The 200811-nt window shown below is 71.4% G+C and carries 201 protein-coding genes and 4 pseudogenes; 90 read left to right on the forward strand and 115 right to left on the reverse strand.

The genetic code is table 11. The annotated features are described in order from the left end of the window. Window positions 1-7: 7 nt before the first annotated feature. Together BMW88_RS28485 and BMW88_RS28490 are read right to left on the reverse strand one after the other, a co-directional pair. Window positions 8-406 carry an IS5 family transposase gene (locus BMW88_RS28485; RefSeq protein ID WP_177221422.1) on the reverse strand — a complete coding sequence of 133 codons (399 nt, stop codon included), beginning with the start codon at window positions 404-406 and terminating at the stop codon, window positions 8-10. 50 nt (window positions 407-456) lie between these two features. Further along, complete coding sequence (locus BMW88_RS28490; RefSeq protein ID WP_089956213.1) at window positions 457-1269, reverse strand: SCO6745 family protein; 813 nt, start codon at window positions 1267-1269, stop codon at window positions 457-459. A 65-nt stretch (window positions 1270-1334) separates the two neighbouring features. Here BMW88_RS28490 and BMW88_RS28495 point away from each other — a divergent pair, with 65 nt between their 5' ends. Continuing rightward, window positions 1335-1871, forward strand: a complete 537-nt coding sequence (locus tag BMW88_RS28495; protein WP_089956215.1) for a DUF4240 domain-containing protein — start codon at window positions 1335-1337, stop codon at window positions 1869-1871. Between the two features lie 384 nt (window positions 1872-2255). Here BMW88_RS28495 and BMW88_RS28500 read toward each other — a convergent pair whose 3' ends face one another. The 3 genes from BMW88_RS28500 to BMW88_RS28510 are packed head-to-tail and all read right to left on the reverse strand — an operon-like array spanning window position 2256 to window position 5978. Continuing rightward, entirely contained in the window at window positions 2256-2621 is a 366-nt protein-coding gene (locus BMW88_RS28500) for a hypothetical protein (protein WP_089956217.1), read from the reverse strand. A 40-nt stretch (window positions 2622-2661) separates the two neighbouring features. Continuing rightward, on the reverse strand, window positions 2662-4590 hold the full coding sequence (locus BMW88_RS28505; RefSeq protein WP_089956219.1) for a vWA domain-containing protein: 1929 nt from the start codon (window positions 4588-4590) through the stop codon (window positions 2662-2664). Further along, on the reverse strand, window positions 4587-5978 hold the full coding sequence (locus tag BMW88_RS28510) for a sigma 54-interacting transcriptional regulator (RefSeq protein ID WP_089956220.1): 1392 nt from the start codon (window positions 5976-5978) through the stop codon (window positions 4587-4589). Before BMW88_RS28510 ends, BMW88_RS28505 begins: the two co-directional genes overlap by 4 nt. 306 nt (window positions 5979-6284) lie before the next feature. On the opposite strand from BMW88_RS28510, the gene BMW88_RS28515 reads away from it, so the two are divergent. From BMW88_RS28515 to BMW88_RS28530, 4 genes are all read left to right on the forward strand, one after another. Continuing rightward, complete coding sequence (locus tag BMW88_RS28515) at window positions 6285-6701, forward strand: YcxB family protein (protein ID WP_143116292.1); 417 nt, start codon at window positions 6285-6287, stop codon at window positions 6699-6701. A gap of 60 nt (window positions 6702-6761) precedes the next feature. Further along, on the forward strand, window positions 6762-7559 hold the full coding sequence (locus BMW88_RS28520) for a hypothetical protein (RefSeq protein WP_089956226.1): 798 nt from the start codon (window positions 6762-6764) through the stop codon (window positions 7557-7559). A gap of 285 nt (window positions 7560-7844) precedes the next feature. Next, the gene (locus BMW88_RS28525; protein WP_089956227.1) at window positions 7845-9647 is read left to right on the forward strand and encodes a vWA domain-containing protein; all 1803 of its coding nucleotides are present in this window, start codon (window positions 7845-7847) and stop codon (window positions 9645-9647) included. Next, window positions 9644-10969 carry an extracellular solute-binding protein gene (locus BMW88_RS28530; protein ID WP_089956230.1) on the forward strand — a complete coding sequence of 442 codons (1326 nt, stop codon included), beginning with the start codon at window positions 9644-9646 and terminating at the stop codon, window positions 10967-10969. Before BMW88_RS28525 ends, BMW88_RS28530 begins: the two co-directional genes overlap by 4 nt. 39 nt (window positions 10970-11008) lie before the next feature. On the opposite strand, the gene BMW88_RS28535 is transcribed toward BMW88_RS28530, so the two are convergent. The 3 genes from BMW88_RS28535 to fabG are packed head-to-tail and all read right to left on the reverse strand — an operon-like array spanning window position 11009 to window position 13608. Beyond that, on the reverse strand, window positions 11009-12037 hold the full coding sequence (locus BMW88_RS28535) for a ferrochelatase (RefSeq protein ID WP_089956232.1): 1029 nt from the start codon (window positions 12035-12037) through the stop codon (window positions 11009-11011). A 52-nt stretch (window positions 12038-12089) separates the two neighbouring features. Beyond that, a complete protein-coding gene (fabI, locus tag BMW88_RS28540; RefSeq protein WP_089956235.1) occupies window positions 12090-12857 on the reverse strand; it encodes an enoyl-ACP reductase FabI in 768 nt (255 codons plus the stop codon). A gap of 46 nt (window positions 12858-12903) precedes the next feature. Continuing rightward, entirely contained in the window at window positions 12904-13608 is a 705-nt protein-coding gene (gene fabG / locus BMW88_RS28545) for a beta-ketoacyl-ACP reductase (protein WP_089956237.1), read from the reverse strand. 107 nt (window positions 13609-13715) lie between these two features. Between fabG and BMW88_RS28550 the strand changes: the two genes are divergently transcribed. The 8 genes from BMW88_RS28550 to BMW88_RS28585 all read left to right on the forward strand — a co-directional run bounded on the left by BMW88_RS28550 (window position 13716) and on the right by BMW88_RS28585 (window position 21187). Then, window positions 13716-16286, forward strand: coding sequence for an FAD-binding and (Fe-S)-binding domain-containing protein (locus tag BMW88_RS28550; RefSeq protein WP_089956239.1), 2571 nt, complete (start codon window positions 13716-13718; stop codon window positions 16284-16286). A 39-nt stretch (window positions 16287-16325) separates the two neighbouring features. Further along, entirely contained in the window at window positions 16326-16748 is a 423-nt protein-coding gene (locus BMW88_RS28555; protein ID WP_143116293.1) for a hypothetical protein, read from the forward strand. Window position 16749: 1 nt separating this feature from the next. After that, window positions 16750-17172, forward strand: a complete 423-nt coding sequence (locus tag BMW88_RS28560; protein WP_089956243.1) for a hypothetical protein — start codon at window positions 16750-16752, stop codon at window positions 17170-17172. Between the two features lies 1 nt (window position 17173). Then, window positions 17174-17581: a hypothetical protein gene (locus BMW88_RS28565; RefSeq protein WP_089956246.1), complete on the forward strand. Its 408-nt coding sequence runs from the start codon at window positions 17174-17176 to the stop codon at window positions 17579-17581. Between the two features lie 251 nt (window positions 17582-17832). Beyond that, a complete protein-coding gene (locus tag BMW88_RS28570; protein ID WP_089956248.1) occupies window positions 17833-18492 on the forward strand; it encodes a response regulator transcription factor in 660 nt (219 codons plus the stop codon). After that, complete coding sequence (locus BMW88_RS28575; protein WP_089956249.1) at window positions 18493-19797, forward strand: sensor histidine kinase; 1305 nt, start codon at window positions 18493-18495, stop codon at window positions 19795-19797. After that, the gene (locus BMW88_RS28580) at window positions 19794-20657 is read left to right on the forward strand and encodes a TAXI family TRAP transporter solute-binding subunit (protein ID WP_089956252.1); all 864 of its coding nucleotides are present in this window, start codon (window positions 19794-19796) and stop codon (window positions 20655-20657) included. The genes BMW88_RS28575 and BMW88_RS28580 overlap by 4 nt, the downstream gene beginning before the upstream one ends. After that, window positions 20654-21187 (forward strand): dihydrofolate reductase family protein, encoded by a 534-nt coding sequence (locus BMW88_RS28585; protein ID WP_089956255.1) that lies wholly within the window; start codon window positions 20654-20656, stop codon window positions 21185-21187. The genes BMW88_RS28580 and BMW88_RS28585 overlap by 4 nt, the downstream gene beginning before the upstream one ends. Here BMW88_RS28585 and BMW88_RS28590 read toward each other — a convergent pair. From BMW88_RS28590 to BMW88_RS28610, 5 genes are all read right to left on the reverse strand, one after another. Next, on the reverse strand, window positions 21172-22137 hold the full coding sequence (locus BMW88_RS28590; protein ID WP_089956257.1) for a VWA domain-containing protein: 966 nt from the start codon (window positions 22135-22137) through the stop codon (window positions 21172-21174). The genes BMW88_RS28585 and BMW88_RS28590 overlap by 16 nt on opposite strands. After that, complete coding sequence (locus BMW88_RS28595) at window positions 22134-23015, reverse strand: DUF58 domain-containing protein (RefSeq protein WP_089956718.1); 882 nt, start codon at window positions 23013-23015, stop codon at window positions 22134-22136. The genes BMW88_RS28590 and BMW88_RS28595 overlap by 4 nt, the downstream gene beginning before the upstream one ends. A 74-nt stretch (window positions 23016-23089) precedes the next feature. Beyond that, a complete protein-coding gene (locus BMW88_RS28600; RefSeq protein WP_089956260.1) occupies window positions 23090-24139 on the reverse strand; it encodes an AAA family ATPase in 1050 nt (349 codons plus the stop codon). 61 nt (window positions 24140-24200) lie between these two features. Further along, the gene (mobA, locus tag BMW88_RS28605) at window positions 24201-24731 is read right to left on the reverse strand and encodes a molybdenum cofactor guanylyltransferase (RefSeq protein ID WP_089956261.1); all 531 of its coding nucleotides are present in this window, start codon (window positions 24729-24731) and stop codon (window positions 24201-24203) included. Further along, on the reverse strand, window positions 24728-25411 hold the full coding sequence (locus BMW88_RS28610) for a TetR/AcrR family transcriptional regulator C-terminal domain-containing protein (protein WP_245778122.1): 684 nt from the start codon (window positions 25409-25411) through the stop codon (window positions 24728-24730). The genes mobA and BMW88_RS28610 overlap by 4 nt, the downstream gene beginning before the upstream one ends. A 75-nt stretch (window positions 25412-25486) precedes the next feature. On the opposite strand from BMW88_RS28610, the gene BMW88_RS28615 reads away from it, so the two are divergent. Continuing rightward, entirely contained in the window at window positions 25487-26395 is a 909-nt protein-coding gene (locus tag BMW88_RS28615; protein ID WP_089956265.1) for an ATP-binding cassette domain-containing protein, read from the forward strand. After that, the gene (locus tag BMW88_RS28620; protein WP_089956266.1) at window positions 26392-27135 is read left to right on the forward strand and encodes an ABC transporter permease; all 744 of its coding nucleotides are present in this window, start codon (window positions 26392-26394) and stop codon (window positions 27133-27135) included. Before BMW88_RS28615 ends, BMW88_RS28620 begins: the two co-directional genes overlap by 4 nt. Here BMW88_RS28620 and BMW88_RS28625 read toward each other — a convergent pair. Next, window positions 27122-27988 (reverse strand): aldo/keto reductase, encoded by an 867-nt coding sequence (locus BMW88_RS28625; RefSeq protein ID WP_425434698.1) that lies wholly within the window; start codon window positions 27986-27988, stop codon window positions 27122-27124. The genes BMW88_RS28620 and BMW88_RS28625 overlap by 14 nt on opposite strands. 32 nt (window positions 27989-28020) lie before the next feature. Here BMW88_RS28625 and BMW88_RS28630 point away from each other — a divergent pair, with 32 nt between their 5' ends. The 4 genes from BMW88_RS28630 (at window position 28021) to BMW88_RS28645 (ending at window position 30510) form a co-directional block, all read left to right on the forward strand. After that, complete coding sequence (locus BMW88_RS28630; protein WP_089956268.1) at window positions 28021-28362, forward strand: DUF2203 domain-containing protein; 342 nt, start codon at window positions 28021-28023, stop codon at window positions 28360-28362. A gap of 69 nt (window positions 28363-28431) precedes the next feature. Then, window positions 28432-28980, forward strand: a complete 549-nt coding sequence (locus BMW88_RS28635; RefSeq protein WP_089956269.1) for a cysteine hydrolase family protein — start codon at window positions 28432-28434, stop codon at window positions 28978-28980. Further along, window positions 28977-29879 carry a GlxA family transcriptional regulator gene (locus BMW88_RS28640; protein WP_089956273.1) on the forward strand — a complete coding sequence of 301 codons (903 nt, stop codon included), beginning with the start codon at window positions 28977-28979 and terminating at the stop codon, window positions 29877-29879. Before BMW88_RS28635 ends, BMW88_RS28640 begins: the two co-directional genes overlap by 4 nt. 73 nt (window positions 29880-29952) lie before the next feature. Beyond that, window positions 29953-30510 carry an isochorismatase family protein gene (locus tag BMW88_RS28645; protein ID WP_089956277.1) on the forward strand — a complete coding sequence of 186 codons (558 nt, stop codon included), beginning with the start codon at window positions 29953-29955 and terminating at the stop codon, window positions 30508-30510. Between the two features lie 6 nt (window positions 30511-30516). On the opposite strand, the gene BMW88_RS28650 is transcribed toward BMW88_RS28645, so the two are convergent. Both BMW88_RS28650 and BMW88_RS28655 read right to left on the reverse strand, forming a co-directional pair. After that, entirely contained in the window at window positions 30517-31158 is a 642-nt protein-coding gene (locus BMW88_RS28650) for a Rossmann-fold NAD(P)-binding domain-containing protein (protein ID WP_089956280.1), read from the reverse strand. Between the two features lie 54 nt (window positions 31159-31212). Beyond that, entirely contained in the window at window positions 31213-31779 is a 567-nt protein-coding gene (locus tag BMW88_RS28655) for a TetR/AcrR family transcriptional regulator (protein WP_177221424.1), read from the reverse strand. 88 nt (window positions 31780-31867) lie between these two features. On the opposite strand from BMW88_RS28655, the gene BMW88_RS28660 reads away from it, so the two are divergent. Next, window positions 31868-32728, forward strand: a complete 861-nt coding sequence (locus BMW88_RS28660) for an alpha/beta fold hydrolase (protein WP_177221425.1) — start codon at window positions 31868-31870, stop codon at window positions 32726-32728. Here the strand turns inward: BMW88_RS28660 and BMW88_RS28665 are convergent. Then, complete coding sequence (locus BMW88_RS28665) at window positions 32700-34001, reverse strand: NlpC/P60 family protein (protein ID WP_245778123.1); 1302 nt, start codon at window positions 33999-34001, stop codon at window positions 32700-32702. The two genes, BMW88_RS28660 and BMW88_RS28665, sit on opposite strands and share 29 nt — an antisense overlap. Window positions 34002-34199: 198 nt before the next feature. After that, window positions 34200-34661: a cupin domain-containing protein gene (locus BMW88_RS28670; RefSeq protein WP_089956286.1), complete on the reverse strand. Its 462-nt coding sequence runs from the start codon at window positions 34659-34661 to the stop codon at window positions 34200-34202. An 89-nt stretch (window positions 34662-34750) separates the two neighbouring features. Here BMW88_RS28670 and BMW88_RS28675 point away from each other — a divergent pair, with 89 nt between their 5' ends. Beyond that, on the forward strand, window positions 34751-35359 hold the full coding sequence (locus tag BMW88_RS28675) for a TetR/AcrR family transcriptional regulator (protein WP_089956290.1): 609 nt from the start codon (window positions 34751-34753) through the stop codon (window positions 35357-35359). Here BMW88_RS28675 and BMW88_RS28680 read toward each other — a convergent pair. Both BMW88_RS28680 and BMW88_RS28685 read right to left on the reverse strand, forming a co-directional pair. Beyond that, the gene (locus BMW88_RS28680) at window positions 35352-36866 is read right to left on the reverse strand and encodes an AMP-binding protein (RefSeq protein WP_089956293.1); all 1515 of its coding nucleotides are present in this window, start codon (window positions 36864-36866) and stop codon (window positions 35352-35354) included. The two genes, BMW88_RS28675 and BMW88_RS28680, sit on opposite strands and share 8 nt — an antisense overlap. A gap of 9 nt (window positions 36867-36875) precedes the next feature. Further along, on the reverse strand, window positions 36876-37688 hold the full coding sequence (locus BMW88_RS28685; protein ID WP_089956296.1) for an SIR2 family NAD-dependent protein deacylase: 813 nt from the start codon (window positions 37686-37688) through the stop codon (window positions 36876-36878). A gap of 17 nt (window positions 37689-37705) precedes the next feature. Between BMW88_RS28685 and BMW88_RS28690 the strand changes: the two genes are divergently transcribed. Together BMW88_RS28690 and BMW88_RS28695 are read left to right on the forward strand one after the other, a co-directional pair. Then, a complete protein-coding gene (locus BMW88_RS28690) occupies window positions 37706-38158 on the forward strand; it encodes a hypothetical protein (RefSeq protein ID WP_143116294.1) in 453 nt (150 codons plus the stop codon). Continuing rightward, entirely contained in the window at window positions 38155-39627 is a 1473-nt protein-coding gene (locus BMW88_RS28695; RefSeq protein ID WP_089956300.1) for a hypothetical protein, read from the forward strand. The genes BMW88_RS28690 and BMW88_RS28695 overlap by 4 nt, the downstream gene beginning before the upstream one ends. Window positions 39628-39720: 93 nt before the next feature. On the opposite strand, the gene BMW88_RS28700 is transcribed toward BMW88_RS28695, so the two are convergent. Further along, window positions 39721-40353, reverse strand: coding sequence for a hypothetical protein (locus BMW88_RS28700; RefSeq protein WP_143116295.1), 633 nt, complete (start codon window positions 40351-40353; stop codon window positions 39721-39723). Next, a complete protein-coding gene (locus BMW88_RS28705; RefSeq protein WP_245778124.1) occupies window positions 40350-41081 on the reverse strand; it encodes an ATP-binding cassette domain-containing protein in 732 nt (243 codons plus the stop codon). The genes BMW88_RS28700 and BMW88_RS28705 overlap by 4 nt, the downstream gene beginning before the upstream one ends. Between BMW88_RS28705 and BMW88_RS28710 the strand changes: the two genes are divergently transcribed. The 3 genes from BMW88_RS28710 (at window position 41080) to BMW88_RS28720 (ending at window position 45060) form a co-directional block, all read left to right on the forward strand. Beyond that, entirely contained in the window at window positions 41080-41493 is a 414-nt protein-coding gene (locus BMW88_RS28710; RefSeq protein ID WP_089956305.1) for a hypothetical protein, read from the forward strand. The two genes, BMW88_RS28705 and BMW88_RS28710, sit on opposite strands and share 2 nt — an antisense overlap. Window positions 41494-41629: 136 nt before the next feature. Next, window positions 41630-44470 carry an aconitate hydratase AcnA gene (gene acnA / locus BMW88_RS28715; RefSeq protein ID WP_245778125.1) on the forward strand — a complete coding sequence of 947 codons (2841 nt, stop codon included), beginning with the start codon at window positions 41630-41632 and terminating at the stop codon, window positions 44468-44470. Window positions 44471-44634: 164 nt separating this feature from the next. Beyond that, a complete protein-coding gene (locus BMW88_RS28720) occupies window positions 44635-45060 on the forward strand; it encodes a DUF1761 domain-containing protein (protein WP_089956312.1) in 426 nt (141 codons plus the stop codon). On the opposite strand, the gene BMW88_RS28725 is transcribed toward BMW88_RS28720, so the two are convergent. From BMW88_RS28725 to BMW88_RS28755, 7 genes are read right to left on the reverse strand one after another with little or no spacing between them, the layout of a single operon-like run. Continuing rightward, the gene (locus tag BMW88_RS28725) at window positions 45057-45485 is read right to left on the reverse strand and encodes a PH domain-containing protein (protein ID WP_089956316.1); all 429 of its coding nucleotides are present in this window, start codon (window positions 45483-45485) and stop codon (window positions 45057-45059) included. The genes BMW88_RS28720 and BMW88_RS28725 overlap by 4 nt on opposite strands. Next, window positions 45482-45982, reverse strand: coding sequence for a 6,7-dimethyl-8-ribityllumazine synthase (gene ribH / locus BMW88_RS28730; protein ID WP_089956320.1), 501 nt, complete (start codon window positions 45980-45982; stop codon window positions 45482-45484). Before ribH ends, BMW88_RS28725 begins: the two co-directional genes overlap by 4 nt. Continuing rightward, complete coding sequence (locus BMW88_RS28735; RefSeq protein WP_089956322.1) at window positions 45979-47241, reverse strand: bifunctional 3,4-dihydroxy-2-butanone-4-phosphate synthase/GTP cyclohydrolase II; 1263 nt, start codon at window positions 47239-47241, stop codon at window positions 45979-45981. The genes ribH and BMW88_RS28735 overlap by 4 nt, the downstream gene beginning before the upstream one ends. Beyond that, window positions 47238-47858, reverse strand: coding sequence for a riboflavin synthase (locus BMW88_RS28740; protein WP_089956324.1), 621 nt, complete (start codon window positions 47856-47858; stop codon window positions 47238-47240). The genes BMW88_RS28735 and BMW88_RS28740 overlap by 4 nt, the downstream gene beginning before the upstream one ends. Window positions 47859-47866: 8 nt before the next feature. Beyond that, on the reverse strand, window positions 47867-48850 hold the full coding sequence (gene ribD / locus BMW88_RS28745; RefSeq protein ID WP_089956731.1) for a bifunctional diaminohydroxyphosphoribosylaminopyrimidine deaminase/5-amino-6-(5-phosphoribosylamino)uracil reductase RibD: 984 nt from the start codon (window positions 48848-48850) through the stop codon (window positions 47867-47869). 14 nt (window positions 48851-48864) lie between these two features. Beyond that, the gene (gene rpe / locus BMW88_RS28750; RefSeq protein ID WP_089956729.1) at window positions 48865-49530 is read right to left on the reverse strand and encodes a ribulose-phosphate 3-epimerase; all 666 of its coding nucleotides are present in this window, start codon (window positions 49528-49530) and stop codon (window positions 48865-48867) included. Window positions 49531-49556: 26 nt separating this feature from the next. Beyond that, window positions 49557-50057, reverse strand: a complete 501-nt coding sequence (locus BMW88_RS28755) for a flavoprotein (protein WP_089956326.1) — start codon at window positions 50055-50057, stop codon at window positions 49557-49559. Between the two features lie 88 nt (window positions 50058-50145). On the opposite strand from BMW88_RS28755, the gene BMW88_RS28760 reads away from it, so the two are divergent. Beyond that, window positions 50146-51141: a hypothetical protein gene (locus tag BMW88_RS28760; RefSeq protein WP_089956328.1), complete on the forward strand. Its 996-nt coding sequence runs from the start codon at window positions 50146-50148 to the stop codon at window positions 51139-51141. Window positions 51142-51240: 99 nt separating this feature from the next. Here the strand turns inward: BMW88_RS28760 and BMW88_RS28765 are convergent, their stop codons facing one another. From BMW88_RS28765 to BMW88_RS42200, 4 genes are all read right to left on the reverse strand, one after another. After that, window positions 51241-52710, reverse strand: a complete 1470-nt coding sequence (locus BMW88_RS28765) for an RsmB/NOP family class I SAM-dependent RNA methyltransferase (RefSeq protein WP_089956329.1) — start codon at window positions 52708-52710, stop codon at window positions 51241-51243. A gap of 613 nt (window positions 52711-53323) precedes the next feature. Continuing rightward, the gene (fmt, locus tag BMW88_RS28770; RefSeq protein WP_089956332.1) at window positions 53324-54250 is read right to left on the reverse strand and encodes a methionyl-tRNA formyltransferase; all 927 of its coding nucleotides are present in this window, start codon (window positions 54248-54250) and stop codon (window positions 53324-53326) included. Window positions 54251-54252: 2 nt separating this feature from the next. After that, window positions 54253-54801, reverse strand: a complete 549-nt coding sequence (def, locus tag BMW88_RS28775) for a peptide deformylase (RefSeq protein WP_089956335.1) — start codon at window positions 54799-54801, stop codon at window positions 54253-54255. Window positions 54802-54848: 47 nt separating this feature from the next. Further along, window positions 54849-54998 (reverse strand): hypothetical protein, encoded by a 150-nt coding sequence (locus tag BMW88_RS42200; RefSeq protein WP_177221426.1) that lies wholly within the window; start codon window positions 54996-54998, stop codon window positions 54849-54851. A 226-nt stretch (window positions 54999-55224) separates the two neighbouring features. Between BMW88_RS42200 and BMW88_RS28780 the strand changes: the two genes are divergently transcribed. Then, a complete protein-coding gene (locus BMW88_RS28780; RefSeq protein ID WP_089956337.1) occupies window positions 55225-55743 on the forward strand; it encodes a DinB family protein in 519 nt (172 codons plus the stop codon). Between the two features lie 112 nt (window positions 55744-55855). Here BMW88_RS28780 and ggt read toward each other — a convergent pair whose 3' ends face one another. Further along, a complete protein-coding gene (ggt, locus tag BMW88_RS28785; protein WP_089956733.1) occupies window positions 55856-57625 on the reverse strand; it encodes a gamma-glutamyltransferase in 1770 nt (589 codons plus the stop codon). A gap of 65 nt (window positions 57626-57690) precedes the next feature. Here ggt and BMW88_RS28790 point away from each other — a divergent pair, with 65 nt between their 5' ends. Then, window positions 57691-58158, forward strand: coding sequence for a hypothetical protein (locus BMW88_RS28790; RefSeq protein WP_143116297.1), 468 nt, complete (start codon window positions 57691-57693; stop codon window positions 58156-58158). Window positions 58159-58164: 6 nt separating this feature from the next. Here BMW88_RS28790 and BMW88_RS43555 read toward each other — a convergent pair whose 3' ends face one another. The 16 genes from BMW88_RS43555 to pyrR all read right to left on the reverse strand — a co-directional run bounded on the left by BMW88_RS43555 (window position 58165) and on the right by pyrR (window position 76741). Continuing rightward, on the reverse strand, window positions 58165-60951 hold the full coding sequence (locus BMW88_RS43555; RefSeq protein ID WP_245778126.1) for a primosomal protein N' family DNA-binding protein: 2787 nt from the start codon (window positions 60949-60951) through the stop codon (window positions 58165-58167). Between the two features lie 195 nt (window positions 60952-61146). After that, entirely contained in the window at window positions 61147-61323 is a 177-nt protein-coding gene (locus BMW88_RS42205) for a hypothetical protein (protein ID WP_177221427.1), read from the reverse strand. A 10-nt stretch (window positions 61324-61333) separates the two neighbouring features. Continuing rightward, the gene (locus BMW88_RS28805) at window positions 61334-63328 is read right to left on the reverse strand and encodes a phosphocholine-specific phospholipase C (protein ID WP_342715253.1); all 1995 of its coding nucleotides are present in this window, start codon (window positions 63326-63328) and stop codon (window positions 61334-61336) included. Window positions 63329-63403: 75 nt separating this feature from the next. Further along, complete coding sequence (locus BMW88_RS28810; RefSeq protein WP_089956343.1) at window positions 63404-63877, reverse strand: hypothetical protein; 474 nt, start codon at window positions 63875-63877, stop codon at window positions 63404-63406. Window positions 63878-63992: 115 nt separating this feature from the next. Then, a complete protein-coding gene (metK, locus tag BMW88_RS28815; protein ID WP_177221428.1) occupies window positions 63993-65195 on the reverse strand; it encodes a methionine adenosyltransferase in 1203 nt (400 codons plus the stop codon). 56 nt (window positions 65196-65251) lie between these two features. Continuing rightward, window positions 65252-66457 (reverse strand): bifunctional phosphopantothenoylcysteine decarboxylase/phosphopantothenate--cysteine ligase CoaBC, encoded by a 1206-nt coding sequence (gene coaBC / locus BMW88_RS28820; protein ID WP_089956346.1) that lies wholly within the window; start codon window positions 66455-66457, stop codon window positions 65252-65254. 271 nt (window positions 66458-66728) lie between these two features. Then, the gene (gene rpoZ / locus BMW88_RS28825; RefSeq protein WP_089956349.1) at window positions 66729-67010 is read right to left on the reverse strand and encodes a DNA-directed RNA polymerase subunit omega; all 282 of its coding nucleotides are present in this window, start codon (window positions 67008-67010) and stop codon (window positions 66729-66731) included. 2 nt (window positions 67011-67012) lie between these two features. Further along, window positions 67013-67609 (reverse strand): guanylate kinase, encoded by a 597-nt coding sequence (gene gmk / locus BMW88_RS28830; protein ID WP_089956351.1) that lies wholly within the window; start codon window positions 67607-67609, stop codon window positions 67013-67015. Beyond that, window positions 67610-67927: an integration host factor, actinobacterial type gene (gene mihF / locus BMW88_RS28835; RefSeq protein WP_030471603.1), complete on the reverse strand. Its 318-nt coding sequence runs from the start codon at window positions 67925-67927 to the stop codon at window positions 67610-67612. It lies immediately after the preceding gene. Window positions 67928-68222: 295 nt separating this feature from the next. Next, the gene (gene pyrF / locus BMW88_RS28840) at window positions 68223-69035 is read right to left on the reverse strand and encodes an orotidine-5'-phosphate decarboxylase (protein ID WP_089956353.1); all 813 of its coding nucleotides are present in this window, start codon (window positions 69033-69035) and stop codon (window positions 68223-68225) included. After that, a complete protein-coding gene (carB, locus tag BMW88_RS28845) occupies window positions 69032-72334 on the reverse strand; it encodes a carbamoyl-phosphate synthase large subunit (protein ID WP_089956355.1) in 3303 nt (1100 codons plus the stop codon). Before carB ends, pyrF begins: the two co-directional genes overlap by 4 nt. Window position 72335: 1 nt before the next feature. After that, a complete protein-coding gene (gene carA / locus BMW88_RS28850; RefSeq protein WP_425434700.1) occupies window positions 72336-73448 on the reverse strand; it encodes a glutamine-hydrolyzing carbamoyl-phosphate synthase small subunit in 1113 nt (370 codons plus the stop codon). Then, window positions 73445-73951: a PH-like domain-containing protein gene (locus tag BMW88_RS28855; RefSeq protein ID WP_089956361.1), complete on the reverse strand. Its 507-nt coding sequence runs from the start codon at window positions 73949-73951 to the stop codon at window positions 73445-73447. Before BMW88_RS28855 ends, carA begins: the two co-directional genes overlap by 4 nt. Continuing rightward, entirely contained in the window at window positions 73948-75243 is a 1296-nt protein-coding gene (locus BMW88_RS28860; RefSeq protein WP_089956364.1) for a dihydroorotase, read from the reverse strand. The genes BMW88_RS28855 and BMW88_RS28860 overlap by 4 nt, the downstream gene beginning before the upstream one ends. Further along, window positions 75240-76172: an aspartate carbamoyltransferase catalytic subunit gene (locus BMW88_RS28865; RefSeq protein ID WP_089956366.1), complete on the reverse strand. Its 933-nt coding sequence runs from the start codon at window positions 76170-76172 to the stop codon at window positions 75240-75242. The genes BMW88_RS28860 and BMW88_RS28865 overlap by 4 nt, the downstream gene beginning before the upstream one ends. Then, window positions 76169-76741: a bifunctional pyr operon transcriptional regulator/uracil phosphoribosyltransferase PyrR gene (pyrR, locus tag BMW88_RS28870; protein WP_089956370.1), complete on the reverse strand. Its 573-nt coding sequence runs from the start codon at window positions 76739-76741 to the stop codon at window positions 76169-76171. Before pyrR ends, BMW88_RS28865 begins: the two co-directional genes overlap by 4 nt. A gap of 257 nt (window positions 76742-76998) precedes the next feature. On the opposite strand from pyrR, the gene bldD reads away from it, so the two are divergent. After that, window positions 76999-77487, forward strand: coding sequence for a transcriptional regulator BldD (gene bldD, locus BMW88_RS28875; RefSeq protein ID WP_030471611.1), 489 nt, complete (start codon window positions 76999-77001; stop codon window positions 77485-77487). A gap of 213 nt (window positions 77488-77700) precedes the next feature. On the opposite strand, the gene BMW88_RS28880 is transcribed toward bldD, so the two are convergent. Then, window positions 77701-78510 (reverse strand): sigma-70 family RNA polymerase sigma factor, encoded by an 810-nt coding sequence (locus BMW88_RS28880; RefSeq protein ID WP_089956373.1) that lies wholly within the window; start codon window positions 78508-78510, stop codon window positions 77701-77703. Window positions 78511-78752: 242 nt separating this feature from the next. On the opposite strand from BMW88_RS28880, the gene BMW88_RS28885 reads away from it, so the two are divergent. After that, entirely contained in the window at window positions 78753-79331 is a 579-nt protein-coding gene (locus BMW88_RS28885) for an HD domain-containing protein (protein ID WP_281249459.1), read from the forward strand. Window positions 79332-79445: 114 nt separating this feature from the next. Here BMW88_RS28885 and BMW88_RS28890 read toward each other — a convergent pair whose 3' ends face one another. The 4 genes from BMW88_RS28890 to BMW88_RS28905 are packed head-to-tail and all read right to left on the reverse strand — an operon-like array spanning window position 79446 to window position 82236. After that, on the reverse strand, window positions 79446-80129 hold the full coding sequence (locus tag BMW88_RS28890) for a dihydrofolate reductase family protein (RefSeq protein WP_245778129.1): 684 nt from the start codon (window positions 80127-80129) through the stop codon (window positions 79446-79448). A 16-nt stretch (window positions 80130-80145) separates the two neighbouring features. Continuing rightward, entirely contained in the window at window positions 80146-80565 is a 420-nt protein-coding gene (gene nusB / locus BMW88_RS28895) for a transcription antitermination factor NusB (RefSeq protein ID WP_089956377.1), read from the reverse strand. After that, window positions 80565-81131, reverse strand: a complete 567-nt coding sequence (gene efp, locus BMW88_RS28900) for an elongation factor P (RefSeq protein WP_089956380.1) — start codon at window positions 81129-81131, stop codon at window positions 80565-80567. Before efp ends, nusB begins: the two co-directional genes overlap by 1 nt. Before the next feature lie 31 nt (window positions 81132-81162). Next, window positions 81163-82236, reverse strand: coding sequence for a M24 family metallopeptidase (locus BMW88_RS28905; RefSeq protein ID WP_089956383.1), 1074 nt, complete (start codon window positions 82234-82236; stop codon window positions 81163-81165). Window positions 82237-82271: 35 nt separating this feature from the next. Between BMW88_RS28905 and BMW88_RS28910 the strand changes: the two genes are divergently transcribed. Next, a complete protein-coding gene (locus BMW88_RS28910; RefSeq protein ID WP_143116298.1) occupies window positions 82272-82682 on the forward strand; it encodes a B-4DMT family transporter in 411 nt (136 codons plus the stop codon). A gap of 62 nt (window positions 82683-82744) precedes the next feature. Here BMW88_RS28910 and BMW88_RS28915 read toward each other — a convergent pair whose 3' ends face one another. Beyond that, window positions 82745-83152: a VOC family protein gene (locus tag BMW88_RS28915; RefSeq protein WP_245778130.1), complete on the reverse strand. Its 408-nt coding sequence runs from the start codon at window positions 83150-83152 to the stop codon at window positions 82745-82747. Between the two features lie 15 nt (window positions 83153-83167). Here BMW88_RS28915 and BMW88_RS28920 point away from each other — a divergent pair, with 15 nt between their 5' ends. After that, on the forward strand, window positions 83168-83902 hold the full coding sequence (locus BMW88_RS28920; protein WP_089956392.1) for a GNAT family N-acetyltransferase: 735 nt from the start codon (window positions 83168-83170) through the stop codon (window positions 83900-83902). A gap of 206 nt (window positions 83903-84108) precedes the next feature. Here BMW88_RS28920 and aroQ read toward each other — a convergent pair whose 3' ends face one another. From aroQ to BMW88_RS28955, 7 genes are all read right to left on the reverse strand, one after another. Then, window positions 84109-84537 carry a type II 3-dehydroquinate dehydratase gene (gene aroQ / locus BMW88_RS28925; protein ID WP_089956395.1) on the reverse strand — a complete coding sequence of 143 codons (429 nt, stop codon included), beginning with the start codon at window positions 84535-84537 and terminating at the stop codon, window positions 84109-84111. Beyond that, the gene (aroB, locus tag BMW88_RS28930; protein WP_089956399.1) at window positions 84534-85655 is read right to left on the reverse strand and encodes a 3-dehydroquinate synthase; all 1122 of its coding nucleotides are present in this window, start codon (window positions 85653-85655) and stop codon (window positions 84534-84536) included. Before aroB ends, aroQ begins: the two co-directional genes overlap by 4 nt. Next, entirely contained in the window at window positions 85652-86158 is a 507-nt protein-coding gene (locus BMW88_RS28935) for a shikimate kinase (protein WP_089956402.1), read from the reverse strand. Before BMW88_RS28935 ends, aroB begins: the two co-directional genes overlap by 4 nt. Then, complete coding sequence (gene aroC / locus BMW88_RS28940; RefSeq protein ID WP_089956741.1) at window positions 86155-87354, reverse strand: chorismate synthase; 1200 nt, start codon at window positions 87352-87354, stop codon at window positions 86155-86157. Before aroC ends, BMW88_RS28935 begins: the two co-directional genes overlap by 4 nt. A 13-nt stretch (window positions 87355-87367) precedes the next feature. Next, window positions 87368-87820, reverse strand: a complete 453-nt coding sequence (locus BMW88_RS28945; RefSeq protein ID WP_089956405.1) for a prepilin peptidase — start codon at window positions 87818-87820, stop codon at window positions 87368-87370. A gap of 126 nt (window positions 87821-87946) precedes the next feature. Then, on the reverse strand, window positions 87947-88402 hold the full coding sequence (locus tag BMW88_RS28950; protein WP_089956407.1) for a PTS sugar transporter subunit IIA: 456 nt from the start codon (window positions 88400-88402) through the stop codon (window positions 87947-87949). Continuing rightward, window positions 88399-88635 (reverse strand): PTS sugar transporter subunit IIB, encoded by a 237-nt coding sequence (locus BMW88_RS28955; protein ID WP_089956410.1) that lies wholly within the window; start codon window positions 88633-88635, stop codon window positions 88399-88401. Before BMW88_RS28955 ends, BMW88_RS28950 begins: the two co-directional genes overlap by 4 nt. Window positions 88636-88746: 111 nt before the next feature. Between BMW88_RS28955 and BMW88_RS28960 the strand changes: the two genes are divergently transcribed. The 3 genes from BMW88_RS28960 to BMW88_RS42210 are packed head-to-tail and all read left to right on the forward strand — an operon-like array spanning window position 88747 to window position 91084. After that, a complete protein-coding gene (locus BMW88_RS28960; RefSeq protein WP_089956412.1) occupies window positions 88747-89502 on the forward strand; it encodes a GntR family transcriptional regulator in 756 nt (251 codons plus the stop codon). Further along, window positions 89499-90791, forward strand: a complete 1293-nt coding sequence (locus BMW88_RS28965; protein WP_089956415.1) for a PTS transporter subunit EIIC — start codon at window positions 89499-89501, stop codon at window positions 90789-90791. The genes BMW88_RS28960 and BMW88_RS28965 overlap by 4 nt, the downstream gene beginning before the upstream one ends. 26 nt (window positions 90792-90817) lie before the next feature. Continuing rightward, a complete protein-coding gene (locus BMW88_RS42210; RefSeq protein ID WP_177221439.1) occupies window positions 90818-91084 on the forward strand; it encodes an HPr family phosphocarrier protein in 267 nt (88 codons plus the stop codon). A gap of 207 nt (window positions 91085-91291) precedes the next feature. On the opposite strand, the pseudogene BMW88_RS43560 reads toward BMW88_RS42210, so the two are convergent. Beyond that, window positions 91292-91825 (reverse strand): annotated as a pseudogene (locus BMW88_RS43560) (phosphatase PAP2 family protein); the annotation flags it as partial. A gap of 57 nt (window positions 91826-91882) precedes the next feature. Between BMW88_RS43560 and BMW88_RS28975 the strand changes: the two are divergent. The 3 genes from BMW88_RS28975 to BMW88_RS28985 are packed head-to-tail and all read left to right on the forward strand — an operon-like array spanning window position 91883 to window position 94283. Next, a complete protein-coding gene (locus BMW88_RS28975; protein WP_089956742.1) occupies window positions 91883-92557 on the forward strand; it encodes a response regulator transcription factor in 675 nt (224 codons plus the stop codon). Next, a complete protein-coding gene (locus BMW88_RS28980) occupies window positions 92554-93900 on the forward strand; it encodes a sensor histidine kinase (RefSeq protein ID WP_089956419.1) in 1347 nt (448 codons plus the stop codon). Before BMW88_RS28975 ends, BMW88_RS28980 begins: the two co-directional genes overlap by 4 nt. Then, complete coding sequence (locus BMW88_RS28985; RefSeq protein ID WP_089956421.1) at window positions 93897-94283, forward strand: hypothetical protein; 387 nt, start codon at window positions 93897-93899, stop codon at window positions 94281-94283. The genes BMW88_RS28980 and BMW88_RS28985 overlap by 4 nt, the downstream gene beginning before the upstream one ends. A 263-nt stretch (window positions 94284-94546) precedes the next feature. Here BMW88_RS28985 and BMW88_RS28990 read toward each other — a convergent pair whose 3' ends face one another. From BMW88_RS28990 to BMW88_RS29015, 6 genes are read right to left on the reverse strand one after another with little or no spacing between them, the layout of a single operon-like run. After that, the gene (locus tag BMW88_RS28990) at window positions 94547-95365 is read right to left on the reverse strand and encodes a shikimate dehydrogenase (protein WP_245778131.1); all 819 of its coding nucleotides are present in this window, start codon (window positions 95363-95365) and stop codon (window positions 94547-94549) included. Then, a complete protein-coding gene (gene mltG / locus BMW88_RS28995) occupies window positions 95365-96573 on the reverse strand; it encodes an endolytic transglycosylase MltG (RefSeq protein ID WP_089956424.1) in 1209 nt (402 codons plus the stop codon). The genes BMW88_RS28990 and mltG overlap by 1 nt, the downstream gene beginning before the upstream one ends. Next, window positions 96570-97064, reverse strand: a complete 495-nt coding sequence (gene ruvX / locus BMW88_RS29000) for a Holliday junction resolvase RuvX (protein ID WP_089956428.1) — start codon at window positions 97062-97064, stop codon at window positions 96570-96572. The genes mltG and ruvX overlap by 4 nt, the downstream gene beginning before the upstream one ends. Next, window positions 97051-99720, reverse strand: coding sequence for an alanine--tRNA ligase (alaS, locus tag BMW88_RS29005; RefSeq protein WP_089956432.1), 2670 nt, complete (start codon window positions 99718-99720; stop codon window positions 97051-97053). Before alaS ends, ruvX begins: the two co-directional genes overlap by 14 nt. Window positions 99721-99776: 56 nt before the next feature. Further along, a complete protein-coding gene (locus tag BMW88_RS29010; protein WP_089956435.1) occupies window positions 99777-100046 on the reverse strand; it encodes a hypothetical protein in 270 nt (89 codons plus the stop codon). Continuing rightward, window positions 100043-100435 (reverse strand): DUF948 domain-containing protein, encoded by a 393-nt coding sequence (locus BMW88_RS29015; RefSeq protein ID WP_089956438.1) that lies wholly within the window; start codon window positions 100433-100435, stop codon window positions 100043-100045. Before BMW88_RS29015 ends, BMW88_RS29010 begins: the two co-directional genes overlap by 4 nt. 270 nt (window positions 100436-100705) lie before the next feature. Here BMW88_RS29015 and BMW88_RS29020 point away from each other — a divergent pair, with 270 nt between their 5' ends. Continuing rightward, the gene (locus BMW88_RS29020) at window positions 100706-101284 is read left to right on the forward strand and encodes a GNAT family N-acetyltransferase (protein ID WP_089956440.1); all 579 of its coding nucleotides are present in this window, start codon (window positions 100706-100708) and stop codon (window positions 101282-101284) included. A gap of 3 nt (window positions 101285-101287) precedes the next feature. Here the strand turns inward: BMW88_RS29020 and BMW88_RS29025 are convergent, their stop codons facing one another. Together BMW88_RS29025 and BMW88_RS29030 are read right to left on the reverse strand one after the other, a co-directional pair. After that, entirely contained in the window at window positions 101288-101923 is a 636-nt protein-coding gene (locus BMW88_RS29025; RefSeq protein WP_089956443.1) for a maleylpyruvate isomerase N-terminal domain-containing protein, read from the reverse strand. A 118-nt stretch (window positions 101924-102041) separates the two neighbouring features. After that, window positions 102042-103391, reverse strand: a complete 1350-nt coding sequence (locus tag BMW88_RS29030; RefSeq protein ID WP_089956446.1) for a replication-associated recombination protein A — start codon at window positions 103389-103391, stop codon at window positions 102042-102044. Window positions 103392-103428: 37 nt separating this feature from the next. Between BMW88_RS29030 and BMW88_RS29035 the strand changes: the two genes are divergently transcribed. The 6 genes from BMW88_RS29035 to BMW88_RS29060 all read left to right on the forward strand — a co-directional run bounded on the left by BMW88_RS29035 (window position 103429) and on the right by BMW88_RS29060 (window position 108928). Continuing rightward, window positions 103429-104007: a uridine kinase family protein gene (locus BMW88_RS29035; protein WP_245778132.1), complete on the forward strand. Its 579-nt coding sequence runs from the start codon at window positions 103429-103431 to the stop codon at window positions 104005-104007. 70 nt (window positions 104008-104077) lie between these two features. Further along, window positions 104078-105055 carry a DUF7847 domain-containing protein gene (locus BMW88_RS29040; RefSeq protein WP_089956451.1) on the forward strand — a complete coding sequence of 326 codons (978 nt, stop codon included), beginning with the start codon at window positions 104078-104080 and terminating at the stop codon, window positions 105053-105055. Next, on the forward strand, window positions 105045-105641 hold the full coding sequence (locus BMW88_RS29045; protein WP_425434701.1) for a DUF4129 domain-containing protein: 597 nt from the start codon (window positions 105045-105047) through the stop codon (window positions 105639-105641). The genes BMW88_RS29040 and BMW88_RS29045 overlap by 11 nt, the downstream gene beginning before the upstream one ends. Further along, complete coding sequence (locus BMW88_RS29050; RefSeq protein ID WP_245778133.1) at window positions 105638-106678, forward strand: DUF4350 domain-containing protein; 1041 nt, start codon at window positions 105638-105640, stop codon at window positions 106676-106678. Before BMW88_RS29045 ends, BMW88_RS29050 begins: the two co-directional genes overlap by 4 nt. Next, a complete protein-coding gene (locus BMW88_RS29055; RefSeq protein ID WP_089956524.1) occupies window positions 106675-107637 on the forward strand; it encodes an AAA family ATPase in 963 nt (320 codons plus the stop codon). The genes BMW88_RS29050 and BMW88_RS29055 overlap by 4 nt, the downstream gene beginning before the upstream one ends. Before the next feature lies 1 nt (window position 107638). Next, window positions 107639-108928, forward strand: a complete 1290-nt coding sequence (locus BMW88_RS29060) for a DUF58 domain-containing protein (protein WP_089956527.1) — start codon at window positions 107639-107641, stop codon at window positions 108926-108928. Here BMW88_RS29060 and BMW88_RS29065 read toward each other — a convergent pair. Next, window positions 108925-109932: a stage II sporulation protein M gene (locus tag BMW88_RS29065; protein ID WP_089956531.1), complete on the reverse strand. Its 1008-nt coding sequence runs from the start codon at window positions 109930-109932 to the stop codon at window positions 108925-108927. The two genes, BMW88_RS29060 and BMW88_RS29065, sit on opposite strands and share 4 nt — an antisense overlap. A gap of 19 nt (window positions 109933-109951) precedes the next feature. On the opposite strand from BMW88_RS29065, the gene BMW88_RS29070 reads away from it, so the two are divergent. Beyond that, window positions 109952-110683: an RDD family protein gene (locus BMW88_RS29070; protein WP_245778134.1), complete on the forward strand. Its 732-nt coding sequence runs from the start codon at window positions 109952-109954 to the stop codon at window positions 110681-110683. Here BMW88_RS29070 and BMW88_RS29075 read toward each other — a convergent pair. Continuing rightward, window positions 110680-111582 (reverse strand): protein kinase family protein, encoded by a 903-nt coding sequence (locus BMW88_RS29075; RefSeq protein WP_245778135.1) that lies wholly within the window; start codon window positions 111580-111582, stop codon window positions 110680-110682. The two genes, BMW88_RS29070 and BMW88_RS29075, sit on opposite strands and share 4 nt — an antisense overlap. 2 nt (window positions 111583-111584) lie before the next feature. After that, on the reverse strand, window positions 111585-112001 hold the full coding sequence (locus tag BMW88_RS29080) for a nuclear transport factor 2 family protein (RefSeq protein ID WP_089956536.1): 417 nt from the start codon (window positions 111999-112001) through the stop codon (window positions 111585-111587). A 76-nt stretch (window positions 112002-112077) separates the two neighbouring features. Between BMW88_RS29080 and BMW88_RS29085 the strand changes: the two genes are divergently transcribed. Further along, window positions 112078-112593: a TetR/AcrR family transcriptional regulator gene (locus tag BMW88_RS29085; RefSeq protein WP_089956539.1), complete on the forward strand. Its 516-nt coding sequence runs from the start codon at window positions 112078-112080 to the stop codon at window positions 112591-112593. Here BMW88_RS29085 and BMW88_RS43565 read toward each other — a convergent pair. From BMW88_RS43565 to BMW88_RS29100, 4 genes and pseudogenes are all read right to left on the reverse strand, one after another. Further along, a complete protein-coding gene (locus BMW88_RS43565; RefSeq protein WP_089956753.1) occupies window positions 112572-113360 on the reverse strand; it encodes an energy-coupling factor ABC transporter ATP-binding protein in 789 nt (262 codons plus the stop codon). The two genes, BMW88_RS29085 and BMW88_RS43565, sit on opposite strands and share 22 nt — an antisense overlap. A 36-nt stretch (window positions 113361-113396) precedes the next feature. After that, window positions 113397-113987 (reverse strand): annotated as a pseudogene (locus BMW88_RS43570) (energy-coupling factor transporter transmembrane component T family protein); the annotation flags it as partial. Beyond that, entirely contained in the window at window positions 113984-114268 is a 285-nt protein-coding gene (locus BMW88_RS29095; RefSeq protein ID WP_089956543.1) for a PDGLE domain-containing protein, read from the reverse strand. The pseudogene BMW88_RS43570 and the gene BMW88_RS29095, both read right to left, overlap by 4 nt. Beyond that, window positions 114265-114951: an energy-coupling factor ABC transporter permease gene (locus BMW88_RS29100; protein WP_089956546.1), complete on the reverse strand. Its 687-nt coding sequence runs from the start codon at window positions 114949-114951 to the stop codon at window positions 114265-114267. Before BMW88_RS29100 ends, BMW88_RS29095 begins: the two co-directional genes overlap by 4 nt. A gap of 266 nt (window positions 114952-115217) precedes the next feature. Between BMW88_RS29100 and BMW88_RS29105 the strand changes: the two genes are divergently transcribed. Continuing rightward, window positions 115218-116564 carry a pyridoxal phosphate-dependent decarboxylase family protein gene (locus BMW88_RS29105; protein ID WP_089956549.1) on the forward strand — a complete coding sequence of 449 codons (1347 nt, stop codon included), beginning with the start codon at window positions 115218-115220 and terminating at the stop codon, window positions 116562-116564. A 76-nt stretch (window positions 116565-116640) separates the two neighbouring features. On the opposite strand, the gene BMW88_RS29110 is transcribed toward BMW88_RS29105, so the two are convergent. Continuing rightward, on the reverse strand, window positions 116641-117216 hold the full coding sequence (locus tag BMW88_RS29110) for a MarR family winged helix-turn-helix transcriptional regulator (protein WP_089956552.1): 576 nt from the start codon (window positions 117214-117216) through the stop codon (window positions 116641-116643). A gap of 315 nt (window positions 117217-117531) precedes the next feature. Here BMW88_RS29110 and BMW88_RS29115 point away from each other — a divergent pair, with 315 nt between their 5' ends. Together BMW88_RS29115 and BMW88_RS29120 are read left to right on the forward strand one after the other, a co-directional pair. Next, on the forward strand, window positions 117532-118866 hold the full coding sequence (locus BMW88_RS29115; RefSeq protein WP_245778136.1) for a glutamine synthetase family protein: 1335 nt from the start codon (window positions 117532-117534) through the stop codon (window positions 118864-118866). Between the two features lie 10 nt (window positions 118867-118876). Beyond that, a complete protein-coding gene (locus BMW88_RS29120) occupies window positions 118877-121363 on the forward strand; it encodes a DEAD/DEAH box helicase (protein WP_089956555.1) in 2487 nt (828 codons plus the stop codon). Window position 121364: 1 nt separating this feature from the next. On the opposite strand, the gene BMW88_RS29125 is transcribed toward BMW88_RS29120, so the two are convergent. Further along, window positions 121365-122717: a hypothetical protein gene (locus BMW88_RS29125; RefSeq protein WP_089956557.1), complete on the reverse strand. Its 1353-nt coding sequence runs from the start codon at window positions 122715-122717 to the stop codon at window positions 121365-121367. A gap of 536 nt (window positions 122718-123253) precedes the next feature. Between BMW88_RS29125 and BMW88_RS29130 the strand changes: the two genes are divergently transcribed. The 5 genes from BMW88_RS29130 (at window position 123254) to BMW88_RS29150 (ending at window position 128084) form a co-directional block, all read left to right on the forward strand. Then, entirely contained in the window at window positions 123254-123541 is a 288-nt protein-coding gene (locus tag BMW88_RS29130; protein WP_089956560.1) for a hypothetical protein, read from the forward strand. A 314-nt stretch (window positions 123542-123855) separates the two neighbouring features. Next, entirely contained in the window at window positions 123856-124761 is a 906-nt protein-coding gene (locus BMW88_RS29135; protein ID WP_245778137.1) for a LytR/AlgR family response regulator transcription factor, read from the forward strand. A gap of 50 nt (window positions 124762-124811) precedes the next feature. Further along, entirely contained in the window at window positions 124812-125159 is a 348-nt protein-coding gene (locus tag BMW88_RS29140) for a hypothetical protein (protein ID WP_245778138.1), read from the forward strand. Further along, on the forward strand, window positions 125156-126895 hold the full coding sequence (locus tag BMW88_RS29145) for a sodium/solute symporter (protein WP_089956564.1): 1740 nt from the start codon (window positions 125156-125158) through the stop codon (window positions 126893-126895). Before BMW88_RS29140 ends, BMW88_RS29145 begins: the two co-directional genes overlap by 4 nt. Window positions 126896-126908: 13 nt before the next feature. Then, the gene (locus BMW88_RS29150; RefSeq protein ID WP_089956567.1) at window positions 126909-128084 is read left to right on the forward strand and encodes a histidine kinase; all 1176 of its coding nucleotides are present in this window, start codon (window positions 126909-126911) and stop codon (window positions 128082-128084) included. A gap of 208 nt (window positions 128085-128292) precedes the next feature. On the opposite strand, the pseudogene BMW88_RS43575 reads toward BMW88_RS29150, so the two are convergent. Next, window positions 128293-128688: pseudogene (locus BMW88_RS43575) on the reverse strand (transposase); the annotation flags it as partial. Between the two features lie 614 nt (window positions 128689-129302). Between BMW88_RS43575 and BMW88_RS29160 the strand changes: the two are divergent. The 5 genes and pseudogenes from BMW88_RS29160 to BMW88_RS44360 all read left to right on the forward strand — a co-directional run. Continuing rightward, complete coding sequence (locus tag BMW88_RS29160; protein ID WP_218148244.1) at window positions 129303-130121, forward strand: metallophosphoesterase family protein; 819 nt, start codon at window positions 129303-129305, stop codon at window positions 130119-130121. Then, a complete protein-coding gene (locus BMW88_RS29165) occupies window positions 130122-130760 on the forward strand; it encodes a 4'-phosphopantetheinyl transferase family protein (RefSeq protein WP_089956571.1) in 639 nt (212 codons plus the stop codon). A gap of 98 nt (window positions 130761-130858) precedes the next feature. Then, window positions 130859-132340 carry a glutamate-cysteine ligase family protein gene (locus tag BMW88_RS29170; protein ID WP_089956574.1) on the forward strand — a complete coding sequence of 494 codons (1482 nt, stop codon included), beginning with the start codon at window positions 130859-130861 and terminating at the stop codon, window positions 132338-132340. Window positions 132341-132526: 186 nt separating this feature from the next. Then, window positions 132527-133195, forward strand: coding sequence for a DUF3800 domain-containing protein (locus BMW88_RS29175; RefSeq protein WP_089956577.1), 669 nt, complete (start codon window positions 132527-132529; stop codon window positions 133193-133195). Between the two features lie 109 nt (window positions 133196-133304). Then, window positions 133305-133409: pseudogene (locus tag BMW88_RS44360) on the forward strand (methyltransferase domain-containing protein); the annotation flags it as partial. An 88-nt stretch (window positions 133410-133497) separates the two neighbouring features. Here the strand turns inward: BMW88_RS44360 and BMW88_RS43585 are convergent. The 5 genes from BMW88_RS43585 to BMW88_RS29200 all read right to left on the reverse strand — a co-directional run bounded on the left by BMW88_RS43585 (window position 133498) and on the right by BMW88_RS29200 (window position 136379). After that, the gene (locus tag BMW88_RS43585) at window positions 133498-133827 is read right to left on the reverse strand and encodes a condensation domain-containing protein (protein ID WP_245778150.1); all 330 of its coding nucleotides are present in this window, start codon (window positions 133825-133827) and stop codon (window positions 133498-133500) included. A 20-nt stretch (window positions 133828-133847) separates the two neighbouring features. Beyond that, window positions 133848-134414 carry a TIGR03086 family metal-binding protein gene (locus BMW88_RS29185; RefSeq protein ID WP_089956583.1) on the reverse strand — a complete coding sequence of 189 codons (567 nt, stop codon included), beginning with the start codon at window positions 134412-134414 and terminating at the stop codon, window positions 133848-133850. Beyond that, window positions 134414-134824 carry a type III secretion system chaperone family protein gene (locus BMW88_RS29190; protein ID WP_089956586.1) on the reverse strand — a complete coding sequence of 137 codons (411 nt, stop codon included), beginning with the start codon at window positions 134822-134824 and terminating at the stop codon, window positions 134414-134416. The genes BMW88_RS29185 and BMW88_RS29190 overlap by 1 nt, the downstream gene beginning before the upstream one ends. Next, entirely contained in the window at window positions 134749-135456 is a 708-nt protein-coding gene (locus BMW88_RS29195; RefSeq protein ID WP_245778139.1) for a DUF998 domain-containing protein, read from the reverse strand. The genes BMW88_RS29190 and BMW88_RS29195 overlap by 76 nt, the downstream gene beginning before the upstream one ends. Before the next feature lie 65 nt (window positions 135457-135521). Then, a complete protein-coding gene (locus tag BMW88_RS29200) occupies window positions 135522-136379 on the reverse strand; it encodes a LysR family transcriptional regulator ArgP (protein WP_089956767.1) in 858 nt (285 codons plus the stop codon). A 102-nt stretch (window positions 136380-136481) separates the two neighbouring features. Here BMW88_RS29200 and BMW88_RS29205 point away from each other — a divergent pair, with 102 nt between their 5' ends. Further along, window positions 136482-137027 carry a LysE/ArgO family amino acid transporter gene (locus tag BMW88_RS29205; protein WP_089956769.1) on the forward strand — a complete coding sequence of 182 codons (546 nt, stop codon included), beginning with the start codon at window positions 136482-136484 and terminating at the stop codon, window positions 137025-137027. Window positions 137028-137414: 387 nt separating this feature from the next. Here the strand turns inward: BMW88_RS29205 and idi are convergent, their stop codons facing one another. After that, window positions 137415-138002 carry an isopentenyl-diphosphate Delta-isomerase gene (gene idi / locus BMW88_RS29210; protein ID WP_089956589.1) on the reverse strand — a complete coding sequence of 196 codons (588 nt, stop codon included), beginning with the start codon at window positions 138000-138002 and terminating at the stop codon, window positions 137415-137417. A 112-nt stretch (window positions 138003-138114) separates the two neighbouring features. On the opposite strand from idi, the gene BMW88_RS29215 reads away from it, so the two are divergent. Beyond that, window positions 138115-138303: an MbtH family protein gene (locus BMW88_RS29215; RefSeq protein ID WP_089956591.1), complete on the forward strand. Its 189-nt coding sequence runs from the start codon at window positions 138115-138117 to the stop codon at window positions 138301-138303. A 16-nt stretch (window positions 138304-138319) separates the two neighbouring features. On the opposite strand, the gene BMW88_RS29220 is transcribed toward BMW88_RS29215, so the two are convergent. Continuing rightward, a complete protein-coding gene (locus BMW88_RS29220) occupies window positions 138320-139612 on the reverse strand; it encodes a beta-propeller fold lactonase family protein (protein ID WP_089956594.1) in 1293 nt (430 codons plus the stop codon). 36 nt (window positions 139613-139648) lie between these two features. Next, a complete protein-coding gene (locus BMW88_RS29225) occupies window positions 139649-140143 on the reverse strand; it encodes a GNAT family N-acetyltransferase (protein WP_089956596.1) in 495 nt (164 codons plus the stop codon). A gap of 96 nt (window positions 140144-140239) precedes the next feature. Between BMW88_RS29225 and BMW88_RS29230 the strand changes: the two genes are divergently transcribed. Further along, window positions 140240-140731 carry an RNA polymerase sigma factor gene (locus BMW88_RS29230; protein WP_245778148.1) on the forward strand — a complete coding sequence of 164 codons (492 nt, stop codon included), beginning with the start codon at window positions 140240-140242 and terminating at the stop codon, window positions 140729-140731. Beyond that, window positions 140724-141593, forward strand: a complete 870-nt coding sequence (locus BMW88_RS29235) for a hypothetical protein (protein ID WP_089956601.1) — start codon at window positions 140724-140726, stop codon at window positions 141591-141593. The genes BMW88_RS29230 and BMW88_RS29235 overlap by 8 nt, the downstream gene beginning before the upstream one ends. On the opposite strand, the gene BMW88_RS29240 is transcribed toward BMW88_RS29235, so the two are convergent. Next, window positions 141578-142903, reverse strand: a complete 1326-nt coding sequence (locus tag BMW88_RS29240; protein ID WP_245778140.1) for a serine/threonine-protein kinase — start codon at window positions 142901-142903, stop codon at window positions 141578-141580. The two genes, BMW88_RS29235 and BMW88_RS29240, sit on opposite strands and share 16 nt — an antisense overlap. A gap of 69 nt (window positions 142904-142972) precedes the next feature. Between BMW88_RS29240 and BMW88_RS29245 the strand changes: the two genes are divergently transcribed. The 3 genes from BMW88_RS29245 to BMW88_RS29255 all read left to right on the forward strand — a co-directional run bounded on the left by BMW88_RS29245 (window position 142973) and on the right by BMW88_RS29255 (window position 146072). Then, window positions 142973-143929, forward strand: coding sequence for a magnesium transporter CorA family protein (locus tag BMW88_RS29245; protein WP_089956603.1), 957 nt, complete (start codon window positions 142973-142975; stop codon window positions 143927-143929). 10 nt (window positions 143930-143939) lie between these two features. After that, window positions 143940-144707, forward strand: a complete 768-nt coding sequence (locus BMW88_RS29250; protein ID WP_245778141.1) for an enoyl-CoA hydratase/isomerase family protein — start codon at window positions 143940-143942, stop codon at window positions 144705-144707. A gap of 270 nt (window positions 144708-144977) precedes the next feature. Further along, a complete protein-coding gene (locus BMW88_RS29255) occupies window positions 144978-146072 on the forward strand; it encodes a right-handed parallel beta-helix repeat-containing protein (protein ID WP_177221434.1) in 1095 nt (364 codons plus the stop codon). 76 nt (window positions 146073-146148) lie between these two features. On the opposite strand, the gene BMW88_RS29260 is transcribed toward BMW88_RS29255, so the two are convergent. Continuing rightward, window positions 146149-146604: an SLATT domain-containing protein gene (locus BMW88_RS29260; protein WP_245778142.1), complete on the reverse strand. Its 456-nt coding sequence runs from the start codon at window positions 146602-146604 to the stop codon at window positions 146149-146151. Between the two features lie 35 nt (window positions 146605-146639). Here BMW88_RS29260 and BMW88_RS29265 point away from each other — a divergent pair, with 35 nt between their 5' ends. After that, the gene (locus BMW88_RS29265) at window positions 146640-147335 is read left to right on the forward strand and encodes a PIG-L deacetylase family protein (protein ID WP_089956610.1); all 696 of its coding nucleotides are present in this window, start codon (window positions 146640-146642) and stop codon (window positions 147333-147335) included. Between the two features lie 99 nt (window positions 147336-147434). Here BMW88_RS29265 and BMW88_RS29270 read toward each other — a convergent pair whose 3' ends face one another. Both BMW88_RS29270 and BMW88_RS29275 read right to left on the reverse strand, forming a co-directional pair. Then, window positions 147435-148727 (reverse strand): UDP-glucose dehydrogenase family protein, encoded by a 1293-nt coding sequence (locus tag BMW88_RS29270; protein WP_089956778.1) that lies wholly within the window; start codon window positions 148725-148727, stop codon window positions 147435-147437. Further along, a complete protein-coding gene (locus tag BMW88_RS29275) occupies window positions 148727-150058 on the reverse strand; it encodes a glycosyltransferase family 4 protein (protein WP_089956613.1) in 1332 nt (443 codons plus the stop codon). Before BMW88_RS29275 ends, BMW88_RS29270 begins: the two co-directional genes overlap by 1 nt. 111 nt (window positions 150059-150169) lie before the next feature. Between BMW88_RS29275 and BMW88_RS29280 the strand changes: the two genes are divergently transcribed. The 3 genes from BMW88_RS29280 (at window position 150170) to BMW88_RS29290 (ending at window position 155419) form a co-directional block, all read left to right on the forward strand. Then, window positions 150170-152179: a glycosyltransferase gene (locus BMW88_RS29280; protein WP_089956616.1), complete on the forward strand. Its 2010-nt coding sequence runs from the start codon at window positions 150170-150172 to the stop codon at window positions 152177-152179. 2 nt (window positions 152180-152181) lie between these two features. Continuing rightward, on the forward strand, window positions 152182-154005 hold the full coding sequence (gene asnB / locus BMW88_RS29285; protein ID WP_089956618.1) for an asparagine synthase (glutamine-hydrolyzing): 1824 nt from the start codon (window positions 152182-152184) through the stop codon (window positions 154003-154005). A 190-nt stretch (window positions 154006-154195) separates the two neighbouring features. Further along, the gene (locus BMW88_RS29290) at window positions 154196-155419 is read left to right on the forward strand and encodes an MFS transporter (RefSeq protein WP_089956621.1); all 1224 of its coding nucleotides are present in this window, start codon (window positions 154196-154198) and stop codon (window positions 155417-155419) included. Here BMW88_RS29290 and BMW88_RS29295 read toward each other — a convergent pair. Beyond that, window positions 155391-156236 (reverse strand): glycosyltransferase, encoded by an 846-nt coding sequence (locus tag BMW88_RS29295; RefSeq protein WP_089956623.1) that lies wholly within the window; start codon window positions 156234-156236, stop codon window positions 155391-155393. The genes BMW88_RS29290 and BMW88_RS29295 overlap by 29 nt on opposite strands. Before the next feature lie 64 nt (window positions 156237-156300). Here BMW88_RS29295 and BMW88_RS29300 point away from each other — a divergent pair, with 64 nt between their 5' ends. Genes BMW88_RS29300 through BMW88_RS29310 form a run of 3 tightly spaced genes read left to right on the forward strand, consistent with a single transcriptional unit; the run spans window position 156301 to window position 160006 of the window. Then, window positions 156301-157371 (forward strand): glycosyltransferase family 2 protein, encoded by a 1071-nt coding sequence (locus tag BMW88_RS29300; protein ID WP_089956625.1) that lies wholly within the window; start codon window positions 156301-156303, stop codon window positions 157369-157371. Beyond that, window positions 157368-158816, forward strand: coding sequence for a lipopolysaccharide biosynthesis protein (locus BMW88_RS29305; protein ID WP_245778144.1), 1449 nt, complete (start codon window positions 157368-157370; stop codon window positions 158814-158816). The genes BMW88_RS29300 and BMW88_RS29305 overlap by 4 nt, the downstream gene beginning before the upstream one ends. Beyond that, window positions 158813-160006 carry a rhamnosyltransferase WsaF family glycosyltransferase gene (locus BMW88_RS29310; protein WP_089956630.1) on the forward strand — a complete coding sequence of 398 codons (1194 nt, stop codon included), beginning with the start codon at window positions 158813-158815 and terminating at the stop codon, window positions 160004-160006. Before BMW88_RS29305 ends, BMW88_RS29310 begins: the two co-directional genes overlap by 4 nt. Window positions 160007-160022: 16 nt before the next feature. Here the strand turns inward: BMW88_RS29310 and BMW88_RS29315 are convergent, their stop codons facing one another. Beyond that, window positions 160023-160988, reverse strand: coding sequence for a TolB family protein (locus BMW88_RS29315; RefSeq protein ID WP_089956633.1), 966 nt, complete (start codon window positions 160986-160988; stop codon window positions 160023-160025). A gap of 137 nt (window positions 160989-161125) precedes the next feature. On the opposite strand from BMW88_RS29315, the gene BMW88_RS41200 reads away from it, so the two are divergent. Beyond that, window positions 161126-161962 (forward strand): YveK family protein, encoded by an 837-nt coding sequence (locus tag BMW88_RS41200; RefSeq protein ID WP_143116299.1) that lies wholly within the window; start codon window positions 161126-161128, stop codon window positions 161960-161962. Then, window positions 161941-163269 (forward strand): O-antigen ligase family protein, encoded by a 1329-nt coding sequence (locus BMW88_RS41205; RefSeq protein ID WP_143116300.1) that lies wholly within the window; start codon window positions 161941-161943, stop codon window positions 163267-163269. Before BMW88_RS41200 ends, BMW88_RS41205 begins: the two co-directional genes overlap by 22 nt. On the opposite strand, the gene BMW88_RS29325 is transcribed toward BMW88_RS41205, so the two are convergent. Together BMW88_RS29325 and BMW88_RS29330 are read right to left on the reverse strand one after the other, a co-directional pair. Then, window positions 163253-163429, reverse strand: a complete 177-nt coding sequence (locus BMW88_RS29325; protein WP_089956636.1) for a DUF397 domain-containing protein — start codon at window positions 163427-163429, stop codon at window positions 163253-163255. The two genes, BMW88_RS41205 and BMW88_RS29325, sit on opposite strands and share 17 nt — an antisense overlap. After that, window positions 163404-164255, reverse strand: coding sequence for a helix-turn-helix domain-containing protein (locus tag BMW88_RS29330; protein ID WP_177221436.1), 852 nt, complete (start codon window positions 164253-164255; stop codon window positions 163404-163406). The genes BMW88_RS29325 and BMW88_RS29330 overlap by 26 nt, the downstream gene beginning before the upstream one ends. A 176-nt stretch (window positions 164256-164431) precedes the next feature. Here BMW88_RS29330 and BMW88_RS29335 point away from each other — a divergent pair, with 176 nt between their 5' ends. Continuing rightward, complete coding sequence (locus BMW88_RS29335) at window positions 164432-165613, forward strand: HNH endonuclease signature motif containing protein (protein WP_089956642.1); 1182 nt, start codon at window positions 164432-164434, stop codon at window positions 165611-165613. A 105-nt stretch (window positions 165614-165718) separates the two neighbouring features. After that, window positions 165719-166462: a maleylpyruvate isomerase family mycothiol-dependent enzyme gene (locus BMW88_RS29340; protein ID WP_089956644.1), complete on the forward strand. Its 744-nt coding sequence runs from the start codon at window positions 165719-165721 to the stop codon at window positions 166460-166462. Window positions 166463-166691: 229 nt separating this feature from the next. On the opposite strand, the gene BMW88_RS29345 is transcribed toward BMW88_RS29340, so the two are convergent. The 9 genes from BMW88_RS29345 to BMW88_RS29390 form a co-directional block, all read right to left on the reverse strand. After that, on the reverse strand, window positions 166692-167252 hold the full coding sequence (locus BMW88_RS29345; RefSeq protein WP_089956646.1) for an acyltransferase: 561 nt from the start codon (window positions 167250-167252) through the stop codon (window positions 166692-166694). After that, on the reverse strand, window positions 167249-168328 hold the full coding sequence (locus tag BMW88_RS29350) for a DegT/DnrJ/EryC1/StrS family aminotransferase (protein ID WP_089956649.1): 1080 nt from the start codon (window positions 168326-168328) through the stop codon (window positions 167249-167251). The genes BMW88_RS29345 and BMW88_RS29350 overlap by 4 nt, the downstream gene beginning before the upstream one ends. After that, entirely contained in the window at window positions 168325-168972 is a 648-nt protein-coding gene (locus tag BMW88_RS29355) for a NeuD/PglB/VioB family sugar acetyltransferase (protein WP_089956652.1), read from the reverse strand. The genes BMW88_RS29350 and BMW88_RS29355 overlap by 4 nt, the downstream gene beginning before the upstream one ends. Then, window positions 168969-173744: a DUF4082 domain-containing protein gene (locus BMW88_RS44085; RefSeq protein WP_089956655.1), complete on the reverse strand. Its 4776-nt coding sequence runs from the start codon at window positions 173742-173744 to the stop codon at window positions 168969-168971. The genes BMW88_RS29355 and BMW88_RS44085 overlap by 4 nt, the downstream gene beginning before the upstream one ends. Window positions 173745-173891: 147 nt before the next feature. Beyond that, window positions 173892-175040, reverse strand: a complete 1149-nt coding sequence (locus BMW88_RS29365; RefSeq protein ID WP_245778145.1) for a DegT/DnrJ/EryC1/StrS family aminotransferase — start codon at window positions 175038-175040, stop codon at window positions 173892-173894. A gap of 223 nt (window positions 175041-175263) precedes the next feature. Beyond that, window positions 175264-176244, reverse strand: coding sequence for an NAD-dependent epimerase/dehydratase family protein (locus tag BMW88_RS29375; protein WP_089956662.1), 981 nt, complete (start codon window positions 176242-176244; stop codon window positions 175264-175266). Continuing rightward, window positions 176241-177266, reverse strand: a complete 1026-nt coding sequence (locus BMW88_RS29380) for a Gfo/Idh/MocA family protein (RefSeq protein ID WP_245778146.1) — start codon at window positions 177264-177266, stop codon at window positions 176241-176243. The genes BMW88_RS29375 and BMW88_RS29380 overlap by 4 nt, the downstream gene beginning before the upstream one ends. A gap of 14 nt (window positions 177267-177280) precedes the next feature. Beyond that, entirely contained in the window at window positions 177281-178774 is a 1494-nt protein-coding gene (locus tag BMW88_RS29385) for a sugar transferase (protein ID WP_089956667.1), read from the reverse strand. 365 nt (window positions 178775-179139) lie between these two features. Continuing rightward, the gene (locus BMW88_RS29390; RefSeq protein WP_425434702.1) at window positions 179140-179355 is read right to left on the reverse strand and encodes an RNA-binding S4 domain-containing protein; all 216 of its coding nucleotides are present in this window, start codon (window positions 179353-179355) and stop codon (window positions 179140-179142) included. Window positions 179356-179445: 90 nt separating this feature from the next. Between BMW88_RS29390 and BMW88_RS29395 the strand changes: the two genes are divergently transcribed. Further along, window positions 179446-180129, forward strand: a complete 684-nt coding sequence (locus BMW88_RS29395) for a DUF2306 domain-containing protein (RefSeq protein ID WP_089956670.1) — start codon at window positions 179446-179448, stop codon at window positions 180127-180129. A 280-nt stretch (window positions 180130-180409) separates the two neighbouring features. On the opposite strand, the gene BMW88_RS29405 is transcribed toward BMW88_RS29395, so the two are convergent. From BMW88_RS29405 to BMW88_RS29415, 4 genes are read right to left on the reverse strand one after another with little or no spacing between them, the layout of a single operon-like run. After that, entirely contained in the window at window positions 180410-180826 is a 417-nt protein-coding gene (locus BMW88_RS29405; RefSeq protein ID WP_089956675.1) for an SLATT domain-containing protein, read from the reverse strand. Then, the gene (locus tag BMW88_RS29410) at window positions 180823-182025 is read right to left on the reverse strand and encodes an HU-CCDC81 and SPOR domain-containing protein (protein WP_089956789.1); all 1203 of its coding nucleotides are present in this window, start codon (window positions 182023-182025) and stop codon (window positions 180823-180825) included. The genes BMW88_RS29405 and BMW88_RS29410 overlap by 4 nt, the downstream gene beginning before the upstream one ends. A 43-nt stretch (window positions 182026-182068) precedes the next feature. Then, a complete protein-coding gene (locus BMW88_RS42220; RefSeq protein ID WP_177221438.1) occupies window positions 182069-182227 on the reverse strand; it encodes a hypothetical protein in 159 nt (52 codons plus the stop codon). Next, window positions 182224-182943, reverse strand: coding sequence for an HAD family hydrolase (locus BMW88_RS29415; protein ID WP_089956679.1), 720 nt, complete (start codon window positions 182941-182943; stop codon window positions 182224-182226). Before BMW88_RS29415 ends, BMW88_RS42220 begins: the two co-directional genes overlap by 4 nt. Before the next feature lie 36 nt (window positions 182944-182979). Here BMW88_RS29415 and BMW88_RS29420 point away from each other — a divergent pair, with 36 nt between their 5' ends. The 4 genes from BMW88_RS29420 (at window position 182980) to BMW88_RS29435 (ending at window position 188946) form a co-directional block, all read left to right on the forward strand. After that, window positions 182980-184365, forward strand: coding sequence for an SDR family oxidoreductase (locus tag BMW88_RS29420; protein ID WP_089956682.1), 1386 nt, complete (start codon window positions 182980-182982; stop codon window positions 184363-184365). Window positions 184366-184549: 184 nt separating this feature from the next. Next, the gene (gene ku / locus BMW88_RS29425; RefSeq protein WP_089956685.1) at window positions 184550-185212 is read left to right on the forward strand and encodes a non-homologous end joining protein Ku; all 663 of its coding nucleotides are present in this window, start codon (window positions 184550-184552) and stop codon (window positions 185210-185212) included. A 95-nt stretch (window positions 185213-185307) separates the two neighbouring features. Beyond that, on the forward strand, window positions 185308-188175 hold the full coding sequence (locus tag BMW88_RS29430; protein WP_089956688.1) for an AAA domain-containing protein: 2868 nt from the start codon (window positions 185308-185310) through the stop codon (window positions 188173-188175). Window positions 188176-188307: 132 nt separating this feature from the next. Beyond that, complete coding sequence (locus BMW88_RS29435; RefSeq protein ID WP_089956691.1) at window positions 188308-188946, forward strand: LPXTG cell wall anchor domain-containing protein; 639 nt, start codon at window positions 188308-188310, stop codon at window positions 188944-188946. 55 nt (window positions 188947-189001) lie between these two features. On the opposite strand, the gene BMW88_RS29440 is transcribed toward BMW88_RS29435, so the two are convergent. Continuing rightward, on the reverse strand, window positions 189002-189748 hold the full coding sequence (locus tag BMW88_RS29440; RefSeq protein ID WP_089956694.1) for a PIG-L family deacetylase: 747 nt from the start codon (window positions 189746-189748) through the stop codon (window positions 189002-189004). Window positions 189749-189845: 97 nt separating this feature from the next. Here BMW88_RS29440 and BMW88_RS29445 point away from each other — a divergent pair, with 97 nt between their 5' ends. Then, entirely contained in the window at window positions 189846-191078 is a 1233-nt protein-coding gene (locus BMW88_RS29445) for a glycosyltransferase (RefSeq protein WP_089956696.1), read from the forward strand. A 72-nt stretch (window positions 191079-191150) separates the two neighbouring features. Here BMW88_RS29445 and BMW88_RS29450 read toward each other — a convergent pair whose 3' ends face one another. After that, a complete protein-coding gene (locus BMW88_RS29450) occupies window positions 191151-192953 on the reverse strand; it encodes a S8 family peptidase (protein WP_218148246.1) in 1803 nt (600 codons plus the stop codon). A gap of 165 nt (window positions 192954-193118) precedes the next feature. Here BMW88_RS29450 and BMW88_RS29455 point away from each other — a divergent pair, with 165 nt between their 5' ends. Together BMW88_RS29455 and BMW88_RS29460 are read left to right on the forward strand one after the other, a co-directional pair. After that, on the forward strand, window positions 193119-193478 hold the full coding sequence (locus BMW88_RS29455) for a hypothetical protein (RefSeq protein ID WP_177221420.1): 360 nt from the start codon (window positions 193119-193121) through the stop codon (window positions 193476-193478). A gap of 67 nt (window positions 193479-193545) precedes the next feature. After that, a complete protein-coding gene (locus BMW88_RS29460; RefSeq protein ID WP_143116302.1) occupies window positions 193546-194127 on the forward strand; it encodes a hypothetical protein in 582 nt (193 codons plus the stop codon). Between the two features lie 53 nt (window positions 194128-194180). Here BMW88_RS29460 and BMW88_RS29465 read toward each other — a convergent pair whose 3' ends face one another. After that, window positions 194181-196058 carry a S41 family peptidase gene (locus BMW88_RS29465; protein ID WP_089956706.1) on the reverse strand — a complete coding sequence of 626 codons (1878 nt, stop codon included), beginning with the start codon at window positions 196056-196058 and terminating at the stop codon, window positions 194181-194183. 117 nt (window positions 196059-196175) lie between these two features. Here BMW88_RS29465 and BMW88_RS29470 point away from each other — a divergent pair, with 117 nt between their 5' ends. Further along, the gene (locus BMW88_RS29470; protein ID WP_089956709.1) at window positions 196176-198569 is read left to right on the forward strand and encodes a hypothetical protein; all 2394 of its coding nucleotides are present in this window, start codon (window positions 196176-196178) and stop codon (window positions 198567-198569) included. Window positions 198570-198582: 13 nt separating this feature from the next. Then, window positions 198583-199170: a superoxide dismutase family protein gene (locus BMW88_RS29475; RefSeq protein ID WP_089956710.1), complete on the forward strand. Its 588-nt coding sequence runs from the start codon at window positions 198583-198585 to the stop codon at window positions 199168-199170. 120 nt (window positions 199171-199290) lie between these two features. On the opposite strand, the gene BMW88_RS29480 is transcribed toward BMW88_RS29475, so the two are convergent. Beyond that, a complete protein-coding gene (locus BMW88_RS29480) occupies window positions 199291-199698 on the reverse strand; it encodes a winged helix-turn-helix transcriptional regulator (RefSeq protein ID WP_089956713.1) in 408 nt (135 codons plus the stop codon). Window positions 199699-199740: 42 nt separating this feature from the next. Between BMW88_RS29480 and BMW88_RS29485 the strand changes: the two genes are divergently transcribed. Further along, window positions 199741-200592 (forward strand): enoyl-CoA hydratase/isomerase family protein, encoded by an 852-nt coding sequence (locus BMW88_RS29485; protein WP_089956715.1) that lies wholly within the window; start codon window positions 199741-199743, stop codon window positions 200590-200592. Window positions 200593-200811: the final 219 nt, after the last annotated feature.

Genomic DNA, 200811 nt, shown 5'->3' on the forward strand with positions numbered 1-200811 from the left:
AGCATGATCATCTGGTTCGGTCTGCCCGCCACACGACCCGCTCGCCCCCTGTGTGCGCACGCGGACGACGGCGGGCACCGGCCGCGTGCTGATGGGCACGCACGATGCTCGAGTCGACCGACACCTCCCGGTCCAGCTCGTCGATCGCCTCCGCGATCACCCGCACCTTCGACACCAGCATGGTCAGGGTGCCGTTGCGTGACCAGCGCCAGAACCGGTTGTAGACCGTCTTCCACGGCCCGTACCGCTCCGGCAGATCACGCCACGACACCCCGGTCTTCGCTTTGAACAACATCCCGTTGATCACACGCCGGTCATCCACCCGCGGACGACCCTTCGCACCCGACACCGGCAACAACGGCTGCAACGCCTGCCACTGCTCATCAGTCAGCTCATGCCTGCGCACCACGACACAAGATCAAAGCATGTCAGAGCAACCAGCTTTGAGGACGGGCCCTAGCGCCGGCCGGGGACCATTCCCGCATCGACGACGGCCTTGCTCAACGGCGCGGCCAGCTCGACGAAGCGCTGCTTCTCCTGCTCGGACAGGACGTCGTAGGCGGGCGCGTTCATCGCGTCCGTCTCGTCCTCGATGCTCTGCCGCAGCTCACGCCCGGCGGCGGTGAGCAGGCCGTCGTCGCCGACGAGGCCGCGGGCGCGCAGGTCCTCCGCGGTCCCGGCCCACTCTTCCTCGGACCAGCCACGGGTCTTGCGCAGCGTCTCGGCCGCGTAGTCGCCCTCCGCCGCGTGCAGCACGAGCGCCTCCAGGCCGGTGATGTTGTGCCGCAGCAGGGCCGCGAGGTGCCCGTCACCGCGGAACTCGCGCAGCAGCGTCTGGGCGTGCCACAACCGCAGCCGGGGCTCGTCGGGCCACGGCAGGCTCGCGTGCGCGGCGAAGAGCGTGCGCCCGTGCAGCATCTCCGCGGACCGCTCGGCGGCCCGCCGCGCGAGCTCGTTGATCTCCTCCAGGTCGTCCGGCAGCACCTTGCCGAGCGCCTCGTCCGCCGCCGCGAGGCGCAGCTCGAGCACCCGCTGCGGCGACACCGTCTCCCACACCCGCGGAACGCGCGCCCTCACCAGAGCCGGGTTGAAGTTGTAGAAGGTGGAGATCACGACCTCGGCGCTCGCCTCCCCGAGCGCGGCGGCGCGGGACGCGAAGTAGCCACCGGGCCGGTCGAGGCCCGCGTCGCGGTAGCGGGAGTCCGCCTCGGGGACGAAGTAGATCATCGCGTGCACGGCTTCGAGCGAACGCCACAAGGTCCTGATCATGCTCTCAACCTAGTGGCTCACGCGACGCCGGAAAATTGTCGGACCCCTCTGCCACGCTGACCCACGTGGACTCGAAGACCTTCTGGAAGCTGATCGCCGACGCCCGCGCGAGCGTCGACGACCCGTCCGACGGCGACGCCGTGGCCGCCGCCGCCACCTCCCTGCTCGCGGCCATGCCCCCGGCCGAGATCGTCGCGGCGCAGCAGGTGCTGTGGGACCTCATGGGCGAGTCGTACCGCAACCCGCTGTGGGCGGCGGCCAGCCTGATCAACTGCAGTTGCTCGGACGACGGCTTCGACTACTTCCGCGGCTGGCTGCTCACCCAGGGCGAGGAGGTCTACCGCGCCGCCGTGGCCTCCCCGGACTCGCTGGCCGACCTGCCGGTGGTCGTGGCCGCCGCCGAGGCGGGCGAGGACCTGACGAGCGAGAGGGCCCTGTCGATCGCGTGGGACGCCCACATCAGGGCCACCGGCATGCGGTTGCCGGAGGACGCCTTCACCATCCGCTACCCGGCGCTCGACCCCGACTGGGACTTCGACTTCAACGACGAGGAGGAGATGGCGGCCCGGCTGCCCCGGCTGGCGGCGCTCCACGAGTTGTGAGGGCGGGTTCGGGCCGCTGGGTGGGTGGTCATCGCGCTTGGTGACTCCGGCTGGGCAGTGCGGCTGGGCAGTGCGGCTGGGCAGTGCGGCTGGGCAGTGCGGCTCGTCGGTGCGGCTCGTCGGTGCGGCTCGTCGGTGCGGCTGGCCGGTGCGGCTGGTCGGCCGCGCGTGGTCACCGCGCCCGAGTACCCCGGCCAGGTCGCTCGCCTGGCCACCGCGGCTGAATCACCCGACCGATCACACCGTCAGGCCACCACGGCGGGTCACCGCGCCCGACCACCACGCCCGACCACCACGCCCGACCACCACGCCCGACCACCACGCCCGGCCACCGCGGCCGGTAACGCCGTCCGGCCGCCCTGCCTGGCCCGTCCCACCTGGCCATCACACCCGAGCACCACGACGGCGGCGAGCGGCCACCAGCACGCCGAGAGCCATGTGGTCGAGCCATTGCGGCACCCTCGGCAGAGCCCGGATCCGCGTGTTGTGCCGCCCGATGACCTCCAAGTCCAGGGCGGCGATCACCATCCCGGCCACCGCACCGGCGGCGACACCGCGCACCCGCAACCGCGTGAGCGCGAATGTCCACCACGCCGACACGGCCAGATGCACCACCACGCCCGCGCCCGCCCCACCGCCGACCAACGATCCCGCGGCCTTCGTGGCACGCAACGGATCGTCGCCGGTCACCAGTGCGTGCACGGTCGACGGCGCACCGCTCAGAGCGGCCGCCACCAGGAGCCTCCGCATCGCGGCCGGTGGTGGCGCGCCACTCACCACAGGCGCGGCATCACCGGCGCCGCCGCCGTGACCTGAGGTAGTCGCTCACCACGGCGGCGCCCAGTCCCTCCTCGTCCGGCGACACCACCCGGCCGCCGCCCCGCCGGGCCACGATGTCCACGAACTGCGCCAAGCGCGGGTCGTCGCCCAGCTTGAACACCGAGATCGTCGCCCCGAGCCTGGCCAGCGCGTCGACCTCGGCCAGGGTCTTGGTCAGCGTCCTGGGCAGCGGCGGGTAGTTGAACTCCGCGTCGCCCTCCGGTTCCAGGTGCGCCGTGGGCTCGCCATCGGTCACGACGAGCACCACGGGCTGTGCGTCGGGATGGCGTCGCACGTGCCGTCCTGCCAGCAACAACGCGTGGTGCAGGTTCGTGCCCTGCTCCCACACGCCCTCCAGCGCCGTCAACTGGCCGATGTCCACGGCCTCGGCGTAACGGCCGAAGGTCACCAGTTGCAAGGCGTCCGTGCGGAAACGGGTGCGCACGAGGTGATGCAGCGCCAAAGCCGTGCGTTTCATCGGCACCCAACGGCCGTCTTGCACCATCGACCAGGAGGTGTCCACGCACAGAGCGACGGCCGCGCGCGTGCGGTGCTCTGTCTCGGACACTTCGAGGTCGACCACGTCCAGTGACATGGAACCCGACCGCAGCACGGAGTTGCGCAGCGTGCGCGGCACGTCCCACGGCTCTGTGTCGCCGAACTGCCACGGTCGTGTCGAGCCCATCAGCTCGCCCGCGGCACCGGCGGAGACGGTGTCACGGGAACCCTGCGACGAGCGGAGCTGGTCCACGACGCCGCGCAGCGCCGTCTCTCCCAGGCGCCGCAACGCTTTCGGCGTCAGGCGCAGCGAGCCGTCCGGTGCCCGTTCCAGGATGTTCTGCTGCCGCAGCGCCTTCTCCAGTTCCGCCAGCCGGCGCGCGTCGACCGTGGCCGACTCGCCGAGCTGGCGTTCCAGCGCCTCCAGGTCGATGTCCTCCAGGCGGGCGCCGGGGTACGACTGGGCGAGCTGCTCGGCCAGCGCGTCGAGCTCGGCCAGGTCCGCCATCGCCTGCGCGCCCTCGCCCAGGCCCAGCGGGTCCTGGCCGCGGAAACGCGCGGAGGACGTCCAGTCCTCGCCGGGACGCAGGCGTTGCAGCAGGGAGTCCAGAGTGGACAGGTGCGAGCCGATGCCGCCGAACGCCTGCTGCGACAACGCCGACAGCTCGGCGCGCTGGGCGTCGGTCATCGAGTTCATCATGCGTTGCGCGGCGGCCGAGCGGGCCGCCAGGGCGTCGATGAGCTCGTCGACGTTGCGGGGCTTCTCGGGGAAGAACTCGCCGTGCTTGCGCATGAACTCGTCGAACAGGCGCGGCGTCTCCGCCGAGCCGGCGGCGTGCGCCTCCAACAGCGAGTTGAGGTCGCGCAACATCCGCTGGATTCGCTTGACGTCCTCCGAGCCCACGTTGGACAGCGCTTCCTTCATGCCCTGGAAGCGCTGGTCGAGCAGCTCACGGCCGAGCAGGTCGCGGATCTGCTCGAACGCCTCGCGGGCCTCCTCCGACCGCCAGTCGTAGGAGGACAGCTCCTGCACGGCCGCGGCGGTGCCGGGCGGCAGGGCGTCGAGCTGGGCCTCGCGGAAGCGCGCGTCGTCGGAGGGGTCCGGGAACAACGCCCGCCGCTCGGCCTCGACGGCCTTGTCGAGCAGCCGGCGGACCTCGGTCAGCGTGCCGTCCAGGCGGTGCCGCCGCTGGATGGACGAACGGCGCTGCCACAGGCGCGACGTCAGGTCGTCGAGGCCGCGCGTGCCGTCGACGCCGCGGCGCAGCAGCTCGCGCAGGGCGGAGGACGGCGACGCGCCCTCCATGATCTCGCGGCCGAGCTCGTCGACGGCCGCGCGGAGGTCGACCGGCGGCGCCAGGGGGTCGGCGCCCCCGCCCCAGCGTCCGTAGCGGTACCTCATCCGTACACCGATCGGTCGTCGTCGGAGGAGGTGTCCTTCGACAGGTGGCGAGTCAGGTAGAGCGACTCCAGGGCGAGCTCCACGGCCGAGGCGATGCGGCCGACCGGGTCCTTCGGGCCCGCGCCCAGCCGTGCCGCCACCTCGTGCAGGACCGGCAGCTCCGGCAGGGCCGCCAGGAGGTCGCCGGCGTGCACGCGGTCACCGGTCGCGACCGGGTGGCCGTCCGAGACGACCTCGGCCAGCGCCCTCAGGTTCACCCCGGCCAGGCGCGCGCGGGCCGTGTCGGCGATCGAGCGGCGCAGCAGGTGGACGAGGACCTCCTCCTCGCGGCCCTCCTCGCCCGCCTCGAACTCGAGCTTGCCGCGCAGCACGTCCGGCACCGACTCCAGGTCGATCGGCCGGGCGATGGCCGGGGTCTCGCCGATCAGCGCGGACCGGCGCAGCGCCGACGCCGCGACGGTCTCCGCCGCCGCGACGGCGAACCGGGCGGACACACCCGAGCGCTGGTCGATCGACGACGACTCGCGCAGGTGCCGGACGAACCGGGCGATGATCTCCAGCAGGTGGTCGCCCACCTCGGCGACGAGGTCGGCCTCCTGGCGGACCAGGTCGACCTCGGCGTCGACCTCCAACGGGTAGTGCGTGCGCACCTCGGCGCCGAAGCGGTCCTTCAGCGGCGTGATGATGCGTCCGCGGTTCGTGTAGTCCTCGGGGTTCGCGGTGGCCACCAGCAGCACGTCCAGCGGCAGCCGCAGCGTGTACCCGCGGACCTGGATGTCGCGCTCCTCCATCACGTTGAGCAGCGCGACCTGGATGCGCTCTGCCAGGTCGGGGAGCTCGTTGATGGCGATGATGCCGCGGTGGGCGCGCGGGAGCAGGCCGTAGTGGATCGTCTCCGGGTCGCCGAGCGAACGGCCCTCGGCCACCTTCACCGGGTCGACGTCGCCGACCAGGTCGCCGACGGACGTGTCGGGCGTGGCGAGCTTCTCGGCGTAGCGCTCGTCGCGGTGCCGCCACACCACCGGCAGGTCGTCGCCGAGCTCGGCCGCACGGCGGCGGGACTCGGGCGTGATCGGGTCGAGCGGGTGTTCGCCCAGCTCGGAGCCCTCGATGACAGGCGTCCACTCGTCGAGCAACGAGACCAGGGTGCGCAGCAGGCGCGTCTTGCCCTGCCCGCGCTCGCCGAGCAGCACGACGTCGTGGCCGGCCAGCAGCGCTCGTTCCAGCTGCGGGAGCACCGTGCGGTCGAACCCGACGATGCCGGGCCACGGGTTGCGCCCCTCGCGCAGGGCAGCGAGGAGGTTCTCCCTGATCTCGGTCTTGACGCCGCGCGGCAGGTGGCCGGCGGCGCGCAGTTCGCCCGCCGTGCGGGCCAGGTTCTGGGTCACGCGAACGACGCTACGCACCGAAACCTGACCCGTCGACGTGGAGCGGCTCCAGCCCCCGCCGCCGGGCGCCCGGACAGCACGCCCATCTCCACCGCACGGCGCTGTACGCCGTGAGCGAACTGGCCCCGGCGAACGTGGCGACTCCCCCTTCACGGCGGCGTTGCGCTCAGCCGTCCTCTTTCCTCATCCCCCGGATGCGTCCGGGGCTCGTGCAGCAGAATGCGGGGCGATATGAGCAACAGTGTCGATTTCAGGTGGGCGCCCTCCCCCGCGGACTGGCGGGCCAGCCTGCGCGCGATGGTGCCGATGTTCAGGTGGGCCCCGTGGTTCGCGCTCGCGTTCGGCGTGATCTCGCTGGTGCTGCTCCTCGGCTTCGACGACATGGCGCCGGTGGCGGTCTTCGGCCTGGTGGCCGCGCTGGTCATCGGGTTCATGGAGCCGATCGCGGTGTGGTGGCGCTTCTCGTCGGACGAGATGATCAGCCGGACCGTCGTCGGCAGCGCGGACGACCGGTCGTTCCGGATGGCCGTCGGCGGCTCCGTGCGCGAGGAGATCGTCTGGCAGGAGCTGCCGGCCTGGACCGAGACGCGGCAGGGCTTCGTGCTGGAGACGCTCGACGAGGGCGTGGCGTCGCTTTCCGTGCCGCACCGGGCCTTCGCGTCCGATGAGGACGTGACGTCGTTCCGGGCGCTGCTCGAGCAGCACATCGGTCCGGCCAGGTAGGTGGCCCGGATCGGGCACACCGGGTGGGGCGGACGGGGCGGGGCAACGTAATCTCGTCGCGTGTCCTGTGCGAGTGCCACGCTGGTCGTGTGGACGTCGGGATGGCTGCACGGTCTGGCCGCCTCCGACGACGTCCTCGACGCCCTGCACACGTGGGCCGAGCAGCACGAGGTGGTGGCCGACGACGACGGCACCGCCACGGCGCTCGACCTCCCCGGTCCCGACGAGGCCCCGGTGGGCCCCGCCCTGCTGCTGGCCGCCCTGCGGCGCGCGGGAGCGACATCGGCGCGGCTCGTGCTGCCCGTGCCCGGTGACGTGCGCGGCCTGGGCGGCAAGGGCCCGCTGTCGGCCTGCGCGCTGAGGTCCGGCGAGGCGCTCGTGATCCCGTCGGTGCACGTCGGCCTGGTGCCGAAGGTCGTGGCCGACGGCGTGATGCGCTGGACGGTGTTCGACCTGCCGTCCTCCAACGGCCTGGAGCACATCCCGATCGGCGAGGCCGAGCACGGCCTCGGCGCGGCCCTTCGCGAGGCGACCGCGGCCCTGGCCTCGCTGGACGTGGCCAAGCACCGCCCGAACGTGCGCAAGGAGATCGCCGACCTGGCCGCCGGGAACTCCACCCTCCCCTGGCCGGACGCGATGCCGCCCCGTTCGCTGCGGGTGCTGCAACGCGCCGCCGAGGTGGACGCCATCCTGTCCGTGGCGAGGTCCGACTCCCCCGGTGGCGCGATGTCGGCTTCCGCGACCACGGCCCGCACCGAGGCGCTGCAGCCGTTGTCGGAAGCGGTGCGGCGGGCGCGGTGCGCCGCGGTGGACGAGGCCGTGCGCGTGCTGGCGGACAGCGGCGCCGGGCGGCACTGACCGCCGGTCCGGCGCGGAAGGCGACGCTCGCAAGCGCCCACGCCGGGCGTCGGTCGCGCGCGGGCGGATCCGGCGCGATGCAGACACCCCGCCGCACGAGCGCTCGCAGACGACAGCCCGGCCTCGGCACACCACCCTCCACCAGCGACGGGTCCGGCCGAGGCCCCCGGACCGCGCCGGCACTGATCCGAACGAGTGGTTCTCCCCCGTCCGGTCCCCCTGAGCCGCCAACCGCCCCAGAAGTGTCGGTGCCCCCGCATAGGGTGCCGGTGGGGAGGACGCCGGATGGACGACGTCGACCAGCGCCGGTCGAGCACAGCACCCCGGTACGCGGGCGCCCTCATGCTGGCCGCGGTCGCCGGGCACCTGCTCTCCGAGGCGGCCACCGGGTCGCTCAAGACCTGGCAGTCGTGGGTGCTCTACTGCCTCGGAGCGACGCTGCTGGTGCTGTCCGCCTCCGCGATCGACCGGTTGAACCAGCTCGTCAAGCGCATCCGGTTGCGCTGGGTGGTGTTCACGGCCGTGCTGGTCGTCGCGGCGGGGGTCGTCGTGCTCGCGGCGCCGCCGGTGGTCGCGTACGGCCGGGTGCTGCTGCTGGGCTGCCCGCAGCCGGTCGAGGTGCGGGTGCTGACGTCGCAGGACGCGGCGCCCGCGGTCGGTGAGGTGGCGCGCAAGTTCGAGCAGCACACGGCCGCGGAGAACCACGGGTGCCGCACGGCGCGGTTGTACGTGTTCTCGGCGCCGGGCACCAGGGGTGCCATCGCGCTGCGCTCCTCCTGGTCGTCGCAGGACCTCCGCGAGGTCGGGCCGCACCCGGACGTGTGGCTGCCCGACTCGACCACGGAGACGAACGAGGTGGTGCGCCGCACCGGCGGCATCGGGTCGGCGGTGCGCATCAGGCCCGGCGAGTCCGTCGCGTTCTCGCCCGTCGTGCTCGCGGTGCCGGGACCGATCGCGCGGGACGTGGTCTCCGGCTCGGCGGAGACGTGGGGCGAGCTGCTGACGAAGGTGGGCAACACCGGCATCACGATCGGCAGGCCGAACCCGCTGCTGGCGATCGACGGCAGGCTCGCGGCGCAGGCGCTGTACGAGACGCTCGAACCGGCCGTGGTGGAACGCCGCGTCGTCGAGGCCGACCGGCCGCGGCCGGGTGCCGCGATGATCACCACCGAGCAGGTGCTGATGCGGCACAACAAGACGAGCTGCGCGCAGAAGCCGTGCCTCACCGCGCTGTACCCGTCGGACACCTACCGCGCCGACTACCCGCTGAACCTCGTCGAGTGGGACGCGCCGGACGTGTCGAACCACGCCGCGCGCGAGCCCGCGAAGGCGTTCCAGGCGTGGCTCGGCACGCAGGAGGGGATGACGGCGCTCAACGTCGCCGGACTGCGGCCCGCGCGGCAGGCCGCGGGAGCCGAGTTCCGCGAGGAACTCGGTGTGCGGGCCGGTCTGGCGCTCGACCGCGCAGAGGCCGCGCCCGGCGAGGCGGCGCAGGCCGAGTTCCAGAAGAAGTACCAGCAGGCCAAGAGGGACGGCCGCGTCTGGCTCACGCTCGACGCCTCCGGGTCGATGGTCGAGCCGACGGCGACGGGCGAGACGCGGTTCGCCGTCGCGGTCGAGGGTGTCCGCAAAGCTCTCACGCAGATGGGTGCCAAGGACACGTACGGCTTGTCGGTGTTCAACAACGACGACGTCCGGCCGCTCATCCCCCTGGGCAGGCGCGACCGGGAAGCCGCGACCGCCGCCCTGGGCACGGTCACGCCCTCCGGTGGCACGCCGCTGCACCAGGCGATCCTCGACAGCCTCGACCGGGCGGGCGCCGACGACGCGAACCACGTCAGCGCGGTGATCGCCTTGACCGACGGCGAGGACACGACGAGCGCCCAGACCCGTCAGGACGTGGTGGAGGCGGTGCGGCAGAAGGGGATCAGGGTGTTCGTCATCGCCGTGGGCGACGCGAGCTGCGCGGCGCACGCGCTGACCTCGATCACGGACGCGGCCGGCGGCGAGTGCCGCGACTCGACGACGGACACGCTCGGGGACGACCTGGCGGCGTTGTTCCGCAGGGTGTGGGGAGGCGCGGCATGAGGTGGTGGAGACGCACGTGGGCGGCCAGACCGAGGCTGGGGCCGCCAGGAGTGGTGTGGGCGAACCGCTCGTGGCTCGCGATGGGCATGGCCGTCGGCATCGTGCTGACGATCCTGTTCACCAGCGGGGTGCAGCCCCTCTTCCGCGAGTCGACGGAGTGGGAGAAGGGCAAGCTCGTCGTGCTCAGCGGCCGCGACCAGAGCGACGGCGGCCAGCGCCGCGCGCTGATCAACCAGTGGAACGCCGAGCACCCCGAACAGCCCGCGGAGATCGTCGAACTGCCGGTGGAGTCCGACGGCCAGCGCAGCGAGATGGTCGCGCGCGCCAGGGAGAAGGCGGGCACCGTCGACGTCTTCAACCTCGACATCACCTGGACCGCCGAGTTCGCCCAGTCCGGCCACCTGCGCCCCCTGTCCACAGTGGACACCAGTGGTTTCCTCCGCCGGCCGCTGGAGAGCTGCCGCTACCAGGGGGTGCTGTGGGCGCTGCCGTTCAACACCGACGCCGGCTTGCTCTTCTACCGCAAGGACCTGGTCGAGGACGAGCCGCTCGGCCTCGACGACATCGCCACCACCTCCACCCGCGCGCTGCGCGCCGCGCGGGACGCCCGCCTCGTCGCGGGCTACGGCGGCCAGTTCGCGGACTACGAGGGCCTCACCGTGAACGCCCTGGAGCTGATCTGGGCGGAGAAGGGCGACGTCGTCGACGACACCGGCAAGGTCGTGATCGACTCCGACCGCACCCGCCGCGCCCTGCGCTGGCTCGCCGACGGTCTGAAGGGTGAGCGGCCGGTGGTGCTGCCGGAGTCCCGCGCCCAGAGCGAACAGCTCACCACCCAGGCGTTCCGCGACGGCAAGATCGTCTTCATGCGGAACTGGCCCGTCGCCCACCGCACCCTGCTGGGCAACCGCGCCGAGTCGGCCGGTCGGGCGGGCATCGACTTCGAGGTGGCGCCACTGCCCGGCCCGAGCGTCCTCGGCGGCCAGAACCTCGCCATCTCCGCCAAGTCCACCAAGCCCCGCGCCGCCCAGGCCCTCATCGAGTTCCTCACCGGCCCGCGCAGCCAGCAACTCCTGTTCGAACGGGGAGGCCTCGCCGCCACCCGCGGGATCGTCTACCAGGACAGCCGGGTCGCCACCGAGCACCCGTACGCCCGCACGCTGCTGAAGGCCATCGAGAACGCCCGGCTGCGGCCGGTCACGCCCTACTACTCGCGGTTCAGCGACGAGTTCCGCAGCATCGTCCGCTACGCGCTCGACCACGACGGAGCCTTGCCCGCCACCGCCGAGCAGGCGCTGACGGGAGCCCTGCAGGGCCACTAGCCCGGCGCACCCGTCAGCGGGCTGACCGGCCGCCGGACGTCACCCTTGGCGGACGGGCCGCTTCACGGGTTCGCAGCACAACGGCGCACAGGGCGCGCCGTTCACCGTGCAGCCCGCGGCAGCGAAGCCGGACAGCTTCCGCGCCGGAGCCCCCGACGTGTGCTCGGTGACCAGCTCGACCACGAGCTCGGCGAAGCGCGGGTCACCGTTCGGCGTGGCGGCGCGGGCGAACTCCATGCCGAGCTCGCCGGCGCGGTCGCGGGCCTCGGTGTCGAGGTCCCACACCACCTCGAGGTGGTCGGACACGAACCCGATCGGGCACACCACGACCCCGGTGACGCCCTTGGCGTGCAAGGCGTCGATGTGGTCGACGATGTCGGGCTCGAGCCACGGGATCTGCGGCGGCCCCGACCGCGACTGCCACACCACGTCGTACTCGGTGACGCCCAGCTCGGCGGCGACCAGCCGGGAGGCCTCGACGACCTGGCGCGAGTAGCGGTAGCCGCCCTCGGACGGCGGCCCGGCGGCCTTGTCGGCCGACACCGGCACCGAGTGCGCGGTGAAGACGAGCCGGTAGGCGCCGGACAACGACGCGGCCGCGGCGCGCACACCGTCGGCGAAGGCGGAGATGAAGAGCGGGTGGTCGAAGAACTGGCGCAGCTTCACCAGTTCGGGGCCGTCCGGAACGGCTGCCAGGGCACGCACGATGTCCTCGTCGTACTGCCGGCACGCGGAGTAGCCGCCGTAGGCGCTGGTCGGGAACACCAGGGCCCTGCGGACACCGTCGGCCTTCATCCGCGCGACGGTGTCCTCGACCATCGGGTGCCAGTTGCGGTTGCCGAAGTAGATCGGCAGCTCGAAGCCCGTGGCGCGGACGGCCTCGATCGCTTCGAGGTTCAGGCGGTTGATCGGCGACACGCCGCCGAAGTGCTGGTAGTGGGCCTCGACCTCGTCCAGCCGCTCCGGCGGCACGCCACGTCCGCGGACCACGTTCTCCAGGAAGGGGCGGACGTCTTCCGGACCTTCAGGGCCGCCAAAGGACAGCCACAGCAGCGCGTCGAAACTCACCGCTCCATCCAATCAGACGCCCGATCGCCCCACATGACGAACCGATGTGACCTCAGAGACCGAGGAAGTGCACTCCGCCGTCGACGAAGACCATGGAGCCCGTTGTGGCCGGGAACCAGTCGGACAGCAGGCCGCAGACCGACTTGGCGACCGGCGTGGGGTCGTCGACGTCCCAGCTCAGCGGCGCCTTCTCGCCCCACATCTTCTCGAGCTCCGAGAAGCCGGGGATCGACTTCGCCGCCATGGTGCGCACCGGGCCGGCCGAGATGAGGTTCACGCGGATGCCGTCCGGGCCGAGCTCGCGCGCCATGTAGCGGTTGATCGACTCGAACGCCGCCTTCGCCGCGCCCATCCAGTTGTAGGCGGGCCACGCCTGGCGGGCGTCGAAGTCGAGGCCGACGACCGACGAGCCGTGCGACAGCATCGGGCGCACGGCCTGCACGAGTGCCTTGTACGAGTACGCCGACACGTGCATCGCGACCGAGACGTCCTCCCACGGCGCGTCCATGAACGGCGCGCCGAGGCAGCTCTGCGGGGCGAAGCCGATGGCGTGCACGACGCCGTCGAGGCCGTCGACGTGCTCGCCGACGCGCTCGGCCAGCGTGTCCAGGTGCTCCTGGTTCTGCACGTCGAGCTCGACCACGGGCGCGGGCTTGGGCAGGCGCTGGGCGATGCGCTGCACGAGGCTCATCCGGCCGAACCCGGTCAGCACGACCTCGGCGCCCTGCTCCTGGGCGACGCGCGCGACGTGGAAGGCGATCGACGCGTCGGTGATCACACCGGTGATCAGCAGTCGCTTGCCCTCGAGCAGTCCGGTCACTTGATCCAACCCTTTCGCAGTACGAAGAACACCCGGTACGACAAGATCAGTGGCCCATGCCGAGGCCGCCGTCGACCGGCAGCACGGCACCGTTGATGTAGCCGGCCTCGTCCGCCGCGAGGAACGTGACGGCGCGCGCGATCTCGTCCGCCGCACCGTAACGACCGGCCGGGATCTGCTTGAGCGCGGCCTCGCGGACGGCCTCCGGCAGGTCGGCGGTCATGTCCGTGGTGATGAAGCCGGGCGTGACGACGTTCGCGGTGATGTTGCGCGAGCCCAGCTCCAGGGCGATCGAGCGCGCCATGCCGACCATGCCCGCCTTGGACGCCGCGTAGTTGACCTGACCGGCGCCGCCGGTGAAGCCCACGACGGAGGAGATGAAGACGATGCGGCCGAACTTCTTGCGCAGCATGCCGCGGGAGGCGCGCTGGGCGAACCGGAACGCGCCCGTCAGGTTCGCGTCGACGACCTGGGTGAACTGCTCCTCGCTCATGCGCAGCAGCAGCGTGTCCTGGGTCATGCCGGCGTTGCAGACGAGCACCTCCACCGGACCGTGCGCGGCTTCCACCTCGGTGAACGCGGCGTCGATCTCCTCGGCGCTGGTCACGTCGCACTTCACCCCGAGCAGGCCTTCGGGAACGCCGGACCCGCGGTGGGTCACCGCGACCTTGTCGCCCTGCGCCGCGAACGCCCGCGCGATGGCGAGGCCGATGCCGCGGTTGCCTCCGGTGACCAGAACGGACCGACTCACTAGCTCTCCCTGCGATTGTGCTGGTTGACCGGGTGAGGCTATCGGCTACCGGCAGGTAGTCCGGCATCGGCGGAGCCATGTCACATCCGGGCGGGCATGATCGGGTCATGCGCGCGTTCCTCGATCAGCTCCGCCGCGAGGTGGACGGTGACGTGCTCGACGACCCGGCGAGCCGGGCCCTGTACTCGGCGGATGCGTCGAACTACCGGCACGTGCCGCGGGTCGTCGTCCGTCCACGCACGACCGACGCGGTGGTCGCGGCCGTCGGGCTGGCGGCGCGGCACCGCGTGCCGATCACCAGCCGGGGCGCGGGGACCTCCGTCGCGGGCAACGCGTGCGGCACCGGCCTGGTGATCGACTTCAGCCGGTACCTCACCGCCTTCGAGATCGCGGGCGACCGGGCGTTCGCGCAGCCGGGAGCGGTGCTCGACCGGATCAACGCCCAGGCCGGCGCGTACCTCTTCGGGCCGGACCCGTCGACGCACTCGCGCTGCACGATCGGCGGGATGATCGGCAACAACGCCTGCGGCGCGCACTCGGTGAGATGGGGCAAGACCAGCGAGAACGTCGCGAACCTGCACGTGCTCACCGCCGACGGCCGCACGTTCGACACCACGAGCCCGCCCGCGCTGGAGCTGCCGGGGTTCGACCCCGCGTGGTTCCCGCGGCTCACCCGCCGGGTCAGCGGGTACGCGCTGGACGCCCCGACGCTCACCCAGCAGCTGGTTGGCACCGAGGGCACGTGCGTGGTCCTGCTCGGCGCGGAGCTCAAGCTCGTGCGGCGCCCGGAGCGCCGCGTCCTGGTCGTGCTCGGGTTCCCCGACACCTACGCCGCCGCCGACCACGCGCCGGGCATCGAGGGCGCGCTCGCGGTCGAGGGCGTCGACGAGGCGCTGGTGCGGGCCGTGCGGACGCGGCCCGACCTGCCCGAAGGCCGTAGCTGGCTGTTCGTGGAGGTCGAGGACAACCCCGAACGCGTCGCGAAGATCACCAAGAGTTCGATGATCGTCCACGACCCCGCGCAGCAGCGGGCGCTGTGGCGGATCCGCGAGGACGGCGCGGGGCTCGCGACCCGGATGCCCGACGGCGGCGAGGCCTGGTCGGGCTGGGAGGACGCCGCCGTCCCGCCGGAGCGGCTCGGCGCCTACCTGCGCGAGTTCGACGAGCTGCTAGCCGGGCACGGCCGGCGCGGCATCACCTACGGCCACTACGGCGAGGGCTGCCTGCACGTCCGCATCGACTTCGACCTGGCGCACGGCTACCGCGAGTTCCTCCAGGACGCCGCCGACCTGGTCGTGCGGCACGGCGGCAGCCTCTCCGGCGAGCACGGCGACGGCCAGGCGCGGTCGGAGCTGCTCAGCCGGATGTACCCGCCGGCGGCGATCGAGGCGTTCGGGCGGTTCAAGCACGCCTTCGACCCGGGCAACCTGCTCAACCCCGGCCGGATCGTCGAGCCGCGCAAGCTCGACGACGACCTGCGGATCCTCGTCGCGCCGCCCCGGATTCCGACGCGCGCGGAGTTCGCGAGCGACACACGGCGGTGCGTCGGCGTCGGCAAGTGCCTGAACACCAAGGGCGGTGTCATGTGCCCGAGCTACCGCGTGACCCGCGAGGAGAAGCACTCGACCCGCGGCCGGGCCCGCCTGCTGTTCGAGATGCTCGCCGGTGACGTGATCCCCGGCGGCTGGCGTTCGCGGGAGGTCGCCGAGGCGCTGGACCTCTGCCTGGGGTGCAAGGGCTGCAAGCGCGACTGCCCGGTCGACGTCGACATGGCGAGCTACAAGGCGGAGTTCCTGCACGAGCACTACAAACGGCGGCTGCGGCCGCGCTCGCACTACGCGATGGGGTGGCTGCCGACGTGGCTGCGGTACGGGCTCGTCACCGGGTTCACCGCCCGGTTCGGCCGGCTCGCCGGCCTCACGCCCGAACGCGAGCTGCCCACCCCGGTCACTCCCCTGCTCCGGCGGCTGCGCCCGCTCGGCGAGGGTGATCCGGTGCTGCTGTTCCCCGACACGTTCACGAACCACTTCGAGCCGGGGATCGGCATCGACGCCGCGAACGTCCTGGCCCACCTGGGCAACCGCGTCGAGCTCCCTGCGCGCACCATCTGCTGTGGACTGACATGGCACTCGACCGGACAGCTCCCCAGAGCCCGCCGGGTCGTCGAGCGGACCGCCAGGGCGCTGCACCCCTGGACGAGCAGGGGCGTCCCGGTGATCGGGCTGGAGCCGAGCTGCACGGCGTTCCTCAAGGCCGAGGCCCCGAAGCTGTCGGGCGAACCGGCCGTGCGCGCGCTCGCCGACGCCACCCGCACGTTCGCCGAGCACGTCGCCCCGCGGTTGCCCGAGCTGGGAGGTGCGCGCGAAGCCGTCGTGCAGACCCATTGCCACCAGTACGCGGAACTGGGCTTCCAGGCCGACCGCGCCGCGCTGGCCAGTGCCGGGATCGCGCCGGAGGTCGTGGAGGGCTGCTGCGGGCTGGCGGGCAACTTCGGCTTCGAGCGCGGGCACTACGACGTGTCGATCGCCTGCGCGGAGCAGGACCTGCTGCCCGCCCTGCACCGGCACGAGGACGCGCTGGTCATCGCCGACGGCTTCAGCTGCCGCACGCAGATCCGCCACACGACCGACCGCGACCCCATGCACCTGGCCACCGTGCTCGCGGGGCTGCTGGTGTGATTTACCGACGGCTAACCGGGCACGGCCAGAGTCGTGCGCATGCGAAGAAGGATTGGTGCCGCCGTGCTGGCGGCAGCGGCGGTCGCGGTGACGTGCGCGAGCCCCGCTCAGGCCGAGACGAACCCGAAGTGCCCGAGCGGTGTCACCCAGATCGGCGCCACCAAGTACATCAAGAGCGGCAGCGCGACCGTCGCCTCGGTCAAGCAGTTCAAGGGCTGCGACAAGAACTGGGGCTACGTCTACGTCTGGGACTCGTGGAAGGCCGGGCACCCGAAGTTCCGCGCGGCCGCGGGCATCATGACGCGCACCAGCGAGGGCCCGCTGGGCTACAGCGGCGGTGACGAGGGAGACCAGGAGGCCTGGTCGAACGGCTCGAACACGCTGTCGGTCTGCACCAGGGCGTACGGCTCGGTCGTCTCGGCCGACTACATGCTGTCCGGGCTCACCGAGGAGCGCTGCTGACGTGCTGAGGACCATCGGATCCACCGTTGTCGCGGCCGCGGCCGTCGCGCTGACCTGCACCGGCACCGCCCAGGCCGAGACGAACCCGGCGTGCCCCTCCGGCGTCACCCAGATCGGTGCCACGAGCTACATCAAGCACGGGGGCACGACCATCGCCTCGGTCAAGCAGTTCAAGGGCTGCAACAAGAACTGGGGCTACGTCTACGTCTGGGACTCGTGGCGCGCCGATCACACCGACTACACCCCCTACGCCGGCGTCCAGGTGCGCGGCGCCGAGTTCCCGAGCGGTTACCGGGCAGGCGCCCGCGGCCAGCAGGAGCTGTGGTCGTACGGCACGGACACGCTGACCAAGTGCACCAGGGGATACGGCTCGATCGTGGCGCAGTCGTACGGCGGCGGCGTCGAGACAGAGGAGCGTTGCTGACATGCTGAAGACCATCGGAGCCACCGTTCTCGCGGCCGCGGCCGTCGCGCTGACCTGCACCGGCACCGCCCAGGCCGAGACGAACCCGGCGTGCCCCTCCGGCGTCACCCAGATCGGCGCCACCAAGTACCTCAAGAGCGGCAGCGCGACCGTCGCCTCGGTCAAGCAGTTCAAGGGCTGCAACAAGAACTGGGGTTACATCTACGTCTGGGACTCGTGGAAGGCCGGCCACCCGAACTTCATCGCCACGGTCGCCATCACCAGGGGCGACGGGGAGATCGACGGCAACAGCGGTGGGCGCGGCCAGCAGGAGGTGTGGTCGCGCGGCGCGAACACGCTGCAGTACTGCACCATGGCCTACGGCACCGTGTCCGGCGGGTACGCCGGATTCACCGAGGAGCGGTGCTGACCTCGCGGAGCTGAGCGCGGCCGTGCCCGCCGGACGGCGGCGGGCACGGCCGCCTCGGTCGAGCGGTTCGCCCCCGGCGTCCTGCCCGGCGGGAAAGCGGGAGGCGGTCGCCGCATGACCGCCCCCCGCGAAGCTCCTGCCCACCCTCCCGGCCGGTCCGCACCCGCCACAACCGCGCCCCCGGCTTCTTTACAGTCACTTAGGCGCGTCGACACCCGCCGGAAACGGTCTTCTGGGGCGATACTGCTCCCATGCGGGTGCTGTTGGTCGAAGACGACGACGGTGTCGCGGACGCCCTGGTGGAAGCGCTGCGGGCGAACGGGCACCGGCCGGCCCGCGTGCGCAGGGGCGCCGACGCGCTGATCGCCCACCGCGAGGCGGACGTCGTCCTGCTCGACCTCGGCCTGCCCGACCAGGACGGCCTGGAGGTGCTGCGCAAGCTCCGCAAGATCGACCCGGTGCCGGTGCTCGTGCTGACCGCGCGCGGCGACGAGCGCACGGTGGTGCGCGGGTTGCGGCTCGGCGCGGACGACTACCTGGTGAAACCCGTGCGGCTGGCCGAGCTGCTGGCGCGCATCGACGCGGTGGCCCGGCGCAGCGCCGCCCGGTCCCGCGAGGCGGGCGAGCTCGTGCGGGTGTCCGATGTGGAGATCGACCTGCAGAGCCGCCAGGTCGTCGTCGGCGGGCACGAGATCTCGCTGACCACCAAGGAGTTCGACGTCCTGGCAGTGCTGGCGCGCAGGCCCGGCACCGCGGTCAGCCGCCAGCAGCTCATGGACGAGGTGTGGGGCAACGCGTTCGTGGCCGTGTCGCGCACGCTCGACGTGCACCTCACCCAGCTGCGGGCCAAGCTCGACCGGCCGGGGCTGCTGCACACGATCCGCGGTTTCGGCTACCGGCTCGGTGAGTAGATGCGGCAACGGCTTCTGGTGGTGCTGCTGCTGTTCTCGCTCTCGGCCGTCACCGCCTTCGCGTTCCCGCTGCTGATGAGCACGGCCTCCGAGCGCACCCAGCAGTTCGTGATCAGCCGCACCGCCGACCTGGACCGCTTCGCCACCCTGCCCGCCGACGTCGTGGTGTCCGAGGCGCAGCGCTACACCGAGGTCTACGGCGAGGAGGTGGTCGTCGTGACCGCGGCGGGCGTGCCCGTCGTCGAGTCGGGCATGGCGGTCGCCGACGTCTCCGCGCAGATCGACGCCGCGCTGCGCAACCAGCCCGCCGCACCGGTACCGACCGTGCTGCCCTGGAACCGCGGCGACGTCCTGTTCGCCCGCCCGGTCGGCACCGGCACGAAGGTCGCGGGCGCGGTGGTGCTGCGCGCCTCCACCGAGGTGGCCGCGCTCGACGTGGCCCGGCGGTGGACGTTCGTGCTGGCCGGGGCTCTGCTGGCGGCGTGCGCGTGCGTGCTGCTGGCGCTCGTGGTCTCCCGGTGGCTGCTGCGGCCCCTCAAGGAGCTCGACCGGGGCGTGCGGGCGGTGGCGGAGGGCCAGCGGCGCACGCACGTCGCGGACACCGCCGGGCCGGCCGAGCTGCGGGCGTTGTCGGAGTCGTTCAACCGCATGTCCGACGCCGTCGCCGAAGCCGCCGACCAGCAACGGCGGCTGATCGCCGATGCCTCGCACCAGCTCCGCAACCCCATGGCGGCGCTGCGGCTGCGCGTGGACATGCTGCCGTCCAACGGCTCGCTGCTCACCGAGGTCGAGCGCCTGGAGTCGTTGCTCGACGGCCTGCTGGCGCTGGCGTCGGCGGAGAGCACCGCCACCGAACGCGCCGCCGGCGGGGTCGAGCCCGAGCTCGCCGACCTGCAGGTCGTGGCGCACGACCGGGTGGACGCGTGGCGGGCCGCTGCCCAGTCCGCCGGCGTGACGATCACCGTCGCCGACCGGACGCCAGGGCTGGTGCGGTGCGCGGTGTCGGACCTCGCGCAGGTGCTCGACGTGGTGCTGGACAACGCCATCAAGTACGGCGGCGACGAGGTCCTGGTCGTCTGCGACCGCGCCACGCTCACCGTGCGGGACAACGGTCCCGGCTTGTCCGAAGAGGACCTGCAGCGCGCCACGGAGCGGTTCTGGCGCGGTGACGGCACGAACCGCGGAACCGGCCTCGGGCTCGCCATCGCGGAACGGATCGTGACCGCGCACGGCGGCACGCTGAGGCTGCACAGCGACGGCGGGCTGGTGGTCACCGTGGAGCTGCCGAAGGAGCCGTTGCTGTGAGGCGCCGCACGTTCCTGCTCGGCGCGCTCGCCGTCACCGCCTGCGGGACGGGCGAACCCGGCGGCACCATCAGGATCGCGGGTGGTGAGCCCGGCGGTTTCTACCACGACTTCGCCGGCCTGCTGTCCCGCCTGACCCCGAGCCCGCTCACCATCACCCCGATCCAGACCGGCGGCAGCGCCGACAACCTCGGGCACCTGCGCGACCGCACCGCGGACCTGGCGCTGACCTTGAGCGACAGCGCCCACCTCGAGTCCGGCATCGTCGCGCTGGGCCGCGTCTACGAGAACTACCTGCAGCTCGTGGTGCTCGACTCCTCCCCCTACCGGACACCGGCCGACCTGGTCGGCAAGCCCGTGTCGCTGGGGGCGGCCGGGTCCGGCGCCGCGTTGCAGGGCGAACGGCTCGCGCTGGGCGTGCGGGAGGAGCACTACCCGTTGCGCAACGCCGTCGACGCGCTCAAGGCCGGCGAGATCGCGGCACTGCTGTGGTCCGGCGGCGTCCCGACCCCGGAGCTCGGCCGGGCGAGCGGGATCAGGCTGCTGCCCCTCGACTCCTTCCTGCCGAGGCTGCGCCAGGAGCACGGCAAGGTCTACGAACGCGTGGACGTCCGCGCGGGCGTGTACGGCTCACCCGTCGACGTGCCCACGATCGGCACGCCGAACCTGCTGGTGTGCCGGCCGGACCTCGGCGACGCCTACGCCGGCGCGGTCGTGCGGCTCCTGGTCGCCAAGGCGGCCGAGCTCGTGCCGCAGCAGGCGCTCGGCACCCAGTACCTCGACGTGCGCAGTCTCATCGACACGGGCAGAGTGCCCCTGCACCCAGGCGCGACCGCGGAATACCGGAGGCTGCACGGATGATCACCACGATGGCGTCGGTCTCGTTGGACGGGTTCTTCGAAGGACCGGGCCACGACATCGGCTGGCACCACATGGACGACGAGCTGCACGACCACATCAACGCCGAGCTGGCGACGATGAGCGCGTTCCTCGACGGCCGCCGCACGCACGAGCTGATGCTGGAGGCGTGGCCACACGGCGACGAGAACCCCGACTGGCCGCAGAAACAACGCGAGTTCGCCCCGATCTGGCGTGACGTGCGCAAGATCGTCTACTCCCGCACGCGCGAGTTCACCGAGTGGAACACCGAGACCCGCCGCGAGGTCGACCCCGACGAGATCAGGTCGTTGCCCGGCGACAGCATGGTCGGCGGGCCCGACCTGCTCCAGACGTTCTTCGAGCTCGACCTGGTCGACGAGATCCGCCTCTACGTGAACCCGGTCGCGATCGGCCGCGGCACGCCGTTCTTCCGCAAGCCGACCGCCCTGGCGCTCAAGAGCACCAGGGCGTTCGGGGTCGGGGTCGTGCTGCTGACCTACGGCAGGCGCTGACCCAGCAGCAGGGCCGCGGCGGCCGCGAACATCGCCGTCATCGTGCCGAGCAGCAGCCACGGCTTCGAGGCGTCGGCCTGCTTCTTCTCGTAGCCGATCTGCTCGCCGAGCGTGTCGTAGACGCGGCGCAGCTCCTCCGCGGAGGCGGCCTTGAAGAACTCGCCGCCGGAGATCTTCGCGATCTCCTTCATCGAGTCGTCGTCGACCGGCACGGACTGCTGCCGGCCCTCGATGTCGACGACGCCCTCCTCGGTGCCGAACGAGATCGTGGAGATCGGGATGCCGGCCTTCTTCGCGTCCTCGGCCGCGTCGAAGGCCTTGCGGGTGCCGACGGTCTCCTTGCCGTCCGTCATCAGCACGATGCGGGCGGGCGGCGGACCCTCGGCGCCGCCGACGACCTTGCCGAACGAGTCGATCGACGCCATCGCGGCCACCAGCGCGTCACCGGTCGCGGTCGACTGGGCGAGCTTGAGCCCGTCGATCGACTGCGTGACGGCCGCGCGGTCCGTCGTCGGCGCGACCAGCACGGTGGCGGACCCGGCGAACGAGATCAGGCCGAGGTTGATGCCCGGCGTGAGGCCCTCGGCGAACGACTTGGCGGCCACCTGCGCGGCCTCCAGCCGTGAGGGCTTCACGTCGGTGGCCTTCATGGACAGCGACACGTCGACCACGAGCATGACCGTCGCCCGGTTGCGCGGGACCCGCTGCTCGGACGTCGGTCCGGCCAGCGCGACCGTCAGCAACGCGAGCGCGGCCAGCAGGAACGCCGCCGGGACGTGCCGCGACCAGCGTTCCCGCTTGGGCGCGACCTTCTCCAGCAGCTCCAGGTTGGTGAACCGCAGGACCCGCTTGCGCCGCACGCGCTGCGCCACCACGTAGCCGGCTGCCAGCAGCGCCACCGCGACGAGCAGCAGGAACCACCACGGGGCGACGAAGTTCGAGAAGCTCACGTGACACCCCCAGACCAGCGGCGCTTGCGCGCCACCACGAAACGAACCGTGTCCGCGATCCAGTCCGAGTCGGTGCGCAGCACCAGGTGCCCGGCGCCCGCGCGGCGCAGCCCCGCGGCCACCTCGGCGCGGTGCTCCGCGGCAGCGGCGTTGAACTCCTTGCGCAGCAACGCGGACGCGGTCACCTCGCGCTGCCGCCCGCTCTCCGGGTCGGACAGCACGACCGTGCCGACCTCGGGCAGGTCGACGTCACGCGGGTCGACGATCTCGACGGCCACGATGTCGTGCCGCGCCGACAGCGCGCGCAACGGCCGTTGCCACTCCATGCCGCCGAGGAAGTCGGAGATCACGACGATCAGGCCGCGCCTGCGCGGCGGGCGGCGGAGCTGTTCCAGCAGCGCCGCCAGGTCGCCGCGCGTGCCCTCGGCCGCCCGCGGCACCTCGGCGATCTTGCGGATCATGCCCCGCGCGTGTGCCAGGCCGCCGCGCGCCGGGATGCGGATGTTCTCCGCGCCCGTCGACACGGCCGCGCCGATCCGGTTGCCGCCGCCGCGCGTCAGGTGCGCGACCGCGGCCGTCGCGGCGATGACCAGGTCGCGCTTCTCGCAGGCCGCCGTGCCGAAGTCGAGCGACGGCGACAGGTCGATCGCCATCCACGTCTCCAGCTCGCGGTCCGCGACGGTCTCGCGGATGTGCGGCACCGTCGTGCGGGCCGTGACCGCCCAGTCCATCCGGCGCACGTCGTCGCCGGGCTGGTAGGTCCGCGCCTCGCCCGGTTCGGTACCGGGCCCCGGCACGAGACCGAGGTGGTTGCCCTGCAGCAGGCCGTCGAGGCGGCGCCGGACGTCGAGCTCCAGCATGCGCAGCGCGGCCTCCATGCGGACACCCCGCAGGACCGGCGGCGCCCACGAGGGGCGCTCCTGCTCGGCCTTCGCCGACGCGTCCCTCGGGCTCACTGCCTACCAGCCGGAACCGGCTGCTGCGGCCGGGCCGACACCTGCGGCAACGGCACGATCTGCAGCACGCGCGTGATGATGTGGTCGATCGGCACGCCGTCGGCCAGCGCGTCGTAGGACAGCACCAGGCGGTGGCGCAGCACGTCCGGAACCACGTCCACGACGTCCTGCGGGAGCACGTAGTCGCGGCCGCGGACCAGCGCGAGACCGCGGGCGGCGGCGATGATGCCGAGCGACGCACGCGGCGAGGCGCCGTAGGCGACCCAGCCGGCGACGTCGGTGAGACCGTGCTCGGCGGGTGCGCGGGTCGCGATCACCAGGCGCACGACGTAGTCGACCAGCGCGTGGTGCACGAAGACGCGCGAGGCCACGCCCTGCAGCCGCACCAGCTCCTCCGGCGAGAGCACCTGGTTCGGCGTCGGCGCCTCGACGCCCATGCGGTAGACGATCTCGCGCTCTTCCTCGGCGGTCGGGTACTCGACCTGGATCTTGAACAGGAACCTGTCCCGCTGCGCCTCCGGCAGCGGGTACACGCCCTCGTTCTCGATCGGGTTCTGCGTCGCCAGCACCAGGAACGGGTTCGGCATCGGGAACGTGCGGCCGCCGATCGACACGTGCCGCTCGGCCATCACCTCGAGCATCGCCGACTGCACCTTGGCGGGCGCGCGGTTGATCTCGTCGGCGAGCACGAAGTTCGCGACGACCGGGCCGAGCTCGACGTCGAACGTCTCGGTGGACTGGCGGTAGATGCGGGTGCCGAGGATGTCGGCGGGCACCAGGTCGGGCGTGAACTGCACGCGCGAGAACGAGCCGCCGACCACACGGGCGAACGTCTCGACGGCGAGCGTCTTCGCCACACCCGGCACACCTTCGAGCAGCAGGTGGCCCTTGGCCAGCAGACCCACGAGCATCCGCTCGACGAGCCGGTCCTGGCCGACGATGACCCGCTTCACCTCGAACACGGTGCGTTCGAGCAGTTGGGCGTCACGAGCCGGGGTGACGGGCGCCGATGCGTTCGGCGTTGCCTCGGCGGCGGGCTCGGTCACGTGCGGGCCTCCATGCGGAACAGGGTTCTTCGACAGTGCACCAGTCTTACCCCTCGCCTGTTCAACCGCTGTGAAGGGTGTCCAGGTCGGCGGGCGTGTCGACGTCGCGCGCCTCACCGGGCACGGCGGGCACCTCGACGGGCCGCAGCCGCAGGAGGGTCTTGCGCAGCGGCTGGTCGCGCGGTTCCTCGGGGAGGGCTTCGCGCAGGTCAGCGACGTTCCAGAAGCCGATCAGCCACTGGACGCGGTCGTCCTTGAGCACGGCGTTGCCACCCGCGCCGCGCAGCCTCGCGATGGTGTCCGCCGTGAGGCCCGGCTGGTCGACGGCGAGCACTGCGACCCACTCCTCGGTGACGTGCGCGAGCCCGGCGGCGAGTCCGGCGAGCGGTCCGCCACCGGGCGGCTCCTCCCGCGCCCACACCACGCCGGGAACGTCCTTCTCCGGTCCCACAACGACCTTCTGGTTCGCGTCGTCCACAACGGACAGCACGTGGTCGAGCAGCGTCGCGTCCCGGAAGGACAGCGCGGCCTTGTCGACGCCGCCGAGCCGCTCGCCCCTGCCGCCGGTGAGGATGATCACCGCGTACGTCACGTCCTGCCTCCGATGTGCCCGGCGACGCCTTCCAGGAACAGGTGCAGGCCGAAGTCGAACTCGGCCTCGGCGTCCTCGGCGGTGAAGAGGTCGTCCAGGTCGAACACGCCGGCCGCGACGACCTCGGCGAGCGCGGGCATCGCGCGCGGGTCGACGAGCTCGCGCAGCCGCCGCCCGTAGTCGCGGCCGAACGCGGCCGGGTTGTCCTCGTGGCCACGGACCAGCGTGCTGCTCAGCTTCGCCTCGCCGTGGACGAAGGTCATCAGGCCCATCACGACGCCGACCTTCTCCCCCGCCTCCAGCGGCGTTCCCTCCAGCGCGCGCAGCCCGCTGTCGAACCACGCGAGGCTCCGCGGTCCCGTCGGCGGGCCGCTGATCGGGATGTGCAGGAACCACGGCCGCCTGCCGATGGCCTTGAGCACCGCCTTCGCCCAGAACCCGAGCCGCTCGCGCCAGTCGCCGTCCGGCAGCGGCACCGGCTCCTCCATCGCGGCGTCGCCCATCAGCGTGAGCAGCTCGTCCTTGCTCTTCACGTGCCGGTAGAGGGCCATCGTCGCGTTGCCCATCTCCTGCGCGACGCGGGCCATCGACACAGCGGCGAGGCCCTCGGCGTCCGCGACCGCGATGGCGGCCCGCGTGATGGCGGCGGCGTCGATGGTCGGCTTGCGCCCCCTCTTCATGCCCCTAGTCAAACAGATGCGTATGCCATACGCTAATCCAGGTTTTGCGTATGAAGTACGCATAAAGGGGGTTCCATGATCGTCGAGACAGAGGGCCTGACGAAGAGGTACGGCTCGGCCGCGGTGCTGAACGGGCTGGACCTGGAGGTGGCGGAGGGGTCGTTGCTCGCGCTGCTCGGGCCGAACGGGGCGGGCAAGACGACCACGATCCGCGTCCTGAGCACGCTGACCAGGCCCAGCGGCGGGTCGGCGCGCGTGTGCGGGTTCGACGTGGCCGAGCAGGCCGCGGCCGTCCGCGGCGTGATCGGCCTGACCGGGCAGTACGCGGCCGTGGACGAGGAGCAGACCGGCCGCGAGAACCTGGTGATGATCGCCCGGCTGCGGCGCTTCAGCCGGTCGGCGGCCCGGGCACGCGCCCTCGCACTGCTGGAGCGGTTCGGCCTGACCGGCGCGGCGGACCGGCGCGTGCGCACCTACTCCGGCGGCCTGCGCCGGCGGCTGGACCTCGCGATGAGCCTGGTGGCGCCGCCGCGGCTGCTGTTCCTCGACGAGCCCACCACCGGTCTGGACCCGGTGAGCCGCACGACGCTGTGGGACGCGATCGGCGACCTGGTGCGCGACGGCGTGACGATCTTCCTCACCACCCAGTACCTGGAGGAGGCCGACCGGCTGGCCGACCGGATCGTGGTGCTGCACAACGGGGACGCCGTCGCGGACGGCACCGCGGAGGCGTTGAAGAGCTCGGCCGGTGGCACCAGGCTCGACCTCGTCTTCGGCTGTGCCGAGGACGCCCTCCGCGCTCGCGGCGTCGTCGCGGGAGCGGTGGACGGGACGACGCTGGCCGTGCCGTCCGACGGCAGCGCGGTCCACCTGCACCGCGTGCTGGACGACCTCCTGGCGGCCCGCGTGCGCCCGCTGCGGGTGTCCACGCACCGGCCGACCCTGGACGACGTCTTCGCGGCCCTGACGGGGGCAGCCGCATGACCGCGTCGCTCACCATGATCGGCCGCAGCATCCGGCTGGGCCGCCGCAACCTCGACCTCGTGATCATGGCGATCGTGCTGCCGGTGCTGATGATGTCGCTGTTCGTCTACGTGTTCGGCGGCGCGATCAGCTCGGTGCAGTCCTATGTGGACTACGTGGTGCCCGGCATCGTCGTGCTGTGCACCGGCTACGGCGCCACCTCCACCGCGATGTCGGTGGCCGACGACATGAAGAAGGGCGTGGTCGACCGGTTCCGCTCGATGCCGATCAGCGGCGCCGCCGTGCTGACCGGCCACGTGGTCGCCTCGCTCGCCCGCAACGCCGTGGCGACGTTCGCCGTGGTGCTGGTCGCCGTGCTGATGGGCTTCCGCCCCACGGCCTCGATCGGGGCCTGGGCGCTGGCGCTGGGCCTGCTGCTGCTCTACGTGCTGGCGCTGTCGTGGCTCGCGGCGGGCTTCGGCCTGATCGCGCGGTCGGTCGAGTCGGCGAGCCTGCTCGGTTTCGCCATGCTGTTCCTGCCGTACCTGAGCAGCGCCTTCGTCCCGGTGACGACGATGCCGCCCTGGCTGCGGGCGGTGAGCGAGCACCAGCCGGTCACGCCGGTCATCGAGACCGTGCGGGCACTGCTGACCGGTGCTCCCGCCGAGTCCGGCTGGCTCGCGCTCGCCTGGTCGGGCGGCCTGCTCGTCGTGGCGTCCGGCTGGGCCGCGTGGCTGTTCGGGCGGATCAGCTCCCGGTGAGGTGCAGGGCGTCGAGGCGGGTGAGCTCCTCGGGGGTGAGCCGCAGCTCCCCCGCCTCGACGTTCTGCCGCAGGTGGCCTGGGTCGCCGGTGCCGGGGATGACCAGCACGTGCTCGCCCCTGGCGAGCGTCCACGCCAGCCTGACCTGCGCGGGCGAGGCGTCGTGGGCGCGGGCGACCTCGGCGACGTCGTCGTCCTCCCGCTGCCCGCCCGCCTCCTTGGCGGCACCGGTGAGCGCGAAGAACGGCACGTAGGCGATGCCGCGCTCGCCGCAGACCCCGAGGAAGTCGTCCTGCTCGGGGTGGTGGCCGAGCCCGTAGGAGTTCTGCACGCACACGACCTCCGCGACCCGCTGCGCCTGGTCGAGGTGGTGCGGCTTGACGTTCGACAGCCCGAGGTGCCGGATCAGCCCCTCCCGCCGCAGCTCGGCGAGCTGCTCGAAGTGCGGCGTCAGGTCGTCGAGCCCGCCGACCCGCAGGTTCACCACGTCGAGGCGGTCGAGCCCGAGCTGGCGGAGGTTCTCCTCGACCTGCCCCCGGAGCCCGCCCGGCGTCGCGAACGGCAGCCACTCCCCCTGCGGCGTGCGGCCGGGACCGACCTTGGTGACGATCACCAGGTCCCGCGGGTACGGCGCCAGCGCGGTGTTGATCAGCTCGTTCGCCGACCTGGTGGCGGAGAAGTAGAAGGCGGCCGTGTCGATGTGGTTGACGCCGAGCTCCACGGCCGTCCTGAGGACCTCGATCGCCTGCGCGCGGTCGCGCGGCCTCGCCTTCGGGTCGAACGCCGCTCCCTGCTGCGGCAGGCGCATGGCGCCGAGGCCGACCCGGTTCACGGTGAGGTCACCCGTCGCCACGTCATTCCGCCCACTGTGCCAGCCTTGGCGTCGTGGGACTGTTCACCCTGTCCGAGGCCCGGTCCGAGCTGGAGCGGCTGCTGCCGGTGCTGGACGAGATCGTCGCGCTGCGCGCCGACGCCGCCGAGCTGGCCGCCGGTGGCTCCTCCCTCGGCGGGCTGCCGGAGTTCAAGGCCGCGCAGGCCCGGCTGGACGAGCTGCTGGAGTCCGTCCAGCGGACGGGGGCCGAGCTGAAGGGCTTCGCGCCGTTGCTCGTCGACTTCCCCTCCGAGAGGGACGGGGTGCCGGTGCTGCTGTGCTGGCTGGAGGGCGATCGCTCGCTGGCCTGGTACCACCGGGCCGACCTGGGGTTCGCCGGCCGCCGGCCGCTGTGACCGGATCCGTCCGCTGTGCGGCCGGGTCGTGCCTGTCCGGCCGGCGCCGCGACCGCGAGGCTCTGGGACATGAAGCGAGCATTGATCGTCATCGACGTCCAGGAGTCGTTCCGCCGGCGCGCCGACTGGGCCGAGACCTCCAACCCGGACGTCGTCGGCAAGGTGAACCGGCTCGTCGACATGAGCCGGGACGCCGGTGACCTCGTCGTGTGGGTGCTGCACGCCGAACCCGGCACCGGCGACGTGTTCGACCCCGCGCTCGGGCACGTGCGGCTGATGGACGGGCTCAAGCCGCTCGACGACGAGCAGGTGCTGACCAAGACGTCGCACAACGCGTTCACCACCACGAGCCTGCAGCAGACGCTCACCGCGCACGGCGTGCGGGAGCTGCTGATCAGCGGCATCAGGACCGAGCAGTGCTGCGAGACGACCACGCGGGTGGGGTCGGACCTCGGGTTCGGCATGACGTTCGTGACGGACGCGACGGCCACCACGCCGCTGCCGCACTGGCGCACCGGGAAGGTGCTGGGGGTGCAGGAGATCATCGACCGCACCGAGTACGTGCTGGCGGGCCGGTTCGCGCGGATCTCGGACGTCGCTACGCTGACCGGATCGTGACCAGAGTCGTCTTCCTGCTCGTTCCGGGAGTGCACCTGCTCGACCTCGCGGGGCCGGCGCAGGTGTTCTCCAGCGCCGCCGACATCGTCGGCGGCTACGCGTTGTCGTACGTCGGCGACTCGGACTCCGTGCTCAGCCATCAGGGCGTGCCGCTGGGCACGTCGTCCGAGCTGCCCTCTCTCGACGTGCACGACCTCGTGTTCGTGCCGGGATGGCGTTCGCCCAAGATCGCCGGAACCGGGCACCTGAGCGGCCGTGCGATGGAGTGGTTGCGCGCACACCACTTCACCGGTGGCACGGTCGCCAGTGTGTGTTCGGGTGCGGACGTGTTGGGACGCGCAGGTCTGCTCGATGGTCGCCGCTGCACCACACACCACGAACTGCAAGACGAACTCGAACAGCGCTACCCGGCCGCACGGGTCACACGGGACGTTCTGTTCGTGGAGGACGGCAGGGTCGTGACGTCCGCGGGCATCGCGAGCGGCATCGATCTCGCGCTGCACCTCGTCGCCGTGCGCCACGGTCCGTCCGTTGCCGCCGCCATCGCACGCACGATGGTCGTTTACGCGCGCAGGAACGGCGACGACCACCAAGCCAGCGTGCTGCTGCGGCATCGCTCACACGTCAACGAGACCGTGCACCGCATCCAGGACGTCATCGAGTCACGTCTGGCCGACCGCCTCTCGTTGGCCGAACTGGCCACGCACGCCGGTTGCAGCGAACGAACCGTGACGCGACTGTTCAGCCGTGCGACCGGCATGACGCCGTTGAAATACCAGCAAGCCCTTCGCGTCGAACGGGCAGAACACCTCATCGGCCAAGGCGCCACCGTCGAGACCGCGGCGCGCAACGTCGGTTTCGAAGACGCCCGCATGTTGCGCCGGCTGCGTTCCCGCTGAGCCGCACGGGTGGAGGCGTCCACACCCGACTCAACCCCCTTGCACGGCCTATGACGAGCCATAAGCTGCGGGGGTGACGACTCTGGCGAACCGTCCCAACACCGCATTGCTCGTGATCGACGTCCAAGTGGGCGTCGTGGACCACGCCCACAACCGCGACGAGGTCGTGGCCAACGTCGCCAGCCTCGTCGACAAGGCCCGCGCCGCCGGCGTCGACGTCGTGTGGGTGCAGCACAGCAACGCCGAGCACATGCCGGTCGGCTCCGACGGCTGGCAGTTCGTGCCGGAGCTGAAGGTCGCCGACGGCGAACCGGTGGTGCACAAGACCTACGCCGACTCGTTCGAGGCGACCGACCTCGAGGAGGTGCTGGCGGGCAAGGGCGTCGGCAGCCTCGTGGTGTCCGGCGCGCAGACCGACGAGTGCATCCGCTCGACCCTGCACGGCGCGATCGTCCGCGGTTACGACGCCCTGCTCGTGAGCGACGCCCACACCACGGAGGACCTGTCGGAGTGGGGCGCGCCGACCCCGGACAAGGTCATCGCGCACACGAACCTCTACTGGGAGAACCACACCGCGCCGGGCCGGTCAGCCGGTGTCGTGACGACCGGGGACGCGTTCAAGCCCGCGTGACGGGGGTCAGCGCGCGAGGCGGTTGATCCCGTCGCTGCGCAGCACCCGGTCCGCGTGCGCGCCCTTGGCCAGCGCCACCATCGCGCGGCCGAGCTGGTCGGTGCTGGTGACGAACTTCGGCGCCAGCCGCCGCAGCACCGGGAACAGCCACGACGACCACGAGTACAGGTAGCGGTAGATGCGGGTCCGCGACGTGATCCCGTGCCGCGGCTGGATGAATCCCGGCCGCACGACGAACACCGGCCGGTCCAGCGCCAGCAGCTCGTTCTCCGTGCGGCCCTTCACGCGCGCCCACATCGTGCGGCTCTCGGCGTTCGCACCCTCACCGGACACGTACACATACGTGCCACCGACGACACGCGCAGCCTCAAGGGCGTAGTCGTGCGTCACGGGCATGTACTCGGCTTCGGTCAGACCCGCGGACGTGACGCCCACGCAGTAGAAGCACGCGTCGGCATCGGCCAGCTCGCCGGCGATCGGCGACAGGTCACCGAAGTCCGCGTGCACGACGTGCCGCAGCTTCGGGTCCGTCACGGCCAGCGGCGAGCGCCCCACCGTCACCACGGAACCGACCTCCGGGTCGAGCAGGCACTCGCGCAGCGCGCCCTGACCCACCATGCCCGACGCACCGAACACCACGATCTTCACGTCACCAAGCTAGCCGCACCGTGAGCCTCCCGAGCGCGGACGGGCTGCGGACCTCTAGGCGTACAGCCGGTCGAGCCGGTGGTCGACGAACGCCACCGCCTCCTCCGCGGTGTACGAGCCGACGAGCACGCCCACCGCGAGCCCGCTCGCGAGCGCGATCAGGCTCTCCAGCTCCACCAACGGGTCGGCGCCGGGCACCCGGTGCGCCAGCCGCGGCGCGAGCTGCCGCGGGATGCCGCTGACGATCGACCGGATCTCCTCGTCGGTGATCGCGTGGAGCAGATACGCGTAGTAAACGGCGGACGTGTGCCTCGTGACGTCGTCGACGGGGAGCATGCCCACGATCGCCGCGCGCACGACGGCACGGGAGTCGCCCGACTCGCGGACCGCCTCCAGCTCCGCCGACATCCGCGCCACCGCCACCTCGATGACGCGCTCCAGGCCGTAGCGGATCATCTTCTCCTTGCTGGTGAAGTAGTACTGCACCAGGTTCATCGAGATGCCGGCCTCGGCGGCGACCCGGCGCAGCGTCACGGCGGCGAGCCCCTCGGCCGTGGCGATCCGCCAGACCGCCTCGGTGATCTCCCGGCGGCGTTCCTCATGATCCACACGCTTCGGCACCGGCCAACTGTGCCACACCGGATGACAGCACCGCTCACACTGAGTTATGGTGCAAGTGCACCACAAAAACGACCTGGGGGGTTCCACCATGACGATCAGCCGCTTCGCGAACGACAAGGCGAGACAGCGCTACCACGCCGTCTACGACGAGCTCCTGGACTGGCCACTGCCGCACGAGGACCTGACGGTCGAGACGTCGTTCGGCCCGACTTACGTGCGCCGCAGCGGCAGCGGTGCCGGCGAGCCGCTCGTCCTGCTGCACGGCCTGGCTACGACTTCCCTCGTGTGGCAACGGTTCGTGGCCGACATCGGCCGCGACCACGTCCTGTACGCGGTCGACTCGATGGGCGAGGCGGGCCGCTCCGTGCAGACCAGGCCGATCACCGATCACCAGGACAACGCCGACTGGCTCGCCGAGGTCCTGGCGGGCCTGGGCCACGATCGGTACCACCTCGTGGGTCTGTCCCGCGGTGGCTGGCTCGCCTTGAACCAGGCCATCCGCTCGCCCGGACGAGTCGCGCGCGTGACCGCGTTCGACCCCGGCGGTTTCATGGAGTCGATGAACACGGGCAGGCTCTACCTCTTCACCGGGCTCGCGGTGATGCTCATGCCCGCCTTCCTGCGCCGCCGCGTCAAGCCGGACGGGAAGTACGGCGTGTTCGTGGACCCGCTGCTGCGCTCACTGGTCCTCGCCGGCCTCGGCTTCCAGATGAAGATCTTCGTTCTCAGCCACTTCGGAGACGACGAGCTGCGGTCGATCTCGGTGCCGACCAGGGTGGTCCTCGCCGGGAAGGGGTCGGTGCACGACGCCGCCGAGGCCACGGCCCGGCTCGCCCGCCTCGCACCGGACGCCGAGGTCGTGACGGTCGACGTCGTCCACGGCCTCGGCCTGGTGGTGCCGCCACTGCTGCGGGAGCACGTCACAGCATGCGAGTCACGTACGGCATGATGCCGCCGTAGCGCACCGGCGAAATGCGCACCACGGCACCGGAGTGCGGTGCCTCCACCATCATCCCGCCGCCCAGGTACAGCGCCACGTGCGTGCCGCCGCCGGGGCCCCAGAAGATCATGTCGCCCGGCGCCATCTGCGACAGCGGCACCTTGCGCCCGGAGTTGTACTGGTAGCCGCTGTAGTGCGGCAGGTAGACGCCGACGCCGGCGAAGGCGTACATCATCAGGCCGGAGCAGTCGAAGCCGATCTTGCGGTAGTCGCCGAACGAGTCGGCGACGCCGCCGTCGCGCACGCCGTAGGTGGGGCCGTTGTAGTTGCCGCCACCCCACGCGTAGATGACGCCGCGCTGCGACAACGCGCGGTTGATCACCGTCTGCACGCGGTTGCCCGCCGGAGCAGCGGCGGCGGGACGCGGCGCCGGAGCCTGGACCGGCGCCGGAGCCGATGCGGCGGCCGCCGCGCGACGGGCGTTCTCCTCGTCCTCGCGCCTCTTCGCCTCGGCCCACTGGTCGTACTGGCGGCGCTGCGCTTCCAGGCCGCCCGCCTCACCGCGCGCGGCGAGGAGCTCGCGTTCGACGGCGTCCCGGCCGGCCTGCAGCTCCGCGATCGCGGCCGCCTGCGAGGCGTGCGCCTCCACGGCCGCCCGCTGGGCCTGGTCGGCCGCCTTCTTCGCCTCGTCGGCGGCGGCCTGCTTCGACTCGGCCGTCTTGAGCGCCGCGCGGGCGGCGGAGTCGAGGTTGGCGGCGGTGCCCTGGTCGCGGGTCACCTGGTCCAGGCGGTTGAGGCCCGACGCCGACACCGCCTCGAGCATCTGGGCGCGGGCCAGCAGGTCCTCCGGCGACTTCGCGCCGATGTAGGCGGAGAACGAGCCGACGGTGCTGCCCTGCGAGTACGACGCGGCCACGAACTCGTCCAGCGCGCGGCGGCTCTGCTCGACGGCCGCGGACGCCGCGTCGGCCTGCACGCGGGCGGCGGAGGCCTCGCGGCGGGCCGCGTCGGCCTCGGCGATGGCGGTCTCCAGGTCGACCCGCGCCTTGTTGGCGAGCTCGCGCTTGTGCGAGACCTCGTCCTGCAGCTCCTGAAGGCGCGCTTCCGCCTGGGTGAGCCGGCCGGTCAGCTCGCCGACGCGGGCCGCCTTCGCGTCCGCCTCCGCTCGCGACGCCGAGATCTCCGCGTCGCTCGGGTTCGGCGGAGGAGGCGGCACGGCCGCGGCCGTTCCCGTGAAGACAGCGGTCATGAGCACCACCACGGCGGAGAGTCGTGTCAACACCGAAGCATCACCTCCGTCCGAATTAGACCAATCAGACTCATACGGCGCATCCGGAACTCACGCACCGTCAACCACACGTGTCACAGCGGACCACGGACGGTGGTCCTTTCGGGACGATCAGGTTTGATCCGCCGCCGGCGCGGATCACGGCCGGGCCGCCCGCCGCGCGGCCGAGGGCCGCGGGGCGGGCACCACGTGTCACGGCGCGAATTCGGTGGCGGGTTCGGTCGCGTAGTTCTCCCAGATCGGCGCCATGGTCTCGCGGGTCATGGGCCGGCCGGACTCGACCATGGCCTTGAGGTCGCGGAAGTACTGCACGTACAGGTCCGGCGTGAAGGTGGTCAGCATGACCGCCGGGTCGTCACCGGGGTTGGCGAAGGTGTGCGGCGCGCCCGGCGGGACCGTGACCCACGCGCCGGCGCCGACGTCGTGGTTGTCGGTGCCGATGGTGAACCGCACGGTGCCCGCGAGCACGTAGAAGCCTTCGTCGTGCTGCGCGTGGCGGTGCTGCGGAGGACCGGGGGTGCGCGGGGGGATGACGACCTCACCGATCCCCAGGCGGTGAGCGGTGTTGCTGCCGTCCTCGAGGATCCGGATCTGCGCCGGACCGTTGGCGATGAGTTCGCCCTCGCCGGGACGGACGATCGACACAGCGACCATGACGAAGCCTCCTGGTGCCAAGTGATTTCAGTTTGTGCAATCACCGTAGCACTGCTGACTGCACATCGTGCAATCGCTAGGCTCGCGCCATGCCGCGATGGAAACCGGACGCAGTCGAGCGCCTGCAGGCCGCCGCCCTGGAGCTCTTCGACGAGCAGGGTTTCGAGCGCACGACGGTCGCCGAGATCGCCCGGCGGGCCGAGCTGACCCAGCGGACGTTCTTCAACCACTTCGCCGACAAGCGCGAGGTGTTGTTCGGGATGGACGCGGAGCTCCGCCAGGAGCTGGTCCGCGAGATCACCGCCGCCGACGCGCTGCCGCCGCTCGACGCCGTCGTGTGCGCGATGAGAGTCGTCGCCGACAAGATGCTGGAGAGCCGCCGTGCCGTGGTGACGCGCCGGTACGCCGTCATCGCCGCCAACCCGGAGCTGCAGGAGCGCGAGCTCGGCAAGAACGCCGCGCTCACCGAGGACATCGCGGCCGCGCTCCACGCACGGGGGTGTGACCCCACCGGCGCGTTCCTGGCCGCCGGCGCCGCCATGCTCGCGCAGCAGGCGGCGATGCGGGAGTGGACTCGGCCGGGCGAGACCCGGACCCTGCGCGATCTCCTGACGGAGGCGGTGCGCTCCCTGCGCACGACCGTCGGCGGGGAACCGGCCGAGCCGTCTCCTCCGGACTCCGGCGCCGGCCCTAGTTGACGCCGCGCTCGCGGCCCGCCCAGTACGGCTCGCGGAGCTTGAACTTCTGGATCTTGCCGGTGGCCGTGCGCGGGATCGCGTCGCGGAACTCGACCGACGTCGGCGCCTTGTACCCGGCGAGCCGCTCCTTGCAGTGCCTGATCAGCTCGGCCTCGGTGACGTCCGCGGAGCGCACGACCAGCGCCTTGATCGTCTCACCCCACTTCTCGTCGGGCACGCCGATCACCGCCACCTCGGTGACGGCGGGGTGCGCGAACAGGCAGTCCTCGACCTCGATGGACGAGACGTTCTCACCGCCGGTGATGATCACGTCCTTCTTGCGGTCGGAGATCGTCAGGTAGCCCTGGTCGTCGAAGTGGCCGCCGTCACCGGTGTGGAACCAGCCGTCCTCGATGGCGTCGGAGGTGGCCTCCGGGTTCTCCCAGTAGCCCTCCATGACCACGTTCGACCGCGCGAGCACCTCGCCGGTGTCGGAGATCCGCAGCCGCGCGCCCAGCGCCGGTGCGCCCGCCCGCGCCTGGAGGCGGGCCTTCTCCGCACCCGACGGCCCCGGCTGGGCGCGGTTGAACGTGAGCAGCGGCGCGGTCTCGGTGAGGCCGTAGATCTGCAGGAACTCCCACCCGAGCTCCTCGGTCACGCGCTGGATCGTGCGCGAGGGCGGCGGCGCACCGGCGCACACGATCCGAACGGTGTCACGGCCGGGGATCTCACCATCCCACGAAGCGGCGGCGTCCAGCACGGCGTTCCACACGGCCGGTGCACCGCACATGAGCGTGACGCCGTGGTCACGCACACGGCGCAGGATCTCGGTGCCGTCGACCTTGCGCAGCACCACCTGCGGCACGCCGAGGCCGGCCAGCCCGAACGGCATGCCCCAGCCGTTGCAGTGGAACATCGGCAGCACGTGCATGTACACGTCGCGTTCCCACGCACGGGTGTGCATGGCGAACGTGACCGCGTTCAGCCAAATGTTGCGGTGGGTGAGCTGCACGCCCTTGGGCCGCGCTGTGGTGCCCGAGGTGTAGTTGATCGTCGCCGTCGCGTCCTCCGAGGGATCGCTCCACGGCCGTGGCTCCACGTCGAAGCGCAGCAGTGACTCCGACTCCTCGCCCAGCGTGAACCTGTGCCGCGCGGTGACGTCGTCCAGGGACAGCTCGGGGTCGACGAACAACGCCGACGCGCCGCTGTGCTCGACGATGTACTTCACCTCGTCGGGGCGCAGGCGGAAGTTCACCGGCACGCAGATCCGCCCGCTGCCGGGCACCGCGTGCAGCAGCTCCAGCATCCGCGCGGAGTTGTGGCTGACGACGGCGACCCGCTCGCCCTCGCCGACGCCCAGCGCGTCGAGCCCCGCCTGCCACGCGCGCACCCGCCTCGCCATGTCCGCATACGTCGTCGTCGCGACCGGTTCGGCCGGCTGGTCCGGCTCGTCGACGACCGCCGTCGCCGCCGCGAACGCGAACGACGCCCGGTCCAGGAAGTCCGTGGTGATCAGCGGTACGCGCATGGACCGACATTACGACCAGGTGCTCGGATCTCCCCAGGACGAGAACCGTCCTCCCCCGGATGGAGGAACGGAGCTGAGGTCGGGCAGCACCTCGCCGACGGGCTCGTGCAGCACGACGGTCGCGACCGAGTCGTACGGGGTGGGCTCGGCGTTGCAGATGACCACCCGCGCTCCGGCGCGCGCGGCCAGCGGCACCAGTCCGGCGGCGGGCTGCACCGACAGCGACGTCCCGGCCACCAGCAGCACGTCGCAGTCCAGGACCGCGAGGCGGGCGCGGCGCAGGACCTCCCCGTCGAGCTCCTGCCCGAACGAGATCGTGGCGGACTTGAGGATCCCGCCGCAGCGCGGGCAGTCCGGCTCCGGCTCTCCGCCGGCGACGCGCTGGAGCGCGTCGCGCATCGGTCCCGTCGCACCGCATCCCAGGCAGGAGGTCGCGTGCAACGTGCCGTGCAGCTCCAGCACGCGGTGCGGGTCGGAGCCCGCTTTCTGGTGCAGGCCGTCGACGTTCTGCGTGACCACGGTGCGCAACCGCCCAGACCGTTCCAGTTCGGCCAGCGCCTTGTGCGCGGCGTTGGGCTTGGCGGTCCACACCGGACTGTCCAGGCGGGTCCGCCACGCGAGCCTGCGGACCTCGGGATCGGAGAGGTAGGCGTCGAGCGAGAAGCCGGGCCCGGCGTCGTCGCGCGCCCAGACCCCGTCCGGCCCTGGCCCGCGGAAGTCCGGGATGCCCGAATCCGTGGAGACCCCGGCACCCGTCAGCACGGTGATCCGGTGCGCGGACGCGACCAGCGCCCGTGCCGCCTTGCACGCGTCGGAGGCCATCGGTTCACACTAGCCGGGTGCGCAGCGCAGTGGGAGCCGCCGTCGCGGCAGTGGGACTCGTCACTTCGATCACCGGGACCTTCTTGCCCTGGCTGAAATCCGGCTCCACCACGAGGGACAGTTACGAGGTGCTCTCGCTGCGTGATCTCGCCGGGTTGGACGGGGTGGCGGGAGGCGTCGTCACGTCGATCTGGGTGGGTCTCACCCCCCTCGCGATGGCCGCCGTCGCGCTGCACGTGGTCCGATTTCCACGAATTGCCGCGTGCGTCGGCCTTCTCTTTGGCACGATCAGCGGAACCGTGGCCCTACTGGCCACAGTCCAAGGGGACAGCAAGGGCGCGTTGGTCGGGATCAGCATCGCCGGACCGGTCACCACCCTTGCCGGTGCCGTACTGACGATCGTGGGGGCGATCACGGTGCTCACCTCGACCAGGCGCAGCGCAGTGAGAACTCCAGGAGGGAACCCGTGAGCTACCCAGGTGGCGGCGGCGGCCAGTGGCAGCCGCAGAACAACCCGTACGGGCAGCAGCCCCAGCAGGGCGGCTACCCGCACCAGCCGCAGCAGGGTGGCAACCCCCAGCAGGGCGGCCATCCCCAGACCGGACCGCAGGGCTTCCCGCAGCAGGGCTTCCCGCAGACGGGTCCGCAGGGCTTTCCGCAGCCCGGTTTCGAGCAGCAGCCGTTCGGCTACGCCCCGATGGGTGGCGAGCCGCCGAAGAAGAAGCGCACGGGCCTGGTCATCACGGCCGTGGTCGCGGTGCTGCTGCTCGTCGGCGGCGCTGTCACGTTCTTCGCTCTGAAGAAGTCCGACCCGGCGGCGAACGCGGGTCAGGACACGCCGGAGGTCGCGGCCAAGAACCTCATCGAACAGCTCGGCAGCGGTGACGTCGTCGGCATCATGGCCTCGCTGGCGCCCGCGGAGGCGGCGCTGTCGAAGGACTACATGGAGTCGATGACCAAGGAGATGAAGCGCCTCGAGATCCTCAAGCCCGAGGCCGACCCGAACAAGCTCTCCGGCATCGAGTTCAAGAGCGAGAACATCAAGTTCGACGAGGCCGCCACCGAGAAGGTCAACGACCACCTCAGCATCAACAAGCTGGTCGAGGGCAAGATCACGATCACCTCGGACGCGTCGAAGATCCCGCTCACCGACAAGCTCGTCGACGCGCTCGGCGACGAGATCAGCCTGACCACCTCCAAGTCCGAGACGATCGACATCACCGCCGAGGTGAAGAAGCGCGGCGCGCCGATCGGCATCGCGTCGATCAAGGTCGGCGACAAGTGGTACCCGAGCGCCTTCTACACGATCGCCAACGCGGTCCTGGAGGAGGAGAAGCTGAAGTGGCCGCAGTCCGGCTTCGCGCCGGAGGGCGCGGGCTCGCCGGAGGACGCGGCGAAGAACCTCGTCAACGCGGCGCTGGACGGCGACCTGAAGAAGGTCATCGCGCTGCTGCCGCCGGACGAGGCCGGCGTGCTGCACGACCTCGGGCCGCTGCTGCTGGAGCAGGCGGGCAGGATGGACAAGACCGGCGCCAAGCTCGACGCGCTGGAGACCGACGTCAAGGACGTCACCGGCGGCAAGCAGGTCACGGTGAAGAAGCTGTCGGTGACCGCCGAGGGCGAGACCGTCACGATCACCCGTGAGGGCGACTGCTACTCGGCCGACATCCCCGGCGAGGGCGCGCAGAAGCTGTGCGCGGACGACATCACGCAGCTGCTGCAGCAGCAGGGCGGCGCGAAGATCCCCGCCGAGGCCGTCGAGATCATCGGCCGGGTGGCCGGGTCGGTCATGAAGACCGGTGTCGGCGTCGTCTCGACCGAGGTCGACGGAAAGTGGTACGTGAGCCCGGTCCGCTCGTACTACGAGCTGGCGCTGACGCTGTTCCGCGGCTTCGAGCCCAAGGACGTCGACGCGCTGATCGAGCTGATCAAGAAGTAGGACCGCCCGCCGTCCGAGGCCCTGTCACCCGCACCGGCGCGGTGGCAGGGCCTCTGCGGTTTCCCGGCCGAGTGCCGTGGCCGTTGACGCGCATCACGCCCGCCGCGCGCCCACGACGACCGCGGCCGACACCAGCGCGGCACCGACGACTCCCGCCCACAGCACCGAGGGCGTCATCCGGTTGTGCCCCAAGGCGTCCAGCACCCACCCGAGCGGGGTCACGCGCCCCAGCGGGAACGTCAGCACGACGACCGAGAACACCGCGAGCACGGTCCGCCCGATCGAGTCGAACACCGGCCGCGCGAACAGCAGCCCCACGCCGACGCCCAGCAACGCGCAGGCGGCGTGCGCGCCGAGCCCGGCGAAGAACTCACCCACGGTGTAGGGGTGCGGGTTGGTGACCACCGGCCAGACCGCCGCCACGAGTGCCATGACCAGCGCGAAGATCACCGCGACCAGAGCCGCCGCCGTCAGCACCCGGGACCAGCCACCGGCCGACACCACGGTGATCTCCCGCCGCACGACGTCCTCGGAGGTCGCCACCACGACGGCCGTCCACGCCGTGATCGGGTAGAGCAACGCGGCGGAACCCGAGTAGGCCTCCAGCGGCTGCCCCGCGTCGGAGGAGAACAACATGCCCAGCACGCCGAGGAACACCAGCAGGGGCGCCAGGTACCGCTGCCCGCGCAGGACGTCGGCCGCGAGGTAGCGCACCAGGGAGATCACCGCACGCTCCGCACCGAGCACCCGAGCCGCAACGCCTCCGCCAGCACGTGGTCACTGCGGTCCGGTGCGACCACCACCCGCGCGGAGGACCCGCGCGAGGACACCGACCGCACGCCCTCCAACGCCTCCAGCGCGGCCAGCCCCACCACCCGGCTGAGCTCGATCGTCACGTGCCCGCCGGCGAGGTCCACCCTCGTCGCGTCGGCGAGGTGTCCCTCGTGGTCGGACACGAGCGCCGTCCGTCCCCGCAGCAACGCCACCAGCTCGGCACCCGCCTCCGGGTCGAGGCCCGTCCACGGCTCGTCGAGCACCAGCACGTCGGAGGCCAGGAATGCCTGCGCCAGCGCGACTTTCTGCGCGTTGCCCTTGGACAGCTCCGACATCGGCGCCGTCATCGACCCGACGAACCCCAGGCGCTCCAGCACGTCGTTCGGCGACGCCCCGCGGACACGCCCCATGTGCGCCAAGTAGGCCGCGGCGGACATCTTCACGTCCGACGGGAACCGCTCGGGCACGTACCCGACGGCCGCGGGTCGCGTCACCCGTCCCGAGGTGGGCCTCAGCACCCCGGCGGCGATCTTGAGCAACGTGGACTTGCCGGTGCCGTTCGCGCCGGTCAGCACGGTCAGGCCGGATACTTCGAGGGTGAGGTCGCGCAGCACCCACGGACCGCGCCCGTAGCGCTTCGAAACCTGGTCGAGGAGCACCACGCCAAGATAACCACCCATGACCGCACTTCCGCTCGCTTCGGCGTGCATCTGGCTCGGCATGGTCGTGGCGATCTCGATCGAGGCGCCGCTCAAGTTCCGCGCGCCCGGCATCACGCTGCCGCTGGGCCTCGGCATCGGCCGGCTCGTGTTCCGCGCGCTGAACGCCTCCGAGATCGTGCTCGCCGCCGCCACCGCGATCACGTTCGCGCTCGCTCCCCGCCCGCTCGCGGCGACGGTCCTGCTCATCGCGCTCGCGGTGACGCTCGCCGTGCAGGTGGTGCTGCTGCGGCCTCGGCTCGAGGCCAGGGCCGCGATCGTCATCGCGGGCGGGACGCCGCCCGCGGCGCGCACCCACCTCGCCTACATCGCGCTGGAAGGGGCGAAGGTGCTGATGCTGATCTCGCTCGCGATCGTCCTGCTGAACCCGTGACTTAGGGCAACCTGGGTTGAACCCGATTACAGGACAAGCGTACTGTTTGGGGTCGAGGGGCAGTGGTCGACCGCTTGAGGAAGACTCTCCCCATACCCGAACTGACCACTGCGCTGTCACCAGTATGGAGTTGCACGTGACTCAGCCAGCTACGCCCGCGCCCGCCGGCGCCGGAGGCACTAGCCTGGACAGCTTCGGCGCCCGCGGCACGCTCAACGTCGGCGACGCCTCGTACGAGGTGTTCCGGCTGAGCGCCGTGGAGGGCGCCGAGCGTCTTCCGTTCAGCCTGAAGATCCTGCTGGAGAACCTGCTGCGGACCGAGGACGGCGCGAACATCACCGCCGACCACGTGCGCGCTCTCGCCGCCTGGGACCCCACCGCGGAGCCCAACACCGAGATCCAGTTCACGCCGGCCCGCGTCGTGATGCAGGACTTCACCGGCGTGCCGTGCGTCGTCGACCTCGCGACCATGCGCGAAGCCGTCACCCAGCTCGGTGGCGACGCCGAGAAGGTGAACCCGCTCGCCCCCGCCGAGCTCGTGATCGACCACTCGGTCATCGCCGACATCTTCGGCCGCCCGGACGCGTTCGAGCTGAACGTCGACCTGGAGTACGAGCGCAACCGGGAGCGCTACCAGTTCCTGCGCTGGGGCCAGACCGCGTTCGACGAGTTCAAGGTCGTGCCGCCCGGCACCGGCATCGTGCACCAGGTCAACATCGAGCACCTGGCCCGCGTCGTCATGGTCCGCAACGGGCAGGCGTACCCGGACACCCTGGTGGGCACCGACTCGCACACCACGATGGTCAACGGCATCGGCGTGCTGGGCTGGGGCGTCGGCGGCATCGAGGCCGAGGCCGCGATGCTCGGCCAGCCGGTCTCCATGCTGATCCCGCGCGTCGTGGGCTTCAAGCTCTCCGGTGAGCTGCCCCCAGGCGCCACCGCCACCGACCTCGTGCTGACGATCACCGAGATGCTGCGCAAGCAGGGCGTCGTCGGCAAGTTCGTCGAGTTCTACGGCGAGGGCGTCGGCGCCGTGCCGCTCGCGAACCGCGCCACCATCGGCAACATGTCGCCGGAGTTCGGCTCCACGGTCGGCATCTTCCCGATCGACGGCGAGACCATCGACTACCTGCGCCTGACCGGCCGCTCCGAGGAGCAGATCGCTCTCGTCGAGGCCTACGCCAAGGAGCAGGGCCTCTGGCACGACCCGTCCCGCGAGGCCGTCTACTCCGAGACGCTGGAGCTGGACCTCGCGACGGTCGTCCCGTCCATCGCCGGCCCGAAGCGCCCGCAGGACCGCATCGAGCTGACCAACGCCAAGGCGTCGTTCCGCACCGCGCTGAAGGACTACGTCGCGCACGTCGCGGACGAGAAGTCCGACGTGGACGAGGCCGTCGAGGAGACGTTCCCCGCCTCCGACCCGATCGCCGTGCACGAGGGCGAGGACGGCAACGGCGCACCGCGCCTGCAGACCGCCGCCGAAGGCGCCGACGGCCGTCCGTCCAACCCGGTCAAGGTCTCGCTCGACGGCAACGAGTTCGAGCTGGACCACGGCGCCGTGGCGATCGCCGCGATCACGTCGTGCACCAACACCTCGAACCCGTCGGTGATGCTGGGCGCGGCGCTGCTCGCGAAGAAGGCCGTCGAGCGCGGTCTCGAGCGCAAGCCGTGGGTCAAGACGACCCTGGCGCCGGGCTCGAAGGTCGTCATGGACTACTACGAGCGCGCCGGCCTCATGCCGTACCTGGAGAAGCTCGGCTTCCACCTGGTCGGCTACGGCTGCACCACGTGCATCGGCAACTCGGGCCCGCTGCAGGACGAGATCTCCGCGGGTGTGCAGGAAGGCGACCTCGCGGTCGTCTCGGTGCTGTCCGGCAACCGCAACTTCGAGGGCCGGATCAACCCGGACATCAAGATGAACTACCTCGCCTCGCCGCCGCTCGTCGTGGCGTACGCGCTGGCCGGGTCGATGGACAAGGACATCACCACCGAGCCGCTCGGCACCGACACCGAGGGCAAGCCGGTCTACCTGAGCGAGATCTGGCCGTCGCCGCAGGAGATCGCCGAGGTCATCTCGACCTCGATCTCGCCGGAGGGCTTCACCAAGGGCTACAAGGACGTCTTCGCGGGCGACCAGCGCTGGCAGTCGCTGCCCACGCCGACCGGCAACACCTTCGAGTGGGACGCCGAGTCCACCTACGTGCGCAAGCCCCCGTACTTCGAGGGCATGGAGATGGACCCGAAGCCGGTCACCGAGATCTCGGGCGCGCGCGTCCTCGCGCTGCTCGGCGACTCGGTCACCACGGACCACATCTCCCCCGCCGGTTCGATCAAGGCCGACTCGCCCGCGGGCAAGTACCTGACCGAGCACGGCGTCGAGCGCAAGGACTTCAACTCCTACGGCTCGCGCCGCGGCAACCACGAGGTGATGATCCGCGGCACGTTCGCGAACATCCGCCTGCGCAACCTGCTCCTCGACGACGTGCAGGGTGGCTTCACCCGCAACTTCCTCGAGCCCGACGCCCCGCAGACCACCATCTACGACGCGTCGGTGGCCTACGCGGAGGCGGGTGTCCCGCTGGTCGTGCTGGCGGGCAAGGAGTACGGCTCGGGCTCGTCGCGCGACTGGGCGGCCAAGGGCACCTCGCTGCTCGGCGTCCGCGCCGTGATCGCGGAGTCCTTCGAGCGCATCCACCGCTCGAACCTGATCGGCATGGGCGTTCTGCCGCTGCAGTTCCCGCAGGGCGAGAACGCCGCGTCGCTGGGCCTCGACGGCACCGAGACGTTCGACTTCACCGGCATCACGAAGCTCAACGACGGCGAGACCCCGTCGACCGTGCACGTGGTGGCCGCGAAGGCCGACGGCTCGAAGGTCGAGTTCGACGCGGTCGTCCGCATCGACACCCCCGGTGAGGCCGACTACTACCGCAACGGCGGCATCATGCAGTACGTGCTGCGCAAGATGGTCCGCAGCTAGTCAGCAGACCGGTTCCGAAGGCCCGTCCGGACGCGTTCCGGGCGGGCCTTCGCCATGACGGCGCCACGCCCGCCCTGTTCCGCGATGTCCGGAGCCGAACCACCGGTAACACCCACCCGGTAGCCCGCGATGCCAAGTCACCCTGATCACCGCGGGAGAACCTGATGAGCCTGACCGTGCTCGGCGACCTGAACTGGTTGGCCGTTGCCGTGGCGACGATCGCCTACTTCGCGCTGGGGATGGTGTGGTACGCCGACTACGCGTTCGGCAGGGCCTGGCACCACGCGTCCGGACGGGATCTCAGCCCACCGGAGGAGACGGGCGTGCGCACCTACGCCGTCCCGCTCGCCACCTGTCTCGTCCTCACGCTCGTCACCGCGATGATCGGCGTCGCGTCGGACACCGACACCATCATGGAAGGCGTCCTGCTCGGGCTCGTCATCGGTGCCGGCATCGCGTTGCCGGTCAGGTTCGTGACGGGCGCCTACGACATGACGAAGCCCGCCCCGCTGACCTTCGCGGCCATCGGGGCGGGCTACCACGTCGTCGGGCTCACGCTCGCGGGCGCGATCCTCGGCCAGTGGACTTAACGCGCTGCCTTGTGCAGCTCGCGCAACGCGCGCACAGACGCCACGGCGTACTCGCGGTCCACGGCCTGCACGGCCATGACCGAGATGTACTCGTCCTCCGGCAGCTCCAGACGGGCCCACGCCGCACCGTCGGGGAAGCTGACCGACAGCACGTCCTTCCAGTCGTAGTGGTGCGACGTCACGACGTTGCGCACGTCGACACCCGCGGCATCGGCCGTGACGCGCGGACGGGTCAGCAGCAGGACACCGCCCGCGAGCAGGAAACCCAGGACGATCATGGCGACCTGGTCGGAGGTCCGGAAGATCACGCCGGTCGGGGTGTTGCCGAGCAGCAGGCCGACGATCGTGAACACGACGACGAGACCGACCGCGCACGCCCACGCGACGCGGCGGATCTTCCTGGGGCGGAAGACGACGGTGGTCACGACTCGAACCCCCGCTCGGTCCACGGCTGGCGCAGGCCGCGCAGCACCAGTGCGGTGTCGATCGCGGCGACGGTGGCCTCGTACCCCTTGTCCTCCACCGAGCCCGGCAGACCGGCGCGGGCCAAGGCCTGCTCCTCGGTGTCGGTGGTCAGCACGCCGTTGCCGACGGGCGTCGACTCGTCCAGGGCGACGCGGGTGAGCCCGGCCGTCACCGAGTCGCACACGTACTCGAAGTGCGGCGTGCCACCGCGGATCACCACGCCGAGCGCGACCACCGCGTCGTGGTGGCGCGCGAGCTCCTGCACCACCACGGGGAGCTCGATCGCGCCCGCGACGCGCACGACGGTCGTGTCGGCGCAGCCCGCGTCCCGCGCGGCCTGCAAGGCGCGCTCGACGAGCTGGTCGGTGATCTTGGTGTGCCAGCGCGTCGCCGCGATCGCGACGCTCAGGCCCTTGCCGTCGAGCACGGTCTGCTCGGGGCGGCCCTCGCCACTCATTCCTGGTCCTCCGTAGCGGAAACAACGGCCTCGTACTGCTCGAGCTGGTGCAGCTCGTGGCCCATCCGGTCGCGCTTGGTGCGCAGGTACCGCAGGTTCTCCGGGTTCGGGGAGACCGGCAGCGGCACCCGGTCGAGCACGCGCAGACCGTATCCGGCCTCCAGACCGACGCGCTTGGCCGGGTTGTTCGTCAGCAGCCGCATGGACTTGATACCGAGCTCGACGAGGATCTGCGCGCCCGTGCCGTAGTCGCGGGCGTCGGCGGGCAGGCCCTGCACCAGGTTCGCGTCCACGGTGTCCGCGCCCTGGTCCTGCAGCTGGTAGGCCTGGAGCTTGTGCATCAGGCCGATGCCGCGGCCCTCGTGCCCGCGCATGTACAGCACGACGCCGCGTCCTTGGGCCGCAACGGCTTCCAGCGCCGCGTCCAACTGCGGGCCGCAGTCGCAGCGCAGCGAGCCGAAGACGTCGCCGGTGAGGCACTCGGAGTGCACGCGCACCAGCACGTCCTCGCCGTCGCCGAGCTCGCCGTACACCAGCGCGACGTGCTCGATGCCGTCGAGCAGGCTGTCGTAGCCGACGGCGGTGAACACGCCGTGCGCCGTGGGGATGCGGGCCTCCGCGACCCGTTCGACCTGGGTCTCGACCCGGCGGCGGTACGCGATCAGGTCGGCGATCGTGATCAGCGCGAGGTCGTGGTCGGCCGCGAACACCTCGAGCTCGTCGCGGCGGGCCATGTCCTCCTCGACCTTCTGCGACACGATCTCGCAGAGCACGCCGGCGGGCGACAGGCCCGCGAGACGCGCGAGGTCGACGGAGGCCTCGGTGTGGCCGGGGCGGCGCAGCACGCCACCGTCCCTGGCGCGCAACGGGACCACGTGGCCGGGGCGGTTGAAGTCGGTGGCCTTCGCGGTCGGGTCGGCCAGCAACCGGATCGTGCGGGCCCGGTCGGCCGCCGAGATGCCCGTGCTGACGCCCTCGCGCGCGTCCACGGTGACCGTGTACGCGGTGCCGCGCTGGTCCTGGTTCGTGTGGTACATCGGCGGCAGGTCGAGGCGGTCGCAGTCGGAGTCCGTCAGCGCCACGCAGACGTACCCGGACGTGTAGCGGACCATGAACGCGAGCAGCTCCGGCGTCGCCTTCTCGGCGGCGAAGATCAGGTCGCCCTCGTTCTCGCGGTCCTCGTCGTCCACGACGACCACGGGCCGCCCGGCGGCGATGTCCCTGACCGCCCGCTCGATGTCGGCGAACTCGGTGCTCACTGGGCCTCCTCGCCCGCGATGGCCCGCAGGTGCGGGATCGCCAGTCGTTCGACGTACTTCGCCAGCACGTCGACCTCCAGGTTCACCACGGCGCCCGGCGTGCGGTGCCCGAGCGTGGTGAGGTCGAGCGTGGTCGGGATCAGGCTCACGGTGAACTGGTCCTCGGACACGGAGACGACGGTCAGCGACACGCCGTCGACGGTGATCGAGCCCTTCTCCACGACGTAGCGGGCGAGCTGCGGCGGCAGTCCGATGTGGACGACCTCCCAGTGCTCGGCCTTCTCCCGCGCGAGCACCGTGCCCGTGCCGTCGACGTGGCCCTGCACGATGTGCCCGCCCAGGCGCTGGCCGACCGCGGCCGCGCGCTCCAGGTTGACCCGGTCGCCCGCGGTGATCTTCGCGAGGCTGCTGCGTTCCAGCGTCTCGCGCATCACGTCGGCGGTGAAGGTGCCGTTCTCCACCTCCACGACGGTGAGGCAGACGCCGTTCACCGCGATGGAGTCACCGTGCTTCGCATCGCTGGTCACGATCGGCCCGGCGACGCGGATCCGTGCCGCGTCGGGCAGGTCCTGCGTCGCGACCACGTGGCCGAGTTCCTCGACGATCCCGGTGAACACCGTTCCTCCTAAGTTTGCGGAACCGCGCTGATCCGCAAGTCCGGTCCGCTCATGGTGACGTCTTCCACGGTCAGCCGGACAGCGTCCGTGATGGTTGACACGCCCGCGTCCAGCACCGCCGCGGGACCGTCCCCGAGCAGCGCCGGCGCGACGTAGGCGAGCACGCGGTCGATCCTCCCGGCGCGCAGGAACGCGCCGGCCACGGTGGCACCGCCCTCGAGCAGCACGTCCACCACGCCCCGGTCCGCCAGCGCGGCGAGCACCTCGTCCGGGTCGTGCGTGCGCAGGTGTAGCGCAGTGCGCCGGAGCTTCGCTCCAGCCGGCAGGTCGCTCATCCCCACGACCACGGGCAACGGCTGGCGGGCCAGCGGCATTCCACCGGCGTCCCTGGCCGTCAGCGCGGGGTCGTCCGCGCGGACCGTGTTCGTGCCGACGATGATCGCGTCCAGCTTCGCGCGCAGGTCGTGGACCTCCTTGCGGGAGGTCTCCGAGCTGATCCACCGGCTGGTGCCGTCGCGCGCGGCGATCCGGCCGTCGAGCGAGGCCGCGTACTTCCACGTCACGTGTGGACGTCCCGTGCGCGCGTAGTGCAGCCACGCCCTGAGAGGACCACGACTGACTTCTTGTCGCAGCAGTCCGCTCTCGACGGTGATGCCGGCTTCTTCGAGAATCCGGGCGCCACCCGCGGCACTGGGGTTCGGGTCGCTCACGGCGTGAATGACGTGCTTGATGCCGGCTTCCCGCAGCGCTTCCGTGCACGGTGGCGTACGGCCGTAGTGCGCACACGGCTCAAGGGTGACCACCGCGGTGCCGCCTTGTGCCTTCGTGCCCGCTTCCTTCAACGCCATGACCTCGGCGTGGGACCCGCCGACCGGCTGCGTGCCGCCGAAGCCGACCGCTCTTCCGGCGCTGTCCAGGATCACGCACCCGACCGGCGGGTTGGGGCTCGTGGTCCCCCGCACCCGCTCGCTCTCCGCGATGGCGAGCACCATCGCGTCCTCGGGCGTCACGCGGTACCGGCTGCCCTGGCGCGGGCGGCCTGGGCGCGCAGGGCCTCGACGGCCTTGCCGGGGTCGGCGGCGTCGTAGACGGCGGACCCCGCGACGAAGCAGTCCACCCCGGCCAGCGCGGCCTGCTCGATCGTGTCGGCGTTGATGCCGCCGTCGATCTCCACGAGCAGCGTGAGGTGCCCGGTGTCGACGAGGTGGCGCGCCCGGCGCACCTTCTCCAGCACGTCGGCCATGAACTTCTGCCCGCCGAAACCGGGCTCGACCGACATGACCAGCAACGTGTCGTAGTGCTTGAGCACGTCCACGTACGGTTCGAGCGGCGTGCCCGGCTTGATGCTCAGCCCCGCCTTGCTGCCCGCGGCCCTCAGGTCCGCGGCCAGCTTCACCGGGTCGTTCGCGGCCTCGACGTGGACGGTGACGTTGTACGCGCCCGCCTCGGCGTAGCCGATCGCCCAGCGGTCCGGGTCCTCGATCATCAGGTGGCAGTCGACCGGGATGTCGGTCACCTCGAGCAGCGACTTCACCACCGGCAGGCCGAGGGTCAGGTTCGGCACGAAGTGGTTGTCCATGACGTCGACGTGGACCCAGTCCGACGTGGGCACCGCCGCGAGCTCGTCGGCGAGCCGCGCGAAGTCGGCGGACAGGATGCTGGGGGCGATCATCGGCGTCTGGACCACGAGGGTGAAGTCTAGGTGTCCAGCAGGTCGAGCAGCCTGCCGGGAGCCACCTCTGAGACCACTACGACACCCGCATCGGTGAGCGTCGTGACGTGCGTCTCCCACAGCGGATGGCGGCGCTTGTCCGCATTGGCCTGAGGCATGACGACGACCTTGCAGCTCTCGACGCCGATGGCCTCGTTCAGCGCGGTCAGCGCCTGGTTGTCACCGATGCCCAGGGCCAGCTTGGCGACCGAGTTCGCACTGGCGGGGGCGAAGATGAACGCGTCGGGCGTCGGGTAGGGCTTGGGCTGGCTCGGCAGCCGCGGCTGCCACCTGATCCTCAGGTCCGTGAGCGCCTGGAGCGCCTGGAGTTCACCGGCCTCCTCGAACCACGGGACCACGGTCGGCGTCAGCGTGATCGCGAGCCGCCAGCCCCGCCGCGCGGCGGGCTCGGCGAGCTCTGTGCGGAACCACGACTCGACACCGCCGCAACCGGAAGCGACCAATCCGAGCAACCCACGCGTTGTCACGACTGCGATGTTAGGCGGTAAAGATCTTGATCTTCCTCGGTTAACGTGCCTCACCACGGGTGTTCACCCGTGCACTGAGGGGAGCAAGATGCGCAAGTGGAACCGGTGGCTCAGTGCCACCGCGATGACGGCCGCCCTGGTGGCGGCCACCGCCCTGCCCGCGCTCGCGGAACCGCCGCAGCACAGCGCCGCCTTACCGCTGACGTCGTTCTCGGACATCGCGGTGGCCCCTGCTCAGGGGCACGTGTTCGTGAGCAGCAGGTTCGACCACGCGGTCGCCGTCACGGACCTGTCGGGCAACCTGGTCACCAAGCTGACGAACCTGCCCGGCGCCACGGGTCTGGCGCTGAGCCCGGACGGCGGCACGGTCTTCGTCGCCCTGTCGCAGGACGGCGCGATCGCCGCCCTGGACGCGCTGACGCTGATCGAGCGGGCGCGCTACCCGGTCGGCGAGGTGTGCCCGTCCGATCTGGCGATCACCAACAACCGGCTGTACTTCAGCTATGGCTGCTCCACCTGGGAGGGGGGCATCGGCCGTGTCGGCCTCAACGGCGAGGAACCCCGCACGGACCTGGCTGCCGGGCACTACAGCCCCCGGCAGCTGGCGTCATCCCCGGCCAGGCCAGGTCTGCTGGCGGCGGGCCAGCCGGGCCTGTCCCCCGCGGCGCTCCAGGTGCTGCGGGAGGCGGGCCACGGGCTGGTCGTCCAGGCGACCCGTGATGCGGGCGGCAACCTGTCCGACGTCGAGTTCTCGACGGACGGCACGCAGGTCCACGTGGCCTCTGGCGCGCCGTACCACATCCAGTCGTACACGAGCGACACCCTTGCCGTGCGCGGCAGCTACAACACCGGCCACTACCCGGTCGCGGTCGCGACGAGCGCCGACACGGGCGCTCTGGCGGCAGGCACCAGCAACACCACGTCCGTGCGCATCTACCAGGCTGGCTCCCTCACCGAGTTCCGCCCCTACGAGGTGCCGGACCCGTACTCGGCCGGCTTGGCCTGGGGTCCGGGCGGCAGCTCGGTGTACGCGGTGGGCGGCAAGTGGGCTCAGTCCACGGTGCTGCACGTGTTGCAGGCCTGATGTGAGTGGCCGGGCGAGCATCGGCCCGCCCGCCCGTCACCCGGATCGGTGAACCCGGAGGCCGTTGTGCCCCATTGCGGGCCGACGGGCCCATCACTGTCAGACCCCGTCGCTAGCGTCCTTCCCGAGCGCTCGAGCAGGGCGTCGCAGCACCGCGCAGAACATCGCATCGGTTCCGTGCAGGTGCGGCCAGAGCTGCACGTGCGGCCCCTCCCCGAGGTCCGGAACTCCGGGGAAGAGCTCGCGGGTGTCCAGCACTTCGGCCCCGGTGCGCCGGACGACGTCAGTCACGACCCCGACGGTTTCGGAGAGATGAGGTGAGCACACGACATAAGCCACCACACCGCCAGGACGCACCAGTCGCAACGCCTCGGTGAGCAGCTCGTGCTGCAGCTTCGTGAGCGTGCCGACGTCGGTGGGCTGGCGCCTCCACCGCGCCTCCGGGCGCCTGCGCAGGGCACCGAGACCGGTGCAGGGCGCGTCGACCAGCACGCGGTCGAACGCCCCTTCGACGAAGTCGGTCTCGCGGCCGTCGGCCACGTGCACGGTGACCGGCAGGCCGGAGGTGATCTTGCGCACGAGCTCGGCGCGGTGGGGTGCCTTCTCGACGGCGATCAGCTCGCCGCCTTCGAGGCCGACCAGTGCGGCCAGCAGGGCGGCCTTGCCGCCGGGGCCCGCGCAGAGGTCCAGCCAGCGGTCGTCGGTGCCCTCCAGCGGGGCGCGCGTGAGGGCCAGGGCGCAGAGCTGGCTGCCCTCGTCCTGCACGGTGGCGAGGCGTTCCCGGACGGGCTCGAGATCGCCCGGGTCGCCCGCCCCCGCCTCCAGGTGCACGCCGTAGGGCGAGTACGGCGCCACGTCACCGCCGGTCATGGCGGCGAGCTCGTCGGCGGTCACCTCGCCCGGACGTGCCACGAGGTGCACCGCCGGCCGCGCGTCGTCGGCCTCCAGGGCGAGCTTCAGCGGCTCGCCACGGCTGCCGAGGGCTTCCGCGAACGCTTGCGCGATCCAGCGCGGGTGGGCGTGGGAGAAGGCCAGGTTGCCCACCGGGTCGTTGTCCGGATCGGGCGCGAGCTCGTCGACCCACGCCGCCTCGTCCTGCTCCGCGACCCGGCGCAGGACGGCGTTGACGAAGCCCGCGATCCCGGAGCCGCGCTCGGCCCGCACGAGGTCGACGGTCGAGGCGACCGCCGCGTGCGCCGGAACCCGCGTGCGCAGCAACTGGTACGCGCCGAGGCGCAACGCGTCGAGCGCCGAGCCGTCCACTTCGGACAGCGGACGGTCCGAGCACGCCTCGATGACGGCGTCGAGCAGGCCCCGCGCCCGCGCCGTCCCGTAGGTCAGCTCGGTGGCGAGGGCGGCGTCGCGACCGGTGATGCGACGGTCGCGGAGCAGCTGCGGCAGCACGAGGTTCGCGTACGCGTCGCGCTGCCGCACCGCGCGCAGCGTCTCCAGCGCGACCAGGCGTGCCGGGTCCTCCACGGGCGGCCTGGAGGGTCCGGTGCGCCGGCGCGGCGGGTGGGGCCTGCGCGGGCGGGACGGCTTGGAAGCGCCTCGCGAGTAGTCGGTCATGCGCTGTGCTCCACTGCTTGGGACTCCACTGCTTCAGGCTTCACTGCTTCGGACTTCACTGCTTCTGGCTTTCGTGCTTCGAGCTGCGGTGCTCCGGGCTGCCGTGCTCCGGGCTGCCGTGCCTCGGGCTGACGTGCCTCGGGCTGACGTGCCTCGGGCTGCCGTGCCTCGGGCTGACGTGCCTCGGGCTGACGTGCCTCGGGCTCGCGCCGGGGGCTTACCTGCTCTGGGCTTACCTGTTCCAGGCTGTCCCACCCCGGGCTTTGTGCTCCGGGCGTTCCTACCCCAGGCGTTCCTGCGCCGGACTCTCGTGCCCTGAGCTTCCTTGCGGTGGGCTTACCTGCTTCAGGCCTTCGCGCAACAAGCTTTCCTGCCCCAGGCTTTTCTACACTGGGCTTTCCCGCTCCAGGCCTTCCAGCCCCAAACCCTCCAGCCCCAAGCCTTCCAACCCCGCGCCCTTCAGCCCCGGCGTGGAAGACGCCTGCCGGGTTCGTGCCGCCCGCCGCCCGGCTCCCCACCGGACCACGGTCGCCCACCCGAGCGGCGCGGACCGGGCCGGACCCTGCCTGCGCCCGGTCAGGCGCGGTGAGGCGTGCCCGCCTCGCAGGGCGCCTCATGCGATGCGTTCCCCTGCCTCGATGCGCACGCCGCGGGCCCAGTCGGTGGCGGCCATGCGCTTCTTGCCCTGCGCCTGGACCTCGCCGAGGGCCACGGCGGTGGTCGCCGTGCCCACGAGCACGCGCTTGCGTTCGACGAGCACCTCGCCCGCGGGCAGGGTCACGTCCGGCACGGGTGTCACCGGGCCGAGCTTGAGGCGCTCACCCCGGAACTCGGCCCACGCGCCGGGCTCCGGCGTCACGGCGCGCGCCAGGCGGTCCACCGCCACGGCGGGCGTGGTGAAGTCGAGGCGCGCGTCCTCGACGGTGATCTTCGGGGCGTAGGTGACGCCGTCGGCGGGCTGCTCGACGGCGCGCAGCGTGCCGTCCTCGATGCCGTCCACGGTGGACAGCAGGAGGTCCGCCCCGGAGACGGCCAGCCTGGCCAGCAGGTCGCCGGAGGTGTCCCGGTCGCGCACCTTCTCGGTGACGACGCCGAACACCGGGCCCGCGTCGAGCTCCTTGACGATCCGGAACGTCGAGGCGCCCGTGATGTCGTCGCCGTTGCGCACGGCGGCCTGCACCGGTGCCGCGCCGCGCCAGGCGGGGAGGACGGAGAAGTGGAGGTTGACCCAGCCGTGCCGGGGGACGTCCAGGGTGCGTTGCGGCAGCAGGTTGCCGTAGGCGACGACCGGGCAGACGTCGGGTTCCAGCGCGCGCAGGCGGTCGAGGAACTCGGGATCGCCCGCCTTGGCCGGGGTGAGGACCTCGATGCCGTGCTCGTCGGCGAGCGCCGCCACCGGGGAGCGCTCCAGCCTGCGGCCGCGGCCGGAGGGGGCGTCGGGGCGGGTGACCACGGCGACGACGTCGTGGCGCGGGGAGTCGATGAAGGCGCGCAGCGAGGGGAGTGCGACCTCGGGCGTGCCGGCGAACACGAGTCGCATGGTCAGCTGGACCTGCCGAAGAGTGGGTGCGGGCTCTGCTTCAAGGTGGGCACCGTACCGTCGAACCACTCGGCCTGCCGGATCTCCCGCATGGCCTGCTTGCGCGTCTCGGTGTCGAGGCGGTCGAGGAACAGCACCCCGTCGAGGTGGTCGGTCTCGTGCTGGATGCAGCGCGCGAGCGTCTCGGTGCCCTCGACCTCGACGGGCTCGCCGTGCATGTTCCAGCCCTTCGCCACCACGTGCAGGTGGCGCTTGCAGTCCCACGACATGCCGGGGATCGACAGGCAGCCCTCGGGGCCCTCCTGCATCTCCTCGCCGACCACGTCCCAGGTCGGGTTGACGAGATGGCCCGCGAAGCCGTCGCAGTGGTAGGTGAACACGCGCAGCCCGACGCCGAGCTGAGGCGCGGCGAGTCCCGCTCCGCCGGCGTCCTGCATCGAGTCCCACAGGTCCTTGACCAGGGTGCGCAGTTCCTTGTCGAAGTCGGTGACCTCGGCAGCGGGGGTGCGCAGCACCGGGTCGCCGAACAGGCGGATGGGTTGGACGGTCACGCAATGCTCCTCGTGGTGGGCTGGTGGCCAGTCTACGAGGAGCGCGGTCAGTGCTCGGACGCGCTGCCGAGGAAGATCACGCCCACCAGCGCCACGAGGAAGTGGCCGGTGAAGCGCAGCGCCGTCAGAACGGGCCGCAGCGCCGCGAGGACGTCGAGGTGGGCTGCCGGTGCGGGGTGAACGGTTGTCGTCGCCATGCCGTGAACTGTGCCGTTCGCGCAGGTCAACGTGCATCGGCTTGGGGTATCGGGACCACATCGGCCTGAGGTGGGACGAGCGGGCGCGGCCCTCGTCCGGAAGGTGGACACGACCCGGTCGGGAGGCTGATGCGACCGCGCGGGCGGAAGGGGGCCGCCGGACCCCTGGCGGCACCGCGGGGCAAAGAGATCGTCTTCGCGGGCCGGATCGGCTAGTCATGAACCCATGACGTGGACCGCACCCGAAGTGGAACCGATCGAAGAACCGGTGCTCGGCGCCGAGCGCCCGATGCTGGAGGCGATGCTCGACCGCCATCGCACCCTGTTCCTGAGCGCCTGCGCGGGCCTCACCGGCGAGCAGCTCGCCACGGCGTCCGCGCCGCCGTCGAACCTCACCCTGCTGGGCCTGATCCGCCACCTCACGGACGTGGAGCGCGTGTGGTTCCGCATCCGCCTGGCCGGGCAGGACGTCCAGGCGCCCTACCGCGTGCCGGGCAACCCCGGCGGCGACTTCGAGGACCTGGACCCGGCCCGCGCCGAGGCCGAGTACGCCGGTCTCTTCGCCGAGATGGCCGAGGCCCGCGCGGCGGCGGCCACGCGGGACCTCGACGACACCTTCGTGCACGAGCGGCAGGGCGAGATGTCGGTGCGCTGGCTGCACCTGCACCTCATCGAGGAGTACGCGCAGCACAACGGCCACGCCGATCTGCTGCGCGAACGCATCGACGGACGCACCAACAAGTAGCGCGCCGGTGTCGCGTCGGGACACCGGCGCCGGTGCGGACGCCGAGCCTGCCGGAGTGCGGGGTCCGCGCTCCGGCAGGCGGGTCCGGCGAGGAGCCGCTCGACGGGGGTGCTCAGCCCGCCTTCACGACGCGGGCCGCTCCTCCCCCGCGCCGCGTGGGCTCGGCGACCGCGCGCCAGCGGCCGTCCGAGGCCCGTTCGACGGCCGTGGCGGCGCCGATCTCGGCGTTCTGGCTGAACCGGTGACCGATGGCTTGCAAGCCCGCGGTGGACGCGGCGGCGATGAACTCCGCCTCGGCCGGGGTCGTCGCCGCGTTGCGCTGGGAGGCGCGCGGGGCGGCGACGGCGTCGAGCAGGGACGCCCCGCGGTCCAGGCGCGCGGTCAGGATCTGGGTGACCGTGGTGATGATGGTGGAACCACCGGGCGAGCCGACGGCGAGGACGACCTTGCCGTGGTCCAGGACGATCGTCGGGGCCATGGACGAGCGCGGGCGCTTGCCGGGACCGGGCAGGTTCGGGTGCGGGACGCCGGGGGTCGGAGCCACGAACTCGAAGTCGGTGAGCTCGTTGTTCAGCAGGAAGCCGCGGCCGGGGACGACGATGCCGCTGCCGCCCTCCGCCTCGATGGTGAGGGTGTAGGCGACGACGTTGCCCCAGCGGTCGGCGACCGTGAGGTGGGTGGTGCGCTCGGCGTCCTCGCGCAGGGCGGAGGTACCGGCGGTGGCCGCGCAGGCCCGCGGGTCGCGCGGGTCCGCGGCGGGCTGCGGGGCCGGCAGCACGGCGTCGGGCTTGATCAGGCACGCGCGGCTGTCGGCGAACCGCTGCGAGAGCAGGCCCTCGGTCGGCACGCGGGAGAAGGCCGGGTCGCCGACCCAGCGCAGGCGGTCGGCGAACGAGAGCTTGGTCGACTCCAGGAAGCGGTGCAGGTACTCGACCTCGGAGGCGCGGGAGAGGTCGGTCGACTCCAGGATGTTGAGCGCCTCGCCGACGGTCGTGCCACCCGACGACGGCGCCGCCATGCCGTAGACGTCGAGGCCGCGGTAGCGCGTGTGCGTGGGGTCGCGGCGTTCGACCTGGTAGCGGGTCAGGTCGGAGATCTCCATGGCACCGGCGCGGACGTTGCGGGCCGAGCCGGGCACGACCGGCGGTTTCCGCACGGCCTGCACGAGGTCGCGGCCGACCGCGCCGCCGTAGAGCGAGGCCAGTTCGGTGCGCGCCAGCTCGCGGTAGGTGTCGGCGAGCTGCGGGTTGCGGAACGTGCTGCCCACCGCGGGCGGCTGACCGCCCGGCAGGTAGAGGTCGCGGGTCGAGGTGAAGTCGGCGAACCGGGCGGCGTTGTTCGCGATCTGCGAGTTGAACGTCTTGTCGACGACGAACCCGCGCCGCGCCAGCGCCTCCGCCGGCGCCATGGCCTCGCGCAGGTTCAGCGTGCCCCACCTGCGCAGCGCCTGCTGCCACGTCTTGGGCGTGCCGGGGACGCCGACGGACAGCCCGCTCGTCATGGCCTCGGCGAACGGCAGCGGCGCGCCGTTCTCCACGAAGAGCTGCTCGGTCGCGGCGCGCGGTGCGGTCTCCCGGCCGTCCAAAGTGGAGATCCGGCGCGTCTTGGCGTCGTAGTGGACGAAGAACCCGCCGCCGCCGATGCCCGCGGAGAACGGGTCGGTGACGCCGAGCGCGGCGGCGGTGGCGACGGCGGCGTCGACGGCGTTGCCACCGCGGCGGAGCACGTCGATGCCGATCTGGGACGCGTCGGGGTCGACGCTGGACACCGCGCCGCCCCACCCGACCTGCTCGGGTACGCGAGGTGGTGGTTCCGCCGCGCCCGCCGGAGCGGGAGCGACCAGTACGACGGAGAGCGTCAGTGCGGCAACCGTTCGCAACATGCGCACTCTTCTACTCCCTTGCGACCGGATGGCAACACCCCTTGAGGAAGGCCTAAGGTGCGGAGGTGTCGATTGATCTTGACCGGTTGCGGACGGATTTCACCAGCACCCACCTCGACGAGGCCGACCGCGAGGAGGCGCTGCGCCTCCTGCTGCGCGAGCGCCGCGAGGGCGACGCGGACCTGCTGCGCCACCTGCTGGCCGAGGAGACCGCGACCCACCGCGAGGGCTGGGGTGTGAGCGAGTCGCTGGCGCTCGCCGCGCTGCTGCTCGCCGAGTGCGGCCGCGAGGAGGACGTCTGGACGTTGTGGGAGGCCAAGAACGCCTCGTTCGACACGATGGCGGGCCTCGACGGCTTCCTGCTGTTCCCGGCGGGGATCGCGGGCACGACGGCGCACGTCATCGCCAGCGAGGAGCACCCCGAGCGCGACGACCTGATGGCCTACATGAGCGAGTACCTCGGCTACGAGAAGCTGACCGACGACGACATCCGCGAGCACATCGCCGGCCTGCGGTCCCACTTCGAGGACTGAGCGGGCTCAGAGCACCTCGAGCGGATCGAGCTTGATGCGCACCAGCTCCTGCTCCTTGCGCGCCGTCCGGACGGCCTGCGCCTCGGCGAGCACGGCGGCGAGCTGCCGCCCCTCCGCCCGCGCGACCCTCACCAGCGCCCGCTCCCTGGTCTCGTCGTCGCCCAGCGGCACGGGCCCGAGGACCTCGCCGCTCGGCGGCAGCCGCAGCTCGTCGAGCAGGGCGTTCACCGCGTCCGGGGTGCCGTCCACGGTCGCCATCCGCACCGCCGGCGGGAACCCCAGCTCCGTGCGCGCGGCCAGTTCCGTGGCCGCGTGCCACACCGGGTCCCACCGGACGAGGGCCTGCACCGGCGTCAGCGCGGAGTCCGCGATCACGACCACGCGCCCGTTGCCCGGCCGCACCAGCCCCGCGGCCGTCATCCACCGCCTCAGCGCCTCCTCGGAGGCCCGCAGGTCGGCGCGTCCCAGCAGCGCCCACCCGTCGAGCAGCAGCACCGCGCCGTAGCCGCCCACGGCCACCGGCTCCGCGCCCGGCGTCGCGACCACCAGCGCGGGCTTGCCCGGCACCTCGGTGAGCACCTCGTCCGCTCCGCTGGTGCGCACCGGATAGCCGGGAAACGCCCGCCCGAGCTCCTCCGCGGTGCGCCGCGCCCCGATGACCTGCCCGCGCAACCGGCGCGACCCGCACGTCGGGCACCGGAACCCGGCCTCCGTGGCGGCGCACCACCGGCAGTACGCGGGTTTCGGCAGCCCGTCCTCGGTCCCGCCGGGCAACGCGAGCGGCCCGGCACAACGACGGCACCGGGCGGGCCCGCGGCACTGACCGCAGGCGAGCGCCGGCACGTAGCCGCGCCGCGGCACCTGGATCAGCACCGGCGAGTCGGCGAGGGCGAACCGGGCTGCGTCGAACGCGATGGACGGCAGCCGGGCGGTGCGGGCCGCCGGGTCCTTGACGTCCTGCCACTCGTTGTCCCCCACCGACACCACCCGCGGAGCGACAGCCCTGAGCGTCTCCCGCGACGCCACGATCTCGTGCGCCCACCCCGTCTCGACGAGCAGGTGGGCCTCCGCCGTGCGCGCGAAGCCGGCGATGAGGAGCGCGGCGCCGCTCATGTGCGCGCGCTGCACCAGCACATCGCGCACGTTCGGATACGGCGCACGGGGCTCGGTGTGCAGGTCGTCGCCGTCGTCCCACACGACCAGCAACCCGGGATCCTTGACCGGCGCGAACGCGGTGGCGCGCGTGCCCACCACCACGCGCGCCACACCGCGGCGCACGGCCAGCCAGCGCTTGTAGCGCTCGGACGGCCCGAGATCGGCCGAGAGGGTGACGACGCCTTCGATCAGCTTCCCGCACGCCGCGGCGACGCGGGCCAGGTCGCGGTGGTCCGGCACGACGATCACCACGCCGCGCCCGGCCGAGGCGACCGCGGCCGCGGCCTCGGCGAGGCGGGCCGGCCAGTCCTCGGCGGGGAGGGCCTGCCAGACGGCGTGAGCGGGGCGGCCCTCGTGGAGGGCTTCGAGGTACTTGGGGCCGCGGGGATAGCGCGACCAGGCGTCGGCGGGGACGGGCGGGAGCTGGGACCGGGCGGGCGGCGGGCTCCCGGCGGTGGCGGGCGGCTGGTCCCAGGCGGCGGACGACAGGCTTCCGGCGACGGCGGACGGCTGGTCCCCGGCGGACGGCGGGCTCCCATCAGAGGCGGATGCCGCAGCCGTGGGCCCGGCCTCCGGCGCGGGCGGGCGGGCGGCCGTCGTGGGCGCGGGGCCTGCGGTGCCGACCACCTCGGCGGGAGCCGACGGCGAGTGCTCGGCAGAGTCGGCGGAGGAAGACGGAGTGGTACCGGGCTGGCCGGGATCGTCGGGCTGGCCGGGATCGTCGGGCTGGCCGGGATCGTCGGGCTGGCCGGGATGGACAAGCGCGCCGGGGTGATCGAGGTGGCCGGGATGACCAGGCTGACCGGCGTGCCCAGGATAGCTGGGCTGACCGGGATGGCTGGGCTGACCGGGATGGCTGGGCTGACCGGGATGGCTGGGCTGATCGGGATGGCCGACCTGAGCGGCGTGACCGGTCGGCGCGGACTCATCGGCAAGCACCCGCCCCTCGGCGGACACGAGCCGGGCAGAGCCGACCCCGGCAGACGCAGGTCCGGCAGACGCAGGCCCGGCAGACGCAGGTCCGCCGACTCGCGGGCGTTCGTCCCCAGGCGCCTCTTCGGCAGCGGGTGCGCGTTCGTCCGCAGGCGCGTGTCCGCCCGCAGCCACGTCCCCGTCTGCGGATCCGTGTCCGCCCGCGGACGGGCGTCCGTCCTCGGGCACCTGTCCGGCCACGGGCTGCCGTTCGCCCGGCGCGGGCTTCCCCACCCACGCGGGTAGCTGCGGCAGCGGTGCCGGCTCACCGGAGGCGGCCGCCTCGGCGCGGGCGTGGCGGGGCGGGATGGCCAGGCGCAGGACGTCGATCATGCCGCCGGCGTACCTGTCGGCGATCGTGCGCGCCAGCGTCGCGATCTCCGGGGCCAGCACCGGTTCCGGGGACACGACCTTGTCGAGGTAGGTGAGCTTCTTGCCGTACTCGGAGGTCTCGACCCGCTCCAGCAGGTAGCCGTCGACGAGCTGGCCCGCGAACCTGACGCGGACCCGGCAGCCGGGGACCGCCGCGGTGTCCAGTTCGGACGGAACCGCGTAGTCGAAGGGGCGGTCGAGGTGTGCCAGGGGCACGTCCACCACGATCCGGGCGACCGGCAGCGACGCGGCGGGGACCCGCTCCCCTTTTCTCGCTCCGGTCTTCGCGCTCATGCCTCCTGGTGTATCAGACACCTCCGACAGTCACGCGTTGCGCCTCACCGAACCGGTGAAGCCCGCCACGAACAGGGTCACGAACGCCCAGCCGGCACCCGCAACAGCCACGCCGGCACGAACTGCCCCCGCGCCCGACGCGGTGTCGACCACGCAGCGGGTGGCGTCGACCGACTCCTCGGCGTTCCGCCCCGCTCAGCCGCTGGCGGTGGCCGTGGCCGACGGTCGAACCAGCACCCGCGGCCGTTTCGCCACCACGTCGGAGAGGTCGAGCTGACCGGTGATCGTCGCACCGGTCAGCACCAGGCCGCTCGGGTCCGGCGACTCGTGCTCGACCATCCGCCGCCGGATCTCGTCCCCCGTGCTCTCCACGGGCCAGACGCTAGCCGGAGATGGACTCCTGGCCGTTCTCGATGTGGCCGCAGAGCCGGCGGCGGAACCGGGGCTCCTCCTCCACCGTCACGGTGAGGTCGTACCAGCCGGAGTTCAGCGCGGTGAGCCACGGGATCACGTGCCGATGCCCGGGACGCACCACGTACCTGCGCCGTCCCAGCACGAACGTCAGCCGTGACGAGCCGGTGTTCTCGAACGTCAGCGTCAGCACACGGCTGTACCCACGCACCGAGGACGACACCCGCGCACGGTCAGAAGCAGAGCCGGCGAACTCACGGCGGAAACCGTTGGGGCCCAGCAGCACCAGGTCGTGGTCCCCGGCGATGTCGGTCGAAGCGGTGAACGCGACGTCGAAGTGCTGCGGCAGCGCGAACTGGCCCGAGTACGGGTACAGCGCCAGGTGCACCGACGCCGAACCGGTGTTCGTCATCTCCAGCCGGGACCCGCGCAACGACGCGTCAGGCTGGTACGGCAGAGCGCGCGCACGCCGCCGTCCGGCCTCCTGCTCCGGCATCTTCTGGTCGGACGGAGGCGTGGGACGCCACCGCGGCGTGGCGGGCGGCACCGGGGCCGGCTCGCCGACCTCGGGCCAGGTGCGGCGCCGGTCGAAGTCGAACGCCGAGGTCAGGTCCCCCGACACGGTGCGGCGCCAGGTGGAGATCTCCTCGGAGCGGACGCCGGTCCACCGCTCCAGGAACTGCGTCATCGACGTGTGGTCGAACACCTGCGAGCACACGTAACCGCCGACGGACCACGGTGAGACGACGGTCATCGGCACGCGCGTACCCAGTCCCAACGGCCGATCGCCCACGTACTCGTCCGTCGCGGACAACGGCGGGCGCGGCGGCGGCACGTGGTCGTAGAAGCCGTCGTTCTCGTCGTAGGTGATGAACAGGACCGTCGACTCCCACACCTCCTGGTTGGAGGCCAGCGCGTCCAGCACCTGGTAGGTGATCGAGGCGGACGCGGCGGGCGACGACGCGCCGGGGTGCTCGGAGTCGACGGACGAGGGCACCAGGTACGACACGGCGGGCAGGCGGCCGCTCTCGACGTCGGCCCGGAACGCCTCGCCGAGCCCTCCGGGCCGCACGCGGCGCAGTCCCCTGTCGTACAACGACTTCTCCGCGGGCGACAACCGGGAGAGGTCGAGGGAGCCGATCAGCGCGGGGTCGCCGGTGCCGTAGAGCTTGTCCAGCGACTTGAACCCGGCGGGCAGGACCTTGCGCGCGATCTCCTTGAACCGTACGAAGAACTCCAGGTTGTTATCTTGAAAGTTGTCCCATTCCTGATAGACCTGCCACGACCGCCCGGCCGCTTCGAGGCGCTCGGGGTAGGTCTTCCACGTGTAGCCGGCGTGGTTGTCCTCGTTGTAGGCGGAGTTGCCGGTCGCGCGAGCACCCGTGGGCTCGTAGCCGGTGTACCCGGACACCCAGTAGTTGCGGTTCGGCGACGTGGAGGACGGCACCGAGCAGTGGTAGGCGTCGCACAGCGTGAAGGTGTCCGCCAGCTCGTAGTGGAACGGGAGGTCCTGGCGCGTGTAGAACGCCATCGTGGCCGCGGTCTTGGCGGGGACCCAGTTGTCGTTCCAGCCACCGCGCAGCGCCGCGTGCCCGCCTTCCCAGCTGTGGTCCAGGTCGCCGATGTACTGGATGTCGCGGCCGGACGCCGCCTCCCGCACCGGGAACGGCAGCACGCCCGACTGGTTGAACACCCCGCGCAACGCATTGCGGTCGGAGAACCCGCGCACACCGCGCAATGTCCCGTAGTAGTGGTCGAACGACCGGTTCTCCTGCATCAGCAGCACCACGTGCTTGATCGCGCGCAAGCCTCCCGCACGGGGCTCACGGGCCAATGCGGCGTACACCGACGGCGGCAGCAACGTGCCCGAAGCAGCGGCGGCGACGGCAGCCATGAACCCACGACGAGAGAGCGACATGAAACGAGTTTCTAGTCTCGGCACGTGACGCGGAGCCGTCACCGGCATGAACAACGGTTCTGGATCTCCGGGATCTTGTTCACACTCACGCGAGGCGGTGCCCTTGGCCGAACGACGCTGTGGTCAGCGTTCGGCCAACGCCCGGTCGCCACTCTTCTGTCCGTAGGCAAGAACCGGACGAGGGGAACCAATCATGAGACTCCGCATCGCCGCGGCGACCGTCGGTGGAAGCGAGGTCTTCGGCACCGACGGCGGCCACCTCGCCCGCGGCTCCCCGCCGTGCGAGAGGGATGTTCGGGGGGCTCCCGGTGCCCGGCTCGGTCGTGCGCCGGCGGCACGCAGGATCGAGGCGGCCAGACCGGCCGCGTCCTCGTGGCCGGGGCCGCAGGTGACCCAGGCGTCGATGCCGCGCGGTTCGAGGAGGTTCGCGCGGACCGCCTGCGCGAGGGCGGTGGTCTTGCCGAATCCCGCGCCCGCGGTCACCAGCGTGACGGGACGGGTCCAGCGGGTGTCGAGGCGGCCGACCAGGCGCAGGCGGGGCAGCTCGACGTCCAGCGGTCGTGGCACCGCGTGCAGACCGGTCGTGTCGTCCCCCACGCAGGGCGGAGGCGGCTGGCGCCGGAAATACGCGCCATCACGCTCACGTGAGGCATTCCGAGAAGCGGAACGGCCCGCCTCCCTCGGGGGGAAGCGGGCCGTCCGGACGGGCTGATCAGGCGCCGGCGGCGCTGCGCAGGGCGTCGGCGCGGTCGGTCGACTCCCAGGGCAGATCGACGTCGGTGCGGCCGAAGTGGCCGTACGCGGCGGTCGGGGCGTAGATCGGGCGAAGCAGGTCGAGGTCGCGGATGATCGCGGCGGGCCGGAGGTCGAAGACCTCGGTGATGGCCTGCTGGATCTTCTGCGGGTCGACGGTCTCGGTGCCGAACGTCTCGACGAACAGGCCGACCGGGGCGGCCTTGCCGATCGCGTACGCGACCTGGACCTCGACACGGCTGGCGAGGCCCGCCGCGACGGTGTTCTTGGCGACCCAGCGCATCGCGTACGCCGCCGAACGGTCGACCTTCGACGGGTCCTTGCCGGAGAACGCGCCACCACCGTGCCGGGCCATGCCGCCGTAGGTGTCGACGATGATCTTCCGGCCGGTCAGGCCCGCGTCACCCATCGGGCCACCGATCACGAACCGGCCCGTCGGGTTCGTCAGCAGCCGCACGTCCGAGGTGTCGAGGTTCAGCGCGTCGATCTCGGGCTGGACGACGTGCCGGCGGATGTCGACGCCGAGCATCTTCTCCAGGTCGATGCCGTCGGCGTGCTGCGTGGAGACGACGATGGTGTCCAGGCGCACCGGCTGGTCACCGGCGTACTCGATGGTGACCTGGGTCTTGCCGTCCGGGCGCAGGTACGGGAGGACGCCGTCCTTGCGGACCGCGGCCAGGCGGCGCGACAGGCGGTGGGCCAGCGCGATCGGCAGCGGCATGAGCTCGGGCGTGTCGGTGCACGCGTAGCCGAACATCAGGCCCTGGTCGCCGGCGCCCTGCTTGTCGATCTCGTCGGCGGCACCCTCGACCCGCTCCTCCAGGGCGGTGTCGACGCCCTGCGCGATGTCCGGGGACTGCGCGCCGATCGCCACGTTCACGCCGCAGGAGTTGCCGTCGAAGCCCTTCTGCGACGCGTCGTACCCGATCTCCAGGATCTTCTCGCGGACGATCGTGGGGATGTCCGCGTACGCCTCCGTGGTGACCTCACCCGCGACGTGGACCTGGCCGGTCGTGATCAGCGTCTCCACCGCGACGCGGGAACGCGGGTCCTTGGCCAGCAACGCGTCCAGGATCGAGTCGCTGATCGCGTCGCAGATCTTGTCGGGGTGTCCCTCGGTCACCGACTCACTGGTGAACAGCCTGCTGCTGTGCTGGCTCACGGACACTCCTTCTTGACGGGTCGGTCCTTTTTAGCAGGTCGAACTGGAGGAAAAGTCTACTGAGGCTGGAACAAGCGAGCGGTAACTGCGTCCCACACCACGGACGCCACTTGCGCCTTCGGCCCGTGCGGTATAGGCGTCTCGGCGCCCTCGGCCGACAGCAGCCAACCCGCGTTGTCCTCCTGCTCGAACGCGAGGCCGGCGCCGACCGCGTTCACCACCAGCAGGTCGCAGCCCTTGCGCTGGAGCTTGGCCCGGCCGTAGTCGAGGACCGACGTCGTCTCGTCGCCGGTCTCCGCGGCGAACCCGACGATCACCTGACCCTCCCGACGTGCGGAAACGAGCTCCACGAGGATGTCGGGGTTCTTCGTCAGCGCGATCGGGTCCGGGTCGGCGTCGGTCTTCTTGATCTTGTGTCCGGTCAGCGACACCGGCCGGAAGTCGGCCACCGCGGCGGCCATGACGACCACGTCCGCGTCCGCCGCCACCTTGTGCATGGCGTCGCGCAGCTCCACCGCCGAGCCGACCCGGACCAGGTCGACACCGGCCGGCGTGGCGAGATCCGCGGTGTTGCCGGCGACCAACGTCACCCTCGCGCCGCGCTGTGCCGCGACCCGCGCGAGCGCGTAGCCCTGCTTCCCGGACGAGCGGTTGCCGATGAACCGCACCGGGTCGAGCGGCTCCCGCGTGCCGCCGGCGGAGATCGCGACGTGCACGCCCTCCAGGTCCCGCGCCAGGGCGTCACGGCGCGCCAGCAGCAGCCGGGCCAGCTCGACGATCTCGGCGGGGTCGGGCAACCGGCCCTTGCCGGTGTCCTTGCCGGTCAGCCGGCCGGACGCGGGTTCCGCGACGACGACGCCGCGGCTGCGCAGCAGGCCCACGTTGTGCCGGGTGGCCGGGTGCTCCCACATCTCGGTGTGCATCGCCGGCACCAGCAGGACCGGGCAGCGCGCGGTCAGCAGGGTGTTCGTCAGCAGGTCGTCGGCGAGACCGTGGGCGGCCTTCGCGATGAGGTTCGCGGTCGCGGGGGCGACCACCACGAGGTCGGCGTTCTGCCCGAGCTTGACGTGCGGCACCTCGTGCACGTCGTCGAACGGGTCCGCGGACACGACCTGGCCCGACAGCGCCTCGAACGTGGCGGCTCCCACGAACTTCAGCGCGCCCTCGGTGGGGATCACCCGCACCGAGTGGCCGGACTCAGTCAGCCGCCGCAGGACCTCGCAGGCCTTGTACGCGGCGATGCCCCCACCAACACCCAGCACGATCCTGGGCTTGACAGGGGCATCAACGTCAGGTGCAGCGGAATTCAACAGCTCTCCCGTGAGGAACGACCGACGAAGGCCACCCCTCTGCGGGAAGAGCTCCCGCCGGGCCGGGGGACAGGAGAGCTCCCGCCGGGCCGGAGGGGAAGACCCCGCTGGGGGTCCGGGGCGACGCCCCGGCTGGGTGTGGGGGCTGCTGCCCCCACAGGACGCGGTTCGAAGCGCGACGACCCGCGCGTTCGCGGGCAGGCCTCGCCCCGCGTCCTCGAACTCAGTTCTCGCCCTCGGTGTGCTCGAGCAGACCCGCGTGGATCTCGCGCAGGGCGATCGAGAGGGGCTTCTCGCGCGGGCCCGGCTCGACGAGCGGGCCGACGTACTCGAGCAGGCCCTCGCCGAGCTGCGCGTAGTAGTCGTTGATCTGGCGGGCACGCTTCGCTGCGTAGATCACCAACGCGTACTTCGAGCTCACCTGCTCAAGCAGGTCGTCGATCGGCGGGTTGGTGATGCCCTCCGGAGAACCGGTCAGCTGACCGAGCTCGGTGTGGGTGATCACTCTCAAACTCCTGAGATTCGTGGTCCGACCATCAAGGATAGCAAGTCGGCCGCGGCCGACTGCACGTCGGCGTTCACGACGACCTCGTCGAACTCCTTCTCGGCCGCCAGCTCTTCGCGGGCGATCTCCAGCCGGCGTTCGACGACGTCCGGATGTTCGGTGCCCCTGCCGGTCAGCCTGCCCACGAGGTGCTCCCAGGACGGGGGCATCAGCATGACCAGCTGAGCGTCGGGCATGGCCACCCGGACCTGCCGCGCGCCCTGCAGCTCGATCTCGAGCAGGGCGGGACGGCCGGAGGCCAGGGCTTCCTCGACGGGCCTGCGAGGGGTTCCGTAGCGGTTCCCGGCGAAGTCGGCGTGTTCGAGGAACTCGCCGGCTTCCACCATCTGCTGGAACTTCTCGTGGTCGACGAAGTGGTAGTGCACCCCGTCGACCTCGCCCGGCCTCGGCTTCCGCGTGGTCACCGAGACGGAGAAGTACACATCGGGCTGCTGCCTGCGCAGCTCGGCCAGAACGCTGGACTTGCCAACGCCGGACGGCCCGGACAGGACGGTGAGACGGGGGCGGGCAGAGCCCGCCCCCGTCTCGGTGTCACTCACTCACTCTCCGCTGAACTCGGAGAGCAGGGCCTTGCGCTGACGGTCACCGAGACCGCGCAGGCGACGGCTGGGAGCGATCTCGAGGCGCTCCATGATCTGCTGCGCGCGCACCTTGCCGACGCCCGGCAGGGCCTCGAGCAGCGCGGACACCTTCATCTTGCCCAGGACCTCGTCGCTCTCGGCGGCCTTGAGCACGTCCGTCAGGGTCGTGCCGCCGCGCTTGAGGCGCTCCTTGAGCTCAGCCCGAGCGCGACGAGCGGCAGCAGCCTTCTCCAGCGCTGCGGCTCGCTGCTCCTCGGTAAGCTGGGGAAGAGCCACGATTTCCTCCGTGGTGTGGATTCTTTTCGGATCGGTGCCGCGACCGTACCGACCGCAATTGCCTGGGGACAACGTGACCCAGTCAAGTAAATCTTCAGCGGCCATGAGTGATGCGGCGGGTGGTAGTAGTACCAACACCCTCCGGCGGCCTGATCACCGCCACCGGCGACTCGTCGCACACGCCAGGTGTGCTATGAGGCCGGTGACCAGCGGGGCAGCCGGTGGGCTGGACCCTACCAACACATGTTTGCCCTGGTGAGCGCGCCACACCCGAAAAGGCGTGGCGCGCGGCACCTCAGAGGCTCTCCCGGACCCTCCGCACGGCGCTGACCAGCGACGATACGTCGGGGCCATGCTTGAGAACATCTCGTGAAGAAGTCGGAAAGACGTTGCGCATGTCGGGCCCGAAGAGCCGTTTTAGATCGGCCACCGAGCCTCCCTGAGCACCGAAACCGGGCGCGAGGATCGGTCCGTTGAACCCCGCGAGGTCCACATCCGTTTCCCCGATCGTGGCACCTACGACGAGACCGACATCGCCGCACGGGGAAATGCCGGAATTCCGAGCCGTGGCGAAATCGATGATCGTCTGCGCCACGGTTCGCCCGTCTGGAGCAACGGCGCGCTGGACCTCGGCACCCTCCGGGTTCGAGGTGAGCGCGAGCACGAACACGCCGCGGCCGGTCGCCCGCGCCGCGTCGAGCGCGGGTTGCAGCGACCCGAAGCCGAGGAACGGCGACACCGTGACCGCGTCGCCCGCCAGTGGCGAGCCGTCGCTCAGGTACGCCTCGGCGTAGGCGGACATGGTCGAGCCGATGTCGCCGCGCTTGGCGTCCACCAGCACGAGCGTGCCGGAGCCGCGCAGGTCCGCGATCACGCGTTCCAGCACGGCGACGCCCCGCGACCCGTAGGCCTCGAAGAACGCCGCCTGCGGCTTCACGACCGACACCTCGCCGCCGAACGCCTCCACGGCCGTCAGGGCGAACCGCTCGAGGCCCTCCACGGTCCGGGAGAGGCCCCAGGCGTCCAGCAGGCTCGGGTGCGGGTCGATCCCGACGCACAGGGGTCCGTGCGCCGCGACGGCCTTCGCGAGCTTCTCGCCGAACGTCACGCGCCACCCCGCAGGGCCGCCTGGAGCGCCTGGAGCGGCTGCACGCCGATGTCACCGCGGATGAGCGCCTCGATGCCGTGCACGGCCGCGGCGGCGCCCTGGATCGTGGTGACGCAGGGGATGTCCTTGGCCACGGCGGCGGTGCGGATCTCGTAGCCGTCCACCCGCGGGCCGCTGTTGCCGTAGGGCGTGTTGAAGATCATGTCGATCTCGCCGGCCAGGATCATGTCGACGACGTTGCCCTCGCCCTCGAAGTGCTTGCGCACCTCGGTGCACGCGATGCCGTTGCGCTTGAGCACCTCCGCGGTCCCGGACGTGGCGAGGATCTGGAAGCCGAGGTCCGCGAGGCGCTTCACCGGGAAGATCATCGCGCGCTTGTCGCGGTTCGCGAACGACACGAACACCTTGCCCGACGTGGGGAGCGAGCCGTACGAGGCCGTCTGCGACTTCGCGAACGCCTTGCCGAACGACGAGTCGATGCCCATGACCTCGCCGGTGGACTTCATCTCCGGGCCCAGCAACGAGTCCACCCCGTGGCCCTCGGGCGTGCGGAAGCGGTGGAACTGCATGACCGCCTCCTTCACCGCGACCGGCGCGTGCTCGGGCAGCCGGGCGCCGTCGCCGGCGGCCGGCAGGATGCCCTCCTCGCGCAGCTCCGCGATCGTGGCGCCGAGCATGACCCGCGACGCCGCCTTGGCCATCGACACCGCCGTCGCCTTGGACACGAACGGCACCGTGCGCGACGCGCGCGGGTTCGCCTCCAGGACGTACAGCACGTCGTCCTTGAGCGCGTACTGGACGTTCAGCAGGCCCTTCACGCCGATGCCGCGCGCGATGGCCTCGGTGGAGCGGCGGACGTTCTCGATGTCCGACGCGCCGAGCGTGATCGGCGGCAGCGCGCACGACGAGTCGCCGGAGTGCACACCGGCCTCCTCGATGTGCTCCATGACGCCGCCGATGAACACCTCGGCGCCGTCGCACAGCGCGTCGACGTCGATCTCGATGGCGTCGTCGAGGAACCGGTCGACCAGCACCGGGTGCTCGGGCGTCACCTCGGTCGCGCGGGCGATGTAGCCCGACAGCGACTCCTCGTCGTACACGATCTCCATGCCGCGTCCGCCGAGCACGTAGGACGGTCGCACGAGGACCGGGTAGCCGATCTCGTCGGCGATCTCCTTCGCCTCGTCGAACGACGTGGCCGTGCCGAACTTCGGCGCGGGCAGGCCGGCCTCGGTCAGCACCTTGCCGAACTGGCCGCGGTCCTCGGCGAGGTGGATCGCCTCGGGCGAGGTGCCCACGACCGGCACACCGGCGTCGGCCAGGCGCTTCGCGAGGCCCAGCGGCGTCTGGCCGCCGAGCTGCACGATCACGCCCGCGACCTCGCCGGAGCGCTGCTCGGAGTGCACGACCTCCAGCACGTCCTCGAACGTCAGCGGCTCGAAGTACAGGCGGTCGGAGGTGTCGTAGTCCGTCGACACCGTCTCCGGGTTGCAGTTGACCATGACGGTCTCGTACCCGGCCGCGCGCAGCGCCATCGCGGCGTGCACGCAGGAGTAGTCGAACTCGATGCCCTGCCCGATGCGGTTCGGCCCGGAGCCGAGGATCAGCACCTTCGGCTTCTCCCGCTGCTCGGCCACCTCCGACTCGGCGTCCGGGTCGAGCTCGTAGGCCGAGTAGTGGTACGGCGTCTCGGACTTGAACTCCGCCGCGCACGTGTCCACCGTCTTGTAGACCGGCCGCACGCCCAGGCGGTGCCGCAACGTGCGCACGCCGTCCTCACCGGCCAGTTCCGGCCGCAGCGCGGCGATCTGCCGGTCGGACAGCCCCGCGCGCTTCGCCTTGCGCAGCAACGGCTCGTCGAGCACCGGGGCGTCGAGCAGCTCCGTGCGCAACGTGCCGAGCCAGGCGATCTGCTCGATGAACCACGGGTCGATGCCGGACGCGTTGTGGACGTCCTCGACGGACGCACCGAGCCGCAGAGCGCGCTCCACCGTGTAGAGGCGGCCGTCGTGACCGCGCTCCAGCTGCTTGAGCGTGGACTCCAGGGTCGCGTCCGCGGGGTCGGGCTGGGTCCAGAACCCGACCGACTTCGTCTCGAGCGACCGCAGCGCCTTGCCCAGCGCCTCGACGAAGTTGCGGCCGATCGACATCGCCTCGCCGACCGACTTCATCGTGGTCGTCAGCGTCGGGTCCGCGCCGGGGAACTTCTCGAAGGCGAACCGCGGCGCCTTCACGACCACGTAGTCGAGCGACGGCTCGAACGACGCCGGGGTCTCCCCCGTGATGTCGTTGGTGATCTCGTCGAGCGCGTAGCCGATGGCGAGCTTCGCGGCGATCTTGGCGATCGGGAAGCCGGTCGCCTTGGACGCCAGCGCCGAGGACCGCGACACGCGCGGGTTCATCTCGATGACGACCATGCGGCCGGTCTGCGGGTGGATGGCGAACTGGATGTTGCAGCCGCCGGTGTCGACGCCGACCTCGCGGATGACCTGGATGCCGACGTCGCGCATGTGCTGGTACTCGCGGTCGGTCAGCGTCATCGCGGGCGCCACCGTCACCGAGTCGCCGGTGTGCACGCCCATCGGGTCGATGTTCTCGATCGAGCAGATGACGACGACGTTGTCGTTGCGGTCGCGCATCAGCTCGAGCTCGTACTCCTTCCACCCGAGCACGCTCTCCTCGATGAGCACCTCGGTGACAGGGGACTCCTCGAGGCCGATGGACGCCAGCCGCTCCAGCTCGTCGGGCGTGTACGCCATGCCGGAACCCAGGCCGCCCATCGTGAACGACGGCCGGATGACGACCGGCAGGCCGAGCTCGGCGACGGTCTCGCGGACCTCGTCCATCGTCTTGCAGACCGCGGAGCGCGGGACCTCGGCGCCGATCTTGCGCACGATGTCCTTGAACATCTGCCGGTCCTCGCCGCGCTGGATCGCGTCGACGTTCGCGCCGATCAGCTCGACGTCGTACTTCTCCAGCACCCCGCGCTCGTGCAGCGCGATGGCGGTGTTCAGCGCGGTCTGCCCGCCCAGGGTCGCGAGCACCGCGTCCGGGCGTTCCTGCGCGATGACCTTCTCCACGAACTCGGCCGTGATCGGCTCGATGTAGGTGGCGTCGGCGAACTCGGGGTCGGTCATGATCGTCGCCGGGTTGGAGTTCACCAGGCTGACCCTGATGCCCTCCTCGCGCAGCACGCGGCACGCCTGGGTGCCGGAGTAGTCGAACTCGCACGCCTGGCCGATGACGATCGGGCCGGAGCCGATGACGAGGATGTGCTTCAGATCTTCGCGTTTGGGCATGTCAGCGGCCGCCGTTCATCATGGTCACGAACTCGTCGAACAGGGGCGCGGCGTCGTGCGGGCCGGCCGCGGCCTCGGGGTGGTACTGCACGGAGAACGCCGGCGCGTCGAGCAGCCGGACGCCCTCGACGGTGCCGTCGTTGGGGCAGTAGTGCGACAGCACGGCGCGGCCGAACTCGGAGGAGAACTCCTCCCCCGGCGTGCCCTCCAGCGCGAACCCGTGGTTCTGCGAGGTGATGGCGACCTTGCCGGTGGCCACGTCGATCACCGGGATGTTGATGCCCCGGTGGCCGTAGCGCATCTTGTACGTGCCGCGGCCGACCGCGCGGCCGAGGATCTGGTTGCCGAAGCAGATGCCGAACAGCGGCAGCTTCCGGCCCAGTGCCTCCTTCGTCAGCGCGATGGCGTGGTCCTGGGTGGCCGGGTCGCCGGGACCGTTGGACAGGAAGAGACCGTCCGGGCTCGTGGCGAGGATGTCGTCGAACGTGCTCGTCAACGGCAGCACGTGCACCTCGATGCCGCGCGCCGCCATCATCCGCGGGGTGTTCGACTTGATGCCCAGGTCGAGCGCGGCGACGGTGAACTTCTTCTCGCCGATGGCCTCGACCACGTACGGCTTGTCGGTGGTCACGTCGACGGCGAGGTTCGCGCCGACCATCTCCGCCGACGCCTTGACCTGCTCCAGCATCGACGCGTGGTCGGTGAGCCCGGAGCCGGAGAACACACCGGCCCGCATGGCGCCCCGCTCGCGGATGTGGCGGGTCAGGGTGCGGGTGTCGAGGCCCGCGATGCCGACGACGCCCTGGCTCGCCAGCTCCTCGTCGAGGCCGCGCTTGGACCGCCAGTTCGACGGCGTGCGCGCGGGGTCGCGGACCACGTAGCCGGCGACCCAGATCTTCGTGGACTCGTCGTCCTCGTCGTTCCAGCCGGTGTTGCCGATCTGCGGCGCGGTCTGCACCACGATCTGGCGGTGGTAGGAGGGATCGGTCAGGGTCTCCTGGTAGCCCGTCATGGCCGTGGAGAACACGACCTCGCCGAGCGAGACGCCGGTCGCTCCGTACGCCTCACCGCGGAAGACACGTCCGTCTTCCAGCACCAATGCCGCGTTCGTCACGCCTTGTCCTCCGTGTTGATCTGCTTCTGGCCGAGAGCGGCCAGCCATTCGTCGTACACGTCTTTGTCGTCGCCGCGGAAGCCCGTGTCGAAGAGGTGGCCCTCGTTCTCCCACTGGAGCACCAGCAGGCCCTCCTCGCTGAACATGACCTTCCCGGCGAGGCCCCGGTCCGTGCGGGCGGCCCGCAGGGACCCGGCGGGGATGAAGATCGGCGTCGCGCCGACGCGGTCGACGGCGACGCCCTCGGGGACCAGGCTCAGCGTCGCCTCCGCGCGGTGGCCGATGTCGCCGACCTGGACGCGGTCCTGCCAGTTGCCCGCGTTCGTCGTTCCGACGTAGACACCCGTCGTGCACAGCGTCGGGGCACCCAGGGTCTCCGGCCGGGCGGGGAACGGGGGCAGGCCGGCCTGCTTGCGCTGACGCCGCTTCCAGCCGTGCCACATGCCGTAGACGCAGAGCGCGAAGAACGCCACACACAGCAGGACGAGCAGTACGCGGGTCATTCCGCAATCCTCCCCGCCAGCGCGGTCACCCGGCCACGCAAGATGGTGGCCGTCACCGCGGCGGGCAGTTCCATGCCCTCGAACGGGGTGTTGCCCGCGATGCTCGCGAGCTCGGCACCGTTGACGGTCCACGACGCGTCCGGGTCGACCAGCACGAGGTTCGCGGGCTCGCCGGGCGCGATCGGGCGGCCCTGGTCGGTGAGACCGGCGATCTCGGCGGGCTTCTCGCTCATCACGCGCGCGACCCCGCGCCAGTCCAGCAGGCCGGTCCGCACCATCGTCTCGACGACGATGCCCAGCGCGGTCTGCAAGCCCAGCATGCCGGGCCGGGCCGCCGACCACTCGCAGTCCTTGTCCTGCACGGCGTGCGGGGCGTGGTCCGTGGCGACGCAGTCGATCGTGCCGTCGGCCAGGGCCTGCCGCAGCGCGTCGACGTCGGCCTGCGTGCGCAGCGGCGGGTTGACCTTGTTGACCGGGTCGTAGGTGGCGAGCCGATCGTCGGTCAGGATCAGGTGGTGCGGGGTGACCTCGGCGCTGACCTCGGTGCCGCGCGCCTTGGCCCACTTCAGGACGTCCGCCGTGCCGGTGGTGCTGACGTGGCAGACGTGCAGCCTCGCGTCGACCTGCTTCGCGAGGATGCAGTCGCGGGCGACGATGGACTCCTCGGCGGCGGCCGGCCAGCCCTGCAGGCCGAGCCGGGACGCGTTCTCGCCCTCGTGCGCCTGGGCACCGACCGTGAGGCGCGGTTCCTCGGCGTGCTGGGCGATGACGGCGCCCAGGGACTTCGAGTACTCCAGCGCGCGACGCATGATCAGCGGGTCGTGCACGCAGTGGCCGTCGTCGGAGAAGACCCGGACGTTCGCCTTGGACTTCGCCATCGTGCCGAGCTCGGCGAGCTTCTCGCCCTTCAGGCCGACGGTGACGGCGCCGACCGGGTGGACGTCGACGAGGCCGACCTCCTGGCCGCGGCGGGCGACGTGCTCGACGATGACGGCGTTGTCGGCGACCGGGTCGGTGTTGGCCATGGCGAAGACGGCGGTGTAGCCGCCCAGGGCGGCCGCCCTGGAGCCGGTCTCGATGGTCTCGGTGTCCTCGCGGCCCGGCTCGCGCAGGTGGGTGTGCAGGTCGACGAAGCCCGGCAGCAGAACCGCGCCGTTGCCTTCGATGACTTCCACATCAGCTCCGTGCTGTGTTGGGTCACTCTGGCCGGCGATCACGCCGTCGCGGATCAGCAGATCGATCGGTTCCCCCTCGCCGTAGGGCCTGACTCCCTTGAGCAGCAAGGGTTTCACGCGGTTTCCTCCTCATGGGCAAGCAGGTGGTAGAGCACGGCCATGCGCACGTGGACACCGTTGCGGACCTGCTCGGTGATGGCGGCCTGCGGGCTGTCGGCGACCACGGAGGCGATCTCCATGCCGCGCAGCATCGGGCCAGGGTGCAGCACGACGGCGTGCTCCGGCAGCAGCTTCAGGCGGCGCTCGTTGAGGCCGTAGGCGATCGAGTACTCGCGGGAGCTGGGGAAGAACCCGCCGGTCATGCGCTCGGCCTGCACGCGCAGCAGCATCACCGCGTCCTGCGAGGCGAGCTCGGAGTCGATCTCGTGCGAGACCGCGACCGGCCACTTCTCGACGCCGGTGGGCAGCAGGGTCGGCGGCGCGACCAGCGTGACCTCGGCACCGAGCGTGGTGAGCAGGTGCACGTTGGAGCGGGCGACCCGGCTGTGCAGGACGTCGCCGACGATCGCGACCCGGCGGCCGTCGAGGCTGCCGAGGCGGTCGCGCAGCGTGGCGGCGTCGAGCAGCGCCTGCGTGGGGTGCTCGTGCATGCCGTCGCCCGCGTTCACCACGGACGTGCCGGTGTGCTTGAGCCAGCCCGCGAGCCGGTGGGCCGCGCCGGAGGCCGGGTGCCGCACGATCACGCAGTCCGCGCCCGCGGCCTGCAGGGTCAGCGCGGTGTCGCGCAGCGACTCGCCCTTGCTGACGCTGGAACCCGAGCTGCTGACGTTGATCACGTCAGCGGACATCCACTTGCCCGCGATCTCGAAGCTCACCCTGGTGCGGGTGCTGTTCTCGTAGAACATCGTGATCACGGTGCGGCCGCGCAGCGTCGGCAGCTTGCGGACCTCGCGGCCGAGCAGCGCCTGCTTCAGCCGGTCCGCGGTGTCGAGCACCGCGGTCGCCTGGTCGCGGCCGAGACCGTCGGTGGAGAGCAGGTGCTTCACTTCAGCACCACACCGTCGCGGCCGTCGAACTCGTCCAGCATGACCACCACGTCCTCGGTCTTGGCCGTGGGCAGGTTCTTGCCGACGTAGTCCGCGCGGATCGGCAGCTCGCGGTGCCCCCGGTCGACCAGCACGGCGAGCTGCACCGCGCGGGGACGGCCGTGGTCGCGCAGCGCGTCGAGCGCGGCGCGGATGGTGCGGCCGGAGAACAGGACGTCGTCCACGAGCACGACCAGCTTGTCGTCGATGCCGCCCTCGGGCAGCTTCGTCGTCTCCAGCGGCCGGGTGGGGCCCCGCCGCAGGTCGTCGCGGTAGAGCGTGATGTCGAGCGTGCCCTCGTGCACCGTCCGGCCGGAAAATTCGGCGATCTTAGCGGCCAGGCGCCGTGCGAGTGGGGCTCCTCGGCTGGGAATACCCATCAAGACGACGTCGGGTGCGCTGGGTGCATCGAGAGCGGTCTTCTCGATGATCTGATGGGCCATTCGGGCGACGGTGCGCGCGACGTCACCGGCCGACAGGATCTCGCGATCCCCGGCCGGATCCGTCGCGCCACGTTGACGTGACGCCACGGCTGGACCTCCTTCCCCGCCTCACTGGACGGGTCCTTAAAGGACGTCGGACACCTGGTGACAACCAGGCTGACCTGCACGGTATCACCTACGGGCGGTCAACCATCCGAGTGGTGTGCCACGCGTGGCGCGCGTCTCCCCCCGAGATCAGCTTGACCTGCCGACCACGGCGAGTAATCATTACTCTGCGTATCGATCTAAGCCTCCCCGCAGCACGGCCGTACTGCTGACGGGGCGAATGAACGGAGAACCGCCACATGGGCGACTACGCCAAGGCGCTGGGGGCCAAGCTCCGCGCTATCCGCCAGCAGCAGGGACTGTCCCTGCACGGCGTCGAGCAGAAGTCCGGCGGTCGCTGGAAGGCCGTGGTCGTCGGCTCCTACGAGCGCGGTGACCGCGCGGTGACCGTGCAGAAGCTGGCCGAGCTGGCCGACTTCTACGGGGTTCCCGTCGCCGAGCTCCTGCCGGAGGGCCGCGTGCCGTCGGGCGCCGAGCCGGCCACCAAGATCGTGATCAACCTCGAACGGCTCCAGCAGCTCCCGGTCGAGAAGGTCGGTCCGCTGGCCCGCTACGCCGCGACCATCCAGTCGCAGCGCGGTGACTACAACGGCAAGGTCCTCTCCATCCGCACCGAGGACCTGCGTTCGCTCGCGATCATCTACGACATGACGCCGGGCGAGCTCACCGAGCAGCTCATCGACTGGGGCGTGCTCCCTCCGGAAGCCCGTCCCGCGAAGGAAGACTGAGACTTCTCCGCGACTTCTCCGCGACTTCTCCGCGCAGTGGTTCCCCGACGTCCTGCCAGTCGCCCGAGGACGTCGCGGGAGCCACTGCTGCTTTTCGGGTGCTCTCCGCGCTCACCGGCTGAGCGCCCGCATCCGCAGCACCCGGCGGCGTCGGTCGATCACCGGCGCGACCTCCTCGAACGGCGTCCGGCGCGGGGACGACCGTGGCGATCCTCACGGAACGATCGCGGCGAGCTGCTCTTTGTCCTGGATCACGTGAATCGCGGCGATTCGTCCGTCGCGCACCGTGAACGCCATCGCCGAGAACAGCACCCCGTCGACCATCGCGAGGAAACCTGCCTCACCACCGATGAGCGCGTAGCGGATCTCGGCCGAGCGGGAGAACTTGCGGAACGCGCCGGCCCGTCCGGCCACCGTGCGCGCACCGGTGACCTCCAGGGCGCCCGCGCGCAGCACGACATCGGGGTGCAGCACCGAGACCAGGTCCTCCAGGTCACCTTCGCGCGAGGCCTTGAGGAACGCGTTCACCGCTTCCCACTGCTTCGGCAGGTCGACGTCGGGCGCCGGCCGGTCCTGCACGCGCCGGCGCGCCCTCGACGCGAGCTGCCGCGCCGTCGCCGGCGTCTTGTCGATCAACGACGCGATGTCGTCGAACGGCACGGCGAACATGTCGTGCAGCACGAAGGCCAGCCGCTCGTCCGGTTTCAGCGTGTCCAGCACGATCAGCATCGCGAGCCCGACCTCGTCCTGCCGGAGCACCAGCTGCTCCGGCTCCTCCGCCGCGTCGATCACCGGGTCCGGCATCTCGTGGGCGTGCTCGCGCCGGTCGCGCAGCATGTTCAGGCACACGCGGGCGACCACGGTCGTCAGCCACGCGGCCGGGTTCTCGACCTCGCTCGTGTCGGCGCGCTCGACGCGGAGCCAGGCCTCCTGCACCGCGTCGTCGGCCTCGGCGAACGACCCCAGCACGCGGTGGGCGATGGCGCGCAGCCGCGTGCGCTCCTGCTCGAACTGCGCGATCACGCGAAGCTCCTCCTCAGACGGGTCCTCCAGGAGTAGACCCGCCGGACAGGGCGGACGTGACAGCCCCGGGCTGTGGCGGCCGTCACGGTCCCGAGCCGGGGCCCTGACCGCCGGGCCGTGCCCTAGGTTGGAGATCTCGCCGGTCCCGGCCGACGCGCGACAGCGGCGCGACCGGGTGCAGAAGAAAGGCCACCGCCATCCTCGCCGACTCCACCCCGCTGCCGTCCGGCCTGGACTCCCGGCTGCGCGACCACTTCACGTTCCTCGTCGAGGTCGACCAGCTCAAGACCGTGCTGCGCCAGTCCCCGCTCGCCGCGGCCGACCGGCGGGAGAACGACGCGGAGCACTCCTGGCACCTCGCGCTCATGGTCATGACCCTCGCCGAGTACGCCGACGAGCCCATCGACGTCGGCCACACCATGAAGCTCGTGGTGGTGCACGACCTCGTGGAGATCTACGCGGGCGACACGCCGCTCTACGACACCGCGGCGGGCGAGAGCCAGCCGGAACGCGAAGAAGCCGCGGCCGACCGGTTGTTCGGCATCCTGCCGGGGAGCTCCGGCCGCGAGCTGAGGGCGTTGTGGGACGAGTTCGAGGCGCGGCGGACACCGGAGGCGCGGTTCGCCAAGGCCATGGACCGGCTGCAACCGTTGCTGCTCAACTGGATGGCCAAGGGCGGGACCTGGCGCACCCCCGGCGTCACCGCGGACGACGTGCGTGCGCGCAAGGCCGTCATCGGCGAGGCGTCGGCACCGCTGTGGGACGCGGCCAAGCACCTGATCGACGAGGGCGAGCGCCGGGGCTGGGCGCGGAGCCGGTAGGCGGCCCGGCGGGAAGCGGCCCGGCGGGAAGCGGCCCGGCGGGAAGCGGCCCGGCGGGAAGCGGCCCGGCGGGAAGCGGCCCGGCGGGAAGCGGCCCGGCGGGAGGCGGCTGGGTCACCGCACCACCCGGTAGGTCACGTGCGTGAACCCCTTGCCCGCTCTCGACTCGACCTGCTCCAGGGTGAGGCCGGGGACGCCGTCGAACAGCCGGATGCCCGCGCCGAGCGTGACCGGCATGATGCGCAGCCGCAGCTCATCGATCAGACCGGCGGCCAGGTACTGGTTGACGGTCGACGCACCACCGTGGATGGAGATGTGGCCATCGCCGGGCGTCTCTCTCGCGCGCCGCAACGCGGCCTCGATGCCGTCGGTGACGAAGTGGAAGGTGGTGCCGCCGTCCATCGGCTGCGGGTCGCGCGGGTGGTGGGTGAGCACGAAGACCGGGCCGTGGTAGGGCGGGTTGTCGCCCCACCAGCCGTTCCAGGGGCGGTCCCAGTCGCCGCGGATCGGGCCGAACATGTTGCGGCCCATGATGAACGCCTTGGTCTCGGCCAGGCGGTCGAGCTGGTGGCGCTGCTCGGCCGGGTCGTCGTACCAGGCGTGCAGCGTGCTGCCCCAGCCGTCGCCGCCGTCGTCGCCGAACGGACGGTCCTCGGTCTGGTTCAGGCCGGCTGAGCAGCCGTCGAGGGAGAGCGAGAGGTCACACGTCACCTTGGTCATGCCCACCAGCCTGGAACCACCGGGGCGTGACGTCCAGTGCGGGTGCTGCCGCTTGACGTCGACGTCGTCGACCGGCAAGCGGCAGCGACACGCTCTACAGCACAGCGCGCAACTGGTCCGCGATCACGGCGATCCGGCCGAGCACGCCGTTGACGAACCGCGGCGAGTCGTCCGTCGACAGGCCCTTGGCGAGTTCCACGGCCTCGTCGATGGCCACCGCGTCCGGCACGTCGGAGGCCCACAGCAGCTCGTAGAGGCCGAGGCGCAGGATCGCGCGGTCGACCGCCGGCATGCGCTGCAACGTCCAGCCCTCGGCGTGCTCCGAGATGAGGTCGTCGATGCGCGAGCGGTTCGCGTGCACGCCCTCGACCAGGGTGACGGTGTAGTCGTTCACCGGGGGGACGTCGGGGGAACCGACTCGCTGGGCCAGCAGCGTCACCGGGTCGGTGCCCAGCAGGTCGGCTTCGTAGAGGAAGTCGACCGCGCGCTTGCGGGCCTTGCTCCGAGCGCCCATTACTTGTCGCTGATGCGGCCGAGGTAGCGACCGTCGCGGGTGTCGACCTTGATCTTCTCGCCGGTCGTGACGAACAGCGGGACCTGGATCTCGGCGCCGGTCTCCAGGGTCGCGGGCTTGGTGCCACCGGTCGAGCGGTCGCCCTGCAGGCCGGGGTCGGTGTGCTGGATGACGAGCTCGACCGACGTCGGGAGCTCGACGAACAGCGGCACGCCCTCGTGCGTGGCGACGACCGCCTCCTGGTTCTCCAGCATGTAGTTCGCGGCGTCACCGACGGTCTCGGCCGGAACCGGGATCTGGTCGTAGGTGTCACCGTCCATGAAGATGAAGTCGGTGCCTTCCTTGTACAGGTAGGTCATGCCGCGCTTGTCCACGGTGGCGGTCTCGACCTTGGTGCCCGCGTTGAAGGTCTTGTCGACGACCTTCCCCGTCAGCACGTGCTTGAGGGTCGTGCGCACGAAGGCGCCACCCTTGCCGGGCTTGACGTGCTGGAACGCGGTGACGGTCCAGAGCTGGCCGTCGAGGTTCAGCACCAGGCCGTTCTTCAGGTCGTTCGTGGTGGCCACGGTGGAGTTTCTCCTGTGTAGGACGGGGGTGTCAGACGACCACGAGTTCCTTCGTGGTCAGGGTGAGGAGCTCCGGCGCGCTCTCGCGCACCACGAGGGTGTCCTCGATGCGGACCCCGCCCCGCCCCGGCAGATAGACGCCAGGCTCGACGGTGACCGCCATACCGGCCGAAAGTGTACCGTCACCCGCCTTCGACAACGCCGGTGCCTCGTGGATCTCCAGCCCGACCCCGTGGCCGAGGCCGTGCAGGAAGTCGTCGCCGTGCCCGGCCCTGGCGATCACCTCGCGGGCGGCGCGGTCCACGTCGCTCACCGCCACGCCCGGCTCCAGCGCGGCGCGTCCGGCCGCCTGCGAGCGAGCGACCAGGTCGTACAGGTCGCGCTGCCAGTCGGCGGGCTTGCCCAGCACGAGCGTGCGGGTCATGTCCGAGTGGTAGCCGTCGACCAGCGCGCCGAAGTCCAGCTTGACCAGGTCGCCTGCCTGCAGCGGCGCGTCGGTCGGCGAGTGGTGCGGGACCGCCGAGTTCGCCCCGAACGCCACGATCGAGGCGAACGAGGGCCCTTCCGCGCCGTGGTCGAGCATGCGGCTCTCCAGCTCGCGCGCCACCTCGCGTTCGGTGCGGCCCGCCCGCAGGCCGCCGTGCCCGATCAACGCCGCCAGCGCGCGGTCCGCCGCGGCGCACGCCATCCGCAGGGCTTCGATCTCGACCTCGTCCTTGACCAGCCGCAGCTTCTCCACCAGGCCGCCGGCCCGGTGCAGCTCGGCCCCATCCGCCGCCTGCCCCAGGGCTTCCCACCCGTCGACCGTGACGCGGTGGCTCTCGAACCCGAGCCTTCCCCTCGCCCTCTTCACGAGCGCGACGTCGCACGGCCGGTCGATCACCCGCTCCAGGTCCGGCACCTGCCTCGCCGACTGCGTGAGGTACCGGCCGTCGGTGCAGAACACCGTCGCGTCGTCGCCGCGCGCGTCGACCAGGACGGCCGCGTTCGACCCGGTGAACCCGGTGAGGTACCGGACGTTGAGCAGGTCGGTGACGAGGAGCGCGTCCAGGTCGGCGGCCTGGAGCTCGTGGCGCAGGGCGGTTCGGCGGGCGGCGTACGACATGTCTCGCAGGGTACGGCCAGTTCTATTGTGTCCGCATGCGTCCTTGGTTCGTCCGTGCGTTGTGGATGGGGCTGCTGCACGGGGCCGTGCAGACCGGTGTGGCCGCGGTCGCCGTCCGCAGCCCGGAGGCCACCTCCGTCGGCCCGATCGCCCTCGCCCTGCTGGTCGCCGCCGCGGTCATCTGGGGCGCCGCCGACGCGGCGCGCGACCTGGACGGCCGCGGCATGCAGTGGTTCGTCGCGGCTCTCCTGGCCGGGCCGTTCGCCGGGGCGCTGGGCGTGGCCGGGTCGGCGCTGCTGGTCGACCAGACCGGGCAGGAGGCGCTGTGGGTGGCCCTGACCGGCGGGGCGGCGTTCACCGCGCTGCTCGTGCTGGCGCCGGCGGGGCTCGGGATGCTGCTCGGCGGGTTCCTCCGGGAGAAGGACCCGGCCGGTCCGCTGTCGTGACGTGAGCCTGCCGCGGGTATCGGGACTGGTCTCGGCACGCGCGGATCCTCGTGCAGAAGCGGTCAGCCGGTGGCCGGGCTTGCGACGAGCTCGACCTCGAAGCCGTCCTCGTTCTCCAGGAACGCCGCGTAGTGACCGGGCCCGCCGGCGAACGGGTGCCGGTCGGCGAACAACAGCCGCCAGCCGTTGCGCGGCGCCTCGCCGGTGAGGCGGTCGACGTCGGCACGGGCACCCGCGTGTAAGGCCAGGTGGTTGAGGCCCGCTTTCATCCGATCGTGTGGACCGGTCAGGGCCGGGGACTGCTCGACCACGACGTACGTCCCGCCGGACTTCCAGCTGACCCCCGCCTCCCAGCGCTGGAACTCGGTCCAGCCGAGCGCCGGGAAGAGCCACCCGAACGAGGCCTCGGCTCGGGCGAGGTCCGGCACCCACAGTTCGACGTGGTGCAGCACCGCGCGCTCCCCCCGCATCCCTACCATCGACCGATGAAGATCGTCACGAACGGCGACCGGCCCGACCTCCAGGGCAGTGCCCAGGCTCCGCTCCGCACCGGGTGGCCGGCGTTCGTGCTGCGCGACCCCGTCTCGAACGACCACCGCGCCGCGGTGGCACGGTACTTCCCCCGCTTCGACGTGCTGCTCGTGGAGGACGACGACACGGTGCTGGCCAGAGCCACCGCGGTGGCGCTGCGCTGGGACGGCCGGCCATCGGCCCTGCCGGACGGGGGGTACGACGGCGCGATCGTCACGGCGGTAGCCGAGCACGAGAGCGGGATCGAGCCGGACACCCTGTGCGTCGTGGCCGCCACCGTCCGGCCCGGCCGCACCGGGGGCGGGCTGGCGGGAACGGTGCTCACCGCCCTGCGCGAGCGCGCGGAGGAGGCCGGGTTGCGGCGCGTGGTCGTGCCGGTGCGGCCGACGCTCAAGGCGAGCTACCCGCTGACGCCGATGGCGGACTTCCAGCGGTGGACCCGCGAGGACGGCCTACACCTGGACCCGTGGATCCGGACGCACCAACGCCTCGGCGCCACCGTCCTGGGACCGGCGCCCCGGTCGATGGTGGTGTCCGGCAGCGTCGCGCAGTGGGAGGAGTGGACCGGCATGGCGTTCCCGCAGACCGGCCGCTACGTCGTGCCGGGCGGGCTGGACCTCGTCGAGATCGACCGCGAGCGCGACCGGGGGCTGTACGAGGAGACGAACCTGTGGATGCGGCACCGGTGAGCGGTGGGTCGTGGCCCGTCGGCGCCAGCCGGTAGGAGGTGGACGGGCCTCGGCGTGAGGCCGGGTACGGGACGGACTGCGAGCGCCGACGTGGCCACACGGCTACCAGCCCTGGCCCACGCGGCTACCAGCCCGTCCGGCACGACAACCCCGATCGCCGCGTCCGGCCGACCCCTCAGCGCCGACCAGGTCCGTGGAGAACGGCCCTACCTCCTGAGCGCCAGCCAGCGCAGCGCCAGCAGGTAGCCCTCGACGCCCAGCCCCACGATCACGCCGCTAGCCACCGCCGAGATGACGCTGTGGTGCCGGAACTCCTCGCGCTGGTGGATGTTCGAGATGTGCACCTCGACCAGCGGGGCCGTGAGCTGGGAGCAGGCGTCGCGCAGCGCGATCGAGTAGTGCGTCCAGGCGGCGCCGTTGAGCACGACCGGGGTGGAGGTGTCGGCGGCCTCGTGCAGCCACGCGACCATCTCGCCCTCGTGGGCGGTCTGGCGGACCTCGACCTCGAAGTTGAGCTCCTTGCCCTCGGCCACGCACATCTGGACCAGGTCGGCGTAGGTGGTGCGGCCGTAGACGTCCGGCTCGCGGGTGCCGAGGCGGTCGAGGTTGGGGCCGTTCAGGACCAGGACCCTCACAGCAGCACCTTCCCCGAACCGGCGCCGGAGCCGGGCGACGGCTCGGCGGCGACGGCCGAGTACGCGGCGGCGATCAGGGCCGGGTCCGGGCCTTCCAGGCGGCCCGGCTTCGCGAGGCCGTCCAGCACGACGAAGCGGAGGACGCCCGCCTTGTTCTTCTTGTCGACCTTCATGCCCTCCAGGAGCTGCGGGAGGGCGTCCGGGTCGTAGGAGGTCGGCAGGCCGAGCAGCTGGAGCACGGACCTGTGGCGGTCGGCCGTCGCGTCGTCCAGGCGGCCGGCGAGGCGGGCCAGCTCCGCGGCGAAGACCAGGCCCACGCTGATGGCGGCGCCGTGGCGCCAGCGGTAGCGCTCGCGGCGTTCGATCGCGTGGCCCAGGGTGTGGCCGTAGTTCAGGATCTCGCGCAGGGACGACTCGCGCAGGTCGCCGGTGACGACGTCGGCCTTGACCTGGATCTTGCGGCGGACCAGTTCCGGGAGCACGTCGCCCGCGGGGTCCACGGCCTCGGCCGGGTCGGCCTCGATCAGGTCGAGGATGACCGGGTCGGCGATGAAGCCGCCCTTCACGATCTCGGCCATGCCGGCGACGAGCTCGTTGCGCGGCAGCGTCTCCAGGGTCGCGAGGTCGACGAAGACGGCGTCCGGCTCGTAGAAGGTGCCGACGAGGTTCTTGCCCGCGTCGGTGTTGATGCCGGTCTTGCCGCCGATCGCGGCGTCCACCATGCCGAGCAGCGTCGTCGGGATGTTCACCAGCCGCACGCCGCGCATCCAGGTGGAGGCGACGAAGCCCGCCAGGTCCGTCACCGCGCCGCCGCCCAGGCCGACGACGACGTCCTGGCGGCCGAGGCCGATCTTGCCCAGCACGTCCCAGCAGAAGCCGGCGACGGCGAGGTCCTTGCCGTCCTCGGCGTCGGGGACCTCGACGCGGTGCGCGTCGACGCCGGCGGCCTTGAGCTCCTCGACCAGCACCTCGGCGGTCGGGCCCAGCGTCGGCTGGTGCACGATCGCGACCTTGGCACTGGCACCGAGGAACTCGGCGATGTCGCCGAGCAGGCCGCGGCCGACCAGCACCTCGTAGGGCTTCTCGGCGGCGACCCGGATGCGGACGGGCTCGGTCATTGTCCAACTCCCTCGATCACCGCGTCGGTCACCTGTTCGGGGTCCAACGAGTCCGTCAGCACCTCGATCGTCGCGACCTCGCGGTACAGCGGCAGGCGCGCGTCCAGCAGCGCCTTGAACGTCGAACGCGGGTTGACGCCGGACAGCAGCGGCCGCGCGGAGGACAGGCCGGTGCGGCGCACGCCCTCGGCCATGCCGACGTTCAGGAATACGACCGTGTGGTCGCGCAACAGCTCACGGGTCCTGGGCGACAGCACCGCACCGCCGCCCAGGGCGAGCACGCCGTCGTGCTCCGCCAGCGCCTTGGCGACCGCTTCCTCCTCCAGCGCGCGGAAGACCTGCTCGCCGTCGTCGGTGAAGATGTCGGAGATCGGCTTGCCCGCCGTCTCGACGATGTCGGCGTCGACGTCGCGGAAGCCGACGCCGAGCCGCTCGGCCAGCAGCTCGCTGACGGTGGTCTTGCCGGCCCCGGGAGGCCCGACCACCACGCACCGGGGGCTCACAGGCCCTCCCAGCGGGCTTCCAGGGCCTTGAGGTAGGCGTGGGCGTTGCGGCGCGTCTCGTCGAGCGAGTCGCCGCCGAACTTCTCCAGCGCGGCCTCGGCCAGCACGAGCGCCACCACGGACTCCAGCACCACGCCCGCGCGCGGCACGGCGCAGACGTCGGAGCGCTGGTGGATCGCGACGGCGGGCTCGCCGGTGCGGACGTCCACCGTGGACAGTGCGCGCGGGACGGTCGAGATGGGCTTCATCGCCACGCGGGCGCGGAGGATCTCGCCGTTGGTGATGCCGCCCTCGAGGCCGCCGGCGCGGTTCGAGCGGCGCGTGACGCCGACGGGGCCGCTGCCGCGGTCGATCTCGTCGTGGGCCTGCGACCCCCAGCGCTTGGCCGACGTGAAGCCGTCGCCGATCTCCACACCCTTCATGGCCTGCACGCCCATCAGGGCGGCGGCCAGGCGCGCGTCGAGGCGGCGGTCCCAGTGCACGTGCGAGCCCAGGCCCGGCGGCAGCCCGTAGGCGAGCACCTCGATCACGCCGCCGACGGTGTCACCGGCGTCCTTCACGGCCTCGACCTCGGCGACCATCGCCTCGGTGCCGCGGGGGTCGAAGCAGCGCGTCGGCGACTCGTCGATCGCGGCCAGGTCGTCCGGTGTGGGCAACGCCGCGTCCTCGGGCGTCTCGGCCTTGCCGATCGACACCACGTGGCTGAGGATCCGCACGCCCAGCAACTGCTGCAGGAACTGCCGCGCGACGGTGCCCAGCGCGGTCCGCGCCGCCGTCTCGCGGGCCGACGCCCGCTCCAGCACCGGCCTGGCCTCGTCGAAGCCGAACTTCTGCATGCCGGGCAGGTCCGCGTGGCCCGGCCGAGGCCGCGTCAGGGCCTCGTTGCGGCCGGTCGGCTTGAGCAGGCCGGGGTCGACCGGGTCCGGCGACATGACCGTCTGCCACTTGGGCCACTCGGTGTTGCCGATGGTGACCGCGATCGGGCCGCCCTGCGTCCTGCCGTGGCGCACGCCGCCGAGGATCTCGACCTCGTCCTGCTCGAAGCCCATCCTGGGCGAGCGGCCGAACCCGAGCCTGCGGCGGCCGAGCTGGGCGACGAGGTCGTCGGTGGTCACCTCGACACCGGCGGGCATGCCCTCCAGGACGGCGACGAGGGCGGGGCCGTGTGACTCTCCAGCGGTGATCCAGCGCAGCACGTTCACAATCCTTTCACAGCGTCGTCAACGCCCAGGTGGCGGCCAGCAAGCCGGGTCCGTGCGGCACCGCGCGCGCACGCCTGAGCGCCGCGACGGCGAGCGTGACCGCGCCGGACAGGACCGCCGCCGGCAGGAGCGACGGCAGGGCGAGGGGCAGGCCGAGCCCGAAGGCGAGCTTCACGTCCCCGCCGCCCATGAGGGCGGGCCGGCAGCGGCGGACGGCGAGGTGGGCGCCGCCGAAGACGAGCGCCGACAGCAGCGCGGCCGGGAGCCGGTGGGACTCGAGGAGCAGCAGCGAGGCGGCCAGCGGGAGCGTCAGCGCGTCCGGCAACCGGTGGTGCCGCAGGTCGGTCAGCGCGAGCACGACGCCGAAGCACGCCAGCACGAACGAGGAGGGCGGCGCGTCCAGGACGGCGGCGACCGTCCACGACGAACCCAGGAGGAACGCGAGCAGGACCGTGGTCATGGCCACCACGGTCCTGCTCGGTACGACCTGGGCACGAATCTCGGCCCGTCGTGAGCGGTCCATTCACGCACGAGCCCACGGTGCCTCATCCCGGGCTGGCAGAACGCCCGGAACCGGCGGTGTGCGTCAGCGGGACCAGTCGAACAGGGTGTCGTTCGCCGTCACGTCGACGTCCACGGCGAAGTCGCCGAGCACCTCAGCGGAGGCGTCCAGCGCGATCACGGGGCAGATCGGCGCGAACCCGGCCGCCTCGACCTCGGCCGGGTCCCACGTCACGATCCGCTGACCGGCCTGGACCTGCTCGCCCTTGACCACGTGCAGCTCGAAGCCCTCGCCCTTGCGCTTCACGGTGTCGATGCCGAGGTGGACCAGCACCGCGGCGCCGTCACCGGTGGCCACCACGAACGCGTGCGGGTGCAGCGTCACGACCGTGCCGTCGACGGGCGAGACGACGTCGGCCTTCTCGCGCGCCGGCTCGACGGCGACGCCGGGGCCGACCATCGCCTGCGAGAAGACGGGGTCCGGCACGGCGGAGAGCGCGACCACCCGGCCGGCGACGGGGCTGCCCACGCGCAGGCTCACAGCAGGTCCTCGATGTCCGACGCGATCGTGTCCGCCTCGGGGCCGACGACGACCTGGACGACGTTGCCCGAACGCATGACGCCGTGTGCTCCCAACGCCTTCAGGGCCTTCTCGTCGACCACGGAGCCGTCCTCGAGCTCACAGCGCAGCCGGGTGATGCACGGCTCGATCTCGACGATGTTGTCCGCGCCACCCAGCGCGTCGATGATCTTCTGCGCCTTGTCGTCAGCCACGTTCGTACCTCTCGTTCGCGTAACAGCGGTTGACACCCGCTCAGTGTGCGGAGCATTCTCCCGCACCAACTGGTCTAGACCGGAAAGTACCACTAGCGAGGAGGTGAGCGAGTGCACGAGATCGTGGAGGGGCCGAAGCCCAAACACGCGCAACTGCGCGAGATCCTGCGCCGGCTCGCCGAGCAGGACCTCGCACCCGGTTCGCCGATCCCGTCCGAACGCGACCTCGCCGAGCGGTACGGGGTCTCCCGCATCACGGTGCGGGCCGCGGTCGGCCAGCTGGTCGCCGAGGGCCTGCTCACGCGGGCCAAGGGCCGCGGGACGTTCACCGCCCGGCGGCGCTACGACCTGCAGCACCTGCTGGCCTCGTTCACCTCGGACATGAAGGCGCGCGGGCTGGAGCCCAGCACCGAGGTGATCAGCAGCGGCCAGGCGGTGCCCGGGTCGAAGGCGTCGCTGGGGCTCGACCCCGACGAGTACGCCTATCGCGTCGTGCGGCTGCGCATGGCCGACGGGGCGCCGTTGGCGCTGGAGACCGGTTGGTACAGCCCGCACCTGCTGCCCGAGCTCGACCGGTGCGACCTGAGCGGGTCGCTCTACGAGCTCTTCGCGACGAAGTACGGGGTGCAGCTCGACCACGCGCGGCAGACCGTGTGGGCCGAGACCGCCGACGCGGAGACCGCGAAGGCGCTCGACGTCCGCAAGGGCAGCCCGCTGCTCGTGTTCAGGAGGGTCGCCAGCTCCCAGGGCCGGCCTTGTGAAGATGTGACTTCCTGGTACCGGGGCGATCTCTACCAGGTGACCATGCAACTGGACCGGACCGCCCCGGGTACCGGACCGAACTCCGCCAAGGGAGGTACCCGATGAGCACGGACGCCGCACAGACCGGTGGTCGTGAGATCAAGGGCCTCGCCACGTTGCAACGCTTCGGTCGCAGCCTGATGCTGCCGATCGCCGTGCTGCCCGCGGCAGGCCTCCTGCTCCGCTTTGGTCAACCCGACATGCTGGGCAAGGACGGTCTCGGCTGGAACGCCGTCGCCGCGGTGATCGGTGCGGCAGGCGACGCGCTGTTCAGCAACCTCGCCCTGCTGTTCGCGGTCGGCATCGCCGTCGGGTTCGCCCGGCGCGGTGACGGTTCCACCGCGCTCGCCGGCGTCGTCGGCTACGTCGTGCTGACGAGCGTCTTCAAGGCGATGTCGCCGCTGGTCCTCGACCAGCCGACCGACCCGGCCGCCAAGCCGGAAGTGATCAACTACGGGGTGCTCGGCGGTATCGTCGTCGGTGTCCTGACGGCGCTGCTGTGGCAGAAGTACCACCGCATCAAGCTGCCGCCGTACCTGGCCTTCTTCGGCGGCCGCCGGTTCGTGCCGATCATCGTCGCCGGTGTGATGGTGCTCGTCGGCGTCCTGCTGGGCCTCGTGTACCCGTGGTTCGACGCCGGCCTGACCGCCATCGGCGAGTGGGTCACCGGCAGCACGATCATCGGTGCGTTCATCTACGGTGTCGTCAACCGCCTGCTGATCCCGCTGGGCCTGCACCACATCCTCAACAACGTCGTGTGGTTCCAGTTCGGCGAGTACAACGAGAAGACCGGTGACATCCCGCGCTTCCTCGCGGGCGACCCGACCGCCGGCACGTTCCAGACCGGCTTCTTCCCGATCCTGATGTTCGCCCTGCCGGCCGCCGCGCTCGCGATCGTGCACACCGCGCGCCCGAGCCAGCGCAAGCTCATCGGCGGCATCATGGGCTCCGCCGCGCTCACCGCGTTCATCACCGGTGTGACGGAGCCGCTCGAGTTCGCGTTCATGTTCGTGGCGTGGCCGCTGTACCTGATCCACGCGGTGCTGACCGGCACGTCGCTCGCGATCTCGAACGCCCTGGGCGCCCACGACGGCTTCTCGTTCTCGGCTGGTGCGATCGACTTCATCCTCAACTGGAACATCGCCCAGAAGCCGTGGCTGCTCATCATCCTCGGTCTCATCTACGCGGTGATCTACTACTTCCTGTTCCGCTTCGTCATCACGAAGTGGAACCTGAAGACGCCGGGCCGTGAGGACGACGAGTCGCCGGAGGCCGATGAGAGCATCGTCGGCAGCGGCCGGGACGAGGCCCGCACCACGCGGACCGACGTCCGCGAGCCGAAGACCGAGAACTAAGCACCAGCTCTACGGGAGGAACCATCATGGCCGAGCGACGGGTCACCGTGGCCAGCAAGGTCGGACTGCACGCCCGGCCTGCCGCACTGCTGGCGAAGGCCGCCGCCGACCAGCCGGTCACGGTCACCATCCGCAAGGACGGTGGCGAAGCCGTGGACGCGGCGAGCGTCCTGGGTCTGATGACCCTCGGCGCCATGCACGGTGACGAGGTGGTGCTCAGCGCCGACGGGGACGGAGCGGACGACGCTCTGGACGTCATCGCCGGGCTGATCGCCACCGACCACGACGACTGAGTCGTGCGGCGGTCGTGAGCGGTCCTGGCCACCCCGACGGCCGGGACCGCCCACGACCCACCCGAAGTGCAGGACGACCCCGGCGGTCACGACGCCCGAGAGCATCGGCGGCGTGGCGCCGGGGTACGTCACCACCAGCCACACACCTCCCACCGCGAGCGCGGGCGGCACGACGAGCCCCGCGGTCCACTCGCGCAGCACGAGGAACGCGAGCGTCGAGACCAGCAGCGCCGCGCCGAGCGTGTCGCTGAACCGGTGCCAGCCGAGCGAGACCGCCTCCGCCGCGACCGCCCCCGCGACGATCGCCCCCGGCACCGCCACGACGAGCGCGAACCGCCGGGGCACCGCCATCGTCACCGCGATCACCGACGCCACCGCGGCCGTCGTGTGCCCGCTCGGGAAGCTGTTGTGCACCAGCACCGCGTCGTCGTCCAGCGGCGGACGCACCAGCACGGAGAGCTTCAGCACCTGCGCGAGCAGCACCGAGCCACCCAGCACCAGCAACGGCGGAAACGCCTTCTTGCGTGCGAACAGCACCACGAGGACAGCGGCGACGAGGATCGCCATGTCCACGTTAGACGCCCACGACCGTTGAAGTGAAACCTCGGGCAATGCGGCGTTCTCCGCCTTCTGCCCGAACGTCGTCCACACCAGTGCGAAGTACGTGAAGAGGAATCCCAGCAAACTTCCGGCCATGCGATCGAGACTCCGCGCGCCGGGATATGGGAACGTCCACGCCATGTCATAGTTCCGCTACAGAAGCAGCACAGGTGCCGTCACCGCCCGATAATGGATCTCGTGGCGATGGTCTTGCTGGTCGAAGACGACCCGTCCGTGCGTGAAGGGCTCGGGCTGGCGTTGCGCCGCCAGGGGCACGACGTCCGAGCGGCCGGAACAGGCGAAGAAGGCGTCGAGCGGCTGCGCGAGTCCCGTCCCGACATCGTCGTCCTCGACATCATGCTGCCGGGCATCGACGGCTTCGAGACGTGCCGCCGGATGCGGGTGCAGGCCGAGGTGCCGATCATCATGCTCACCGCGCGGGGTGACGACTTCGACGTGGTCGCGGGCCTGGAGGCGGGTGCGGACGACTACGTGGTGAAGCCCGTCGAACCGCGCGTCCTGGAGGCCCGCATCCGCGCCGTGCTGCGGCGGACCGTCCCCGAGCCCTCCGCCGTGGAACGGCACGGCTCGCTGGTGATCGACCGCGCCGGCCTGCAGGTGCTGAAGGACGACGTGAAGGTCGCGCTGACCCCGACCGAGCTGAAGCTGCTGCTGGAGCTGTCCCGCACGCCCGGCCGTGTGCTGACCCGCCAGCAGATCCTCGAAGCCGTCTGGGAGCACGACTACCTCGGCGACTCCCGCCTGGTCGACGCGTGCGTGCAACGGCTGCGCGCGAAGATCGAGGACGTCCCCTCCGAGCCCGGCTACGTCCACACGGTCCGCGGCTTCGGTTACCGCTTCGGCCCGCGATGAGGTCGTTGTTCCGCGGCCTGCGACCCAGGCTGATGGCCGCTTTCCTGCTCCTGACCCTGCTGGGGGCGGTGGCGGCGGCCGGAGCCACCTACGCGACGGCGCGGAACCTGCTGCTGGAGGACGCCCAGAACCGGTTCATGAACCCGCTGGTGGAGGACGTCCGCATCTACGCGCCGCGCCTGACCGTCCCGCCGCGCCAGCAGGACCTCGACGACTTCGCCACGTACCTGCGCGGCTCGGCGGTGGTGCTGTTCGAGGGCCGGCGCTCCCGCAGCGGGCCCGACCAGTCGTTCATCCCCGCGCAGATGCGCGAGTCGTTGAAGACGAGCAGGACCGTCCTCTGGCAACGCCGCACCGACCTGCCGCACCCGTACGTGGTGATCGGCATCCCCCTGCTGCACGCCGACGGCACCGCGACCGGCGTGGAGGTCTGGTCCCTGACCTCGTTGGACGCCCCGCAGCGCGCCATCGACAGCTTCGCCACCGCCGCCTGGGTCGGCGTCAGCCTGGTTCTGCCGCTCGCGCTGGGCCTCGCGCTGCTCACCGCCCGCGGCGTCCTGCGCCCCGTCCGCCGGCTCGGCGCCGCGGCCAGGGCACTGGGCTCCGGGCGGCTGGACACCCGCGTCGACGACCGCGGTTCCGACGAGCTCGCGGACCTCGCCCGCACGTTCAACCGCGCCGCCGAACAGCTCGAAGCCACGCAGGCCGCGTCCCGCCGGTTCGTCGCGGACGTGTCCCACGAGCTCCGCACGCCGCTGACCGCGATGAGCGCCGTGACGGCCGTCCTGGACGAGGACGCCGGCTCGCTGCCAGAGGACACCGCCGTGGCCGCGCGCCTGGTATCCGCCGAGACCCGCAAGCTCACGCGGCTGGTCAACGACCTGATGGAGATCTCCCGCTTCGACGAGGGCCGCAACGTCCTGGAGCTCGACGACTGGGACATCGGCACCGCCGTGCGCGACACGCTGGCCGCGCGCGGCTGGACGTCCGCGGTCGACGCCGAGCTGCCGGAGGGCGTCGTGGGCAGGGTGGACCGCCGCCGCCTCGACGTGGTCGTGGCGAACCTCGTCGGCAACGCGCTCAAGCACGGCGGCGCACCGGTGCGGGTCGCCGTGCGGCCGGACGCGATCGAGGTCTCCGACAGCGGACCGGGGATTCCGCCGGACGCCCTCCCCCACATCTTCGACCGCTTCTACAAGGCAGACACGGCCCGCTCCCGTTCCGAGGGCAGCGGACTGGGATTGGCGATCGCATGGGAGAACGCACGCCTGCACGGCGGCACCATCACCGCGGCCAACGCGCCTTCCGGCGGTGCGGTCTTCACCTTGCGCTTGCCCTGGTGATCGCGTCCTGCGGCGTGCGCCCGACCCCGGTGCTGACCGGCGGCGAGGCGCCCACGGTGTCGTCGCACGAGCTGACCGTCTACCTGGTGACGGCCGGGCGGGACGGCCTGGTGCGGCGCACCCGCTCCCACACCGGGACCGTCGACACCGCGACGGCCATCAACCTGCTCGTCGCCGGCCTGACCGAGGAGGAGAAGCGGCTGGGGCTGCTGACCGAGGTGCCCGCCTCGTCCTCGCGGGTCCACGCCATCTCCAACGTCATCGTGCTGCCCGAGGACATGGTGGGGTTGTCGAAACTGGCGCAGTTCCAGCTCTACTGCACGGCCGTCGCGAGCCGGGCTCAGGTGGAGGGCGTGCCCGCCACGGGCTTCGACTGCCCCTGACGTGTTGGGGCGCGGTGTGGGGCCAGTGTCGGGGGCGCGGTGCCGGAGGCGCAGCGGGGGCCAGCATCGGGGGCGCGGTGCCGGGGACGCAGCGTCGGAGGCACAGCGTCGCGGGCACAGCGTCGCGGGCACAGCGTCGGAGGTGTGGTGTCGGGACCGCAGCGTCACGGGCACAGCGCCACGAGCGCGGCGGAGAACGCGGCATCGGGAACCCGGCGCCACCAACACGGCGTCAGGAACCCAGCGGCAGGAACGCAGCGGCGTCAGGAGCGCAGCGCCAGCTCCGCGTCCAGCGCCTCGCGCATCACGTCCCGCGGCGCCGGCTTGCCGGTGAACTGCTCCACCTGCCCGAAAGCCTGGTGCAGCAACATGTCCAGCCCGGTGGCCAACCGGGCGCCGGTCTGTGCGACCGCCGCGGCCACCGGCGTGGGCCACGGGTGGTAGATCACGTCCAACACGTACGGCGCGCGGGCCAGCGCGGAGGCCAGCGGTGCCGTGGCCGGGGCGGGCACCGTCGACACCAGGACGTCCGCGGCGCCGGCCAGCACGGCCAGGTCCACAGAGGACAGTTCCAGCACCTCTGCCCCGATCCCGACCCTGGCAGCGGTCTCGACGGCCTCACCGGCGCGGGAAGGGTCCCGCACCACCAGGGAGACCGAGGAGAGCCCCAGCTCGGCGAACCCGGCCAGGGCGGCCGTGGCCGTGCCACCGGCACCCAGCACGACGCCGTGCCTGCCGCCGGAGAAACCCTTCTCCCGCAACGCTCCCACGACGCCGTCCACATCGGTGCAGTCGGCGTGCCACCCGGAATCGACGCGCACCAGCGTGTTCGCCGCGCCGACCGCCGACGCCCGCGCCGTCGCCGACGAGGCGAAGGCCAGGGCGGCGCGCTTCGTCGGCATCGTGCACGACAGCCCGGCCCACTCCGGCCCCAGTGACGAGACCAGGGCCGGGACGTCGGCCTCGGCGCACTCCAGCCGCGTGTACTCCCAGTCGAGGCCCAGCGCGGCGTACGCGGCGTTGTGCAGCACGGGAGACAGGGAGTGCTCGATCGGTGAACCGATCACCGCCGCCTTGCGCACTAGTAGACGCCCTCCCGCTGGGCCTTCTGGTCGTTGGCGTTGTGCTCCTCGAACGTGGTCGCGAAGCACGACCTGCCGTTCGTGTTGCACTTCACGAAGTACAGGATGTCGCCGCCCTCCGGCTTGAGCGCGGCGGCGACCGCCTGCTGCGAGGGCGAGCCGATCGGGGTCGGCGGCAGGCCCTGGCCGATGTAGGTGTTGTACGGGCCGGGAGCCGCGCGGTCCGCGTCGGAGGTGCGGATGTGGGGCTGGTTGTTCTTGTAGTTGATGGTCGAGTCGAACTGCAGCGGCATCGGCTTCTTCAGGCGGTTGTAGATCACCTGCGAGACCTTGGCGAAGTCCTCCTCGATCGCTTCCTTCTCGATCAGCGACGCCATCACGAGGATCTCGTACGGGCGGAAGCCGGTGTTGACGGTGCCGCCGGGGATGCCGGCGCCCTGCAGCTTCTGCGCCGACGCGACGACCACGCTGCGGATCAGCTCCACCGCCGAGACGCCCGGCTTGACCTGGTAGACGCCGCGCATGATCAGGCCTTCGAGCCGGAACTGCGGGTCGGCGCGCTTCACGTCCGCCAGCGCCCAGTCCGGCACGCCGAGGGCGACCGGGTCGGTCTGCTCGGCGGCGGCCTTGATCTCGTCGACCGTCAGGCACTTCTTGGCGCCGTCCTTCTCCGTGCAACTCGCGTCGGCGAGCTTGGAGTAGACGCCCTTGACGGTCTTGTCGCCCACCTTGATGTCGGTGAGCTTCAAGCCGCCGATGATCTGGACGGCCGGCACGCGGGTCTTCGGGTCGACCATCCTGGCCACGGCCTGCTCGCCCGACATCTTCGTCTTCATCAGGTAGAAGCCGGGCTGGATCGACGTCGCGCGGGCGTCGGTCTTGCCGGCCTCGATGAAGGCGCGCGCGGAGGCGACGACGCCGTTGTCGTACAGGGTCGACGCGATCTTGCCGACCACGTCGCCGTCCTGCACCTCGACGATGGCGTCGGCCTCGCCGCTGCCGGTGTAGTCGTCGTACGAACCGATGCCGCGCAACTCCCGGTAGCCGTAGTACGCGCCGCCCATGCCCACGGCGAGAACCAGCGCCACGACGAGCCACAGGATCGTCTTCTTGCGCTTCTTCGCCTTGTTGCGGGCGCTCTTGTCGCGCTTGAGCGGGCGTCGCTCATCCACTTCGGGGTCGGTGAACAACCCGAGATCGTCGCTCACACCTCGTCCTTTCGGGCGGCCACAGTGCGTGCCCGTGCGTCCAGCCAAGACTGCAGGATCTCGACAGCGGCGGCCTGGTCGACCACGGCACGCTGCTTCTTGCCCTTCACACCGCGCTGCGCCAGCACCCGGCTCACCACGACGGTCGTCAGCCGCTCGTCGCTCAGCCGGACCGGCACGGGGGCGATGCGTTCGGCCAAGGCCGCAGCGTACGCGGTCGCCGCCTCCGCAGCCGGGCCGTGCCGACCGGCCAGTGTCCTGGGCAGGCCGACCACGACCTCGACGACGTCATGTTCGGCCACGAGGTGTACGAGCTCGGTGAGGTCCGAGCCGCGCTTCTCGTCACGCTGCAGGGTGACCAGCGGAGTCGCCAGGAAAGCACCCGGATCGCTCAGGGAGACCCCCACGCGAACCGAACCGACGTCGACGCCGAGCCTCCGTCCGAGGCCCGGGTCGCCGACGCCGGGGCCGGCAGGATCAGCGCTGCTCAAGCACCTTGTCCAGTTCGTCCGTGAGGGCCTTGACGGCCTCGGGCACCCCCGCGGGGTTCGTGCCGCCGCCCTGGGCCAGGTCCGGCTTGCCGCCACCGCGGGCGGCGATGGCCGGGCCGAAGACCGGGACGAGCTTGCCGGCGGCGAGGCCCAGGTCGCGGGCGGCGGCCGTGGTGGCCACCACGAAGCTCACCTTGTCGCCGTCGACCGAGAACAGGGCCACCACACCGGGCTTGGCGCCGAGCCGGTTGCGGACCTCGCCGCCGAGGGTGCGCAGGTCGTTGCCCGACACGCCCTCCAGGCCGAGGGCCACGAGCGACAGGCCGCGGATGTCGACGGCCTTGTCGGCGAGCGAGCCGGCGTTGCCGAGCAGCTGGGCGGCCCGGACCTTCTCGAGCTCCTTCTCGGCGGTCTTCAGCCGCTCGACCAGGGACTCGATCCGCTCGGGCAGGCCGTCGGAGCCGACCTTGAGCATGTCGGAGAGGTTCTGCACGATGGCGCGTTCCTTGGCCAGGAACCGCATGGCCTCGATGCCGACGTAGGCCTCCAGGCGGCGCACACCGGAGCCGACCGACGACTCGCCGAGCAGCGTGATCGGGCCGATCTGCGACGAGTGCTCGACGTGCGTGCCACCGCAGAGCTCGCGCGACCACGGGCCGCCGATCTCGACGACGCGCACCGTCTCGTCGTAGGTCTCGCCGAACAGGGCGACGGCACCCATGTCCTGGGCACCGGCCATGTCCGTGTAGACGACCGAGACCGGCAGGTCCTTGCGCACGGCGAGGTTCGAGACCTCCTCGATCTCGCTGCGGGCCTCGGCGGACAGGCCACCGGTCCAGGCGAAGTCGAGCCGCAGGTAGCCGGGCTTGTTGTACGAACCGCTCTGCAGGGCGGACGGGCCGAGCACCTGGCGCAGGGCGGCGTGCACGACGTGCGTGCCGGAGTGGCCCTGGCGGGCGCCGACGCGCCACTCCGGGTCCACGCGGGCCTCGACGTGCTCGCCCTCGCTGATCTCGCCGGAGCGGACGCGCACCTGGTGCACCCACAGCTTGCGGGCGACCTTCTGCACGTCGAGCACTTCCAGCTCGGCGTTGCCGGTGAGGATCGTGCCGGCGTCGGACTCCTGGCCACCGGACTCGGCGTAGAGCGGCGTGCGGTCGAGGACGACCTCGACGATGTCGCCCTCCTTGGCGGAGGAGATCCGCTTGCCGTTGAGCACGATGCCGCGCAGCGTGGCCTCGGAGGCGAGCTCGGTGTAGCCGGTGAACTCGGTCGGGCCCTGCTCGAGCAGCTCGCGGTACACGCTCTGGTCGCCGTGGCCGGTCTTCTTGGCGGAGGCGTCGGCCTTGGCGCGGGCGCGCTGCTCGGCCATCAGCTTGCGGAAGCCGTCCTCGTCGACGCTCAGGCCGGCCTCGGAGGCCATCTCCAGCGTGAGGTCGATCGGGAAGCCGTAGGTGTCGTGCAGCTGGAAGGCCTTGGCGCCGGGCAGCGTGGCGCGGCCGTCGGAGCGCACCTCGGCGGCGGCGTTCTCGAAGATCCGCGAGCCGGCGTCGAGCGTCCGCAGGAACGTGTCCTCTTCGGCCTTGAGCACCTGCTCGATGCGGGCGAAGCCGCTGACCAGCTCGGGGTAGGCCGGGCCCATGGCGTCGCGGACGACCTCGGCGAACCGCACCAGCACCGGCTCGGTGACGCCGAGCAGGCGGGCCGACCGCACGATGCGGCGCAGCAGGCGGCGCAGCACGTAGCCGCGGGCCTCGTTGCCGGGGGTGACGCCGTCGCCGACCAGCATCACGCCGGACCGGGCGTGGTCGGCGATCACGCGGAAGCGGACGTCGTCGACCTCGCTGTCGCCGTACTTGCGGCCGGACAGCTCCTCGGCCTTGGTGATGACGGCGCGCACGAGGTCGGTCTCGTAGACGTTGTCGACGCCCTGCAACAGGTAGGCGACGCGCTCGACGCCCATGCCGGTGTCGATGTTCTTGGCGGGCAGGGACCCGATCGGCCGGTGGCCCTCCTTGGGGCTCAGCTCGCCGCGGACGTCCTGCATGAAGACCAGGTTCCAGATCTCCAGGTAGCGGTCCTCGTCGACGACGGGCCCGCCCTCGCGGCCGTACTCGGGACCGCGGTCGAAGTAGATCTCCGAGCAGGGGCCGCCGGGACCGGGCACGCCCATGTCCCAGTAGTTGTCCTTGCCGTCCCGGCGCTGGATGCGCTCGGTCGGCAGGCCGGCGACCTTCTGCCACAGCTCGATGGCCTCGTCGTCGTCCTGGTAGACGGTGACCCAGATGCGCTCGGGGTCGAAGCCGTAGCCGCCGGCGTCCTGCGAGCCGGTGACCAGTTCCCAGGCGAACCTGATGGCGTCTTCCTTGAAGTAGTCGCCGATCGAGAAGTTGCCGGCCATCTGGAAGAACGTGAGGTGCCGCGTCGTCTTGCCGACCTCGTCGATGTCGGGCGTGCGCACGCACTTCTGGATGCTCGTCATGCGCGGGGCGGGCGGCGGGGCCTCGCCGAGGAAATACGGCTTGAACGGCACCATGCCGGCGTTGACGAACAGCAGGTTCGGGTCGTCGAGCAGCAGTGAGGACGAGGGGACGTACTTGTGCCCGTTGCGCTCGAAGTGCTCGCGGAAGCGCTTGATGATCTCGTGGGTCTGCACGGGAGGGTCCTTGTTCCTTGCTGGGGGTGGTCAGGGCACGCGAACGAGGCGAACGACTAGTGCTTGCCGTTCGCCCTGGGCGCTCGACGCCCCGGCGTGAATCCCGTCTGACGCTCCACCGTCTCCTGCAACTCCTGCTCCCGTTCGGCCATTCCCACGCGCACCTCGGCACCGAAGGACCCGATGGCGCCGGCGAGCTCGCGCAGGCCCTCGCCCACGTTGGCGCCGATGCCGGCGGGCGTCGCCTGCCGCGTGACCTCGGCGGCCTTCTTCGCGGCGAAGAGCCCGGCCGCGGCACCCAGCCCGAACCAGAAGAGGCGGCTCATCGCGACCCCCGCTTCAGCCGGCGCCTGGTGTGCTTGTTCGGCTGCTCGACGGCCTTGCGGCGGGCCTTGACGGCCTTGCTCACGCCGTAGGACAGCGCGGCGGCCTTGACCAGCGGCCCGCCGAGCGTGGCGGTGAAGAGGCTGGTGAGCGCCGAGACGTTGCCCGTGACGGCGCGCGCGTTCGCCGTGATGCCGTCGACGCGCTCGAGCTGCGTGTTCACGTGCGTGAGCGTCGTGTTGGCCTCGGTGAACAACGGGTCCGTGTTCTCGTGGGCCTTGCGCATCGCGATCGTCGCTTCGTCGAAGAAGCGCGCGGCCTTGAAAGCCGGGACCGCCAGCAGCAGCACGAGCAGCACGAAGGCACCGGCGGCGAGCCACCCTGGCGACACGGATCCTCCTGGTGAACCGGTGTTCTGGCGTGATTGGGCATGAGGTTACCGGGTGGGTCCGACACCCAGGCGGGCGGCACCATTTGTTGATCTTCAACGACTTCCGGCGGCCCTCCTCCGGCCTCGGCCGAACAGGACATCCGCCGCAAATCCGCCAGCTCGTTGACGTGCGGCTGTCACGGCCTGTGCAATGTCCGTTACGCAGGGCTTGACACCGCGGGCCGTGCCCGCGAAGTTGGGCGGTCCTGAGTCGTCTGCGCTGGAGGCCTCGTGAAGCCGGTGTCGCACCTGGACTCCTACCGCGAGCACGCCACCGCGGAGGCGCCATCGGTCCCCGAGCTGACGCACCCGTGGCAGGCCCGGCTCGCCCGTGCCGACGGGTACGACCTGCACCTGGTCCACCGCTGGAACCAGGCACCGCACGTGGCGGCGTTCTCCCACCGGGCGTGGGCGTTGCCGCGGTGGCAGCGCCGGCTCGCGGACCACCTCGCTGGCGAGGACGTCCGGCCGTTGCTGATCAGCTGGCACGGCCGCCCGGTGATCTACGCCGAGCTCTACCGCGCGGCCCGCGACGCCGTCGCGCGGTGCTACCGGGCGCGGCCGCACGACCTCGGGCTGACCGTGGCGGTCGGTGAGCTCGCGATGACCGACCGCGGGCTGGTGCGGGCGCTGCTCCCCCGGCTCACCGACGCGCTGTTCGAGGCCGACCCGCACTGCACGCGGATCGTCATGGAGCCGGACGTGCGCAACAAGCGCGCCATCAAGTCGTTCGAGGCCGGCGGGTTCATGGCCGCGGACGAGATCATGTTGTCCGGAAGGGTCGCACTGCTGATGGTGTGCAAGCGCTAGAACTCAGAACGCGGTGATGTCCTGCGGTGCGCGTTCCTTGCGGCTGAGCGCGCGCACCACGTCGATCGCCTTGTGCCGGTTGAGCGCCATGCGGGTCAGCAGGTCGATGACCGCCTCGTTGACGTGGCGCGGGAACTCGGGGGTGTCGACGCCGACGCTCACCGCGAGGTCGTCGCAGTGCACGACGAACTCCATCAGCCGGCTGAGCAGGTACTCGTCCAGCGGCACCGCCCACGGTCCCCAGTGGGGCATCCGGACGGGCCGGTCGTCCAGCCCCGGCAACGACTCCGCGAGGTCGTCGAGCGTCCGCTCGAGCAGGTCGCCGAGGGCGGAGTGGCCGTCCGAGGCCAGCTTCTCGCCACCGGCGCGGATGCGGGTGTGGAACTCGGAGCCGGTGTCCAGCTCGGTCCAGTTCGCCCGCGCGTAGTGCTCCATCAGCCCGACGACCGGCTCGTCACCGGGAGGCGCGGAGATCATCGAGGGCAGTGGCAGGGCCTGGTAGGCGAGGTGTCCCGCGAGGCCGCTGACCCCGAACTCGGGCAGGGCGCTGGGCTTGGTCCAGTTCTGCGCGACCCGCTCGTGGCGCAGCAGGTCCAGTGCGGTGCGGGCGGTGGCGAGGAAGTCTTCTCTGATCGTCACTTCGCCGAACCTACTGACTTCGCGGCCCGGCGGGCGGCGATCGCCCCGATCTCGCCGGTCGGCACGAGCTGGGGGATCGCGAGGTGTCGGCAGCGGTGCCGGGTGGCGGTCGCGCCGGTCACTCGCCCCTGATCACCCGGCGCAGCTTCGGCAACCGCTCGGCCACCGCGCGTTCGGCGCCACGGCCGGTCGGCTGGTAGTAGTCGCGGCCCACCAGGTCGTCCGGCGCGTACTGCTGCGTGAGCACACCCTCGGGCACGTCGTGCGGATACCGGTAGCCCTGCGCGTTCCCCAGTTTCGCCGCACCCGCGTAGTGCCCGTCCCGCAGATGTGCGGGCACGGCGCCGATAGCGCCCTTGCGGACGTCCTCGATGGCGCCGTTGATCGCGGTGGTCACGGCGTTCGACTTCGGCGCGGTGGCCAGGTGGATCGTCGCCTGGGCCAGGTTCAGGGCGCACTCGGGCAGCCCGATGAGCTGCACGGCCTGGGCCGCCGCCACGCAGGTCTGCAACGCCGTCGGGTCGGCCATGCCGACGTCCTCGCTGGCGTGGATCACCAGCCGCCGGGCGATGAACCGCGGGTCCTCCCCCGCCTCGATCATGCGCGCCAGGTAGTGCAGGGCCGCGTCCACGTCCGAGCCCCGGATCGACTTGATGAACGCCGACGTCACGTCGTAGTGCTGGTCGCCGTCGCGGTCGTAGCGGACCGCCGCCTTGTCCACCGTGGACTCCAGCAGCGGCAGCGTGATCACGCCGTCGTTCGACGCGAGCGCCGAGTCCGCCGCGGCCTCCAGCGCGGTCAGCGACCGGCGCGCGTCGCCACCGGCCAGCCGGATCAGGTGGTCCTCCGCCGCGGGCTCCAGCACGACCCCGCCACCCAGGCCGCGGTCGTCGGAGACCGCGCGCCGGATCACCGACCGCACGCCCTCGTCGGTCAGCGACTTGAGCTGCAGCACCAGCGACCGCGACAGCAGCGGCGACACCACCGAGAAGAAGGGGTTCTCCGTCGTGGCCGCGACCAGCAGCACGATCCGGTCCTCGACGGCGCCCAGCAGCGCGTCCTGCTGGGTCTTGGAGAACCGGTGCACCTCGTCGATGAACAGCACGGTCGACTCGCCGGAGCGCACGAGGCGCCGCCGGGCCTCGTCGATGACCGCCCGCACCTCCTTGACGCCCGCCGACAACGCCGACAGCGCCACGAAACGCCGTCCGGTCGCCTTGGACACCAGCGTCGCCAGCGTCGTCTTGCCGGTGCCGGGCGGGCCGTAGAGCATCACCGACGCCGGGGTGGCGCCCTCGACCAGGCGGCGCAGCGGCGCGCCCGGCCCCAGCAGGTGGTCCTGACCGACGACCTCGTCCAGCGAGGCCGGGCGCATCCGCACGGCCAGCGGGGCGTTGGCCGCGATGCGCTCGGCCTTCTCCTCGTCGGTCGCGCCGAAGAGGCCCTCGTCGAACAGACCTTCGCTCATGCGTTCGAGCCTAGGACATATGGGAGGATCGCGTTCCGTGCCCATCCCCCGCGCCGTGCTGCTCGCCGGACCGTCCGGCTCCGGCAAGTCGACCCTCGCCGCCCACCTGTGCTGGCCCGTCCTGCGCCTGGACGACTTCTACCGCGACGGCGACGACCCGCTGCTGCCCCGCGACGAGCACGGCCGCGCGGACTGGGACGCGGCCGGCTCCTGGAACGCGGACAAGGCCCTGCGGGCGGTCATCGACCTGTCGGAGACCGGCGAGGTCGAGGCACCGGTCTACTCGATCAGCGAGGACCGCGCGGTGGGCACGCAGACGATCGAACTGGGCGACGCGCCCGCGTTCATCGCCGAGGGCCTCTTCGCCGACCTGCTGGTCGAGGGCGCCAGGGCGGCCGGGGTGCTCAGGGACGCGATCGTGCTCGCGCCGAGCCCGCCGGTCACGTTCCTGCGCCGGTTCGCCAGGGACGTCGCCGAGGCCCGCAAGCCGGTGCCGACGCTGGTGCGGCGCGGCCTGCGGCTGATGCGCGAGCAACCGCAGGTGGTCCGCAGGTGCGTCGAGGCCGGCATGCGGCGCACCACCCCGGCGAAGGCGCGGACCGAGCTCGTTTCGTGATCGGCTCGGTCGGTTCCGGCGGCCCCCGTCTGGAAGGATGCCGCTCACACCACGACCGGGGGTAGTAGCTATGTCCGAGACACCCGGCTGGTCCTCACCCGACCAGCCACCCAACCAGCCGCAGCAGCCGCCGCCCGGCTACCACGCCCCTCCGCCACCGGGGGCGCAACCGTCGATCAAGCCCGGCGTGATCCCGCTGCGGCCGCTGGCCGTCGGTGAGATCGTGGACGGCGCGATCGCCACGATGCGCCGCTACCCGAAGCTGATCATCGGCGCCGCGGCGGTGGTCGCGGCGCTGACGCAGATCATCGGCCTGCTGGCGCAGCTGCCGTTCCTCGACGACGTCACCGCGCTGGCCACCATCGACCCGAACGCGCTGACCGAAGAGCAGCTCGCGGAGCAGCTGCAGAACTCACTGGTCTCCCTCCTCGGCGGCACGCTGCTGAGCCTCCTGCCGCTGCTGTTCGGCACGGTGTTCCTGTCCGGCTTCATCACGGTGGTGGTCGGCCACGCCGTGCTGGGCGAGCCCGTCACGTTCGCGCAGGCCTGGGACGAGTTCAAGCCGCGGCTGCTGCCGCTGCTCGGCGCGACGCTGCTGGCCGGCCTGCTGATCACCGTCGGCCTGGTCTTCTGCGCCGTCCCCGGCGTCTACCTGTGGGTGCTGTTCGCGCTCGTCACCCCGGCGCTCGTGCTGGAGCGCTGCGGCGTCGGCACCGCGTTCGGCCGCTCGAAGAACCTGGTCAAGGGCGCGTGGTGGCGCACGTTCGGCGTCCTGCTGCTCACCGTCGTGATCGGCATGGTGATCAGCTGGATCATCAGCCTGCCGTTCCAGCTGCTGGGCGCGGCGAGCACCGGCTTCAGCGCCGACCCGGCCGCGGCGCTCAGCATCGGCTCGCTGCTGCTGTCGACGGTCGGCGCGATCATCGCCTCGACGATCACGCTGCCGTTCAGCGCCGCCGTCACCGTGCTGCTCTACGTCGACCGCAGGATGCGCGCCGAGGGCATGGACATCGAACTCCAGCGGGCCGCGGGACATGGTGGCCGCTGACGTACCGGTGGATCCCGGCCGCGACGAGGCCAGGGAGGCGGCCGCGCGGGAGCTCAGCGACCCCGCGTACGTCTCCGACGACCCGAACCCGCTGCAACGCGCCGTCGACTGGGTGCTGGACCGCCTCGGCGAGCTGTTCGCCGGGGCGGGCGGCGTCAGCGGCATCACCGCCGTGACGGTCCTCGTCGTGGTCGCGGTGGTCGTCGCGATCGTCATCCGCCTCCGCACCGGCCGCACGGGCCGTGCGCTGCGGTCGAGCGGCGAGGTGTTCGGGACCGCGGTCCTGACCGCCGCCGAGCACCGTGCCGCCGCCGACCGCGCCGCCGCGGCCGGCGACCTCGCCGAGGCCGTGCGCGAACGGTTCCGCGCGGTCGTGCGGGAGCTGGAACAACGCGGTGTGCTCGACGCCCGCGCCGGGCGCACCGTCGACGAGGCCGCCTCCGAGGCGGGCAGGGCGCTGCCGGCGCTGGCGGGCGACCTGCGCGGCGCGGCGGTGCAGTTCGACGACGTCTTCTACGGCGGCAGGCCCGCGACCGAGGAGGGCTACCGGCGGCTGGTCTCCGTCGACGACGGGGTGCGCGGATGACGGCCATCTCCCCGGTCTCCCCGGACGCCCGGCGGATCTGGGCGGCGGCGCGCGGTCCCCTGCTGATCGGCGTGATCATCCTGGGCGCGGCGATCGTGATCACCTTGCTGCGCGGCAGCGGTGAGGGCGGCTCGCTCGACCCGCGGTCGTACCGCCCCGAGGGCAGTCGTGCCGTCGCGCACCTGCTGGAGCAGAACGGCGTGCGCGTCGAGCTCACCGACGACGCGTCCGCCGTGGACGGGGCGACGCTGTTCGTGACGCACCCGAACCTGATCGACCCGGCGCGGCTCGCCGACCTCAGCCGCCGTGCCGCCGCCACCGTGCTCGTCGCGCCGGCGGGCGGGGTGGGGCAGGTGGAGGCGCGGACCCGGCAGCCGGGCTGCCCGCTGGCGGCGAAGGCCGGTGCGGCGACCACCGGCGGGTTCGTCTACGAGGGCGAACAACGCTGCTACGACTCCACGGTGGTGCGCACCGGCACCGTGACGGCGCTCGGTCATGGTGCCGTCTTCACCAACCGCGACCTCGACTCCGAGGGCAACGCGGCGCTCGCGCTGTCGTTGCTGGGCGGGCACGAACGGCTGGTCTGGTACGTGCCGTCCGCGGCGGACCGGTCGCAGCAGAAGTCGCTGACCGACCTGGTCCCGGACGGCTGGAAGTTCGGTGCCCTGCAGCTCGGCGTCGCGGCCGTGCTGATCGCGCTCTGGCGGGCGCGCCGGCTGGGCCGGGTGGTGCCAGAACCGCTGCCGGTCGTGGTGCGCGCCACCGAGACGGTCGAGGGACGGGCCAGGCTCTACCGCCGGTCGCACGCCGCGGGTCACGCCGCCGCCGTGCTGCGGCAGGCGGCGCGTGACCGGATCACCCCGCTGCTGGGGCTGCCCGCGGGCGAGGACCCGTCGGACGAGATCGCTCGCAGGACTTCGCGACCCGTCGCGGAGGTACGGACTCTGCTCAGTTCCGCGGAGCCGGTGGACGACCGGGGCCTCGTCGCGCTGGCGTCCCGGCTGGACGCACTGGAGAACGAGGTTCGCAAGGGATGACTGTCACTGTCACCACGGAGGAAGCACGCACGGCGCTGGTGGCGTTGCGCACGGAGATCGGCAAAGCGGTGGTGGGCAACGACTCCGCGGTCACGTCGTTGATCCTCGCGTTGCTGTGCAAGGGACACGTGCTCCTGGAAGGCGTGCCGGGCGTCGCGAAGACGTTGCTGGTGCGCGCGATGGCACGAGCGCTCGACCTCTCGACCACGCGCGTGCAGTTCACGCCCGACCTGATGCCCGGCGACCTGACCGGCTCACTGGTCTTCGACTCGCACAACGCGGCGTTCTCCTTCCGCGAAGGCCCCGTCTTCACCAACCTGCTGCTGGCCGACGAGATCAACCGGACGCCGCCGAAGACGCAGTCCGCGCTGCTGGAGGCGATGGAGGAACGGCAGGTGTCCGCCGACGGCAGGACGCGGCCGCTGCCGTCGCCGTTCATCGTCGTGGCGACCCAGAACCCGGTCGAGTACGAGGGCACCTACCCGTTGCCCGAGGCGCAGCTCGACCGTTTCCTGCTCAAGGTCACCATGCCGGTCCCCGGACGCGACCACGAGATCGACGTGCTGACCCGGCACGCGGCCGGCTTCGACCCCCGGGACCTGTCGGCGCTGACGCCGGTGGCCGGTGCGGCCCACCTCGACGCCGGCGCGGCTGCCGTGCGCGCGTTGACCGTGGCTCCCGACGTGATCGCCTACGTCGTGGACGTGTGTCGTGCGACCCGTCAGTCTCCGGCTGTTCGTCTGGGCGTTTCCCCTCGTGGCGCAACGGCTTTGCTCGCGGTGGCACGCGCGTGGGCGTGGCTGTCCGGCCGTGACTACGTGACTCCGGACGACGTGAAGGCTCTCGCGCGGCCCGCGTTGCGGCACCGGCTGGAGCTGCGCCCGGAGGCCGAGCTGGAGGGCGTGACGGCGGACGGCGTGCTGGACGGCGTGCTCGGCGCGGTCCCGGTGCCGCGCTGACGTGGCGCTCACGGGTCGCGCGGGCCTGCTCGCGCTCGTCGGGGTTCTCGTCGTCGGACTGCTCCTGCCGTCGTGGCAGGGGATTCTCGTCGTGCTCGCGGTTCTGGTGCTGGGCGTGGCGGTCGACCTGGCGCTGGCCGCCGGGGTCCGGCGGCTGACTTTCGCCCGCGCCGGGGCCACCTCGGTGCGCACGGGCGAGTTGTGCGAGGTTCAGCTGACCGTGCACAACCCCGGACGTCGGCTACGTGGTGTCCTTCGGGACGCATGGGCGCCTTCTGCCGGTGTGGTCGCCGACCGGGTTCCCATCGACGTGCCCGCCGGTGGTGCGCGTGTGCTGTCGTTCGAGCTGCGCCCGCTCCGCCGAGGTGATCGCGTTGCGGATCGTGTGACCGTGCGGTCCCTTGGACCGTTGGGGATTGCGGCACGGCAGGGTTCGCACGAGGTCCCGTGGACCGTGCGTGCGCTGCCGCCGTTCCACAGCCGCCGCCACCTCCCGTCGTTGCTGGAACGCCTGCGTGAACTGGACGGCCGCCGTGCCTCGCTCATCCGCGGTGCCGGCACGGAGTTCGACTCGTTGCGCTCGTACGTCATCGGCGACGACGTCCGCTCCATCGACTGGCGCGCGTCCGCCCGGTCCACGGACGTCGTGGTGCGCACGTGGCGTCCCGAGCGCGACCGGCAGGTGGTCGTCGTGCTCGACACCGCCCGCACCTCCGCCGGCCGCGTGGAGGGGTCCCTGGGCGGCCTGCCGCGCCTGGACACGTCGATGGACGCGGCGTTGCTGCTGTCCGCGCTGGCGGCACAGGCCCGCGACCAGGTCGACTTCGTCGCGTTCAGCCACCGGCTGCGGGCTTCGGTGCCCCGTGCCTCGCTGCCCGCCCTGGTGCGGGCGATGGCGCCGCTGGAGGCGGAGCTGGTCGAGTTCGACGCCCGCGGCGCGGTCGCGGAGGTGCTGCGCCGGGCCGGCCGGCGTTCGCTGGTCGTGCTGCTGACGTCGTTGGAGCCGTCGATCGAGCACGGTTTGCTGCCGTTGTTGCCGGCGGTGGCTTCGCGGCACCGGCTGCTGATCGCGTCGGTGTCCGATCCCGCGGTGCACGCGATGGCTTCCGGCCGTGGTGACCTGGAGGCGGTCTACGCCGCCGCTGCCGCGGAACGGACATTGGCCGAACGACGCCGTCTCACCGCATTGCTCGCACGGCACGGTGTCGAGGTCGTGGACGCGCTGCCCGACGACCTGCCCCGCGCTCTCGCGGACCGCTATCTGTCGTTGAAGGCCGCGGGAAAGCTCTAGACAGCGACTGGCGCGACGTCTTCGCGTTCGCTCGCGTCCACGTCACCGGTCTCCCCCTGCCGTGCCGCCCGCCGGCCGATGACGAACACGTAGAGCAGGAAGAGGACCTCGGCGACCACCCCGATGCCCACGCGAGCCCACGTCGGCAGCCCGGACGGCGTCACGAACCCCTCCAGCACACCGGACACCAGCAGCACGACCACGAGCCCGAGCGCCACCGCCACCACCGACCGCCCCTCGGCGGCGAGCGCGGCGGCGCGGGTGCGCCTGCCGGGGTCGATCACCTGCCAGCCCAGCCGCATGCCGATGCCGGCGGCCACGAACACCGCCGTCAGCTCCAGCAGCCCGTGCGGCGCGAGCAGCCCGAGGAACAGCCCGCCGCGGCCGGCGCCGAACATCAGGCCGATGCCGACGGCGAGGTTGAGGGCGTTGGTGAACAGCAGGTAGATCGGCGGGATCGCGAACAGCACGCCGAGCAGCAGGCAGGCGGCGGAGATCCAGGCGTTGTTCGTCCAGACCTTCGCGGCGAACGACCCGGCGGGGTCGCTGGAGTAGTAGGCCTCGTAGGCGCCGCCGGCCCTGGTCATCTCGCGGATCTCGTCCGGGGCGGCGATGGTGGCCTGCACGTCGGGGTTCGCCGCGATCCAGGCCGCGAGGAGGCCGGTGACGAGGCAGAACGCCACGCCCGCGGGCACCCACCAGCGCCGGCCGAGGTAGATCGCGGCGGGCAGGCGGTGGGTGAAGAAGCGGGTGACCACGCGCCACGCGGGGGTGTGCGTGCCGGTGAGCGCCGAGCGCGCCCGCGCGACGAGGGACGAGAGCCGTTCGACGGTCGCGGGGTCCGGGGTCCGGCTGCGCACGGTCGACAGGTGCGTCGTGACCCGCTGGTAGAGCTCGACCAGCTCGTCGGCCTCGGCACCGGTCAGCCTTCCCGACCGCCGCACGAGCTGGTCGAGCCGCTGCCACGACGCGCGGTGGCGCTCGATGAACACGTCCAGATCCACGATGGGTCACACTATCCGCGTGGGGGACCTGGTCACTGGTGAAGCCGTCGTTCTGGACCTGCGGGTCGCACAGCTCGCGAGCAGGGCGGTGGCGTTCGCTTTCGACGTCGCCGTGCAGTTCGGCCTGCTGCTGCTCGTGCTGCTGATCTCGCCGGCCGACTTCGACAGCGCGTTGCAGACCGCGTTCGCCCTGGCGCTGACGGTGGCCGTGATGATCGGCTACCCGACCGCGGTCGAGACGCTGACGCGCGGCCGTTCGCTGGGCAAGCTCGTGATGGGCCTGCGCGTGGTCCGTGACGACGGCGGCGCGATCCGGTTCCGCCAGGCCCTGGTGCGCGCGCTCGGCGGGTTCGTCGTGGACTTCTGGGTGCTCGGGCTCGGCGGGGCGATCGCGCTGTTCGTGTCGCTGTTCTCGCCGCGGGGCAAGCGCGTCGGCGACTACCTGGCGGGCACGGTGGTGATCCACACGCGGGCGCCGAAGCCCACCGTGGACCTCGCCGGGATGCCGCCGCAACTGGCCGCGTGGGCGTCCGGGCTGGACCTGTCGCAGCTCCCGGACGAGCTGGTGCTCGCGGTGCGGCAGTACCTCGGCCGCTACGCCGAGCTGAGCGAGAAGGCGCGGTGGGAGCTGGGTGCCCGCCTCTCCGACGACGTCGGGGCCGCCATCCGGGCGCCCCGCGCCGAGCACACGCACCCGCACCCGTACCTGGCCGCGGTGCTCGCGGAACGGCGGCGGCGCGCGGCCGGTTAGGCGTTCGCCAGCCGCAGCCGCCGCGGCCCCTGCTCGCGCACGGCGTCGAGCGAGACCGGCGCGTCGCCGTGCAGGACCTCCCACCGGGCGTTGTGCACGGCGGTCCACGTGCTCCCGGCCCAGGCGACCTCCAGCTCCTCCTCGCCGAACCGCCGCCCGCGGTGCTCCTGGTAGGCCTCGATGAACGCGGCGGAGCTCTCGACGGGCACCAGGCCCGGTGGTGAGTCGTTGGCGAAGGCGCCGGAGGCCGCGCCCACCAGAGCGGCTTCCGGTTGCCACGCCAGGCTGTCCCAGTCGTGCACCGCCCACACCTCGCCGTCCCGCCAGCGCAGGTTCTGCGCCTCGAAGTCGGCGTGCCCCAGCACGCACGGCAACCGGGTGGCCAGCAGCCGTGCGCGGAGCCGCTCGGCCATCTCCACGACGAACGGCGGCACCGCGCTCTGGTCCCGCGCGTCGAGGAAGCCGATCGCGGGCCACGGCCCCGGATCGGCGTGGTCCCACCGGGCCCAGCGCGGGGAGGGCACCGGTGGCGCGACGGACACGCCGGCGAGCAGCTCCATCAGCCGGGCGAACACGGCCGCGCAGCGCCGGGCGACCGCCGGCGAGGAGCCGGGCAGCACCGCGCCGCCGGGACGAGCTTCCTCGGCGTGCACGGCCAGCGCGCCGACGCGCGTCACCGGGGTGATCGGGCGGGGGCAGGGGAACCCCCGCGCGGCCAGTGCCGCCTGGGCGGCGAGGCACGACTCGGCACGGCCGTCGTCGTCCTCGCGGGCCTTCACGTAGACCTCGCGCCCGTCGGCCAGCCTGAGGCCGAAGACCGAGGAGATCGAGGCCCGCTCGTACAGCACACCGGCCGGTTCGCTCCCCAGGTGGTCTCGGCACCAGGCCGGCAGGTCCACCGTCAGACCCCGAGGAGTTCCTGCAGCAGCAACGGGTTCATGTAGTCGTCATAGCGGACGATTTCGCCGTGCCGCAAGTGGATGATCCCGATGGCGGTGAACGCGTAGCGGTCCTGCTTCACCGCCGACCAGCCGCGGTGGGTGATCTCGGCGACGACCACGTCCGGGTCGTCGGTGAGCCTGGTGATCGCCTCGACGTGCTGGACCTCGATCTTCTCGCGGACCCGCTCGCCCTTCATCCTGTCGAAGTACGCGCGGATCGCGTCGCGGCCCTCGATCTCCGGCTGCTGGAACGGCGCCGGGAACCGGTAGGCCAGCACGCCGTCCTCGGTGAACAGGTCGGCGAACGAGCCGTGGCCCTGCTCCCCCGCGACCTGCCTGCGAACGTGCTCCACGATCTCCGCGGGTGTGCGCGTCATGTCGTACTCCGGTCTCTAGAATCGGAACGGTGACCCCGCTTAGGACGATACGGAACGCACGCCCCGGTTGGCAACGATGAGGGCCGATGCCGCGCGAAATCGCGAGAAGGTGCTGTCCGCGGCCCGTGAGCTGTTCGCGGAGCAGGGCTTCGACGTGCCGCTGGACGAGATCGCGGCACGGGCCGGGGTCGGGCCCGGCACGGTCTACCGGCACTTCCCCACGAAGCAGGCGCTCTTCCAGGCCGTCACGGAGGCGCGGGTGCGGACCATGATCGAGTCGGCGGCCGCGCCGGCGGACGACCCCGGCGCGGCGCTGTTCGCGTTCCTCACGAGGATGGCCGGCGAGGCGGCGGCCAAGCGGGACCTGACCGACGCGATCACGCTGCCGTCCGAGCTGCTCGACGACCTGCACCGCGCGCTCGGCGGCCTGCTGCACCGGGCCCAGGGGGCGGGCGCCGTCCGGGCCGACCTCACGACCGGCGACCTGGTGGCGCTGATGAAGGGGATGCTGCGGAGCCTGCACGAGGGCGCGAACCCCGGGGTGCTGCTGGAGATCGTGCTGAGCGGGCTTCAGTCGAGCCGGAAGCCGTAGGGCAGCTCGAGGCGGTGCCGGGCGAGCAGGCCGCTGTCGGCGAGGACCTCGCGGGTGGGACCGTCCGCGACGACCACGCCGCCGTCGATCAGCACGCTGCGCGGGCAGATCTGCAGCGCGAACGGCAGGTCGTGGGTGACCACCAGCATCGTGCGGTCCAGCGCCAGCAGCAGCTCGGCGAGCTCGCGGCGGGCGACGGGTTCGAGGTTCGCGGACGGTTCGTCCAGCACCAGGAGCTCCGGGTCGCACGCCAGCACCGAGGCCAGCGCGACGCGGCGGCGCTGGCCGCCGGAGAGGTGCAGCGGCGAGCGGTCCGCGACGGCTTCCATGCCCACGGAGCGCAGTGCCGCGCGCACCCGGCCGTCCACGTCGGACATGCCGAAGTTGCGCGGCCCGAACGCGACGTCCTCGGCGACCGTCGGGCAGAAGAGCTGGTCGTCCGGGTCCTGGAAGACGAGCCCGACGCGACGGCGGATCTCGCGCAGGTTCTTCCTGGTCACCTCCAGGCCCGCGACCGAGACCGTGCCGCTGCCGCCGGCGTGCACCCCGTTGAGGTGCAGGGCGAACGTCGTCTTGCCCGCGCCGTTCGGGCCGAGCACCGCGACCCGTTCGCCGCGCTCGACGCGCAGGTCCACGCCGAACAACGCCTGGTGCCCGTCGGGGTAGGCGAAGGCGAGCTTCGAGACCTCCAGGGCGGGTGCGGCCGGGGTCCGCGCGACGATGGTCGCCGATCCCGCCGGGCTGCCCGTCCAGCCGCGCGACACCATCGCGAGGTGCACCCTCTCTCCGCGTTCGTAGGACCGGATGAACAACGTGCCGACCGACCGCGCCAGCGCGCCGGCCTGCCACAGGAAGCGCGGGTCGTCACCGCGTGAGATGCGGGCCACGCGCATCCGCCTGGCCTCGCCGACGACGACCTCGCCGTAGCGGAGCATGAGCGTGGCGATCATGATCAACGGCGCGGGCACCTTCAGCACCTGCAGACCCTTGAGCAGGTCACCCGGCGCCGTCGTCGCGGCCAGGGTGAGGCTGATCAAGACGCCGAGCGTGCCCTTGGCGAGGATGTTCCAGCCGGCCAGCGCGCCCTCCACCGACACCGACAGCCCGACCACGTCGGCCCGCGGGTCCGTGCCGAAGACCGGCAGCAGGAACGCGAGGGCCACGAACGGCACCTCGATCACCGCGCGCTTCACGAACCACAGCACGGGCACCCGCGCGACCGACCACACCGCGACGATCAGCAGCAGGTAGAGGCCGAACAACCCGAACACCGTGCGCGGGGTGGCCACGACGCCCAGCACCGCCCCGAACGCCACGAGGATCTTCACGTGGGGCGCGAGGCGGTGCACCGGCGAGTCGCCGGCGTGGTGCAGGACGTCGTGGCTGCCACTCATCGAACGTCGGAACGCTTGCGCAGCAACCAGAACAGGCCGAAGGACACGGCCAGGACGACGAGCACCCCGAGCACCCCGGCGACACCGGTGAACGCGTCGTCACCGCCGAGGGCGTAGTCGGCGAGCGCGCTGCCCGCGAGCGGGTGCTCCCGCGCGTGCTCGGCGATGCCGGTGTCCTCGACCGTCTTGTCCAGCCCGTCCGGGGCGCCGGAGGCGAAGTACGACAGCACGCCCGCGACCAGCAACGACACCACCGCGAACCCGATGGAGAACTTCCTCACGACCGCACCTCCAGCGGCTTGGCGCTGCCGCGCAGCAGGTGGACGAGGTCGGGCCGGATCGCCGCGACCGACGTGACGGTCACGGCGGTGATGAGGCCCTCGCCGATGCCGATCAACGCGTGCAGGCCCCACATCAGCAGCGCGACCTTGCCGATCTCCACACCGCCCGCGCCGCCGACCGCGTACTCGACGACGAAGCCGGTCGCGGCGAACAGCGTGTTGACGAACGCCGAGACGAACGCCACCGCCGCCAGGCCGCCCCTGCCGCGCTCGGCGAGCCTGCGCAGGGCGACGGCGACGAGGAACCCGGTCGCCGTGCCGATCAGGGCCATGTTGGTGACGTTGGCGCCGAGCGCGGTGAGACCGCCGTCGGCGAACAGCAGCGCCTGCACCACCAGCACGATCGTCACGCACAGCGCGCCGACGTACGGACCGACCAGGATCGCCGCGAGGGCGCCGCCGAGCAGGTGCCCGGAGGCGCCGGGCAGGATCGGGAAGTTGATCATCTGGACGGCGAAGATGAACGTGGCCACCAGGCCCGCCATCGGCGCCGTGCGGTCGTCGAGGTCCGCACGCGCCTTGATCAGCGCGAACCCGACCCCCGCCGCCGCGATGGCGAGGAAGACGACCGATGTCGGCGCGTTCAGCAGACCGTCGCTCATGTGCATGGCAACAGGTGACATGACTGATCACGCTAATTGCCATGGGAAGACTGTGACTAGAACTTTGCAACAACTATCTGCGGGCAAGTGCGAGTCGGTGGTCACAAGCCGCCTTTCGCGGTACCCAGACCACCTGGGTGGCGGAGCTGCCGCCGCGCGAAACCGGTGTGGGCGTCCGCGAGCCCGACGCCCCACGATGTGATCGCCAACGACTCGTCGACGCGCCGGGGACTGCCGTAACGTCCAAATTCGAACATTCGGATCATGCGGAACGGGTGGGGTGTGCGGTGGACCTTCAGCACTGGCTCAACGAGGCGCTGGCCAACCACGAGAAGTGGACGGCCGAGTACGGCGGCTTCACCCCCCACCCGTCGCAGCGGGTCGACCCAGCGGTCTTCGGCTCGGCGCTCGCCGAGCTGCAGGACCGCCTGCGCGACAACTACCCGTTCTTCCACCCGCGCTACGCCGGCCAGATGCTCAAGCCCCCGCACCCGGCGGCGGTCGTGGGCTACCTGTCGGCGATGCTGATCAACCCGAACAACCACGCCCTGGACGGCGGTCCCGCGACCGCCGCCATGGAACGCGAGGTCGTCTCCTCGCTGGCCGGCATGTTCGGCTACCCGGAGCACCTGGGGCATCTGACGTCCAGCGGCACGATCGCGAACCTGGAGGCGTTGTTCATCGCCCGTTCGCTGCATCCGGGCCGTGGCATCGCGTACTCCTCCGAGGCGCACTACACGCACTCACGCATGTGCGGCGTACTCGGGGTCGAGGGTTTTCTCGTCCCCGTGGACGGTCGTGGCCGCATGGATCTGGACGCTCTCGAAGAGCTCCTGCGCGGCGGCAAGGTGGGCACCGTGGTCGTCACGCCGGGAACCACCGCTTTGGGTGCCATCGAACCGGTGCATCTCGTGCTGGACATCGCACGCCGCTACGGCGCACGGGTGCATGTGGACGGTGCGTACGGCGGCTTCTTCACTTTGCTGGCGGGTACGGACCTCGCGCCCGAGCCGTGGGAGGCCATCGCCTCGTGCGACTCCGTGGTGGTGGATCCGCACAAGCACGGTCTACAGCCCTACGGCTGCGGAGCCGTGTTGTTCCGTGATCCGTCCGTGGGCCGCTTCTACCTGCACGACTCCCCCTACACGTACTTCACGTCCGACGAGCTGCACCTGGGCGAGATCAGCCTGGAGTGCTCCCGCGCCGGAGCCGCCGCCGCGGGTCTGTGGCTCACGCTGCGGCTGCTGCCGCTGACCCGCGACGGTCTGGGCGAGGTGCTGGCGGCTGGTCGGCGAGCGGCGGTGCGGTGGGCGTCGCTCATCCGGGAGTCGGAGCGGCTGGAGCTCTTCCAGGAGCCCGAGCTGGACATCGTCACGTACTTCCCGCTGACCAGCCCGGCGACCCTGTCCGCGGTGGACGCGGCCTCGCACCGCGTGCTGGAGACCGGCATGAACGCCGCCGTCGACCCGATCTTCCTGAGCGTCACACGGGCGTCGAAGGCGGCGTTCGCGGCGCGGCACCCCGGCGTGCTGGCCGACGCGGACGGCGCGCGGGTGCTGCGCAGCGTGCTGATGAAGCCGGAGTCCGAGGACTACCTGGACACGCTGCACGCACGGGTGCTCAGCCTGCTCTGAGTCTGCTCTGAGGCGGTGCCCACCAACGCCGAAATGGCGGCTCACCCCGTGAGTGAGCCGCCGGTGGGCCGGCGGGTCAGCCGTGCTTGGCGCGCCGCCCGGAGCGGCGCGGCGGCAGCGGCGTGTCCCCGCGCAGGTCGAGCCGGCGCTGCTCGCCGTTGGCCTCGAGGTGCGTCACCATGCGGCGCAGCATCTCGGCCAGCGACTGGGCCTCCGACGACTCCAGCGGATCGGAGACGAAGACCTCCTCCTCGTTGAACTTGGGGAAGAGGTCGGCCATCAGCTCCTCACCCTCCGGGGTGAGCCGCAGGACCGCGAGGCGCCCGTCCGTCGGGTGGCCCAGGCGCTCCAGCAGGCCCCTGGACTGCAGCGTCTTGGCGACGCCGGTCAGGGTGCCCTTGGAGATCCCGGCCTCCTCGGCCACGTAGCGCGTCTCCATCTCGCCCCAGATCCACACGACCCAGAGCACGACGAAGCCGGTCCAGGTCAGATCGCTGGTGCGCAGCACCGAGTTCTCGAGGTGCTGCCGGATCGCGGTGGCGGCGCGGTGGATGTTCGACACCGCTGCCATCTGCTCGCGACGCAGCGGCACCGCGCCGAGCTTGGCCTGGACGGCTTTCTCGGTCTCGGCAATCGTGTGGTGACCAGACAACTCAAAGTCTCCCGTGCTCGAGCTCAGGTGTTCCCGGCACAATACTTGCGGTTCCGAACTATGTCTGTGATGTGGTGCGAGTCGGTCCGCCACCACTTGATCACGATCCCACATCGTGCATGATCTCGTGACGGTCGTCACCCGTCCAGTTACGGACTGTTGCCCTGTGGTGGACGATGAGTGTGGAGCAACCACGGAGACCGATCATGGTCTTTACTCCACGGGCGGGTCGATAGCGTTCGCGCCTCAACGCTATCCCCTCCGTGCCAGCGACACACTGTGCCGGAAAGGTAGTTCGACGTGGTCGGTGACCAGGTGACACGGGAACTCACGGCAAGACTCGGCGAGGACGGCATCGACGTGGTGCGCGTGGTCTTTCCCGACCTGCTGGGAACCGACCGCGGCCGTGACGTCCTCGTGGAGCACCTACCAGCGGTGACGCAGCGCGGGCTGTCGTTCTGCCGGGCCGTCTACAGCACCACCCCCGGCGGCAAGACCACGGAGAACGGCGGGGTGCTCGACGCCGGGCTGCCCGACGTGGTCGTGGTGCCCGACCTCGACACGCTGCTCCCGATCCCGTGGGAGCCGGGGGTCGCCTGGTGCATCGGCGACGCGGTGAGCCCCGCCGACGAAAGACCCGTCGACGAATCGCCGCGGCAGGTGCTGCGCAGGGCGCTGGAGATATTCAGCACTACCGGGCTGGCCCCGGTAGTCGGGCCCGAGCTGGAGTACTTTCTCTGCGAGCCGGACGAAGACCGCCCGAACGGGTGGCGGCCGTACTGCGACGAGCCGGGCAACGTCTACGCGACCGGGCGCAGGGGCGACTCGGACGGTCATCTGCTGAGAACCCTGCGCACGCTCAGCTCGGCGGGCCTGCAGACCACCGGCGGCAACCACGAGTACGCGGGCGGGCAGTTCGAGATCAACCTGGTCCACTCGCCCGCCATGGACGCGGCCGACCGCGCGTTCCGCTTCAAGACCTCGGTCAAGGAGCTGGCGAGGCGGGAGGGCCGGCTCGCCACGTTCATGGCCAAACCGTTCAACGACGGCGGCGGCTCGGGCTTCCACCTGCACCTGTCGTGCCACGAGAAGGACGGCCGCAACGCCTTCCAGGCGGCGGGCACCTCGCACGGCCTGTCGGACGAGGCGCGCTGGGCGATCGGCGGCATCCTCAAGCACGCGCCGGCGCTGGCCGCGCTGCTCAACCCCACGGTCAACTCCTACAAGCGGTTCGGGCCCGACTCGCTCGCGCCGTGGCTGATCGACTGGGGCCTCGACAACCGCAGTGCGATGCTGCGGGTGCCGGCCGAGCGCGGCGAGACGACCAGGCTCGAGCTGCGCCTCGGCGACGCGAGCGCCAACCCCTACCTCGGCATCGCGGGCCTCATCGCGGCGACCTACCTGGGCATCCGCGACCGGATCGAGCCGCCGCGGCCGTCGGCCGGCTACGGCTACGACCCCTCGAAGGCGCCGACGCTGCCCGCCACGCTCCCCGACGCGCTCGCCTACCTGGAGGAGGACGCGGCGATGGTCGAGGTGCTGGGCAAGGACTTCGTGCGGTCCTATGTGGACTTCAAGTGGGAGGAGGTGGCCCGCTTCCAGCGGTTCGTGACCGACTGGGAGTTCACCGAGTACGCCTACCACCTATAGTTCACCCGCGATGACTGCACTCACGGACCGGCTCACCTCGATCGCCGACGAAGACGAACTGTTCGACACCTTCTCCCACTGGGCCGCCGAACGCGGCCTCGCGCTGTACCCGGCGCAGGAGGAGGCGGTCATCGAGCTCGTCTCCGGGGCCAACGTCATCCTCAGCACCCCGACCGGGTCCGGCAAGAGCCTGGTGGCCATCGGGGCCCACCTCGTCGCCATGGCCGGCAACCAGCGCAGCTTCTACACCGCGCCGATCAAGGCGCTGGTCTCGGAGAAGTTCTTCGCGCTGTGCGACGTGTTCGGCCCGGAGAACGTCGGCATGATGACCGGCGACGCCAGCGTCAACGACTCCGCGCCCATCATCTGCTGCACCGCGGAGATCCTCGCGAACATCGCGCTGCGCGACGGCGCGACGGCCGACGTCGGCCAGGTCGTGATGGACGAGTTCCACTTCTACAGCGAGCCCGACCGCGGCTGGGCGTGGCAGGTGCCGCTGATCGAGCTGCCGCAGGCGCAGTTCCTGCTGATGTCGGCGACGCTGGGCGACGTCACGTTCTTCGAGAAGGACCTGACCCGGCGCACCGGCCGGCCGACCGCGGTGGTCCGGTCGGCCCAGCGCCCGGTGCCGCTGAACTTCCAGTACGTCTCCACGCCGCTGCACGAGACGATCGAGGACCTGCTGCACGGCCGCGAAGCGCCGATCTACGTCGTGCACTTCACCCAGGCCGCCGCGCTGGAGCGCGCGCAGTCGCTGATGAGCGTGAACGTCTCCGCCAAGCCGGAGAAGGAGGCGATCGCCGCGGCGATCGGCGGCTTCCGCTTCTCGGCCGGCTTCGGCAAGACGCTGTCGCGGCTGGTGCGACACGGCATCGGCGTGCACCACGCCGGCATGCTGCCCAAGTACCGCCGCCTGGTCGAGCAGCTCGCGCAGGCGGGCCTGCTGAAGGTCATCTGCGGCACCGACACCCTCGGCGTCGGCATCAACGTCCCGATCCGCACCGTGGTCTTCACGGCGCTGTCGAAGTACGACGGCACCCGCACGCGGATCCTGAAGGCGCGCGAGTTCCACCAGATCGCCGGCCGGGCGGGCCGCGCGGGCTACGACACCGTCGGCACGGTGGTCGTGCAGGCACCCGAGCACGAGGTCGAGAACCTCAAGGCGCTCGCCAAGGCGGGCGACGACCCGAAGAAGCGCCGCAAGGTCGTGCGCAAGAAGGCGCCCGACGGCTTCGTGTCGTGGAGCGAGTCGACGTTCGACCGGCTCGTCGGCGCCGAGCCCGAGCCGCTGACCTCGTCGTTCCAGGTCTCGCACGCGATGCTGCTGAACGTGATCGGCCGCCCCGGCGGCGGCGCGTTCGCCGCCATGCGGCACCTGCTCGAGGACAACCACGAGGACCGGCCGAAGCAGCTCAAGCACATCAAGCGGGCTCTGGCGATGTACCGGGCACTGGTCGCGGCGGGCGTCGTGGAACGCGTGGGCGACGACTTCCGCTTGACCGTCGACCTGCAGTTCAACTTCGCGCTGAACCAGCCGCTGTCGCCGTTCGCGCTGGCCGCGATCGAGCTGCTCGACCGCGAGGCGCCGGGCTACGCGCTGGACGTGCTGTCGGTCATCGAGTCCACCCTGGACGACCCGCGGCAGATCCTGGGCGCGCAGGAGCACAAGGCGCGCGGCGAGGCGATCGGCGCGATGAAGGCCGACGGCATCGAGTACGACCAGCGGATGGAGCTGCTGGACGAGGTCACGTACCCGAAGCCGCTGGACGAGCTGCTGGAGGCGGCGTTCCTGACCTACCGCCGCGGCCACCCCTGGGTCGGCGACTACTCGCTGTCGCCGAAGGCCGTCGTGCGCGACATGTACGAGCGCGCCATGACGTTCACCGAGTACGTGTCGTTCTACGGCCTCGCCCGGTCGGAGGGCCTCGTCCTGCGGTACCTGGCCGACGCCTACAAGGCGCTGTCGCAGACGGTGCCGGAGGAGGCGAAGACCGAGGAGCTGCAGGACCTGATCTCGTGGCTGGGCGAGCTGGTCCGCCAGGTCGACTCGTCGCTGATCGACGAGTGGGAGAAGCTCACCAACCCCGGCGGCGTGGTGGAGGAGGTCCGCGTGGACCTGCCGCCCGCCGTGACCCGCAACGTCCGCGCGTTCCGCGTCCTGGTCCGCAACGCCCTGTTCCGCCGGGTCGAGCTGGCCGCCAAGCGCGACTGGTACTCGCTGGGCGAGCTGGACCACGAGTCGGGCTGGACGGCCAAGGAGTGGATGGACGCCCTGGAGCCGTACTTCGAGGAGCACTCGGACATCGGCACGGGACCGAACGCGCGCGGCCCGGCGTTCCTGATCATCAACGTCGAGCCGGAGCGCTGGGTGTGCCGGCAGATCTTCGAGGACCCGGCCGGGGACAAGGACTGGGGCTTCAACGCGGAGGTCGACCTGGCGGCGTCCGACGAGGTGGGCGAGGCGGTCCTGACGATCACCGACGTCGGCCGCCTCTGACTCAGCGGCTCTCCAGCATCGTCATGAGCCGTCGCGCCTCCTCGGGGCTGATCGGCAGGTAGACGTCGTCGGACTTGCCCCGGTCGCTGTCCTCCAGCTCCCAGCCCGAGTACGTCCACTCGCCGTTGTCGTAGTTTCGCCCGGAGGTCGACCAGCCGGCCCTCGTGCGGTGCAGCCGGTGGGCTTTCGCGAGGTCGAGCGCCGCCTCCCAGTCGGTGAAGACGGCGAAGTACCAGTGCTCGTCGTGCGCCCACTCGGTCCGCCGCCGCTCATGGCGCACCCTGCTCGCCAGCCTGAAGGCCTCCGCCGCCCCGGACGAGTACGGCGGGAGCTCCTCGACCCACAGCCCCTGCTGCCGCGCCACCCGCGCCAGCAGGGTCGACGGCTCCCACACGAGGTCGCGGGTGAACGCCACCTCGCGCTCCCCGTCGACCCTGACCACCGCGAACGGCCACAGCGGATCATCGGGCCGGTCCCGCACGAGGAAGCACCGGCGTCCCGAGCGGCCCGCGATGACGGCCTCCGCCTCCTCCCACGACACCGGGAGGTGTTCGTAGGGCAGCACCTCGCCCCGTTCGATCTGGCCGACCACCGCGGAGGGCACCCACCCGGCGCGTCCGGCGTGGACCTCCTCGGTCGTCCCGGTCCGCCTCACCACGCCGAAGACCTCGCGCGAGTAGAACCGGTCACGCAGCGTGAAGTACTCGGGCCCGCCGCGGGCGCGCTGCCGTTCGGCGCGCACCCCGAACTCGACGGCCTCCACCGCCCGGTCGGCGTCCAGGGGGTGCGCCAGCTCCTCGACGCGCAGGTCCTCGCGCCCGAGGAGGTCCGACGGCTCCCACCGCAACCGCCGGGTGAACGCCTCCTCTGCCGACGGGATCTTCCTGACCACCGCGTACGGGTGGTCGCTCCCGTCGTGCAGGACGAACCACGCGGGCCGCACGACCGTCCACTTGACGCGGTCGAGCTCCTCCTCGCTGATCGGGAGCCAGATCCGCTCGCCGAGGTCCCGCGTCCCCGCCTGCCAGACGCCGGTCTCGTCGAGCCACTCCTCGGCGCCGTCCCGCCGGCGCATCACCGCGGTGGCGTTGTGCAGCTCGTCGACCCCGACGTGGGTCGAGAACACCGCGACGCACCCGTGCCCGGCGCGTTCGCGCCGGTCGCGCACGATCCGGTGCACGTGCCGGTAGAACTCCCCCGAGTAGACCTCGGTCACCGCCCACTGCGGATCGGGCCGGGACAGCACGTCGGACCCCGCCCACTCGCCCTCGCGGGTGAACTCCTGCTCCACGCCCCGGTCGACCCGGACCAGGGCCCGCGGGAACTCGCCACCGTCCCGTACGACGAAGTACATCACCGCATCCCCCCAGATCGGCCGAGACACAGTCATAGCAAGGCGACGCCGATCTGTCACGCAGAAGGCGCCACCGCGGCACCGGCAGGGGGTCGTAGAACTTTCTATTATCACCGTACGCGCCCGAACGAACGAAGAGCGGACACGATCAGCCAAGCCGGCAACACCGCGTTACCGCAAAAGAGTTAATGCGTCCCCCGAGAAGTCGCTCCAACCACACATTCGCGCGATTCATGCGACGCAGGACACACCGATTCGGCCCAACACCCCTGGCGCCACCTGGCCCACCAGGCACGGAGAACAGGCACCCCGGCGAGAAAACACCGGCTAAACGCTCATTTCAGCCCCGCCGCGATAAGCGCGGACCAGTTGAGACGAGGGCCTGTTGAGACGGAATGGGTGCGCGATTGACCGCCTGGTCCCGGTGGGGCAACATCATTGCGCTGGACCACCGCTGTCGAGATATGGTGTGCCCAGTGGGGGAAATGTTCGCACTCGTCCTCACCCGCTGTTGCGGCACGACAGGGAGGATTGAAGTGGACCCGGCACTGGACGCGCTGCGCGACCGGCTGGCGGAGATCGTCGCGTCACCACCGGACAACACCGACGAGCTCGTCGACACGCTGAGCGGTCTCGCCAAGCTCTCGAACCAGTGGTCCGAGGCGATCCAGGCGTTGCGCGCGCCCACCCGCAGGCTCGTCGGGCCCGCCGCGGCCGCGTCGGTCAGCGTGGCCGCGAGAAGGGCCGAGGAGTCGTTCATCGAGCTGGAGATCACGCTCGGCGACGCCCTGGCGGCCCAGCCCAGGGCGATCCGGCAGTCGTAGGGCCTCGCCGCGAGCGCGCGCCCGGCGGACCGGGCGGCGCCGCGCCGCCGGTTCGGCCCCGCTCTCCCAGACACACCCGATCGGAGGGTGTTGGCGCGTCCCGCTCCTGGCGGATGATGCGCCGATCAGGTCTTCCGGGTGGGAGGGGGTACCGGTCGTGCACACGTGCGCCTATCGGACCCCCGCCGCAGGTCACCCTCCGTGAGGGTGCATGATCGCGTATCCGAGGCCCTCGGCCAGGCGCGCGCCGATCGAGCGTGGTCTAATCGCCGCCACGTGAGGATCGGCCGTACACAGTTTGGATTCGATCTCGAATGACCTCAGGTCTGCCCTGCCCCATCTGCGAGGGGCCGGATCGACGTGGCAGCCTCGAGCGCTCCCTGCGGGTGCTCGCCGTCGACGACGAGGCGCCCGCGCTGGAAGACCTCGTGTACCTGTTGCGCTCCGATCCGCGCATCGCCCACGTGGAAGCGGTCACCGACGCCACGAAGGCCCTCCGGGTGCTGCACCGCGCCATGGACGCCGGCCAGCCGCTGGACGCGGTCTTCCTCGACATCCGCATGCCGGGCCTCGACGGGCTCGACCTCGCCCGCGTGCTGTCGCGGTTCGCGCAGCCGCCGCCCGTCGTGTTCGTGACGGCGCACCAGCAGCCCGCGGTGGAGGCCTTCGAGCTCAAGGCCCTCGACTACCTGCTCAAGCCGGTGCGCCAGGAACGGCTCGCCGAGTCCGTGCACCGCATCGTGCACGAGGTCTGGGACTCCCGGTCGGCGCAGGAGCCGGCCGCGGCCGCGCAGCCCGCGAACTCCACGCCGCCGGAGGTGGGTGACGAGGTCATCCCCGTCGAGCTCGGCGGGATCACGCGCTTCATCCGGCTCGCCGACATCCGGTACGTGGAGGCGCACGGCGACTACGCCCGGCTGCACACGGCGACCGGCAGCGGGCTGGTGCGCGCGGCGTTGAACGGCCTGGAGGAGCGCTGGCGCAGCGCCGGGTTCGTCCGCATCCACCGCAGCCACCTGGTGTCGCTGGGGCACATCGACGAGATGCGGCTGGAGGACGGCCACCTCAGCGTCACGATCGGCGGCGCGGTGCTGCCGGTCAGCCGCCGCCACGCGCGGCACCTGCGGCAGCTGCTCGTGCGGCGCGCGCGCCCGGCACCGGGGACGGGACAGGCCACGGCCGCCGGAGGCGCGCAACCGAGGAACGGGCTGGGGTCGTGACCACGCCACCACCCCACAGGCCGGTGCCGCAGCCGACCCAGCGTGTGGTGGTGACGAGCCCGCGCACGCGGGCGCCCCGCGCGCGCCGCCCGTACTCGGGCACGCGGGAGATCAACGAGCAGAGCGAGCTCGGCGCCGTCTACATGCGCACGCTGATCAGGGCGCAGCGGCGGCTGGGCCTGTCGGTGTGCCTGGTGACGACCGGCGTGCTGGCCCTGCTGCCGCTGCTGTTCTCGCTCGAACCGGCACTCGGGAGGTTCCGGGTGTTCGGGCTCGGGCTGCCGTGGTTCCTGCTGTGCGTGGCGACGTTCCCGATGCTGCTGCTCGCCGGCTGGTTCTACGTGCGGCAGGCCGAGCGCAGCGAGCGCGAGTTCGCGGAGCTGGTCGAACGTCCATGACGAGTGGTTACGCCGTCGTGGCGGTGCTGGTCGTCGTCCTGGGCACGATCCTGGTCGGCGCCTACGGGCTGCGCGTCTCCCGCACCACGTCCGACTTCTACGTCGCCTCGCGCACGGTCTCCCCGTGGTGGAACGCGTCCGCGATCGGCGGCGAGTACCTCTCGGCGGCGTCGTTCGTCGGCATCGCCGGGCTGATCTTCGCCTACGGGCCGGACATGCTGTGGTTCCCGGTCGGCTACACCGCCGGGTACCTGGTGCTGCTCACGATGGTCGCCGCTCCCCTGCGGCGCTCGGGCGCCTACACGTTGCCGGACTTCGCCGAAGCCCGCTTCCGGTCACGGGCCGTGCGCGGCGTCGCATCGGTCCTGGCGCTGGCGATCGGCTGGTTGTACCTGTTGCCGCAGCTCGAAGGCGCGGGGCTGACGCTGAACACCGTCACGGGCGCGCCGGACTGGGTGGGCGCGCTGATCGTCATGGTGGTGGTGACGGTGAACGTGATGTCCGGCGGCATGCGGTCGATCACGTTCGTGCAGGCGTTCCAGTACTGGCTCAAGCTCACCGCGATCACCGTGCCGATCGTGTTCCTCGTCGTCGTCTGGCAGGTGCACGGCGCGGAGTCGCTGACCGCGCCCGAGTACCCGGCCTTCCGGCAGGACACGGAAGTCACCTTCAACAACGACACGATGATCCACGCCGAGCGGTCCCTCGCCATCAGGGGCACCGGCGAGGTCGACGGCGTGCGCGTCGACGGCGGCTTCGTCCTGACCGACGGCTACCACCGCATCGGGCAGGGCTCGGAGTTCACGTTCCCCAAGGACGCCACCGTGCCGCACCTGTCCACGATGGCCCACAACACCAACGAGTCGTGGGCCCTTCCGGAGTCCAGCGGCGCCGACTTCCCCCTGTACGGGGCGTACTCGCTCATCATCGCGACGTTCCTGGGCACGATGGGCCTGCCGCACGTGATCGTGCGCTTCTACACCAACCCGAACGGCACGGCCGCGCGGCGCACGACGTTGATCCTGCTCGGCCTGCTGTCCGTCTTCTACCTGATGCCGCCGGTGTACGGCGCGCTCGGCCGCCTCTACACCCCCGAGCTGCTGATGACGGGCCAGACCGACGCCGTGGTGCTCGTGCTGCCGGCCAGGGTGGTCGACGGCATCGGCGGCGAGCTGCTCGGCGCGCTGGTGGCGGGCGGCGCCTTCGCGGCGTTCCTGTCGACGTCCTCCGGACTGGTCGTGTCACTGGCGGGGGTGCTGTCGCAGGACGTGCTGCGGCTCGGCGGCGTGCGCGGGTTCCGCATCTCCGCGGTGCTCGCGGGCGTCGTGCCGCTCGCGATGACGTTCGTGTCGACGGGCATGCCGGTCGCGGACATGGTCGGCCTGGCGTTCGCGGTGGCGGCGTCGTCGCTGTGCCCGTTGCTGATGCTGGGCATCTGGTCGAGCCGCACCACGACGGTCGGCGCCATCGCCGGCATGCTCGCGGGCGGGGTGCCCGCGCTGACCGCCGGTCTCGTCACGATGTTCACCGACACCGGCGACGCCTGGTACGAGGTGCTGCTCTCGCGTCCCGCCGCCTGGACCGTCCCGCTCGGCTTCACGGTGATGTACGTCGTCTCCCTGCTCACCCAGCGGCACGTGCCGCCGGGCGTGCAGCGCACGATGGTCAAGCTCCACGCGCCCGAGAACCTCGGGCTGGACGGCTCCGGTCCCGGCTCGGGCGACGAGCGAAGCTAGAAGGTGACGTGAAATGCACGACTTCCTCACCGCTGCCGCGATCCTGATCGTCGGCGGAGCGGCCGTGCTCGTCCTGTGGCGGGGCACGCGCAACAAGCAGTCGCTCTCGACCGAGGCCCAGCGCGTCACCTACGAGACGCTGCACACCGCGTGGTCCGCCGCCCCTCCCCTGCGCGCCGGCCTGGTCCCCGACGCCGCGAAGAAGTCGGCCCGCCACCTGCGCACCCTGCTGGACACCCCCGCGCTCGCCCTGACCGACGAGACCGAGGTGGTCGCGTGGGAAGGCCTGTCCGAGCACCACTCGGCCGACGCGATGGCCCAGGCCGAGGACGTGTTCCTGACCGGCCGCACCCAGGCGTTCGACATCCGCTGCACCGAGCCGAACTGCCCGATCAACTGCGCGGTCGTGGCCCCGCTGACCGTCGAGGGCCGCGTGGTCGGCACGCTGGCCGCCTACTCGCGCGAGGCCTCCGCGGGCCTGGTGCGCGCGACGAACCAGGTGGCGCGCTGGGCGGCGGGCCAGCTCGAGCTGGCCGAGCTCGACCGCTCCCGCACCCGGCTGGTCGAGGCGGAGGTGCGCGCGCTGCGCGCCCAGATCTCGCCCCACTTCATCTACAACTCGTTGTCCGCCATCGCCTCCTACGTCCGGACGAACCCGGAGCGCGCGCGGACCCTGCTGCTCGACTTCGCGGACTTCACCCGCTACTCGTTCCGCCGGCACGGCGACTTCACGACGCTGGCCGAGGAGCTGCGGTCGATCGACCAGTACCTGGCGCTGGAACGGGCGCGCTTCGGCGAACGGCTGAAGGTGACGTTGCAGGTGGCTCCGGAGGTGCTGCCGGTGACCGTGCCGTTCCTGTGCCTGCAACCGCTGGTGGAGAACGCGGTGCGGCACGGCATGGAGGGCAAGGTCGAGCCGGGGCACATCCAGATCCACGCCGACGACAGCGGCGCCGAAGCGCAGATCACCATCGAGGACGACGGCATCGGGATGGACCCGGAGAAGCTCCGCCGCACGCTCGCCGGACAGGTCGACGAGTCCACCGGCATCGGCCTGGGGAACATCGACGAGCGGCTGCGGCGGGTCTACGGGGACGAGTACGGGCTCGTCGTGGAGACGGCGTGCGGGCTCGGCACGAAGATCACCGTGCGGGTGCCGAAGTACCAGGCGGGGATCAACGGCATGTAGGTGCCAAGCCGGGCCGCTCGAAAGCCGCCAAGACTGGTGCTGTGCGGGACGACCCGCACCCCCGTGCCGCTGCGACGAGCGGTCATTCCCGCGGTGAGCGGTCATTCCCGCGATGAGCGGTCATTCCCGCGGTGAGCGGTCGACGACGCCGGGGCCGCCCTTGGTCAGGACGACCCCGGCGTGCGCGGGGAGAACCTCAGCCGGCGGCCTTCGCGGCCCGGCGGTCGGCCGCGTCCAGCACGGCCCGGATCCAGTCCAGCTCGTCGGCTCCGCAGGCGCCTTCGGCGGCGGCGCGGCGCAGGCGCACCCACAGCCCCAGGTCGGTCCACTCCTGGAAGCGCCGGTGCACGGTGGGCACGGTCACCCCGAACGAGGCGGGCAGGTGCCGCCAGGCGCAGCCGGACGACAGCACGAACACGATCGCCGTGAACACGGACCGGTTGCACACCCGGCCACGCCCGCCGCCCTGCCGGCGCACCTTGGCCGGCGGGATCAGCGGCTCGACGACGGCCCACAGGTTCGGCGAGACCAGCCGGGCGGAGAGCTGTTCGATGACGTCACCGCGGCCGGGCTCGGCGCTCGGCTCCGGCCACGAGGCGCGCATCCAGGAGTCCTGCCGCGCCGCGTCGGCGGGCCGCGGGTCCTGGCGGGCGGACTCGGCGCGCTGGCGGGAGCGGAGCAGGGTGGCGAGAGCCGCGTCCTCGGGCGTGGTGCGGCGCGGCGGGACGGCGTAGGCCGAGTGCTGCTGCGCGTGGCGGGCGATCTCGGCGCCCACGGTGCGGCGGAACGACGGGGCGGCCGCCAGGCGCGGGTCGACCGGCTGGCCGTAGCGGACCGGGACCTGGCCCTGGCGTGGCGCGACGGGGCGCTGCGGCACCTGGCGGGGCGGGACCTGCCGCGCGAGGCGCGGGTCCGGGGTGCGTGCGAACTGCGAGTCGGTCATGGGGTCCTCCGCCAGGACTTTTCCGTCAGGTGACAGCGCTCACAGTAGGAACGCGGCCGCGGAGGAAGTAAGTGCGAGAGGCCGGAAAGGCGATGAGCGGACGTGCGACGGCGACGCGCGGCCCGCCCTGTTGAGACGAGTGGCGCACGGTCTGCGACGAACGGATAACCGGTCGTGGTACCCGTCGCACGATCGAGTGATACCCGTTGATCACGGAGAGCACTCCACCGACCGGTAATGATCCAGTCGTTGACGCCTCGGTTACCGTTCGAACTGTGAAGCTCTTGGCCACCAGCGACCTGCACGTCTCCTACCAGGACAACCGCCAGGCGGTGGAGACGATCGCCGCACCCGACCCCGCCGACTGGCTGATCGTCGCGGGGGACATCGGTGAGAAGTTCGCCGACGTCGAGTGGACGCTGCGGACCCTGCGGCCCAGGTTCGCGAAGCTCATCTGGTCGCCGGGCAACCACGAGCTCTGGACCACCAAGGACGACCCGAACCAGGCCCGCGGGGAGATGCGCTACAAGCAGCTCGTGGAGCTGTGCCGCAGCCTCGACGTCATCACGCCCGAGGACCCCTACGTCGTCTTCGAGGGGCCGAAGGGGCCGGTCACCGTCTGTCCGCTCTTCCTCGGTTACGACTACTCGTTCAGGCCACACGGCGCCACGGACGTGGCATCCGCTCTGGCCATCGCCCACAAGGCCGGCGTCGTGTGCACCGACGAGTACTTCCTGCACCCCGACCCGTACCCGTCGCGGGACGCCTGGTGCCGGGCACGCGTGCGGGAGACCGAGGAGCGCCTGGCGCAGGTCGGCGGTCCGACGGTGCTGATCAACCACTACCCGCTCGTGCGCGACCCCACGTTCGTGCTGCGCTACCCGGAGTTCGCGCTCTGGTGCGGCACGGCGCTGACCGCCGACTGGCACAAGCGGTTCAACGCCGTCGAGATGGTCTACGGCCACCTGCACATCCCCCGCACGACGCACTACGACGGCGTGCGCTTCGACGAGGTCTCGCTCGGCTACCCGCGCGAGTGGAAACCGCGCGGCACCACCAGGGTCAAGCTGCACGACGTGCTGCGGGAGTCATAAATGCTGGAACAGCTTCTTCCCCCGCCCATCGCGGCGGTGGAGCGGTACGACGACGAACAGCCGGCCGACCTCTTCCCCGAGGAGGAGGAACTGCTCGGCAACGCCGTGCCCAAGCGCCGGTTCGAGTTCGGCACGGTCCGTGCGTGCGCGCGCGAGGCGATGGGGCAGCTCGGCGTCGCCCCCGCCGCCATCCTGCCGGGCCCGAAGCGCGAGCCGCTCTGGCCGGAGGGCGTCGCCGGCAGCCTGACGCACTGCGCCGGCTACCGCGCCGCCGCCCTCGCCAGGACGACCGACTTCCGGACCATCGGCATCGACGCCGAACCGCACGCGCCCGCACCGGACGGCGTGCTGGAGGCCATCGCGATCCCGGCGGAGCTGCGCCGCATGCCGGGGCTGAAGGTCGACGACCCGAAGATCTGCTGGGACCGGTTGCTGTTCAGCGCCAAGGAGACCACCTACAAGGCCTGGTACCCGATCACCCAGCGCTGGCTGGGCTTCGAGGACGCCGACATCACGCTGAACGCCGACGGCACCTTCCACTCGCGCATCCTGCTGCCCGACGCCCCGGTCGCCGGGTTCCACGGCCGCTGGCTGGTGCAGGGCGACCTCCTCGTCACCGCCATCGCAGTGCCGGCCTGAAACCCCGTTTCGCGCGTTCCGGAACAGGGCACACGGGTGTCGCACTGATCAACGATGGTGCACAGTGGGGGTGAACCCTCGACCGCCGGGAGGCCACCATGGGCGAGGATGTCGCTAAGCACGAGTTCACGCGCGAGGACCGCACGCGGTACCGCACGAAGGTTCGGCGGTGCCTCGACGTGTTCGCGAGGATGCTGCGCGAGGCGCGCTTCGACTTCGAACGCCCCATGACAGGCCTTGAGATCGAGATCAACCTCATCGACGAGCAGGGCGACCCGGCGATGAAGAACCACGAGGCCCTCGATGTCATCGACGACCCGGACTTCGTGACCGAGCTCGGCCAGTGGAACATCGAGATCAACGTGGCGCCGCGCCGGCTCGCCGGCGGCGGCATCACCTCGTTCGAGGAGACCGTCCGCCGCAGCCTGAACTCCGCCGAGGAGAAGGCCCGCGAGGTCGGCGCGCACATGGTCATCAACGGCATCCTGCCGACCTTGCGCTCCAGGCACATCAGCCCGGACCTGCTCTCGGGCAACCCGCGCTACGCGCTGCTCAACGAGCAGGTGCTGGCCGCGCGCGGCGAGGACCTGCAGATCTCCATCGACGGCGTCGAGCGCCTGCACCTCACGGCCAGCTCGATCGTCCCCGAGGCGGCCTGCACCAGCACGCAGCTGCACCTGCAGGTGAGCCCCGAGCAGTTCCCCGCCTACTGGAACGCCGCCCAGGCCATCGCGGGCGTGCAGGTGGCGGTCGGCGCCAACTCGCCCTTCTTCCTCGGCAAGGAGCTGTGGCGCGAGACCCGCATCGCGTTGTTCCAGCAGGCCACCGACACCCGCGGCGACGAGCTCAAGGCCCAGGGCGTGCGCCCGCGCGTGTGGTTCGGCGAGCGGTGGATCAACTCGATCTTCGACCTGTTCGAGGAGAACGTCCGCTACTTCCCCGCGCTGCTGCCGATCTGCGAGGACGAGGACCCGCTCGCGGTGCTCGACAAGGGCGACACCCCGGCGTTGAGCGAGCTGAAGCTGCACAACGGCACCATCTACCGCTGGAACCGGCCGGTGTACGACGTGGTGCGCGACCGGCCGCACCTGCGCGTGGAGAACCGGGTGCTGCCCGCCGGCCCGACCATCGTGGACACGCTGGCCAACGGAGCGCTGTACTTCGGGCTCGTGCGGGCACTGGCCGAGGACGAACGTCCACTGTGGTCGCAGATGAGCTTCCAGGCCGCCGAGGAGAACTTCAACGCCGCCGCCCGCAACGGCATGGACGCGCAGATGTACTGGCCCGGCGTCGGCACGGTGCCGGTCGTCGAGCTGGTGCTGCGGCGGTTGCTGCCGCTCGCCCACGAGGGCCTGATCCGGTGGGGCGTCGACTCGGCAGAGCGGGACCGGTTGCTCGGGGTGATCGAGCAGCGCTGCCTGAGCGGCGTGAACGGCGCCACCTGGCAGGCGCGGGAGTTCCACCGCCACTACGACCACTCGCACCTGGACCGGCCGGACGCGCTGCGCACGATGCTCAGGACCTACGTGGACCTGATGCACGCCAACGAACCCGTGCACACCTGGCCCCTGTCCCCGTGACTGGTGGCCGGGAAAACCAGGCGACCGCGACGAGCCCGGTGGGGCATCCTCACCTGTGATGCCACTTACAACCACTGTGACACCGGCACCGCACCCGGCGGCGAGTGACGACGTGCCGCGGATCCGGCGTGAACACGCGTTCCCGATCCCCGCACGCGCACGTGGTCCCGTGGTCCGGATGTCCTGATGGAGATCGCCTGCGACGAGTCGGGGTCCGAGGGCGAGAAGCTCGTCGGCGGGGTCACCGCGGTCTTCGCGCACGCCGGTGTCTCGTTGTCCCGCGAGGAGGCGGCGGGCTGCGTGGCGTCGCTGCGTTCGATGATCAGGTCACCGGCCCTGGAGTACAAGGCGAACCACCTGCTGCGCGAGAAGAACCGGCGGGTGCTGCTGTGGTTCCTCGGCCCTTCCGGCCCGCTCGCCGGCCGTGCCCGCGTGCAGCTCGTCGACAAGCGGCGGTACCTGGCCGCGCGGGTGCGCGCCGAGTTCGGGGCCGTCCCGGGGCCGCTGGAGCCGTACAACGACCTGCTGCGGGCCAGGGGTCCGCGCGGGGCGCTGGACCCGTTGTTCCCCGCGATCCTGCGGGTGGTGGCGCAGTGGGACGGGCCGGTGTCGATCGTGCACGACCAGCAGCTGTCGCTGACGGACGGGCGGATCCGGCGGCTGCGGGAGCTGGCGCCCCGCCTGGAGAGCCTGACGCTGGTCGACTCGCAGCACGACGCGCGCGTGCAGGTCGCCGACTTCCTGGCGGGGATCGCCCGCCGCGTGGCGGAGGAGGAGCTGCACGGGCGGCCCGACCACGAGGTGATCGAGCTGCTGCGGCCGTTCGTCGCGGGAGGTCGGGTGCGGCGTGCCTGACGCGATCTTCGCCGACCCGCGGCCGGCGCGGCTCTACGACGCGTTCGACGGGCCGCGCGACGATCTCGCGCTGTACCCGGGGATCGCCGCCGAGCTCGGGGCGCGCTCGGTGCTCGACGTCGGGTGCGGCACGGGGAGCCTGGCGGCGCTGCTGGCCTCGTCCGGGTACTCGGTCGCCGGGGTGGATCCCGCGCTGGCGTCGCTGGAGATCGCGCGGGCCGAGGACGCGCGGGTCGCCTGGGTGCACGGCGACGCCACCTCCCTGCCCGCGCTGTCGGCGGAGGGCGTGAGCGGCCTCGGCGTCAGCTCACCAGTGCCGGCTGCTTCCACGCCTGCACCAGCCAGGGCAGGATCCGCGGCAACCGGTCCGCCACGATGTCGTGCAGCACCAGCACCACCCGCCCGGACCGCACCGGCCCCGCGTCCAGCCACACGGCCTGCACGAGGACTCCCGCCTGCAGGTCGAGCCCCGCCTCTGCCTCCGCGAGAGCCGCGGCGGTGGCGGCGACGGGGTCCGCCACCTCGTGGTGCGCGAAGCCGGAGCGGCACAGCTCGGGGTGCAGTTCCACCAGGGAGTCCACCGCGGCGGCCAGACGTCCCACGCCCAGGCCGGCCCGAACCTGCACCGTCATCGCTCTCACATTAGGAGAGCCTAACCTACACTCCACTGCGGATCGCGCCCACTGAGTCCCACGACACGGTCGAGCAGGGGCGCGTTCGAGCCGACCTCCACCGCGGCCGCGAAGAGCGAGCCGTCGCGGTCGTCCGGACCGATCGACGACACGAAGCCGTGGACGACCTCCAGCAGGTCCTCCCGGACCTCGAAGGGCCGGCCGGTCGCCCGCGCCAGGTCCCAGCCGTGCAGCACGATCTCGTCCAGCGCCACGGCGGCCGCGACCTCACCCGGCAGGTCGACGCCGCCCGCGCGGGTCATGCCCTCCCAGGCCTGCGGGGAGCGCCACGCCTGCGCCAGTTCGGCCAGCCGCGCCGGGATCGACTCGCGGAAGTCCAGCGGCAACCGCGCCGCGTCGCCGGAGGCGACGGCCTCCAGCGGCGTCTTCCGCGCCGCCGCGGTGAAAGCGGCCGACAGGCCGTTCACGTGGTCGAGCAGGTCGCCCACCGTGTACTCCGGGCACGGTGTGGGCGCCTTCAGGTCGCCGTCCGAGACGGTGCGCACCAGGCCCGCCAGCTCGTCGGCCGCGGGTGTCAGGTCGAACATCAGTAGCCGTCCCCTCCCCAGAACTGTTCCTCGAGCGTGTCCGCCGTGCCGGCGAGCAACTGGAGCGGGTCGGTGAACTCGTGGATGTCGAGGCCCACCAGCGGCAACGAGTGCCGGACCACGACGTGCTCCCCCATGATCGCGAGGCCGCACGCCACGGTGGACCTGCCGACCTCCTCCAGGACGTCGCGGAGGTTCACCTGCGAGGCCAGCCCGCACGGGGAGGCGATCTGCACCCACTCGTGCATCTTGTCGAGCACTTCCCGGACGATGATCACGACCTGCGTGCGGTCGTCGTCGTCCTCGTCAGCGTCGCCGAAGGTGAAGAGGATCCTCAGCTCCTCGTCCTCGTCGTGGATGACGTCGTACTCGGCGCGGATGTAATCCGCGAGGTCTCCCCAACTCGCCATGGCGCAACCCTACTGGCCGCGATGGCCCACAGCCCCACGACGAGCACGGCGCCGACCTCCGCGGCGAGCAAGATCCTCTCGATGTAGCCCAACGGGAACACGCGCCACCAGCGAACGTCCGAGACCATGCCCACCACGATGGCGTACAGCAGCGGCATGAAAGCGACAACGCTCAACAAACCGGACGCCATCGTCCACCTGGCGTGTCGCCCCCACACGTGGTCCCGCAGCCACGGCCGCGCCAGCAGGATGATCGCGATCGGCAGGCTGACGAACGCCACCATGCTGCCGAAGCGGTGGATGCTGCCGCTGAGCTGGTTGGTGCCCATCGCCCAGTTCGTCTTGGGGAACGCCACCACGAGCAGCAGCCCGGCCGACCACAGCACCAGTGCGACCGATCCCGCCGACCGCCACCTGGCGACCCCCTCGTGGACGAGCACCCCGAGGATCGCGAGCGAGCCGGCCGCCAGCAGCAGCACCGCGACGTCGAAGACGGGGCGGTGCGCGCCCAGCGCGTACTCGCTGATCGTGCGGCGCAGCGGGCCGACGGTCAGGTCGAGCAGACCGACCATGGCCACCGTCGCGACGACGGCGAGCGAACCACCGGTGGCGGCGAGTCGAGGAATCAGCACGGAACGGTCAACGCCGGAGTGGCCCCGTGCGGTTCCTGGGTTCAGCAAGCCGACAGGATCCGCCGCTACCGCAGCGCCACGGCGGCCTCCTCGGCCACGGCCTCGGCGACGGCGTTGAGCGCCGGCGAGTCGAGCTTCCACTGCTGCCAGTACAGCGGCACGGAGATGGTGCGGCCGGGCGCGAGGTCGACCAGGCCGTCCTGGAGCTGCTGCGGCGGCACCATCCCCCAGCCGAGCCCCGCCACGACGGCCCGCACGTACACCTCCGACGCCGGCACGTGGTGGCGGTGCTCCGAGGCGCCCCGGCCGCGGGTGAGCGTGCGCACGAACCGGTCCTGCAGGTCGTCGTTGCGGTCGAACACGACGACCGGGGCGTCCGGCAGCCACGACTTCAGGGCGCCCTCCCCGTGCCGGTCCACGAACGACGGCGACGCCATCGCGGCGTAGCGGATGTCGCCGAGCCGCCGCACCGAGCAGCCGGCGACCGGTTCCCCGGACGACGTCACCGCCGCCATCACCAGCCCCTGGCGCAGCAACGCCGTCGTGTGGTCCTGGTCCTCGCGGTGGAGGTCGAACGAGATCCTGAGCGACGCCGGAACCCGTTGCAGGGCGGGCAGGAACCACGTGGCGAGCGAGTCGGCGTTGACCGCGATCGGCACCCGCACGACGGCGGCGGACCCCAGCGCCGCGCCGAGGTCCTGCTCCAGGGCCAGCAGTTGCCGGCCGTACCGGACGATCACCTCGCCCGACGGCGTCAGCCGCACCGGGCGCGCCCGCACCAGCAGCACCCTGCCCGTGCGCTGCTCCAGGGCCTTGATCCGTTGGGAGACAGCGGAAGGGGTGACGTGCAGCACGGTGGCCGCGGCGTCGAACGTGCCCGCGTCGACGACCACGAGCAGCGTGCGCACCAGGTCCAGGTCCATCACGGCTGCTAATGGTACGTAAGAATCTGTAGCTGGCCTCATCAGGAGGGCGTCCATACCGTCGATGGCGTGACTGATCTCCTGCTCGGCTTCGGCACCACGATGACCCTGATCGTCGCGATCGGCGCGCAGAACGCCTTCGTGCTGCGCCAAGGACTCCGGCGCCAAGCCGTCGCCGGGGTGGTCGCCGTGTGCGTCATCTCGGACGCGGTCCTGGTCGCGGTGGGCGTCGCCGGGTTCGGGGCGGTCGTGCGGCGGTGGCCCTCCGCGATCACCGTCGCCGCGGTCGCCGGCGGGATCTTCCTGCTGGGCTACGGGTTCCTGGCCGCACGCCGCGCGGTGCGGCCCCGGGCGATGCAGGTCGACGACGGCCACGGGGGGCGGCCCGTGCTGACGGCGCTCGCGCTCACGTGGCTCAACCCGCACGTGTACCTCGACACCGTGCTGCTGCTCGGCTCGATCGCGGCCGGCCGGTGGCTCTTCGGCGTCGGCGCGGTCACCGCGAGCGTCACCTGGTTCGTCGCGCTCGGGTACGGCGCCCGGCTGCTCAGCCCGCTGTTCGCGAAGCCCCGCGCGTGGCGGGTGCTGGACGGCCTGATCGCCGCCGTGATGATCGGTCTCGGGGTGGGCCTGATCGCCGGGTCGTGACCATCACCAGCACCGCCGACACGGCCACGACGCCGCTCACGACGGGCGCCGCGGCGCCCACGCCGAGAGACGCCGAGGCCAGACCGGCGCTGACGACAGCACCGGCGACCACCCGTGACCGGACATCGCCCATGCCGGTCACGCCAACCCGGCACCGGCCGGGCCGGGCGGCGGGCGAGGGCGCGTCCCCCGCACGGCGGGCCGCCGCGCCGGTGGTTCGACGCGGCGGTAGGTCCAGCACGCCGGTAGGTCCAGCACGCCGATTCAATGCGGCGGCAGTTCAACCCGGCGACGAGTCCAGATCAGCGGCAAGCCCAGTCCCACCGGCAAGCCCAGCCCCCACCGGCAAGCCCAGCCCCCACCGGCAAGCCCAGCCCCACCGACGCGTCAGCGCAGCGGCGGGTCCAGCCGGACGGCGCCGGGGAGCCCGGCCGGGTCCGCGACCGGCCACGCCAGCGGGTCGGGCCCCAGCTTCACCAGTTCGGCGATCTGCAGGCGCGACCACGGCGAGATCTCCCGCGTGCCGTCGAGCGCGTCGGCGGCGAACCGGGTCCACGCCACCCGTTCGGTGGAGTCGACCTCGTCCGGGTTGGGGGCGGGCTCGTCGTCGGAGATCACCCGGAACACCGGGCACATCTCGTTCTCGACGACGCCGTCCATCTCGGCGCGGTAGCGGAAGGCCGGGAGCAGCAGCTCGGGCTCGGAGCACTCCATGCCGAGCTCGTCCCGCAGCCGCCGCAGCACGGCCTGCGCCATGTCCTCCCCCGGCAGCGGGTGGCCGCAGCAGGTGTTGGTCCACAGGCCGGGGAAGGTCTTCTTGTGCAACGCGCGGCGGGTGAGCACCGTGCGGCCGGCCGAGTCGAAGACGTAGCTGGAAAACGCCAGGTGCAGCGGGGTGTCCGCGTGGTGCACCACGGCCTTGTCCTCGACGCCGATGGCCGAACCGTCCTCAGCCAGGAGGACCACCTGTTCCACAGTCACACCCACCACGTAATCACACGCGGGCCGGGAGCGGGAACCGGGTTCGGTGGGCGGCCTTGAGCGCGGAGATAGCCGGACCATAGGTGGCGGGGGTCACCCTGGGGGCATGACTTCCCCGTTCGCCCAGGCTCACACCATGTTCCTGGTGCTGGTCAGCCCGACGGGCCGGCACTCGATCTGGCCGGCGGTGCTGCAGGTGCCCGCCGGCTGGCAGGTCGTCCACGGCGTCGCGTGCCGGCAGTCCTGTGTGGACTACATCGACGCGGCGCGGGCCGACCTGCCGCTGGCGGCGTAGGCCCTTCCTCCACCCGTTAGAGCAGGGTGATGTGGCCGTGTGCCGCGGCTCCGCCGTGCTCGTCGTCACCCGCGTACGAGGCCGTGAAGCCCTGCAGCAGGGTCGACAGGCCGACCAGCAGCGCCACGTTCGCGTCGCAGGAGGCCCTGCCGGACGGGTCGGTCGTGGCGGTGCACAGCGGGTTGCCCTTCACCGTGCGGAACACGACCTTCCGCCCGGTGACCGGCGTGCCGGTGTGCTTCTCGGTCAGCGTGGCGCTCAGGCCGCGCACCGAGAAGCCGAGCAGCCGCGGCTGGAGCCGGGCGTGCCCGGCGACGAGCTTCGACGCGGCCGGCGGCACGAAGCTGATCGCGATGCCCACCGGGCGCTGGCCGACGGCGATGGAGCCGGTGACCGTGTTCGACGCCGTGTCGATGACCGACACCGTGTTGCCGCCGAAGTTCGTCACGTAGGCCGAGGCGCCGTCGGGCGTGAGGGCCACGCTGATCGGCCGGTCGCCGACGGCGATCTTCCGCAGCTCCACCATCGCCGTGAGGTCGACGACCGACACCGAGTCGAACTCGCTGTTCGTCACGTACGCGCGGGTTCCGCCGGGCGACAGCGCGATGCCGTGCGGCACGAACCCGACCCGCGCGGTGCCGGCCACGGTGCGCGTGGCGACGTCGATGGCGGAGATGTCGTCGGAACCCTTGTTCACCACGTACACCCGCTTGCCGTCCGCGGACGCCGCGACCGCGGTCGGCGTGCTGCCGACGTCGATCGTGGTGACGACCGCGTTGGAGGTCGTGTCGACGACCGAGACCTTGCTCGGGCCGACGACGTCGTGGGTGACGTAGACGGCCGTCCCGTCGCGGGTGACGACCACGCCGTCCGGGTTCGGGCCGACCGCGACGGTCGCCGTGACCGCCAGCGTGGCCGTGTCGACCACGGACACCGTGCCGTCGCCGTAGTTGGTGACGTAGACGAAGCCGCCGCCGGGCGCGACCGCGACGCCCGCAGGGTGCCTCCCCACGGGGATGGACTTGTCGACGGTGTTGGTCGGCGTGTCGATGACCGTCACCGTGTCGTGCACGGAGTTCGTGACGTAGCCGCGGGTGCCGTCGAAGGCCACCGCCGCCATGTACGGCGAACTGCCGCCGCTGTCCGCGATCGTCTCGGCCACCGCGTTCGTGGCGGTGTCGACCACCGACACCCCGCCGCCGTTGTTGGCGACATATCCCAGCACCCGGCCGGCGGGAGCCGCCGAGGCCGGGGTGACCACCAGTGCCGCGGTGACGGCAGTCGCCGTCACCAGTGGGCGCAACCGCATGTTCCCTGCCTCCTGGCAAGCGTCATCCCGACCTGCTCAGGACATCGCGGCCGGAGGAGCGGCCGTTAGCCTCTTCAGGCTCTTCTCGAACCAGTGATCGGCGTACGGGGCGTCGTTGTAGCGCTCGATCTCCGCGAAACCGCGCTTGGCGTAGAGGCTCCGCGCCTCGACGAGGTCCGCGCGGGTGTCCAGCCGCAGCACGGTGACGCCCCGCGCCAGGGCTTCGTCCTCCATCGCCGCGAGCAACGCCGAAGCGGCGCCCTGGCCGCGAAACGGCAGCCGCACGAACATCCGGGTCAGCTCGCCGACGCCGGCACCGAGGAACCGCATGCCCAGGCAGCCCGCGTCCTCACCGTCCCGCGACGCGACCAGGAAGACCGGCACGTCGTCGTCCTGCTCGTCGCGCTCGTAGGCGTCGATCTCGGCGTCCTCGGCCGGACGTCCCCGGTAGCGGCTGATCATCTCCGCGTTGTACTCGCGGTTGAGCGGCGAACGCGCGGCGTCGGTGGCCGTCACGGTCCAGTTCGTCATGCCACCATCTTCGAAAGCTCGTCCACCCGATTGACCGAGGCGCTGTGACCCAAGTCACCGCAACACCGGGGGTCCGGGAAGCCAACTGGGGACGTGATGTTCGCGGAGCTGTTCGACGAGCACGCCCATCCGCTGCACCGGTACCTGGCGCGGCGGGTGGGCGTCGACGTGGCCGACGACCTCGTCAGCGAGACGTTCCTCGCCGCGATGCGCGGTCAGGAGAGCTACGACCCGGAGCGGGGCAGCGTCGTCGGCTGGCTCTACGGCATCGCGACGAACCTGTTGCGCGGCCACGCCAAGCGCGAGACCCGCCTGCTGCGCACCGCCGAGCGCTACGGCGTCGACCTCGGGGTCGCCGAGTCGCTGGAGCACACGGTGGTCACCCGCATCGACGCGCGTTCGCACCTGCGGCGCATCGCCGGTGCCGTGGCCGGGATGTCCGGCGCCGACCGCGACCTGCTGCTGCTCGTGTCGCTCGCCGGGCTGAGCGTGCAGGAGGCGGCGGAAGCCCTGGAGATGAACGCCGGTACCGCGAGGTCCCGCCTGCACCGCCTGCGCGCCAAGCTGAAGGAAGTGACACATGCGTGACGTGCTGGACGACGACCTCGCCGAGCTGTACCCGGTGCGGCCCGCCGACGACCCGCGGCTCGGCCGCCTGCGCGAGCGGCTCTTCGCGGAGGAGCCACCACCCCGCTCACGGCGCTGGGCCGGGGTCGCGGCGGCCGCCGCGGCGGTGGTGATGATCACCGGGCTCGTGGCGGCGCTGCGGCCCGCGGCCCGCGACGCACCCGCCACGATGCCCACCGCGCCCGCCACCTCGTTGCAGGAGGCCGCGACGCTGCTGGAGCTGGCCCCGAAGCCGGTCGCGAAGTACCGGCACGTCACGTACACGATCTGGCAGACGATGAGCTTCGGGGGGATCGAGGGCGGCCCGTTCAGCGCCACCGCGCTCGAGTTCCGGATCGACGCGTGGGTGCCCACCGCGAACGGCGAGATGGTCGTCATCTACCGGCGGTTCACCGGCAACCACCGCGCGGTCACCGGTGTTCAGCAGAACCTCGACCGCATCGTGCCCAACGACTACAACGGCCCGCAACTGTGGGGCACCTTCTGCACCGCGACTCCGTGCCGGGAGACCAGCCTCGCGCTGCCGCTGCCGGTCACCCCCTCGCGGAAGCTGGAGGGCGCCTCGTCGAGGCTGCTGTCGCCGTACACGACCAACGAGGAGAAGGCCGCGACCTACCGCGAGCTCGCCGCCTCCCCCGAGGTCCGCTGGGACAACGGGACGGTGACGGTCGACGGCGGCCTGACGTCGTTCCGCATCGACCCCGCGACCGGCGAGGTGGTCGGCTCGGCAGAGGCGCCGCCCGCCACCAGCCCGCTGCCGCCGGGCGTACCGCTGCTGGCGGTCTCCGTCAGCAGCGAGTGGACCGATCAGCGACCGTCGTAGGACCTCGGCAGGTACCAGGCCAGGGCGGCGCGCAGCTCGGCGACCTCGCGCTCGCGCCGCCGCCTGGTCCGCTCGTGGGCGATCGGGAAGACCCGCACACCGCCGTGGTGGGCGCCGAAGAAGCGGCGCGGCGCCGGGTCTTTCAGCCAGACGACGACCCACGGCCGTTTCTTGTGCGGCACCACGCGCACCCGTGCCAGCTCATACCACCAGTACTGGTGGAACTTGCCGTTGCGGGTGGTGGCGATGCCCTCACGGCTCACCTCGATGACGACCTTGCTGCGGGCCGCGGCGCCGAAGAACCGCGCCGCGCGCACGACGAGCACGCAGAAGGCGGCCAGCGCCAGCAGCTGCGTGGCGCCGTTGGCCTTCGCGGCCGGGTCGGCGATCGCGGCCGCGAGCAGGGCGGCGGCGAGGTTCAGCACACCCCACGCCATCGGCACGAACCGCGACGTCGAGAACGTCGCCGCGGCGGGCGTCATCGGCGCGGGCAGCTTCGTGGCCGGCGGCTTCGGCGTGACGACCTGGGAGAGCAGCCGCGTCACCTCGGCCGGGTCGGGGCGCTTGGCCGGGTCGCGGTGCATGCACTTCTGCACCAGCGGCCGCAGCGCCTTGGGCACACCCTCGATGTCCGGTTCGCCGTGGGCGGCCTTGTACAGCAGCGTCGCGGTCGGCCCCTCGCCGAACGGGCCTCTGCCCGTCGCCGCGTAGACCAGCACCGCGCCGAGGGCGAACACGTCCGACGGCGCGGCGACCTCCTGGCCGGTGATCTGCTCCGGCGACAGGAAGCCCGGCGTGCCGAAGACCATGCCGGTCTCGGTGAGCGCCGTGTGCTCCATCGCGCGGGAGATGCCGAAGTCGATCACGCGCGGCCCGTCGGCGCCGAGCAGCACGTTGGACGGCTTGAGGTCGCGGTGCACCAGGCCAGCGCGGTGGATCGCGGTGAGCGCCTCGGCCAGCCCTTCGGCGAGTCGTCTCAGGTGGTGCTCGGGCAGCGGGCCGTGCCGCTCGATCGCCTCCTGCAGCGTCGGGCCCGGCACGTACTCCGTCGCCATCCAGGGGCGAGGCGCGCGCGTGTCCGCGTCGACGACCGCGGCCGTGCCGGCGCTGCCGACCGCCCTGGCCATCTGGACCTCGCGGCGGAACCGCTCGCGGAAGCGCGGGTCGTCGGCGAGCTCCGCGCGGGCCACCTTGACGGCGACCTGCCGCCCGTCGCTGCCTTGTCCCAGGTAGACCGTTCCCATGGCGCCACGACCGAGCCTGCCCAGCAGCAGGTAGTCGCCGATGCGTTGTGGTTGGTCCACCTTCACCGGATCGAGGGTAGCGGGAACTCGGGCCGAAACCTCACATCTGAGTAGATCTACGTACGCTTGTCACCCATGGGGCGCACCCGCTTGTACCGCAACGGCGAACTCGCCGACCAGGGCTTCCCGGTCGCCGACGTCGCGAAGCACCTGCAAGATCAGTCCGCCGTCGTGTGGTTCGACCTCTGCGCGCCGTCGGAGGAGGAGAGAGGTCTGCTGCGCGACGAGCTGGGGCTGCACGCGCTCGCGATCGAGGACGCCTTCTCCGAGCGGCAGCGCCCCAAGGTCGACCGCTACCCCACCCACCTGTTCCTGTCGGTCCACGCGGTCCGGTACGACGAGCGCGAGATCAAGACGTGCGAGGTCGACGTGTTCGTGACCCGCAACGCGCTCGTCACCGTGCGCGAGAGCGAAGACTACGACCTCGCGAGCGTGGAGCGCCGGTGGGACAGCTCGCCGTCGTTGGCCTCGTCGGGCATCGGGTTCCTGCTGCACGGCCTGCTCGACGACGTCGTGGACGGCCACTACGCCGCCGCCCAGGCCCTCGACGACGAGATCGACGACCTCGAGGACCGCATCTACGACGACCGGCCGCACGTGGGCCGCGAGGCGTTGCAGCTCCGGCGGGCGCTGGTGCGGCTGCGGCGCGTCGCGCTGCCGATGCGCGAGGTGCTGGGCTCGCTGCTGCACCGCGAGCACGAGCTGGTGGACGACACGATGCTGCCGTACTACCTGGACGTCAAGGACCACGCGCTGTTCACCGCGGAGCTGACCGAGTCGATGCGCGAGCTGGTCACGAACCTGCGCGAGGCCGAGGTGGCGGTGCAGGGCAACCGGCTCAACTCGATCATGAAGAAGGTCACGAGCTGGGCGGCGATCATCGCCGTGCCGACCGCGATCACCGGCTACTACGGCATGAACGTGCCCTACCCCGGTTTCGAGCAGCGCTGGGGCGTCTGGGTGGCGACGCTGGGCATCGTCGGCCTCTCCTACTTCCTGTACCTGATGTTCAAACGCCGCGACTGGCTGTGAGGGACCCGCTGTGAAGATCCACCTGACCCGGCAGGCCGAGCTCGCGATCATCACGATCGACGCGCCGCCGCTCAACCTCTACGCGCTGGACCTCGACGCCGAGTTCCACGACGCCCTGGACGAGCTGGGAGACGCGCGGGCGCTGCTGGTCACCGCGTCGGGCCGGGTCGTGTCCGGCGGCGTCGACGTGTCGCTGTTCGCGGCCCAGGAGTACCGCGAGGACGCGCAGGCGCTGTTCGACCGCATGCTGCTGCTCCCCCAGCGCCTCGCCGACCTGCCGATCCCGACCGTCTTCGCCGCGCACGCGTTGTGCCTGACCTGGGCGTTCGAGCTGGCGGTGGCGTGCGACCTGATCGTGGCCGCCGAGAGCGCCCGGTTCGGGCTCGTGGAGAAGGTGGTCGGGCTGACGCCCACCATGGGCGGCACCCAGCGCCTGGCGGCCCGCGCGGGCGTCGGCCGCGCCAAGGAGCTGGTGATGACCGGCGACCTCTACGACGCGGCGACGCTCGAACGCTGGAACGTCGTCAACCGCGTCTTCCCGGACGAGGGATTCGCCCTCGCCGCGGAGCGGTTCGCCCTTTCGCTCGCGACCGGTCCGACGCGGGCGCATTCCGCGACCAAGCAGGTGCTCGCGCATTTCGGCCACGGCGGCGTTCCGGAGGCGGACGCCCACGTCACGACGATCGCGTCCGCGTTGTTCGAAACGGAAGACCTGCCACGCGCCGTGCACAGCTTCCTCGCGGACGGTCCCGGCCGGGCGACATTCACGGGCCGCTGAACTCACTCATCGGAAATCCGGATGGCTCGGTGATAAGACCGTGATCTGCCTCCTCACCCGGACGAGCTATTCCCGTTCGCCCGGAAGACGATGTTGTGGCACAACGGGTTCCGCTTGACTCCTCCTGCCGGTACGTGCAGTGTGCTGGTCGTTCAACGGCCCCGTGCGAAACCCCGTCGCACGAGTTTGTACAAATTCCGCAACGGCCGACGACACAATCAGCGAGTTCACGGTCCCCCGTCGTGAACACGCGTGGAGGTAGAACCAGCCGTGAAACCGAGATTGGCCGTGCTGCTGACCGGTGGTGTCATCGCGCTGGCCGCCTGTTCCCCGACGAAGGCGGTCCAGCCGACACCGGTGGCCGAGAGCTCCAGCGCCACCCCGACCAGCAGCACCGGCAGCTCCTCCGCCGCCCCGAGCGGCTCCCCGGCCCCGAGCTCCACCGTCCGCTCCGCCACCAACGGCCCCGTGAAGCCCCCGCCCACCCCCGCGCCGGCCGGTTCCCCCGGCTGGAAGCTCACCAGGGCGAGCACCGGGCTCGCCGCCGTGGGCCTCGACTGCGACTCCCTGCCGCTCTACACCGGCCCCGCCGCCCCCGCCGCGGGCACGGTGATCTCCGGCAAACGCGTCGAACAGGCCCTGACGCTCTTCGCGGGCAACATCACGGTCGAGAAGTCCTGCGTCCGCCCCGTCAAGCTCGCCGAGGCCGCCCCGCTGATCACCACCAACGGCCCGTGCGGCACCAACTCGTGCCAGGTGACCGGTGCCCCGGTGACCATCCGCGACTCCGACGTCGACGGCTCGCGGCTGTCCGCGTCGACCATCGCGAAGTCCTGCGCGTTCCTCGGCATCGGCACCCTGCAGCGCAACCACATCACCGGCATGGGCTCGGGCATCTGCTTCTACAACACCGGCCACGCGCTGAACGGCCTCGCCGAGGGCAACTACGTGCGGGGCCTGCGCACGGCCGGTGACGCGCACAACGACGGCGCCACCGTCCGCGACTTCCCGCTGGACCGCAACCCGGCCCGCACGCTGACGTTCCGCAACAACCGCATCGACTGCTCCACCGGTCAGGACACCGGCGCCCTGTTCATCCAGACCTACGGCGGCGACATCGACAACGTCACCGTCGAGGGCAACCTGCTGGAGGGCGGCGGCTACCAGCTCGGCCTCGAGTCGAGCCACGGCCACCGGTACGGCCGCAACATGAAGGCCGTCGACAACCGCTTCACCGGCAGCGGGTGGGGCGCGGCCTACGTGACGGCCAACGGCGTCGGTTACTCGTGGGCGGTCTGGGAGGACAACTTCCTGCTGGACGTGAACGCCCCGGACGCCAAGGGCAAGCCCGCGAGCAAGCCGTAGCGGCTCGGCCGGTTCTTGGTCGCGGGAAGCCCCGTGCGTGGTGCCGGATCTGCGCCACGCACGGGGGCCGGCACGCCTAGGCGTTGTCGCGGAACCTCATCCACCGCGAGCTCAACGAGTCCCAGATCTCCTGATACTGCTCGAACATCTCCCGGACCCGCTCCGCGTCCACCTCCTCGGCGGGGGTGGAGGCGACGTAGAACAGGAGGTCGTCCTCCAGCCGGTGGAACCGGTGGCTCGCGTCCTCCATCAGCACCCACAGCGACCGCCAGGCGAAGAACGGCTCCAGGGCGGACACCACGGTCACCACCGCGACGAGCGAGAACGCCGTTCCGGTCCAGGGGTCGAGGTTCTGCAGCCCGAGGATGATCGTCGACGCCGCGGACAGGACCAAAGTGGTCAGCCGCACGGTCACGGACTTCCACCGGAACCGGTGCTTCCGGGAGCGCGCGTAGGTGTGTCCGCGGGCGATCTGCGAGCGGAGGTGGTGGGCGAGTTCCAACGGCTTCAGGCCGGACGGCAAGTCGGTCACGCGCCGCACAATAATGAGCGGGTACCGTCGCCCGCGTGCAGTTCGCCGGACCGAGAACCCTGCTGGCCGTCCACGCCCACCCCGGCGACGAGTCGACGGCGACCGGTGGCCTGCTCGCCCTCTACGCCCGCCGCGGCGTCCGCACCGTGGTGGTGACGTGCACCAACGGCGAGTTCGACGACGCGCTGAGCGGTGCGGTGCCCGGTGAGGTCGGCCACCACCCGCAGGCCGTCGCGGCCCACCGCAAGGCCGAGCTGCAGGCGGCGGCGGACGCGCTGGGGATCACCGATCTGGAGCTCCTCGGCTACCACGACTCCGGGCACACCGGCGAGGTGCCCGGGGGCGGGTTCTGCACGATCCCCGTCGAGACGGCCGCGGGCCGGCTCGCGGCGCTGGTCGAGCACTACCGGCCGCAGGTCGTCGTCACGCACTACAGCACGCACCGCGACCACATCCACGTCAACCGGGTGGCGAAGCTCGCCGTCCGGCGCACCGGCATCCCCGCCAAGCTCTACCTCACCGCCGCGGACGGTTCGACGACGATCGACATCAGCGAGGTCGCGGACGTCAAGCGCAAGGCGTTGCAGTGCCACGCCAGCCAGCAGGTGCACGGGGCTTTCGCGTTGCGGGAGCACTACTTCCGGGCGGCGGACACCACCGGCGCGCCGTTGCCGGAGACCGACGTCTTCGCCGGTGTCACCCACCACGGGCCCGACCTGCCCCGGTGGTGAGAACGCCGGAGGAGGCGTTCCCGTTGCGGGAGCAGCACTTCCGCGCGGCGGGCACGACCGGTGGGGCGTTCACCGTGCGGAAGCCCACTCCCACCCGGTTCAGCGGCCGAGCGATGTGCAGGTGAAGCCGGCGCGGCGGATGACGTCCGGGTCCAGGATGTTGCGGGTGTCGACGACGACCGGCTGGCGGACGGTGCCGGCGAGCCGGGCCCAGTCCAGCGAGCGGAAGTCCGGCCACTCGGTGAGCACCACCAGCGCGTCGGCGTCCTTCGCTGCCTGGTACGGGTCGTCCACAACGGACACCGGGCCCAGGTCCCTGCCGCCGGGCAGCGCCGGGTCGTACCCGACCAGCTCGGCGCCCGCTTGGCGCAGCAGGGCCGCGACGGCCAGGGCCGGTGAGTCGCGCAGGTCGTCCGTGCCCGCCTTGAAGGTCAGGCCGAGCAGGCCCAGGCGCACGTGGGACAGCGAGCCGCCGCGCTTGCCGGTGACCGCCAGGCGGACCTTCTCGACCATCCGCTGGCGCTGGCGCTCGTTGGTGTCGATCGTGGCGCGCAGCAGGCGGAACTCGAAGTCGGCCGCGTCGGCGACCTGGAGCATCGCGTGCGTGTCCTTGGGCAGGCACGAGCCGCCCCAGCCGGGGCCGGGGTTGAGGAACGCCTGCCCGATGCGCTTGTCGTAGCCCATGCCCTCGGTGACGTCGGTGATGTTCGCGCCGAGCCGCTCGCACAGCTCCGCGACCGCGTTGACGTAGGAGAGCTTCATCGCGAGGAAGCAGTTCGCCGCGTACTTGACCATCTCGGCCGAGGCCGCGTCGGTCAGCACCGTCGGCGCGCCCAGGCGGGCGTAGAGGGCGGCCACGCGCTCGGCGGCGTCCTGCTGGTCGCAGCCGACGACGATGCGGTCCGGGTTCAGGAAGTCGTGGACGGCCGAGCCCTCGCGGAGGAACTCGGGGTTCGACACGACGGCGACGTCGTCCCGCCGCAGCAGCTCCGCGGTGCGCACCGCCGTGCCGACGGGGACCGTGGACTTGTTCACGATCACGCAGCCGGACGGCAGCAGGTCGCGCGTCTCGTCCACAACGGACTCGACGGCCTGCAGGTCCGCGATGCCGCCCACCCCCATCGGCGTCGGCACGCAGAGGAACACGACCTCGGCGTCGGCCACCGCGGCGGAGGCCCCCAGGACGAACGACAACCGGCCGGACGCGAGGCCTTCCGCGACCAGTTCGGCGAGCCGCGGTTCGAGGATGTCGACCTCGCCGCGCGCGAGCCGCTCGACCTTGGCCGCGTCGACGTCCGCGCACACCACGCTGTGCCCCAGCGAGGCGAGGCAGGCGCCCGTGGTCAAGCCGACGTAGCCGGTGCCGACGACCGCGATCCTTCTGACGAACATCATTCTCCCGTTCGGTTCACGGCGAACGCGCGGAGCACGGCGTCGTCGCTCACGTCGATCATCTTGTTGCCCCACCGGTCGGTGCCCGCACCGAGCGCGGGCCTGCCGTCGGGGAACGGGCCGCGCGAGGCGAACCCGGTGAGCCCGTCGAACACCGCCACGTAGTTCTCGGCCTGCGGGCGCCAGTCGAGCTCCGCCTCGCAGCGGCGCCGGCCCTCGAAGCCCAGGCGCGCGCGGCGTTCGGCGTCGTCCAGCAGGTCGAGCAACGACGTGGTGAACGCCTCGACGTCACCCGGCTCGACGTAGACGGCGCAGTCGCCGGCGGACACCACGGTCTCCGTCAGCCGGTACGAGACGACCGGCAGCGCGTAGGCCATGTACTCCATGGTCTTGTTCATAGTGGACACGTCGTTGAGAGGTGACAACGGATCCGGGCCGAGACCGGCGGAGGCGGTCGAGAGGTACCGGGTGATCCGGTCGGGCCCGACGCGTCCCGTGAACTCCACGTAGGGGTCGAGCCCCCAAGCCGCTGCCTGCGCCTTCAGATCTTCGAGGCAGTCACCGAAGCCCAGCAGCGCGAACCGGACGTCGGTGCGGCCGCGGTCGAAGACCACCCTCCTGGCCACTTCCAGGACACCGTCGACGCCGTCCTGCGGGCCCATGATCCCGAGGTAGGCCACCAGGTGTTTGCCGCCGCGCCGGAGCTCGTCCACCCCCTCGACAGGTCGCATGACCGTGGTGTCCGGGCCGGAGCGCACGACGGCGGTGCGCTCGGGCGGCACGGAACCGCGCGTCCACGCGATCTTCTGGTACGAGGTGTTGGTGGACGTCACCCGGTCGGCGGTGCGGAACGTCCGGCGCTCCAGCCATTTCAGGACGCGGTACTGCGCTTTGCCCGCCACGCCGGTGGGCTCGCCGAAGCGGGACAGGAAGACCTCGGGGTTGAGGTCGTGGTGGTCGAAGACGAACTTGACACCCCCGAGCCGCCACAACAACGCCAGCGCCCAGTACGTGTCCGGCGGGTTGCACGCCTGCATGACGTCGAACCGCCTGCGGGCGCGGACCTTCACGCTCAGCAACGCCGTGCGCACCCAGCAGTACAGGAACTCCCACGCATAGCCCAACGCGCCCTGCGCCTGGGGCGGCGGAGCGTACTTGTGGAGGTGCACTCCGTCGAGCAGTTGGTAAGCGGGATCACCAGGGCCCTTGGGGCAGATCACCGACACCTCGTACCCGGCCGCGGTGAGGGCGCGGCATTCCAGCCACACCCGGCGGTCCAGCGGCACGGGGAGGTTCTGCACGATGATCAGCACGTGCGGCGATGACGTCACGCCTTGGTTCTCGTCCGGGAGGGCGAAACGGTTACAGCCCGCCCGCACCTCGTAACGGAGGTTCCGGATCTCTCGATGTAGCGAGAACAAGCCCCGGAGCGAGGAGCGGTTGTGGAGCGGTCACCTGTCGCGGTGGTCATCGTCACGTACCAGAGCGAACAGGTCATCGCCGGATGCCTGGACTCGCTGCCCGACGACGTGAGGGTCATCGTCGTCGACAACGCTTCCACCGACGGCACTGTGGCGGCCGCCACCCGCCCCGGCGTGGAGGTGCTGCGCAACGAGGTCAACGGCGGGTTCGCGGCGGGCGTGAACGCGGGCATCAAAGCCGCGGCGGGCCACGACGTCCTCGTCCTGAACGCCGACATCCGCCTGCACCCCGGAGCCGTCGCGGCACTGCGCGCGACCGGCAAGCCGATCGCCGTGCCCCGCCTGGTCGACGAGAGCGGCGCGCTGTCGCACTCGCTGCGCCGCAGGCCCCGGGTCGCCGGCGCGGTCGCCGAGGCGCTCGTCGGCGGTGGCCGCGCCGGGCGGATCGGTCTGGGTGAGACGGTCACCGACGACAAGGCCTACCAGGGCGCGCACGCCGCCGACTGGGCGACCGGCTGCGCGTGGCTCGTCAGGCGCGAGGTCATCGAGCGGCACGGCCTGCTGGACGAGCGGTACTTCCTCTATTCGGAGGAGACCGACTACATGCTGCGGGCGGGCGGTGTGTGGTTCGAACCGCGCGCGACGGCCACGCACATCGGCGGCGAAGTCTCCACGAACGCAAGGCTGTGGTCGATGCTCACCGCGAACAAGGTGCGGCTGCACCGCGAGCGGCACGGCCGGTTCGCCGGGTTCTCGATGTGGCTCGCGATGGTGCTCAACGAAGGGCTTCGCGCGCGGGCGCCGAAGCACCGCACGGCGTTGAAGGGCCTGTTCGGGATGCGGCGCTGGCCCACGGAGGTGGCGTCGGAGGGACCGGGCTACCTGTGCTTCAGCGCGCAGGACTGGTGGTACCACAACCGGGCGCACTCGGACTTCCAGCTCCTGCGCCGAGTCGCCAAGCACCGCAAGGTGTTGCTGGTCAACAGCATCGGCCTGCGGATGCCCTCGCCGGGCAGGAGCACCCAGTTCCTGCGCCGCATCCTGCGCAAGGCCAAGAGCGTCGCGATGCTGGTGCGCCGGCCCATCGCGGAGACGCCGAACTTCTACGTGATGACGCCCGCTCCCCTGCCGTTCTACGGCAAACCGTGGCTGCGCAAGCTCAACTCGGTGCTGGTGCGCGCGCAGGTGCGTCTCGTGTGCCTCTTCCTGCGGATGGGCACCCCGGTCGTCGTCGCCACGATCCCCACCGCGTGGGACGTCGTGCAGCCCATGCGGCACAAGGGCCTGATCTTCAACCGCTCGGACCGGCACTCGGCGTTCCCCGAGGCCGACCAGGGCACCATCGCCGGGCTGGAGAACCAGCTCCTGTCCAATTCGGACACCGTGCTGTACGTCTCGCGGGCGTTGCAGCAGGAGGAGTCCGCGCTGACCGGCGAGCGCGCGCACTTCCTCGACCACGGCGTCGACGTCGACCACTTCACGCGGCGCGACGAGCTGCCGGCGGACATCGCGTCGATCCCGGGGCCGCGCATCGGGTTCTTCGGCAGCCTCGACGACTACCTGGTCGACTTCGACCTGCTCGAGAGGGTCGCGCAGGAGTTCCCCGACGCGTCGGTGGTGCTGATCGGTGACGCCACCTGCTCGATGGAGCGCTACGACAGGTATCCCAACGTGCACTGGCTCGGCTTCCGCTCCTACGAGCAGATCCCCGGCTACGGCTCGGCTTTCGACGTGGCGCTGATGCCGTGGCTCGACAACGACTGGATCAAGCACGCGAACCCGATCAAGATGAAGGAGTACCTCGCCCTGGGCCTCGCCGTGGTGTCCACGGACTTCCCCGAGGTCGAGCGCTACTCCGACGTCATCCGCATCGCGTCCGGCGAGGCCGACTTCATCGACTTGGTCCGCCTGACGCTCAAGGACGGCGGGCTCAGGACGCCGGCCGAACGGCGCGCGGCCGTCCTGACCGCCTCGTGGGACTCCCGCGCGCGTGAGCTGATGCGGCTCGCCGAAGACGCCGGGAGGCGATGACCATGTGCGGAATCGCAGGCGTCAGGCGGTTCGACGGCGCGCCCGTCTCCCGCGAGCTGCTCGCGGAGATGGCGAAGCGGCTGCACCACCGGGGACCCGACGACAGCGGCTTCTTCTCCGACGGCCCGATCGGCTTCGCCCACACCCGGCTGTCGATCATCGACCTGGCCGGGTCGCCGCAGCCGATGGCCGGCGCGTCGGGCACCACGACGATCGCGTTCAACGGCGAGATCCTGAACTACCGGCAGCTGCGCGCCGAGCTCGCGTACCCGTTCCGGACGCAGGGCGACACCGAGGTGCTGCTGGCGCTGTACGAGCTGCACGGGCCGTCGGCGGTCGCCAAGCTGCGCGGCCAGTTCGCGTACGCGCTGCACGACGCCGCCAGCGGTGAGACGCACCTGTTCCGCGACCGGCTGGGGATCCTGCCGCTGTACTACTACGCGGACTCGGCCGTGTTCGCGTTCGCGTCCGAGATCAAGGCGCTGCTGCCGGTGCTCGGCTCGGTGAACGTCGACCACGAGTCGTTGCACGACTACCTGGCGCACCGGTCGGTGCCCGCGCCCCACACGCTCGTGCGGGGCGTGCGGAAGCTGCCGCCGGGCCACCACCTGGTGGTGTCGGCCGACGGCTCGGTGCGGGCGTCGCCGTACTGGGAGCTGCCGCGCGAGCCGGAGATCCGGTCCGTGCCGCCCGCCGAGGCCGTCCGGCTGGTCGAGGAGGCGCTGACGGCGTCCGTGCGCGACGCGCTGGTCGCGGACGTGCCGGTCGGCGCGTACCTGTCCGGCGGCGTCGACTCGTCGCTGATCGCCGCGCTGGTGGCGCGCGAGCGCGAGGGCGGCCTGCTGCACACGTTCTCCGCCGGCTTCGGCGACCCGCGGGTCGACGAGCTGCACTGGGCGCAGAAGGTCGCCGGGATCGTCGGCAGCGAGCACCACGAGGTGGTCGTGACGGCCGAGGACTTCCGCGACGGCTGGGCGAAGCTCTCCTGGCACCGCGACGCGCCGCTGTCCGAGCCCGCCGACGTGGCCGTGTTCCGCCTCGCCGAGCTGGCACGCCGGGACGTGAAGGTCGTGCTGTCCGGCGAGGGCAGCGACGAGCTCTTCGGCGGCTACCCCAAGTACCGCTTCGCCCAGGCGACCCGCCTCGCGGGTGCGGCGCCCTCGTCCCTCCTGCGGCGCTTGGAGAAGGCGCTGCCCGCCTCCGGGGCACGGCTGGGCGTCGCGTTGCGCGCCATCGCCGAACCCTCCTACGCCGAACGCCTGCGCGGCTGGTTCGCGCCCTTCACGGTGGCCGAGCGGGCCGCGCTGCTGGGCGGTCCGGCGGCGCGGCCGGTGCCGGCGCCGTACCGGACCGGGCGTGGGGACGCGGTGCGGCGCATGCTCTACGCCGACTCGCACACCTGGCTCGCCGACAACCTGCTGGAGCGCGGCGACCGCATGTCGATGGCCGCGTCGCTGGAGCTGCGCCCGCCGTTCCTCGACCACCGGCTGGCGGAGCTGGCGTTCTCGTTGCCCAGCGACGTGAAGGTCCGGGGCGGCACCACCAAGTGGGTGGTGAAGGAGGTGGCGCGCCGGCACCTGCCCGCCGACGTCGTCGACCGGCCCAAGTCGGGCTTCAAGGTGCCGCTGGACGCGTGGTTCCGCGACGGGTTGCGGGACATGGCCTACGACCTGCTGACCGGGCCGACCTCGTTCGTGGGCAAGACCTTCGACCGGGCCGCGGTCAGGTCGCTGCTCGACGACCACGACTCGGGTGACCGCAACGAGCAGCCGCGCATCTGGACGCTGCTGTCGCTCGAGGTGTGGCACCAGACGTTGAGCTGGTGAGCGCCGTGGCGCAGGCGTTCCCCGGTCCGCACCGGGTCCCGCGCGCCGAGGCACCCGCACCACCCGCACCACCGGCAGGAGGCCCATGACCCTGGACCCGCCCCTCACCAGCCCACCCCGCACCACCTCACTCCGCCGCCGGGAGCCGCTCGTCGTCCTGCCCGCGGCCGGAACACCGGGCTGGTAGGCCGTGTACGTCGCCTCGTCGCGCCCAGCCAGGACCGACTTCCGCAAGCGGTTGCCGGGCACCGTCTTCGCGCTCGGCACCGTCAGCCTGCTGACCGACGTCTCCGCCGAGATGATCACCGCGTTCCTGCCCGTCTACCTGCTGTTCACGCTGCAGCTCGGCTACGCGCAGTTCGGCCTGCTCGACGGCATCTACACCGGTGCCACGGCGGTCCTCAGGCTCGTGGGCGGCGGCGTGGCGGACAAGTTCCGCAAGCCCAAGGCCGTCGCGGCCGCCGGTTACGGCCTGTCCGCCGCCACCAAGCTCTTCTTCCCCCTGGTAGGCGCGTCCGCGTTCGGCATCGGCGCGCTGATGGCCGCGGACCGGGCGGGCAAGGGCATCCGGACCGCGCCCAGGGACGCGATGATCTCGCTCGCCACGCCGGAGGACCGGCTCGGCGCGGCGTTCGGCGTGCACCGGAGCATGGACACGGTCGGGGCGCTGCTGGGCCCGCTCGTCACGTTCCTGCTGCTCGCCCAGATCGGCATGGTGCCGGGCCCGGTCTTCGCGGTGTCGGCGGCCTTCGCGGTCATCGGGCTGATCGTGCTGATCTCGTTCGTCCGGGAGCCGAAGACCGGCGAGGCGAAGGGGCCGCGGCCGTCGTTCAAGGCGGGCCTCGGGCTGCTCGACGACAGGCAGTTCCGCCGCACCACCGTCTCGGCCGGGCTGCTGGGCCTCGCCACGGTGTCCGACGCGTTCGTCTACGTGCTGGTGCAGAAGGCCACGAACATCTCGCTCGGCTACCTGCCCCTGCTCCCGCTCGGCACGGCGGTCGTCTTCCTCGCGGCCGCCGCGCCGCTCGGGAAGCTCTCGGACCGGCTCGGGCGCTGGCGGATGTTCCTCATCGGCCACGGCTTGCTGCTCGGCGTGTACGCGTTGCTGTTCATCCCGCGGGGCGGGATGGGCGTCGCCATCGCGGCTCTGCTGCTGCACGGGCTGTTCTACGCCGCCACCGACGGCGTGCTGTCGGCCAAGGTGAGCGAGTCGGCGCCGGAGTCGCTGCGGGCCTCCGGCCTGAGCGTCGTGCAGACCGGGCAGGCGCTGGGGCGGCTGGTGTCCTCCGTCGCCTTCGGACTGCTGCTGCAGTACACGAGCATCACGACGGGCGTCGCGGTGGCGCTGGTGGCGCTCACCGCGACGCTGGTCGTGAGCTACGGGATCAACCGCGAGCAGCCAGCTTCTGCTTGATGCTCTCGAAGCCGTTCTCGCCCAGCACCTTCATGGCGGCGTTCTTCGCGGCGACGCGCCCGGAGTCGCGGAGGAACCGGATCGGCTGGGACACCAGGCGGTCCTGCGCCACGGCCCGCGGCCCCGGCGCGGAGACGTCGTCCAGCGACGCGCCGAAAGCGGCCCTGTACGGCTCGGGCGGGACGAGCCGGCCGCGCGTGCGGTTCGAGACGTTGCCGCCGTGCACGACCTGCAGCCACGCCGGCGCGCCGCCCAGCTCCACGGCGGGGAGGTGCAGGTGCATCCGGTTGTGCCAGTGCGCCCAGCAGGTCACCGGCTCGTCCCAGCTCTCGCGGACCGAGACGAACGCGTTGTGCCGGTCCACCCGGTGGTACAGCCCGCCCGGCGCTTTGATCAGGCCGTTGACCAGGTAGTAGGCCGCCGTGGTGGTGGGCCGGGGAGCGGCGCGGAGGCGTTCGGCGAAGTCGGCGGCGAGACCGTCGTCGTTGTCGAGGTTCGTGGTGATGAGCTCGGAGCCGGTCCGGCCGAAGAGGGACCGGATGTCCGACCTCAGCTCTTCGCGGGAGACCTCCGCGCGGTAGACGGGCGTGTACGCGTCACCGTGGGAGGCGATCCTGTCCTTGAGCCAGGAGGGTGACTCGGGGTCGAAGTAGACGAGCCACCGCGGCCGTTCGCCGGTCTGCGCGAGAACCGATGGCAGGCAGTAGCGCTCGAACAGCGCAACGCGTTCGGTCAGCCATCCTTCCTTCGCCCGGACGTAGCTCTCCGCCCCTTTCGACGGCAGGTTGAAGCGCGTCAGGATGACGTGGTCGGCCATGACTCCCCTTACTCCGGTCACCCCTACATCGCCCGATGAGCCCGAAACGTTGCGGGGCTAACGAATGCGTGGCCGGACCGATAACCAGGTTGTGCCAACGCTTCCCACAGTGGACGTCGTGATCCCCTGTTACAACTACGCCCACTTCCTGCCGGTCTGCGTCCGCAGTGTCCTGGACCAGCCCGGTGTGGACGTGCGGGTGCTGGTGATCGACGACACGTCGTCGGACGACACACCCGAGGTGATGGCCCGGCTGATGGCCGCCGACAAGCGCGTCGAGGGCTACCGGCACGAGGTGAACAGGGGGCACATCGCCACCTACAACGAGGGCCTGCTGGACTGGGCGAACGCGGACTACACGGTGCTGCTGTCCGCGGACGACCTGCTGGCGCCGGGGGCGTTGCAGCGCGCCGCCGCCGTCTTCGAGCGCAACCCCGACGTGGGCATGGTGTACGGCCGCGTCGTGTACTACAGCGACCACACCGCGTTGCCGAGGGTCGCCCGGCTGCCGGTGACGTCGAAGGTGTGGCGCGGCGAGGAGTGGATCGCGAACCGCTTCCGCAGCAGCCGCAACGTGATCTCCTCACCCGAGGTCGTGGTGCGCACCGAGGTGCAGCAGAAGGTCGGCGGCTACCGCTCGGACCTGCCGCACGCGGGCGACCTGGAGATGTGGCTGCGGATCGCGGCCGTGTCCGACATCGGCTACGTCAGCGGCAGGCCCGGCGCGTACTACCGGGTGCACGAGAACTCCATGATGCGCACGACGTTCAAGTCGGTGTTCGCCGACCTCGAACAGCGCCGTGACGTGTTCGACCTGGTGCTGGAGCAGAACCCCGGCCTGCCGGGACACCTCAGGGCGTTGGCGCGCAAGGCCATCGCGGCCGACGCGCTGTGGCGCGCGGTGCGGCTGCACGACCGCGACCGGCTCGACGGCACCGAGGCGGAGCTGCTGGCCTTCGCCCGCGAGACCTACCCGGACCTGGAGGAGCTGCCGGAGCACCGGGCGCTCCTGCGGCGCGGGAGGTTCAGCCCGGCGTTGCTCAACCGCACCCAGCTCTTCCTCGCGCCGCACGCCTACAAGCGCGCCAAGCTGTGGGCGGGCACGCAGCACTGGAAGTGGCGGGGCGAGTGGTGACCACCGGCCAGGACACCGGCGAGCTGGAGAGCAAGGTCTCGTCGGCGATCCGCTGGAGCGCCGTCAACTCGCTGCTGCAACGCCTCGCCGCGGTCGGCATCAGCGTCCTGCTGGCCCGCCTGATCGCGCCCGAGCAGTTCGGTGTCTTCGCGGTCGCGCTGGTCGTGCTCAACATCGTGCTGAGCGTCTCCGAGCTCGGCGTCAGCGCCGCCCTGGTGCGGCACAACGGCCCGGTCGGGGAGATGGCGCCGACCGTCACGACGCTGTCGCTCGCGTCCGGCACGGTGCTGGCCCTGATCTGCGTGGCCGGCGCCCCCTGGTTCGCCGGCGCGATGGGCGCACCGGAGGCCACGGGCGTCATCCAGCTCATGTCCGTCGCGCTCGTCATCGCGGGAGCGACCGCGGTGCCGGGCGCGATGATGCAGCGCAACTTCCGGCAGGACCACAAGTTCTACGCCGACACCGCCGCCTTCGTGGCGGGAACGGCCGTCGCCGTCGTGCTGGCGCTGATGGGCTTCGGCGCGTGGAGCCTCGCGTGGCAGCGGATCGCGCAGAACCTCTCCGCCGCGGTCATCATGTTCTGGCTCACCGAGGACCGCTTCCGCCCCGGCTGGAACCCCGTGCAGGCCAGGGCGCTGCTGGCGTTCGGCCTGCCGCTCGCCGGGTCGAGCCTGCTGATCTTCGGCGTGATGAACGTCGACTACATCGTCGTGGGCGCCGTGCTCGGCACCGTCCCGCTGGGCTTCTACCTGCTGGCGTTCAACCTCGCGAGCTGGCCGGTGGCGGCGTTCTCCGCGCCGGTCCGCAGCGTGTCGCTGGCCGCGTTCTCGAAGGTCCGCGAGGACCCCGAGCTGTTCGGGCGGTCGTTCGGCCGCGCGCTCGGCCTCCTGGCGCTCGTCACGGTGCCCGCGTGCGTGCTGCTGGCCGCGCTGGCCGAGCCGCTCGTCCGCGTCGTCTACGGCGAGCGCTGGGCCCCCGCGGCGGCCGCGCTGGCGTTGCTGGTGCTGCTCGGGGCGGTGCGGGTCGCGCTGGAGCTCGGCTACGACTTCCTGGCCTCCGCCGGCCGGTCGCGGGCCATCCTCGTGATCCACCTGGTGTGGCTGGGCGCGCTGCTGCCGTTGCTGGCGCTGGGCGCGCACCTCGACGGCATCCGCGGGGTGGCGGCGGCGCACGTGATCGTCGCGGTGCTGGTCGTCGCGCCCGCCTACCTGGTCGCCTTCCAGGCCTACGGCATCCGCGCGGGCGCTCTCGGCGCGCGGCTGGTGCGGCCGGTGCTGGGCGGTGTGGTGATGGTCGCGGTGGTGCTCGGCGTCAGGAACGTGGTCGACGGCGAGGTGCTGCAGATCCTCGCCGGTGGCGTGCTGTCCTGCCTCGCCTACGCGGCCGCGGTGTTCCCGATGAGACACGAAGTCCTTGCGGTGCTGCGGAAGAGGGCCGACGCGTGAGACGACTGAGGCAGGTCACGAAGATCGTGCGCGAGCAGGGCGCGAGACAGCTCGGCGCCCGCCTGCTCACCGCCGCGACCCGCAGGCTCGGCGTCGAGGGCGAGGAGATGCCCGTGCGCCTGGAGGACGTCCGCCGGGCCGACGTCGAGTCGCGCAGGCCCGTGGTGATCCCGCCGATCCCGCCGGGCGGCAAGCTCACGATCAACTGGGTGACCACTCCCCCGTCGAAGGGCTCCGGTGGTCACACCACCATGTTCCGGCTCATCCGGCACATGGAGTCGCTCGGCCACGAGTGCAGGCTCTACCTGTACGACACGTTCGGCAACACGGTCGCCGACCTCGAAGCCGGCATCAGGGACGCGTTCCCGTTCTTCACCGGCTCCATCCACGACGTCACCGACGGCATGGCCGACGCCCACGCGGTGTTCGCGACGGCCTGGATCACCGCGTACCCGGTGTTCAACGACCCGTGCGCGGGCAAGAGGTTCTACCTCGTCCAGGACTACGAGCCGTGGTTCTACCCGCAGGGCGGCCTGTACACGCTGGCGGAGAACACCTACCGGATGGGCATGCACGGCTTCACCGCCGGCAGGTTCCTCGCCGACAAGGTCCTCGACGACCACGGCATGCCCGCCGACCACTTCGACTTCGGCTGCGACGTCGGCACGTACCGGCTCGGTGGTGGCGAGCGCGACGGCATCGTCTTCTACGCCCGCCGCAAGGCGCCGCGGCGCGCGTTCGAGCTCGGCGTGCTCGCGCTGGAGCTGTTCGCCGAGCGGCACCCGGACCTGAAGATCCACGTCTACGGCGAGAAGATCGGGCGGCTGGGACCGCAGTTCGTCGACCACGGCCTCGTGACGCCCGACGAGCTCAACGCCATCTACAACCGGTGCTTCGCCGGGCTGTCGCTCTCGATGACCAACGTCTCCCTGGTGCCGCACGAGATGCTCGCCGCCGGATGCGTCCCGGTCGTGAACGACGCGCACTTCAACCGCGTGGTCCTGGACAACGACCACGTCCGGTACGCGGCGCCCACCCCGCACGCGCTGGCGCGCGCACTGTCCGAAGTGGTCATCTCGCCGGACTTCGACGCGATCGCCCGCGCGGCCTCGTCCAGTGTGGAGGGACGGTCCTGGGACGCGGCGGGGCACGAGCTCGAGAAGGTGCTGCGCCGCGAGCTGGCCACGTGATGCGCGGGAGCGTCCCTCACGTCACGGGCGACGGCGAGGTGGCGTCCGCGACCAGCACCCCCGCCGGTTGCGAACCGTCCGCGGGAACGACGTGAACCGCCGGCAGCCGCGCGTCCCTGGGCACCGCGGCGAACGCGAGCTCTGTGGCGGTCAGCCAGGTCGCCTGGTCGTCGACGCCGGCCGTGCCGGGCAGCCGCTTCTCCTCGTCCGTGGCGAGGTCGAGCACCGCGAGGTCCCACGGCCCGAGGCGGCCGACGCGCTTCTTGTACGCGACCTTCGTGCCGTCCGGCGACAGCGACGGGCATTCCGCGTCGCGGCGCAACGACGTCACGGACCTGGTGGTGAGGTCTCCCCTCACCAGCCAGGTGAACCCGCCGCTGGCGAGCGTCGCGTAGAAGGTCCGGTCGTCGGCGGCGACGGTCAGTCCCCAGTAGTTGACGTCACGCGCGGTGAGCGGGGCGCCCTCCACCGTCGCGGCGAAGTGCTCCAGCGACTCGGTGACCTCGCCGGTGCGCAGGTCGAAGAAACCCGTCCGGGTGGAGAACCCGCCGGGAACCGAGTACGAGTCGCCGATGACGAAAGTCGTCCACGACACGACGTTGCCGGACGTCGAGACCTTCGCGCGGCTCGGGATGCCGGGCAGCGCGATCGACCTCACGGGCTTGCCGCCGCGGCTCACCTGGGCGGCGTAGGACGGGCCGGGACCGGAGAGCTTCAGGCACACGCTCGTGCCGCCGGCGACGTAGAACCGCTGGCAGGCGAGGTCGGTCGGCGTGCGGGCACCGCCGTCGGCGAGCTTCTCGACCCGGTTCTGCCCACCGGCGAGGTCGACGAACAGCACCTCGCCCGTCCTCGCCCGCGACACCTGTTCCACGCCGGCCGGCCGATCGGCCTCGGTGGCGGCCGTGACGACGTAAGCCGCTGTCCCACCGATGACCACGAGAATGGCCGCGACGGTCACGGTCAGTCGTCCTGCGCGCATGCTGCCTCCTGGGTTCCCTCCCTCCATCGCTCGGCGGCTACGGCCTGTAACAGCTGGCAGCTCACTCCGATTTTCCAGGCAGGCGATACCCTGCGGGCACTGCGTTCGCAAGACCGAACCGCGGATCGGGGATGTTGATGGACTTCTGGGGAACCGTACGGGTGCTGCGGCGGCGGTGGTACATCGCTCTGCCCGCAGTGCTGCTCACCGGTGTCCTCGCCCTGTACGTCTACGTCACGGTGCCCACGCGGTACGAGTCGAGCGGCGTGCTGGTCCTCACCTCCCCCGCGGCCGGCGGGCGGTACTCGGAGAAGACGAAGCCCGAGGACGTCGTCAAGGTCAACCCGCTGCTGCAGTTCGACGGCAGCCTCACGACCACCGCGCAGATCCTCACCCAGGTGCTCGGCGACCCGAAGACGGCGGAAGAGCTGGCGGGCAAGGGATCCACGGCCACCTACACCGCCAACACCGGCCCCGTCGGCGGTCCGCTGCTGTTCATCTCGACCGAGGCCGACTCGGCCGAGTCGGCGGAGAGCCTCGTCGGCAAGGTCCTGGAGAAGACCGTGAACGAGCTCGCGGCCCAGCAGAAGGCGCTGAACGCGCCCGAGCAGACGTTCATCACGGCGCAGGTCCTGGTGAAGCCGACCACGGCGTCGGCCAAGATCGGCGGCAAGGTCCGCTACGTCGGCGCGGCGACCGTCGTGCTGCTGCTGCTGACGATCGCCGCCACGTTCGCCGCCGACTCGATCATGAACAAGGTGAAGCGGCGCAAGGACGAGGACTCCGGCGCGGCACCGCCCGCACCGTCCGGGAAGGACGTCGCGCCGCCGCCCTCGCACGCTCCTCCCGCCCGGCCGCGGCCGCAGACCAATGGCCAGCCACCACGGCCGCAGGGCGTGCCGAACGCGCACCAGAAGACAGTGATCATCGCCGCGCCCAAGCCAGACCCGGCATGGCCGACCAAAGACGACTGACCGAGCAGCGCGCCGACGGTGCCACGCTGCTGATCTTCTACCTGCTGGCCCTGCTCGTCGTCCCGGCCAGGTTCACCATCGCGTTCGTCCCGATCACGCTGCCCCCCGCGTTGTTCGTGGCGCTGTGCCTCGCGGTGCTGTGGTTCGCCGCGCACCTCGTCGACCACCTCGGCCTGGCGAAGGGCCGCAACGCGGTCCGCACGCTGCTCGCGGCCTACGTGGTCCTGCACCTGACGACGTACGCCATCGCCACCCGCCGCTACCTGCCGCCCGACGAGCTGTCGGTGTCGGACTCGGCGCTGGTCCGGATCGTCGCGATGGCCGCGCTCGCGGTGTTCGTGATCGACGCGGTGCGCACCGGCGAACGGCTGAGCCGCGTGCTGAAGGTGATGGTCGGCTGCCTGACGTTCGGGGCGTTCATCGGCCTGATCCAGTTCGGGCTGGGACTCGACCTCGCGTCGTTCGTGACGCTGCCCGGCCTGCGCGTGCAGGACAACGGCTACTCGGCGCTGGAGTCGCGGTCGATCTTCTTCCGCCCGGCCGGCACGGTGAACCACCCCATCGAGTTCGGGCTGGTCTGCGTGCTGGGCGTGCCGTTCGCCGCGCACTTCGTCTTCGCGGCCAAGGACCGCGGCGAGCCGCAGGGCCGTTGGTGGTTCGCCCTGTCGCTGCTCAGCCTGATGGCGATCCTGTCGTTGTCGCGCACGGCGATCATCGGCCTGGTCGTGACGGGCGTCGTGCTCGGCGTCCTGCTGCCCCGCCACCGCGGCCTGCCGCTGCTCGGCGTCGGCGCGGTGTTCCTCGGCGGCGCCTCGGTCGTGGTGCCCGGCCTGTTCGGCACGGTGACGTCGATGTTCTCCAACATCGAGGACGACCCGTCGTTCCAGGGCCGCACCAAGGACTACGACGGCGCGTGGCTGGAGATCGCCAAGCACCCGTGGCTGGGCCGCGGGTTCGGCACGTTCCTGCCGTCGAAGTACACGATCCTCGACAACCAGTACCTGCTGACGATGATCGAGAACGGCTACCTCGGCCTGCTCGCCTTCGTGCTGCTGTTCCTCGGCGGGATCTACGCGGCGCTGCGGGCCCGCGCCCTGTCGAAGGACGAGAACGTGCGCGGCATCGCGGTGTGCCTGGTCGGCGCGATGCTGACGTCGGCGCTGGGCGCGGCCACGTTCGACTCGCTGAGCTTCAGCGTGGCGACCGGCCTGACGTTCCTGTTGATCGGCACGTCCGGGGCGCTGCTGCGGATCGCGAAGCAGGAGGCCGCGGGCCGCAGAGCGGCCGCGGTCAGCCCAGCCAGCTGAGAAGGCTCCGCCAGGCGGGGGCGGAGAACGCGAGGACGTCGCCGCTCGCGTTCTTCGAGTCCCGCACCAGCGCGTCGTGGGCCAGCGACACCTCGACGCAGTCGCTGTCGGTGGTTCCACCGCTGTAGGTGCTCTTACGCCAGGTCCGTTCGCCGGTCATGAGGGTCCTCTCGCAGTCCACTGACGTATTCCGCCAGCTTGCTCCGAGATTGTTCCTCATCCAGCGCGACTGCATCCAGCCGCTCGAAGAGCTTGCGGCCCCAGGTGACCGCTAGGTCGTCTTGCGCGAACACCTTGGCCAGGTCGGTCTCCGTGTACGCCAGAGGTGATGCCTTTCCGAACTCGAACAGCGTGCACTTGGAGTGGAACGCGACGCCCCGGACGCTCGCAGGCACAACTCGCAGGATGTGTGCGTTGAAAAGAAGCCGCAGGTACTGGTCTTCCATGACCTGGGCGTCACCGACGCGCATTTGCAGCGCCAACTCGTGCACGTAGAACACGCATTGAGGCCGGTACGGACGCTGCCAGATGCTTTGCCTACCCATGCGGCGCTCCACGCCCTTTTCGATGGCCTCCAACGACTCGCAGCCGGTCTCCATGAACAGGGAGCGGGCGTAGGACTCCGTCTGCAAAAGACCGGGGATCGCCAAGATGTCGTAGACGAACATCTTGGTGGCCATCGCCTCGACCATCGCCAGGGTGCGCAAGTTGTCCGGTACTTGGGCGAAGTAGAGGTCGAAGGCGTGCCGGTACCGGCTGGTGAAGTCCAGCAGGTAGTCGAGGTCCTTGCCGCACGTCGCGAGGTACTGGGCGAGGTCGATCTCGGACGCGCGGGCCTTGCCGGTCTCGATGTTCGAGACCTTGCTCGGGTCCCACCCCAACTGGGCGGCCATCGCGCGGCCCCCGAAGCTGGTGCAGTTCTCGCGCAGCCTGCGCAGTTCGTCGCCCAGGTCCCGGCTGTACGCGGTGGAGGTGATCGCGGTCATGCTCTTGGACCGTATGCGTTGAAGCAGATCCAAAGAACGGCTCGTTCGGGTGAAAACGGCCGTCGGCATCGCTCTCCGCGCGAGAGAGGCGATACATCCGACGCCGTAGCTCTGACCTGCGCATTCACTCCATCGTGGAATAGTATTCGAACACGTGTTCATGCCACGATGAACGCATGACAGCACTCGGCCTCGCTTCTCCGCTCGAGCTCCTCACCGAGCTCAAGCGGAGAGTCCGTGCGCTGCAGCAGCTCCAGTTCCAGGTGGTGGAGGTGGTCGCTGCGCTCGATCAGCAGGGCGCTGCGCAAACGCTGGGGTACAAGGATCTCGTCGAGGTCTTCAAGCATGTCCTGCACTGGGACCCGAAGGTGTCGCGCCGCAGGCTCGCCCAGGCCAGGGCTCTGTGCCCCACCGTGACCCCGAGCGGCGCGACGGTGGATCCCGTGCTGCCGCTGGCGGCCGCGGCGATGGCGGCGGGCACGCTGTCCGAGGAGCACGTCGAGGTCGTGGCCGAAGCGATGGCCGAACTGCCCGCCGTGGCCGAGGTCCACCTGGTCGAGTACGCGCAGCAGCACGAACCCCGCTCGGCCAAGGCGTTCTGCAAGGAACTCGCCTACCGCCTGGACCAGGACGGTCCGGCACCGGCCGACCCCGAGCCAGTGCGCCCGCGGAACGTGGTGCGGCGTCAGTGGAAGGGCGGCCGGTACCAGCTCTTCGCCGACGTCGACGCCGAGACCGGCGCCAAGCTCGACGCGCTGATCGATCCGCTCGCGAAGCCGGAACCCTCCGATCCCCGCCACGCACCGGAACGAGAAGGCGACGCGTTCTGCGAGGTCGTCGGCCTGGCCCTGCGCGCGGACCAGCACCGCATCACCGGCGGCGAACGAGTCCAGCTCACCGTCACGCTCGCCTACGACGAGCTGCGCGCCGGCATCGGCGCCGCCCTCCTGGACAACGGCGAGCACCTCCCGATGAACCAGGTCCGCAAGATCGCTTGCGACTCCGGCGTCATCCCGATGCTGCTGGGCAGCCGCTCCCAGGTCCACGACGTGGGCCGCAAGACCAGAACCATCAACGTCGGCCTGCGCCGGGTCCTGGTAGCCAGGGACAGGGGCTGCACCTTCCCCGGCTGCACAAGACCGCCACACCACTGCGAAGCCCACCACGTTCGACACTGGTCCGATGGCGGCGAGACCACGCTCGCCAACCTCGCCCTTCTCTGCCGCCGCCACCACGACCTCGTCCACCGCTCCGACTGGCAGGTCGAGATGGTCAGCGGCGTGCCCGTCTTCCGCCCACCCGCCTACGTGGACCCCCGGCGAATCCCACGAAGAAACCCGATCCACGCCGTAGCCTGACCGCCCACGTTCCGCCCCGGCACACCCGGCCCCATCACCGAGCTGGAGCGCCTGCTCCGTTGAAACTCGCTGTCCAGCCGCCGGACTCGGTGATAGACAGCGGCGGTGCACAACACCCTGGCGTTTCCCGGCCTGCTGCGACTGATCGAGGAGCGGACCGCCGCCTTCTGCGCGGCGATCACCGCCGCACCCGACCTCGGCGCACCGGTGCCGTCCTGCCCCGGCTGGACGCTGTACGACCTGGTTCAGCACCTGGGCGACGGCCGCCGCAAGTGGGCGGAGATCGTCGCCGCGGGCCCGGCCGACGCTCCCCCGGTCCGCACCCCCACCGTGGCACCATGCGAGGACCTGGTGGCGTGGATGACCGAGTCGTCACGGCTGCTCGTGGCAGCGCTGGAGGAGTCCGGCCCGGACCGCGGCTGCTGGGCGTGGTGGAGCGACTTCCAGTCGCCGAAGACCACCGGTACCGCCGCCCGCCACCAACTCCAGGAGATAGCGGTCCACACCTACGATGCCCAGCTCACCATCGGCGCCGCACAGCCGCTGCCGGTCGAGGTCGCGCTCGACGGCGTGGAGGAGTTCCAGACGACCTGCGTCGCGACGACGTCACCGTGGCCGCACGAGCCCGTGATCGTCGACTACCACGCCACCGAGGGCCGCTCCTGGCGCGTGACCCTCGATGCCGAGGGCGCCCGAGTCGGTGACGTCCCAGGCACGGCCGACACGACGTTCAGCGGCACGGCGAGCGACCTGGTGCTGTCCTTCTACGGCCGCAAGACCGCGGACGACCTGAAGGTCGAGGGCGACCTGCGCGTCTTCGACCGGCTCGTGGCCTGGGAGCCCGATTAAGCCCATCGGTACCTGCCGAGCTCCTGGAAGGTCACACACGGCGGCGACATCATCATTCCGTGACAAACGGTCGGTCCCCTCTGGATCAGCCACGACCTCGGTCGTCACGTTTTCCGGCCACCGAAGAAGTGTCGATCAAGGGAGGTGCGCAGTCGGACGAATCGGCAACGTGGACCCGAACAGGTGAAAAGGCCGCCGAAGCCTCGCCTCGGCGGCCTTGAACGCGATTTCAGACGGCTTTCAGGCCGTCCGGGGTCTCCTCGTGCCGGACACCGCACTCCGGGCACGAGAGGTCGCCTGAGAGCCGCGCCCCGCACGCGCAGACCCAGCCCTTCAGCACCGCCGGGTTGCCCGCCACGAACGCGTGCGCGGGCACCGACCTGGTGACCACCGAACCGGCGGCGGTGAACGCGTGCTCGCCGATCTCGGTGCCGCACACCACGACCGTGCCCGCTCCGAGCGTCGCGCCCCGGCGGACCAGCGTCTTCTCCAGCGCGTCGCCGGTCTTCTTGACGTGCGCGCGCGGGCGCAGGTCGTTGGTGAACAACACGTTCGGGCCGAGGAACACGTCGTCCTCGCACGTCACGCCGTCGAAGACCAGCGTGCCGTTCTTGACCGTCACGTTGTCGCCGAGCACCGCGCGCGACTCGACGAACGCGCCGTCGCAGATGTTGCAGTCGCGGCCGATGCGGGCGCCTGGCAGCACGTGCGCGAACGCCCACACGCGCGTGCCGTCGCCGACGTCGTCCGACTCGCACAGTCCACGGGGGTGCACCCGCACGCCGCTCATCGCAACGCCTCCGCCAGCGCCTCGACGACCCGCGTCTGCTGCGACTCGGTGATCTCCGGGAACAGCGGCAGCGACAGCAGCTCGGCCGCGGACGTCTCGGCGATCGGGAACGACCCGTCGAGGTGGGCGAACGCACCCGTCCTGTGCAGCGGCGTCGGGTAGTGGACACCGGCGCCGATCCCGGCGGCGTGCAGCCGGGACAGCACGCGGTCGCGGTCCGGGACGCGCACGACGTAGAGGTGCCACACGGGCAGGTTGCCGCCCAGCACGACGGGGGTCCGCACCCGTTCCACCGACGCCAGCAGGTCGGTGTAGCGCCGGGCCGCGGCGCGGCGGGCCTGGTTCCAGCCCTCCAGCCGGCGCAGCTTCGCGGACAGCACCACGGCCTGCACCGTGTCGAGGCGGCTGTTGAAGCCGAGCACCGGGTGCTCGTACTTGCGCGGGGAACCGTGCTCGCGCAGCAGCTTCACCGACTCGGCGATCGCGTCGGACGTGGTCAGCACCGCGCCGCCGTCGCCGTACGCGCCGAGGTTCTTGCCGGGGTAGAACGAGGTCGCGGCGGCGACACCGAGCCCGCCGACGGCCACGCCGTTGCGGCGCGCGCCCTGGGCCTGCGCGGCGTCCTCGACGACCGGCAGGCCGTGCAGCAGCTCGACCGGCGCCGCCTGGCCGTAGAGGTGCACGGGCACGACGGCCTTGGTGCGCGACGTCGTCACGGAGGCCACCTGGTCGACGTCGATCAGCAGCGTGTCGTCGGTGCAGTCCACGAGCACCGGTGCCGCGCCGCAGCGGGCGACGGCCTCGGCCGTGGCGATGAACGTGTTGGCGGGCAGGACGACCTCGTCACCGTGGCCGACGCCCAGCGCGCGCAGCGCGAGCTCGATCGCGTCGGTGCCGTTGCCGACCCCGATGGCGTGCGGGACCTCCTGGTAGGCGGCGAACTCCGACTCGAACCGGGCCACCTGCGGCCCGTTGATGAAGGCCGTCGTCTTGAGCACCTCCGCCCAGCCGTCGGCGACCTCGTCGGCCACCTGCTCGTGCTGGGCACGCAGGTCCACCAGCGGAATCTCGATCACGCGCTCTCCCCACGCAACGGGCGGGCCGGCACGCCGGCCCACGTCTGGCCTGCCGGAACGTCCCGCAGGACAACGGCTCCCATGCCGACCACGGCACCGGCGCCGATCTTCACACCCTCGCGCACCAGGGCTCCCTGTCCCAGGTACGCGGACTCCCCCACCACCACACCCCCGCCGAGCGAGGCGCGGCCGGCGAACGTGACGCCGTCCGAGACCTCGTCGTCGTGGGTGATCAGCACGTGCGGCATCGCCACGACGTGCCGGCCGACCTCCAGGGATGTCGTGATCACCACACCCGCCAGCAGAACCGTTCCGGCGCCGAGACGAGCGCCGGACGTCACGGCCGCCGGGTGGACGACGGTCGCCCACCGCTCATCCGGCAACCCGAGCCGTGACACGAGTGACAGGCGGGACAACGGCCGCCGTGCGTTGGCGACGCACGCCACGACGGCCGCGTCCGGGTGGTCGTCCAGGCTGTCGAGCCCGCCCAGCACGGGCACCCCGTCGATCAGGGTGCCGTGCAGGGCGGTGGAGTCGTCGAGAGCCCCGACCGGGTTCCAGACGTCCGGGAGGAGGCGGACCGCCGCGATCACCTCGCGGGCGAGTCCCCCCGCTCCGATCAGCAGCAGCGGTCTCGCGGTCACTGGAACACCACGTCCACCCAGTAGTTGCCACCGTTGTAGGACGACGCCGGGAACCCGGACCCGGCGGTGAACACACCGGCCGAGGCGGTGGCGGCCAGCGGCGGTGAGGTCACCGAGCCGAAGTAGCCCGCGTTGACGGCGTAGTGGCCCGTGGTGGTCGTGTAGGAGGCCACGTACGTGGTCCCGGCCGTGATCGGCACCGGCGTGTCGAACACGAGCGTCTGCCAGCCCGACTCGGTCTCGTTCTGGAACGTGCCGGTGGCGAGGCGTTGCCCGTCGGCGGACCAGAGCGACCCGGTGTGGGTGCCGGTGTTGCCGGCGCCCTTGTAGAACTTCACGCCGGTGATCTGGCCGTCGGTGCCGGAGGTGAACTTCACGCCGAGCTCGTACGCGCCGTTGTCGTCGGCCGATGTCGTCGTCGGCACCGTCGCCGCGCTGAACAGCGAGCACGGGCAGGTCTGCGTCGTCGCCGACGTGAACGACCACGTCTGCGGGTTCGCCATCAGGTTGCCGAACGCGTCGGCGATCCTGACGCTGACCGTGTACGCGGTGGCCGCGGCGAGCCTGGCCGCCGGGGTGAACGTGACCATCCGCGAGTCCGGCGAGAGCGCCAGCGTGCCGGCGATCCGCGCGCCACCGGGGTCGGTGACGGTGAACTGCGCGGAACCCAGGTCGACCGCCTCGTCGAACGACGCGGTGACCACCGAGGTCAGGTCCACTTCGGACGCTCCGGGCAGCGGGGTGCGGCCCTGCAGCACGGGTGCGTCGTTGTCGTCGTTGGGCTGGTAGACGACGTCGACCCAGTAGTTGCCGGAGCCGTACGTCATCGTCGGGAACCCGGAGCCGGGCGCGAACACGCCGTTCTGCTCCTGGGGCGCCGTCAGCGGTCCCGAGCCGACCGGACCCGTCGCGAAGTACCCGGCGTTGGCCGAGTAGTGGCCGGTGGTGGTCGTGTACGAGGCGGTGTAGGTCTGCCCGGCGCTGACGACCACCGGTTGCGCGAACGTCAGCGTCTGCCAGCCGGTCGCGGTCTCGTTGCCGAACGTGCCGGTCGCGAGCCGCTGGCCGGAGGCGCTCCACAGCGAGCCGGTGTGCGTGCCGGTGTTGCCCGCGCCCTTGTAGAAGCGGACACCGGTGATCCGGCCGGACTGGGTCGGGCTGAACCGCACGCCCAGCTCGTACGCGCCGCTGTCGTCGGAGGAGGCCTCCGCCGGCACGGTCGCCGTGCTGAACAGCGAGCACGGGCAGGCCGGCGTGGTCGTGGTGGTGAAGCTCCACTCCGCGGCCGCCGGCATCGCGATGCCGTTGACGTCCGCGATGCCCACGTGCGCCTTGTACTGCGTGCCGACGACGAGCTTGCCGCTCGGCGTCCAGGTGACCGTCTTCTGGTCACCGGACAGCGACACCGAACCGGCCAGCTTGGCGCCCTTCGGGTCCGTCAGCCAGATCCGCGCCGACGCGGGGTCGACCGGTTCGCTGAACGTCGCGGTCAGCGCGCTCTGCAGACCCACGTTCGTCGCGTTCACGGCCGGTGTGCGGTTCGTGATCGTCGGCGGGGTGGTGTCGCCGTTGAGGCCGTTGCGGTAGATGACGTCGACCCAGTAGTTCGTCGCGTTGTAGGAGTTGTTCGGGAAGCCCGAGCCGTACTTGTAGACGCCGTTGCCGCCCTCGGCACCGTTCTGCAGCGCGTGCAGCGACTGGTAGCCCGGCTCCTGGCCGTTGAAGTAGCCGGAAGAGACCGAGTACCGGCCGTTGGGCGCGTTGTACGACACGATGTAGGTGGTGTTCGCCTGCACTTGCACCGGCGAGGTGAACATGAGCTTCTGCCAGCCGGACGTGGTCTCGGCGTTGAAGGTGCCGGTCGCGAGCAGCAGGCCGGTGGAGGTCCACAGCGAGCCGGTGTGCGTGCCGGTGTTGCCCGTGCCCTTGTAGAAGCGGACGCCGAGGACCTCGCCCTTGCCGTCGAAGCGGACCTTGGTGCCGACCTCGACCTGGTTGGTGTCACCCGAGTCGACCACCGCGGGTGCCGCGAAGTCGTCCCAGATCGTGCACGGGCACGTGGCCGGTCGCGGCGAACCCGTGGTGAACGTCCAGCTCGACTGCGCGGACAGGTTGCCCGCCGCGTCGGCCGCCCTCATCGTGGCGGTGTAGGCCGTGGCGGCGGCCAGCGGTGCCGACGGCGTGAACGTGATCGTGCGGGCGTCGTCCGAGATCGTCCTGGTGCCGGTGACCGCGCCGGCCGGGCCGGTCACGGTGACCTGCGCCGAGCTCAGCACCACGTTCTCGTCGAACGTGCCGGACACCGCGGTGGTCAGCGCGACCGAGCCGGCGTTGGACACCGGGGACGTCGCGGTCTGGACCGGGGCGCGGGTGTCGGGGCCGGGATCGGGCGCCCACACGACGTCGACCCAGTAGTTGGTGTGGTCGAAGGTGTTGTTCGGGAAGCCGGCGCCGAAGCGGAAGACGCCGTTCGGTCCGTCCACCCCGGACTTGAGACCGGTGACCGGCTCCATGTGCGCCTGCTGGGTGAAGAACCCGCCCGTGTCGTACGCGAAATGGCCTGTCGGCGTGAAGTACGACACCACGTAGGTGGTGTTGGCGTTCACCGCGACCGGCGACGGGAAGAGCAGCGTCTGCCACCCCGTCGGGCTCTCGTCGGCGAACGTGCCGGTGGCGAGCAGGTCGCCGGTGGCGGACCACAGCGAGCCGGTGTGCGTGCCGGCGTTGCCCGTGCCCTTGTAGAACTTCACGCCGCGGACGTAGCCGTTGCTCGCGGCGCGCCACTTCACGCCGAGCTCGAGCTGGGAGCTGTCGTCGGCGGAGGTGACCTTCGGGACCTCCTGGCCGGAGAACATGCCGCACGGGCAGGTGCGGGCGCTCACGCTCGGCGAGGCCTGCACGGGCGTGGACAGGTTCAGCGAGTCGTCGACGGCGCGGACCCGAAGCTGCGCGGTGCCGGACTGCGACGGCGTGTAGGTGTAGCTCCACGACGTCTGACCCGCCTGCCAGTCGGCGTAGTGCCAGCGGTCGCCGCCGTCGGTGGAGACCTCGACGCCCGCCACCCGGCCGGACGCGTCGATCACCGTGCCGCCGAAGGTGTAGGGCTGGCCGACCGAGGCCTGCGCGGGCAGGGTCGAGATCTGCACGCCGGGCGCGGCGTGGTCGTTGATGGCGCCGGAGATGCCGAGCTGGTCGGGTCCCCACAACTGGTAGGGCTGCACGCCCATGTCCGCGAGGAAGTTGACCGTCGCCTGCTTGATCCGCTTGTCCGATGTCGGGGTGTTCGTGAGGAACGCGTGCTCGTCGTCCACGCCCCACGCCCATTGCACCGTGCCCGCGCCGAACACCAGCGCGCCGGAAGGCGCCCGGTAGTAGGTGATGGCGTGCGTCTCGGTGGCCGAGCCGTACTCGTCGCCGTAGTTCTTCAGCGCGTAGTAGCCGTCGAGGTTGACGGTGGTGCGCGACATCTGGGCGACGCCATCGGGCTGGTGGCCGTTGTCGTACACGGTGTTCCACTCGTAGCCGAGCGTGCCGGGCTGGAACGTGTACGTGGTGCCGGAGGCCATGCCCCCCAGGTCGGTGTTGCGCCAGAGCCGCATCTTGCCGTACGCGGCCGGCACCTGCAGCGCGTCGTCACGCCTGCCGTTGACGGTGAACATGTTGCCCAGCAACGCGTTCTCCGGCCTGCCGCCGTCCTGCGGAGGACTGAACCGCGGGTCGCGCCACGTGCCGGTCCAGTCGCTCAGCCCGTCGTTCTGGGTGCCCTTGGTCTCCTTGAAGCAGGCGATGGTGCGCCAGTCCGTCTGGGACGGGTCGATGCTCTTCTCCCAGCGGGTCTTCCAGAAGATCTCGTTGCCGGTCAGGAACGCCATGTGCACACCGGCGTCACGAGCGGCCATCACGTTGTTCCACTGCTCGTTCGACCAGTACTCGTCGTGGCCGACGGCCATGAACACCTTGTGGTTCTTGATCAGGTGCCCGCGCCGCGCCGAGTCGGCGTCGGTGGTGTAGCTGAGGTCGTAGCCGTTGCGCTCCAGGAACCTCAGCATCGGGTACTCGGCGTTGAAGATGAAGTTCTCGTCGCCGTCACCGCCGGTGTAAGGACGGTTGTAGCTCACCTTGTAGGAGCTGCCGCCCTGGCCGGGGCCGTCACCGAAGTAGAGGCTGTTGCCGCCGTAGCGGTTGTAGGCGACCCAGGTGGCGTCGGAGGTCTGGAAGAGGATCTTCGAGGTGGACGAGTCGTCGCGGACGACGAACACGATCTCGTTCTCCGCGCCGGTGTCGTTGCGCGTGAGCCGGGCGTAGTAGATGCCGGAGACCGCCGTGGACGGGATGTTCCAGGTGACCGACACGGCCCAGTTGCCGCAGTCGATGAGCGCGGTCGGCCCGTCCCGCAGACATGGTGGCTGGTTCTGCGGTGTGTTGCGGTTGACCGTGCCCATGTACCGGGCGCCCTTGCCCGCGTACCAGCCGAGCCGGTAGATGTCGAGCTTGTAGGAGGACGCCGACGTCAGCATCTTGAAGCTGGCGGTCTGGCCCGGTGTGTAGCTGATGTCCGTCGTGTAGCCGAGGATCGCGTCGTCGCGGTACTGGGCCTGCCAGTTGTCCGCGCCGGGTTGCGTGTTCTCGCACGCGACCTTGTTGGTGACCGGGAAGTCGCAGGGCGCCGCGTGGGCGTTGGGGGCGTTGAAGACCCCGAGCACGAACATCGTGGAAGCGAACAAAGCCGTGATCACGAGCACCCGCACGAGACGCGACTGCCGAGCCACCATTGGTTCCACCTCTCGAACGGAGTTACCGTGTGTGATCCGCGCACTACGCTGGACAGCACAGGGCTGTTACTCCGAACGTCGGCGATCTGGTCAAAGCTGTTACGTGTCAACGTGAAAAAGTCCCGGCGCTGGCGGGATCGCGCCGTTTCAACCACGCACGGTCAGGCGGGATGCGTGCAGAGTCTCCGACAACGCTGACACGACCCGGTCCTGTTCGGACTCCGTCATGTCGTGGAACAGCGGGAGGATCAGCGTGCGGGCCGTGAAGGCCTCGGTCACCGGCAGCGGCGCGGTGGGATGACCGGCGTAGGCGGGTTCGAGGTGCGACGCCATGATCCCGCGCCGTGCCGACACCCCGCGCTCGGCGAGACCCGCGAGGACGTCCTGCCGGTCGGGCGCGTCCTCGGGCAGCCACACCCAGAACGACTGGTAGTTCGTCGTTCCGCGGTCGGGGTCGGTCACCGCGGTGACGCCCGTGCCGCCGAGCAGCTCGTGGTAGCGCGCGGCCAGCTCGCGGCGGCGGGCGATGACCGCGTCCAGTTTGGACAGCTGGACCAGGCCGACCGCGGCCTGGATGTCGGTCATCCGGTAGTTGAACGCCGTCTCCAGGTACTGCTCGATGACGGCGGAGCCACCGTTGTGGCGGTCTGCCGCGGAGACGCTCATGCCGTGCTCGCGCAGGCGCCTGAGCCGGACGGCCCAGTCGGCGTCGTCGGTGGTGACCATGCCGCCCTCACCGGTGGTGAGCAGCTTGCGCGGGTGGAACGACCAGGCCGCCAGCACCGCGCCGGCACCGACGGGCTTGCCGTCGTAGGTGGAGCCCACCGCGCAGGCGGCGTCCTCGATGACCACGACGCCGCGCGGTTCGCACAACGCCTTGAGCGCGTCGACGTCCGCGGGCACACCGGCCTGGTGCACGACCATGACCGCGCGGGTGCGCCCGGTGAGAACCGGTTCCACTGTGGCCGCGCTCAGGTTGCCGGTCGTGGCGTCCACGTCGGCGAAGACCGGTGTCGCGCCGGTGTAGCGCACGGCGTTCGCGGTCGCGATGAACGACAACGACGGCACGACGACCTCATCGCCTGGGCCGATGCCGAGCAGGTGCACGGCGAGGTGCAGGCCCGTGGTGCAGGAGGACACGGCGACACCGTGCCGCGCGCCCACCGCCCCGGCGAACGCCTCCTCGAACGCGCGGACCCTCGGGCCCTGCGCCACCCAGCCGGACCGGACGGCCTCGGCGGCGGCGAGCGCCTCTTCTTCGCCGAGCAACGGCCGCATAACCGGAATCACGAGCACTGGCCTTTCCTGGGTGCGGCCGCGGTGCGCGCCGGCACGGGGGTCCGGCGCGCACCGCAGCCGCGGATCGGGTGAACTGTCGGGCGTTCCGCCGAGCGGAGGCCTGGGCAGCGGAGGTCTGGGCAGCGGAGGTCTGGGCAGCGGAGGTCTGGGCAGCGGAGGTCTGGGCAGCGGAGGTCTGGGCAGCGGAGGTCTGGGCAGCGGCCGTCTTCTCCGCTGGTGTCTACTTCTCCGCCGCGGCCTTCTCGGCGCGCCACCACGCGACGAGGTCGCGCAAGCCGCCGTCCATGTCGATCTCGGGCTTCCAGCCCAGGTCCGCCGCCGCGGCACCGATGTCGGCGAGCCGGCGCGTCACGCCGTTCACCTTGCGCTCGGGGCCGTGCTCCAGCGGCAGGTCGGAGTCCATCGCGGACAGCAGCGCGAGGGCGAGCTGCTTGAGCGAGGTCTCCTCGGAGGAGGCGATGTTGTACACCGCGTCCGTCACCGGGGCCTTGGCGGCGAGGATGTTCGCGCGGGCGATGTCGTGCACGTGCACGAAGTCCATCGTCTGCGCCCCGTCACCGAAGATCAGCGGCGACTTGCCCTCCGCGATGCGCTCCATCCAGCGGATGAGCACCTCGGTGTACAGGCCGTGGACGTCCATCCGCGGGCCGTACACGTTGAAGTAGCGCAGCGCCACGAAGTCCAGGTCGTACATGGCCTTGAAGCTGCGCAGCATGCCCTCGTTGAACGCCTTCGCGGCGCCGTAGAAGGTGTCGTTGTTGTACGGGTGGTGCCGCTCGTTGGTGGGGAACGACTCCGCCAGGCCGTAGATCGAGGCCGACGAGGACGCGATGACCTTCTTCACCCCGGCGGCCGCGGCGGCCTCCAGCACGGTGAACGTGCCGTCGACGAGGCACTCCAGGGCCAGGCGCGGTTCCTCGGCGCACTGCGTGATCCGGATGGCGGCCAGGTGGAAGACCAGGTCCACGCCCTCGGTCAGCGACGCGACCAGGCCCCTGTCGTTGATGTCGCCCTGCACGACGCGGACCACTCCGGAGCCGAGCGCGCCCAGGAGGTTCTCCCGGCGGCCCCGCACGAAGTTGTCCAGCACGACGACCTCCGCCGCGCCGGCCTCGACGAGCTGGTCCACCACGGCGGAGCCGATCGTGCCCGCCCCGCCGGTCACCAGCGCGCGCTGCCCCGCAATGGGCTGTGCCGTCATGAGGAAACCCTGCTTTCGACTTGTTGGACGGGGACGAACAGCCCGCCGGAGCGCAACGACTCCGACGCGGCCTCCAGCACGGACAGCACGCGCAGACCCGCGCGGCCGTCGGTCAGCGGCGGGCGCTCCTCCGCGATGGACGCGGCGAACTCGGCCATCATCGTGCGCAGCGCCTCGCGTTCGACCAGCGCGGGCGCGACCATGTCGCCCGTGCGGTAGGAGATCTTCTGCTGTTCCACGGAACGGTCGACACCGCGGTCGTAGATGGACAGTCGCTGCGCCGGGTTGTTGTCGTCCCACACCACGGTGCGCTGCGAGCCGCCGATGACCATCGTGCGGATCTTGGTCGGCGACAGCCAGTTCACGTGCACGTGCGTGATCGCACCGTTGGACAGCCGCAGCGTCAGGTGGCCGACGCACGCGACGCCCGCGCCGATCGGGTCGGAGCCGTGCGCCGCGACCTCCACCACCGTGACGTCGTCGGGCAGGATCGCCTCGAAGATCGACAGGTCGTGCGGCGCGAGGTCCCACAGCACGTCCACGTCCGGCTGCACCAGACCGAGGTTGATGCGCACCGAGTCGATGTACTGGATGTCGCCGAGCTCGCCACCCCGGATGATCTCGCGCAGGTGCTGCACCGCCGGGGTGTACGCGAACGTGTGGTCGAGCATCAGCGTGAGGCCGCGCTGTTCGGCGGTCTCCACGAGCTTGAGGCCGTCGGCGAAGGTGGCCGCGAGCGGTTTCTCCACCAGGACGTGCTTGCCGGCCTCCAGCGCCGCCAGCGCGACGGGCAGGTGCGTGGCCGCGGGCGTGGCGATCGCGACGGCCTGCACCTCGGGGTCGGCGAGCACCTCGTCGAGCGACGCGGTGGCGCGCACCGTCGAGTACTCCCCCAGCACGCGCCGGGCTTTCCCGACGTCGAGGTCGCACAGGTGGCGCAGGCGCAGCGAAGGCGTGGCCTGGGCGTTGCGGACGAGGTTCGGCCCCCAGTACCCGGCGCCGATGACGGCGATGCCAATCACAGGAGTCTTCTCCATCAGTAAGCCCCCTGGCCGCCGAAGACGGCGCGGAAGGTCTTCCACATGATCACGAGGTCGAGAGCGAGCGACCAGTCCTCGACGTAGCGCAGGTCGAGCCGGACCGACTCCTCCCACGAGAGGTCGCTGCGGCCGCTCACCTGCCACAGACCGGTCAGGCCGGGCTTCACGAGCAGCCTGCGGCGCACGTCGGAGGAGTACTTCGCGGTCTCCTCCGGCAGCGGCGGGCGCGGGCCGACGAGCGACATGCTGCCCGCGAGGACGTTGAACAGCTGGGGCAGCTCGTCGATCGAGTACCGGCGCAGGATCGTGCCGACCTTGGTGATGCGCGGGTCCTTCTTCACCTTGAACAGCAGACCGTGGCCCTCGTTGGCGGACGCGAGCCTGGTGCGCAACGCGTCGGCGTTGGTGACCATGGTGCGGAACTTGACGATCGTGAACGGCACCCCGCGCTTGCCGACCCGCTTCTGGCGGTAGAAGACGGGGCCGCGGCTGTCGATCATCACGAACGCGGCGACGGCGAACATGAGCGGCGCCAGCAGGATCAGCAGCAGGAAGGCGCCGACGCGGTCGACGACCTCCTTGACCAGGCGGCGGAACCCGCTCAGGGCCGGCTCGCTCACCCGCAGCAGCGGCATGCCGAGCACGGCGCTCATGTGCAGGCGCGGTCCCGCGACCTCCATCAGGCCGGGCGAGACGACCATCTCGGCACCGGAACCCTCCAGGGCCCAGGCGAGCTGTTGCAGCCGGCGCGGTGTCCAGTAGGCGTCCGGGGTGACGGCGACGATGCGGTAACCGCCGCGGCGGACGTGCTCGGCGAGCTCGCGGAGCTGGCCGACGACGGGCACGCCGCCGACCTCGGTGCCGGAGCGGCCGCGGCCGTCGATGGTGCAGATCGCGTCCACGCGCCAGCCCAGGTGGGCGACGCGGCGCGTGCGGTGGATGAGGTCCTCGACCGTGTCCAGGTTGCCGGCGGCGAGGACGGAGAGCAGGAAGCGCCCTTCACTGCGGCCGCGGTGCAGCGGGCGGCGCAGGAGGTAACGCGCGGGGAACGCGACCAGGGCGATCGCGGGGACTACGACGAAGACCCACAGGCGGGCGCCGGGGATGTCGACGGCGAGCGCTCCGAGACCGAGTGCCACGACGGCACCGAACAAACCCCGGCCGAGTCTTCGGAACTCCTCGGCTCCCTGACCGAGAACGGCCGGCGTCCACACGCGGTTGATCGCGAGCGACCCGATGACGACGACCACTGTGAGTACGTCCAGCAGGGCAAGGGAAATCGGGCCGAAGGCGGCGTGCCGCACGCTCATGACGGCGCCGGTGGCGAGGACGACCAGGGCAACGGTCAGCACATCGGCGGTGATCACGGCCCAGCGGTACCGGCTTTCCCAGCGGGCGACGGGTGGGTGCGTCTGTCTGTGGTCCGACAGAGGATTGAGCGTGGAGCGCTGCCCGTCGACATCACGGGCAGCGCGGACCTGCTCACTCATCGTTCTGTTCTCCCCGGCTCAGCGGCGATTACGGACATGCACGTGCGCAGGTCACCCCGAGGACCCTGATTCGCAGTTCTCCGGCCAGGCCACGTCCGGCTCGGCTGGCGGAGCTCGCATCCGGTGATTCGCCCGGTCCGGCACCGGCGTTACAGCGCCTGGAAAAACTTTCCCGGCACCCGGACACCGGACGTGACCCAAGTCTCACCCGAATGGAAACCGGGGCCGCACAAGACGATTCCTCATGTCCAAAAGGGACATCAAAGGCGTCTATGGGTGCGATCAGGTCGCTGAGGACAGGTCTTCAGACCCTGGTCCGATCGACTGCGATTGTGCATGTACTCACCGCTGAAGGGAGCAACGCCCTACGGCCGTACGGAAACGCTCACCTCGTCGCCGTTGACGACCACCACGTCGCCCTCGCGCAGCTGTGCACCGCGGCGCAGCTCCACGGAACCGTTGACGTGGACCTCGCCGTCCTCGATGAGCTCCTTGGCGTGCGCGCCGTCCTCGGCGAGCTGAGCCAGCTTGAGGAACTGCCCTAGCCTGATCGGCTCTTCGGAGATCTCGACCGTCCGCATGAGCCGCATCATCCCAGTAGGGCGCACCCCACCGCGCGCTCGGGGGTCCGCCCCAGCGCGATCGGGTGACGCCGTTGACAGGCTGGAACGATGAAAACTTCGTGGGGGTACACCGCCTGGTTGGCGGTGTCGGGACTCGTCTGCGCGGGAATCGCGATCTTCGCGGCGAGCGCGTACGTCACCCTGGACATGGAGCAGGCGAGGCCGCCGTTGCACGGACCGGTCCACTACGGGCTCCTGGTCGCGCACATATTCACCGGAACGGCCGCCGTCCTGGCGGGTGTCTCGCAGTTCTGGCCGGGCCTGCGCCGCCGGCACCCGCGGGTGCACCGGGTGATGGGCCGCGTCTACTTCGCGGCGGTGCTGCCGTCGTCGGTGCTCGGCGTGGTGCGCGCTCAGCTGTCGCTGGCCGGGCTGGCGTCGGCCGGTCCGCTCACGGTGCTGTCGGTGCTGTGGTTCGCCAGCGCCGTGGCCGGCCTGCGGACGGCCAGGCGGCGCCGGTTCGCCGAACACCGCGTCTGGATGATCCGCGGGTTCGCGCTGACGGGCGCCGCCGTGACCGGCCGGCTGTGGGGACTGCTGCTCGGCGGACTGCTGCCCGAAGCGGACGGGCTGCTGGTCTTCGCCACCGCGAACTGGCTGTCGTTCGTGGTGAACCTGCTGGTCGCCGAGTGGTGGATCCAGTCGCGGGGCTACACCCGCGCCCGGCCCTCCGCAGCGGTGAGCCCGAGCATCTCGAGCAGGTCAGCGCAGTCGAGCGCGTCCGTGGCGTGACAGGCCACGGTGCGTGCCGCCTTGCTGTTCTGGATCGTGCTGTGCTCCTTCTCCAGGGCCTTGGCCTCGGCAAAGGTGCCGGTTTCGGGCTCGGCGATCGCGGGACGCGCCCAAGTCATGTCGTGCCTGCTTCCGCATCGGGGGATGAGGCCATCATGACAACGGGATCACCGAAACACCAGAACCAGTGCTCACGGTAATCGCCCACCCACGCAGCGTGGAAACCCGGAAACGATTTTCCCGGACGCGGTCCCGAACATTTCTCGCCGGGATTCACCTTTTACCGGCCGTACCTCAGCACTGACTCCACTTCGGTCACAAATGCGACCAGCCGTTCGTCGTCCACGTCGTCCGGCGTGGGTCCGTCCACCGCAAGCCGTTGCAGCGCAACGGAAGTGGTGGCGTTCTCCCGCGCCAGGCGGCGGAACCCGAACGTGGCCTCGTACAGCGACACCGCGGTGGCCAGCGCGGCCAGTGCCGTCGCGGCGAAACCCCACAGGGCCCGGCGCGGGCCGTCCGCCATCCCCACGGCCGCCGCCGCGGCGGCGGCGATGAAGAGCGCGGCCGAGATCGCGACGGTCCACGTGCGCGCCGCGGAGTACCGCCTGCGGCCGCGTTCGAAGTGGTCGAGGCGGTCCTGGAAGCGGTGGCGCAGGTACGCCTCGACGAACTGGGCCTGGCGCTGCTCGTCGCTCATGTCCTGACCACCTCGTGCTTGCGGTCGCTGACCGCGGCTTCCAGGTCCGCCACCCGGTCCTGGCGCTCCTGCTCCGAGCCGGACGCCGGCGCGGCGAGGTGCGCGAAGTACAGCGCCCGCAAGCGTTCCGCGCGGTAGCGCGCGGTCAGGTACTTGTCGAGCGACTCCCGCTTGCGCGCCACGATCGTGATCACCGCGGCGAACGCGCCGCCCGCCACGACGAGCACGCCGGGCCACGGCGTGTCCTTGAGCCACGTCTGCAGCGCGCCGAACACCGTCGTCGTCAAGCCGCCCGCGATCGCGAGCACGGCCATCAGCCGGTAGCGGTTCTGCTCCACGTCGGCCTGCGCGTCGAGCTCGTGGAACGCCGGCGCGACGACCTGGTTGGCGTCGTGGATGGCGTCGGCGAGCGCCGGGTAGGCGACGACGAAACCGGGGTCGACGAGCGGCCGCGCCTGCGGCGCCCGGTAGCGGACCTCCGGCCAGACCCTCGGCGGCTTGACCGGTTTCTCCTTGCCCAGCAAGCGTTCGAGCGCGGTGACGGTCTTGGCGGGACCCTCGTCGACGTGGACGACGGAGACCTTGCCGCTGCGCACGAGGATCGCGAGGTCGCCGGTCAGGTCGCCCGTCGCGATGCGGTCCGCGAGACCACCGGTGCCGGCGAGCACCAGCAGCGGGTTGTCGCCGCCGAGGTGGTCGACGACCTCCTCCTCGTTCTCGCCCCCGACGACGAGGGCGATCACCGGCTTCCCGTGCCGGACGGCGTCGACCGTGCGGAACAGCACCGGTGTCGCGTCCGTCCACTCCGAACCGGGGACGATGACGGCGACGCTGTGGTGGGGCTCCAGCGCGACCTGACCGTTGGTGGAGGTCTCGGTGAGGTCGTGCACCTTGCTGCTCGGCGCGACACCGACGACGACGGGCCGGCGGTGCTCGCACGCCCGCAAAGCCAGGCCCAGCAAGTGGACCACACCTCTGTCGGTGCCTTCGGTGACGAAGACGGCGCCGTGCCGCGCCGCGGTGACCACGACGGATCTGAGCACCGGCAACAACTTCGCGGCGAGATCGGTTTCGACGTCCTGGGTGGAGCCGAAGACCGAGATCACCGTCCGCCCCCTGGGCAAGCCGAGGGCCTTGGGTTTGATGTCGGCGTCCGGCTGGGACAGCCGTCTGACTGTCGGGCCGCCTGCTGTGGGCATGCCGCGCACCATAACGCCGTGATCGATCGAGGACCAGAGCCCGTCAGGCCTCATCCTCGTCGTACAGGGGGACCTCCTGGCGCTGTTCGTAGGCGTCCGCCTCGTTCGCCTCGAACGGCGTCCCGGACACCTCGGCCGGCTCGCTCGGGACGACCTCCCGCTGCTGCTCCTGCACGTCCGCGTCGGGTGCTTCTGGGTTCATGCCGTGCGGTTTCCCGGCGCGGCGGCCTCCCACACCTGCCTGGTCAGCTCGCCGAGGTCGCGCAGGTCGTCGAGGACGACCCCGGCGCCGGCGTCGAGGAGGTCCTGCCTGCTGCTGCGCCCGGTGGCGACGGCCACCAGCCGCACGCCCGCCGTGGTCGCCGCGCGGACGTCGTGCGGCGTGTCACCGATGAGCACGACCTCGTCGGCCGCGAACTCCCGGATGTGCCGTGCGCGGCCGCGGGCGAACGCGACCAGCTCGGCGCGGTCGGCGTGGTCGTCGCCGAACGCGCTCACGTCCCAGTCGACGAGGTGCGCGAGCCCGAACTCCTCCAGCTTGAGCAGCGCGACGCTCCTCAGGTTCGCCGTCAGCACGCCCTGGCGGACCCGCGGGTCCGCCGCGAAGTGCCGCAGCGCCTCCAGCGCACCCGGCAGCACCTCGCCGTGACCGGTCAGGTCCCCGCGGCGGGCCTCGAACGAGGTCGCGAGGGCATCGGCCAGCAGCCGCGCCGCCTCGCCGGTGTGCTCGATGCCGTGCTGACGCAGCACCTCGGCGATGACGTCCAGCTCCGTGCGCCCGCCGAGGTCGACGGGGCCCGTGAGCTCCCTGCCGAACGCGGCCAGGAACGCCTCGCGGTACATCAGCCCGCCGAACCCGCGTGCCGAGATCAGCGTGTTGTCGACGTCCCACAGCACCAGCAGTTCGGGCCCGGTCACCGGACCACCACCCCTCAACGCGTAAAATCCCTGCTCATGACCTCGATCGACCCCGCAGAGCTGGAAGTCTGCCTGCGCGTGCTTGCCCAGGTCGAGGACCTGCCCGCCGAGCACGAGGACGCGGTGCGCGTCCGCCGGGCCACCGCGAAGATCTTCAAGGCCGCGAAGAAGTTCCGGAAGTCCGAGCGCAAGGCCGCCATCACGGCCAACGACCGGGCGGTGACGGCGCTGACCGCCACCGGCTCGCCGGACCGCATCGACGACGAGACGCAGGGCCTGCCCCTGGTGTCGAACGCCCAGGGCGCCACGGCGGGCACGCTGCTGCGCGCCCGGTCGTGCTACACGTGCCGCAAGCGGTTCGTCGAGGTCGACGCCTTCTACCACAACCTCTGCCCCGACTGCGCCGCGTTCAACCACGGCAAGCGCGACGCCCGCACGGACCTGACCGGCCGCAACGCGCTGCTCACCGGTGGGCGTGCCAAGATCGGCATGTACATCGCCCTGCGGCTGCTGCGTGACGGCGCCCACACCACCATCACCACGCGCTTCCCCAAGGACGCGGCCAGGCGCTTCGCCTCCATGCCGGACGCCGCGGACTGGATCGACCGGCTCAAGATCGTCGGCATCGACCTGCGCGACCCCGCCCAGGTGCTGGCGCTGGCGGACGAGGTGGCCGCGCACGGCCCGTTGGACGTGCTCATCAACAACGCCGCGCAGACCGTCCGCCGCTCCGCCGGCGCCTACGCCCCCCTCGCCGCCGCCGAGCACGAGGCGCTGACCGGCGACGCGCGCCGGCCGGAGCTGATCTCGTTCGGCGGTCACGGCCAGCTCGCGCTGCCCGGCACGGCGGTCCCCGAGGCGCACTCGGTGACGACGCTCGCGTTGATGGCGGGTTCCAAGGACATCGACGCGGGCGGCCTCGTGCCGGACACCGCGCCGGTCAACTCGTGGATCCAGAACGTCGACGAGGTCGACCCGGTGGAGCTGCTGGAGGTGCAGCTCTGCAACTCGACCGCGCCGTTCCTGCTGATCTCGCGGCTGCGCGCGGCGATGGCGAAGTCGTCGCACCGCCGCAAGTACGTGGTGAACGTGTCCGCGATGGAGGGTCAGTTCTCCCGCGCGTACAAGGGTTCCGGGCACCCGCACACGAACATGGCCAAGGCGGCGCTGAACATGCTGACGCGCACGAGCGCCGAGGAGATGCTGCGGTCCGACGGCATCCTGATGACGGCCGTCGACACCGGCTGGATCACCGACGAGCGCCCGCACCCGCTGAAGATGCGCCTGGCCGACGAGGGCTTCCACGCCCCGCTGGACCTGGTCGACGGCGCGGCGCGGGTGTACGACCCGATCGTGCGCGGCGAGGCCGGCGAGGACCTGTACGGCTGTTTCCTGAAGGACTACGCTCCCGCCGCCTGGTGATGCGCGGGCGGCGACCAGCCGCTGGGCACACCACCGGTATCACCGGGAAGCGATCAGCCCTGAACCCCACCGGTGCGACCTCCCTGGTGACGCACGTGTCCGAGGTACCCGTCGGACGCACCCGAACGAGCCCTTTCGTCACGACAGACGACTACTCGACCACTTGTTCGAGTACTTATTTGTCATGAGAACTGTGTGGCGGGGAGCACTTCGGTTCGGCATGACGGCGATGACGGTGCGGCTGGTCGCCGCGTCGACGGAACACCGCGGCAGGGTGCACCTGGTGCACCGGGAGGACAGCGGCCGCGTGCGCCACCAGCAGGTGTGCGGCGAGTGCTCGCTGCGGCTGACCCCGGACGACATCGGCCGCGGCTACGAGCTCGAGGACGGCCGCATCGTGCAGATCGACCCCGGCGACCTGCCCGCGCCCGAGGACGGCCTGATCGACGTGCAGCAGTTCGCGCCGCAGGTCGACCTCGACCCCGTGGCGCTGCACCGCAGCTACTACGTCGAGCCGGACGACCTGTCGGTTCGGCCGTACGTCCTGCTGCGCGAGACGCTGGAGCGCACCAAGACGGCGGCGATCGTCAAGTTCGCGTTGCGGGGCAAGGAGACCCTGGCGGCCATCCGGCCTCAGCAGGGGGTGCTGGTGCTGCACACGCTGCTGTGGCCGGACGAGGTGCGCGAGCCGCACTTCCCGTTCCTGCACCGCGACACCGAGGTGCGGACCGGCGAGCTGGCGGCCGCCGCGGCGCTGGTGCGGGCGCAGACGCGGCCGTTCCGGCCGCACGAGTACCCGAACACGCACCACGAGGCGCTGCTGCAACTGGTCGAGGCGAACGTCTAGACCGCGGCTCCTGGTGGTGCGGGCGGACGACCCGCGTCCCGGGGATGAACGCGGGTCGTCCGCCCGTGCCGCCAGGGGTACTAGCATCGGCACCCATGCTCGTCAGCCCGTCCGACCTCGTCGACCTGCTCGAATGCGAGCACCGCAGCCACCTGGCACGGGACGGGCGCCGGGGCGACCCCGAGGAGCTGCACCGGCAGGCCGCCCGGACCGCCGCCGAGATGCGCGCGGGCCAGGACCCGGTCGAGGACGCCGTCTTCTTCGACGGCGTCTTCCACTGCTCGGTGCGGACGCTGGTCCGCACCCCGGACGGCTACGAGCCGTGCGACGAGGCCCCGGAGGCCACTCCCCTGGCCGTGCTGTCGCTGACCGCGGCCGGTCAGGCGCTGGGGGCCGAACGCGCGCACCTGGTCGTCGACGGCAGGCGCACCTCCTTCCGGGTCGCCGACTTCGCGCCGTTGCTGGGGCGGCTGCTGACCCGGCTCGCGAAGCCGTCACCGGCGCCGAAGCGGTCGTGGGGTGACGTCAGGGCCGCGTGCACCGGCTGCCGGTTCGCCCGCCACTGCGCTTCCGGCCGTGAGCAGGCACGCGACCTCTCGCTCGTCGCCGGGCTGCGGGCGGACCAGCGGCGGAAGCTGGTGTCCGCCGGCATCGACACCATCGACGCGCTCGCGGCCACCGGGGAACGGCCCCCCACCCTCTCCCCCGCGAGCTTCACCGCGCTGGCGGCGCAGGCCCGCCTCCAGGTGCAGCAGGAACGCACCGGTGTCAGCACGTACGAGGTCGTGGCTCCCGAGGCGTTGGCGGTCCTGCCCGAACCGGCGGAGGACGACGTGTTCCTGGAGGTCGAGGGCGACACGTTCCGCACGCCGGGCTGGGAGGGCACGTTCGCGGAGTTCGTCGACCGCACGCCGACCGGCACGGTCTACCACTTCACGCCACACGACCTCGTGGGACGGGCCGCGCGCACGGCGACCAGGGAGTCCGAAGTGGACGAGCTGGTGCGGCGCTGCGTCGACCTCGGCGCGCTCACCCGCCGGGTGCTGCGGGTGTCCACGCGGGAGTACGCGCTGCCGGCGTTGGCACCGCTGCTGGACGACGAGAACCCGACCAGGGGCGTCCGCGACCTCCTGGAGCGGATCAAGCGCGAGCACGGGGTCGAGACGGCGCCGCCGCAGGAGCAGGACGAGGCGGCGCGGGAGAAGGCCGCCGAGCGGGCCCGGCGGATGGCGGCGCTGACCGAGCCGCTGCTCGCCGAGGGGCACGCGCTGTTCGCGGCGACCGTCGGGTACCACCGGCGGGAGGCGAGCCCCGCGTGGGGCGACTTCTTCCGGCGGGCCAGCGCCCCGATCTCCGACCTGGAGACCGACTCCGACTGCGCGGTGCCGATCACGCTGAAGGCCGAGGACTGGGTGCCGCCGAGCGGGCGCGTCCGGACCCACAAGCGGCAGGTGAGGGCGCGGATCGACCCGGAACGCCCACACCCGTTCGGCAAGGACGAGCAGGTCCGGCTGCTCTACCCCGGCAACGTCACGCGCAACGCCGTCGTGGCCGACGACAACCCGTACGAGCTGGTGCTGACCGAGAGCACCGGGCAGGAGCACACCGAGCTGCCGATCGCGGTGCTGCCGGGCAGCCCGGTGCCCGCGGCACCCAAGGACGAGGCCGTCGCGGAGCTGGCCGAGCAGGCGGTCCACCTGCTGCCGCTGCTGCCCCGCAACCCCGGCATCGACCTGCTGCTGCGCACGCCGCCCGCGCAACCGCTGCCGCAGCACCCCGACGTCGTGCAGGCCGTGATCAAGGCCGTCGACCAGCTCGACGGCGGCACGCTGGCCGTGCAGGGGCCACCGGGGGCGGGCAAGACCTACCTCGCGACCAAGCTCGTGAAGCACCTGATCGACCAGGGCAAGACGGTCGCGGTGACGTCGACGTCGCACAAGGCCGTGGAGAACGTGCTGGGATCGGTCGACCCCGGCATCCCGATGGCCAAGCGGCCCAAGGGCAAGCCCGAGGAGGACGTGCCGTGGGACCAGCCCAAGGACAACGGCGCGCTGGCCCGCTGGCGTGAGGAGCACCCGCGGGGGCACCTGGTCGGTGGCACGGCGTGGACGTTCGCCAACGCCGCGATCAAGGCGCGGCCGTTCGACGTGATGATCATCGACGAGGCCGGGCAGTTCGCGCTGGCCGACGCGGTGGCGGTGGCGACGGCGGCCAGGAACCTCGTGCTGCTGGGAGATCCGCAGCAGTTGCCGCAGGTCGTGCAGGGCGTGCACCCGCCGGGCTCCGACGCCTCGGCGCTCGGCCACCTGCTCGGCGACGCCGACGTGATCCCGCCGCACCTCGGCTACTTCCTGGCCGAGACGCGCCGGATGCACCCGGCGGTGTGCAAGCCGGTGTCGGAGCTGTCCTACGCCGGTCTGCTCCGCTCGCACGAGTCGGCCGCGAACCGCCGGATCGACGGCGTCGAACCCGGCATCTACCTGCGCGAAGTCGATCACCGGCACAACATCACGTCCTCGGTCGAGGAAGCGGACGCGGTGGTCGACACCGTGCAGCAGATCGTCGGTCGCACCTGGACGGACAACGGCGAAACGCGCGAACTGACCGATTCGGACGTCCTGGTGGTGGCGCCGTACAACCTCCAGGTGCGCGTCATCCGGCGCAGGCTGGCCGATGCGGGGTTCGACGGAACGCGCGTGGGCACTGTGGACCGCTTCCAAGGTCAGGAGGCGCCCGCGGTCGTCATGTCGATGACCTCGTCGTCCACCGTGGACCTGCCGCGCGGCCTGGACTTCCTGCTGTCTCGCAACAGGTTGAACGTGGCGCTCTCGCGCGCCCAGGTACTCGCCGTGATGATCTGCTCCCCGCGGCTGCTCGACGCGGACGTCCGCGGGGTCGAGCAGATGCGACTGGTCGCGGGAACGATCGGACTAACAGAAAACATGAAAATCTATCCGTGGTGACACCTTAGCGTTGCCATACGGTGACCTTTCGAGCGCTCTCTGTTGCTAGCGTGACCCGGTTCACCCGATCGGGTGGTTTGAAATACACATTCGCTCGATCCGCCAACGCACCAATGCAGAGCAGGAGTTTCCATGGCAAGCAGAGTTCTCGGCGCGCTCGCGGTGGCGGCCACCGCGACCCTCGCTTCGCTGGCACTGGCCACCCCGGCCAGCGCGCACACCCCGGTGTCGTCAGCGGAGTGCGTCAAGGACAAGGCTGTGCTGAAGGTCAAGCTGACCCAGTACGCGGGCGGCGACAACAACACCGTGCTGATCAAGGACGGTGACAAGGTCCTGGCCGACGAGAAGTTCGGCCAGAACTGGGGTGAGAAGGTCGGCAACAAGCTCGAACCGAGGACGTTCGAGGCGGACGGCACCGTCGCGCACACCTTCACCATCAAGGTGAAGGCCTCGGACGGCGCGCAGTACAACTGGGAGAAGACGCACACGACCCCGGCGTGCGTCAAGCCGACCGAGCCGACCGAGCCGACGAAGCCGACCACGCCGTCTTCGTCGACGAAGCCGGTCGAGCCGACGAGCTCGGCTCCGGAGGCGCCCTCGTCCTCCGCGGCCCCGTCGACCACCGAGGCCGCTCCGGCTCCCGGTGGCAGCACGCCGGAACCGCCGCTCGCGGCGACCGGTGCCTCCCCGCTGTGGCTGGTGCTCTCGGGCCTCGGCCTCGTGGGCGCCGGTGCGGGCACCCTGCTGTTCCTGCGCCGCCGCACGGCGTGAAGTGACTGAGTGACGAAGCGGGGGCGGCCTTCCGGCCGCCCCCGCTTCCGCGTTCCTAGAGGTCCAGACCGGTCGCAGGACCATGCCCCTCGCGGATGAACCACTCGGTGCCGAACGCGAGGGCGAACGTCTCCTCGTCCAGCGCCAGGAAGAACGACTCCTCGGTGATCTGCGAGGCGTGCGCGCGCATCGCCTTGCGCTTGACCGCCAGGTACGGCGTGACGTCGACGCCAACGTTGATCTCCGACTCCGGCACCGCGCCCTCCATCTCGCCCGGCTCCTCGATGCCGGCACGCCGGAACGCCTCCCGGAACTCCGACTCGCGCACCATCGCCTGGTAGACGGCGGGTGTGCCGGCGATCTCCGCGGCGCGCCGCCCCACGCGGTGCACCTGGATGTGGTCGGGGTGGCCGTAGCCGCCGAAGCTGTCGTAGATCGTGAGGACCCGTGCGTCCTCCTCCTGGAGGATCGCCGCGAGCCTGCGGGCGGCTTCCTCGACGTCGGCGGTCCAGAACGTTCCCGGCTGGTCGTTGAGCTCGTCGCCCATCATCCCGGAGTCGCGGTAGCCCAGGAACTCCACGCGCGCCACGCCGAGCAGGTCGGCCGCCGCCCGCGTCTCCACGACCCGGCGCTGCCAGAGCTCCTCGTCCTCGCCCAGGAAGTCCGGGACCTCGCCCGCCTCCCCGCGGGTGGCGACGACGAGCACGACCCGGTGGCCCTCGTCGGCCGCCTTGCGCATCACGCCACCCGTGAGGATGCATTCGTCGTCGGGATGCGCGTGGAACGTCACCAGTGTCGCCATGACCGCGACGTTACCCGGAACTGGAAATTTCCCTTCCGGTTCCCCGCCGGGGCTCACTACCGTGGGAGCAAACGGTGAGCCGCATGGGGAGGCTGTCGTGCGCGTGCTGTGCACAGTCGCGTTCTCGGCCGCTCACGCACGTGCCGCGCTCCCCCTCTTCACGACGCTCACCTCGCTCGGGCACGAGGTGCTCGTGGCCGGACCGGCCTCGGTCCTGGAGGGCTTCGCCGGCGAGCCGGTGCGCACCGCCGGCGTGCTGCCCGAGGTGTGCGACCAGCTCGCCGACCTGCTGCAGGGCGAGGTGCTCGCGCTGCCGCCGGACTACGACCCGTTCTCCGACGAGATGGTCGTCGAGTTCGCCGCGGGCCCGCACATCGCCGCCGCGGTCGCCGCCCTGCTGCCCGTGGCCGCCGAGTTCCAGCCCCAGCTCGTGCTGCGCGGCGGGATCGAGTTCGCGGGCCTGCTCGTGGCGGAACGGCTGGGCGTGCCGCACCTGTCGACGCCGTCCGGGGTGGGCCAGTACGTGGACCGCCTGGCGCTGCTGAACGCGCTGAACGAACGTCGCGCGGAACTGCGCCTGCCGCTGCACGAGTCCCTGGACGCGGCGCACCGGTACGGCCGCCTGGACGCGGTCCCGCCCGGCTACTCCTTCGCCCGCCAGCCGATGCCGCCGGCGTTCGCGTTCCAGCAGCCCGCGCACCAGGGGGCCGGCGACCGGCTGCCGCAGTGGCTGGCCGACCTGGACCCGGCTCGGCCGCTGGTGGTGGCGTCGACCAGCACGTCGGGCGGCGTGTTCGGCACCGAGTCGGCGTTGCGGCTGTTCGACTTCGACGCGCTGCCGCACCAGAGCGTGGACCGCTCGCCGCTCGCGCACCTGGAGGCGGTGGTGGCCGGCCTGTCCGATGTGGACTGCGAGGCGGTGGTGCTGACGGGCGGGCTGCCGGTGGAGGCGTCGGCGCCGCACGTGCACCTGGTGGAGTCGTTGCCGCAGGCGCTGTTGCTGCAGAGCGCGGACCTGCTGGTGTCGCACGGTGGGTACAACTCGATTCGCGAGGCCATGCGGGCCGGGGTGCCGGTCGCGGTGCTGCCGGTGCTGCACGACCAGATGCACAACGCCCACCGGGTGCAGGAGCTGGGGATCGGCGTGCGGGTGCCGGACTTCCGCGCGGAGGCGGTCGCCGAGGCGTGCCGGTTCGCGCTCTCCGACCAGGACGTGCGGCGGGGTGTGCGGCGGGCGCAGCGGGACATGCTCGGGTTGCCGCCGATCCGCGAGGTCTCGGGGTACCTGGAGCGGATCGTGCACCGCAACCGCAGGCTCGTGAGCATGTGAAAGGGCGGCGCCCGCCCCGGACCGGCACACCGGCCCGGGGCGGGGGCGCCGCCCCTCGGCGACCCCGTGGCGCTACCGCAGGGTCAGGTTCCAGGCGTTGATGTACCCGGTGTCACCGGAGTACAGGTCCTGGACCCGCAGCTGCCACGTGCCCGCCGCGACCTCGGACGAGGCGTCGACCGTGTAGGTCGCCACCACGTTGTCGGCGCTGTCCGAGGACGACGCGTCCTTCAGCCGGTAGGCGGTGCCGTCCGGCGCGACCAGGTCGATCACCAGGTCGCCGCGGTAGGAGTGGACGATGTCCACGCCGACCTTGGTGGCGGCGGAGGCGTTGCCCGGCACCGCGGACGTGATCGGGGACGTGACGGTGCCGCGGTCCACGATGGCGACGTCGGTGGTGTTCTCCAGGGTGCCGGAGGGCGGCGCCGTGTGGACGGCGTTCACGGTCTTGGTCGCGTCGGCCAGGCCCGCGCCGCAGCCGCCGGAGCAGGTCCCGGGCAGCGGCCGGGCGTTGGCCTTGATCAGCTCCTTGACCTGGACCGGGGTCAGGGCCGGCTTCTTCGCCACCAGCAGCGCCGCGAGGCCCGCGACGTGCGGGGCCGCCATCGACGTGCCCTGGTAGGGCTGGTAGTTCTCGGCGCCGGGGACGGTCGTGCCGGCGTTGAGCGTCGAGAGGATGCCGTTCTCCGGCGTGGTGACGGTACCGGGGGTGCCGGTGCCGCGGCGGGTCTCGCCGCCGGGGGCCGCGACGTCGATGCGGGCGCCGAAGTTCGAGTAGTACGCCTTGTTGCCCTCGCGCGAGGAGGCCGCGACGGTGATGACGCCGCCGCAGTTCGCCGGGGTGAAGTTCGCGACGTCGAGGTTCGAGTTGCCGGCCGCGACGACCACGGTGGTGCCGCGGCTGAGGGCACCGGTGATCGCGATCTGGTAGGTCGTCGAGCAGGACGACCGGCCACCCAGCGACATGTTGACGACCTTGGCGGGCGTCTGGTTCGCGGGCACGCCGCTCACCGCGCCGCCGGACGCCCAGGTGATCGCGTCGGCGATGTCGGAGGTGGCGCCACCGCACTTGGCCAGCACGCGCAGCGGCTGGACCTTGGCGCCGTGCGCGATGCCCGCGATGCCCCTGGCGTTGTTCGTGGACGCGGCGATCGTGCCCGCCACGTGCGTGCCGTGCCAGGACGAGCCCTGGTCGGCGGCCGGCACCGGCTTGCCGGAGGCGTCGGTGCCGCACTCGCCGCGCGCCACCCAGTCGCCCTCGTCGGCCGCGTTCGCGTCACGGCCGTTGTTGTCGCGGGCCCGCGCCGCGTCGGAGACGAAGTCGTACCCGGCGACGACCCGGTCCGCCAGGTCGCTGTGGGCGACGTAGCCGGTGTCGATGACGGCCACGGTCACGCCGGAGCCGGTGGTGCTCGGCCAGGCGCCGGGCACGTTCATGCCCGCGGTGGCCTCGAACAGGTCCCACTGCCGGGAGTACTCGGTGTCGTTCGGGTCGGCGAACGGCTGCATGAGCAGGTCCGGTTCGACGTAGGCGACGTCGGGGTCGTCCTTGAACGACTGGATCACCGCGTCGGCGTTCGTGGTCTTCGCGCCGAGGTCGACGACGACCGCCCCGCTCGCCATGCGGCGGTGCACGGACATGCCCTTCATCTGGGCGTCGTCCGCGGCGGCGGCGTCGGACGACGCCTCGGCCGTGCCGGGCTTGTAGCCGACGATCAACCGCTCGAACGGGTAGTTCGCCGCGGCCGGCTCCGGCTGGGACCGCACCGGGGCGGGGGCGGCCCACGCCGGCCCGGCGGTGGCGGGGGTGACGATGCTGAACACGGCGGCGGACACTGCCGCGGCGCACACGCTCGTGCGACGCAATCCGTTCACGTGAGGTCCTTCCACGTAGAGCCTCCGAGTGCCGTTGAGGGCGTCAGTGTTCTGAACCGGCCGCGGAGGTGACGAGGACCGCAAGTCGCCTCGTACCTGCGGAAACAGGTTTGGTCGGGTCCGAATGACGACACTGGCGTGTTCACGGCAGAGGTATTGCCCCGAATGGAGCAGAGTATGGCGGTGTTCGGTCATTCGGGTGTCCCACCGGAGCTGACCGCCGTCTACGAGCTCCTGGTGCCGGGAGGCAGCCGCACCACCGACGAGGTCGGGGTCGCTCCCGCCCTACCGGCCCGGCGGCACGAGCTCGGCGACGTCTGGCAGGTCGTCGCGCCCGATCTCGCGGTCGAGGCGCTGATCGCGGCCCGCGAGGAGGCGAACCGGCGGGCGCGCGTCACGCCGACGCTGCCGTTCAAGCTCGCCCTGGCCGACGCGCACGCCACCGTGCTGCCGGTCGTGCACGGCGCTGTGATCGACGAGGTGCCGCTGATCCGCGTGCAGGCGATGCGGAGAGGATGGCTGTAGCGCGTGCAACCTCCGGTGATCTTGCGGCGTCTTGGGTGGTGCAAGCACACGATCACCAGGGGGAAACATGCGCATGCGCAAGGTGATGGCCGCTGCTCTGACGGGCCTCGCACTGATCGGTCTCGCGGGCACGGCGTCCGCGGGCACGTCGTCCGCGGACTACCCGTGGCCGCCGAAGGACGTCACGCCGGTCCACAAGACCAAGGCGGAGCTGCAGGAGCAGGCGGACGCGTTCACCGCCCACCAGCAGCGGACCTACCCGCGGGTCTTCCGCGGCAGCCGGGACGTCACGCCCGGCAACTGGGGTGGCGAGGCCGAGGGCGTGTTCGACGACATGCAGTACATGGGCAACACGGTGACCTTCACCTACCAGGGGCAGGACGTCACGACGTTCACGCAGGTCAACGCCCCCGGGACGCACACGTGGTCACCGCAGGAGTACTGCGAGCGGACCGCCGAGTGCACCGGCAGCGCCAGCGACCACCGCGGCGGTCTGATCGTCTTCGCCAGGAACGAGCAGTTCGGCATCACGTCGGCCAGGAACTTCCGGCCGAACGGCGAGGTGGTCTGGGTGCAGAGCTGGACCCCCGGCACCGAGGCGCAGCTCGCGGTGCTGGTCTCCGACCGCGCGTACACGTTCACGCGCTAGACGGGAGAGCGGGCGCTTCCGGTCGTGGAAGTCACCGGAAGCGCCCGCTCTGTTCAACTGGCGACCTTGCGCGCGGCCACCAGCCGTCCGTCCGCGAACCCCTCTACGCGCACCTGCGACCCGGCGGCGCCCAGCGTCGCGGTGTGCACGCCGTCGGTGACGTCCAGCGAGGTGGCGGGGCGGCCGTCGACGTAGACGTCCACCCGGTCGAGGTTCACGGTGTCCAGCGAGACGGTCGTCCCCTCGACGGCCACCCCGAGCCGCCGCACCGGCAGCCCGGCGAGCAGCGCACCCGCCCGGGCGAGCAGGTCCACGTTGCCCTGCAACAGGTCCGCGCGCGTGAGCTGGTGCCGGTGCGTCGGCCGCACGCCCAGGTCCTCCACGGGCGTCCCGGCCAGTTTGCCCACGCGCAGCGTGCGGCGGATCGACACGCGCATGTTCGCGTTGTTGGGCAACGTCTTGTACGGCGACTCGGCGTCGCCCGGCGCCGGGATCTTCAGCAGCGTCGAGAGCAGGCCGTGCGTCCACACGTTCGCGCCGCCCGCGCCGGTGTTGTCGTCCACGCCGAGGATCGGGCCCAGCTCGTGGTCGGCCCAGCCCGCGGCGAAGATGTCGGTCGCCGAGTAGCAGCGCGCGTCGGTGACCAGCACGACCGGGCCGTGGTAGGTCTGGCCCACGGCGTTCGCGCCGTCGACCGGCGTGATGGTGTGCGAGCAGGAGAACGCCTGACCGGTCTCGGTCGAGGAGTCGAGCGACGGGAACCACGGGCCGAGGTTGAGCTGACCGGTCGGGTCGTCCGCGTGCCGGCGGCAGATCCGCAGGTTCAGCGGGGTGCTCAGGAACTGCACGGGTTCCGGGTCGATGCGCCGCGGCGTCATCGTCTGCAGCAGGAACTCCGAGGCGAAGATGTGGCCGCCGCCGTTGTCCCGCACGTCGACGATGAGCCCGTTCTGCGGCAGCAGGGCCGCGAGCCGGACGAACTCGGCGAGGAACGCGTCCGGGTCGTCGACGCTGAACGTGAAGATCCGCAGGTGCCCGAACGTGCCGGACGGCGTGACGACCGGTCGTGCCCGGAACACGCCGGGCATGGTCGTCGGGACGTCCTGCGCCGCCATCGCGACAGCGCCGCCGGCGGCCTCGGCCTGCACGACCTTGGGCGCGTGCAACAACTTCTTCGCGCGTGCCTTCTCGTCGGAGTCGAGGTCCACGCCCTGCGCGGCCGCGGCCGGGCTCAGCGCGTCGGCGTCGGTCATCGGCGGCAGGTTCTCCGTGACCTGCCAGCCGACCCGGACCTCACCGGGAGCACCGTCCTCGGTGCGGTAGCTGACGACGACCCACTCCTCGTCCGGCGGGAGCTGGATCACCAGGGGGCGCAACGTGAGTGACTCCAGACCGCGGGCGAGGTTCGCGGCGGTGTTGCTGCCGCAGAAGTTCGCGCCGTTCACCGCGACGGCGCGGGCGATCGGCGTGCCGTTCCAGTGCGTCACCTCGGCGCCGACGGCCAGGCCGTCGAAGTCCGCGACCGTGCGCGCGACGAGGTACTGCTCGGTGCCGTCGGCGGTGAAGCAGCGCTCCAGCTGGAACGGCAGGAAGGCGATCTTGCCCGCGAACGGCGCGGGCAGCAGGTAGTTCGTGTGCAGGTCGCGCACCGAGTGGAAGGTGCTCGACAGCTCGCGGTGGAACTGCCACTCCGGCTCGGCCGTGGCGTCGGTCTGCCGTTCGAGTCTCGCTCTCAGAACTCTCAGTCTTTGCACGGGGTTCACCGCGTGCATGGCGACTTTGAGCGGCAGGTGCGCGTAGTTCTGTTCCAGCAGGATCAGCGCCTGGTCCACGATCAGCTTGCGCTGAGCCAGGGTGAGGCTGCCGGCGGTGGCGAGGAACTCGGCGAGCCCGACGGAGTGTGCGACGTTCGGGTGAGCGGTTGCGGTCATGGTGGGCCTCCTTGCCAAGTAGAGACTTACCGGCACGGCTGGATACACCTGTTTCACCCGTTCGGCCGCTGACCGGAGCAGTTCTCGCGCCGACAACTGGAGTAGAGGGAGGCGGCGATGGGTCCACCCGTTCTGGAACTGCGCATCCACGGCGTCAACAACACGCCACCGCACGCGGTGCTGGCGCTGCCCGACCACGCGGTCGAGCGGTTCCGCGGCGACCGGCTCGGCAGCTTCTGGCGGCCGGTCCCGGACAAGCACGCCGCACTCCCGCCCGACCACGCCGGGCGGGTGCCCGCCGGTGTGCGGCGCGAGGCGTACTCGTGGGGCGGCATGGCGCGCAGCAGCCCCGGCGTGCCGGGCAGCGGAGTGCCGTCGGTGCTCGCGAACGTGCTGGGCCGCATCGGGTGGGCGTTGCTGCTGCCGTTCGGCCTGGCGAACGTCGCCTACTGGTCGCGCCGCCTCCCGGACGACTCGGTGCCGGCGACGACGCGGATGGCGTGGTGGAACGCCGGGCGCGGCGCGGCCTCGACGCGGTTGTTCGGGCTGGGGCTCACGGTGCTGCTCGTGCTCGCGGTCTGCGAGGTCGCGATCGACCTCTACGCGATCCAGTGCTCCTTGCCCGGCACGGCCTGCAAGCGGCTGCCGGAGTCCCTGGACCTGCTCGGCGACCCGCCGCGGCACGTCCGGGTGCTCGCCGCCTCGGCGGTGCCGGTGCTGCTGTTGCTCGGGTTGCTGGCGCTGACCTCGTTGTCGCGCAACAGGTACGAGGGGACGACGATGCGCCGCGTGCCGGTGCGGCGGCCGGGCGTGCTGCTCAGCCGGTCGTCGATGTGGGAGGGCAGCCCGCGGATCCGCCGCCTCACCCGCCTGCACATCGCCGCCGGCTGTTGCGTCGTGGTGCTGGCCACGAGCACGCAGTTGCTGCGGCACGGTTTCTGCCTCGCGCTCACCGTGCTCGCCGCCGTGGTGCTGGTGGTCGTGGCGGGACGGGTCGTCGTGACGGCGGCCGACTGCCCGGACGTGCCGTCGACCGAGCAGGGCGGGCTGTGGTCGTGGCTGCTGATGCTCTCCGCGGTGCTCCTGCTGATGGCGCACGGGTTCGCGCTGTACGCGATCGCACCGGTCTTCGACGGCCCGCTGTGGCTGACGTCGTGGGGACCGCCGGTGGTCGCCGTCGCGTTGCTCGGGTCGGTGCTCGCTGCGTGGTCGTGGCGGCGCAACGACGCCAAGGGCCCTCTGGTCCTGCTCGTGCTCTTCGTGGCGTTCATGGTCGCCACGTACTGGGTTCCCCTCGCCTGGGCCGGCGCGGCGGTGTCCGGCGGCGCTCTGGCGTGGCGGGCCCGCCCCCGTGCCGGTGACGAGTGGCAGGCGTGGCGCGGTGCCGGTCCCGGCGTCCTGCTGGGGTTGTCACTGGTGGCCTCGGTGATGTCGTCGACCGTGCTGGTGCTGACGTTCCGCGGGTGGGTCGGGACCGGGTTGGTGGCGCCGTCGTTCTACTCGCGGTTCAGCGCGGCGTTCGCCTGCGCGCTGGTGCCTTCGGTGGTGCTGGTGCTCGCGCAGGCCGTGGTGTTGCTGTCCCGGCTGACCGCGCCCGCGGTGCTCGACGACGAGGCTTCCGCGCTCGTCGTGCGGGCGCGCCACGTCGTCGCCGTGACGCACCGGGCCGAGAACGTCGTGGGCGTGCTGTCGACGCTGGGGGTGCTGGCGCTGGTGCTGACGTGCTACCTGACGTTCGCCTCGCCCTCGTGGTCGCAGTGGTGGGGCGTCACGTGGGTGGTGGGCAAGGGCGACTGGGTCACCGGCCTGGCGGGGGTCATGGTGATCGGGTCGTTCGTCGGCGCGGGGATGCTGACCAACCGCAGGCCGCTGGGGTTGCTGTGGGACCTGATGTGCTTCCTGCCGCGGACCGCCCACCCGTTCGCGCCGCCGTGCTACGCCGAGCGCGCGGTGCCGGAGATCGCCGACCGCACGCGCGAGTTCCTGGACGAGTCGGACGACCACCGCGTGGTGCTGTCCGCGCACAGCCTGGGTGCCGTGCTGGCCGTGGCGGCCCTGTACGCGTTGCCCTCCGGGTACCTGGAGCGGGTCCGGCTGCTGACCTACGGAATACAGCTGCGGCCGTACTTCGGGCGGATCTTCCCCGACCTGCTGGGACCGGTGGTGCTGGGCACACCGCCGGTGCGTGCGGGCGCGTTGTTCTCGTGCGACCCGTGGCGCGGGGACCCCGGCGAGGCACCGGACCGCGGCCTGTCGGTGTTGCTGGGCAAGGGTTGGATCAATCTGTGGCGCCGCACGGACTACCTCGGCTTCCCCGTCCGGGGCTGGTCGGACAACCCCGTCGACCGCCGCGCCCGCGAGACGGACGGGTCACCGGACAAGGTGGAGACCCACGGCGACTACCACCTCTGCACCAGCTACCACGAGGCGTTCGCCGACCTCGTCTCCGCCGATCTGAACCAGTCACCCGATCGTGGACGTGCAGGGGATGGGAACCTGGAACGCAGCTGACTCGAGGAGAACCATGCGCACGACCGTGGCGGCCTTCGCAAGTGCCGCACTGCTCACCGGTGCACTGACCGCCTGCTCCGGCGAGGCCCCGCCCTCCGCACCGGCGGCCCCGGAGATCAAGCCGGTGGCCGAGGCGGACGTGGCGGCTCCCGCCGCGTCCGGCGACCAGCCGAAGGGCATCACCTACGACGTGAAGCGGATCCCGTTGGGCGGCAAGCTCTCCGCGGGCTCATCCGTCTCGGGTGGACAGACGACGGTCGAGCTGAAGGTCTCCGGCCTCCTGCCGGGCACCAAGTACGGCTCGCACGTGCACATCAAGCCGTGCGGCGCCAAGCCCGCCGACTCCGGCCCGCACTACCAGCACGAGAAGGACCCGGTCACGCCCAGCGTCGACCCGAAGTACGCCAACGCCCAGAACGAGATCTGGCTCGACTTCACCACCGACGCCCAAGGTGCCGCCACCGGCACGGCGACCGTCAAGTGGGAGTTCCGCAAGGGCGAGGCGAACTCGGTCGTCATCCACGCCGCGCACACCAGCACCGAGCACGGCAAGGCGGGCACCGCCGGTGACCGCCTCGCGTGCCTGACCGCGTCGTTCTAGGGCTCTCGGCCGCGACCGTCGCGGAGCGCGCCGGCCTGCCCGGAGCAGCATCCCGGGCGGGCCGGCCGGCGTTCGGCCTGGCCCGCACCGGCAGGACACGCGCACCAACGACTCAGGACACTAGGTGTGGGTCGCGCCGGCCGCCTCGTCATATGCCTCTCTGTGTCGTTCGACTTCGGCGAGGTGGTCGGCCGTCCAGGCGCGCAGGATCAAGAAGGGCTCCTCGAGCGTGCGGCCCAGCGGCGTGATCCGGTACTCCACGGCGACGGGGCGTTGCTCCAGCACCCGGCGCTCGACGAGGCCGTTGCGCTCCAACCGTCGCAATGCCTGCGTCAGCGATTTCTGGGTGATCCCGTCGAACTCCCTCTTGAGTTCGTTGAAGCGTCGCGGCTGCCGGCACAGCGCGGCCAGCAGCAGGTGACCCCACTTGTCCAGGAGCTGGTCCAGGAGCTCGCGCTGGGGGCCGACGATGGTCTCGGAGTCGGCCGGATCTTCGCGGGTACCAGGTTTCCTTGAAGTACCTTTCATGCACCTGGTATATCAGAGATACCGCCAATTCGAGGGAATCTCATGACCGAACAGTCCTTGCCCAGCCTCCACCTCAAGCGCCAGGACGGAGTGCTGTGGGTCTCGATCGACGTTCCGCCCGTCAACCTGATGACGGCCCAGCTCCTGCTCGACCTGGACGCCGTCGCCGCATCGGCCGAGAACGATCCCGACCTGCACGTCATCGTGGTCCAGAGCGCCAATCCGGAGTTCTTCCTGGCACACGGTGACCTGTCGTTCGTGGAGGACCCCGCGACGTACGCCGCCCTCCCGATCGCGGAGGAGACGCTTGCCGGGACCGGCCCGATGATGCGGCTCCACGAACGCTGGCGGCGTCTGCCCCAGACCACCATCGCCAAGATCACGGGACTCGCCCGCGGCGGTGGCTCCGAACTGGTTTCCAGCCTGGACCTGCGATTCGCGGCTCTCGAGACCGCGGCGTTCGGCCAGTTCGAGACGTTGATCGGCATCGTCCCCGGAGCCGGTGCGACTGCCCACCTGCCCCGCCTCGTGGGTCGCGCCCGCGCCCTCGAGATCGTGCTGACAGGCGGTCTGGTCGACGCGGCGACCGCCGAGCGCTGGGGATGGGTGAACCGAGCTCTGCCCGCCGCGGAACTGGACGAGTTCGTCGAGCGGGTCGCACTGACCATCGCGACTCTGCCCGACGGTGTCCGCGCCGCAGCCACCAGAGCGATCGACGCCGCCGACGGCACGCTCGAGGACGCACTGCGCGCGGAAGACCGCCTGCTCGGGGAAACGTTCACCCCCGCGTCCGGAGAGCTTGCCAGGGCAGCACTCGCGGCCGGGGTTCACACGCGCGAGGTGGAGCTGAACCTCGAAGAGGTCCTGCGGGCGAACCTCGCCCGGCATTCGTGACGATCCGCTCCGCGGTCACCTGAGGGGTCGCACTCGGTCCTCGGGCGCCCGGCGCCAGGAGTGCGGCGAGCCGGTCGCCGGCTCCAGCGCCGCGTGAAGGCTCGACGATGTGAGGACTCAGGGCGCTAGGCGGTGTTTTAGATGTGGCGTAGCCAGATGTTGATGGCGGCGACGTGGACGGTGGCCTGGTAGCGGGTGGCGAGTTTGTCGTAGCGGGTG

Source organism: Lentzea xinjiangensis, assembly GCF_900110955.1.
Taxonomy (GTDB): domain Bacteria; phylum Actinomycetota; class Actinomycetes; order Mycobacteriales; family Pseudonocardiaceae; genus Lentzea; species Lentzea xinjiangensis.

Bases quoted from the DNA above. Each gene is read 5' to 3' on its own strand.
- BMW88_RS28980 (WP_089956419.1), top strand. From the start codon at position 92,554: ATGAGGTCGTTGTTCCGCGGCCTGCGACCCAGGCTGATGGCCGCTTTC.
- BMW88_RS28765 (WP_089956329.1), bottom strand. From the start codon at position 52,710: ATGACCGACTACTCGCGAGGCGCTTCCAAGCCGTCCCGCCCGCGCAGG.
- BMW88_RS29475 (WP_089956710.1), top strand. From the start codon at position 198,583: ATGCGCACGACCGTGGCGGCCTTCGCAAGTGCCGCACTGCTCACCGGT.
- BMW88_RS29295 (WP_089956623.1), bottom strand. From the start codon at position 156,236: ATGGCCGACCACGTCATCCTGACGCGCTTCAACCTGCCGTCGAAAGGG.
- BMW88_RS44085 (WP_089956655.1), bottom strand. From the start codon at position 173,744: ATGGTGGCTCGGCAGTCGCGTCTCGTGCGGGTGCTCGTGATCACGGCT.
- BMW88_RS41205 (WP_143116300.1), top strand. From the start codon at position 161,941: ATGGCCGACCAAAGACGACTGACCGAGCAGCGCGCCGACGGTGCCACG.
- BMW88_RS29040 (WP_089956451.1), top strand. From the start codon at position 104,078: ATGTCCGAGACACCCGGCTGGTCCTCACCCGACCAGCCACCCAACCAG.
- BMW88_RS28920 (WP_089956392.1), top strand. From the start codon at position 83,168: ATGAAGATCGTCACGAACGGCGACCGGCCCGACCTCCAGGGCAGTGCC.
- BMW88_RS29330 (WP_177221436.1), bottom strand. From the start codon at position 164,255: ATGACCGCGATCACCTCCACCGCGTACAGCCGGGACCTGGGCGACGAA.
- BMW88_RS29175 (WP_089956577.1), top strand. From the start codon at position 132,527: ATGGAGATCGCCTGCGACGAGTCGGGGTCCGAGGGCGAGAAGCTCGTC.
- BMW88_RS29220 (WP_089956594.1), bottom strand. From the start codon at position 139,612: ATGCGGTTGCGCCCACTGGTGACGGCGACTGCCGTCACCGCGGCACTG.
- BMW88_RS29325 (WP_089956636.1), bottom strand. From the start codon at position 163,429: ATGACCGGCGAACGGACCTGGCGTAAGAGCACCTACAGCGGTGGAACC.
- BMW88_RS29395 (WP_089956670.1), top strand. From the start codon at position 179,446: ATGAAAACTTCGTGGGGGTACACCGCCTGGTTGGCGGTGTCGGGACTC.
- BMW88_RS43565 (WP_089956753.1), bottom strand. From the start codon at position 113,360: ATGGTGTCGCGCGGCTGGACGGGCAGCCCGGCGGGATCGGCGACCATC.
- BMW88_RS29190 (WP_089956586.1), bottom strand. From the start codon at position 134,824: ATGGCGAGTTGGGGAGACCTCGCGGATTACATCCGCGCCGAGTACGAC.
- BMW88_RS28915 (WP_245778130.1), bottom strand. From the start codon at position 83,152: ATGCGGGGGGAGCGCGCGGTGCTGCACCACGTCGAACTGTGGGTGCCG.
- BMW88_RS29235 (WP_089956601.1), top strand. From the start codon at position 140,724: ATGCGTGACGTGCTGGACGACGACCTCGCCGAGCTGTACCCGGTGCGG.
- BMW88_RS43585 (WP_245778150.1), bottom strand. From the start codon at position 133,827: ATGACGGTGCAGGTTCGGGCCGGCCTGGGCGTGGGACGTCTGGCCGCC.
- BMW88_RS42200 (WP_177221426.1), bottom strand. From the start codon at position 54,998: ATGGCGACGACAACCGTTCACCCCGCACCGGCAGCCCACCTCGACGTC.
- BMW88_RS29125 (WP_089956557.1), bottom strand. From the start codon at position 122,717: ATGTACTTCGTCGTACGGGACGGTGGCGAGTTCCCGCGGGCCCTGGTC.
- BMW88_RS29185 (WP_089956583.1), bottom strand. From the start codon at position 134,414: ATGTTCGACCTGACACCCGCGGCCGACGAGCTGGCGGGCCTGGTGCGC.
- BMW88_RS28500 (WP_089956217.1), bottom strand. From the start codon at position 2,621: ATGCGGAGGCTCCTGGTGGCGGCCGCTCTGAGCGGTGCGCCGTCGACC.
- BMW88_RS29270 (WP_089956778.1), bottom strand. From the start codon at position 148,727: ATGTTCGTCAGAAGGATCGCGGTCGTCGGCACCGGCTACGTCGGCTTG.
- ku (WP_089956685.1), top strand. From the start codon at position 184,550: ATGAGAACTGTGTGGCGGGGAGCACTTCGGTTCGGCATGACGGCGATG.
- BMW88_RS28615 (WP_089956265.1), top strand. From the start codon at position 25,487: ATGATCGTCGAGACAGAGGGCCTGACGAAGAGGTACGGCTCGGCCGCG.
- BMW88_RS29030 (WP_089956446.1), bottom strand. From the start codon at position 103,391: ATGAGCGAAGGTCTGTTCGACGAGGGCCTCTTCGGCGCGACCGACGAG.
- BMW88_RS28575 (WP_089956249.1), top strand. From the start codon at position 18,493: ATGCGGCAACGGCTTCTGGTGGTGCTGCTGCTGTTCTCGCTCTCGGCC.
- BMW88_RS28685 (WP_089956296.1), bottom strand. From the start codon at position 37,688: ATGGCCTCCGACGCGTGCAAGGCGGCACGGGCGCTGGTCGCGTCCGCG.
- BMW88_RS28585 (WP_089956255.1), top strand. From the start codon at position 20,654: ATGATCACCACGATGGCGTCGGTCTCGTTGGACGGGTTCTTCGAAGGA.
- BMW88_RS29245 (WP_089956603.1), top strand. From the start codon at position 142,973: ATGGGGCGCACCCGCTTGTACCGCAACGGCGAACTCGCCGACCAGGGC.
- BMW88_RS29335 (WP_089956642.1), top strand. From the start codon at position 164,432: ATGACAGCACTCGGCCTCGCTTCTCCGCTCGAGCTCCTCACCGAGCTC.
- fmt (WP_089956332.1), bottom strand. From the start codon at position 54,250: ATGCGACTCGTGTTCGCCGGCACGCCCGAGGTCGCACTCCCCTCGCTG.
- BMW88_RS29170 (WP_089956574.1), top strand. From the start codon at position 130,859: ATGGGCGAGGATGTCGCTAAGCACGAGTTCACGCGCGAGGACCGCACG.
- BMW88_RS29055 (WP_089956524.1), top strand. From the start codon at position 106,675: ATGACTGTCACTGTCACCACGGAGGAAGCACGCACGGCGCTGGTGGCG.
- BMW88_RS28965 (WP_089956415.1), top strand. From the start codon at position 89,499: ATGAGCACGGACGCCGCACAGACCGGTGGTCGTGAGATCAAGGGCCTC.
- BMW88_RS28805 (WP_342715253.1), bottom strand. From the start codon at position 63,328: ATGCCGGTGACGGCTCCGCGTCACGTGCCGAGACTAGAAACTCGTTTC.
- BMW88_RS28570 (WP_089956248.1), top strand. From the start codon at position 17,833: ATGCGGGTGCTGTTGGTCGAAGACGACGACGGTGTCGCGGACGCCCTG.
- BMW88_RS28515 (WP_143116292.1), top strand. From the start codon at position 6,285: ATGTTCAGGTGGGCCCCGTGGTTCGCGCTCGCGTTCGGCGTGATCTCG.
- BMW88_RS29165 (WP_089956571.1), top strand. From the start codon at position 130,122: ATGCTGGAACAGCTTCTTCCCCCGCCCATCGCGGCGGTGGAGCGGTAC.
- BMW88_RS29230 (WP_245778148.1), top strand. From the start codon at position 140,240: ATGTTCGCGGAGCTGTTCGACGAGCACGCCCATCCGCTGCACCGGTAC.
- BMW88_RS28670 (WP_089956286.1), bottom strand. From the start codon at position 34,661: ATGGTCGCTGTGTCGATCGTCCGTCCCGGCGAGGGCGAACTCATCGCC.
- BMW88_RS28910 (WP_143116298.1), top strand. From the start codon at position 82,272: ATGCGTCCTTGGTTCGTCCGTGCGTTGTGGATGGGGCTGCTGCACGGG.
- BMW88_RS29435 (WP_089956691.1), top strand. From the start codon at position 188,308: ATGGCAAGCAGAGTTCTCGGCGCGCTCGCGGTGGCGGCCACCGCGACC.
- BMW88_RS29120 (WP_089956555.1), top strand. From the start codon at position 118,877: ATGACTGCACTCACGGACCGGCTCACCTCGATCGCCGACGAAGACGAA.
- BMW88_RS28490 (WP_089956213.1), bottom strand. From the start codon at position 1,269: ATGATCAGGACCTTGTGGCGTTCGCTCGAAGCCGTGCACGCGATGATC.
- BMW88_RS29485 (WP_089956715.1), top strand. From the start codon at position 199,741: ATGACCGAACAGTCCTTGCCCAGCCTCCACCTCAAGCGCCAGGACGGA.
- BMW88_RS28855 (WP_089956361.1), bottom strand. From the start codon at position 73,951: ATGACCCGCGTACTGCTCGTCCTGCTGTGTGTGGCGTTCTTCGCGCTC.
- BMW88_RS29460 (WP_143116302.1), top strand. From the start codon at position 193,546: ATGCGCATGCGCAAGGTGATGGCCGCTGCTCTGACGGGCCTCGCACTG.
- BMW88_RS29200 (WP_089956767.1), bottom strand. From the start codon at position 136,379: ATGGACCTGGACCTGGTGCGCACGCTGCTCGTGGTCGTCGACGCGGGC.
- BMW88_RS28680 (WP_089956293.1), bottom strand. From the start codon at position 36,866: ATGCGCGTACCGCTGATCACCACGGACTTCCTGGACCGGGCGTCGTTC.
- BMW88_RS28705 (WP_245778124.1), bottom strand. From the start codon at position 41,081: ATGGGTGGTTATCTTGGCGTGGTGCTCCTCGACCAGGTTTCGAAGCGC.
- BMW88_RS29080 (WP_089956536.1), bottom strand. From the start codon at position 112,001: ATGACGCGCACACCCGCGGAGATCGTGGAGCACGTTCGCAGGCAGGTC.
- BMW88_RS28555 (WP_143116293.1), top strand. From the start codon at position 16,326: ATGCGAAGAAGGATTGGTGCCGCCGTGCTGGCGGCAGCGGCGGTCGCG.
- BMW88_RS28505 (WP_089956219.1), bottom strand. From the start codon at position 4,590: ATGAGGTACCGCTACGGACGCTGGGGCGGGGGCGCCGACCCCCTGGCG.
- rpe (WP_089956729.1), bottom strand. From the start codon at position 49,530: ATGATCGCCCCCAGCATCCTGTCCGCCGACTTCGCGCGGCTCGCCGAC.
- BMW88_RS29470 (WP_089956709.1), top strand. From the start codon at position 196,176: ATGGGTCCACCCGTTCTGGAACTGCGCATCCACGGCGTCAACAACACG.
- BMW88_RS29150 (WP_089956567.1), top strand. From the start codon at position 126,909: ATGCACGACTTCCTCACCGCTGCCGCGATCCTGATCGTCGGCGGAGCG.
- BMW88_RS29375 (WP_089956662.1), bottom strand. From the start codon at position 176,244: ATGACGGCACAGCCCATTGCGGGGCAGCGCGCGCTGGTGACCGGCGGG.
- BMW88_RS28620 (WP_089956266.1), top strand. From the start codon at position 26,392: ATGACCGCGTCGCTCACCATGATCGGCCGCAGCATCCGGCTGGGCCGC.
- BMW88_RS29480 (WP_089956713.1), bottom strand. From the start codon at position 199,698: ATGAAAGGTACTTCAAGGAAACCTGGTACCCGCGAAGATCCGGCCGAC.
- aroB (WP_089956399.1), bottom strand. From the start codon at position 85,655: ATGACCGAGCCCGTCCGCATCCGGGTCGCCGCCGAGAAGCCCTACGAG.
- BMW88_RS28945 (WP_089956405.1), bottom strand. From the start codon at position 87,820: ATGACCACGGTCCTGCTCGCGTTCCTCCTGGGTTCGTCGTGGACGGTC.
- BMW88_RS42220 (WP_177221438.1), bottom strand. From the start codon at position 182,227: ATGAACCCAGAAGCACCCGACGCGGACGTGCAGGAGCAGCAGCGGGAG.
- BMW88_RS28525 (WP_089956227.1), top strand. From the start codon at position 7,845: ATGGACGACGTCGACCAGCGCCGGTCGAGCACAGCACCCCGGTACGCG.
- BMW88_RS28760 (WP_089956328.1), top strand. From the start codon at position 50,146: ATGCGCAAGTGGAACCGGTGGCTCAGTGCCACCGCGATGACGGCCGCC.
- ribH (WP_089956320.1), bottom strand. From the start codon at position 45,982: ATGAGTGGCGAGGGCCGCCCCGAGCAGACCGTGCTCGACGGCAAGGGC.
- BMW88_RS29145 (WP_089956564.1), top strand. From the start codon at position 125,156: ATGACGAGTGGTTACGCCGTCGTGGCGGTGCTGGTCGTCGTCCTGGGC.
- BMW88_RS28565 (WP_089956246.1), top strand. From the start codon at position 17,174: ATGCTGAAGACCATCGGAGCCACCGTTCTCGCGGCCGCGGCCGTCGCG.
- BMW88_RS29100 (WP_089956546.1), bottom strand. From the start codon at position 114,951: ATGTCACCTGTTGCCATGCACATGAGCGACGGTCTGCTGAACGCGCCG.
- BMW88_RS29410 (WP_089956789.1), bottom strand. From the start codon at position 182,025: ATGCCCACAGCAGGCGGCCCGACAGTCAGACGGCTGTCCCAGCCGGAC.
- BMW88_RS29225 (WP_089956596.1), bottom strand. From the start codon at position 140,143: ATGACGAACTGGACCGTGACGGCCACCGACGCCGCGCGTTCGCCGCTC.
- BMW88_RS29050 (WP_245778133.1), top strand. From the start codon at position 105,638: ATGACGGCCATCTCCCCGGTCTCCCCGGACGCCCGGCGGATCTGGGCG.
- BMW88_RS28905 (WP_089956383.1), bottom strand. From the start codon at position 82,236: ATGTCGTACGCCGCCCGCCGAACCGCCCTGCGCCACGAGCTCCAGGCC.
- BMW88_RS28660 (WP_177221425.1), top strand. From the start codon at position 31,868: ATGACGATCAGCCGCTTCGCGAACGACAAGGCGAGACAGCGCTACCAC.
- ggt (WP_089956733.1), bottom strand. From the start codon at position 57,625: ATGTTGCGAACGGTTGCCGCACTGACGCTCTCCGTCGTACTGGTCGCT.
- BMW88_RS28595 (WP_089956718.1), bottom strand. From the start codon at position 23,015: ATGGAGGCCGCGCTGCGCATGCTGGAGCTCGACGTCCGGCGCCGCCTC.
- BMW88_RS29300 (WP_089956625.1), top strand. From the start codon at position 156,301: ATGCGTGGCCGGACCGATAACCAGGTTGTGCCAACGCTTCCCACAGTG.
- asnB (WP_089956618.1), top strand. From the start codon at position 152,182: ATGTGCGGAATCGCAGGCGTCAGGCGGTTCGACGGCGCGCCCGTCTCC.
- BMW88_RS29390 (WP_425434702.1), bottom strand. From the start codon at position 179,355: ATGCGGACGGTCGAGATCTCCGAAGAGCCGATCAGGCTAGGGCAGTTC.
- BMW88_RS29430 (WP_089956688.1), top strand. From the start codon at position 185,308: ATGCTCGTCAGCCCGTCCGACCTCGTCGACCTGCTCGAATGCGAGCAC.
- BMW88_RS28720 (WP_089956312.1), top strand. From the start codon at position 44,635: ATGAGCCTGACCGTGCTCGGCGACCTGAACTGGTTGGCCGTTGCCGTG.
- bldD (WP_030471611.1), top strand. From the start codon at position 76,999: ATGGGCGACTACGCCAAGGCGCTGGGGGCCAAGCTCCGCGCTATCCGC.
- BMW88_RS29385 (WP_089956667.1), bottom strand. From the start codon at position 178,774: ATGAGTGAGCAGGTCCGCGCTGCCCGTGATGTCGACGGGCAGCGCTCC.
- BMW88_RS43555 (WP_245778126.1), bottom strand. From the start codon at position 60,951: ATGAGCGCGAAGACCGGAGCGAGAAAAGGGGAGCGGGTCCCCGCCGCG.
- carB (WP_089956355.1), bottom strand. From the start codon at position 72,334: ATGCCCAAACGCGAAGATCTGAAGCACATCCTCGTCATCGGCTCCGGC.
- BMW88_RS29215 (WP_089956591.1), top strand. From the start codon at position 138,115: ATGACTTCCCCGTTCGCCCAGGCTCACACCATGTTCCTGGTGCTGGTC.
- BMW88_RS28675 (WP_089956290.1), top strand. From the start codon at position 34,751: ATGCCGCGATGGAAACCGGACGCAGTCGAGCGCCTGCAGGCCGCCGCC.
- BMW88_RS29010 (WP_089956435.1), bottom strand. From the start codon at position 100,046: ATGAGCCGCCTCTTCTGGTTCGGGCTGGGTGCCGCGGCCGGGCTCTTC.
- BMW88_RS29345 (WP_089956646.1), bottom strand. From the start codon at position 167,252: ATGAGCGGCGTGCGGGTGCACCCCCGTGGACTGTGCGAGTCGGACGAC.
- BMW88_RS29420 (WP_089956682.1), top strand. From the start codon at position 182,980: ATGACCTCGATCGACCCCGCAGAGCTGGAAGTCTGCCTGCGCGTGCTT.
- BMW88_RS29465 (WP_089956706.1), bottom strand. From the start codon at position 196,058: ATGACCGCAACCGCTCACCCGAACGTCGCACACTCCGTCGGGCTCGCC.
- ribD (WP_089956731.1), bottom strand. From the start codon at position 48,850: ATGGTGCTCGCCATCGCGGAGAGCGAGCGGGTGCGGGGGACCACGAGC.
- BMW88_RS28550 (WP_089956239.1), top strand. From the start codon at position 13,716: ATGCGCGCGTTCCTCGATCAGCTCCGCCGCGAGGTGGACGGTGACGTG.
- BMW88_RS28610 (WP_245778122.1), bottom strand. From the start codon at position 25,411: ATGAAGAGGGGGCGCAAGCCGACCATCGACGCCGCCGCCATCACGCGG.
- BMW88_RS29405 (WP_089956675.1), bottom strand. From the start codon at position 180,826: ATGAGCGACGAGCAGCGCCAGGCCCAGTTCGTCGAGGCGTACCTGCGC.
- BMW88_RS29205 (WP_089956769.1), top strand. From the start codon at position 136,482: ATGACCCTGATCGTCGCGATCGGCGCGCAGAACGCCTTCGTGCTGCGC.
- BMW88_RS29085 (WP_089956539.1), top strand. From the start codon at position 112,078: ATGAGGGCCGATGCCGCGCGAAATCGCGAGAAGGTGCTGTCCGCGGCC.
- BMW88_RS28780 (WP_089956337.1), top strand. From the start codon at position 55,225: ATGACGTGGACCGCACCCGAAGTGGAACCGATCGAAGAACCGGTGCTC.
- BMW88_RS42210 (WP_177221439.1), top strand. From the start codon at position 90,818: ATGGCCGAGCGACGGGTCACCGTGGCCAGCAAGGTCGGACTGCACGCC.
- BMW88_RS28635 (WP_089956269.1), top strand. From the start codon at position 28,432: ATGAAGCGAGCATTGATCGTCATCGACGTCCAGGAGTCGTTCCGCCGG.
- BMW88_RS29135 (WP_245778137.1), top strand. From the start codon at position 123,856: ATGACCTCAGGTCTGCCCTGCCCCATCTGCGAGGGGCCGGATCGACGT.
- BMW88_RS41200 (WP_143116299.1), top strand. From the start codon at position 161,126: ATGGACTTCTGGGGAACCGTACGGGTGCTGCGGCGGCGGTGGTACATC.
- BMW88_RS28710 (WP_089956305.1), top strand. From the start codon at position 41,080: ATGACCGCACTTCCGCTCGCTTCGGCGTGCATCTGGCTCGGCATGGTC.
- BMW88_RS29455 (WP_177221420.1), top strand. From the start codon at position 193,119: ATGGAGCAGAGTATGGCGGTGTTCGGTCATTCGGGTGTCCCACCGGAG.
- nusB (WP_089956377.1), bottom strand. From the start codon at position 80,565: ATGGGCGCTCGGAGCAAGGCCCGCAAGCGCGCGGTCGACTTCCTCTAC.
- BMW88_RS29440 (WP_089956694.1), bottom strand. From the start codon at position 189,748: ATGGCGACACTGGTGACGTTCCACGCGCATCCCGACGACGAATGCATC.
- BMW88_RS28530 (WP_089956230.1), top strand. From the start codon at position 9,644: ATGAGGTGGTGGAGACGCACGTGGGCGGCCAGACCGAGGCTGGGGCCG.
- BMW88_RS29315 (WP_089956633.1), bottom strand. From the start codon at position 160,988: ATGCGCGCAGGACGACTGACCGTGACCGTCGCGGCCATTCTCGTGGTC.